Raw genomic sequence first — 206,125 nt, forward strand, 5'->3', positions numbered from 1 at the left:
TGCTGTGACCGGGAAGGTACGCCGGGTTGTCGGCGACCTGGGCCTTGTCCGTGCCGGTCGGATGTGGGGCCACACCGATGTCGTGGCTTTGATCACAGTTGGCTCTACGGCTGGCCGCCATGGCCGATCATCAGCGCGTTAGTCCGAATAGCGTCGAAGTCAGCGGGGTGCGCACGTGAGCGTGGTAGCGGCCGTGTTGTCGGTTGTCGTCGGCGCGCTGTTCGTTGTCACGGGCGGGGTGAAGGTGATCGGCCTCCGCCAAAGCCTGGCCGTGCGCGACCACTTCGGCATGGCGTCCGGGGTCTGGCGTGCGGTGGGGCTACTGGAGTCTGTTGGCGGTATTGGCGTGCTGCTCGGAACCAAGGTCACTTTCCTTGGCCTGCTCGCCTTGAGCGGCCTGACTCTGTTGATGCTCAGCGCCATTGCTTCGCGATTCAGGGTGCACGACCCTGCTCACCTGCTCCTGGTCGACGTCACCGTGCTCGCGCTTGTCGTGGCAACGGCGGCTACCCACCTCGCGGGGTAGGCCAGTGGCAGGGCTTGGCCAGGTTCGTGAGGCCGCTGGTCATGCTGCGAGTGAGATTGGGCGTCCGCCCCAGCGGATGCCCTTCTCGCTGCGGATGCGGGCTCGTTCACGGCGCTGAGCTGCCAGCACGTCCGGGTGCCGGGCGTTGGCGTTGCGCCAGCGCAGGTAGCGGTGCAGTTCACGGGTCTGGACCGGGTGGTTCGGATGGTTCGAGTTCGCCAGGGTGAACTGCCGCAGCGGCCCGAAGTGCGCCTCGATCGGATTCGCCCAGGAGGCGTTGGTCGGGGTGAAGCACAGCTCGACCTTGTTCTTCCGCGCCCAGGTGCGGATCTTCGCGCCCTTGTGCGCGGAGAGGTTGTCCAAGATCACGTAGATTGGGACGCCGTCGGGGCCGGCCGCCCTGATGGTCAAAGCACCATCAACTACCGCCCGGGGGCGCCCTCGTTACGGTCCCAGCCGCAGGCCGTAACGGTCGCGGCGGGTTCACGGCATGGTGGTGAACTTCCCATCCGGCCGCTTGCACAGCCGGCCCCGCTCCGAGAGCCGCTCCAGCTTCGCGCGCAGCGCCTCCGATCGGGCCGGCTCAAGCGGGATACCCGGCTCGGCGCAGACCTGCTTGACCATGACCGGCCCCTCGGCCCGACGCGCCACATCCATGATCCGCCGATAGTCCTCGGGCAGCACCACCTGGTCCACGCCCCGCTCACGCTGCGGCACCAGCAGCACCACACGACCCGGGACTGTCCGGCCGCCACGGGCGGCGTCGTGTCTTGTCCCGCTTTGGCGCGGAGCTGCTCGGCCAGTCGGCGCGCGACCGGCTCGGCCACCGTGAGCTCCTCCAACTCGTCGCGCACCTCCTGAAGCTGCTGACTCACCTTCTCTACCTGCAGTTCCAGTTGGGTCCGGCGGGCCGTGATCAACTCGCGAAGACCTGGTTCCGCATCCGCCGTCCGGCGCACCTCCCGCCCGGATCGTACGGACAACCACCGCACTCACACCGGAGAATCCCCCTATCCGCGATCACCGTCATGGCAGATGATCTTGACGTCGGACAATCGCCCACCACCAGCACGAGTACACGACCACCGCCCCACACCAGCCCCGTGACCGGCGAGTTCAAGTTGGTGGATCTTCAATGGTCCACATGCCCCCCATGCACGAACAGGCTTTCTCACAAGCCGTGCCCCCGCTGCTCGATGCGCTCCACCAGGTCTGCAGCCATCGACTTGATGGTCTCCAGGCCTTGTTGACCCCAGCGATGCGGATCCTGGTTCACCGCACAGATCGTGCCGAGGACCATTCCCGTGCTGTCGATCAGTGGTGCTCCGAGGTAGGAGTAGATCCCGATGGCATCGACCACGTGATTCCCGGCAAAGCGTGGATAGTCGCGGACATCCTCAAGCACCAGAGCCTTGCGCCGCCTGACCACATGTGGGCAGAAGCCCATGTCGAAGTCACGAGGCATCACCCGGCCAGGCACAGGGTCCTCGAGAAGGGGGGAATCCAGGTTCACGGTTGTGTCGGCGGCCGCACTGTACAAGCCCGCGAAGAACTGACGGTTTTCGTCGATAAAGAAGTTGACTCCCGCGTAGCACCCGCCGGTGCGCTGCGCGAGTTCACGCGAGAAGTCGTCGAGCTCCGGAACGACCTTGTCCTCGATGCCCAACTCCCGGAGCCGGCGCGCCCGTTCTTCTACCTCAGGGTCCTCCGGAGGCAGCAGCAAATGACGCATCGCAACCGGTATCTCGCCTCCGAAGGGAGTCTTGTACGACATCTCAGCCATGGGAACTCCTTGAAGTGATCAGATACTGCACGAGGGAAAGTAGAACCCGAATACCCGAGCTGGACACGCGGGCATCGCACGGGACCACCGGGACCTCGGGCTTGAGGTCCAGCGCCGCCCGCACCTGTTCCGGCCGATAGCGGTGTGCTCCGTCGAACTCATTGACCGCGACGACGAAGTTGATGCCACGCGATTCGAAGAAGTCGACCGCCGCGAAACTGTGCTCGAGGCGACGGGTGTCCGCGAGCACCACCGCGCCGAGCGCGCCGGCCGACATCTCGTCCCACATGAACCAGAAACGCTTCTGACCGGGCGTGCCGAAGAGATAAAGCACGTGGTCAGGGCTGATGGTTATGCGGCCGAAGTCCATCGCGACCGTGGTGGCGCCCTTGTTCTCCACCCCGTCCAACCTGTCCGTGGCAGCACTGACCTCGGTGAGCAACTCTTCCGTGCTCAGCGGCTCAATTTCGCTCACTGCTCCCACAAAGGTGGTCTTGCCCACCCCGAAACCCCCCGCGACCAAAACCTTGATCCCCATCGGAAGGGAGTCGGTGCCGGGTGCCTCAAAGTCGCTTGAGGAGCCCATCCCGCAACGCCTCCAATAGTTCTATATCGGGGGGAGAGTAGGACCCCCCTGGTCCCGTGTTGAAGCGCCGTGTGACGACGGCCCCGCGCTCCACCAAGTCGGACAGCAGCACCTTGGCCACCGCTGCGGGCATGCGCGTGTGCCCTGCGATCTCAGCCACCGTGACCGGCGTCCGACACAGGTCGAGCACATGTGCGTGATCCAACCCGAGCTTGGGCCGCAGCCCGGTACCCGTGGCCACCACCATGGTCATCAGGTCGAATTGGCACGTGGGTTCGGTGCGTCCGTCGCTGAAGGTGTACGGCCGGACCAGCCGCCCCAGGGCATCGTCGAGCAACGGCCTATGCGGATCGTCCGGGTCGTCCGGCATCGCTCACTGCCCCACCGAGTTACGGGGAGCGGCCCCCAGGTGGCTGCGGACGCTCTTCACCATCATGGCCATCTCGTAGCCGAGGACCGGCACATCCGCCTCGCGCCCGGCGAACACTGCCAACAGGGCACCCGGCCCAGCCGCGGAGACAAAGAGCATCGAGTTGCTGAGTTCGGTCACGATCTGCCGCACTTCATCGCCGTCGTCGAATCGCTTGCCGGCACTACGCGCCAGGGAGTGGAGCCCGCTGGCGAGGGCAGCCAGATGATCCGCCGCGTCTTTGTCGAGTCCGTCCGAGGCCATTACCAGACCGTCCGAGGACAACAGCAGTGCACTGCGCGTGTGCGGTACGCGCTGCACAAGGCCGCTCAACAGCCAAGAGAGATCTTCGCTCACGATCGCCCACTTCTCCTAAATGACGTGAAACTGCTAGGGGGCCGGGTCCGGTCGCTTCTCCCCGCCGATGACCGGGGAGGTGTCGGTTTCCTTGGAGTCCTCGGCGAGTCGGACGCCGCTCTGGAACGCGGCCATCAGGCCGGGATCGTGATCGACTTCCTTGGACACCGCGGCAGCGTGGGGGGACTGCCGCAATTCCGGGGGGAGGCTTTCCCGACGGCGCCGCTTGGGCAGCGCGGGGGCATCGTCTCCCGGGGTGAGGGCTGCGACGGGGGCGAGTGGCGGTTCGGCCACGGGCGCGGATGCGGATATCGAGCCCCGAGCGACGGCTGCGTCCGACGCAGGTGCCTGCTCCGGCGAGTTGTCGGCGTGTGCGTGAGAGGCGGCGCTGGGGGTGACGCCCGACGACTGTTGCCGGGGCGACTCTTGCCGTGACTCCTGTTGCTGTGATTCCGCCGCGTTCTGGCCGCCCTGGCCCAGCAGTTCGTGCGGCAGCACCACCACGGCCTGCGTACCGCCGTAGACGTTGCTCCGGAGTTGTACGACGATGCCGTGCTGCCGGGCCAGTACGGAGACCACGTACAGGCCGATCCGACCGTCATTGAGCAGGTCGCCCAGAGCAATGCCCTCAGGGGCGGCGAGCAGGGCGTTCATCTGGTCCCGCTCGGCGGAGGTCATGCCAAGACCGCGGTCCTCGACCTCGACCGCAAGGCCGGCGGTGACGTGCTCGGCACGGAGCAGCACCTGGGTCTGGGGACGGGAGAACACCGTGGCGTTCTCCACCAGTTCGGCCAGCAGGTGGACCACGTCGACGACCGCATGGCCGCTCACCGTCCCGTCCACCGGAGGCACCATCTTGACCCGCGAGTACTGCTCGATCTCGGCGGCGGCGGAACGCATGACATCGGCCATGCTGACCGGGCGGGTCCACTGACGGTAGGAGACAGCACCGCCGAGCACGGCGAGGTTCTCGGCGTATCGCCGGATACGGGTGGCCAGGTGGTCCACGTGGAACAGGCCCTTGAGCAGGTCCGGGTTCTCGACCTCGTTCTCCAGATCGTCAAGGAGACCGATCTCGCGGTGTACGAGGGACTCCAGCCTTCGGGCCAGATTGGCGAACACCTCGAAGTGCTCGCCGCCATGCTCCCGTGCCGCGAGTTCCACGGCCGTCGACTCGGCAACGCGCTGAGATGATGCGATCTCGCTCCCCAGCCGATCCAGCGCCTCGTCCGTCCGCTCGGGCAACGGGCCGGCCTGCTGCCGCTGAGTCTCAATCAGCTGTTGGCCACGCTTCATCTGCCCGCGCAGCTGCGCCAGTTCGGCCTGAGCGCGTGCCGCGAAAGAGCTGAGCTCGGTATGGCGGCGTGCCACGGCCCGCGCCTTCCCGTAGGCGATGAGCGCGGCGCCGGAGAGGATCAAGCAGACGAGTAGCAGCGTGCCATTGAGCAGACCCCAGAAGGCCGCCTTGTCGACGTAGCCGACGCCTGCGCTGAACAGGAGCGCAGCGGCCGCGGCCCCGATGACCGTGACCAGCACGGCAGGCAACACAGCGAGAAGCACCATCTGGCGCTCAACTGCCTTGCCACGCCCGCCCATTGTGTCCGGAACATGACACACCTGAGCCTGAGGGTCGGCGGACGTCATCTCCTGGTGGGCATGAGGGGGCAACATCAAAGGTTCCTGCATCACAGCCTCTTGTTGCGTACCGGCCAGTTGGTTTGGCTGAAAGTGTACGGCGTACGCTACCGCAACTGCACCTCACGTCACGAGCAGGGATGCCACAGGGGTTGATGGCAGACCGCACTTCCCTGAACTGGCCCCCACTGCCGGGGCGCAGGCCCGGCTGAACGTGCCAGAACCGGGCCGATCCATGCCAGATCTGCACATCCCGATCGCCCTGCTGTGCATTTGTGAACCTGAACTGCCTGATGAGGATGGGGAGGTGAGCCACGGCGAGGTGGGGGAACCAGACCACCTGCCGTACACACCAGAGCGATCGCGAGGAACACGGTCCGATACGAGACAGCCGGGCCGGCAGCAGTCGCGGCGAGGGGGGACCAGGGCGGCGAGGGCGAGGGCGCCGCCGATCTGCCGGGTGGCGTTCATGAGTCCGGAGGCGGCACCGGCGTCCTGGCCGTCGGTACCGGAGGTGACCGTAGTGGTGATCGGCGTGATCAGCAGGCCCATCCCTGTGGACATCACGATCCCCGGCCGCGCAGCCCGTCGACGTAGCCGCTGTGCGCGCCGGTCCGGCTCTGCCAGAGCCTGCTGAGCACCGACGGCTCTGAGGCCCTGCGCTACGCCGAGTGGGTCAGCGCCGAAGACCACGGGGAGTCGGCCCTGGGCCGGCGCACACGACCTGTGGCACGACATCTTCTCCGGCGCCCCCGGCATCCACCTCTCCCCCGGCGGACGGCATCAGCTGCAACGTTTCCGGTCCCGGGCAGGGGCGTAAAGGCGGGTGGCGAGCCGATGCAGCGAGCTGCGACGCGACAACACCCCGAGATCGACTGGCAGCACCTGCGGCCACTCCAGAAGGGCCGACGCTCCCCGCCCGCCGCCCTGGCTTTGAAACCCTAGGCCCCCGGCACAGTCGATCTGGCGGGCAAGCTCTGGGCCATCATCGTTCGGGCCGGCGGTAGGCCGACCTGGCAATAGAGCGCGCTGTACCAGCCTGGTGACGACCGTGGGCGCGCACCGCGCGCCTGCTCCGAGGGGGTCGGCAGTAGCGACGTGAGGCCTGGCCACTCGTTGGGGACGTAGTGCGCCTTGGGCGTTGGCCTGGTGCCTCGACGGGGAGGAGAAGACGGTGGTGACCGACCTGCTCACCTGCTCCTGGTCGACGTCACCGTGCTCGCGCTTGTCGTGGCAACGGCGGCTACCCACCTCGCGGGGTAGGCCAGTGGCAGGGCTTGGCCAGGTTCGTGAGGCCGCTGGTCATGCTGCGAGTGAGATTGGGCGTCCGCCCCAGCGGATGCCCTTCTCGCTGCGGATGCGGGCTCGTTCACGGCGCTGAGCTGCCAGCACGTCCGGGTGCCGGGCGTTGGCGTTGCGCCAGCGCAGGTAGCGGTGCAGTTCACGGGTCTGGACCGGGTGGTTCGGATGGTTCGAGTTCGCCAGGGTGAACTGCCGCAGCGGCCCGAAGTGCGCCTCGATCGGATTCGCCCAGGAGGCGTTGGTCGGGGTGAAGCACAGCTCGACCTTGTTCTTCCGCGCCCAGGTGCGGATCTTCGCGCCCTTGTGCGCGGAGAGGTTGTCCAAGATCACGTAGATCGGGACGCCGTCGGGGCCGGCGGCCCTGATCGACTTCAGCGCGGCCAGGGTATTCGCCGCTCCCTTGCGGCGGCGGTTGACGCCCCACAGCGTGTCGTCGCCGACCGAGTAACAGCCGTGGAAGTAGGTCACGCCCTGGGTGCGGTGGTAGGTCGCGGGGAGGCGGTCAGGGCGTCCCTGCTCGGCCCAGCAGGAACCGCCGGTAGGGCGGATGCCCAGCGGGCCGAACTCGTCGAAGGCGAAGACCCGGTCGGGGAAGTGCTCCAGGACGTGCTCGATCCGGTCGAGCTTGGCGTCGTACTCGGGGTCGGTGGACTCTTTCCAGGTCTTGGTGCGCTGGAAGGTGACTCCGCGGCGGGCCAGCAGGCAGCGCAGGGCTTCACGGCCGATGCGGATCACCCGGCCGTGGACCTTGCGTAGGTACGCGGTGAGTTTGCGGATGGGCCAGCGGGTGAAGGGCTGGCCGAGCTTGGTCGGGCGGGTGGTGGCCGTCGCCACGACGAAGTCCTCGTCGTCAAGGCTGAGTCGGCGGGGACGGCCTCCCGCCCACTGAGGGTCCAGACAGGCCAGGCCGATCTCGTTGAACCGGTGGATGACGTCGCGGACGGTGTCCTCGTCGGCCTGCACCAGTCGCGCGATCACCGGTAGGCGGTTCCCGCCGGCCGAGGCCAGCAGCATCATCGCGCGCCGGTAGCGCACCGAGTTGGTGCTGCCCCGACGCATGATCTGCTGCAGCTTCTGGCCCTCCTGGTCGGTCAGTCTGCGCACTCGGACGGGCTCGGCCACTGCGCCTCCAATTGCGGGATCGGATTCCATCTCACATCCGACCCGGCCGGACGTCACCCGCGCGACCACCCAACCCGGCGAACCTTCCCGGTCAAAGCACTAGCTGCGCGACTGAGCAGGGCTGTCGAAGAGGTACAAGCTCGCCGGGGCTTCGTAGACTGCTCGGCCATTACGGCGGGGCCACTCGGATGTCCCAGGACAGAGGCCACACTCTGCAGTTCAGGCCCCGAGACCGCCACTCTCCGGGCCCGCGAGCCACGGCTACTTTCATGGCTACGTACGTAGCCGCGCGCCCCCGTTTGAACCGGTACGGAACGGGGTCTGACCAAGCCCTTGATCCAACAAAAAAGGGCCCCTGACCAGCATATTCACTGAACTGGGGCCCTTGGTGGCAGACGAGTCGGGCTATACGCCGGGTTCTGTTCCGCTCAGGGAGCGATCACGCTCTGACCTGCATGTTTGCGGGCATCCGGCGGCTTGTCCAGCCCTCTGGGACTTCTCAGGGACTTTCAGCCGAGGTCCGTGAACCACGCTTCGATGGCGGACAGTCCCCGGGCGCCGGCCTGCGGCATGAAGTGCGTGTACGTCCGGAGCGTGAACGCCGGGTCGGAGTGCCCCAGCCACTTCGCGAGCGAGACGATCGACTCACCGGCTTCGAGCATCACCGAGGCGTACGTGTGGCGCAAGACGTGGAAGCCGTGCTCGCGGCTCGGCTCCCATACACGCGACGGCTTCTCGCCCGGCTGTCGCTTGGGCAGCGGCGGGATGACTCCCGCAGCGGCGAGCGCGGGCTTCCACGCCTTGGTGTTCCAGGTGGTGCGGTTGATCGCGCCGCGTCGCCCGGTGTAGACGAGCAGCGGGACGGTCACCTTGCGCCGGTCCTCGCGTGCGAGGTCGGGCTCCTCGGGATCCAGCCACGGCAGGGTGACGTCGATCGGTTCGAAGCGTTCCTGGTGCGTGAGGAGCCGCTTCGCGAGCACCTTCGGCAGAGGCACGTCGCGTTCCTTGCCACCTTTGGGCAGGCCGAAGTACAGCTGCGACTTGTACATGAGGATCTGCCGCTCTATATGCACGAAGTCGCCATGGATGTCACCCGCGCTGAAGCCGAACACCTCACCCTGCCGAAGTCCGCATCCGACGCCGAGGTCGAGCATGATCCGGTAGCGGTCGGCCAGCGCCTCCCGTACGGCGTCGACACGATCCTGCTCCCAGGCGCGAGCCTTGCGCTCCGGCTTCTTCGGCGGCTTGATCGAGCTGTTGCCCTTGCACGGGTTGCGGTACAACCGCTTGTCCTCGACCGCGGCCTGCATGATCGCCTTGAGGTACACCCACGCGACATAGGCGGTGCTCGACGCCACCGCCCTCTGCACGTCGGCCGACCACTTGCGCAGCTCCGCGACGCCGACGTCCCTAAGAGCCAGGTCTCCGAGCTGTGGCAGCACCTGCCCCCAGATCCGGTGCCTCATGCTTTCCAGCGTCTGAGCCGGATGCACCTGGGACGGCCACCAGTGCTTCTCGACATATTCGCGAAGGCTGATCGCACCGTCTCGCGCGTCGACGAAATCCCCTCGACGTGCGTCGGTCTGTGCCTCGGCCAGCCATGCCTTGGCGTCCGCGACAGTGTCGAAAGACCGGTCGCGGACCCCCGGTATCCCCTTGACGCGGTAGCGCGTGCACTTACTCCAAAGGGCGGTGCGCTCGCGCTTGCCCGTCTCCTTGTTCGGCCGCTTCTTGAGCCACCGGTCCTCGATGTAACCCGCCATACTCGTCTTACCCTCGGCCTCGCCTTGCTTCTCTCGGCGCGATCTGCGTCGCGATCAGACACACAGACGATCTCCGTGTGCATGAAATTCCGAGTGCTGCTGAACTCCCCAGACCCGTTTTGCCAAGTCAGGCAGCCCGGCGACGCTCACGCTGCCGCGGGGCCTTGTTCAGCGGGTTGAGGGCCGGGTTCGACCGCGAGTCCGCCTGCTGCTGTTCGCTGAGCCACGCATCGAGCAGGTCCCGGCGGTACATGACCCTCCCGCCGGGCCCCATCCGGAAGCTGGGCGGCCCTTGCCGACGGTGGCGCCAGACGTACAGGGTGTTCACCGAGATACCCATGTATTGCGCAGCGTTCTGAACGTTCAGGAACGCAGCCTCAACGGCGGGCATGGACTGGTTGCGCATCGCGTGTCTCCGAAGTAAGCGCTGCCGAGGCAGCGGTCGTTCCGTCCTCCCGCCCACCGCGCAGCGAGGCCGCACGGATCACTGCTGGCGAGCAGCATCAGAATCCGGAGAATCAGTGGTTTGGTGCGGCTGTCACCTCGTGCTAGAGGGCGGCCGACCGTCGTCTACAGCAGGCACGCCATTTCGCGCCCAGGGCCGTGATGGACGGCGTGGCACTCGCCGAGGCGCAGGAGCAACTGGCACGGGCAGACCTCGAGGCTGCGCTGCTGGCCGGCCTGCCGCCGTACAGCATCGAGGCGGCCGCGGACGGGGAGGAGACGGGCGTGGCCCTGGTGCCGGAGGGCCGCCACGCGCTGCGCCTGGCAGCAGGACCCGGCGGCCGCGCGCCACCTGCCCGTGGGGCTGCGTGATGCCCAGCAGGCCGCCATGAACCAGGCGCTGCGCACGATCTTGTCCGCCCATCAATTCGGGATCGCCGAGGGCCCGCTGGGGGAGGCTCCCCTCGTCCTCGGGCTCACCCGCCCCGACGGGTGAGCCCGAGGCGGCTGTGATCAGCGCGGTTGTGGCGGGTAGGCGGTGCTGCCGGCGGTCGCCAGGACGCGGCTGCTGCTGGGGGAGCAGGTGGTCATTGTGCGGCGAACCCGGTACAAGCGATGTAGCGCTGTGAGCCGTCTCCGACGGACCAGGCCACGGTATATGTGCCTGGTGGGTAGTCGGCGACGGCTCCCGGGAAGTCTCCGGGCCAGACCACGGTGGCCGGAGTGTCGGAGTGCACGGTGGTGCGTGCCAGGCGTGAGGTGCCGTCGGGCAGGTAGACGCGGGCCAGGACGGGCATCTCGGTCTGTACGGGGTCGATGTTGCCGTACTTGTTGCGCAGGGTGAGTTCCACTGCGTCTCCGGCCCGGACGTCGCCGGGGGCGACGTACTGCCACGCCCCGTCGACTTCTGCTTCTTTCCGGGGCGCGCAGTCGAGCTGGTCCGGCAGGTAAGTGAACGGCGGGGGCTGCAGCGGGGAGGGGAACGTCGGCGACGGCGCGCGGGCTTCCTCGGAAGCGACGGCGGGCGTAGCTGGGGAGGGCGTCGGCGACGCGGTGTCGCGGGACTCCCCGCTGCGGGTCGGCTCCGCCGCGGGCGGGGCGCTGTGGGCCTTCGTCTGGCCGCTGGGCAGCGCCGTTTCCTGGCCCTGCTCGGGTGTGGAGGCTGATGATGCGGCGATTGCTCCGCCGATGCCGCCCACAACAGCCGCGATGGCAGCGACCGCAGCCAGTAGCTTGACTCGGCGGCCGCGGGCAGCGGTGGGCCAGGCAGCGTCGTTCTCGGGCGGCAGGTCCCAGTGGGCGCTCACCAGATCGGAAACCAGTGTTGGCTGCTCCTGAGCGCGCGGGGTAGCGGCTGTGGCCTGCGCGGCGAGCAGCGCCGTACAGGCGTCGCGGAGTTCGGCTGCGGTCGGCCGGGCGTCGGGTTCCTTGGCGAGTGCCTGCACAACCAGCGGCAGCAGGGCCTCGGGCATGCCCTGCACGTCCGGCTCGGCGGAGAGAACCCGGAAGGCCACGGCATCGGGGGCGCCGGTGCCGAAGGGGAGGCGGCCGGTTGCAGCGTAGGCGATCAACGCGCCCCAGGCGAAAATGTCCCCTGCGGGGCCCACTTCACCTGTGCGGTAGTGCTCCGGACTGATCCAGCCGGGAGTGCCGGTCATCACCCCGGTGCGGGTCACCGAGGTGCCGTCCAGGAGGTGGGCGATGCCGAAGTCCAGCAACCGGGGGCCGGCCGGGGCGAGGATGACGTTCTGGGGTTTCACATCCCGGTGGATGACGCCCGACTCGTGCACTGCGGCGAGCGCGGCCGCGGTTCCGGCTGCCAGCGCGTACAGACGGGCCCCGCCCAGGGCGCCGCTCGAGGCGAGATGCTGGTCGAGGGTGGGGCCAGGGACAAAGGCAGTGGCCAGCCACGGAACGGTGCCGTCGGTGTCGGCATCATGGACGGGCACCAGACAGGGTCCTGTCACCTGCTGGGAGAGTCGCACCTCCCGACGGAAGCGGGCCCGGAACTCGTCGTCTGCCGCCTGCGCGGGGTGGACGACCTTGACTGCTACCTGCAGTCCTGAGGAGTCGAGCGCGGCATACACGGAGCCCATGCCGCCCGTCCCGAGCCGCCCGATGACGCGGTAGGGGCCTATGCGGCGAGGATCGCCCGGGTGCACCGGCTGGATACGGCTGGACACAAAGGCTCCTCAAACATGATCAGCGGCGCGTATCGGCCGGGCGGGTGCTGCATGTTATCGAGCGATCCCGCCCCTACGTCTCGCACGCCCGAAGCCCAGCAGGCACCCGGGCCGCGTCCACGTCGTGCAGGACGGCACCGTCCACCCCACGCGGGTACTGCACCTGACGGACGCCGAAGTCGCCGCGTGGGCCAGCGACCAGGAGACCGAGACGCGCTGACCCCTGCCGCACCGAAACGGACGGCCGATTGTCAGACCCCCTCCGTACTCTTGGCGCTCAGCCGCTTGGGCTACGGCCCGTGCTGGGCCTTGGATCACGAGAAGCGGGACCGCACAGTGACATCGATCTACCTCTCCTCCGACAACCCCGGTGGATACCGAAGACCGAGGCCGACCTGCAGGCCGCCGTCGACGGCGGCCTCTTCGAGGAAAGCCACCACCTCGACCTCAAGAAGGCCCCGAACAGCAAGGGCGACAACAAGGAACTCGCGCGGGACCTGGCCTCGTTCGCCGTCGATGGCGGCACCCTGATCATCGGGGTGCAGGAGAACAAGGAAAGCCGCACCTTCGAACTCGCCCCCCAGCCGCTGAACGGACTGCCGGAGAAGGTCGAATCCGTGGCACGGACCATCCCCGACCCGCCGCTCACCGTCATCACCGAGGAGATCAGCTCAGCGGCCGACGACGGAACCGGCTACCTCATCGTCCACATCCCGGCCAGCCCCGTCGCACCGCACATGGTCGACAACAGGTACTTCGGCCGCGGCGACAAGACGAAGTACCAGATGGGCGACGCCGAGGTCGTCGCCCTGCACACAAGGCGACGCAACACCGAAGCCGACACCCTCGCCCTGCTGCGCAAGGAGATGGACGAAGACCCGCTGCGCGACGTCGGCGCCCAGTCCCACCTCTTCCTGGTGGCCCAGCCCACAGCCGGACGACGGGACATGTGCCTGCCCATCACCGGCGCCCAGGACTGGAACCTCCGCCTGCACACACTGATCACCCGCGTCCAGGAAAACCAGAAACTCCGGGCGGCGCTCTCGGACCAGGGCTTCAGCCCCGACCTGAGCCACGCCCACCAAGGGCGCCGACGCGCCAGGGGAGTGGCTCTCAGCTCCTCAAGTCTCAAGTCCGACCGCACCTACGCCGCAGAGGGCAACTGGGGCGATGAACACGTAATCGAAGTTCAACTCTTCGAGGATGGCGGACTACGGCTGTTCATGACCCGTCTCTCCGACAGCCTCCACGACCGGTATACGCCGGAAGAAGACGCGGAGCAGGTTCTCTTCGATGCGGGCGCCGTCATCCTCACCCGGCACATGCTGGAGCTGATCCGCCTCGTCTCCGAAGACGTGGGCTACCACGGGAACTGGGCGGTGGCGGTCGGAGCCAGCCGACTCCGCGGCCGTCGCAGGTACGCCGGACAGTCGCACTTCCCCAGCAACCACAGGTACAGCGCCGACACTTACGAGGAGAGCACCGGCGCGACCTTGGCCGAACTGCGTGAAGCACCAGGCACGGTGACCCGCAGGCTCCTCGGCCCCCTGCTCCGCTCGCTGGACTCCGAAGCGCTGTTCGCGAAGGCCCTGACCGACGAAGGATGAGCTTCGGCTTCATGAGACACCACGGGCCCCGGGGGATCAGCCATGACTTCCCGGGACCCACTGTCATCCTGGGGCGGGTGGCGGACCAGGGAGTGCGCGCATTGCTGCCGATCGAGCGTCGCCCTCGCCCCGGGCACGGCGGGCCCGAAGGAAAAATACCGCTCGGCTGCGATCTGCGTGCGGATCTCCGCGCTGGTGATGTACACAGAGCAGTCCCGGCACATGCTCCGCCGACCCACGGGACGGGGGCGGCAGAGCACGTGCGGGTTGGCATCTCCCCGGGCGGAAATTGCGTTCACGGACATGCTGAAGGGGCCTACGCTCCCGTCATGTACAGCAGCGCGTCTGACCGTCCGCGTCCTTTGACCGGCGGATTCCGGCTCGGGGTCTTCGACACGTCGGTGCTCACCTCGGACATCACCGCGGCGTTGGGCCGTGGCCGACCGTCCTCGATCCTGGACGGGATGCGGCACGGGACGCTGCGCGGCTTCATCCCGCACTACGTGTGGGCGGAGGTACCGCGCGTGCTGGCCGACCGCAAGCGTGAGGGCGGCACCTTCGACCTCGCGAAGGCGGAGGAGATGTGGTGGCGGGAGTACGTGCCACTGCTGCATGTCGTCTCAGTGTCCGGGCTGCCCATGACGGCAGCTGCCGACAAGCTTGCCCAGGAGGACCTCAGCGATGTCGGCATCCTCCAACTCGCGGGCATCCTCGCTCCCGTCGTACTTCTCGCCGCCGACCCAGACTTGATCCGCCACGACGTCGCCGTACGGGACTGGGGAGCAGTGCGGGCCCTGCTCGGCAAGATCGGCAACGCCGAGAACGGGATCCAGGGCAGCACCACCGCGGTCATGGGCACCGGCTACGCCGTGGTTGGTACGGTCCGTCTGGCCCGCGCCCACCCGGTGGCCACCGGTGTGCTCGCGACCGCCGCCAGCATCTACGCGTACCGCCATCGCGTCCGGTTCGCGGGCAACGGCCGCGCGACGCTGGCACGGTTCGGTGCAGAAGCCCTGAGGGTTCTGGGCGAGCCCTTCGTCCAACACGAGGTGCACGTCCGCAGGTGGAGAGAGGCCGAACGCGGCACCGCAGGAAGTGACTTGCTCTCCCAGGTCGCTCGGCTGCTTGCCCGCGCACCCGAACCGATGACCCGCACCGACATCCTCGCCGCCCTCCCCGCACCCGCGCACGAGCCTCACCGTCGGCAGATGGATGGACTGGGCCGTCTGCTGCAGCGCTTCCCCGCCTTCCACCAGGCGGCACCAGGCAGATGGCAGGTCGGAAGGACCAACGTGCAGATCACGGCCCCTCCGTGGGCATAGCGGTGTCCGATCGTGTGACTCCCAAGGGTGTTCTCACGACTCCTGCGGGTGCCGGATTGGCATTCCCGTCATAGGTGGGTGCAGGATGCGCAGCGAAGGATCCATCGTCAACTGCCGTCCCAATGAGGCAATTCGGCATCATGGATCTCTTCGCGGGGGGGCGGCGGTCCAAACCAGGGCGCGCACTCTCCGTTCGACCACCGTGGTCCCCGATAGGTAAATGGGGAGCCCCGAAGGACGCACCCAAGCTTTGGACGGCGGAGGGTACGGCCGAGGACTCCCCTGCGTCGTATCGGGATCACATCAGCACGAGCGAAATCACGAGAGATGAATCCTGAACCGACACCTCGGAACGGTACACCAAGGGAAATGACGTCCCGTTCTGCCCAGGTCAGCCAGGCGGCTTCTGCCATCACCGCACTGTTGGCGATGGTGGCGATCTGCCTCCTGGCGGCGCGCGGGCATACGGCACAGATCCCTGCTGTGGCGTGGTTCGGCGGCACTGTCGTCGCCGGTGGCACGATCATGAGCGTGACTGTCCACATCCGCCGCTGACCGCAAGCGCGGAGCACGCGATCGGTCCGTCCCAGGCATCTCGGGTGCACGGGCGGGCCGATCGCCGTCTACGGGAGCGGACTTGCTATGGCTCCTCTGTTCCCAGAGCCCTCCGGGCGGCCTGCTGGAAGGCTCGGTCCGGAGCGCGTTTGGCCTGCCAAGCCTGCTGGAAGCGGTCGGAGTACTCATCGAGTCGGCCGTGTCCCTCCCGTCGGGCCGCCGCGAACCAGTCCATCCCCGCCCTCTCCCATTCGTACATGGCCACGCGCAGTTCCTCGGCCGCCTCCGCGGCCGTTACCGGCCCGGCGACGGCAACGGCCGCGACCGCGGTGCTGAACTGGGTCCACGCCTCATGTACCTCCGCGAAGGCGGCCCGCCACTGCTCCGGCGTGGACTGCTCGTTCCACACGACGTCGGAAAACCGCCACCACGCATTCGACAACAGCTTCGTACTTGCAATGCACGCTCCGTACGCTTCCCGACGCGCGACTTCGCGCCGATACTCCCGGTCGGCCTGCAACTGCCGTTGCTGCTGCCGCCCTTGCCCGAGTGCGGAGATCCAACCGCCGGCCACAGCCCCCAGCGCGCCAACCGCCGCGCCCACCAGTCCCACCACGCTCGCGTCCATCACCGGGCATTAGATCGCGAGGTCCGTGCTACGGCCAGAGTGCCCGCCAGGAGGCGGGCCATGCAGCGTGAACCGATCCGGGTCTGAAGAAGGTGGCGGACTGTCCCGAGATGGATGAAGCGGTCCGCGGCGTGGGCACCCACAGCGGCGCTGCCCCATGGCAGTGCTCGCAGCGGCACAGATCAACCAGGCCTACAACGGCAGGAACGGGCTCGGCCTGCCGTGCCAGGAGATGCGCAATGCGTCGCGGGCTCGGGTGGTGGCGACAAAGAGCTGATTGCGGCTCTTCTTGAGTTCGCGTTCGTACCGCTTGGGGTCGGTCGTCTCGTACTTCTCGACGACAGCGGTGCGCGGCAGGATGCCGTCGCTCGCGCCGATGACCGCGAGCTTCTGGTACTCAAGTCCCTTGAAGCGGTGCATCGTTCCGATGTGGACCTCGCCACCGCCCTGCGGGCCGTCCTTGGTGAGGGTCGCCGTGGTGATGCCGTGCTTCGTCTCCAGGTCGGCCGCGACGCGGCCAGCCATGTCGCCGTCGGCGACGCAGACGGCCATGGTGCCGCTGGGGTCGCGTACGGTGCCGTCCTCGGTGGGCTGCGTGATGTCCGCGCGCCACTGCTTGAGGGCTTCGGCGAGCTGAGTGATCTCGTCGGTCCAGTCGGCGCAGGCGACGTACTCGGGGGCGGGGCCGTGCAGCAGGGAGTGGTAGCCGTCGAGGGTATCGGTGCCGTCGTCGAGGTCGTCGTAAGTGCCCCCACGGACGACCTTGGCGGCCTGGTCGAGGATCTCCTGGGTGGTGCGGTAGCTCAGCGTCAGTTTCGAGGAGCGGCCACCGCGAATGTTGATGCCGACGGTGGAGAGGGTGACTTGCCGGTCGTAGATCCGCTGATGGGTGTCGCTGGCGATGAACAGGTCGTCAGGGCCGGATGCGGCCATGGCGCGCAGCATCTTCCAGTGGGCGGGGCTGAGGTCCTGGGCCTCGTCGACGACGATGTGACGGTAGCGGTGACGCAGGTAGCGCATCGCGGAGCTGTTGTCGTCGAGGTGGGCCAGGTCGCCGCCGCCGATGTCGGCCTTGCGCTCGGCCCGCGTCTGGATCTTGCGGGCGCGTTCCATCTCGTACCGCGCCGCGCGCTCGGCAGCCTGGGCCCAGGTCTCCCGGCCCATGCCGTTGAGGCGCAGGGCGAACTGTTCGAGCAGTTTCCAGACGACAGCGCGTTCGGGGCGGTTGAGGGCGCGGCCCATACCGGCGCGACGGGCCTTGAAGTAGTCCTGGCGGGTGGCGAGGGACTGGCCGAGGACGATCTGCTCCCATTCGTCGAAGAGGAACTCGGCGTCCCAGCGCTGCTCGTCGTGTTCGAAGAGGACCTCGCGCAGCACATCCAGAGCTCGGTCGTCGGTGATCAGGCTGCGCTGCGCGCCGGGCGCGGTGTTCTCGTTGAGGACGCTCTGGGCGAGCTGGTCGATGTGCTTGATGTCGACGCGGCCGAGCAGCGCTGGGTCCATGAGCGAGGTGAGTCGGGAGCGCAGGTCGGCGGTGAGGTTCTTGGTGTACGTGGTCAGCAGGATCGGCTTGCCGTGGCCGGGCGGCAGAGCTGCGGCGAGGCGGGCGACGCGGTGCAGGGCGACGATGGTCTTGCCGGTGCCGGGGCCGCCGCTGACCCGGCCGGGGCCGCTGTAGTTCCGTTCGACGATCTTGCGCTGGGTGGGGTGGAGGTAGACCTTCCAGGCTCGGAAGTCGCCCTCGGCCAGGACGTTGCGGATGTCGTCGTCGACCGTGGTGACCGCGGTACGGGTGAGGGCCGCTGCCATGTCGTTCTCGAAGCCCGGTTCGAGCTCGGTGGAGGCGGGCTGGGTGATCTCGCGTTCGACCTCGTCGACGGACATGCCGGAGCCGAGGCCGGTGAGGACCTCGGCGGTCAGGCGCGGGGCGCCGGCGATGAGCTGGTCGAGTTCCTCGTCGGTCGTGACGGCGAGGGCCGGGCCGATGAGGGCGTCGGCGACACCGAGCCGGCGCAGGTCCTCGGGGGTGCAGCCGATGAGGAGCGGTTCGGCGGGGGCGGCCGGTTGTGGCGTCACGACGGGGGCGGGCGTGGGCTCGGCCGGTGCCGGGTGCTCGTCCTTGGCTGGCGTGAGTTGGAGTCCCGCGCGCTGGAGGACGCTCTGACCGACGACGCCGAGGTCGACGAACTCGATCTCGCCGGTGATCCGGTTGATGGCGACGGTGAGTTCTTCGTAGACGTCCTTGCGGTGGCGGACGGCGACGATCAGCCACTGCTGGACGCCATCGGCGCCGACCCCGGCCCGGGCCAGCAACGCCCGGTACGAACGGTCGATCTTGGCGCGGAAGATCCGGCTGTCGCCCTTGAGAGGCTTGAGGTCGAGGCTGGGGTGATCGGGGTCGAGACGGAACTGGTGGCAGAAGTCGTAGAACTTCGTCTTGACCGACGAGTCCATCTTGTAGAGCTCGTTTTCGGCCTTCTGGTAGAGGCTCAGGCGTGCGGTCATCGTGCGGCACTCTGTTCTTCGGAGTCGGGACGGGCGGTGGCGTCGGGGAGCACGCCCAGCAGAGCATCGAGATCGGCGAGCCAGTCGTCGGCCGAGCGGATGGTGAACCCGGCGTCACGGTAGGCGCTCCAGGTCTTGTCGCTCTCCTCGTCCTCCTGGTCGTACGGCTCGGCCATGACGGCGATCCGCGGGGTGCCGTGGTCCCAGACGAAGTCGGCGAGCCAACCGCGTTCGCCGAGCTCGTAGCCGTAAGCGGGGGCCTTCTTGCCGCCGTCGGCCAAGACGTGGGCGAGGCGGGTGAGGGGGGAGTCGGGGTCGTCCTCGTCGAGGTATTCGAGGATCTCCTGGTCCCACAGCAGATCCCGCACCGCTGCTTCGAGAGGAGTCTCGTTGGAGGCTTCCGCGGGTACGGGCTGCGGTGCGGGTGTGCCGGTGCCGTACCGCACCACGAGGGATTCGAGTTCACCGAGGCCGCCGAAGGCCTTGAGGACAGAGATGTCGAAGCCGGCTGCGGTGGCTGTGGTGAGTTGAATGCCGTCGCCGCCGTCGTGGGCGAGGAACTGCAGGATGTTGGACCACTGGAGCCAGGCACGCCAGCGCGACTTGTGTTCGGGCGTGCCGAGCTGGTCGGGTGCGGTGTCGTCGAGGCAGGCCAGGGCGGACCAGCGGCTGGTGGCCGCGTCGACGAGGAAAGCGATGGGGAGACCGGACTGGTCGCAGGTCTGGAACAGGTTAAGCGTGCCGGTGCCCTGGACGGGCGCCGGGTCGATGCCGTCGGTGCGGCCCCAGGCGTCGAGAAGGCCGCTGAGCGTCTGGCGCGTCTGGTCGGGGGTGCCGCTGCCGACGAGGATCTCCTGGCCGGTCCCAAGGAGCCCGCCGACCATGGCTGATGCCCGCCTGCCCCAGGCCGCGTCGTCCGGGTTGCGCAGGTAGGCGAGGAGCATGGTCATCGGGTCGGTGAAGGCGGTGGTCGCGAGGTCGTCGCCGCCACGGTCGGCGTAGAGCTGTTTGGCGAGGTCCTGGGCGCTGCGCGGGTAGGGCGGCCACACCGGCTCGGCCGCTTCCCGCCCCGCGGCGGACTCCGCCGTGTTCGTCTGCCGCTCGAAGGCGTCGAGGTCGTCCCAGGTGAGCTGGAAGACTGCGCGCCCCTCGGCCCGGAGCCGGTTGCGCTTGTCGGCGTCGCCGGCGAGCCGGTTGTGTCGGCGGGTGGCGTGGAAGCGGTGTCCGTCGAGGTAGACGGTGATCTTCTGCTTGGGGCCGTCGACGCGTTCGAAGGTGAAGTCGGTACGGGTGTAGCCCTCGTTGCGCTGGGCGGTCAGACGCCAGCCGTGCACGGTGCCGACCTCGTCGAGACGCAGGTAGGCGCTGTTGTCGCCGCTCTCCTCCAGCACGGCGTCGCCGCGCTGTCCGGCCCACCCGCGCAGGGCCTTGAGGAAGCGTGCCTCCAGGTCGGACTCGACCTGTCCGTCGAGACCGATCTGATCGGTGTTGCCGACCTTCTTGGTGTCCCAGGCGTCGGTGTCGGTGCCCAGGAGTTCGTCGAGGATCTCCAGGGCGGCCTGGCGGGAGACGCGCTCGATGTACTGCTCGTCGGCGTAGAGGTACAGACAGCGGTGGCAGGCCGGCCCGCCCTCCTCGTTGCAGGGGCACTCCACGAGCAGTCGGCGCGCGCCTTCGAGCACCTGTCGGAAGGCGGCGGGGTCGGTGAGCCGGTCCAGGTAGCCGGTGCCGTGCGGGAGACGGTCGTACAGGACGAGGAAGTGCCGTTTCTCCGCGGTGTCGCGGTCCGGCATGGTGGCGAGGGTGGTGGCGAGGTGTTGAGGGTCGCCGCCGAAGGCGCCGTCCACGCCCAGGCGCAGGGCCGCCTGGAAGGAGTGGACCTTCTCCTCGACGAGGACGGTCGCGGCCGGCAGCAGGATGCGCAGGGCTTCGGTCTCCAGCTCGTGGGCGAGCAGGACCGGTTCCTGGGGTACGCCTTTCTTGCCGCGCCGCGACGGGCACCAGGGGGTGTGGTGCTTGAGTTCGCGCTGGCGGTTGGCGGAGTTGTCGACGGCGTCCCGGTCGTCGTCGAAGACCGGCCGTCCGTCGGCGCTCGCGGCTCCGCAGGCGGTGCACACGTGGAAGGGGGCGATGCGCACCGGCTTCCCGGCGAGCTGGTCGTTCTCCTGGGCGCCGATGCTGAGCGGTCCGGTGTTGATACGGCGGATGATGGCACGGCGGGTGTAGTCGACGCCGAAGATCTCTTTGGTGTGCCGCCAGGACTTGCCCTTGGCGAAGTGGTCGGGGTGGATGTCGACCATGTCGACGACGGTGTAGAAGCGGCGGTCGCGGTCGTCGCTCTCGTCGCCGATCCTGGCGTCCTCCCGCTTGTCGCGGGCTGTCACGACGCTGGGCTGGACGATCTGCCACAGGCTGCCGGAGTCGGCGATGCCCGTCTCCCCGCAGCGCGGGCAGGGCGTGATGTCGTTCTCGGCGTTCTGGGTGCGGACGTAGCCGCACGAGGGGCAGAAGCGCCAGTGGCGCCAGTCCTGGTCCCGGCCGGTGACGATGTCGATACCGGTGATCCGGTGCTTGTAGCCCTCGGCGTAGAAGGTGTTGCCAGGGGCGAGTTCGGACAGGGCGAAGCCGCGCGGTCGCCCGTAGGAGAACGACTTCGACTTGTAGCGGGGCCGGCCTTCCGGTGTGGTGCCCTCGGGCCAGAAGACGGTGGCGTCGAGGGTGGTCGTGGCGTCGATGAGGGCGTAGTTGGGCAGCAGGCCGAGGTCGCACAGCACGGTCTGGGCTGGCTGACGCTGCCGTGTGGCGCCCTGCTTGGAGATGGCGCCGAGCTCGGCCTCCAACTCCGCCTTTGTGCTGGCCTGTTCGTCGTCGCCGTCCTTGAGCTCATCGATCGCGGAGCGGATCGTACGGATACGGGTGCGCAGCTTCTGGTTCTCGCGCTCCCACTCCCGTTCGGCCTTCTCGATCGCGCTGCGGATGCCGCGGACCGCGTACTTCTCCAGCTCCTTCTTGGCGGTGTCGCTCACGCCGGTCGGGAACAGAGCGAGGAAGCCGGCGACGAGTTCCTCGCCGTGGGCGAGGGCGGCGTCGGTGAAGTCGGCGAGATAGCCGGAGGGACCGAAGAGCTCGTCGACCCGGCGCGACAGCGCGGCCAGCGGCCTGCCGTCCTCGCGCAGCAGTCGGCCGCGCGCCGCGAGATCGAGGAGGTGGGCGGTGTACTGGCGGCGCAGGATCTCGATGGCCGACAAATACGAGCCCGGCGGCACGATCCGTCCGTCGATCATGTCCCGCGGCCGGTCGAGGAAGTACAGGTCGCGGCGCTTGCGGTCGGGAATGGTCAGCAGGAAGGCGTTACCAGTACGGCGTCCGGCCCGACCCGCTTGCTGGGCGTAGTTGGCCGGACGGCGCGGCAGAGCTCCGAGGACGACAGCGGACAGGTCTCCGATGTCGATGCCCATCTCCAGGGTGGGCGTGCAGGACAGCACATTGGGGTCGTTGAATCCCTCGCCGTTGCGGAAGGCGTCCTCGACGCGTTCGCGCTTGCCGCGGGAGAGCAGACCAGTGTGCTCGGCGGTGATGACCTGGTAGGTGCCGGCTCGCCGGTACAGGCGGCGGTAGTAATCGTCGCGGTAGTCGCGGTCTCGGTCGTGCCGGTCCACGGTCTCTAGCCACCGGTCACCCGCGACCAGCCGCCCCTTCGCGCAGCGATACGCCTGGCAGGGCTGCCCGTGGTACTGGGCCAGCAGCGAGGGGTGGACGGTCTGTTCCCAGAAGCACTTCGGGCAGCGTACATACGCCTCGTTGACCTGGGCGTCGGTCAGCAACTGCAGCCGGATGGCGCCCGGTTGAAGGCCGTAGAGGCGGGCGGCCGTGTCGCTCGGGGTGCGCGCGGCGAGCAGCCCGGCGTCGGTGAGCCGGGGCAGCAGCCGAACCCAGAATTCGTCGGCCTGCTCGCGCGTCAAATCGAGGCAGCGCTGGGCCCAGGTCTGGTACCAGGACAGACGCCCGGCGGCGAAGTCGAACTCGCTGCTCGGCTTGGGCCGCGCGAGCAGGAAGGTCGGCGCGGAGACCCCCTTGGGGAAGGCCTTCATGCCCCGCGGGCGGCCGCCCCAGATGAAGTAACGGCTGGTGCCCGCCTCGTCGAGGAACTTCTCCAGCCACCGGTGCCCGACCGCCCCCCGCGTACGCAGCCGCTCCAACAGGCCGCGCAGGAAGGCCAGATAGCGGGCGTCGTCGTGCTCGGTGAGCGTCAACCCGCGGTGGGCGGCCTCTTCATGAGCGGCGCGCACGAGCGCCACGGCCGCCTGCTCGTCGGGGATGTCCACCCAGGCGGCTGCGGTACGGGTCAGTTCGAGGGTACGGCCGTTGCGGGAGCGGTGGCCGAACTCCATGACGGCCTCGAACGCGAACCGTTCGCCGATCAGGTCCCAGGTCTTCTTGTCCCCACCGCGCCCCTTGCCTGACAGCAGACGCGCAACACCCGTGTCGTCGTGCAGGTCCGGCGGGATGACGGCGGCGAGTGTCTCACGGTCTGTGGTGGCCGCGACGACATCGGCGACAAGGTCGTTGAGGGCACTGGGCCGCTGCTCGCTCAGATGCTTGGTAAACAGGGCCCGCAGGGAGAAGGTGTACGAGCGGGAGGCGACGAAACCGGCCCGGTGCGCGGCGTCCTGCACCGAGTCGTTGAACATCAGCGTCTTCGTCTCACGCTGCTTCTTGTCCATCTCCCCGCCGGTGAACAACTGGGTGACGGAGGCGGCGGCGAGGGCAGCAGCACCCGTACCGACAAAGCGGATCGCGTTGTGCGTGCCGCAGGCCGGGCACCAGTCATCCTTGGCGGCGCGCTCCGCGGTGTCGCCGAGCTGGACCAGGACGAAGGCGGAGTCGGGACCGGCGGGCGCCGGGTTGCCCTCGTCGTCGTAGTCGCCCTGGGGATCGGGCAGCCGCAGGCGCTGGGACAGGCCGTCGAGCACCATGAGCACACCCGCGCCGCCGGTGGTCAGCGACCTCTGCGCCGCCGGGTCCATGGCGGTACGGCCGTTGCCCTCACGGGCCTCGTTGTCGGTGGCCGCCACCAGGGTGCGCACCTTGGCCTTCTCGGCGGTGACGGTGGCCCGGCGGATCTTGTGAGCCTCGAAGTTCAGCTCCTCGAAGTCCGACTCGGGGGCGAGGACCGACCAGCCGGAACGCCCGCACTCGCGGCAGTACACCGCGGGCAGGAAGATCTTGGTGTCACGGGAGGTAGTGGTGTCCGGCGTCGTACGCGACTGACTCTGCGCCCCCGCCGTGTCCCACGCAAACTCGGCCTTCGGCCACGGCAGTACGCCACGCAGCATGCGCGTGACGGACCGCGCCCACTGATGCACCTCAACCTGGACGAAGGGGCGGATGAGCTCGGCCGGCGCGTCCGGGTCACGCGCCACAGACAGCAGCGCGACGAAGCGGGCGAGTGCCAGCGCAGCGATCTGAGGCCGTGTCGTGATCGCCTCGTCCCAGCTCTTCGCCCCACTGCGGCGCATCACGTCGAGCACCTCGTCGTAGGTGCGCACCGTGCCGTCGAAGGCGTTCAGGACGGCGTACGTGAGCCGGTTGCGCTTCAGTGCCGCGCCGAGGGCGACCGGATCGGTGATCCGGCTCCCGGTGACGGCCTCGGCAAGGTCCGCGAGTTCTTCGGCGCCGGACGCCGGGTCCGGCAGGGCGGTGAGTGTCTCAGGGGGCGTGGCCTGGCCGGGGAGGAATCGCGCGTCCGGGATCGACTCGTCCTCGCCGAGGATGAACTCGTCGACCGTCAGCCGGTCCTCACCGACGATCGCGTCCTCGGTGAACTCCGTGCCGAAGACGTTGGTGGCCACGGAGAGGAGTTGCTGTACCCCGTCCTCATCGGTGCCGGAGGCGAGGGTCGCGGAGGTGGCGACGGGGGTGATCGAGCCCAGCGGCTTGCCGGGCCGGTTGGCATCGACGGCGATGGCGAGGCGGCGTAGCAGCATGGCGACGTCGGTGCCCTGTGCGCCGTCGTAGGTGTGGAACTCGTCGACGACCACGTAGCGGATGTCGCTGCCGTCCCACAGCGGGGCGTCGGCGGCACGCTGGAGCAGCAGGTCGAGCATCTTGTAGTTGGTGATCAGGATGTCCGGCGGGGACAGCTGCATGTCCTGGCGGCGGGTGTAGACCCGGTCGTAGTGCGTCGCCGCCTTCTCACCGATGTACAGGCCGGCACGTACGCCACTCAACTCGTCGTAATCGGTGAGGAGTCCGTTGATACGGGCCGCCTGGTCGGTGGCCAGGGCGTTCATCGGGTAGAGGAAGACCGCCTTGACCCCCTTGTTCCCGGCCGCCCGCTCGCGGGCGCAGTGATCGAGAACGGGGTAGAGGAACGACTCGGTCTTGCCGGAACCTGTGCCTGTGGTGACCAGGGTGGGCTGGGGTGTGTGGCCGTCCTTGGAGGTGAGCCGGGCGAAGGCGCGAGCCTGGTGCGCGTACGGTGTCCAGCCGTCGGTACGGACCCAGTCCAGGTGCTGCTGCCAGCCGTCGTCGGCCGGGGTGAACGGGGTGCGCAGGCGGAGGTACGGGCCGCGGAACATACCCGTCGTCTCGTCCCCCAGGAAGGAGTTCAGGGCTTTTCGAGCGCCCTCGTCCGCGAGCCCGTACGTCGTGGACAGGTACTGGAGCAGGCTCTCCTTGAGTCCCTGTGCTTCGAGGGTTGGCCTCACGGGGTCGGGACCTCCATCTTCTCCGGGTCCCAGAGACCCTTAGCCACGGCTTCGTCGAGGCGCTGCTTGAAGTAGGCGTGGGCTTGTCGCATTTCGCGTTCGCGGTTCGCCTTGTAGAAGGGGGCGGTGTAGCCGTCGGGGAGGGGCGTGTCGGTGTTCGGGTCCTTCTCGTAGGCCTCGCGATATTTCTCGAACTGGGTCCAGTGGTCCTTGGTCTGGTCGAAGCCGTAGGTGTACCGGTCCCCGGCGATCTTCCTCTCGTTGGCATCGAACCAGGTCACCGGGTCGAAGTCCTGCGTAATCGGGTAACGGGCCCGGTACATGACGATGAGTGTGTCCGCGTCGATCCCGAGCCAGACGGCGACGAGCGCGTCGATCTCGACGAGGGCGGCACGGCGGGCGTACTCAGTACGGAGGGGCGTGTCCCGCTGCCAGGTGGGGGTGACGTTGTGCAGCTCGGTCTTGAGGTTGGGCCACTTGATCGCCCAGGGCTCGTAGCCGGGCCACTTGGGGTCGTAGAGCTCTTCCCACAGGTCGGCGTAGGCAGTCGTCAGAAGATTGAGGCGGAGGGTACGAAGGAGGAGGGCGGAGGCGAGGGGGTGTTCGCTCTGTGGTGCCGGAAGCCGCTTGGCCTGAGCAACGTCGAGGTGTCCGACTCCTGCGGTCCGAAGCAGGTAGTCGATGGGCAGCGCGGCCAGGAAGCCTGCGGTGAGAGCAGTGAGGCCCCTTGTCGCCAGTCGCGCGGAACGCACTGCGTGAATATGCGTTGTCCCAGGCGGAAGCAGCGCTCCATAGAGCGCACGCTCCGTGTCAGGCGCAACCCTCTCGCGCCACGCAACCCGAAAGTCTTCGCTGTACGGGTAACTCGCTTTGGCAAGCAGGAATTTCTCGACCTGCTCGTCCTCGACTTCCTCCGGCTGTACCTTGCGCTGCTCCGCAATCCGGAGCCGGGCCTGCGCCCTCTCTTCCTCGGACGCGAGCAGCGCCTCGTACCTCTCCCAGTCAGGCCACCTGTCTTGCTCGCCTAGGAACACGTCGTGGGGAGCCACGCACCGGTACTCCGACTCCGGCACCGCGTCGTCCGCGAGCCCCTTCGGGTCGAGGCCTCGTACCTCGCCTCCGCCCTGACTGGGCTGTTTGAACATTGGGTTGGCCACACCGATCTGCGGCCCCTTGAAGATGACCTCGTTCCACGCCTTCGCGTGGTAGTCCTCCTGGCCGTCGATGCCGGTGTTGTAGTCGATGAGTCGCTGATCCTTGTTCGGGCCGAACTTTGCCTTCTTGGCAGCACTTTCGTCATACCCACGGGTGATATCCGGGGACAGTGCACCGAGACGCAAGGGATAAGTACCAAGTGCGTCGATCGCCGGGTCCTCCGCTGTGCTCACCGGTGTGACGAGACGCGTGTGCTCCAGGGGCCCTTCATCACCTGCCAGTCGACGCCACCGCTTGAGGGTGGCCGAGGTCACGCGGACGACCCGCTTCGGGTGGGGACGTTCGTCCCAGTCGCCGTCGTATTTGACGCCGGGGTCGGTGCCCGTGTTCTCGGCGGAGGCAGACAAGCGAAGTGAGTCGACAGTGAAGAGCCAAGACAACGAGTCGAAGGAGATTTCGCCTTCGGCCCCGTAGATGTGCACGCCGAAGTGGCTCGACCGCCCCACCGGCGGCGGGAAGAACCGGTTGCCCGCGTTAACGAAGTCACCGTGCACCCGCAGTCGCCGGTACGCCGCTGCGCGCAGCGCGGCCTCCTTGTCCCCCGCGAAGTGGGTGTCTGGGTGCACCATCCCGGCGGCCCCGCCGCTCCCGGCGTGGTCCCACACCTCACACATGAATGCCCGATACAGATCCGGCTGGCTTCCCGAAATCAGCGGGTAGACGGGCGCCGCCGAGAGGTAGCTCGCCATCGTCACCGTGTTCGTCACCTCGCCGAGCAGGTACTCCTGAACCTCCTCTCGCGCGAGTTCAACATCCCGCCGCCGGTTCTTCTCCTCCGCCTTCGGCTTCTCCGTAAGCATGAACCACGGCTCATACTCCGCGAGGACCGGATTCTCCTTCCACTCCGGCCGCACCCATGGCGGATTACCCACCTGAAGGTCGAAGCCCCCCGCCTCACCGGTGAAGACACCAGCGAAGTCCAACTCCCAGTGCAGAAACCCCTGCTCCTCGGCAATATCGCGAACGACCCGCATCCACGGATACCGCGTCTCAACCGCCTTACGAGCGTCGTCCATACCCATCTCGGCCTGGATCAGGTCTTCGAGCTTCTTCAGCTCTTCCAGAGAGTCGACCGTCGTGGCAAAGGTGTCCTTCGGCACCGGTCCCGTGCCCAGCATGGACTCCAAGAAGGCGATCCAGTCGTCCAAGTCCGCCAGCGGAATGACATCGCGTCGGCGTACCGGTCCACTCGGCTTCTTGGGAGCGGAGGAGCCACGCTTCTTCTTGGCCGCCTTCTTCTCGGCCTCGTCGTCGCTCTCAGCCTCACCCAAGGAAATCTGGTCGCCCTCCATGCTGAACAGCAGGCCGGGCTCGAGGAACTGCGGCACAGGCCTCGGCTCGGGCGCGCGCTCCTCGACCTCCACTGCCGACCCGGCCACCGACGACAACAGTGCATCCAGGTCTGTCCCCGCCTGCGCTGTCACCACCGGAGCGGTGTCGTACTCCGCATCGGCCCCATCCAGCAGCCCCACCTTCTCCAGTGGCCAAAACCACAGCGCGCACCACGCGTCCATGACCTGCTTGAGCCGCCAGTACGGGGAGCCCTCCGCCGCAAAGAGGTCCTTGAAGACCTGCTCCTTGGTCAGCGGCAGGCTCTGGTCCGGGTTCTGCTTGTCACGGCGGAGGAAGGCGTACTCCTCCGCGTCTTCCTCACGATCCGTCCCCCACACATCGATGGTGCGGGCGATCTCTCGCTCGCTCAGCTCCATGCGCTTGGCGACCAGTTTCCACAGAAACTCGACGCGAAGGGCCGCAGCCTGCAACCGGGCGAGCTGGCTACCCTTGCCGCCTGTCGTCTTGGGCTTCGCCTTGATGCTGTTCTTCCACGCCTTCAGCTGCTCCAACTGCGGCAAGGCGAGCTGCTCCACCAGCTTCTTCGCATCCCCGCTCGCCCCCGCGACCGCACCCCACCCAGGCGTCGGCAGAAGGAACTGGTGCACAGCCCCGTTCGGCAGCGACTGCTCCGAGCTATCCCCAGCTGCCCGGAACGGCAGCTTGGTCGGCGTGTGCGCACCAATCGTCCGCTCCTTCTTGATGCGCTCGGCCTCGTACACCCAACGCCTGGCTCCGATAAGCGAGTTGCCCCGCCGCAGATGCAGTCCGAACCACGGCGCACGCATGCCGGGGTGCATGGTGTTGAGCCACAGCGACACCTCCGCAAGCTCCACACCCGTTGCGTTGAGGTCGATGCCGTACGCGTTGTGAAGGGCGATGTACGCCTTCACCTTCTGCTCGGCATCGAGCGTCTTCGACGTGTCCAGGCTGACGCCTAGCTCATCCTGACGGCGCCTCAGATACTCCTTGGCGACCTGGTTGATCGCCTCGTTGAGGAACGCGCCGGATCCCAGAGCCGGTTCGCAGATCGTGTAGCGCAGCAGCTCGCTCGCACGGGTCTTGACCGTGTTGCCGTCAGCGTCCTTCTCCTGGTCGAGGCGGTGCTTGAGCGCCAGCTCGACGGTGACCTTCGTAAGAGACTCAGGGGTGTAGTACGAGGCGGACGTCTCGCGGTCGCGGCCGGCCAGTCGGTAGACGAAGGTGCCCTTGTCGTACTTCTTGGGGCCACGCAGACCGTACTGTTCGGCGTCCAAGGCGGAGTACACAACGTACGTGTTCTCCCTGTACTTGGTCAGCCGGTCGGCGGGGATGAGCCAGGACCCCTTTTCGGGATCGCCGTACTGCTTGTCGCCCTTCTTCGCGCCGGGCTTGGCGACCTCGGCCAGCTCGTCCTTGGCGATGATGCCCGTGTAGGACATCAGGCCCTCGTAAACGGCGCCGAGCTGGTTGATGCCGAGGTTGCGGTAGGAGATGAAGCCGCCCTGTCTACCCTTCTGGCCAGCCTCCTTCATGGTCAGCAGGCGCAGCACCTGGTGCAACGCCGCATTGCGCAGCCGCAGGTCCAGCCACCGCGGCTGCTCGTCCCCATCCTCGTCCCAGTGGGGGTGGAGGATGCGGCGGCCGATGAGGGTGATCGCCTTAGGGTCGAACAGCTCGCTGCGCAGCGGCTCGAAGCGCAGTCCGCGAAGCTGGCTGCGTTCCTCGGCCGGCTTGTCGTCGTCTGCTTCGGTGCCGTGCGGGCGATGGCCGTAGTTGACCTTGTTGAAGAGCACATCGAGGGAGGCGTAGAGGTGGAAGCCGATCCGGCTGTCCTCCTCGACCAGCTTTCGCGCCCGCGCCACCAGTTCGCGCAGCCGGGCGATCGAGTACCCGGTCTGGTACGTCGAGTCGTCGGCGGGCAGGATGCCCAGTTCGGGGCGGGCCTCCGCGTAAAGGAGGAAGAGGATGCGGTAGAGGTAGCGCAGCGATTCGCGGGTGAGTTGCTTGGCGAACGGGCCCTTCTTGAGGTCCTCGATCTCCCGCGGCTCGACCTCTGCCTCGCGCAGGCGGGCGAGCACCTCGTTCGCGATGATTTCGACCGAGTGCTGGAGTCCCTTGCGCAGCTCGGAGTTGACGCCGACGGCGTTGTCGCGGGAGGCCTTGAGCAGGTCGTCGAGGCGTCGGCCCTTGCCGTCGGGGCGGGGCGCGAGCATGTCATGGGAGAAGAGGACGGCGAGGAGGGCGAGTTCGCCGGCCTTCGCCGTGTCGTTGCGGGCGAGAGCCGCGTCCAGGCTGGCGGCGAGATAGCGGCCTTCGGCCCAGGCGCCCCGGTCGGCGAGGACGAGTACGCCGCCGCAGAGCAGCAGGATGAAGCGGGGCGCGTCGCCGCCCGGCTCGTGCAGTTCGCTCTGGAAGAGCCAGCCCGCCAGCTTCTCGCCGACTTCGAGGAGGCCGTCGGCGGTCTTGAGGGGGTGGAGGAACTGTCCGGCCTCGTCGGGGTCGAGGGCGTCGTCGAGCTTGGCGGTCCAGCCGCAGTCGATGGCGAGGATGCCGTCTCCGTGCCAGGCGACCTGGAGTTCGTACTCCTTGCCCGCGTTGTGCACAGTGATCGGCTCGGGCCGGTCACCGCCGTAACCGAGGGCCTTGAGGACGGCGGTGTGCCAGGTGGTGAGGTGCTCGGCCCACTCGCCCGTGGGGTCGTCGTAGGTGCTGCCGAGTTCTTCCTGCTGGGCACGGGCGGCCAGGAAGGGACGCACGGTGGCCAGGTACTCACCGCGGAGCCGGGGGAGGAGTTCACGCGGAGTGGGCTGCGGGTCGTGGGGGTCGGTCTCGCGGCTGGTCCACAGGGTGAACAGGCCCTCGTCGCCCGCCTTGCTCTTCTTGAGGGTGTTCTCCAGCTCCTCGCTGAAGTAGTGGGCGGAGAGATACTCGCCGCGGTTGGCGAAGGAGTCGTAGGTGTAGCTCATCGTGCGGACTCCTCGGCGTGTGCAGCGGAGACGGTGGCAGGGTGGAGAGGTTCGAGGACGCCGAGGACCCGCAGCATCGGGTCGCCGTCGGTCCGCAGACGGCGTACGAGGGCGCGGCGGCGCTTGGCGGTGTCGTACACCTGCTTGCGACGACGCTCCTGGTTGCCGACGGCGATCAGGGCGCCCTGCTCCCAGACCTGCACCCGGTCCTCGTACGGGGCCAGGTAGGAGTCGACCTGCTTGTCGTAGTCGGCGCGGCGTTCACGCAGGTGGGTCTCGGCCGCATCGACAGCTGCGGGAACGAGTTCCTGGAGGAGGTCGGGGTCAACGGGCTGGGCGCGGCCGGGCATGTTGGGTCCCACGCCGCAAGCGGCGAGGAACGCCGAGTCCATGCGCCATACGCGAGGAGTGGCCCCGGCGAGGCCGGTGACGGCCATCCACTCCACGACCGTCGGCTTGCCCGCCGCGTTGGAGTAGACGCCCTGGAGGAGATAGACCGGGCCGGTCAGAGCCGAAGGAAGAGCGGCGTCGATCCGTTTGGCCTTGGCTACGTCTGGCTGGTAGGCGAGGACGAACGCCTCGTCGTACTTGAGCTTGGCGAGGACCTTGTCCGTCACCCAGTCGAGCACCGGGTGGATGTCGGAGACGTAGGAGACATTGGGCCACTGGGACGTGGGCTCGTCGGTCTTGCCCTGCTTGGCGTTGCGGGCGGCCTCCAGCCGGTCGGCAGCATACTGCTTGTCGAAGGTGATGCGCAGTGTGCCGTCGTACTTGGGCGTCGTGAGGATCTTCTCCTGCTCCAGATACGACTTCGGCAGCTCCCGGAAGCGGTACTGCAGGTCGTCGGGCGGGGTGAACTCGATGCGGCCGCCTGCCGTCTCGGGCTTCCAGTCGAGGGCCTCGCGCTCAGCCTGCGGGTAGATCAGGTCCACGGCGGTGTGGAAGTACGCCTTGGTGTCGGCGAACACATGGGGTACGTCGGCCTCGGGCACCGCGGCCGTGCCGAGAGTGGCCGGAGCGGCCGTCGGGTCAGCGAGCCGGGCGTTGGCGCCGGCGAGGAGCCCCGCGAGGACCCCGCCGGACTCCTGCTGGGACTGCTTGATGGAACGCTCGACGGTGCCGCCCTTGATGAGGTCGCGGGTGAGGCGGTCCTCTTCCTTCTTGTCGTCGTAGAGACCGGTGACGGCCTCGGCGCTGCCCTCGCCGGTCTCGATCTCGTGCGCCTGGGCCTCGCGGCGCAGCAGACGGGTGCCGACGAGCCGGTCGTCGAGCGTGAGCATCTCGCCGCTCTCCTCGTCGCGCCGCCAGGGCACGTCGGCAGTGAGGGTGAGCGCACGGAACTCGGGGCTGACCGCCTGCCCGTAACGGTCGATACGTCCGTTGCGCTGCTCGATGCGGATGAGGGACCAGGGCAGGTCGTAGTGGATGAGGTCGTGGCACTGGTGGTGCAGGTTGACGCCCTCGGAGGCGATGTCACCGGTGAACAGCAGCCGCACTGGCTCCTCGCGTCGGCCGAAGCGGTCGACGATCTCCCGCTGTTGCTGGTCGTTGGTGGTGTCGCCGTGCATGACCTCGACGGCGCCGTCGTACGCCTTCCAGGGACGCATCTTGTCAGGCTTGGCCATGTTCTTCTTCTTGAAGCCAAGCCGGGCCGGGACCTCCTGGGCCAGCCAGTCCAGGGTGTGGACCCGCTCGGAGAAGATCACGACGCGGCGCTCGGATTGCGGGCCGACGCCGAGGTCGTCCTTCAGCGTGCGGACGAGTGCGTCGAGCTTGGCGGAGTCCTGGTCGGTGAAGTCCGTGACCAGCGCCTCCAGCTCGGCGAGGGCCTTGCTCTCGGCGGCGAGAGCAGCGCGGCGCTCGGGGGTGTCCGGCGCGGTCTTGGCCTTGCCCTTCGCCGTGACGCTCTTCGGGTTGTCCAGATAGGCACGCCGGTTGGCCAGGGATTCACGCAGGGCGACGTGGGAGGAGAGGAACGCCTTCAGGAAGTTGTAGCCGACCAGGGGATCGGCGCAGACCGACGAACGGTTCGGGTCGCCCGGCGTCCATTCGCTCGCGAGCTTCTCCAGGACGGCGACCTCCCTCCGAGTCGCCGGAGCCGGCACCGGCAAGGAGTCGCCGCGTTCGGCCCAGGGCTTGTTCTTGAGGCCGTCGCGTACCTCGCGGTCGGACTTGGTGCGCCTGATGTAGAGGTGGTCGAGGTCGGCGACCTTGTAGTTCTTGGGGTCGGCGATCGCCGCCGGGTCGAGCATCCGGATCAGCTCGGCGAAGGACTCGGCGTCGCCGTTGTGCGGAGTGGCGGAGGCCAGGATCAGCGCATCGGTCTGCTCGGCGAGACGGCGGGCGAGGAGGTTGTTGCGGGTGCCCTTGTTCACGAGGTTGTGCGACTCGTCGATGACCACCGCGTCCCAGGTGATGTTCTCCAGGTGGTGGGCGTACGTCGCCGACTTGAGGGTGTCGACGGAGACGATGACGCGCTTGAAATGAGCGAACGGGTTCCGGCCCGCCGGGATCTCCTGCTGGATGCGCTGGATGCCGGTGGAGTCCAGGCGCACCAGCGGCAGAGCGAAGCGGGTCCACAGCTCGCGCTGGAACTGCTCCAGCACATGGGCGGGCGTGACCACGAGGATGCGCTCGCCGCGCCCGCGCCGGATCAGCTCCGAGAGCGTGATGCCGATCTCCAGCGTCTTGCCCAGCCCAACCACGTCAGCGATCAGCAGCCGGGGCTGCGGGTTGCGCATGGACAATGCCAGCTCGGCGGGGCGCAGCTGGTGCTCCTGCCGGTCCATGAGGAAGGAGTCGGCGAGTGCGATGCCGTGCTCGGTCTGCGGCAGCGCGGTCTTGCGGATCACCGCCTCCAGGTACAGGCGGGCCTTGGCGTGCCTGGAGGTGTCGTCGGGCACGAGCCGAGTCTTGCGCGGATCGAGTACGTCGATCTGGTCAAGGCCGGAGTAGAACACCGCGTCCGTGCCCCGGACGAACGAGGACACCCCGCTGACCTCGACCATCAGTCCGTCGCGGGACTCGTCGACGGACTTCACGAGCCACTGCTCATGGCGGATGCGCACCTGGGCGCCGGGCGCGAAGGTCGGCTTCGCACCGGCCGGGTACGCCGACCGCGCCGCATCGGCGTCGCGCGCCTCAGGAACCTCGGGCTGCATCGCCGTGGTCACGTGGTGCTCCTCTGTGGACTGTGTGCTCGTGATGTGCGGTGTGCTGCCGCCCACCCTTTGTATCGCCCCGGACCGGCCCCGTCGGCGAAAGGTAAGGAAGAGCGGTTCAGCGCTTCGACCAGGCGAGCGCCGGGCCCATCGCGTAGCGCTTACGCAGTTCGTCGGCGACCCGCCGGGAAGCGGGGGGACGGCCCTTCTTCGGCGCGGGTTCGGCCGGGCGTCCGCTGGGGGATTCCTGCACGGACACGAGCGAGCTTTCGACGTCGCTCTGGGCCGGAGTATCCGGGCTGGATTCACCATCGGACGGCAAGGCGGGGACGCTATCTGCCGGGGCCGCCGACTCCTCGCGCAGCTGCCTCTCCAGCGAGTCGAGCCGGTCCAGCATGGGCGTATCAGGCTGAGGCAGCACCATCGTGGGATGGTCCCTCGGCGTCGTCTCCTGGATCAGAGCGCGCCGTGCCCGGGCCGGACTCGTGCCCAGCAGACGCATGAGATCGGCACACTGCCGCGTCACCTCCTCCAGGGAGGGGCGGTCCTCCGCCTTGTGCGCCAGCATGGCCGACACGACGGGGGTCAGTTCGGCGGGCAGCCCGGACAGGTCGGGGCCGATCTCGGCGTTGACCACCTGCGCGGCCACCGCCTCCCACCGGGCGCCGTCGTACGGATAGTGCCCGGTCGCCGCATACAGCAGCACCGCACCCAGCCCGTACACGTCAGCGGCCTGCGTCACTTCCAGCTCACCCAGTGCCTGCTCGGGCGGCATGCAACGCACCGTGCCGATGACCACGCCGGCCTGCGTGAGCGACCCCTTGGACGCCCCGACGAAGGCACCCAGACCGAAGTCGATGATCACCGGCCCGAAGTCTCCGAGAATGACGTTCTGCGCCTTCAGGTCACGGTGCACCAGACCCGCGGCATGCACGGCGGCAAGCCCCTCGGCCAGCAGCGCGCCAAGACTCGCCACGAGTGGCGTGGACAGCAGACCTTGATCCTTCACGACATCGGAGAGCGGGCGGCCGGGAACGTAGTCCATGGCCAGCCAGGGCTGCTCGGCGAACGGGTCTGCCTCAATGAAACGGGCCACACGACCCGTACCAGAGATCGTGCGCGCCATCGTCGCCTCGCGTTCGAATCGGGCGCGCGTGTGCGGATCCGTGCGGTCGGGCCGGATCACCTTCACGGCGACCGGTTCACCCGCGACCGAGTAGGCGAGGTACACCTCCCCCATCCCGCCCGCGCCGAGCCGCCGCTCGACGAGGTACGGGCCGATACGTGACGGCAGAGACGCGCCGCTCACCGCACACCCCCTGACTCCCGCAGCGAAAGCACACCCTCGCTCGGTGTATGCCCCCGCTCCGCCGTAGAAGAAGCAAAGCACGAGGGGCGTGGACACCGACGAATCACCGCTACAGCCTACTGATCGGCATCGCATAGGAGGAAGTGATCACATCGGACCAGGACCAGCTGCAGGGATCTTGTCCGGAAGCTGGCTATGGATGCAGGGAATGTCGCCCCACTCCGTCCACATACGGCAGGGCCAGCAGAATACGGCAGGGCCAGCAGACCTGTGCCGGTCTGTCCTGGGAGGACGTCCGGAGGACGAAGCAGGCTCAAAGCCAGATCGGAATAGTCACGGGCCCGGTTTCCATTGCTTCTCCTGTAGAGATCGCGCAGAGGGGGACGCTGGTGACCGACCTGAAGCTGTTCCGGCTGGATGCCGATGGCCGGGACGTCGAGCTACAGGGCTCGACGGTGGGGCTGGAGGTGGAGCTTCAGCGTCGGATCGAGGCGGGGATGGAGTCGATGCTCGGCATCCGCTTCCTGGCGTCGGAATACCCGACGGGACCGTGGCACCGGGGCCGGATCGACTCGCTGGGTCTGGACGAGAACGGCACACCTGCGCTGATCGAATACAAGAAGGGCGCCGACAGCGGCGTCCTGTCGCAGGCTGTCTCCTATCTGTCGTGGTTGGACTCCGCGCGCCACGAGTTCGAGGCACTGGTCAAGGAGAAGCTGGGCTCCGAGGCCGCCGAGTCGATCGACTGGCGGAACCCTCGGATGGTCTGCATAGCCGCTGGTTTCTCGCACCACGACCGAGTCGCGGTGCATCGCCTGCGCGAGCGGATCGACCTGGTGCGCTACCGCCTCTTCGAAGGTGGGCTGCTGAGCCTGCTACTGATCGAGTCCACGCCCGGGTCTACAAGACCGACCTCGGGCCGGCGTCAGAGTCGCGGGCGGGAGGTCACGGCTAGTGCCGCCAGCAACGACGGGGAGACGTCCGTCCAGGCCACCGCTACTGCTGCCGCGATTCCTGGCTGCCTGCAGAACCTGTACGCCGAGCTGGACGAGGCCCTCACCGCCTGGGGCGAGGTCGAGGTAGCTCAGCTTCGGCACTACATCGCCTACCGCCGGATGGTGAACGTCGCCTCCGTCATCTTCCGCCCGAAGCATGGGGCGATTCTGATCTACCTCAAGATCGACCCGGACACGGTCGAGCTCGAGGAGAGCTTCTCGCGTGACATGCGCGGTATCGGCCACCTCGGGACCGGCGACCTGGAGGTCCGTATCGCCTCGGCAGCCGACCTGGAGAAGGCGGGACCGCTGATCCGGCGGGCGTTCGAGGCAGCCTGACCTTCGAGGTGGGAACCGTGATGGCCGCTGCGGCGGGACGTTGCTATTTCACACCTCAAGGAGCTCTTCCTCAAGCTGCGCCCAACTCGGCCAGGTGCCACCGGTCTGCCGCCACCTCCAACCGGGCGTCAACGGCGGGTGCGTCGGGCTTCTCGGATGCGGTTGATGAGAGCAGCGTCCTTCTGGCACACGCACCCGGGGGTGGGAAGCCGGTCGTCGATCATCTGGTCGGGCCGGGGGCCGAAGCGGGTGTCGTATTCGATGCGTCGTGGAGGCCCGCTGAACAGGCCCGTGCTGCGGGCGATCCAGGCGCCGACGACGAGGCAGGCGGCCTGCTGGGCCACGAACGCGGCCGAAGGACGGAACCCGTCGCCCGTTCTACCGGTCAGCTGAGGCGAGTTGATCAGCCCGCACACCGGCCGTCCGAGGAATTGCCCGACGAATTCCCGCTGTTGATTGTCCAGGCTTTCCAGGTCTCGTTCGGTCAGCGGCTCCTGCCCGAGGGCGATTCGGGATAGCGGGAGCCCGGTCAGTTCATGCAGTCGCTGCTCCGCGCTCTTCCCGGTGTGGTTGGCCTTGAAGTAGCAGCGCAGGCAGGGGCCGGTGGGCAGTGCCTCGTGCAGGGCGACGGTTGTGCCGACCGGGCCGCCGGTGCTGCCGTCCAGGATGAGATCGGCCTGCAGCCGCTGCAGGTCGTGCCGGGCCTGGACGCTGTCCAGTCCGCCGAGGACGATCCGGGGCCACGGCAGGGTGCCCGCATCGACGGCCTCGATGGAAGCCTGGATCGTCCCGTGGAACGGGGTCACCTCGATCCGCCGGAGGCGTGCGTCGATCAACCGCACCTTCGGCAGGCCCGCAGCCGCGTCGGCCAGGGTACCGATGCTGTACGAGGTGACGTTGGGTTTCTCGAAGACCTCCCTGTCCACCACCGTCAACTCGCCGGAGACCTGCAGCAGGTCCAGGACCAGGGCGATGCCGGTGCCGATCGCGCCGCCCCCGCCCAGCAGCACCTGCTCCAGCGCAGGCAGCGGGGCGACGACGATCCCGGGCTGCTCACCGGGGAGGACGGGGCAGAAGTCCACCACCGGGGTCACCTGGAACTTCCCCTCCGGCAGCCCGGCAACGACCTTGAACGCCTCGCCGGCCAGCATCGCCGCAGTGAGGACCGCCCCCAGCCCGGTGCCGGGCGCGTTGAGCCGGGGGAAAGGATGACCGGTGTGCCGCAGACGGACCCCGTGCCCGTCCGGCGCACCGGCCACCGCAGCACCCAGCGGTGGTGCGGTTCCCACGTGTAGATGCAGCGGCGCCTTGCCCTGGGCCTCGCCGATGCGAAGCGGCCGGTCCGGATCGATCCCGGTCGCCGTTTCCACCAGCCTGCGGATGAGTTCGTCGTCGAGCCGCCCCGGTCCGCGGCCGGGGTCCAGACTCAGCCGGACCGGCCACCGGCGAAGGTCCGCCACCAGTACTTCGAGAGTCTCGGCGGCCGCGGGAAGGTGCGCGTCCCCGGTCAGGTGGATGAGGATGCCCTCCATCCGCTCCTGCAGGGTGGCCTCTTCCACGCCGGCGGCCAGGCCGCCCAGGCGTACGCTGCGGCTGTAGTCAGTACTCACGGACACCCTCCTCGCCGAACACCACCGTGCGCGCCGGGGGCAGCGCCGAGTCGACAACCGGAGTGGTGCAGGGCACCCAGTCCTGCTCGAAACGCCACCACCCCCACGACTCCGGGTCGGCGGGCGGCGCCGCGTAGGTCGGGACGACAGCGCTGACGAACTTCGGCACCCGCAACGAGTACGCGCGGTCGGTCCGCGACAGGAAAGCCTCCTCGGGGTGCGAGTGGATCATCGCCCGCACCCGGTAGGACCGTTCCTCGGCGAAGCTGAACAGCCGGTCGTACGCGACCGCGCTCACCGTGAACAGACCCGGACCCCGCACGATCCCCGCCGTCCCGGCCACCGCCACGACCAGCACGTGCATGTCCGACTGCCCGGTCAGCAGCAGCGCGCCGGTCTCCTGATCGGCCAGCCCGTGGCGCCGAATCTCCTGGAGCACCGGGTCGACCGCGCCGGCCGGCAGCACCAGCTTCCTCGTGTCGGTGGTCATCCGGCACACCTCCCGTCAACGCGATCGATGTCGTCCTGCACGTTCTCCACCACGTACAGGAAGGGATTGCCGGTGCTCCTCCAGGAGTGCGGCCCGCTGCTCCACTCGGGGTGGAGCCTCTGGCCTTCGGCGGTGAACGGCTTGCACACGTCGTTGGAGCCGTAGCGGTAGCCATCCGCTCCCGGCCAGGCACTGGGCGCTCCGACTCCGGATGCGCCGATCGACTCGACGAAGACAAGGGAGGGCGGCCGGTCCGGGTAGACCGTCCACTCGATCCGGGCGATGAACGCTGCGCGCTCACCGTTGTTCGGTTGCACCTCGGCCCAGTACAAGCCGTCGGGGTCCTGGTCGCGGTGGTGGAGGCGGCCGGCGGTCGAGGAGAGGAACTCCTCGACCGCCGGGACGTCGCCCGCCAGCCGCAGACGGCTCTCGAGATCCACGACTGACTCCCCGGCTCTAGCCGTTGGTGGTTTCGGTGCGCAGCTTCAGGTGCAGGGCCTTGGCGTGCCCGGCCAGCTCGCCCACCGTTGCCTCGGGCGGGACCTCGTGCCCGTCGTGGAAGAGGTAGTAGCGGGTGGTGCCGTCGCTGGTGAAGCCGAAGGCGGTGAGGCTGTCGGACAGAACGCTCGTGGCGGTTACCTGCGGGTCGTAGTGGTGCTGGTACGGGTGCTCGGCGAGGGCGGAGGTCACCGTGATCTTGATCTCGTGGGGCTGGGGCATACCGATCTCCTAAGGCGTTCGGGGGTGGTAAAGGGGCACCGTGCTGATTCAGCAAAGCGTCAGTGAGTCCAGTGTGATCACCTCGTGCCGATGCAGTCAAGCTTCATCGCCGTATCGCTGCGCGCTACGCTGCCCGTATGAGCCCCGACCGGAGCCAGCTCCCCCTCCCGGACCCCGAAATGACCGGACCGGACGCTGTCGAGCAGTTCGACATCGCCGAACTCGGACGCCTACTGAAGGAACACCGCGGCCCCCTTTCTCTCCGGCAGGCCGCCGCCGAAGCGGGCGTCAGCTTCAGCACGCTCACCCGGGTCGAAGCCGGCGCTCAGCCTGACCTCGCCACCTTCACTCGCCTCTGCGCCTGGCTCGGCGTCTCCCCGAGCCGCTTCTTCACCCCGACCGCCACCCGCCAGGTGTCGCCCCTCGACCAGGCCATCACCCACCTCCACGCAGACCCTCGGCTTACCGACGACGCGGCGAACAAGATCAGCTCTGTTCTGCGCGACCTCTACGACGCCCTCGCGAAGGAGGCGGTCCCCGCCGCACCCGCCATTGCCTGCCACCTCCGGGCTGCCTCGGTGCTGCGTCCTGGCGTCCCCCAGCGGCTCGCCGACCTGCTCACCGACATGAACACCGAACTCGAACGACTCGTCGAAGCAGGCGAACTGTGACCCTCCCTCGAGGCTTCAAGGCCAACGCCGAACGAGAAGCCCTCCGACTGCGCCGCGAACTTGATCTCAGCGACACCGATGCCCTGAACGTCGACGACCTCGCCGCCCACCTCAAGGTCAAGATCGTCAGCGCCGAGAAGCTGGTCAGCCACACCCGCCTCGAAGAACTCGAACGGGTCCAGGCGTACGCTTTCTCCGCCGCGACCTTCCAGGTCTCCGGCAGGAACATCGTCGTTACCAACCCGCTCCGAACCCCGGGTCGCAGGGCCAGCGACGTGGCCCACGAGCTCTCCCACCTCGTCCTGAAGCATGACCTCACCGAGATCCGCGAAGTCAATGGCATGCCCTTCAGGACCTGCCGCCCCGACGAGGAAGAACAAGCCACTGCCTTTGGCGGAACACTCATGCTTCCCCGCCCCCTGCTGCTCGGCGCAGTCCGCCGCCAGTGGGGGCCGGCGCAGATCGCCGAGCACTACGGAGTGACCGAGGAGATGGCCCGGTACCGGTACAACACCACTGGGGTGGCCAAACAGGTCCGAGGCCGCTGACGGTGCCCGAGGAAGGCGCTGTCGGTCTGCTGCCTACCGCCGGGACGTGCGTGGGAGCGGCCAAGCACTTCGGCTGGCGGGCTCTATGGCGCATGCCAGGCTGCCGCCAGCGATGAACGACGCGCGCGTACGAGCGGTGTGACGGTACGTCGACGCTCAGCGGGCGCCAGGCGGTCCCACCGGGCAGCTGCTCAAGGAGGATCGTTCTGCTGACGTGCGCCAGCAGAACGATCAGCAACGTCCGACCTACTTCCGTGGCAGCGATGCTCATGCGTTCACCCTTGCCCGCGGGGCCAGCCCCGGCACCGTGGAGGCAGCTGTGCGGGCGGTGCGCTGAGTGTCAGAGCGGATGCTCAAGCGACGGGAAGGACCCCCGGCTGACCGGCAGCAATCTGCTGAGCGCTTCCAGATCGGGGCCAAGTGTTTCAGATCAGGTCCACGCACCCTCGCTCACCTGCGGCGATGGGGTTTTCTCCAAGCCCCGGTGACGCGTGTTTTACGTGCCACCAGCCGCTCGCTCTGTATCTGCGGGCCAGCCGTTCTCCGTTCCTAGTCTTTATTCCTCTGGCCCCGCCAAGACGAAGTCCTCACGAGTGAGGTGCTGTTGCGTTGCCTGCAACAGTCGCTGTTCGGCGATGTCGGCATAATGCTCGGACAGCTCGACGCCTATGAACTGGCGACCTTCGCGCAAGGCGGCGACGCCAGTCGTCCCGGAGCCGGCGAACGGGTCGAGGACCGTTCCGCCTGGCGGGCAGATCTTCACCAGCTCCTGCATCACTTCCACGGGCTTCTGGGTGATGTGCACGCGGCCCTTCCTCGGCTGGCTGGCTGTGTAGAGGCCGGGCAGGTAGACGGGGTTCCGGTTGGCGTCGACCGGCCCCTTGGTTCCCCACACGATGTACTCGCACGACTGCTTGAGTCGGCCCTTCTGCGGCCGGGAGACCGGCTTGTGCCACGAGGCGATCCCGCGCCAGGTCCAGCCGGCGGCCTGGAGCGCGTCCGTCGTCGTCGGCAGCTGCCGCCAGTCGGTGAAGACGAGCGCGGTGCCGGACTCGACGGTCGCGCGATAGGACTCGGTGAGCAGGAGCGTGAGCCAGAAGCCGTACGAGCGCTGGTCTCGGTTCTCGCCGGGGAAGTTGGCGAGGTCGTGCTCGGCGTCGGCCGAGGTGTACTTCGCGCGCGCGGAGCGGCCGGTGCGCTCGCTGCTCGTTCGGCCGCCGCTGTTGTAGGGCGGGTCGGTGATCACGGCGTCGACGCTGCTGTCGGGGATGCCGGCGAGGGCGGTCAGCGCGTCGCCTCGGTGCAGGGTGTACGGCATTGCGCGGTTCTCTCTTTCAGGGGGCGGTCGTGCGCCCTTTTCTCCGCTCGCGGAGGGAAGGGCGCACGTCGGCGTGGGTCGCTCCGCGGAACTGCGAAAGCAGCCGCCGTGGCGAGCAATGCGCTGGAGGTTAACCCCGAATTCCGGCCGCACCCAATGAAGCAGATCTCAGCTCAGTGCCCCGAAACCGCCCGAAGCAGGGGCCGTTTGGTGCGGCCGGACTTCGTCTCTACAGTCTCGCCGTGTTCGCAGGACGGGACCTGGTTCCGCCCCTGCTGAGCTGTGTCGATGCGTGCCGTTCCGTCCAAAGGACAGCGTGCCTGACACCCCACCGACTGGCTTCCTAATCGGCGAAGGGGGCTCTCCCTATGTGGCGAGTGAGATTACGAGCGCGGCTGGCTGCCGCTTTCCAGTAAGGGGCCAGCGGCCGGGAGTTAGCAGCTCCCGGCCCTGGTTTCCCTGCCTCCCCCCCCAGAGGTTGCGAATTCATGACCGGCGCGGTGCCGGTGGCCTTTTCGACGAGAACGCCTGCGCCGCGCTGCCTACGAGTAAGGAGCTGCCGATGGAGCATGCCCAGGCGCGCCCGTCCCGAGGGCCAAATTCCCTGTCCTGCCGTTCGGCGTTCGGCCCGCGTCCGTGAAGAAGGCCATTGCCATAGCAGGGGCCGTGGCGCTCGGCCCGACGTTGTTGATAGCGCCGGTCGCTGTCGCTCTCGCTGGTTCCAACAGTGCTCAGGCCGCCTGTTCCGCGGACGGCGCGCAGGCTGTGGACAGCACGGCGGTCGCGAAGCAGGTGGAGTCCATCCTCACGGGCGACGGCAAGGGGTCCGTGTCCGTTCCGGGGCTGGATGACCCCGAGGAGCAGATCCCGAACGCAGAGACGATCCAGGCCACTGGCATCGCGATGAAGGTGCCGGCACGGGGGCAGATCGTTGCCCTGGCCACGGCTCTGCAGGAGTCGGGGCTGCGGAACCTGGATTACGGGGATCGGGATTCGCTCGGCCTCTTTCAGCAGCGCCCCAGCCAGGGTTGGGGTACGGCTGCCGAGGTTCGTGATCCGGTGCACGCCTCGACGAAGTTCTACGAGGGCCTGCTCAAGGTCTCGGGCTGGCAGTCGATGACCGTCGCCCAGGCCGCGCAGGCGGTTCAGAAGAGCGGTTTCCCCGACGCGTACGCGAAGTGGGAGCCGCTGGCCACAGCCCTCCAGAAAGCCATCGTCAAGTCGCTCGGCCAGAACGGAAGTTCTGGCAAGGACAGCGACACCAGTGCTGAGGCCGAGCAGACGACCTCTTCGGCGGCTACCGCGTGCGACACCGGCGGGGACGGGTCCTCGTTCGGCCCGATTCCCGCGGGGTCCGTCCCCGAGGGCTACAAGATCCCGGCTCGTGCGCCCAAGTCGGTGCGCACGGCGATCCGTTGGGGTCTTGGTCAGCTCGGTACGCCGTATCAGTGGGGCGGTACGTGCTCCGCTCCGCATGGCCAGGACCCGATGGGCCGGTGCGACTGCTCGTCCTTGATGCAGGCGTCGTACAAGGCCGGCGGCGTCTTGCTCTCCCGGACCACATACACGCAGGTCAAGGAGGGCAAGGCGGTCAGCGTAGATGCCCTCAAGCCGGGTGACCTCCTGTTCACCCGCGGCACGGCCGCGGCACCCGAACACGTCGGGATGTTCATTGGCCAGGGGCTGATCCTGCAGGCCCCCAAGACCGGCGACGTGGTCAAGATCTCGACCCTCGCCGACTGGCGCGCGGACATCGTCGCCGCCCGCCGGGTCGTCTGACCAGCTTCTTCTCCCCCTCCCCTCGCTCCCTCTCCTCTCGGGCCCTCGCGCGCCCAAAATCGCACTGGAGTTCCAAGTGAAGCTCATGCAGCACGCCCAGTATCTGGCGTACAACCCCGGCATCACACCGAAGGAGGGCGGCCTCCCCGGCCTCAGCGTGCTGAAGAACGTCGTCTCCTCGATCAACCTCTTCGGGATCATCGCGGTGGTCGGCGCCCTGGCCATCTCCGCCATGGTCTGGGCGTGGGGTCACCACAGCGGTGGCCACCAGGCCGAGGCGAACGGGAAGAAAGGCACGGTCATCGCCGCCGGGTGTGCGCTGCTGCTGGGCGCGGCCAACGGCATCGTCGCGTTCTTCTCGGCGATGGGGACGCAGGTCCACTGATGCCGAAGAAACGTTCCCTCTCTGCCCAGGGCCGCGCCTACGGGGCGCCGTCCTCGGTCCTGCGACGTGCCCTGCTGGGCGGCCTCGTCCTGGCCGTGCTGCTGGCCGTCGCCGGTCTCCTCGCGTATCTGACCCGCGCGGAAAGCCCCACCGCGACCCAGCCCTCCCCTACTCCGACGTCCACGCAGCGGGCCGCGTCGCCAGAAGCAACAACCGGCAAGGGTGCGGCAGTTGCGGCACCGCCCAAGACGAGCGATCCGATCGTCTTCGCCAAGGCGGCCACCAAGGTGCTGTGGACGTACGACACCCGCTCCTTCTCCCGTGCCGAGCACGTCGCTGGGCTCAAGCGGTGGATGACCGGCGAGAAGAAGTACGCCGACTGGGAGTCCGTGTCTGACCAGATACCCAGCCCGGTGCTGTGGTCGCGGATGCACGACAACGGCCAGCACGCGAGTGCCAAGGTCGGCGAGGGCCACTTCCCGCAGGCGTTCAAGACCGCCCTGGCGCAGGATCCCGGCGCGATCACCGATGCGTACGTCTACGCCGTCACGGTCACCGGCAAGCAGTCCATCGCCTGGAAGGGCTCCGGGTCCGGAGCCGAGTCCCGCGCTACGACGCTCGCCGTCCAGTGCCGACCCGACCGTGCCTGTGCCCTGGTCGGCGTGCTGCCGAGCGTCGCGCCCTGACCGCCCCCGAAACCCTCGAAAGGAGGTGCCCTCATGGGGGCTTGTGACCTTCCCCTGATGCAGACGGTCTGTAACACCGTCGGCGGCGTCGTCGGTTCGACCGGCGAGGCGATCACCGATGGCATCGGTGCCTGGATCGCGAAGTCGATGGGCGAGCTAGCTCAGTCCGCCGCGGACCTCGCCTCGACGGCGGTCGACAAGACCACGGCCGTCGATCTCAACGCCGACTGGTTCCGCAGCAACTACGAGCTGCTGCTGCCCATCGGTCTCGTGCTGACCGTCGCCACGTTCTGTCTGCAGCTGATGCGGGCCGCGTGGCGCCGTGACGAGCGCGCGCTCGCGCAGGCGGTGACCGGGACGGTGGCGGGTGTCCTGTTCGCGTTCGCCGCGATCGCCTGCACCACCGTCGCACTGACCGTGGTCGACGCGCTGTCCGCAGGGTTGTTCAAGGTGGCGAACAGTTCGGTCGACGATGCGATCCGCCGCGTCATCGAGGTCAACAACCTCGGCCCGATGTACGCGTTGGGCTGGACCATCCCCGCCGTGGTCGGCCTCGGGTGCGCCATCGGCGCGTTCCTGTACTGGGCGGTGATGGTCGCCCGCAAGGTCGGCATCCTGGTCCTGGTGACGCTGGCCGTCTTCGCCGGCGCGGGCGGCGGCTGGGAAGTCGCGCGCCGCTGGCGGCGCGGGTGGATCGAGGCGACCGCGACCTTGATCGTCAGCAAGCTGCTGATGACGATCGTGTTCCTGCTGGGCGTCTCGGCCATGGGCAAGAGCGACGCCTCCGACGGGCTCGCCGCCCTGTCGGACGCGATGGCGGGCATCGTCGTCATGGTCCTGGTGATGCTGTGCCCCTACGCCACGTACAAGTTCGTGCACTGGGCGGCCGACGGCGGCGGCCAGGAGGACCTGCACCGTACGGGTGTCGCCGGGGTCGCGGTGGCGGCCGGTGCGGCGAAGACGGCGGGCCAGCTCGCGATGCAGGCCGGCACCGGCATGCCCGCTCCGCAGGGCCCGTCGAAGGTTCCGGGTCAGGGCTGGGGCGGTGTCGCCTCCGGCATCGACCCGACCGGCGGACCGGCCGACGGCGACAAGCCGAAGCAGACCCACTTCCGTTTCGGCGAGGACCCGAACGCCACCGGCGACAAGGGCCGGGCACTGATCCGGCGGCCTCCCACCGATGGTGACCGCGGGCAGCCGCTGGTCCAGCGCCCCGGTCAGGAGGCGGCGGCCGACGCGGGACCGGTCTCCTCCGGGCCAACGCCCCAGGGCGCGGCGGTGGCTCAGCCGCGCATCACGCACCTGGATCCACCGGCGCCCCGGCGTCCCGGGCCGGTGGGCGGGCCGTCTCCGCAGGGCGGTGCGACGCCGCAGCGGTGGGTCTACCCCGAGCCGCCGGGTGGATCGGGCTCGTAGCCCTCGCCTGACGGGACGGGCGGCAACGGTCGCCTCCAGCGCCGCCCGCCCCGTCGGCTCCCCCTTCCTTTTTGCTCTCCACGTTCCAAGGACGGCTTCGCCATGCTCTCCGACACCTCTCAGCCCAACGGCCCGGCCACAGTGAAGTTCCCGCATCGCTCGCGACGCGGCATCTTGCTCGGCCTGTCGGCTCCTCAGCTGATCGTCGTCACCCTCACCGGGCTGCTGCTGCTCGCGGTGCTGCTTACCTCCGGCGTCCCGGGAGCGCTCAAGCTCATACCACTGTGGGTGGTCATTCTGGCGGCTGTTTTCATCCGCCATCACGGTCGGTCCCTCGCCGACTGGGCGCCCATCGCCGCGGGATACGCGCTGCGTCGTTTCCGGGGCCAGCTGGTCTGGCTCGCCCGGCCGTCCACCCGGCCGCGCCGCGAGGGCCTGCTCCATCTCCCGGGTACGGCGGCGTCCCTGCGGGTGGTCACCGCTCCGCGCGGTCGTTTCGGTGCGGTGCATGATCCGCACCACGGCACGCTCACCGCGGTCGTCAAGGTCTCCTCGCGGGCCTTCGCGCTCCTGGACCCGGCCACCCAGTCCAACAACGTCGCAGGCTGGGGGCGCACGCTGGCGGCTCTGTCGCGCACCGGGCACATCGCCCGCGTCCAGGTCCTGGAGCGCACGGTGCCCGACTCCGGTGACGCGCTCAACCGCTACTGGCACGAGCACGGCGACGAGGCGACCCACCTCGCCGGACCGATCTACCGCGACCTGCTGGCCGCTGCCGGCCCGGCCGCGGCCCCGCACGAGGCGTACGTCGCGCTCGCCCTCGACCTCAAGGCCGCCCGCCGCCTGATCAACCAGGCCGGCGGCGGGCTCACTGGCGGCTTCGCCGTCCTGGCCCAGCTCACCGCCACCTTCGATCAGGCCGCCCGCAACTCCGGTCTCACGCCCAGCGGCTGGCTGGACGCAGCCGAGATCGCAGCCGTGATCCGTACCGCGTACGACCCGAAGGCGTCGGCCGCCTTGGACCAGTGGTCGGCCTCGGGCCGCCCGCAGGCCGAGCCCGCTGCCGCCGGCCCCGTCGTCCTGGTCGAGAAGGCCGACCGGATCCAGACCGACTCGGCCCACCACGCCACGTTCTGGATCGAGAACTGGCCCCGCATCGAAACCTCACCCGGCTTCCTGCACCAGCTCCTGTTCACCTCCGGTGTGCGCCGCACGCTCTCGCTGACCTACGAGCCCAAGGGCCTGGACTCCGCGCTCAAGGATGTACAGCGCCGCAAGGCCACCGTGATCGCGGACGCCGCCGAGCGGCAGCGCAAGGGGCAGGTCGACTCCGAGGAGGACTCGGTCGAGTACGCCGACATCAAGCAGCGCGAGCGCCAGCTGATCGCCGGCCACGCCGACGTCGCCCTCACCGGCCTGCTCACCGTGAGCGCCGACACCGACGAGCAGCTCAACGCCGCCTGCGCCGCGATCGAGACGGCCGCCGTCGCCGCCCTGGTCGACTTGCGCCTTCTGACCTGGCAGCAGGCCGAAGCCTTCACCAACGCGGCCCTGCCCCTCGCCCGCCCGTAGCGCACCCGCACCACCATCTCGCGCTCTACCGAAGGGCACCCTCATGCCGACCGAGCCCCTGCCCGAACTGGCTCCGGACTTCGTCCCGTTCGCCACCGCCGCGCTCGACTTCCACCAGGCGATCAACATGCCGGTCGCCCCCATCGCCGCCGGCCGTGCCGAACTCGACTCCCTGCACGCCCACGTCGTCGCGTTGTATGGGTTGCTTGAGGCCCACACCGTCCGCACGACCCCGGTGGCCAGGGCGGAGGGCGATCACTTGCGGGCGTGCCGGATTCGGCTGTGGCAGGCAGCCGAGCACCTCCACGCAGCCTTCCACGCCGCCCCGAACCCGGGCTCCGGCCGTCTGCCCAGCCGGGAGGCGTGCCGGTCCCGGCTGCCGGAGGGGGCACCCGAACTCACCGTGTGCCAGCGCCATTTGGCCACCGCCGCCCGAGTCCGCCGTGATCACACCCCGGCCGATCTGCACGACCCGTTCACCGGCCTCACCCGCCACTGACCGCCAGGAGCACCACCCCCATGGCCTCTCGTACCCGCGCCAGCGCCAGCCCGCTGTTCGTGCCCCGCAAGAGCGACCGCCGCACGGCGCGCGCCGCCCGCCATCAGTTCGCTGCCGCCCGCGACCAGGCCCGGCACGCCGCACGTCCCGAAGCCCGCCCGACCGCGCCCGGTCTCGACGCCGAGCTGCGGGCCACTTACCCGGCCAGCGGTCGGCCCGGTCCGGCCTCCGCCCGCGGCGGCCGTCTCAAGCTGCCCGCCCACCGGATGACCACGGCCACCGCGTCGGGGGCCTACCCCTTTCTCGCGGAGGGCGGCCTGGGCGCGCAGGGCATCTACATCGGACGTGACGTGCACGCGGAAGCGGCCTTCACGTACGACCCGTTCGCCCTGTATGGGCGCCTCGACGGCTTCACCAATCCGAACATCCTGCTGGCCGGGATCATCGGCATGGGCAAGTCCGCCCTGGCGAAGTCCCTCGCGGTGCGCGCCGTGGCCTTCGGCTACCGGATCTACGTGCCGTGCGACCCGAAGGGCGAGTGGACCGTCGTCGCACAGGAGCTGGGCGGTCAGACCATCGCGCTGGGCCCCGGTCTGCCGGGCCGCCTGAACCCCCTGGACGCACCCGCCCGGCCGTACGGCGTCAGCGAGGAGGACTGGACCGGCGAGGTCCGCAAGCGGCGCCTTCTGCTGCTCGGCTCGCTCGCGAAGACGGTCCTGGGGCGCGAGCTGCATCCCATGGAGCACACCGCCCTTGACGTGGCGCTCGACCAGGTCGTCGCCTACGCCGAGGCCAACGGCACCACCCCGCTGCTGGGCGAGGTCGCCTACGTCCTCGGCTCCCCCGACCGCCTCGATGCCGCGCTCGGCGAGCTGTCCGGCCGACTCGGACATGCCGCCGAGGACCTCGCCCACGCCCTGCGCCGACTCGTGCACGGCGATCTGGCCGGCATGTTCGACGCGCCAAGCACCGTGGCCTTCGACCCGAGCGCGCCGATGCTGTCCATCGATCTGTCCCGCCTCGGCGGCGCGGGCGATGACACCGCGCTCGTCCTGGCCATGACCTGCGCCTCCGCCTGGATGGAGTCCGCGCTCGCCGACCCCGCCGGAGGACGGCGCTGGGTGATCTACGACGAGGCCTGGCGCGTGATGCGCCACGTCGCGCTGCTGGAGCGGATGCAGAGCCAGTGGAAGCTCTCCCGCGGCCTGGGCATCGCGAACCTGATGGTCATCCACCGCCTCAGCGACCTGCTGGACGCGGGCGACGCCGGCTCCCGCGGCCGGGCCCTGGCCGAGGGCCTGCTCACCGACTGCTCCACGCGGATCATCTACCGCCAGGAAGCCGACCAACTCACCTCCGCAGCATCTTTGTTGGGCCTCACTGGGGTCGAAACCCAGGCCGTCTCCGCTCTCACCAAGGGCCGTGGATTGTGGAAGGTCGCAGGAAGGTCGTTTATTACGCAACATCTTCTTCATCCGCGTGAGCGCGAGCTGTTTGACACGGACGCTCGGATGTCACCGGTCCTTGATCGTCCGCATCGCTCCTGAGGGGGAGTTGGACACGGCCCGACGGTGGCGCCGGGGCAGCGTCGTGCACGGCGGCGGTTCCCGGAGGGCGGCAATCCGGTCCGCAGCGCGTGGAGGACGGCGACGCCAGCGCTGTTCCGGACCGGATCTAGTCACGTGTGCAGTGAGGAGCCAGCGCGGCGGCTGTCAAGCCGTGGGCAAGGTAGGTGTTGAGGGTGTGGAAGTCGACCGCGGCCATGTGGGCTTCCTGGTGGGCATCGACGGGGAACCGGTCGCCGAGGCGCCGGGGAAGTGCCACCAAGTCGCCGGAATCGGCGATGTTGATCCAGTGGAGGAGGCCCTCGGGACGCTGCCCACGCCCGGCTGTGTCAGGTGCGGGATCCAGCATGTCGAACACGGCACCAGGCAGTCCCAGGGGCGAGCCGAGCGTCACCAGAACCTCCACACCGAGACCGCCGTAGGCATGCAGGGCTTCGTAGGTGACAACCGATCCCAGCGAGTGGGCCACCACGACCTTCGCGTCACAGGCCCGAATGGTCTCGGCCACCGCGTCCCGAGCCTGACGACGGCGCTTGGGGGAGGCGAGGTAGCCGAAGACCTCCGGCATCAAGGCCACAGCGATCCTGCTGAGCGTCCGGGCGGCGATTCCCCGCCTGCGGGCGACGAGGTCGACCGCCTGGCGCAGGGGCAGCCCGCCCCACGACTGGCCCTCGGCAGGCTCAGCCGGCAGGCCCACCACCCGCAGCCATTCCACAACGGCCTGCTGCTCCGCCGACGTGAGCTGATCGAGCTCGTCGCCCGCGCCCTGCGACTCCGCGTCGCGCAGGGTATGCGCGTAATAGGCGGCCGTGACGTCGGGAACCGCGAGGTGGCCCAGGCCCGCGTCCTTGTATCCGCACGCCAACCGATCCCGCCAGCCGGCCGCGAGCTTGTCTGCAGCGTCATCCGGCTCAAGACCCCGCTGGTAGTTGCGTACCCCATGGACGACCACGATCCGGCTCATCAGCCCCCGTTCCACTGTTTGCATCTGACATGTGCGCAAGGCCCGCCCAGGTGAAGAACGCCACCCGGGTCCCGAACCCCGCGAAGACGCCGACGTCGCTGACAGCAACCGCGCCAAGGCTGTCGGGAAAGTCGGTCTCTCCCACCAGCCCGCCAGGACCACGAGGATCCCAGACGCCAACGCGATTGTCCTCACCCGAGGTCACCAGCAGCGTGGTCTCCGCGTTCCTGGCGAACGCCACGGACGTGACCGCTTCCCCATGCGCCCGAATGTGCGCCAACTCCCGTCCCCTTTCCAGGCACAGGACGCGGATGAATCCGTCGCCGTCACCGGTGACAACCACCTCATGCCCGTCCCACCGGCCGATCGCCATACCGGTGATCTCACCAGCATGGTCCTCGACCAGTACGCGACTTCCGCCCGATGCCGAATGCACGGTCAGGCTGCTGACGACCGACCGCGCAGAATCAACTCGCCGGATTGCCTGGCGCGCGACGACCACGATGCTTTCGTCCCTGTGCCGCCCCAAGGCAAAGCACTCAGCAGGCCTGCCGTGCCGGTCCTCATCGTCCAGCACCTTCTCCGGTTCGTCTTCTCCCAAGACGAGCACGAAGATGCCGACGCGCGTTTGCACGACGACCTTCGTCGCACCGTCGACGTCTTCCACGGACAGCTTCTGGACCGTTTGGTGCCACGCGACAGGATCACACGCCGACTTTCCGCTGGCGATGTCGCGGATCTCGATCACGCTGTTGCGGCCAACGCCGCGCCCCATGACCAGGACATTCTTCCCAGCCAGACAACCTACCGCCACAGCGGTCAAGTCCGGGACCCTGCCGGACAGCATCTTCCTACCCGTGAGGGCATCCCACGTATAGAAGGCTCCATCCTCACTCACGCTGGCAGCCGGAAGCCGACCGTGACTGGCTGCCTTGCCCACGGCAACATGCTCCAGCGTGGAGGGGTGCATGACACTCTTCAGCAGCGACGACTCACCGCCTTGCGTGCTTTGCGCCAGCAGGACCGTCTCCCGCCACCACGGCGGCGTCTTCGTCGTGTCGCGCACCCATCCCACTGCCGCCAACTGCGTACCGTCCGCCGCCAAGGTATAGACCCCTGCCAGGTCCTCGGGCAGCCAGGGCACAGTGCCCGGCATGGACGCGCCGTCAGCAAGGGCTAGCGCACGGATCCCGGAGCCCGGCTCGAAGTAGGCGAAGCACGGCCTGCCGTCCTCTCCCATCAGGACTATCCCGGAACGGTCCTCACCGACGCCGTCCAGCAACCGGGAAGCACCGGTCCGAACGTCCCATACCCGGGTGCCGTCGCCGGCGCCCGTCACGAGGAACGGCCCTCCAGGACCAGGGAGGATCTGCAGATTGGTGACGGCCCTCTGGCCTCCCGGCCACACCACATGACTCCTGCCTTCGGCATCCCAAACATGCACGGCCCCGTCGACGGCACCGGCGATGTACACCTCTGTGCCGTCAAGCACAGTGGTACCGACCGCAGTACAGTCGTACCCCTCGATTTCCAGGTCGGGTTCGTACAGGTCGGCCACACCGCCGTCGGCCTCCAGGCCGGCCAGCCACCCGGCCAGCACGTCCAAGGACGCCACCCTGTTCCCGGCCAGGTCGTACGCGGTGACCTCGCCACCGCCACAGGCGACGACGAGCGGCCTGTCGCCCTGTTCGACGATCCCGAGAGCGATCACAGGAACGGCATCCGTCGGCAGAGCGATCTTCATCTCGCCGGTATCGAGGTCCCACGCCATGACCCGACCATCAGCCGTCCCCGCCGCCACCAACGCGCCGAAGCTGCCGTAGCCGCCACACAACGCCACCAGGGGACTTTCGTCGGGAACGTCCAACCTGGACAGGCAGATCCCCATACGGACGTCCCACACCTCCAGCTGCCCCCCGTAGGTATCACCAACTGCCAGCCACCGGTCTGCGCACCGCACCAGAACGGTGCTGAAGCCACTCTCGGGGGACGATCCGGCGGACTCTGTGGGCAGCTCGGCCGTACCCCAGGCGAAGTCCAGTGCCCCGTGCCGCGGATGCTGTGCCGTGGGCTCCTCCATCGCGTCCAGCGCCTCCACGAGCCATGTCTCGCCCCAGACCACAGCCGTGTTCCGAAGCCATTCACGTCGCTGCCACGGCTCATGCGCGGCCGACAGCGCGGCTCGACTCATCAGCAACGCGACATCCCCGCGCACGGTGCAACTGTTCCTGTGTTCATGCAGCAGCAGCGGATCGCAGAACACCAGGAAAGACGCAGACAGAAGCAGTTCGTCCAGCGCTCCGGCATCGACAGCGTGCTGGGCGGCATGCCGCAGCACATACGGCAGCGCCAGACTGAACCTGCGAGAGGTCACCGCAGCAGGTCCTGGCACCGTGTCGAGCACACGCCTGAAGATCTCCGCGCGGCTCACCCGCGCGTGCACGCTCCGCAGATGATCGACAAGGCTCTGGTGATAGAAGCGGTATAGCCGCTGCCCGTCGCTGTCGGTACTGAACCGCAGGTAGAACGACGCCGCCGACAGGGCCTTGCCCACATCGTCCAGGTCCGGCGCCGCACCATCAGGAGCCACGAACGTCTGCGCGACGCTGTGAATCACCTCAAGCGGCATCCCCTGCCCGTACCCGTGGGCCACCGCCGCCAGTACGGCGGACATCGCCGGCTGCTCCTGCTGCAGCATGTCCAAATGCAGGTCCAGCATGGCGGGCAGGTCCGCCGGGACCCGCTCGATCACATCCTGAACACTCGGGGCCGCCTCCAGGTGCACGAGGTAGTGCGCGAACAGCGACGCCAACAAGAACGCACCCGACTTGTGGCGCCGCCCCAGCTGCTCCGCGACCGCGCCAGCCGTGTTCTTGCGCAACACGGCTGTGCCGGGCCCACTGTAGGCCCGGGACGTCTCCAGAACGTCGCTCAGATAGTCGGTCAGGTCTGTGATCCTCTGCGCGACCGAGACCCTGTCCAGATCGACGATCCGTTCCGCGTCGGCGAGTTCCTTGAGCAGCGTCGCGTACTTGGCCTCCCAACGCTTCGAGTCGTCCAGTTCATCGAGTTGTTCCTCGTCGGCCAAATCCTCAAGCAGTACCGCGTACTTGTCCCACCACGGCCGCGTCCCCACCAGCACCCGGCACAGGACCCGGTCCTCGTCCGGGTCCGCCGCGTCCAGCCGTCGGCGCCCGCCGGCCAACTGTTGCAGCACCTCGACCAGGGCCATGTCCAACGACGCCTCGTCCAGAGCGTCCACCACGACCGTCACGGGTCGGCTGCGCTGTTCGGCGATCCGGTCCAGCACCGCCGTGGCCGTCCAGCCCCGCCCCGGATCCTCATCCAGGCCGAGCTGAGCGGCAATCGACGCCAGAACCTCCGCAGGTCCGCGCTGGCGGGCGTGGACAGCCACCAGATCGGGATTGGCCTCAGGCCTGACCTCCCGGTCGACCGCCCCGGCGATCTGTCGCGTCACCTCTCGCAGCTGCGGATGGGCCAAGCAGGCGACCACACCCAGCAGCGCGGACTTTCCCGAACCGGGACTGCCAGTCACCACCATCAGCGACGGCTCACTCGGCCCCTCCAGCCACCGCTTGATCACCCCCAGCTGCTCTTTGCGACCCGTGAAGAAGCACCCCTGTGCGATGCCCTGCTGCTGCGGCGTTCCCGACGCACGTGAGATGAAGTGCAGCGGGTCGAGCGCCGGGTCCACGGCCGCCGCGAACTGCCACAGCCCCATCTCAACCGCCTGCCGGAACTGTCCCTCGGCTGTCGCGCGGTAAGAAGGATTGGGCAGGAACGACGGCACCGGCACACGCGCCTCCGGATGCGCGGTCCTCAGCACGCTCTGCGACGGGAGTTCCTCGGCTGCCGCCGACCTCGCCAGCTCGCGGTCGATCTCGCGGGCCAGTGTCTCGACCGGCACATGCTCCAGCGCGGGCGAGATGTCGAGCTGTCCCTCACGCAGACGCTCCAGAACGGCACCCACCGCTGACGTGAACCGCGCCTGATACGTCTTCTCGTCCGGTGCGCATGCCGCGATCACCCACGCGCGCCGGTCCTCAGCCCTGATCCCGTCCATGAGCTGCTGCACCACTGCCCGGCCAGCCCCGCACACATCCAGCAGAAGCAGCACAGGTGTTCCGCCCGCCACCGTCTCGGCATCGAGCAGCAACGACCCGACCTGTGCGGCGGTCCACGTCGAAAGATTCCTCCGCGTCGTCTCCCGCGTGGCCAGAAACAGTTGCTGATTGCCCGGCCCCGGGATCCCATGTCCCGCGAAGTGCACGATGAGAGCCTCGGCCCCGGCGCTCACCTGTGCCTGGAGCAGAGCCTCCCGCCACAGGCGCATGAGCGTCTCGCAGTCAGGATCGTGTGACGCCTCACCACCCCACACGCTCAGTCCAGGCATCTTGGCCAACTGGGCCGCGAATCGCGTGACGGCCGGCGCGACAGAGGGCAAATCCGCCAGCGTGCTCACGGGGGCCAAAGGATCCGAGCCGTCGTCACTGTCGTCACCGTCGAAGCCACCTACGCCGACGACAAGCACCTGCGTCACGTGCAACCCCCGCCTTCTACACCCCCAACAATCCTATGAGGCGTGGTGGGCCGCCAACCCTTGGCTGCCCGTCTTCGACCTCCACCCTGGATCTCGCCCACCAGAAAGATGCCTGGCTCTCTGCGACGGATACGGCCTAGAAGCTCGCGTACTCGCAGGTCAAGAGCACATTTCTGATATCAGGGCGTCACATCACCCATTTCCGCCGAATACACAGGGCTAGGCCAGCAGGCGACGCACCATGTCGTCGTCCGTCACCTCGTACACATCGATGCGCAGCAGCCTCCGGACATGGACCGGAACGCGTTCGACGGCCCTGACGGACGCGGACGGAACGACGAGGGCATACCGTATCTGCGGTTCCTCGCTCGTCATGCGGCGCAACAGCTGCCCGTAGGCGATGTCGGCGTCGATGCCCTTCTCACTGGTACGGCCCTTCGCTTCGCAGATCAGCCGCTCATCACCGCGCACGGCTTCAAGGTCGGTCCACCGGTCCGTTGGATCGACCGGTGTCCATCCCTCAGCCAGCAGCCACGAGCGGAAGGCATCGGTGACCCGGTCCTCGTCGCTGTCGCGCGCCAAGATTTTCTTCAGCGTCGCAAGATCGGCCTCCCGGTTACGGCGCAGCCGTCCGCGGCTGTCCGCATCGAGGTCAGCCGGGCGGATCACCACCAGTCGCAGACCCTGTGCAGGAATCTCCGTATCGCGCCGGGCGTCATACAGCGCTCGTTGCTCTCCCCGGTGGACACCGCTGACAGTGAGCTTGTCCGGCTTGTCGAAGTGGGGCATCGGCTGGTCGTGCTGCAGTTCCCGGTATTCGACCACGAGCTGGTGGCCGGGCCAGTAGGCGTCGACCGGCAGCTTGGCACGTCGACCGCCCGCCCCGGGATCCCCCAGCAGCCAGTCGAACTTGTGCTGGGTCATTGCCGTCTCACCGAGCACCTGGTTGCACAGGCCGACTACGTACACCTCATCACTGTCGTCTCTCGTTCCCATGGCCGCGCATCATGCCACCCGCCAGTGACACAACGAGTAAACGCCCGCCGCAGAGACGTGGGAGCGGTTCGCTCCCACTCTCAAACACAACCCTGCCCACAACTGCGATCTCCGCCGCTGCGGCGCCACCGGCCCTCCTTGCGCACGACCACGTGCGCCGACGCGCTAGCGCAGATTCCCGGCCCCGCCAAATCCGTCTTCGGGCCACATCCTCGTCCTCCGCATGGCCCCGACCTCTGCGAGGTGTACCTCTCGTGGCGGAAATACCTCCGCACATCACCGTCGCCCACCACGACCAGTACGGCGTCGTGGCCGTGATGTCGCACGACAACCACGTCGCCGATCACATGCTGCGGCGGGTCGGTTTCGAGCGACTGCCCGGCAGCCGCCTGTACGCCCTGACCGAGCCGGACCGTGACCTGACACGGCGCGGACAGCAGGCCGTCCAGTCGTTGCGCGCCGCGCGGTACAGCGTCACTTCCGACGCCGCGTACGACCTCGCGCCTGTCACCGGGCCCATCCCCGGCCGAGACCTCTTCGACGGTCCGGAGAACAACCCCGTCCCCCAAAGCCTCGGCGGCGAGGAGGCGGCCTTCACCGCTTCCCACGCGCTCGCTGCCGACATCCGTGCCGCCCGGATCGTCGTACACGACCAGGTTCGCGATCCCGACGGCACTCTGCGCGCGGTAGGCACCGACATGCGCACAGGCGAGGGCGTGTTGCTGCACGGCGAAGGTGATCTGCGGTACATCGAGACGCGGCTGGACAGCACGGCCCTCGCGTTCGACGCGTTCTCCTACATCCGCGGCAACGGACGTCCTCATCCGACTCCCGCGACCTGGCAGCGCCGGGCCCAAGCCGCCACCGCCATCTCCCCGGCCCGCGAGGGCACTTCGGTGCCGCCGCGGCCCGAGGTCACAGACACCTACCGCCCGACCCCGGCCGCCCGGCAGCCGGTCCGCGCCCGCTAGGTCATCCGAGCCCAAAGGGAGTCTTCAGCATGAAACTGCAACTCGAACCCGACGTCGCCTTCGGTGTCCACCCGGAACTCGGTGTGGTCGCCGCCGTGGCTGACGACCACCGGGTTCCTCGACGAAGTGCTCCGCAAGCATCACTTCCGCTACAGCAGCAACCTCGATCTCTACCTGCTCCCCGGCGACACCCCGCACAACATGGCGGTGCGGACCGTGGCCCGCGCCAGCCGCGAGTTCCAGGACGTCGGCCTCTCGGTCGCCGCCGACCCCCGCATCATGCTGCCACCGCCGATCCCCACGCCGGACGGGGTGCCCGTACGGCAGGCACTGCCCGGGCAGTCGCTGACCGCTCTGACCGGGGAACTGCACGAGCTGCGCCGCTCGGCCGATGTCGCCGACGTCCTGGAGCAGATCCTCAACGAACACCATGGCGTCGTCGGCGACTTGGAAGAGTTCATCGACACAGCCGCCGCCTGGTGCGACCGCCTCGGCACCGCCAACGGCCGCGAGCTGGGCCAGCACCTGCGCACCATCGCCCACCACATCGCTTTCCTCGGCGACCAGCTCGTCACCGCGCAGCTCGACCTGGCGGTCATGCCGGACGTGACGCCGGACGACGCCCCGCCTCTGTCCGAGGTGCCACTGCTCACCCGGCACGAGATCCCGTCGGTGACACACACCGCCCGCTCCCGCGCCGCTCTTGCGTCCTCCCCGAACCGCCCGGCCGCCCAGTCCACTTCCCCGGATGAGGCGGCTCGCTCACCGACTCCCTCGCCCAGCCCCCGTCGTACGCGCTGACCTTCCTCTCGATCGCACAAGGAGTCCGGCTCATGGCCGTCAAGAAGTTCTGGACCATCAACCATGCCTGCGGAGACACCACTCAGGCCGACCTCTCCGGCCGTCCAGCCGACCGGCGTGCCGGCTACGCCCGCTGGCTCGCCGAGCGCGACTGCACCGACTGCTGGCGCGCCGCCCAAGGCGAGGACACCGAATCCAAGGCCGAGTGGCTGGCGAACAAGCGAGCCGCCGAGCAGGCCGAGGCCGAGGAATGGTCGACGCGATATCGGATGCCTCCGCTGGAGGGCACCGACCGCGCCATCGCCTGGGGCACCCGCTGCCGCCACCAGCTCGTGTCCGCCGCGTACACCGCCCTGGTGCTCGAAGGCACCACCAGCGAGGCGGAGTGGGCCGCCATCGAGGACACCGCGCGGCCCCTGACGCACGCCGGGTGGTGGCTGGACCAGCGCGACGCCGACCCCGCCGACTTGCCCGAGCTGCTGGCAGCCGCCACCGGGGGCGACCGGCCCACCGAGAACCCCCACTTCTGACCCGCCTGCGGAGGCCTCCATGTCCACCACGCCCGACGTCGTCATCACTCGCGAACCGACCGGCAACGTCATCGCCGAAGGCGGGGACGAGCTGGCCGTCACCCTCCTCAAGCGCGCCGGCTTCGTCATCGAGACCACACCGCTCTCCTTCTGGTACCGCCTGCCCTGGGACATGGGCGAGGAGCGCGAGAACCAGATGGCCAGCCATGCCGCACGGATGCTCACCGCGGTCGGCTACCGGGTCGAACTCGATCCCGGCCTGGACGTCACCCGGATCACCACGCCCACCGATCCCCTTGGCGCGCGCGTCTACGGGCAGCAGATCCTCTCCCTGACCGACCAGCTCAACGGAACCGAGACGTACGCGGGGGCGGCCGACGTCATCGAGCACGTCGTGGACCCGGACGACGGCGTCGTCGTTCGCCTCGGTCAGTTCTTCGAGGCCGCGGCCGTGCAGGCCAACGTCGCCGACACCGATGACGGCTGGGACCTGTCCCACCTCTTCGAGGACGCCGCTGCCACGCTCACCTCTCTCGTCGAGGACTTGCGCGGCGCCGGCCACCAGATGCAGAGGCTCGAACCGTCCTGGAAGCGGAGCTGGCAGGAAGGCGTCGCCACCTACTACGCGACGGCCCCGAGCCCCCGCACCGGGGCCACGCCCGCGGCGTCCGAGCAGCCCTCCGTCACGCCGCCCACCACGCCCCGGCCGGGCCGGGCTCGCTGACCGCTCCCCCACCGCTCCGTCCAACTCCCCTGCTCACCGCCACAACCGCCAGGAGCCCAATCGTGATCAGCAGAGCCATTCGCCGCCCCGCCGCCACCCGTAGGTCCGCACCCCTCTGGATCCCGCCTTGCCATCTCCGCGTACCAGCACGCCCTCGACCACCACCGGCACCGACTTCCTCCTCTACCTCCTGATCGGCATCGCCGGTCTCGGCATGGCGGGAGGCTCGCTGGCCTGGCTGTTCGGCAATCTCGCCAACGCCATCACCGGCTCCGACCCGTGGGCCGCGTTCCAGCCGACCAACGCGCTCCTGCACCCCGAACTCGTCTGGCCGCATCTCGCACGGCCCGCCGTCCTCACCGGCTCCTACCTGCTGCCCGCCGCCACGCTCGCCGCGGCAGCCGTCCTCGGCACCCGACTGTGGCTGCGCGTTCGCCGGAACCCGAACGGGCTGGCCGATCAGCGGGACCTGGCCGACCTGCTGCCCAAGAAGATCGCCGCGAAGGCCATCGACCTGCGGCCCAGTCTGAAGGGCACCAAGCCCAAGGCCGTCGCCCCGGACGACCGCGGCGTACTTCTCGGCACGCTGAAGCCGGGGGCCATCGAGGTCCGCTCCTCCTGGGAGGACGTGCTCCTCGCGATCATGGCGCCCCGCTCCGGGAAGACCTCGGGTCTGGCGATCCCCGCGATTCTGCGCGCCCCCGGCCCGGTGCTGCTGACCTCGAACAAGGCGGCCCGCGACGCCTTCACCGCGACGCTCGACGAGCGCTCCCGGGTGGGCACGGTGTGGACGCTGGACCCGCAGCAGATCGCCCACGCCCCGCAGACCATGTGGTGGGACATCCTCGCCGACGCCCACGATCTCGCCGGGGCCCGGCGGCTGGCCGGGCACTTCGTGACCGCCTCGGTGGACGAGTCCAGCGCAGGCGACTTCTGGTCCACCGCCGCCGCCAATACCCTCACCGCGCTGTTCCTCGCGGCGGCCCGCGACCACCGGCCGATCACCAACGTACTGGCCTGGCTCGCCTCTCCCGCCGACCGCACCCCCATCGACCTCCTGCAGGACGCCGGCCTCGACGCCGTCGCCGCCCAGCTCCAGGGCACCGTGGCCGGAGCCGTCGAGACCCGCGACGGCATCTTCGAGACCGCCCGGCAGTACGCCAGCTGCCTCCTCGACCCGGGCATCGCCGCCTGGGTCACGCCTCCCAACGGCCTGGAGAAGGTACGGGAGTTCAAGCCGGAGGCGTTCGCGACCAGCAAGGACACCCTGTTCCTGCTGTCGAAGGACGGCGGCGGCTCCGCCTCGGCGATCATCGCCGCAGCCGCCGACGCGGTGATGCGCGCGGCCGTCATCCAGGCCGAACGCGACGGCGGACGCCTCGACGCACCGCTCCTCGCGATCCTCGACGAGGCCGCCAACGTCTGCAAGATCGCGGACCTCCCGGACCTCTACTCCCACCTCGGGTCCCGGGGCGTCATCCCGATCACGATCCTGCAGTCCTACCGCCAGGGCGTACGGGTCTGGGGCGAGGCTGGCATGGACGCCCTGTGGTCCGCCGCGACGATCAAGCTGGTCGGCTCCGGCATCGACGACGCCGACTTCGCGGACAAGCTCTCCCGCCTCGTCGGCGACCACGACGTACGCACCGTCTCCCTATCCACCAGCGAGTCGGGCAAGTCCACGTCGGTGTCGATGCGTCAGGAGCGGGTGCTGCCGGCCGACGCGATCCGGGCCCTGCCCAAGGGCTCCGCACTACTGCTGGCCACCGGGGTCCGCCCCGCCCTCCTCGACCTCAAGCCCTGGTACCGCGAGCCAGACGCTGACCGACTCGGCGCCGCCTCCGCCCAAGCGACCGCGGCCATCACCGAGCGCGCGCTGGCCAAGCAGCCGCACCGCGACGCCTTCGGTCCGGCGGCATGACCGACCCGGCCCGGCACGACGCGCGCACGAGACGCGGACGTACGGCCATCGCGTCCCTGAGCCGCGGCTCGCCCTCCCCTTGTTCTTCTTGAGGTGCTCCTGTGTCCCACCCCGTACCGACCTCGGCTTCCATCCGCCCGTCCGAGCGGCTTGCCGGCACTCCCGCCGTACGCCGCGACGGCCATTGGTGGCTGGTCACCCCGACCGGCACCATTTCCGCCTCGGACCCCGTCTTCACCGGCGAACTGGACCGCTTCGCCGCTGACATGGCCGCTGCCGACCGCGCCGTCGCGAACCTGCGCACCGAGCGCACGGCCGCAGGTGGGGACCAGCGGTGACGCCACTCATCCAAGCCGAGCAGGCCGTCCTGGGCTCGGTCTTCCTCGACCCCGGCCAGCTCGACCACCTCTCGTCCTGGCTGCGGCCCGAACACTTCTACCGTCCGGCGCACGCCGCCCTCTACGCCGCGATGGTCAAGCTCCGCAAGGACGGCCACCCGGCCACAACGGGGAAGAGCGGAGACCCGCTCCCGCTCTCCTGGGTGACGGACACCGTGCAAGAGGCCAGCACCCGGACCCGTGGGCTCACCGCGTCGTACGCCCATTCCTTGATTTCTGCATGCCCGCGCGCCACCCATGCCCCCGTCTACGGGCGGATGGTCCTGGAGGGCGCCATCCATCGCAGCGTCACCCAGCACGCCATCCGCCTCCACCAGGCCGCGCGTGCCGACGCGGTCCGCGGTGGAGTCGAGGAGACGGTCCACCACGCCCGGGTCCTGGCCGACGTGCTCGCCGATCTCGCCCGCCGGTGGGGCACCGAGCCTCGGCCGGTGCAGCCGCCGTCGCCGAACACGTCATCCTCCCCACAGGTGCAGCCCGTCGACGAACAGGTTCTCGCCGACGAGGAGTTTCTTCTCGGCTGTATCAGCGCCCGGCCCGAGCAGCTGCTCGACGTCGTCGACTGGCTGCATCCTGACGACTTCACGGACATCGGCCATCAGCAGATCTACCGCGCCCTGGGCGCACTGCATCACCGCGGCGAGCCCATCGATCAGCTGACCGTACTGTGGGAAACGCAGCGCCGGGGTGCTCTGTCCAACGGGACGCTCGACGCCGAACGCGTTCTCCGGATCTGCGATCCGCTGTCCCTCTCCGGGGTGGCCGAGTACTTCGGCGAGCAGGTCGTGCAGGCCTCGCTCGTCCGCACGGCCGCGGCCTCCGCCCGCCAAGTGCGGGCGCTGGCCGACGACGAGTCCCTGGCCCCGGGACGGCTGATCGGGTACGCCCTGCACGCCCTGGGCCCGCTGGACGAGGTCCGGCGTCGCCTACGGGCCGCATCCGGCACCGAGCCCGCACCACCGCGTACGGGCAGTGTGCCGACCGTTGCACCGCCTGAGGCCCGCATCGACGCGGCCCGTTCCCGTAGCCGCTCCGGCGCCACCGCCGCGTCGGCTCCGACGGCCACCGCGGCCCCGCATGCTCCTGCTCCCGACCGTGCTACCCGCCGGGGCCCGTCATGACAGACCACACCGGCCGCGCCGGCCTGGAGAAGGACGAGCTGTACGCCGTTGCCTGGGAGTTCGACGCCCTGCGCGAGCAGATCACGGTCCCCGGAGTCTCGAGCGGTCTTCCCGATCTCGTCACCGCGTCCGGGCAACTCGCCACGTTGACAGGGCTGGTCAAGGACCTGTCGGACGAGGTCCTCTTCCGGGCTGTCGACGAGGACCCCGGGCTCGACTTCGGGCCGGTCATCTACGCGTACACGTCGGCGGCGGTGCCCGCCGGACGCGCGATGGAGAACTACACCGAGGCGTACGCCCAGTTCGGTTTCCTGCGCCGCTTCGCCGAAGCCCCCGGCTCGGCGGATCTGGACGACGTCCGTCAGGCGGCCTTCCACGTGGTCCAGGAGCGGATGGAGCTCGTACGCGACGATCTCCGGGAGGTGAGCGACACCTTGCGGGGCGCGGCGGACCGGCTAGACGGCACGCCACCACGCGTCCTCGCGGCGCTGAGCCGCTCGGCACGCCCGCCGAACTCGATCTACCGTCTGCCCGTGGAGCCGCCCGCCCCGGGTCCGGTCCGGCTCGCCTACACCCCGGCGCCCCGCCATGGCCGCTGACCTGGCCTCGGTGGGGACGCCACCGTTGATCGGGAGCCTGTGCTCCGGCTACGGCGGCCTGGACCTCGGTGTCCAGGCCGCCCTCGGAGGCTCGCTCGCCTGGCACGCCGAGATCGATCCGGGTGCCGCCCGGATACTGGCCCGCCACTGGCCCACCGTGCCCAATCTCGGCGACATCACGGCCGTGAACTGGGCCGAGGTCCCGGAGGTGTGCGTCGTCACGGCCGGCTTCCCTTGCCAAAGACGTCTCCGTCGCCGGCCGCCGCGCCGGACTGGCTGATGGCACCCGGTCCGGTCTGTGGCACCACGTCGTCCGTGCCATCGAAGCCCTCAACCCCTGCCTGGTGGTGATCGAGAATGTCCGAGGGCTCCTCACCTCGCCCGCCGGTTCCCCTGGCGGCGTGGAACTCTGCCCGTGGTGTCTGGGAGACACCGCAGGCCAGCCTGCTCTGCGCGCACTCGGTGCCGTACTCGGCTCCCTGGCCGACATCCGGTTCGATGCGCGCTGGTGTGTGCTTCGCGCCTCCGACGTCGGAGCCCCGCACCGCCGAGAGCGGATCTTCCTCACCGCCTGGCCGTCCGAACGGATCACCTCTGCTCAAGACCCCGACCAGCAACCTGGGGGCAAACGGGGGCAGCCAGCACCCGGCGAAACGCAAGCAGGGCGGCCATGGCCCGAACCTGGCGGACGAGATCGAGTGGCTCCTGCCCACCCCGAAGGCCTCGGACGGCACCAAGGGGTCGCCCAACCAGCGCCACGGCAATGGGGACTTGACCTTGCCCTCGGCGGCAGCACGCCTGAGGCCCATCCCGGATGCCACGCCCACACGCACGGCCGGACGGCGAAAGGGCGCCACGAGCAGGACCCCGCGCACACAGTCACCGCCGCTGTTCGGGGATCCGGAGCCCCAGCAGGGCACGCCGAGATCTGGGGGCCGTACGCCGCCGCGATCACCCGCTGGGAACACGCCACCCGTCCCGCGCCGCGGCCAATCGACGACGCCGGCCGTCTCAGTGCGCGGTTCGTGGAGTGGATGCAAGGCCTTCCTCCCGGCTGGGTGACCGGTACACCAGGGCTGGGGCGCCCCGCCCAACTGACCGCCCTGGGTAACGGAGTTGTCCCCCAACAGGCTGCCCGCGCCCTACAGATCCTGGCTCCACCCAGGACCGTATGCCGCCATCACGCGCCGCGCTGACCTGCGCCTTCTACACCCGTTTCCCGGCCGGGCCAAATCCCCGTTTCTCCGGAACCTCGACATCCCACCCACCAGAACTTGCACCAGGGGTAGCCATGTCCGAATCCGCCCACGAGAGCGAGCCGGTGCGCATACCGGACCACGACCTGGACGACCTCGTCGCCACGGTCACCCGGCTCGTCGCCGAGAGCCGCAAGCAGGGCGAGACGCTCGCCCGGCTCACCGACGACCAGCCGTCCGAGGACGACAGCGAACCGGCCGATCCCGTGCACCCTGAAAGCCCGGCATCGGCATCCGCCCCGGCCGAAGGCAATGCCAACGACGGCCCGGCCTCCGTCTTCATCCTGGCGCTCGGCGCCAAGGCGTACGCCGAAGAACTGGCCGCGCTGACCAACTGGGTGCACAACCTGCTCCTGCCGGTCTACGGGCGGGAGATCACCACCGGCCGCCCATGGTGCCGGCAGTGGCAGGAGCACCCCGAGGCCGTGGCCCGGCTGCACGCCCTCTGGCTCGCCTGGCAGCAACTCACCGACGTCCAGGCGGGCCTCACCGGTCCCTCCACCTGGCACCGTGACCACCTCGACCCGGCCCTGCTCCAACTCCGCACCCCAGACGGCCCGTTCGGCGCCTGCACCACCAGTGCGACCCGCCCCCACCACCGGCTGCTGGCCTCGCCCGAGCCCGCCGGAGTCTGAGATGGCCCACGAGTACGAACCCCCTTCGCCGGACTACCGGCTCGACGGCTTCCAAGCCGCAACCACGCAGATCGAGGACGACTTCTCCTCCGTCACCCTCTCGGACGACCTGTTCGTCCCCTTCTCCGAACACCACAGCGCCGACGGCCGCGACAGCTACCTGCTGCTGTACGACCGGTCCGCGATCTGGGACATCCCCGGGACGGCGGAGTACGTCACGCTGCACATCACCCGCGACATCGAGCAACGCACATTCGACTTCGCGTCCGAGCACCACCCGGTCGTTCCGCTGGCGCAGCACTGGCTGATCGGCCGGGGCTGCCCGCGGGAAGCCGCCGATGGATCCCCCCACCACGGGCCCCGCCCGGCCGACGCGGTCACGGCCCGGCTTGAGGACCTGCTCCGGACCAACCCCGGCAACCGGTACGAGGTCCTCGACCACTACACCGACAACCCGTGCTCCTTCGACGTCGGCGTCGAGGTCCGCACCCTCGTCTACGACAGGCACCCCGACTCGGCGGACGCGCCGTATCGGCTCTTCCTCGAAGAGCCGACCAAAGACATGCACACCTACACCGTGCGGGAGGGTGTCTTCGCCAGCGCCGAGGAAGCGGACACGTGGATTGTGGAGCGGGACTCGCCGCTCCCCCTGGCACCTGCCTCACCGGGCGCCTTCGGCCGCCGGGCGGCAGCCGCCCGCGCTCGCTCCACGATCGGCGGCAACGGCCTCGCCGTGGCTCCCGCACCCGTCTCCCCACCCCGATCAGCGGAACCTGCTCCGACGCGCTCCCGCAGGAGCACGCGATGAGCCGGGCACGGTACGCCTTCGCCGCCCATCCCGAGTCACTGGCCGATCTGCGCGCCGTACCGGAAAACATCCGCGACCTGGCCCTGCTCGAACTGCAGCACCTGGTCCACGGCAACGAACGCGGCGCCGCCCTCCAGCGGGAACTCGCCGGCTGCCACAAGGTCTACGTCGACCCGGAAACCCGCTGGCGCTTGGTCATCCAGTACCGGGATGCTCCCGCCTCTTCCCAGCACAAACGGGAGATCTACCTGCTCGCGGTCGGTGAGCGCCAGGACCATGCCGCCTACCGCGCCGCGGCCCTTCGGCTGGAGCGCGAGCGGGCGGCCACCGCCGCGTCCCCGCACGACCGGCGCGCTCAAGCCGCTATGGCCCTCTCTCCTCGCCACCACAGCAGGCGACCGGTCACCGGTAGCCAGCAGCCTGCGGCAACGAGCACCGCCACGAACCGCACGACGTCGGAACGCTCCGCGCGGTCCCGCTGACGGCGCACAACCACCCTTCGGAGAACCCCACCGTGCCCAGCCTCTCCCCCCTCACCCACCCGTCACACCGAACTCGTCGACGAGGCCATCGCCCGCCTCTCACCCCGTTGGACCACCTGGACCCTGCAGACCATCCAGCACCACGGCCCCATGCGCCTTGCCGACATCAACTCCGCGCTTCCGTGGATAGGTGTCCATGCCATGGCCCAGATCGTGCGCCGCATGCAGACGAGCGGTCTCCTGGACCGGCCTCAGTTCGGGGTGTACGACCTCACACCGCTCGGCTGCGACACGCAGTCGGTCTACCGTGCGCTCTCGGCCTGGCACCGTACCCACCTCGCTGACGACGCGGCGTCGCTCGCGGAGGCGGAACGTGTAGAAGACGCACTCGGCCGGCTGCGTGGGAAAGGCACGATCCCCCTCCTCCATGCCCTCGCGCAGTACGGTCCCCTTCCCAACGGTGCGCTGCGAAACGAAGCCGCGCTCGCCGCCGGCTCATTCCACTACCGCATCACGCAGCTCCAGACGGACCAGCTCATCACCCGCACGAGCCCCTTCTCCGGCCGCGGCTCCGAGTACACCCTGACGTCTGCGGCCCGCGGACTCACGCCCGTGTACGCCGAACTCGCGGAGTTCGCCCGCAAGTCACACCCGGCAACTCGCCCGGACCAGCCCGGTGCGACAGCTCAGCAGGCCGTACGGGCGAGCGCGGCCGTGCGCCGCAGTCCTGCGGCTTCTGCCGAGCTGTTCTCGCACGTCTCCGACCCTCAGCCGCGCGTCCCGGCGTTCGTCACCGCGCTCTCCCACCCGTCTCGGATCAGGTGACTCAAGTGTCCGCAGCCAGATTCCGCCGCGCGACTACACCCGCATGCCCCAACACGAGCCGCTCAGCCGCCCGTGCCCCGCCGCCCGAAGGCCGTCCCATGCCCAGCCCGGATTCCCTCGCCCTCGACCCGATTTCGGATGTCCTGGTCAGCCCCGGCTACCTCGCCGGTCCTGGCGACAGCCGCAGCATCTTCAACACGCTTGATAGCGCCCCCAGTTGGACCAAGGCCATCGCCTTCGGTGCCGACACCTACTACACCAGTCCGTGCCAGCGAGTACGCGTCGCCAACGCCGTGGAGAGCTTCTACGGCGGGTGGACCATCTCTTACGCCGAAGACCCACTCGGCGTCCCCGACTGGATCACCACGTTCGACCGGAACACGCCCCACGAGATCGTGGCCGTGTTCACCAAGACCCTCGTCGACGGACTGCACGACAACTTCGCCGACTACCTCAGCGGCGGCCGGCACTACACGGGCATCAGCCCCGCCTCCCTGACCGCGCGGCACCGGTGGGAGCCGGTACACGGCTCCCGGCCGTTCCGCACGGTCTCCCCCGACGGCCACGCCGCCTATCAGATGCGCGTTGGCTGGCTCCACGAGTACGACGAGCTGCTCACGCCCGAGAAGTCGACGTGGCGCATGTCCGCCGGCACCGACCCCGTGTACGCGCCGAGCTGGCAGGCCTTCTTCAGCGGATACACCCCGCAGCACCTCATTGCGGCCTCCACCGCCGCGTTCACGGACCCCACCCCCGTGCCGCGCGCCCTGGATCACATCCCCGACCGCCACCGCTCACTGGTCTCGGTCACCCCCGTGGACACGACCAGGCCCGACCGGTGGGCGGCAGCGGCGCTCGCCCGTAGCACCCAAGCCCAGGCGATACACGCACCCCCGCCTCTGGCCGCGCCGACCCCGCTCGCTATGCACGCCGGCTCCCGACGGCAGCGCTAACCCTCACCCTCAGCACTGGAGTCCCACCGTGCCGACCATCGCCCCCGACGGGGACCTGTACGTCTCCCCGCTCTACCTCGCCGGCTGCACCGTCACCGGCGACCCCGCCCTTGCCCCCCTCCTCGACCACGGCTTTGCCCTCCACGACGACGAGCTAGAAGTTACGTGGAATCACTTGCGAGGCTGGTGGCCTCGTACGGGGACCCACGGACTGAAGGGACGCGGTACCAAATGGTCGAACTGAGGGAGAAGTGGCCGATACTCGGTCGGCACGAGCAGGCGACGGCCTGGCTGCAGGTGTGGCAGGACTTGGGACGGGCGCCGAGGACGATCGATGCCTACGCCCGGGGATTGGCGGAGTACCTGGAGTTGTGCGAGCGGGAGAGCGTAGAACCGGTGCGGGCCACGCGCGCCCATGTTGCCTTGCATGTAAGGGAGTTGGGATCGCGTCCGAGCCGTCGGGGCGCCAACGTAGTGGCTCTGGACTCGGGCGCCGGGTTATCGAACGCGACGCTCCAGCAGCGTCTGGTGTCGGTGCGGTTGTTCTACGACTTCCTGGTCGAGGAGGGACTGCGCCAGGACAATCCCGTCGGCCGGGGCCGCTACACCCCTGGGACCCGTGGCGGCGGGCAACAGCGAGGGCTGATGCGGAGACTGGTGAAGCTTCCCTGGATCCCCAGCGATGAGCAGTGGCGGGCCCTGCTGGCGATAGCCGCTGCCGAGCCGGTGCGCACCCGGCTGATGCTGGCCTTGGCCTACGATGCGGCCCTGCGCCGGGAGGAGTTGTGCTCGCTGCGCACCGACGACCTAGACCCGGGACGGCGGCTGGTGCGGGTGCGGGCGGAGACCACCAAGAGCCGCCGGGAACGAGTCGTGCCCTACTCGGCGACGACCGGCGTCCTGCTGTCGCAGTACCTGGTGCGCCGGGCTTCGGTCAGCCGGGCGCGCGGTGGGCTGTTTCTGTCGGAGTCGCGGCGGAACTTCGCCCAGCCGCTGAGCTTGTGGACGTGGTCGAAGGTGGTGCGCCGGATCGCCGTGGAGGCAGGGGTGGAGCGCTTCTCCACGCACACTACGCGGCACCTGTGCCTGACCGAACTGGCACCGATGGGTTGGGAGGTGCACGCGATCGCCACATTCGCCGGACACCAGCACACCGACTCCACCATGCGCTACATCCACCTCTCGGGCCGGGACCTGGCCGAGAAGCTGGAGCGGGGGATGGAACACATCCATGCCCAGCGGGTCGCGCTGCTGAGCACCGGCATCGAGGGCACCGGAGGACCGCGGTGACCGCGCTTGCTCTGCCGGCGGGGAAGGCGGTACCCGACTGGGCCTGGCCACTGGACGGCGTGTCCTGGAACCGGGACCCGCAACTGAGCGTCGAGGAGCGCGCGGTACTCGTACAGGCGGGCCCGCGACTGTTGATGTCCTCCCAGCTGACCCGGGCGGAACGGGGTGCGCTGGAACGGTTGCTCAGGCCGCTGGAGCAGGTTCGGTCCTGCCTGTGGATCCCGGATAAGGCCGGACACCACCGGTGGGTCGACTACCAGGTGGTCGGAATGCTGCTGACCTGCACCGCCGAGACCGATTCGACGTGGTGGGGCTGGGATCAGAGCACGTGGACCCGTGTGATCGGGCCCGACGCGCAGGACTGGAGCCGATAGTGGCCGACACAAGCGTCGCGGGCATGCCGCCCCCGCCTCCTGGCCTACGCCTACCTCCTGGGCGCGCCGGTGGACGAGACCCTGTTCCTCGGCTTCGAACGGCTGCGTCTGGCCCGCACGGTCTTCGGCCCGGAGATGGTGGACCGAGAGGTCGACACCGTCTACAGCCTGCTGCGCGGCTGGGGCTACCGCCTGGACACGGCGGGCAACCGCTCCGTGCGCACCTTGATCGCGCACGCGATGCTCCTCAACCGCAGCCCGTTGCTCGCGGATATGGACACGGTGTTGCTGGAGCGCCTGCGTCAGGCGGTGCGTTCCACCGGGAGGGCATCTGGTGACCTGCACTCGCTGCAGCGAGCGCTGGCGGCGTTAGGGCGGTGCGAGCCGCCCATCGCACGCAACGAGACCTTGTTGGGTGAGCTGCGGGCCCAGCGGTGGACGGATGTGCCGGCGCCGTGGGCCGAGATGGCCCGCCGGTGGTTCGACACCTCCACACTCAGCCGCAACGTCCGCCTAGCCTACCGCCAGGATCTCGCCCGCATGGGCAGATGGCTGGCCACCGAGCACCCGCAGATCACCGAGCCCGCCCAGTGGACGAGGGCGACCTGCGCGGCCTGGGTGGCCACGGTAGACCGGATGCGGATCGGCGACTACGTCGAACGCACCGCCACCCGCGGCGTGTTCGGAGACCCGATGTCCCCCTCCACCAAGGACAGCGCGCTCACCGCCGGCCGCGCGTTCTTCCGCGACCTTCAGGAATGGGAGTGGATCCCACGCCGGTTCGATCCCGGACGCGCGCTGGAGACGCCCCGCAGCATCCGCGCACTGCTGGGCCCCAACCCCCGCGTCATCGCCGACGAGGTATGGGCCAAACTGCTGTGGGCTGGCATCAACCTCACCTCCGAGGACCTGCCCACGACCAGCAGCGGCCCGCGCTACCCCCTGGAGCTCTCCCGCGCCTTGGCGCTGACCTGGCTGTTCAGCGGCCAACGCAGCGACGAGATCCGCCGCCTGCGCACCGGCTGCGTCCGCTGGCAACACGACGGCACCACCGTCAGTCCGGACGCCGCCGACGTCCTCGCCCGCGACGCAATCTGCTTGCTCGACGTCCCGACCCACAAGACCGGCACGAGTTTCACCAAGCCGGTCGACCCCCTGCTCGGACAGGCCGTCGAGGTCTGGCAGACCGTGCGCCCCGAGCAGCCGGCGATGCTGGACGCCAAGACCGGCGAGCGCGTGAAGTTCCTGTTCGCCCACCGTGCCAAACGCGTCTCCAAGGACTACATCAACCGCACGATCATCCCGGCGCTGTGCGCAAAAGCCGGGGTCCCCGCCAGCGACGTCCGTGGCAAGATCACCAGCCACCGGGCCCGCAGCACCATCGCCAGCCAGCTCTACAACGCCAAGGAACCGATGACCCTGTTCGAGCTGCAGGCATGGCTCGGACACCAGTCACCCAGCTCTACCCAGTTCTACGCGAAGATCTCCCCCAAGACGCTGGCCAAGGCATACAGCGAAGCCGACTACTTCGCCCGGAACGTGCGCACCATCGAGGTCCTCGTCGACCGCGACGCCGTAGCTTCCGGGGCGGCGGCCACCGGCGAGCCCTGGCAGTACTACGACCTGGGGCACGGCTGGTGCACCTACTCCTTCTTCGAACAGTGCCAGCACCGGATGGCCTGCGCCCGCTGCGACTTCTACACCCTCAAGGGCTCCAGCAAGGCCCAACTCCTCGAAGCCAAGGAGAACTTGCAGCACATGCTCGCCTCCATTCCGCTGACCGAGGACGAACGGGCCGCAGTCGACGATGGCCAAACCGCCATCGATGCGCTCCTCGCCCGGCTCTCCGACATCCCCACGCCCGCAGGCCCCACACCACGGGAACTCGGCCTCCCCGCCACCGTCACCATGCTGCCCATCGTCGAGGTCCGCCAAGGCGAACAGGAGTGAACTGTCAAAGCCGTAGTCCGCCAAAGGAACCGACCTCAAGGACCAACGTGGATATGCGATGCCCACAAGGTAGGCGCGGTGGGGAACCGTTCGCGCTGGGTCAACGTGGCGTGATGTACGGCGTACGGTGCAAGAGAGGGTGCGAGTGCGTTCGGCTCAGGAGACATCGTCGCGTAGCAGTCGGCTGCGAAGTCGGCAGCGAGCTTGTCGCCGATTTCCCAGAGCGTGCCGATGACGTGGGGGAATCCTGCCTCCTGGAAGGCCGCGACGGGGTGGAGTGCCTCGTCTATGAGGCGTGTCGTTGCCGTACGGGCTGTGGAACAGGCCGAGAGGTATGCGAGCCGTGTGTGCTCCAGCCGCAGCTCGGCGATGTTCTTGACGGTCAGTGTCTCGCGCTGGCCGGGCTCAACGGTGATGCGGCTGGCCAGGGGGTAGCGCCAGTCGTCGTGAGTGTGGCATGCGAGGTGCACCACGCTGTACTGGGGCAGCGCGGTGAGTATGTTTCCTGGTGTCGCGGGGGCGTGGGCACCATCGCAGGTGCCGAGCAACCGAGCGCGTGGGAAGTGCTGCAACAGCATGTCGGCCTCGCGTTGGGCTTGTGGGAGCGCGAGTTCGGGATGTCCCGGGATGTTCGGGAGACAGACAACGAGCAGTTCGTCACCGGCTTCGTCTGCGTCGACGGGGGCTTGCCGCCGGGCACGGCTCAAAGCTCGCAGGCTGAGCGCATAGGACGAAATCACTCGGTCCAGGGCCGATTGTCCGTTCGGATGTCCGGCGGCGTGCAGCGGCAGCCATATGAAGAGTGAGGTGGGGATCCACCAGATCCTGGGTGGGGTGCCGCGGCTGGGCGGGCCGGTGATACCCAGCCGGTCCAGTATTGGGCCAACGACCTTGTCCCACAGGTCGGCGAGCGCAGCAGCGGCCATCGGCTGCAACTGCACTTGTTCAGCGACGGGGAGGTTCTTGTTGAGCGCATTTTCACCAGCCACCTGGATGTGCGTGACCCAGGTGGCGAGGGTGTTTGCATTCACGTCGGGCAGATGGAGTACGGTCGGGCCGTCGGCGGTCAGGAGTATCGCGTCGCACCGCAAGGGACTGCCGGTGAGGTAGACGATCGGCCCGCGCTCGGCGGCTTGAGCCAGGTCAACGGGGCTGTCATCTGTGCGGCCGTACAGAACGCCTCGCCCCTGTTCCAGCAAGGCCACCGCCCGCTCGACATCTCCCAGTTCCAGGGCACAGGCGGCGGCATCGCCTGCAAGGCCACTCCGACTGATGAGTTCGTACTGCTGATCTTCGTCGCCCAGTTCCTCGGCTGCTGTCCGGGAGTGCAGGTCCACCGCAAACTCGAGGAAGTCGGTAGCCCTGTTCCATTGCCCTGCCCTTGCACATAGACGGCCCGCCCAGCGGGCGCTGTCGATGCGTGGGCTCGACCGGATGGAGGCATCGTGGGCGACTCGGGAGTAGAAGCCCACTGCCTCGTTCAGCGATGTGGGATCGCCAGTGATCCGGTGGCGGGTCGACAAAGCAGAGCCGAGGGCACACAGGTAGCCGACCCGTTCGGCTCCGCCGACCGGTGCCGAATTCAGCAGGCGGCGAAGGATATCTATCGCCTCGTCGAGCAGTGAGACGTCCTGGTCCGCGTGACTTTCAGACGCCCGGATGCGGGTGACCAGTAAAGTCGCGAGCTGGGCGAGGGCATCGCGACCACCGGTGCGCCTGTCGGGATTCGGCGCAGCCGCCTGTCGGCTGAGTCTGATTGCGCGATCGAGGTCGGCGACGTCGCGAGTCGCCTCATAGCGTTCTGCCAACCGGAGGCTCAGCTCATGCGCGCGGTCCCGACTCACTTCCGCGCCAGCCTCCTCCTCAGGGACCTCGATGGCGGCGCTGGTGAAGAAGCGGAGCTGCGGTAGCAGGTCCTTGTCACGCCGGTTGATCAGCCGCTGGGAGTGACGCAGACCCGCCTGAAGGGCCCTGTACAGAGGGTGGCTGACCGGCGTTGCGGCAAGTGCACGCTCATAGACCTCGGCAGCGCGGATCAGGTCCACGGAACGGCCGGTACGCGCGTGGCGTTCCATCAGCGTGTCTCCAAGGCCACCGGCGTGGCGGGAGTCCCGAAGACCAGCTGATGGTTCAACAGCCCGTTCGAACAGGTCGATGGACTCCGACAGCAGGTCCATGTCCTGAGTCGATTCGGAGAGCGTCTTCAACGCCTGGGCAAGATTGCCCAGATACATCCTGTAGCTGGGTGCATCAGGTGATGCATCGTCCACGACGGTGCGGAAGAAGGCGACGGCCTGGTCGGCGTCAGCTCGGTCACCGTCCAACCTGTAGCGTGTCATCAGGGCTGCGGCGAGTGAGTTCAGGTGGGCGAAGTAGCTGCTGCTGTCGAGTTGTTCTGCGTCGACTGCCCGCCGGGCATCAGCGATGGATCGCTCCAGGTCCGCGCGGTCCTCGTCGAGTTTGAACCGGTCGGCCAAGGCCGCGCTTCGCATATTGAGGGCGGGCCCCTTCATCTGGTCTTGAAGCGGCAGGGCGTGGAGTTCATCGAGGATGACCAAGGCGAGGTAGACGTCTTCGGCACGGTCCGTGGCGTGATATCTGGACAGCAGGTCGCCAGCCAGGTTCAACAGCCGCTGCTGATGGTCGTCATCGTCGGTTTGGGTGAGCTCTCGTGCCTTCAGCCCCAGCGCGATGGCGCGGTTGAGCCGGCTCAGTTCACGCGTCGACATATACGCTTCTGCTTGGTGGTGCGCCTCCTGTCCGAGTATGGATGCGTGCGATGGACCGTCAATAGCGGTCCACCGGAGCACGGCGCGGCGGGTCTTGGTAATGAGTTCATGGAAGGGATCGGTTTCTTCCGCCAGCGAGGCTGCCTCCTCGATCAACGCCCTGGCATCGGCGAGATCCTCCTCTGCGCCGGTCTGCATGAACCGGTCGCCGAGGGCCACCGCCAACGCCAACAAACGCCCCGACCGTAGCTGGCGTTCGCCGGCGCCACCTGTCACAGAAACGCGCAAGCGTTGCACGACGCTGTCCAGCCCCTCGGTCGTATCTGACCCCAGCAACTCCTCGTGCTGCTCAAGCCCCTGTATCAACGTGATCAGCTGTAGGAACTCGTCGAATCCGCCCGCCGGTGCGGCATCCAACAGGCGTGCGTCCAGGTCCAGGATCTCGTTGATGTCCTGCGGTTCGAGGAACAGGTCGAAACGCTGCTGGAGTGCGTCACGTAGGGCGCGTAAGGCCCGCGGGGCCCGGTCGTCGGCGCATGCCTCGCGTGCCGTTCCGACGGCCTCGTCGAGAGTATCGAGGCGGTGGTTGAGCCGGTGCTGTCCGGTCAGCAGCTCAGCGAGATAAGCGAGGCGGTGCGGACGGTCCTGGTGTTCCCGTGGAAGCGCGCCAAGGCAGAGCCGGCATGTCTCGACTGCTGCCTCCAGGTCGTCCGGGTCCCCCGCCAGTCGGTGCCTGAGGTAGAGCGCATGGGAAAGGATGAAGAGGTTCCAGGCTCGCTGCGGGTGATCAGGACGCCCATCTTGTGCCCCGTCCAACCCCCAGGACACCGCGGCATCCAGGTCTTCCACGGCTCGGGTGATCCCATGGCGCCCGTAGTACATCGCGCTCAGATCGGATGCGTACTGGGCCCGGTACCCCCTCGCACGCGGCGTATCGCGCAGAACGCGCTCCATGAGTTCGATGCACTGGGTCACACCCGCGGTGTTCTCTTCGTCGTGGGCCCGCTGGAACGTGGAGAGCACGATGCCCTCCAGCTGTTCGGGCATCACCTCGACGGCGTCAGGGTCGGGCGCGCGCCCGACGAAGACGTCGCGTATGAGATCTGGCACCCGTTGCGGCGCCACCGGATGGATCGCGGCGAAGAGCGAAAGGGCCAGGGCCTGCTCCTCTCCTAGCGCTTCGGGCTGCAGCAGTGCCCGATACCAGAAGACCAGTGCGACGGCGTGCACTGCCTCGAGGTCATCGGACCGCGGCCCCAGCAGCTCCAGAAGACTCAGACAGCGGGAGCGTAGCTCGTCGTCGAGTATGTCGCTTGGGACATGCCACTGCTCGTAGCGGTGCAGCCTCACTTGGATGAACAGCAGGAACTGATCGCGTGTGTGAACAGGCATCGGATCCCCCTGTATTCACCCTTTAGGGACCCCGTCCCTGCAGTCGGCGGGTGAGCGCCCACCCGGTCTCCGAGTCCAGGACAGCGGACGTGCCGATGCCCAGAGTCCGGACGAGCTCCGGCGTGTGCAGTTCCACTGCTGCTGTCACGAACCTGGTATACCCGTCGACGGCAGCGCGCGCCCTGCGCACGGAGGCAGCCCCCAGCACGATGCTGATCGGCAGACCGGGCCACCACAGCGCTCCTGGCAAGAGATACAGCACGCTCCAGCCGGCCAGTGCGCTGGCTCGTTGGAACGCGTCGCGTGTGCTCGTGATCTCCAACCTGGTGCTCTCTGGAAGGGTCAGCCATAGACACGGCCACACGGTCGGCAGGTCGATTGCGTATCTGCGGCGCAGGACTGCGGACATTCCCGCGATGCGATCGCCCATCCAAGTGGGGCGTTCGGGCAGTTCCCGCGCGATCGCGGCCAGCGCACGGTCGGCCGTTCGCAGGTGTTCGTGCTGCTCTCGGCTGGGACCCGGCCCTCTCCCGGCCTCGGCAAGGGCGGTTGCCCGCCCCATGGGCTCCAGCGCCCGCCGATAGGCTTCCGAGGCCGTTCGCCAGGCCCGCTGCCGGGAACCCGTGTGCCGACGGGCCAGGGCTCGCAACGGTGGCGGCCACTCTTCCCAGTGCTCGGCCAGCCAGGCCCTGGCGGCCAGGTCGCCTATCGACTGTGCGCCGATCGACGCTCCCGCACTGCCGAGGACGGCCACAACGGCGATCAGGATCAGGAGGCTCTGAGGTCGAGGATGATCCTTGGCGGCCCAGTTGTCGATCTCGCTGATCAGCCGTTGTGCATCCAGAGCATGCGTCCATCCGGCGGTGCGAGCCGCAATGAGAGTCCCGACGTAGAGGAGTCCCGGTAACACCAGCAGGGTGAGCCACTTCTCGGCGAGTCGTTTGCCGACCTCGGTCAGAAATACGCCCATCAGCGGACCGGCCTCTCCCACAGCGGCTCCCCGCTGACCGAACAGCGGGGCACGGACTTGCCCTGCTCGGGCAGCCACGCTCGCGTGCAACAGAAACTCAACGGGCACAGGTACACGGTCTCCGCCGGGCTTTCAGAGTAGTTGAACAGACCGTGGGCACCACCGGAGCCCGAACCAGTGAGGACACCACGAGGAGGTTCGTCTGGTCGGATTCCGATACGCGAGAGTGCATCCAGCAGCGCGTCGAGCGTCCCACCGACGGCCAAAGGATCTTCGCCGCCTACGGCCGTCAGCACCTCCGCCATCAGGTGCTTGTCGGCGTCCGGTAGATGATTCCTCAGCGTGGTTGCCGATTGGCACACCCATGCCACACGGTCGGCCAGCCGCACCGCGGCCGCCCTGCTCTCGTCGTTCAAGCCGCCCCCCTATACGGAACCCCGGCTACGGACGTCGCAGCCATCGTCGCTTTCGTAGCGGCGGCCACCGGTCAGCCCTGGCAGTACTACGGCCTGCGCCACGGCTGGAGCACCCACGCACCGTCACCATGCTGCCCGTCGTGGAGGTCCGCCGAGACAAACAGGAGCGAGCCTTGACAAACCTGATTCCACATAATGGCGAACGTCTACGTCTCCTCGCCACAACGCCATATCCGTCTCGGCTATCTGCCCGAGGGGCCGGACAACACGCTGTGGAAAGTCGCCGTCCACGCCGACCCCTTCGGCCCTCCGCGCTGGATGGCCACCTTCGACACGCCCACCCCCACCGAGCTGGTGACCGCCTTCACCACCACCCTCGCCAGCAGTTATACGAAGGGACCGGACACCTTCCTGTCCGGTACGGCCCATCCGATCGACCAAGCCCTGCGACCTCTGACGCAAGCTGGGTGGACCCGCACGGACACGTGGGCCGCGACCGTCTTCACCGCCCCCGACCAACTCGCCGGGCTCACCTACTCGCGCCAGCTCCCCAGCTCGCAGGCTGAGCTGCACTCCGACACTCACCGCTGGCTCCTGTGGGGCGGCCAGGACGGCTACAGCTCACGCTGGTACGTCTCCTTCACCTCCCGCGCCCCCATCCATCTGATCGCGGCAACCACCGCGCGCCTTGCGGACCCCGCGCCCGTGCTCCGGTACGCGCCCGAGGTCCCCTCCCGAAACCGCGGCGCCGCCCACATCACTACATTCACACCGCCGGTACCGACCCCACTGGATGTACGCCGAGCCTCGGCCGCCCGTGTTCGCACCACCATTCCCCAGGCCGTCGTGCGTGCCCCCACGGTGGCGACAGCATCCGGTCCCAGCGCCGTCCTTCCGGTCCGCACCTTCCGGCGTCGTTGACCGACGGAACCCACAAGGCGAAGCCACGTGACCGGTAATGCACTCGGCAGTCCCATCAGCCCCGTCGGCAGAGACCCAGCCCGAGGCCATGGCCGTCACCGTCGAGTTCGGCCACCACATGCAAGGCATGTTCGTCGCCCAGTCAGGCGCCTCCGAGCAAACGCACCAGCGAAGCAGTGATCACGCGGTGCCGGCCTCCGAGGGGTACGAGCTTGACCGGCGGCTCACCTCGCCTGATCAGTTCGTAGAGGTGGCTCTTTGAGACGCCGAGCGCAGTCGCGGCCTTGGGGACGCTCACCGTAGCGGGCCAGGAGCGGATCTCATCGAGTGTCGGGCCGTCATTGGACTTCGAGCGGACTCCTTCGGCGTCACTCGCGGTGACTGGCGTCTTAGCGGTTGCCCGTTCGGCTGTGACGTCCTTAGCCATCGGTTCTCCCGTCTCACGTACACGGCCTACTGCATCGGCATGTAGGGGCTCAGACAAGGCACCCAGGCGATGTGCGAATTACGCGTTCGAGCGGGCCAGAGGCACCCGGCGTCTCCGCGCCTGCCGCGCCACTCGTACCGATCCGCTCACATGGAACCGTCGGCCTCGGCGTCCACCCGCCGCGCCAGTTCCCCCACCCTCAGCTCGATCCGCCGCCCATCAGCCATTCGGGACCGACCCAACGACGCTGCCTCGACGTCGTCGACCGCCTCGTCGTACGCGCGAATCTCCCCACTGCTCAAGCCAGCTCCTCCTCTTCTCTCCACCCGGCCCCGCGAACGGCCGCTCCCGCACCAGCTGAGCGGATGACCGTTTCATTCCGCGTTGGACGGACAGCAGTCCTCGCATCCGCGGCCAGTTCGCCCACGGCAGACGCACACCGCGGGCAACGACTGGAGACACCGCCCAAGACCATGTCAACGTACGGGAGCCCGGAAAAACCGCAGGTCAACGAAGGGTTCTCTGTTCGTGACGCTCACCGCCACAACCACGCTCCGGCCTCTCGCAGAACTTCCTCCGCCCACCCTCGGCGAGCGTGAGTGGCTCCTCGAATGCCACTGCGCCCGACCCGTGACCGACCTTCTCAAGGACCAGGGATGGGACGTCGTCACCGACCTGGACTGCAACGTCCACTGCTCCAGCCCCGACCGACGCGTGTACGTGGGCTTTCTCCCCGAAAGCCGGGAGGCAGTCCGCGGTGAGCTGTGGCACATCCACGTCACGGACAACGACGGCACCAGGGCCTGGCGCCAGACCTTCGGACCGGATACCCCGGCACAGGCCGTCGCCGGATTCCTCGCCGCTCTGATCGCCCTCCCTACCCGTTACTGCACCTGCGTGTGACACCCGCTCCGCACTCTCATCGCCCAGGAGACTGTCTTGCCCTCCAAGATCACCGTTGGCCAACTGGTTCATCAGCTCCAGACCTTCGACCCCGACCTGCCCGTGTGCCTCGCCATCAACCCCGACTGGCCCTACGCCCACCGCATCGGCCGCATCGTGGAGATCACCGGATCGAACGGAGCCGTCTACATCGCTGAAAACGGCCAGGAGGGCGTGCTGCCGCCCGCCGTCCGCAACCAGCTGGACTGGGCCTCCGTATGACGTGCCACCCGCGTACACGTCCCGCTGCTTCGCCGATCAATTCCTCCGACTCCTCGCAACACCTGCTCCTCAGTGACCTGGTCCATCACCGCATGCCACCGTCGGTGCGCGGCGCACTCCTGCGCTGCGTGCCTCCTCATCCCACCCAGCCGATCCACACGGTGTGGATCAGCGACCTGGAGCCCGAGCGTCTCCATCCCGGCTCCATCCTGCTCAGCTGGGAGCCCAGCCTCGGAGACGGAATGGATGTGACCGCTCACCTCCGTCTGGCCTCGGCAGAGGTCCTCCTCGCCAGCTGGCCGGACCTCCACGGCGACTGGACCGCCGTCGTACACCCCACCCTTCACGAGGTCATTGGGCTTCACACCGCGCTGTCCATCGCCACCGACGCGCTCCACGTCGCCAACCACCTGGCGACCCGCTGACGATCCGCTCGCCACGAACTTCCGAGGGCTCCCCCAAGATGGGGCAGCCCTAGTGGCGTTGGGACATCGCAGTCCTGTCTCGGACGACCGAGTGCCTTCTTGCCCCTGAGTGGGCTAGTACTGTCTGTAGTACGTGCGGAAGTTCCAAGGCAGAGTCACGAACCGCATGAGGCGGGCCGCGGAGTTCCGCAGCCGCGCGGAACAGGCCCGGGGCTTCCGCCTCTGGCATCAGGCCGAAGGCGCCTAGTCCAGTGAACTCACTTGTCGGGTCCGGCAAGCTCTTCGGTCAGGGTTCGGAGCATTTCAAGGCTCGGTGCCGCCTGGTGGAGGGTTTGGGAGCTTCTGCCACTGGCTTCCGCGAGCTGTCCCAGGCGTTCGTCCAGCTTCTTCACAGCACGGGACTGAGCCACGGCGTCGCCGAGGAGCAGTGCGCCAGCACCAACGGCGATAGAAGTCGCGGGGAGCGAGATCGAGGTTCCACGAAGTCGACCTAGGGTCACGGACTTTCCTGCCAGCGCTTTCGCGGTGGCCGAAGCAGTTGCCGCGATTACTGTGTCTACCGCCGAAGACGGCAAGCTCACGTTCTTCGAGGCGGGCCGGAACTGGGCACGGATGCTCTCGTCAAGCCGGCCGAGCCGGCCATGGACGTCCTCGATCTCAGTACGGAGCTCCGCGGTGGACTGAGTGATGCGCTCGGCCAGCGTCCTGGCCACGTCAGGCTTCTTCTTGTGATACTCGAAGGCGATCTCGGCGAGTCCGAACTGGACCGTGGCCGCGTAGCACTTCGCCATCAGATCGAGGTACAGCATCGCCTCTTCCACCGCCTCCTCACTCAGGCTCTTCTCCGCCTTACGTGGGGACCTCTGCTCGGCGTTCTCCAGCCTCGAGACCGCATCCTGGAGATGGTGAAGGCACTTGTGCCTCGCATCACCCAGGCTGTTCCTTGCGACCGAGAAGTCGCTCGCCTCGACGCCGCGCTCGCCGTGAGCACGTAGCCGCGCGACCAGATCCTCGACCTGCTCGACGGCATTCTCGACAGCACCGGTCTGGTCGGTCCGCAGGTGCTCGCGGATCTCGTCCAGCCCCTGCCGGATGGCCTTGATATCCCGGGCCATCTCGGCCGTCTGCGCTTGAGCCGCGATGGCACCCAAGATGGCCGCCCCACCTGACATGGCGGCGACACCCGTGGCGGGACGGATACGCATCAGACGCGTCACTCGGCCTCGGTCGCTACGGATAGCGCTCTGGATCCAACCCCCTCCCTCGGTGATCACTTTGCCGACCCTCATCACCTCGCGAGAGGTCTGGTCGAGTTCGACCAGACGGGCGGTCAGACGCTGAGACTCAATGAAGGACCGGACCGCAGGGTCCAGTGTCCGCACGAGAGCCGCCCATTCGCCGGAGGTGAGGTCGGCAACCCAGCGCCCCCAACGTGAACGCTTCGTCTCGGAGGGGGCACCGATCACGACGGCTCGGTCCTCCGCCACACGGACGACGATCTCTTCGGACTCATCGCTCAGCGACACTTCGTGCAGCCCCCTCGACCGGACTCGACACCCCGGCCGATTGTAGGGCTGGGCCCCGACATATTTCGGGCAAACGAATCAGCATCACCACCTCACGCACCGCCACCCCCCTGTGGCTGCTGCTCTCTCCCCTCACTCGAATTCCCGAAACCTCTTGAGCTTTCGGAGGGGCACCCGCTGACCTGCGCAAACACCGGCCGGGCGGGTTCGCCTATCCCCCGACGGGCGGCCACTGGAGGGGCTCGAAATGGTGACCCCTGCAACGCAACGTGGCGTGAGCGAGAAGGGCATCCGTTGGGGTGGACGCCCTCTCCGCTGCCGCAGCCTGACCAAGCCGGTGAACCTAATCGGTCAAAAGCACTAGCCCGCACGGTTCAGAAGGCGTGCGCCATCAGCTCCACGAACAGCGTGTGCTCGTCGACCTCGAGGCCCCGCGAGCGGAACCAGCGGCAGATGTTGGCGCAGTCCCGCTGGAGGAAGGTCATCCCGTTGAGGTTGCCGACCAGGTCGACGATCTGTGGCAGGTCGATGATGACCAGCCGCTCGCCCGCCGCCAGGATGTTGTACGCCGAGAGGTCGCCGTGCACGAGGCCGCTCTGCACCATCGTCGCGAGCGCATCGGTGAGTTGCTCGAAGTAGGCCGCCAGCAGTTCGGGTGAGGGTCGGGTCTGGGCGAGCCGGGGCGCGGTCGCTAAGGCGCCGTCCTCGTCGACGACGGTGATCCACTCCATCAGGATCTCGGTGCCGTCGATCTGGACCGGGTAGGGAACCGGCAGCCCGAGGTTCCAGAGCCGCACCAGCGCACCCCACTCGGACACCGCCCACTCGCCGGCCGCGACCTGCCGACCGAAGGTGCTCTTCCGCTTGATGGCCCGCTCGTCACGTGAGCGCTTCATCGAGCGGCCCTCGGTGTAGGACGCGGCGCGGTGGAAGGTCCGGCGCTCGGGAGAGCGGTACCGCTTCGCCGCCATGACCACGCCGGCGGCGGGGTCAAGCGGGTCGGCGCGCTCGACGAGGTGGACGTCGGCCTCCTTGCCGGTCTTTAGGACGCCGAGCTCCGTGTCGATCGCGCCCTGCGAGGTCACCACCCAGTCCGGTAGCGGCTCGGGGCCTCGGCAGAGGGGTTCGACGCTGAGCCAGGTCGACCAGCGCTGGCCGTCCTCGAGGTCGTCGTAGGAACGGAAGTCGAAGACGAACCGGTCGTCGACGTCGCCCAGGTCGTCCGGCGGCGCGACGTAGCGGTAGGGGTCGGTGATGAAGTCGTCAGGAAATGCCGGGTGCTGAGAGTGCTGCGAGAGATCGTCGCGAGACATCGCTGGAGGTGCTCCATGAGGCGAGAGGGAGTCGGTCTGCGGGCAGGCCGAGGACAGTCGTAGTCACGGTCGTGCCTCCTCTCGTGGAGCACTGGGCAGCTCCCGGTGTCTCGCCCATGGTGAGGGCGGACACGGGGAGCGGCAACCGAATAAAGTGGGCCCGCGTTGAGGGGCCCAGCGGTGCCGTAGGTTTCCGGAGTGATCCTCCGTACCGGGCTCGTCCCGCCCCTGCTTGGGCTGACGCTGGCCTGGTCGTTGCCGGCCGGACCCGCGGTGGCCGAGCGGGCCCCGACGCCCGGTGCGAGCGGGATGGGAGACCCGTGCTTCCCACAGGACGGCAACGGCGGCATCGACGTGCTGCACTAGGACGTCCGGGACGGCTACTCCTTCCGCACCGGACGGCTGCTCGGCCGGACCGTCCTCGATGTGCGCGCCACCCAGGACCTGTCGCGCTTCGACCTCGACTTCCTGCTGCAGGTTCTGCTCGTTGCCATCCGGCAGCCAAGCAGCCATCGCCTGGATCGACTTGCGTCGCCCATCCAGCATCAACCCGCGCAGATAGCAGTCGCCTTGTTGCGGTTGGCAGCCTGGTCCTTCTTCTCCGGGATGACCGCCTTGATGCGGCGTTTGCGCAGGTGGGCGCGGTGGGCGTGGGAGGAGTAGGCCTTGTCGCCCCGCCACGGCGGTGGGCCGGGTGCGGGGACGGCTGACCGGCAGACGGACCCGCACGTTGTTCAGTACCGGGATGGACTGAGGGCTGTCGGCGGCCTGCCCGGCGGTCAGGACGATCGCCATCGGCCGACAGCGCCGGTCGGCGGCCAGGTGAATCTCGGAGGTCAAACCCGCCGCGGGACCGGCCGCTCCCCGGCACTCGGGACATCGTGCGCTTCAGCTCACGGCCGTCGGCTGTTCCGCAGCGGCGAGCACTGATAGCGCAGCCCCTTGCCCACGATCCGGAACCGCTCGCGACCGGCCGCCGAGAACGGGTTGGGCAGCTCGAACACCTGACGGTGCTCCGGGTCCAGAGCGGCGGTGATCAGCAGGATCCGGTACCGACCGCCACGCGCGTGGGTGCGCGCGGCATCCACCTCGGACGGCCCGAGCTCGAACTCCACGCGCTCGCCGACGGGTTCGCTCAGCGCCTTCACCTCGTACAACCGTGTGGTGTCACGCCAGGCGACCTCGAAGTCATACCCCAGGCTGTCCGATGCCTCCCGGTCGCCGTTGATGACCGCGGCGTACCCCGACCGCCAGCGCACCTCGGGGTAATGGCGCTGGAGCCAGGCCCGTGCCACGACCTCCCCGACCAGACCGATGGCCGACCGCTGGTCCTCACTCACCTGGTGCAGACGGGCCACGACCACCCGCGACGTGCCGGAACTCCCACCCCGCCCGAGCTGGGGCACCGGCGCGACCGTGTCCAGGCGTACCTTGCCGGACTGGGCGAGGAACGCCTCGTCGACAGTCCTGGAGGCTAGGTCCGCGATGGCGGAGAAGTGGTCGCGTCCCACGGCGACCTCCTTCTCGCCGATCATGATCGTGGCCGGGCCCACCCCGCGTGATCCGGCGGTGCCCTGCGCCAGTCCGGTCCGGGGCGCCAGGTCGGCGGGGGTGAGGCCGAGGAGCCCCGCGTCGGCGGTGAGCGGCATGCCGGTCGGCCAGCCCACACCGCGCCGCACCACGTCGAGCAGTTGTCCCTCGCTCAGCTCGATGAGGTCGCTCAGACCGGAGCCATCGAGGAAGGTCCGCGCCTCCAGCAGGGGCGCGCCCTGCCAGCCGGTCGGTACGGGTGCTCCGCGCCGGCGGCACCAGGCGGACACCAGCCGGGCCAGCGCCGGAACCAGGGGGTCCAGTGCGGCGGTGTTGAGTTCGCGGAGCCGGTCGACGGGCGGGAGATCGGTGGTTCGGCCGAGATCGTCGTCGGCGCCGTGCGAACGCAGCCAGGCCTGAGCCCTGGCCCGCATCTCGTCCTCGGGCGGGGTGACGAACCGGGGCAGCCAGTCGGGGTCCGGCAGCAGGTCGTGGAGTCGACGGGCCCCGGCGTACGCGGAGAGGTCCGCGCCGTCGCGGGCCGCCGCCACGTACCGTTCCCGCAGCCGGTCCACCAGGGTGCCGGCGTGGCCGCGTACGAAGTCACCGAAGGCCTGCTCGTGGAGATCGGGGTGGGAGTAGGGGGCGTAGCCGGGGCCGAGCGTGGTGAGCGCCTCGTTGAACCGCTGGAAGTCCAGGCCCAGTTCGTCGCGGAGTTCGGCCGGTGTGGTGCAGGAGCGGGCGAAGGCGACGAGTTCGGCGGCCGGCACGGTCAGCGAGACGGTGAACCGGCCGACGATCTGGACGAGTTCGTCCTCGCCTGCCGCGCGGTCGAGCGCCCGCGCCGCTTCCTCGTCCCATGCGGGGCCGAGGAGACAGCACAGGGCCGGGCGCAGCAGCCGTACCGTGTCGTGCACGTCTCCCGTGAGATTGCGTCTGATCTCGGCGACCTTGGCCTCGGTCGTGTCCAGTGCCATCGCCAGGGTGCGGTCGTCGATCCTTTCAGGATCATGGGTGTCGAGCTGCCGTTCCAGCTTGACCAGGACCAGCTCCAGCGCGTCCTGCAGCCCCGGCCTGCCCAGCAGTTGGGCGAGCGCGGACGTGCACGCCTGCAGTTCGTCCCAGCCCTCCTCGCTGTGCCAGACGACGACCGTGGGATGGTCGGCGTCCGGCAGCGGCAGCGCGCGGGTGGTGGGCGGTGGTTCGGTGAGCACGCCCGAGATGACGACCTCCACAGCGTCGGCCCGGACGACGCGCACGGTGCGCAGCCGCTCCAGCAGAGCCCGCACACCGCGCTCGCTGCGGCGCAGGAACGACCCGGACTTCAGTTCCACGGCCAAAGCCACCACCGTGACGAGCCATTCCCTGCCGTCGATGAGCGTGTCGGCGTGTCCGGTCGGCGTGATCGGTTCGCCGTCGCGGTCGCGGACCTGCACATCGGTCGCCGACGTGCGCAGGGTACGGATGCCGTGCGCGTCGGCCATCTCCACGATGGCGTCCCCGCTCTCCGGTCCGGCGACCAGGACGGGATGGCCCGCCAGTTCGACGAGTGCCTCCTTCAGCGGCGCCTGCTCGTCGCAGACGTGCACGGGCACGTCCTCGGCCGTCGGTACGAAGGTGCCGAGGGCGTTGCCGCGACTGACCACGAGCCGTACCTCCTCGCCGGTGAGCCACGGCCAGCGGGTGTTCTGCGCGAGGTGCGACCACGCCCGCCCGTAGTGCTTCTTGAAGGAGACGCTGAGGTGCGTCGGCACGTCTCCCCGGTGGAGGATCTCGCCGAGGTGCTTGACGGCCGCTCCGGCGTGCCGAGGGGCCTCCCAGCTCCGCAGCCCGCACCGGCGGAGCCTCGCGGCCGCAGCCTTGTCGGTGAGAAGCCGCCGGGTCGGCAGCGGCAACGAGGGGACGAAGCCGGGTAGTTCCCCGTCGGTGCTGAACCACGCCTCGCCGGGGGTGACGAAGGCCGGGCCGTCCGACTCGGCGTCCTCCACCGGAAGCCAGGCCGTGCGGCGGAGGAAGGACGCGAACGGTGTGGGCCAGGAGTGCTCGTCCCTCTTATGCGGGTGCTCGGGCCGGTACACGGTGACGTCGAAGACCTCGTCGCCCCAGGTGCGGAACCCCAGGATGAGCAGTTCGGCGAACTCCCGCCGTGTGGTGGGGCCGAGGTCCGCCACCTCGGTCGCTCCCGGGAGATGGGCCAGTGGCCGCTGGAACGCGTAGGGCGTCCACGGGTGGGCGAACTTGGTCCACCGGGACCGTACGTCCGCCGTCCACACAGGCCCCAAGTCGTCGCCGAGGCCGAACCGCTGGGCCAGGACACGGGGTGCCAGATCGTTCCCCTGCTGGGCTCCCAGGCGGTCCCCGACAACGGACAGCCGCAGTCCGTCGACCACGCCGACGGCCGTGAGGAATTCGAGGTACGCCTCCCGGTCCCGGACCGGCGCGGGCCAGTCGTCGGGGCCGCTGATCCAGTGCCGCCGCTGGTCCGCCAGCTCGGGGATCCGGGAACCGCCCGCTTTGAGGAACCTCTCCAGCCGCTGCGCGCCTTCGGTGCCCCAGCCCGGTGAGTACGAGCAGCGTGCCGCCCTCGCCCAGCCGCCGTCTGCGAGCGGCACCCGGAAGGGGATCCGCGACAGTCGGTCGCGCTGCCCCGGCGTGAGCGCCGGGAACTGCCGCAGGGCGAAGGTGAGGGCGTCGCGGCTGAGGGCCTCCGAGGGCCGTGCCCCGAGCAGGTCGTGCAGCGCGTCGAGGACCTGGTCCAGCTGGTAGGAGCGGACCAGCCCGCCCCGCAGCAGGAAGTCCCGTCCGGGGCTCTCCCAGGTGATGTCGGGGTGGGTGAAGGCGATACGGCGGCGCAGCGCCTTGAGATCGCCGGGGACGCGGGTGCCGGCGTCGTCGTGCTCGTCCCCGGGGTGGAAGAAGACGGTGCCCTCCATCTGGCCCTTCCTTCCCTGCTCCGCCGCACCGCCGAGCGCAGGCCGCAGGCCGCCGTCCTGGTCGAGGACGATCCGCCGGCCCCGCAGCACGGTGTGCTGGCCGGTGAAGGCCTGGGCCAGGTCGTTGTAAAAGTCCGCCCAGCGCGGGCTCGGCGACTCGCTACCTTCTGCCCGGATCTCCTCGGCCACCGCCTCAGCCCAGTCGGCGGTCCTGACCAGCGGAGGACGCAGGGCCCGGGAGACGACCGCCTTGGCCAGCCGGTCGGCGCGGGCGTGCCGGACCTGGCCCTGCGGAGGCGGCCAGCAGATGGGCTCCGGCCCGGGCGAGCGCCCCGGCGGTGAGGACGCGCCAAGGGCGTCGGCCGTCCGGCCAGGCGTAGGTGTCCCGCAGGGTGCCCCAGGACTCCCCGCCCTCCAGGGGGAGGAACGGCTCGACGGCGAGCCGCCCGTCCACCGCCTTGCCGAGGCGGGCCGGGGTGTCCCAGCACATGAGGTCGAGGACGAGGTCCCCGGCACGGGCGTGCGGGGTCTCGGTACGCAGGCGTCTGGCCGATTCCGCGCAGAGAACCGCCAGTTGGTCGAGCAGCAGATCGTTGAGGGCCACCGCCTCGCTGATGTCGAGCCGGGCGAGCTTGGTGAAGAACGGCGCGTGGGCGTGGCCCGGGAACGGCGCGGAGGACGCCTCCGACATCGGGATGAAGGTGTACATCCGGCCGTTCCGCGACAGCGGCCGGTCCAGTCGGAGCGCGACACCTACCCACGCCTCGCCCTGCCAGTCCAGCCATTTCGCGTCGATCCCGTGGACGTCGACGCTGCGCTCGATCGCCACGCGCAGCGCCTCGGCGTCCAGGGTCCGCCGTGCCAGCAGATACCGCCCGGCATCACCGAGGTCGACCTCGCTGATCCAGTCCGCGGTCCGGGACGCGACCAGGTCGCAGGGGCGTTGGGCACGTGACAGCACATGTCGTGTGCCGCCCTCGGCCCCGTCACGGATCTCCACGACCAGTTCCCGTACGCGGTCGAGGAAGAGCAGCAGGGGCGCCTCGTCGTCCACCACGTTCTCGGCCTGCGCCACGACGAGGCTCCAGGCGTGGTCGTTGCGCAGCGGCAGTCGTACGACGGTCGCGTAGCCGTCCGTGGCGAGTTCCTTGAGCACGGGGTCAGCGGCCTCGGCGGGCACCGGCAGTGCCAGCGGGGAGACGTCCTTGATCACCCGGGCGGCGAGGGCCGGGTCGTTGACGACGGCGTGGATGTCGTCCGGTCGGGCGAAACGGAAGCAATAGCCGTCGAACGAGTCGGAGGCGGGCGACGCCTTGGAGTAGATCTCCGGCCAGTCGGTCAGCTGCAGCACACTGCGGAAGCCGAGCCCCTTGTTGCCGATGCCCTCACCGGCTCCCTTGCTGGAGAGGGCCAATTCGGTGATGGCCTTGAAGTTCTCCACGGTGAATCCGCTGCCTTCGTTGGCGACATACAGGACACCGCCGCCGTCCTGGTGGCGCGTGGCCAGCACAGCGATCCTGCCGGTGCCCCCCGCGGCCAGGGCATCGTGTCCGTTCTGGATGAGCTCCAGGATCGTGCGGCCCTCGTACTCCTGGGCCGTGTCCTCGCTGACGGACTTCAGGCTCTCGGCGAAGCGCCAGTCTCCTCCCGCTCCGTCGAAGATCTCGATCCGCCGGCGTGTCAGGGCGGTGATCGCGTCCCCGAACCCCACCCCTGATCCGCTGCCTTTCATCGGTGTGATGGCCGTTCCCCCCTCGCTGAACCGGCATGCCTGTGCGTGCCTGCCGGGAATCGTGCTCATCAGTGTGTCCGGAAGGGGGCACCAGCCACGTTTTCCGGCCAATTCCTTGACAGCCCACATGTCGATGCGAGAGGGGGTGGGGCCCGCTCGGTCCCCTGCGACGTCCGGGCACCCTCAGATGTGGTGAACGGCGGGACGACCGAAAGAAGCTCGTCGGCAGCCCGAATTGTCAGAGGCGAGTGCTAGGGGCTGTCTGCGGTTGTGATCAAACGCGGGTTAAGCGAGAGCTGGTCGTTCTCAGGGAACCTCATGAGCCTGAGTGCATGCGCCACCGGGCGGCGTCTACGGCGCCTGGTCGCAGGCCCTATTCGGGCCTGGGCTCGGTCAGATAGACGCCGACGAGCGTGCCGTCGTAGCCCGCGGCCTGGGCCGCAGCCTCCAGGCTCGGGTAGTCCTGCCCTCCGACGTCGATCATCGCCTCGTAGTCCGCTCGGGTCAGTTCGCACTCGACCCACTGATGCGCGCAGCGGCAGCGGATGCTGATCTCGTTGCGGTCGCAGACGACCATCCAGTCGCGCCGAGCGCCGCACTGCGGGCACATCACGGGGATACCGGTGATGACGATTTCCTCGGGATGGGTGGTGGCCCGGAGACCGATGTTGCCGTCGCCGAGCCGCATCTCCTGCTGGAGCCGCAGCAGAGGATCGTCGCCGAGGGCCGTCTCCGGCAGAACGGTTCTCTGAGGATGGAGGCCTTCGCTGAGGATCTGCATCGTCTCCTTCTCCATATCAACCAGCCCTAACAGGCGCTGGCGGTCGGTGTCCAGCTCTTTGTGCTGCTCAGCGCATCGGTCCTCGGGAGCGAGGGGCGACATGGCGGGTCTCGGCCGGCGTCTCGGGCGCCTGTGGCGGGGACGGGTGGGAGCGTGATTGCGCTGCCCGCGCGTTCGTACGGGCACGGGGCGGGTCCATGGTGGCCGGGAGTTTGCCGATGCGTCGCAGTCGCCAGACGAGGACGTCGGTGACGCTGTCCGCGGTGTCCAGTTCGCGCCATTCGATGGCCTGCTGGAGCAAGGCATCGGGGTCGTGTCCCGCACGCTCGGCCTGGTCCAGGGTCGCGGCGAGGGCGTCCCAGCCGGGCTCGCGGCGTACGGAGTCGGCCTGCTCGGGCAGGGCGGTTTCGAGGGTGCCGGCGTACCGCTCTCGTACGGGTTCGGGGAGGCGGCGGCCGTGCTCGCGCATCGTGTGCATGGGGGCAGCGGCGGCTGATCGGTAGGCGCTGCGCAGGTGTTGCGCAGCTCGTTGAGCAGCGGCTGCCTGCTGGGCGTGGCCGCGGGCGGAGTGCCAGCGCACGGCGGCGATGGTGACGAGGACCATCGTGGACAGGAGCATCGCGGTGGTGCCGCCGTCTTCGCCTTTACCGAGGGCGTTGCCGGCGCGGATGATGCCGCGGGCGGCGGAGCGGATGGCTCGGTTGTCGGCGCGCTCGGCGCGGATGTGGGAGCGGGTGGCGCGTTCGAAGGTGCGAGCGGCCTCGGCGAGTTCCTTGCGGGTTGAGGCCGGGGCGGTCTGAGCGAGTGCGTCGAGGATTTCGCCGACGCCGGCCAGTTGCGCGGCGGAGTCTTCGTCGTCGTTCCCGTCGAGGATCGATGCCGCCCGTTCGGCGATCGGGGCTGCCTGGCGTCGGGCGCGCGCAGCGCGAGGTGCTCGTTCGCCGACATGGTCGGTGACGGGTTCGTCGTCGGGTCGTCCGGCGTCGAGGCGCTGGCGGATCCTGGGGAGGGAGAGGTCCGGGGCGAGTTTCGAGCCGGAGAACCAGACGGGTTCGCCGTCGCGGTTGCGGTCGCCGGGGAGGGCAACCTTGTATCCGAGGGTGTCGCCGGACGGGGCGACGCGTTTTTCGACCCTGAGGCCGGCCTCGGCGAGGCGGTGGAAGAACTCCTCCTCGCTGGCGGCTCCGGCCAGGGCGTGGCGAACGCTCTCCCGCAGCGTCTCGCGGGGAGTCTCGGCACGGCCGGATCGCTCGGCCTTGGAACGTTCGGCGCTGGTGGGGCGCTGGGCGGCGGTGCGGTCGCCGCCGTTGAGGACCTGCAGGCCGAACTCCTTCTCGATCTTTCGGCATTCGGCCTGGGCACGGATGCCGTCCTCGTGGCGGCGGGGGCGGCGGCCGTCTTCGCGGACGAGGGTGGCGACGATGTGGATGTGGTCGTCGGCGTGGCGTACGGCAATCCACCGGCAGGCCTTCGCGTCACCGTCCTCGGCGATACCTGTGGCGTGGACGATGCGGCGGGCGACCTCGGCCCATTCGGCGTCGCTGAGGTGACGGTCGCCGAGCGCCGTGCGGACGGGGCAGTGCCACACGTGCCGGGCCGGACGGCGGTTCTTCGGGAGGGCGAGCACGGGCAGGTCGAGCCGGTCGGTGAGCTGCTTGAGCGTGGCGGCCGGATCGCGTCCGGGGTCGGGGGCGAGCCCTGGCATCCAGGAGGCGACGAGGTGCGGGTCGGTGTGCTCGTCCCGACGGCCCGGCCCGTAGAGGTAGTTGAGCAGTCCGTATGTCCGGCTGCCGGTGGAGATGTCGGGGACCACAGTCAGCGCCGCGCGATCTCGATCGCGGCGGCCTCAACCCGGTCAGCGGCACGCAGCACACGGGCTATCGCGTCGTCCGCGTAGGCCACCTGACCGCCGGAGTTGAGGATGCGGGCCACCTGGTTGAGGTTGTTGCCGACGCGGGCGAGCTGTGCGCTGGCGGCCATCAGTTCTTCGACCCGGCCCCGCTGGTCCAACAGCCATGGCTGGGGACCTCCTTGGGCCTGGGCGACCGCGACCGCGGCGTCGGCGAGGAACCCGGCGGTCTTCAGGCCGACGGCTTCCGCGGCGCGCTTCACCAGCTCGAGTTCGTCGGAAGTCAGGCGGACGCTGCGGACTTGGTCACGGTGCACGCTCTGGCGCAGGCGGGGGCGCGTACGCGACGTGGCGGGCGCGTTCGGTTCCTCCCCTGGCTGCGATCCGCCCTCGGTCGCAGCCTCCGAGCCAGGCACCCCCTGGTGCCGGGCCTCCCCCGCCCCGCCCGGGGCTGGGGCATGCGCTTCCGAAACTCCTCCGCAGCCCGTGGCAGCGGAGGAGTTTCGGAAGCTACAGCTTGCTCGGCTTCGTGCCGGGCAGTGAGGTCCGCCCAGGTCAGAGTGGGTTCCGGAGGATTCGAGGGCGGTCATCGGGCCCGCCCGGAAGCGCGGTGGCGTACGTCGTGGAGGATCTCGGCGACGAAGTCGAGGGCGAGGACCGGATGGTGAAGGGTTCGTGGCAGGCTGTCCGCCGTGCGTTGGACGGTCCAGGCCCCGTCCGGCCCGAATTCGGCACGGTGAATGTGCCCGTACCGGCGAAGCACGGTGATCCAGGCGTCGGCTTCGGCGTGGGTGGCCGGGGTGGTTCGCATGAGGGTGGCTCCGATGTGCGGGTCGTTCGGGAAGTCATACGGCGGGGTGAGTGACCGGCCAGGGAATGAAGCCGGGTGACCGGCCATGTGTGATGGCCGGTCACCCGATCTCGGTGTCCGCGCCCGTGTCCGCCTCCGTCCGGAGGCGCTGCATGAGAGCAGTCAGGCGGTCGTTGCCGAGGGTGTGGCCCTGTGCCCGGATGGCGTCGCCGACGATCTGCCGGGTGAGGTTGCCCGCCTCGGCGACCGCCCGACGGCCGATCGCCAGAAGTTGCTCGTCGGTTGCCCGGACAGGCTTGCGGTCACTGAGGCTGGGGCTTGTCCGGCGGCCGGTGACCGGTGCGGTGGCAGCGGGCTTGGCCAGGTGGAGGACGGTGACCGGAGCCGGTCTGGTGATCGGCTCTCCACCCGGGTCAGCGCCTCGGCCGGCGTGCTCCGGCTCGTGCTCCACGGACGCTTCCGGCGGGCCGGACGGGTCCTCCCGGTCAGCCGGTTCTTCCGTGTCCGGACGGCCGGTGTCCGGCCGGGCACCGGCCTCCAGAGCGGATGGCACGGACAGGGCCGGCCGTCGTCCGGAAGTGACCGGGGCCAGCCGCCGCTCATCCTGGCGGACAGGGGTGTCCGGACGGTCAGCGCCGATCCGGTCGGTGTGGACACCGGGGCTCTCCGGTTGTCCGGCGATGGCGGATTCGGTGACCCGGCGGGCGATGAGGATGTATAGGTGGACGGCTCCGGCCAGGGCCAGCGGGGCGAGGGTGGACAGGATGCCGACGGTCAGGTCACCGAGTCGAAGCCCTCCGCCGGTCGGCTGCTGCTGGTTGAGGCGTACCGCGTGCAGGGCGTTGGCCCAGATGCTGGCGGCGGTCGCGGTGCCGAAGAGCATCCAGACGTAGCAGCGGGCGGCCAGCGGGGCGGTGCGCAGGACCAGTAGGGCGCGTACGCCGTAGGCGATGAAGCCGTCGATCACCAGGGGAAAGAGGAAGGTCAGGAATCCTCGGACGTGGATCGCGATGGCCATCTGCTGCAGGGCGTCGTACGAGAGGGCGCATCCTGCACCGCCGAGGGCGACGATGGCGGCCCGGTCCCAGCCAGTGATCCGTGCCGGCATCGGCGCGTCGTGGCTCACGCGGCCGTCCCGAGGTCGGTTCGAGCCTGGACCTTGGCCTTGGCTTCACTCAGTGCCTTGGTCCGGGTCCTGGGCGCCTTCTTGCCAGTGCTCGCCTTCTTCTGCTGGTCGACGGCGCGGTTTCGGATCTCCCTGCGGGTGCGGCGGTAGAGCTTCTCGGCGTGTTCCTCGGTGATCTTCAGCAGCCAGGCAAGCCGTGAGGCGGGGAGTTCGGACTGGTACGCGATGCGGGTGACGGCCCGGCGTTCGGCCTTGGTGAGATGGATGTCGCGTCCGGCCAGGACTTCGTTGACCCGGGCGTAGTCGAGTCGCTGTTCCAACTTCTTGTGCAGGGGCTCTCGTTCCTCCTCGGTCATGCCGCCCCGGATGCCGACGCTGTCGCCGTTTTCGAGGGCCGCGTCGAGGCAGACGTTGCGGACGGGGCACTGGACGCACAGAGCCTTGGCCTCGCGGATGCGGTCCATCTCGTCGGGCTCGGGGAAGAAGAGTTCCGGGTCGACCTGGTGGTGGGCCGTTGAGAGGCAGGCTGCGCGGTCCTGCCAGGTGTTGTCGCCAAGGGTGCGCGGCTGCTGGGTCTCGGGGCTGTGCATGGGAGGTCTCCGTATCCCCCCGGGCGCGTTTGGGCAGGCGCGGGCCGGGGGTTGGTGCGTGAAGGAGGCAGGCCAGTGACGGCCGGCGCGGGGACTCAGGCGCTGGCAGCGGCGGTGTTACGACGCTCGGCTGCGAGGGTGCGTCTGCGGTCCGGGCCGTCGAGGATGACCTTGTCGGTCATCTCGGTGAGCCGGGAGGCGACGCGGTCGCCGATGTGGGCGCGCAGGTCGGCCATGCCGAGGTTGGTCGTGATCAGCGTCGGGAGCATCGCGTTGTAGCGGCGGTTAATGAGCCGCATCGTGATCTCCTCGGTCCACTCACTGTTCTTCGCGGCGCCGAGGTCGTCGATGATCAGCAGAGGGCAGCGGGCCAGGTCCATCAGCTCCCGCTCGCCGTCGTGCCCCGGACGGGGCCGCAGCTCCGCGTACAGGTCGGCGGCCGTGGTCGCCTTCCAGCGCAGCCGGACCCCGGCGATCAGCAGCGAGCGGACCGCGCCGTACGCCTGGTACGTCTTGCCCGTGCCGGTGGTGCCGACGATCAGCAGCGAGCGGCCCTCGGCGAGCCCGGGGGCGCCCTTGGGGCCGGGGCGTCCGGCCTGGGCGACCTCGCGGACCCAGGCAGCGACGGCCGGGTGGTCCGCGACGGCGGCCCGGTAGCGCGCCGGGATACGGGCCTGCGCAGCCTGGAGGGCTGGGATGGGCTCGACCGGGTCCGTGACCTTGGCGTTCAGGTCGATGCCCCGGGAGGTGAGGATGTGCGCCAGGCGGCGGGCGATGCCACCGACGGGCTGGGCGTCGTGGTCGCGCATCACAGCTCCTCGGCGTAGGCGGCGGCAGGGTCAACAGGGTTGGCCCAGGCCCGGTGAGCGGGCACGTTAGGCCGCGATTCCGGCCGTACCAAACCCGCTGAGGTGGCGTTCATGGCCTCGTGGACCAGGCTCGGCAGGGTGCTGGGGTGCAGCAGCTTGGCGCGGTGGCGGGCCAGCCCGGCTCGGATGTGGGCGGGGTCGATGCCCTCCGCGAGGAGCTTGGCCGTCTCGCGTCCGAGATGGCCGAGCACTCCGCTGGGCGGGCGGTGTGCACAGGCGGCGGTGTACTCGTCCATGAGCTGCTTGGTCGAGACGGCCTCCGGTGCGGGGACGATTGCAGCCCCCGAAGGAGAAGTAGTTCCTAGATCCAGGTTCCTAGGTCCTAGATCCGGACCGTGAGGACTCACGGACAGCTCACTGCGTCCTCCGTGAGGGCTCGGTGATGGCTCACTGAGTACGTCACTACCTGCGGTTTTGCGATTCAGCGAGGGCTGACGAGGAGTGCGTGAGCCCTCAGTGAGTCCTCCGGGAGCCTTCACCGAGGACCCCGGGACGGTTCCATGAGCCTGCGGCGCATGCGGGGTGGGCTGTTCGCCGTCGTGCTGCGGGCAGGCGGGGTGGCGGATGCCGCTCGGGCGGTTGATCTTCTGGTGCAGACGCCAGGTGACGATGTGCAGGTACCGCTTGCCGTCATCGTCTTCGTAGCGGCAGATCAGATCGGCGGACGCGAGCTGGGTCAGATCGTCCTCGACTCCGACGGGGCCGTGTTCGGGGCGCAGGGACCACAGCAATCCAGCGAGGACTGCGGGCTGGTCGCGGAAGCGTCCGTGGTCGTCGGCCTGGGTCAACAGGCCGAAGAAGGTCCGTTCAGCCGTGAGGGAGACAGCCGCGAGGGACTCGGAGGCAAAGGCTTCGGGCTTGATGGTGCGAATCCTGGCCACGTTCAGCGCTCTCCGCTCGCATCGGTGTACGCCTCGGCGGCGGGCCGTAGGACTCCGGTGGTCAGGTCGAGGTCGTACGCCCCGTCCCAGCTCAGCTCGGGGTGGGCGCGGATCACCCAGCGAGCGACGGTCAGGCACCGGGCACGGTTGAGGCGTATGAGCTGCCCCTGCGCGCCGTACGCGCGGGTGTAGGGGCTCGGCCATATGTGGCCAGGGTCCCGCTGTGAGACGCGGATGGTGCGGGCACCCGGCACCATGTCCGCCAGGAGAGCAGCCAGGCGGTGCCAGCGAGTTCGGTCAGTGGGTTCAACGGCCTTGGCGGGCTGGGCGGCGAGCGCCCTTCCTCTCCAGGACTTGGGCATGCGAGAATCCCTCACTCGTAGGTGGGGTGCGACGGCCGTTCTCGTCGAAAAGGTCAGCCGACTCGCCCCGGTTATGAATCCGCGCCCTCGCGGTGGCGGTCCTGGCGCCCGGAAGCTGCTAACTCCCGGGCGCCGGTTTCATGTGTGGCTCGGGAGCGCCCTCACGGCCCTCTGTTCGGCGGCGTTCGCACCGGTCCCCCTCTCACATCGGTCCGGCCCTCGGGAGCGACCCATTCACATCAGTCGATGGCGACGCGACGACACTAGACCAGTGAATATGGATCTCGTCAACTGACAAGAATGGAACGGACACGTCAGGATGTGTATCGTTCACAGCAGTCGATACGATCAGAACCGAGCGAGCTACGAAGGACAGGCCGACATGAGCGAAGGAGCGCCCGCCGAGCAGCGCACCCTCGCGCAGAAGCTCGACCACCTCTTCACGACGGTCCATCCGAAGAACCGCGGCCAATACACCTACGAAGAGGTGGCGTCAGGCATCGAGCGATCCGGGGGACCCACCATCTCGGCGAGTTACATCTGGAGCTTGCGGACGGGCAAGAAGGACAACCCGACCATGAAGCACCTGGAAGCCCTCGCCGGCTTCTTTGGCGTCCCTCCCGCCTACTTCTTCAGCGACGAGTCCTCCGAGCGGATCGCCGCCGAGTTGTCGCTACTCGCCTCCATGCGGGACAACCAAGTACGGGATGTCGCCCTAAGAGCCTCCGGCCTTTCGGCAGAGACCCTTGAAACAATCAAGGGATTCATCGAGCGGGCCCGCACCCTGGAAGGACTCCAGGATGGCGGAGCATCCAGCACGTAACGCAGAGCGATCATCACGGGCACGGCTCTTCGCGTGACCAATACGTGGCGGACATCACTCAGCGGGTCGATCTCATACCTCACAGCGACACCGAGCATGCCGTGAGGCCCTACATGCCCCTTTTTGAGCCATGATCAAATGATACTGAATCAGGCATAGCCCTTGATCGTTGAGGAACTTGGCGCACGGGCGATAAATGCTCCTCAGCCCTTGACGTATCGTTGCGACGCCGGAACGCAGGGTTCCGGTTGCCTCACGTACAGCGATACCTTCGGAGCGGAGTTGCCCTTGCGTAGCCGACGCGAGCAACCTGGCAATGGACGTCAGGGCAGCCCGGACTTCGAGGACCTGCTCACTTCGATAGATATCCCGGAGCCCTTCGACGTCCAGGTCTTCTGCGATCAGATCGCAGCACAGCGCGGTCGCCCGCTCCACCTGCACAGCGTTCCTGGGATCTCCGGCACCGACGCTCCGTGCGGTGTCTGGATCGCTACCGAGAAGGCCGACCACATCTTCCACGAGGCAGCGACCAGCCCGCTGCACCAAGACCACATCATCCTGCACGAGATCGGCCACATGCTCCTGGGCCACACGTCGATCCTCGACGGCGTCCAGTCGGCAGGCGGCGGCCTGTTCGCGGACATCGACCCCGCCACCGTGGTCAGTCTCCTGACCCGGGCCAGCTACGGCACCGAGGATGAACGCGACGCCGAGCGTTTCGCAGGGCTGATCGCCGGCAAGGCCGCCACCTCCCGCACCGGCAAGACCGCACGCAGCAGCGTCCTCCGCCGCCTCGGCGATGCGCTCAGCGACTCATAAGAGCGCCCTGGAATGATCGACACACTTCCTGCGGTCCTGCTGTGGCTGGTCACCGCCTGGCGCACCCCGGCCGCATGGCGCGATCCGAGCAAGCGAGTCCTGTGGAGCGCCTTCCTCGCGCTGGCGGTTGCCATGACGCTCCGGCCGGCTTTCGTCGCCGCGCCCCTGGACGCAAGCCTGCATGTCCACAACCTGAGCTCCCTGGGCAAGCACCTCAGCGGTATCGTCGCGGCGCACTCGGTGCTGACCTTCGTACACAACATGGCCGAGGAGAAGGCACCCGGGCTCAAGTCCTCCCGCCTCCACCTCCTGGTCCCGGTCGCTGCGGCAGCCATCATCGCGGTGCTGTTCTTCGCCGCTCCTCAACCGTACGAGGCGGTGGACCTGCTCACCGACTACGCCACCGACTGGCGCATCGCCGCCTATGGAGTGGTGTGGACGGGGTACCTCGCAGCTGCGCTGTTCAGCGCCTCCCGGCTGTGCTGGCGCTGGGGCCGACAGCCCGGCACCGGCCTCCTCGGCCGCGGCCTGCGTCTCACCGGCATGGGCACCACCATCGGCATCGTCTACGCCGTGCACCGCGTGGCCTTCGTGATCCTGGGGTTCCTGGGACACAGCCCCGTTCCGGCCAGCATGAGTGTGGCGATCAGCGGTCTGCTGCTCTTCACCGCGCTGCTCTTCATCGTGACCGGTAGCACGCTGCCCGCGGCCGGACGACTGCTCCGCTGGAGCCGCGAATACCGCGACCTGCTGCAGCTTTACCCGATCTGGTTCAGCCTCACGGAGGCCGTACCCTCCGTCCGCCTCGACCCGCCCCGGCGCAGAACATCCGAGATTCTCCGCCCCCGTCACGTTCACGACCGGCTGTATCGCCGCACCATCGAGATCCGAGACGCCGTTCTAACCCTCAGCGACCACGCCCCCAGCAGCCTGCGCGACCAGGCCCGCGCCCACGTCGCTGCCTCCGGCCTCATCGGCGCCCAAGCCGACATCGCAGCGGAAGCCTGCTGGATCGTCGGCGCCCAGAACTCCCGGCAGCGCAACGAGCCCTCGTCCGGCGAACCCCTCCCGCCGGCCAGCGGCGGACGGGATCTGCCCAGCGAGATCCACGCACTTAAACAACTCGCCAGGGCCTACAACTCCGACCTCACCCGCACCTTCGCCGCCAAGCTCGACCACGCCCGAACGCAGGAGACGACACAGTGACCGAGTCCCGCACGGCCCGCCTCATCACCGACACCCTCGCGCCGGCCAACCTCGTCATCGCGATACTTCTGATCATCGGCTGGCACAGCACGAGCAGCGTCACAGGGCTCGGATGGGGCGTGCTGGCCGCCCTGTTCTGCGGCGGCATCCCGTTCGCCGTCATCATGCTCGGCGTGAAGCGCGGCAGCTGGACCGACAAGCACATACGAGTCCGTGAGCAGCGAGCCGTCCCCCTCCTCGCCACGATGGCATCGGTGCTCATCGGCATCTCGCTGCTTGTCGCCTTCCGTGCTCCCCGTGAGGTTTTCGCTCTGGTCGTCGCCATGCTCGTCGGCCTCGTCGTGACCATGATCGTGACTGTCTGGTGGAAGGTCTCGGTGCACACCGCCGTTGCCAGTGGGGTCGTCGTGATCTTGTTGCTCGCGTACGGCGTGCGCATGGCGCCACTGATGCTCGGAATCGCAGCCATAGGCTGGTCCCGCGTTGCCCTCCGCGATCACACCCCCGCCCAAACCGCCGTTGGCGCCCTGCTCGGCGGGCTGGCAGCCGCTGTTGTATTCAGCCTGATGCGCTAAGCCCGTCCTTCAACGATTCCCCTCGGCTCGGGATGCGGGGCGGGACAAGCCGCTCTATCCCGGATCTGCGGCGGAGCGGGGCGCCCTACCGGCGTTTGGCAGGGCCTGTCGGGCTGGATCGGTTGCTGGGCCCTGCGAAGGGCATCCTGGCGGCGGGCGTGGGCAAGGCGTGGGAGCGGTACGACGCGCTCAAAGGTGTCAGATGGCGAGTCCTGGCGCCCCTGCCACGCCGCCTCCACTTACGTCCGGCGGGGCTGGTTCGGGGCCCGGTGAGTTCCCAGTTGGCAGCCTGCGGCTTCCAGGTATCCGTCGATCGCCGGAACCTGGGAGCGGGCCTGGAGCGAGTGCAGCTTGTCGCGCAGCTCGGCTTGTCACCGAGCAGATCCAGAACCTCTCGAGCAGCGATATTGGCAATCCAGGGGCTCTCAAGAATGGGATCGCAGCAGCGCGCACGCCCTTTCGAGGTCCTCCGGCGTGTCCACCGCGATGCCCTCGTCCTCGACGGGAAGCATCCGTACTCCGTGCCCGTGCTCGACCAGCCGGAGCATCTCGACGCCTTCGGCGCGCTCAACTGGTCCCTGTTCCAGGTGCCGGAACAGGTCGAGTCCGCTGCGCGTTAAGCCGTAAAGGCCGAGTTGTCGCAGGTAGTTCGGACGATGGCCCCGCGGATACGGGATCGGCTGCCGGGAGAACATGAGGGCCTTGCCGTTCTCGCCGACCACCACTTTGACGACGTTGTGGTCGATGACCGCTGCCGCGTCGTCCAGCTTCGCGTACGCGTTGACCGCCAGGGTCTCGGCGCTGAGGTGGAACAGGGCCTCCGACACCGCGTCGATCGCGGCGGGGGCGATGAACGGTTCGTCGCCCTGGACGTTGATGTACGCGTCGGCCTGAACGCGCTGGGCGCACTCGGCGACGCGATCCGTCCCGGTGGGGTGGTCGCCGGTCATCACGCAGGGGATGCCGAGCCGGCGGCAGGCGGCTTGGATGCGCTCGTCGTCGGTGGCGACCACGGCGTCGTCGATCCGTTTCGCCTCCTGACAGCGCTGGTGGACGTGCCACAGCAGCGGCATGTCGCCGAGCAGGGCCAGGGGCTTTCCGGGAAATCGTGAGGCGCCCCAGCGGCAGGGGATCACCGCTATATGGCGACGCGCTGCGGTGGCGGTCACAGCGTTCTCCTGTAGGTCGATGGCGGATCAAGGGTGTGTGGGACTGGGGCCGTGATCACCCGGCGAAGTGGTCGAGCCAGACCTTCGCGATGGCCCGGCGTTCGGACGAGGACATTTCATGCAGGCCCGGCTCGTGGTCGCCGCGGCTGAGCGCAGCGGTGGCCGCGAGTATCTCGGCCTGCACAAGGTGGATGTAAGTACCGACGGACGCGCCGTGGACGAAGTTGACGGCCCCGCCGTCGGCGAGAACGAAGAAGTGATGGCCCGTCACGTCGTACCGCGTCAGATGCTCCCCGGCGGGAGTCCGCCGATAGCGCCCGTCGAGCGAGCCCAGCTCTAGTTCGTCCTCGGAGGACGTCACCGAGGCCACGTAGGCGCCATTGCACAGCGCCTCGAAATGCCCCTGCCGCAGCGCCAGGTTGCCGGTGGCGCACAACACGAGGTCGGCGTCGCGGAGTGCCTCGGCGCGGGAAGTGGCCGTACGGAACCCCTGGGAGTGTGCCTGCACTCGCTTGACGGGGTCGCTGTCGTAGACGGTGACGCGTACGTCGTTGGCGCGCAGGGTCTGGGCGATGGCGCGGCCGACCTTGCCGAAGCCGATCACGCAGGCACCCCGGCTGACCAGGATGTCGCCGCGAGTGCGGACCAGGGACTCGGTGGAGAAGACGATGGACCGTCCCACCAGGTGGTCTTCGCAGTCCTTCAGAGGGGACCGCGCCACCGAGAAGACGGGGCAGGGCAGTTGGCCGAGTGACGCGTACCGCTGGTGGCCGTTCTCGGTGTCCTCGACGACGCCGACGATCCGGCCGGAGAACTTCTCGACCAGAGTGCCGAGGCTGGGTGCGAAGTAGCCCCCGATGTCGAGCAGTACGACGTCACGACCGGGAGCGGTGACCTCCAGGTACTCCAGGGCGCTGGTGGGGTCCGTGAACAGGACGCGGCTCAGAGGGTGCACGGCGTACTCGCGGCGCACCTCCGTGAGGGTCCGCTGGGAGATGGACCTGGGCTTGGGCAGCACAGCAGCGACCGTGGTGATCCGGGCCATCGCGTGGAGGAACGCCGGGCGCTCGGGGAGCAGGTGGGTGATGATCAGCGAGCTGATCTGTCCGTCGGCGGGGAATTGCGCGGTGATCCGGCGGAAGAAGGCGTCCCGCCGGATTTTTTCGGGGCTCTCCACGGCAACTCCTGTCAGGTCGCGAGATGGTCAGGCCGCGGCGTGGTACGCCGGCCGGGTCAGGGCCTGCATCTGGGCGCGCATGCCGTTGTGAAGGTCGACCGTGGGCTGCCAGCCCAGTAGGTCGTGGGCGCGGCCGGAGTTGGCCCGGGTGGTCAGGACGTCGCCGTTGCGTGCGTGCTCCACGTGGATCTGGATGTCGCGGCCGACGAGGCTCTTGGCGATGTTGATCACTTCGAGCAGGGAGGCGTTGGAGCCACCGCCGACGTTGACGATGCCCGTGTCGGTCGGCGCGAAGGCAGCCGCGATGGTGGCTGTGACCGCGTCGTCGATGTAGGTGAAGTCCCGGCGCTGGTGACCGTCGCCGTACAGGCGGAGCGGCTGTCCGGTGATGGCGGCCAGGAGAGCGCGGTGGGTGAACATGTCATGGCGCTGACGCGGCCCGTAGACGGTGAAGTACCGCAGAGCGACGACGTCTGTGGGGCAGTCGACGCGGGCCGCGTGCGCCAGGCAGAGCTGCTCCTCGGCGAGCTTGGTGACCGCGTACGGGGAGGCCGGCCGAGGATGGTCGCTCTCGACACTGGGACCGCCGCTGGTGGGTCCGTAGACGCTGGAGGAGGAGGCTACGACCACGCGGGGGACGCGCATGCGGGTGGCGGCGTCCATCACTCGCTGGGTGCCGAGGATGTTGGAGGCTACGTAGTCGCTGAAGTGCGGGCCCCACGAAGGTCGTACGCCGGGGATGCCCGCCAGGTGGAAGATCACGTCCGCGTCGAAGAGGAGCGGATCGATCGCGCAGGTCAGCAGATCGGCGGTGATGTGCATGTATCCCGGGAGGCCGTGCGACGCGGCGAGGTTGGCCGCTGCCGTCTGATCTGTGGCGGGGTCGCGACGGTCGACGCCGATCACAGTGGTTCCTGCCTGGAGCAGGGTGTGGGCGAGGTGAGAGCCGATGAATCCGGCGGCTCCGGTCACCACCGCGCGCCGGGGCGTCGGTGTGGTCGAGGCGGAGGTGCTTTCTGACACGGAACTCTCCAGAGGTTGGTGGGGTCGGTCAGCTCAGCCGCGCCAGCACGGTGCGGCCGTGGGCGCTGAGCGCGAGGTCGTCCTGCTCGTGTCCCCGGACCAGCGCGGTGGCTGCTTCGATGGCGCCGAAGGACTCCAGGAGATGTTGCTCGGCGTCGCTCAGCTCCCTCCCGTACGCGGCGAAGAAGGCGCTACGGAGATGAGGGGCGGCCTGCCAGCGGCGGAACTCGAGCCGGGCGAAGTCCCGGATGCGGGCGTCGCGTCGCATGTGCTCGAAGTCGCAGATCCAGAAGCCGTCCCCGATGAGCCAGTTCCTGGGCTGGTAGTCGAGGTGGCACACGGCGCTCTCCACCTGGATGCGGGATAGAAGGTCCGCGACCTGCAGCAGGCGCCTCGTTTCGTCTGTCGAAAGGAGGTCCGCGCGGTCGGCCCTGTCGACCCAGCCTCGGAGCCGACCGGCCAGCTCGACGCCGATGCCGCCGGTCTTGGGACCTGCCGTGGCCCGGTGGAGGGCACCCAGCACGAGGCCGGCGTTGTGGTGAGCCTGTTCCTCCTCGGCCGAGCCCGGCGGCAGGACGTCGCCGCTCTGCCCACGTACCGCCGTGAGCAGCAGAGTGCGTGTGGAGTCCTGTCGGCCGACCAACTCAGGGGCGTGGCCTTGAAGGTGGCGTCCCCATGTCACGTAGGCGTGCGCCTCGTGGACATACCGGTTCCAATTGGCGTGCTGCTTGGCTAAGTAGGCGTTCCCGCGGACATCGACAAGGTGTAGCAGGTGAGGCGGTAGGGCCGGGTCCGCGACGATGTGGACGGCTCCGACCGTCTGGCGCGCGAGTTCCATGCGCGGGTCGTCGTACGCCGTGATCACGACGCCGCCTCCGTCGCTGACGCGTATATGTGGGCGGTGTCGTTGTGCCGGTCCAGCATCCAGCGCCGCTGGCCGAGGCGGTTTAGGTGGTGCTGCCAGCGGGTGATGGAACCGTGGGACACGGTGAAGCCCGCCGGCGAACCCGGCGGGATCGCGAGAAGCAAGGTGTGCGCGACAATCACGGTCTCGCCGTGTGCGGCGAACAGGACACGATCGCCCTCGTGCCGGTCGATGAGGCCGTGGAGGAAGTCTCCGGCCCGCTGGAGGTAGCCGTTCCAGGTGTCGGACCCTTCCGCCCAGGGCCGGTCGGGGTGGGCGTGCGGCCCGCCGTCGGCGGCGGTCTTCACCTCGGTCCAGGATTTGCCGTCGGCCGCACCGTGGATGGGGCCGTCGAGACCGGGCGCGGTGCGCATCGGCAGGCCGAGCGCCTGGCTGAGGATCTCGCCGGTCTGCCGAAGTCGGAGACGAGGGCCGGTGTAGAGAGCGGTGAAGGGCCTGTCGCGATGCTCGTCAGCTAGCCGGGCAGCTGCCTGTTCGACCTGGTCGTACCCGAGGTTGGTGAGCCCGGTGCAGGTGGCCGGGCCGCCGACGACGCCTTTGGCGTTGCAGTGGGCCTCACCATGGCGGACGAAGACGAGTTCCGTGGTGATCATGCGAGACCTTGGAGTCGGGGGCGTGGAACCGGCCAGCCGAAGCGGTAACCGTTGCGCCCTGCGTACGGGGCGGTCAGAACGCAGTGCAGGGCGAGGAAGTCGTCGAGGCGCTCGCGATCCGTCGTACCGAGCCGGGAGTCGTGGCGGCCGGCGGCCTCGTTGTACGTGCTCAGGGCCTCGTCGATGGCGGGTGGGCCGATCGGGCCGTACGTCATGACCAGCGTCGTGATCAGCTTGGCCAGGTCGTACCCGAACGGGGCGAGTGTGAGGTCGTCGGTATCGAGGGTGAAGACCGTGCCGTCCTCGGTGAACAGGAAGTTCCGCGGGTTGCTGTCCTTGTAGAAGGCGGCGGGCCCCTCGGCGGTCTTCTCCAAAAGCGTCAGCATCGCGTGCAGAGCGATCCTGTCCGGCAGGTGGCCTTGCTCCAGCCGCCTGCGCAGTGCCACTTCGCGTACCGTGAGGTAGCCGCCGAACGGAGTGCCGTCGCGGAAGGTGTGCGGCTCGTTCAGGGAGACGGATCGCAGGTCACTGGCCCAGGCGGTGCCGTGAGCGCTGCCCAGCAGCCCCGCCAGCCGCGGCAGGTCGCCGGGTTCTGCGTGGCGGCCCTCGATCCACTCGAAGGTCAGGCTGTTCGGGCCGGTGACCGTCAGGGCCGGCTGGCGAAGCGGCTGCGCGTGGGCGTCCAGCCAGGTGCGGTGACGGGCGGCGGCGGCAGTGTGTTCCGGGGTCGCGTAAGTCTTGGTGAAGTGGGTGATTCTCACGTCCGGCCTCCTCGCGGCCGGGCCACGACGTAGGTGATGACCGAGCTGGTGGTGATCGGCTGGTCCGAGAGGAATTCGTGGAGCGCGGCGGCCAGCGCGCCCGGCTTGCCGTACAGGTCGGGGGCGAGGTCGTACTTCGGGTTCGTGGCGAGATACTCGGCCGCGTGATCGTGTCCGTCGAAGGTGAAGCGGTGCTCCTCGTGCTCGGTCGTGATCACGTTCAGGGAGGGCTTCGCCAGGTCGGCGAGGTTGCCGCCGTGCGCGGAGATGTAGAGGCTTTCGTGCTGCTCGGCGCGCGGGTCGAGTCCGGCGGCGGCCACCAGGGAGTCCATCTCGCGGTAGCTGTCGAGCGCCTTGGTGACGAGGATGGCCACGCCGTCGGGGGCCAGGACACGGGCGATCTCCGCAATGGCCTGCTCGGGGTGCGTCGAGTGGTAGAGGCAGAAGGCGGCGACGGCCAGGTCGCAGGAACCGTCCGGCATCGGTATGCGGTGGAAGTCCCCTTTCAGGAAGCCGATCTGGACACCGGGAACGCGGCCCACCCGCTTGCGGGCATCGGCCACCAGCGCGGGCGCCGCGTCGATGCCGACGAGGCGTTTTGGATGTAGTTGCTCGGCCAGGACCCGGCTGCTGGTGCCGCGACCGCAACCGATGTCCGCCACGAGGCGGAGACGCTCCGAGCCCTGCGCACGGTGGGACCGGGCAAGGTGGACGATGGTGTCGGGTACCGGCCGACCAGCGGTCCTGGCCCGCATCAACGCGTTGGACCGTCTGGCCAGCCGGGAGGCGTGCCCGTACAGGGCTTCCTGCCGCCCGGGATCGAGGAACGGGTTGAGGTTCATGCGCCGCACCCCCGCTGGAGGCGCGGGCGGCTCAGCTCTGCCGGGCGGCGGCCTTCCGCAACCAGCGCCGCGTCTGCCGTCGGCTGGTCAGCAGCACCACGTCGGCATGCCCGGCCGCAAACTGATCGATCTTGGCCATGACACGGGGACGCATCTTGCGCCGGTACGTCGCCACGTACTTGATCACGCCCCAGTGGATGCGGTTGTGCACCCCGTTGCCCTTGTGCCCGGCCCCGTGCCGGAGCTGCCGGGAGAAGACCCCCCACAGTGCGGCAGGGGTGGAGACGTCCATCAGGACGACGGTGTCGCAGGCTTCGAGCCGGATCTGGAGCGTGGAGTTGTAGTTGCCGTCGATCACCCACTTCTCCTGCGCGACCAGGTCGCGCTGGACCGCGGCGAACTTCTCCATGGGCAGTTCGTTCCACTCGTCGTCGTAGAACGCGGCGTCCAGGTGCGTCACCGGGGCGTCCAGGACATCCCCCAGCGCACGGGCCACATGCGACTTGCCGCTGCCTCCGCAGCCGACGATGGCGACCTTCTTCATGGTGCTCCACCCTAGGGGTGCTGAGGTGTCCGGACGGACCGACCGCCGGAACACGTACGGATGGTCCGGGCTCGGCGGCCTGCGGCAGGTGCTTCATCACGCGGCTCCTCGCTGCTCTTCGGCAGCTCCCGTGACCGTGGCGAGAACGGTCTCCAGCGCGTCCACCTGACGGCTGAGCCGGAAGAGTTCCAGACGGCCGAGGCAGGCGGCGATCAGTTCGGCGTGCCGGTGGCTGCCGGCGATCTTCTGGAGGTCGGTGATACGTCGGATCACCTGTCCGCCGGACTGCACCACCAGTTCCTCGGGAACGAACCGCTCAACGTGCTGAATACCGGCGGGAGCCAGTGGAAGGCACCCGGCGAGAACGGCTTCGAAGATCCGCTGCGTCATCTGCCCGACCGCGGCGTATCGCTCGGGCAGCAGCAGGACAGTGGCCAGGGCTCCGCTGTAGAGGCGGTGCACCCCCTCGAAGGGGATCCGGCCGAGGAAGGTGATGTGCGGCCAGCGGCTGGTGTCCGTCCACTTTCCGCCGACCTGGTGATCGAAGCATGCGGCGGCCGGGGAGAAGTAGCGGTCGAACTGTGCGTCGCGGTCGTACCGGTTGCCGACGTAGGCGAGCACTGTCTCCCGCGGCCTCTTTGCGAGTGCGTTCGGGTCCGCCTGGTCCAGCAGTCGGTCGTCGACGGGGAAGAGCAGACGGTGAGCACCGAGCGTGGGGGTGAGGGCTGCCTCGCACACCGCGACGCCGGGGGCACGGCGAAGGACGTTGTCTTCGCGCAGTTGGCGGTCCTTGTCCCAGATCACGGTGGGGGTGCTGCGGACCAGGGTGTAGCGCTTGACGAGTTCGGCTTGGCGGTGGAGGTCGCAGGTGTGTCCCTCGGTGCCGCAGGGCGTGTTGTTGCGTCCGTCGATGAGCCAGCGCCATTCGAGGAACAGCACGTCGATGTCGGGGATGCCGCCGTCGAAGGTGTACGTACCGCCGAGGTCGTCTCCTGCTTCAAGGAGGTCCCGGTCGGCTTGGAGGAAGACGATCTCGTGACCGCGCGCGAGGAGAGCGTCGACCAGAGGGCGGCGGTGGCTGCGGCCTCCGTCGGGTGTGTCCGTGATGCCGTTGCCGAGGAAGCCCCAGAAGCTGTATCCGATCTTCATTTGGTGATCCACCGGCCTTCCAGCAGCAGGGCGTCGAGCCCGGAGTGCGCGAGGCAGTCGAGGGCCATGTCCGGGGTGCCGCAGATGGGCTTGCCCTTGACGTTGAGCGAGGTGTTGATCAGCACGGGGACGCCGGTACGACGAGCGAATGCCCGCAGCACGTCGTGCATGAAGGGGTTCTGGGTCGGGTTGATGGTCTGGAGGCGGGAGGTGCCGTTGGCGTGGACGACGGCGGGGATGTGTTCGCGGGCCTTGTCCGTCACTCCTGAGGCCATGGACATGTACGGCGCGTCCTGGCCGAGGGTGAAGAACTCCCGTGCTCGGTCGGCGAGGACCATGGGGGCGAACGGGCGGAACGGCTCGCGGAACTTCACGCCCGCGTTCAGACGCTCGACGACGCCGGGCTCCAGAGGGGAGGCCAGGATCGACCGGTTCCCCAGTGCGCGGGGGCCGGCCTCCACCCGTCCCTGGAACAGGCCGACGATCATGCCGTGGGCGAGTTGGTCGGCGAGGAACTCCGCGACCTCGATGTCCAGGGACTTCTGCTGGAGTCCCGGCCACGGGGTGAGGTCCAGGTTCGGCTCTGGATAGGACGGCCCGAGGTAGCAGGCGCGGGCGACCCCGCACAGCGGCCGGCCGTTCCCGCTGTCGGTGTGCACGGCGACCGCGGCACCGAGCGCGGTGCCTGCGTCGCCCGGAGCGGGCGGCACGAAGACCTCGTCGAAGATGCCCGCCTCGATGATCCGCCCGATGCTGACGCAGTTCGTGGCCACGCCGCCGCCCAGGCATAACCGCCCGGAGCCGGTGAGCAGGCGGGCACGCCGCGCCAGGTGGAGCATCACCTGTTCGGTGCGCTCCTGCAGCGCTGCGGCCAGGTCCTGGTGAACCTCTTGGAGCGGCTCGTCCGGGCGCCGGGGCGGGCAGGTCTCCACGACGAAGCGGCGGGAGGTCCGCGGGTAGCCGGAGGTGAGGACGCGAGGCGGGAAGTAGGCCGGGTCCAGGGCGAAGCCGGTGGCGGTGGTGCGGACCGCGCGGGCGAAGAGGTGTCGGAAGCGGGCGGGGTCGCCGAGGGCGGCGAGCGCCATCACGGTGCCTTCTTCGTCGCCCCGGCGCCAGCCCAGGTGCTCGGTGACCGCCCCGTATACGTAGCCCAGCGAGGCCGGGTCGTGGATCGCCTCCAGCGTACGGGTAGCGGGACGGTCGGCATGGTGGCCGTGGGCGATCGTCGTGGTCTGCCGCTCGCCGAGGCTGTCGACGACCAGCACCGCGGACTCGTCCCACCCCGAGGCGGCAAAGGCGGTCAGCTGATGGGCGCGGTGGTGCAGTACGGGCGAGACCTGCGCGCCGGGGAACTGTCGGCCGAGGGACTGGACCCGGCGCCGGGTGCGCAGCGCAACCTTGGCGAATCCGGCGGCCCGTGGCAGAGCCCGGCCACGGGTTGTGCCCGAGAGTGCGAGGCGCAGGGCTGCGGGGGTCTCGGCGAGGTAGCGGACGGGCTGGAAGTTGTACGCGACGGCGTCGACGTCGGCGGACGTGAGGCCGGCCTCACCCAGCAGCCACTCGACGGCGTGGTGGGGGTACTCGTGGGTGTGCTTCTTCTGGGAGAGGCGTTCCTCCTCGACGAAGCCGACCAGTTCACCGTCCACCAGGAGCGCGGCGGCGGAGTCGTGCGTGTAGGAACAGAGGCCGAGAACGACGGCGGGCACGTGGTCCACCGCGGTCGTCACCTCCTTCCCGCAGTAGCCGGGGCGGCCGAGGTTCCGGTTCGGCGGGTCAGTTCGCCGTACCAGGCCGTCAGGGCCTCGCCGAGAGGTCCGTCGACGGCGTCGGCGACGCGCCACGCCTGTTCGCGCATCCCGTCCTTCCACAGCCGGTAGCTGCACATCGTGTCGGCCATGGAGTCCCAGCCCGGATGCCCGGTCTCAGCACGTGCCTCGACTCGGCCGAGTAGTTCGTCGAAGCCCTCCCACGGCGTGGTGAGTCCGGGCATCAGGGGGCTCGCGGCGACGTCGGTCAGCCCGTCGGCCCTGTCGAGGTCGCGCTCGTAGATGTGCAGCGAGCTGACGTGGTGGTGGTACTCGCCCAGCTCCGCGTCGAGCCAGCCCGCGACCAGCTCGTGCAGCGTGGTGAAGAAGAACAGGTCGTACGGCAGGCCGATCCACACATCCTGGCCGCGCATGGTGGTGGACATGTGCAGGCGGCCGGCACGCAGGTGGAAGCGGAAGCCGAGCGTGCAGGGGACGTCCCTGTGCCCGGCGGTGTCGCGGGCCGGGTCGTACAGCTGGATCAGAGCGCGGCGGGAGTCGGGGTCGTCCCTGAGGATCTCGACCACGCGGTGGAGCTGGTCCACCTTCCCGGCCCAGTTCCGCATCCGCGGGCCGTAGGCACCCTGCAGGATCCCGTCGTCGGCGTACTGGCGCAGCCGCTCGTTGTATCCGTAGATCCACGGGGCGTCGGTCCCGGAGAGATGCCAGACGGTCTCGGCCACCGCGAAGGCGGGATTGAGGATTCGGACGGGCGGCGCGTACAGCAGACGGGCCCTGGGCTGGGTCAGCGTCATGTTGACATCGAAGACCTCGCGGGTGGCCATTCCGCGCGGGCTGACCTTGTCCCCGCTCTTGGCCAACATCACCGCGCCGATGAAGAGTTCGGCAACGCTGTCGCCGGTGAACGTGTTTGTCATCGCCTGTCGGTCCCTTGCGCTGAGTGGTGGGGAGTTGTGCTGCCGGACAGCGCCTGGGTGACGATGTCCGCGACGGCGTCGGCGCTGCGGCCGTCCCAGTGGCAGATCGACTCCCTGGCCGCCGTCGGTACGCGTACGGTCTGCGGAGACTCGTCGATACGCGTCAGGAACCTGGCGATATCCCGGCTGGACTCGCAACGCCAAGCGGCCCCGTGGTCGGCGAGTCCCAACGTGCGCGTGGCAGGAAGCGCCAGTTCCAGTACTGGCACTTCGAGGAGCAGAGCCTCGATCCCGCACGTCGATGACGCGCTGATCAGGGCATCCCCGCCGGCCAGGCATCCGCGGGCTCCGACCTCCGAGCCGATCAAGGCGACCGGGACACCGTTCAGCACGTCGAGCAGAGGCGACAGCGTCTCGGCGTCCTGGGCAGGGTGTGGCGCCACCACAAGGCCCCAGCCGCCCTCCGCGTTACGTAGCCCCTCAACCAGAACCTCCGTCTGGCCAAGAAGCCGCTGCTCGTTGAACGGCTGGCACGCCCACACGACGATCCTTGTCGGCGCTGAACCCGTCTGCTCCTTCAACATCCTCTGCAGGTAGGCCCGCTGACCGAGGCGGTCAACCTGGGTGAGCCCGTCGAACCGCGGCTGGCCGACGACGTACGTACGAGCGTCAGCGCGTCGAGTCCGCGCCTGGGCCGCGCGCACATCACGCGCCCCCATGACCGCGACATGGCGGCAGCGCTGGGCGTGCGAGGAGGTCTGCCCCTCGATCCACGCGCCGTGCTGGACGTAGACGGTGTCCGCGGCAGCACGTTCGGCGGCGCGAACGGCGAGGACGCCGAGCGGGCTGGAGTCGTTGCTGCACAACAGGACCCGACTGTGGGATGCGAGGAGAACGGCGTCGAGCCACTGCTCGACGTACAGCGTTGCCGACCAAGACGGTTGGGTGCAGCCGGCGCTGCGCACAAGCACTCGGGCGGCGAGCCACGCCAGTCGGCCGATGCCGATCTCGTGCTGTCCTACTCGTACCGTGCGCTCGTTTTCGGGCCGGAAAGCGCTCTGGGCAGGTACGTCTCTGTGTCGGCCAAGGGCTTCTTCTGGCAGGCGGAGCACGGTGATTCCCGGTTCCGACGTATCCGGGAAACGTTGATCCACTTCGGAGGCCATGTCCACGACGGTGCTCCTCACCCCTTGGCAGGCGAGGTCGGAAAGAACCGGAAGCAAAGTCTCCGCATGGCGGGATGACCAGGAGACGGCGCACACGGGTGCGGTGGTGACCTTCAAGCGAGGCTGGACCGGCACCGCGAGCTCGCCACCGTCCGGGGTGAGTTGGCCGGGCTCGCCGTGCCCGAGGAGAAAGGAAAGACCTGCCTCGGACACTTCGTACGCGACGTAGCCGAGAGACGTACTGCCGCCAGCCACCACCAGATCCTCGGCTGCGCCGAACACCGTGGTGGTCGGCACCTCGTCCAGTTCCAAGAGCTGCCTCACCAGGCGGGTGACCAGGCGGCGAATCGGTACGTGGTGGACCGACAGCCAGCTCACGCCGCCGGCCGTCACGAGCGCATCACCGTACTCTGCTTCCAGCGCGGTCATCAGCGCCTCGACGCCTTGGCCAGAGTCGGTCACAGCAGGCTCCCCTCGATGAGGGACACGCTCTTCTTGCTCACGTCGAGCAGTCGAAGGAGGTCCACCGGCGACTGTGCGATCTGGGGCTCCGAAGTGCCGGGGGCGCCATAACCCCAGGCGGCGTGTACGTAGGAGATACCGGCTCGGCGAGCGGCCTCACGGTCGACTTCCATGTCGCCCACGTAGGTTGCGGACGCCGGATCGGCCGCGAGGTCAACGAGTGCGAGCAGCAGCGGGTCCGGGGCCGGCTTGCCTCTCCCCGGACCGCCGGGTGCGCGGACGGTGGCGAAGGGACAGCCGAGTTGGGCGAGGAGTGGAGCGGCTCGGTCCAAGGGCTTGGACGTTACGACGCCGAGGCGCCAGTCGGCGGCGGCGAAGGCGTGGAGCACTTCCTCTATGCCCTCGAACGGTCGGGCCGGAGGGGAGACGGCCTTCGAAGCCTCCGCGTACGTCTGGTGGATCCGATCGGCGTCGGCCAGCTCGAGCCGCTCCATGATGTCGTTGAACGGACGGCCCAGGTGCTGCTCGTACATCTCGAACGGCAGGTCGATGCCGTGACTCTGCTGGACCGCACGCCACGCCTCCTGCATGACGGGGCGCGTATCGACCAGGACACCGTCCAGGTCGAGGAGCAGCACATGCTGCGTCACGACGTCTTCCATCTTCTTCCTCGGGGGTAAGGGCAAGGCGACGGGCGCGGGTTGAGCGGGCATGGCGAACGCCTCCATGGCGAGCGAGGGGGGCTGAAAGGGGTGTGCGGTGGGGGTCAGGCCGCAGGGGACGGACTCTCGGCGTCTCACGACCGCGAGAACCCGCTTTCCGCTGCCGTCTTCGTTGAGACAAGCCGTCCACGTGTCGGCCTCGGCCGTGACGAGCAGCAGACCGCGTCCGTCCAGCGAGTCCGGCCCACTGGTGCGAGGGATCGGCGGCAAGGGAGAGTTGTCCTCCACCTCGATGCCCACGATTCCGCTCTGGGCGGCGAGGGTCAGGGTGATGTGCTCGGCCACCACCTGGCCGTTCGCGTCCGAGGGGCGCTCGGTGCCGCCTGGCGTACCGCCGTGGCGCTCGGCGTTCGTGGTGAGTTCGCTGACGATCAAGACCGTGCGGTCCATCAGGTCTTCGAGTCCCCAGGCCGACAGCTTCTCCCGCGTGAAGGTCCGTGCCGCCCCGGGTGCCCTGTCGTCCGAGACCATGGTGAGGCTCACCCGGTACTCGGGGGACTCGATGACGGACTCCAGGCTCCAGATGGGCATCATCTCGGCCTCCTCACAGCGTCCGCCGGAGTCCATCAAGGACTCGGCGGCAGGTCTCGGTGGAGGCGTCGAAGCTGCGGAGGTTCGCGTCGACCGCCGTTCTCGGACCTCCCTCTCTGCCCTGGGCCGGCTCGGAGACATGGCCCGGTCCGCCCGGCAGCATCCGGTCTCCAGAGCCGTACGTCTGGATTGCGTTCACCGAATTCCTCCCGGGGGGAAGCCAGTTGGTGGTTTCGTTGACCTTGAGCGAACCGTGAATCACGGTGGGTTGGTATCCCCCACCGGTCGGCGACGCCGTCAAACCCGTCAAAGATCATCTTGTGGACAGGGGCGCACGATGAGGCGCGAGCGGAACGAGAAACTGGCCGCTGTTATCGCGGAAACCGGATGGTCGCAGCCGAAAGTCGCCGCTGCCCTCATACGGGTTGCGGCCGAGGTCGGCGCCGACGAGCTGCTCGGCACCAGCCGCTCGCACATCGCGATGTGGATCGCGGGAACGGAACCCTCCGGGCGGGCGCCCCTTATCTTGAGCGAGACGTTGTCCCGTCGGCTCCAACGCCCCATCACTCCCGCCGAGATCGGCCTCACCCCGCCGAAATCGGGTGCGGTCATGGCATCCGAATGGCACGTCGATACGGTGAGTGCGTTGGTGGATCTGGGGAGAAGCAACGTGGACCTGGAGCGACGCCGAGTGCTGGCCGGCACGGCCTACTCGGTGACCGGACTCGCCCTGCCTGGACAGACGTGGTGGGACGAGGCCCCCGAGCGTGCCCGATCGCGCCCCGCTTCGACGAGCCGGAGAATCGGGACTGCCGAGATCAACGCGCTGAAGGAGATGACCGAGTTCTTCTCGAAGCGCGACCAACGCCAAGGCGGAGTGGACGGCCGGACAGCCCTCTACCAGTACATCTACGACGACGTCGCGACGTACGTCGGCGGTGTCTTCGCCAGTGACGAGACGCGCTGCCGCCTCTTCGCCGCCGCTGCCGAGCTGGTGTACGTCGCCGGCTGGATGAGCTTCGACGCGTCGCACCATGAGGCCGCCCGGCGGTACTTCACCCTGGCGGTGAAGCTGGCGGCCGAGGCCGAGGACGCACCACTGGCTGGCCACGTCCTGCGAGCCATGGCCCACCAGGCGACAGATCTCGGCCACCCCGAGGAAGCCGTGGACATCGCGACGGCCTCGGTCGAGCACAAGCGGTACACCCTGGCGACTCCTCGCGAACGAGCCTTGCTAGGCGTCGTGCGGGCGCGGAGCCTGGCCACGGCCGGACAGCGGCGAGAAGCGCGTGCAGTCCTCCTCCGGGCTGAGGACGACCTCGCAGCGGCAAAGCCCGGGGATGACGAACCAGCCCGCGTCTGGTTCTTCTCCGAGGCCAGCCTGGCTCACGAGACAGCTCGCACGCTCTGGGCTCTCGGCGACCTCCAGGGGGCCCAGGACGAGTTCTGGCGCAGTGTCCATACGAGGGAGACTGGTGCCTTCGGTCGCACTCACGTCGTGACCTTGGGATACCTGGGCGCCGCGCAGGCAAGTCAGGGCAACGTCGAGGCCGCGTGCGGCACTTGGGCCCAAGCCCTGGACGCCATGAACGGCGTCCATTCCGGTCGAGCCCGCGAGGCGGTGATCAACATGCGCCGGGTTCTCTCCCCGTACCGCAACCGCGGGATCAGCGCGGCAGCGGAGATCGACGAACGAGCCAAGGCCGTGCTCAGGCGAGTAGCCTGACCGCGCCATGACGATGGGGGCGCGGTGCGGTCACGTACCGGGCATCCCATCTGGAAGGACAGAAGGGGCAGTTGTGACCGCACAGTCCATCGAGGTGCCGATCGTCGCCACGGTTGTCGGGGGCCATCTGAAGGTCGGCGACGACTTCCAGGGCGGCGTGGAATCCATCATCCGGCTGCGCCCGGACTACCCCCTCGACACGTTGCAGGGGATCGAGGAGTTCTCACATCTCCAGGTCACCTGGTACTTCTCCGAGGGCTCGCCCAGCGACGTCGCGCTGCATGCCCGCAGCCCTCGCAACAACCCGGAATGGCCGGCGACCGGAACGTTCGTACACCGCAACCACCGGCGCCCCGCCCGTATCGCGACGTCGTTCCCGCGACTGCTCCGAGTGGACGGGCGCGACCTCCACGTGACGGATCTCGACGCCGTCGACGGCACGCCGGTCATCGACTTCGTGGCCGTGTTCAAGGAGATGCTCCCGCGCGGCCCTGTCACACAGCCTTCGTGGCCGACCGAGATGCTCCATGACTACTGGAGGGATGCGCGCGAGCGGTGAGCGTGGGCCGATGGAGGGCTAGCAGCCCATCGAGTCCCTCCTCGTACGGCTGTCGTTCAATCTGCTTGTGCTCGTGGCTGAGCACCAGTTCCACGCCCGAAGTGAGGACTGTGCCGCCGCACATGGTGATCACGACCCGGCGCTCGGGGAGGGCCTCCGGAATGTGCCTCGGGACTGATAGGCCCGCATGTTGAGGTGTCGCGTATTCGGCCGTGGTGCAGCCTGTGTGTCACTCTGAGTGGTCAGGAGGCGCACCGCCCGAGCGTCCAAACGGCGGGCGCGTCGGGCAGTAAGTTAGCCAGGTGTCCAATTCGTCCCAACCGTCCGCGGGTCCACATGACGAGTCACCAGAAGCCCGAAGCGGAAAAGACCCTGGCTCCGGTGGACGTTTGCCCTTGCGGGGAGTGGTCTGACTCTGGGCGCGCCTGGGCCGCTGCGGTCACCATACGTGAGGACGCGCCTCAAGAAGCTCGCCTCGCTCGCGCACGATCCTCTCAAGAGTTTCCTGGACGTCTCCAGCCTCGTCCTCGCCTGCCTCATGAATCCAGCTCTTGATCCACAGGGCAGCTGGCGAATCTTCATCAACCCGCCGCCAGAGCGGCAGCAGCGCTCGCCATACCCGCGCCTCATCGCCCAAATACTCGGCTGACGACATCGCTTCGAAAAGCAACGAGCTCGCCTCCGCCTTGGACCCGCAAACGTAGAGTGCTACGGCATACCTGCACTGATGGATCAGCGCCGCAATCCCCCCGAGTTCGACGAGATCCAGCGAGATCGCTTCCCACAACCTGAATGCCTCATTGATGCAGTCGACGTCGTCGATAGCGAGCCCGAGAGTGAACCAGAGCTCGGCAATATCATCGACCAGCACCGGCGCCAGGCTTTTGTCCCCGGCGATCTGGCTGGCCAGGTCGAGTCGCTTGCAGTATTCCCCGAGGTTGTTGCGATTGAACAGCTCTGCCTTATCAGGGACCATCCATCCAGGCAGCAAGTACGAACTTCCAGGCCACCTGGCTTCCATGTGACGCATCGCGGCTTTGACCGCATCCCCACCGGGCAGTGAACCTGACCTGACCGCGGCGAGGCATTCATTGATGATCTTGTCCCGCTCCTGGTACAGCGGAAGGAGTTTCATCCGTAGCCCAGGCGAAATACTCTGGGGGGACCCCTGCCACACGCGTCCGCCTGCGTAGTCCACGTGTTCGAGGCGGCGCACCAGTTCGTGAAGCATCCGGCCGTGCACGCCGTCAAGCCCGAAGCCGTCGATCACGAAGTCGCTCAGCGTCGACAGGAACCAGAGGCTTGCTTCCGGGCTCGCGAATGTCACGGCGGCATTCGTCAGTTCGCGGAGCGCGTCCGCGGCATAAGCCGATCGCTCAGTCGGAATCGCCGACTTTTTCGCAAGAAAATACAACAGGCGTTCGATGTCGAGGTCTAGGCTGACGCGCTCAAAGGCATTCTTCTTCGCACGGACGGCTCGAAGTGCTGCGAGTGCCCGCCCCATCCAATGCTCCTCGGAGTGATGCACCTCTTGTGCCCAGCGTGTTTGGTCCACGACAAACACAGCTCCCCGGCTGACAACCACCCCCAGCCCCAGCACGTCACCGAGTTGCCGTCCCCGCCCCTCGTGTGAAAGGACCTGGGCGAGGTCTTCCTCGGACAACGGCGCTCGAAGATGGGGTAGCACTCCCGCGGACTCTTCGGGTAAAACCAGGGATCGTGAATTCAGTCTCAGGGAGCTGAACCCGGCCGCGCTTGGGATCCCGTCATCACCCTCGTCGCCCTCGGAGATGATCCAGATCCGGGGCCCCTCAGGTGCTGCCGCACCCAAGCGTTCGAGAAGTTCCACAGAAGACTGGGCGGCTGCGGTCCCCAGGCCACCAGTGTTGACGATCATCCACAGGTCCGCCGTAGGCAAGTCGTGCATTGCGAGATGAAGCCGGCTTCGCTCCACGCTTCGTCCGAGAACGCGAGCGCACCAGGCCGACAGCGAGCGGGACAGCGCGACATCGCGCGGCAACTGCTGCGCCTGGTCGAGCGAGAAGACGAATCGGGGTCCGCTTCCGAGCTGCAAACTCGCATCCACTACCGACTGGAAGACGTGCTCTGCACCTGATGATGCGCGCACGTGGGCTAGCCGCGTCCCGCCCTCGTCAGCCCGCCGCACCGCATCCACGACAGGCTGTCGCCCGCGGCCCTGGAGAGAGTAGGGGTCGATCTCGCCGCCGCCGTGATAGAGCCCCGTAACGACCTGGAACCCGGGCAAGAGCTCCTGGCGAGGCTCGAAGGTGTCCCCGCTCACCTGTTCGTACAACTCGACCAGCGCACAGGCAGCGTCAGCTCTCACCATCCGAAGCCGACGGCCGCCCCCGTCAGCGCCGAGCGAGCGCGCGAAGCTCGACAGCCGGTCGCTGGGACTCCTTCGGACAATCCAGTAGACGCGGGCGATCCGTCGCGATTCGACGAGATCCTGGACCAGCGCCCGCACGGGACCGTCATTCCCGGAGTGCCCGACCGCGAGCAGCACGCTGTCTGGATCGATTTCAAACTGCGACCACCGCGTAAGCCACGCATGGTGCTCGCTCATCTCCTGATTGCTGTGCGCCGTCATGTCGAACTTCGCATCACCGTGGAGCTTGAGAACCTGAACCGCCCCCGCTCGGCCAGACGGGCCGGAGGGCGAGCCCACCGTGCCGACAGCAACAGCGCGACTGCCAAGTGCCACGCACGCCTGTTCAAGAAGGTGGTCGAAGTTCGTGGTCAGAAGCGGGCCAACGCCATGGTGCTGAGCAAGGAGAGCGATCGCCTGATTGCCGGACCCGGCGAGCCTCTTGTAGCACATATTTCGGATGAATGCCCCGCGGGCCGCATCCGACTTGAAGGCCCGGGACATAGCCTCCTGGTAGTCCAGCTTGTCGCTGTCGATGAAACGTTCCTTGTGAAGCCTTTCCACGACTCCGTTGGCCAGCGGAATACCCGACTCGAAGGACACCCCAGCCCCGGTGAGCACCAGCAGGCGGCCAGCGTGCACCGCGTCGGCCAGCTCCGGGAGCGCCTCCGGCCACTCTGTGATTTCGGGGTCGTCGGAGACACTTACTTCGCCCAACGCCGCGCTCTCCTGCTCTCTCGGATAATCCGAGAGCATTCTGAAACAGGAGAGAAGTCGACTGATGTCTGTGTGACCGCGTGTCGCGGATTAGGCCCGGCTGGGATGTGCCTTTTTGAGGGCGCCGCTGCCGCGATGATGGAGCTGCGACGCTTCTGAGGTTTTCGCTTCGGGGTGACGTCATGGCGGGGCCAGGGTGTGGCCGGTCTCGGCGATGAAGCCGTCGAGGAGTTCGGGCCGGTACTGCATCTTCTTCAGCCGGGTGCGGGCCAGTTCGGCGAGGGCGTCGATGGTGCAGGCAGCGAGGTTGCCCAGGTCATTCTTGAGGTTCGCCCACACGCCTTCCGCCGGGTTGAGGTCCGGGGCATACGCCGGCAGCCGGAAGACGGTCAGCCACCGATCCCGGGCGGCCAATAACTCGCGCATCAACGCGTCCTTGTGATGGCTGGAGTTGTCCCAGACCAGGACGATGTTCCCGCCGAGCTGCTGATGAGCGGCATCCAGGAGCTGGGCGAAGTCGCGTTCCCTGAAGCCGGGCTTCTCACCACGGCGGCCGGAATGGTGCACCAGCATCCGGTAGATCAGCCGGGTCCGCTCGCCCGCCCGGGCACACACTATGCCCGCCAGCGAGATCCGCCCCGAGCCCTTGCCGGACACCCGTACCTGTGGTGAGCAGCCGATACGCGACCAGGTCCGCGCCTTGGGCGGGCGCAGCGACTGCCCCGACTCGTCCTCGAACACCAGCCACGCGCCCTGCTCCCTCACCGTCTTTCCACGCGCGCCCAGGTCTCCTCCCGCCAGCGGGCCACCTGCTTCTCGTCGCGTTCGGCGGCCCGGTGCACCGGGACCTGCACAGAGAAGCCCATCTCCCGCAAGATCCTGCTGAGCTGCGGACGGCTGAAACGGACATGGAAGCGGCGCGCGACCAGGACAGAGATCCGTGCCAGCGTCCACCGCTGGTCCTCCACCCAGCCATGAGCGGCCGGCCCCTCGTCCAACGCTCCCGCAAGCCAGGCCCGCCAGGACGGCTGCATCCTCGATGCCACCCCCGAGGGCCCCTTGGACCGCAACGCGTCCATCCCGGCCTCCCGCCAGCCGGCGTGCCAGGCATAGGCCGACTTCCGCGACACCCGTAACGCCCTCGCGACCTGCGGCGGCTTGAGCCCCGCCGCGAACATCTCGGCGGCCTGGAACCGTACGCGCTCCCGCTGGGCCCGCTGCACCCCGGTCAGGCCGCCCTCATCGGGATACCGCATGACACCGGGATACACCCACCCACGACGACCACGTCACCCCAAAGCGAAAACCTCAGAAACCACCGCTAGTAGTTCTTGGCGGCTTCGAGGGACCATAGACGGGCCGGGATGTCTGGATAGTGTGCGGCCACGTAGTATCCACCCCCGGGCAGCACATGGGTGAACTTGACTTCACTCTCGTACGAGACCCTCGTAGTCGACTTAACCTCGATTCCCAGCGTCTCAGCCTTGAAATCAACTCCGAATTCCCAGCTGGTACCCTGAGCCATTTCGAAGGTGGCCGTAATTGGGTCGCCGTCTGACGCGTCATATTGCGTCGTCTGGCTTGGCGTGACTCCCGCAGCAGGAGATGGCGGCAGGGCCGCATTGGGTTCCCACTTCAGGTGATTTTTGTCAAGAGACGCCAATCTGGGATACGTTGTAATTCTCTCACCGCCGCGAGTCACGGCGATCGTCTGGATCTTCCCTCGGGCCGAGAGGGCGATCCGCTTATCGGTCGCCGCCGTCACGCTTAGGCCTTCATATACCTTGATTGTAAACTCCGGGCCACCCCCGATACCCGCGAGTTTGAACGACGCTGCTGAATTTTGTGCACTTGCGCTATCAACGTCGATTTGGCCGCTAGCCCCTGAGACAGGTGGAACCGTGAGCCAGTAGGCCCCCAGTTCCACCATCTGAGTCTCGTCGACGATAGAATGCTTCTCCCGAAGGAGCCATCTCCGCACCGAAGTAAACCACGCGAAACCTCCCTCGGTGGTCTCGGCCGATCTGCTGATTTCATCCATTAGATCCGACTCGACTTCAGTACCGGTGACTCTTGGCGTTGCAAGGAAGCTGTGAACCGCAGTCTGGTACAGGACATCGGGGTGGTGGTCTTCCGCTAGATCAAATAGCCCCGGTCGTGTCAAAATCTCGGCCTTCAATCCCATGAATTACTCCTATTCACGGATGGGCTTGAGTGCAGCAGTTGAGCGCCGCATGGATATTGAGCTTCCCGGCTCCCCACGCTGTTGGCGGTCCGGCCTGGGTATCGTTGTCTGTGCGGCTGTTCTGCAACAGACATTTCAGCACTTGGTCTCGAGTGAGCGTCGGTTGCTTCTCCAGCATGAGGGCGATGGCTCCGGTGACGTGGGCTGCGGCAAACGATGTACCGGTGACTTGAAGGTGCATCGAGTTGGACAGCGCAGCGGGGCAGCAGCTTGTAATTGGCGCCCCAGGAGCAGTGAGCAACTGCAGTGAGTTGCCGTTCCGATCGGGGCCTTGGCTGGAGCTCGGAGCGAGCTCGCCGAGCGTAGGACTCATGCGGTAGGAACCGGCGACGGTCACTCCGCGTGCGGCGGCCGGCGCCGTCGCGGTGCAGGAGGCGTCCGAGAAGGGATCCTGGAATTTCGGGGAGGCGAGCAGCCCCCGCTCCAGCCATGCGTGCAAAGGGCGATGGCCTGCCACCCGGTCGCCCGTGATACGGACGATCCAACCGCCCGGGGTGACATGATGCCCGAATGCCATGACTTCAATCTGCATTTGATTGGCGTTGACGCCATGAACGTTTGGCACCCTGCTGAGAACGCAAAATTCATTGGTGAACTTGTAGTGACCGCTGTTACCGGTGACCGTTGAACTGTGATCACCATTTGGATCGATTACCTCGAAATGGAGAGAGTCTGCGCGGTCGTACCAGAAGTCGATCACTATATGCCGGCCGACCCCTGCGGGTACGTCCACGTCGAGATCCATGCTCTGACCTTCGACCGCTTGAAAGCTTGCATGTGCTTTGGCGTCGCCGACGTTTCCAGCAGACGTGACCAAGATGCGCTCAGCATTGACTTCGAGTACATCTGTGATTTGCATTTCGAGTTGTCCGTTTGGGTCGTGTGGGCCCAGTTGCGACCCTTGGCTCAGGTTGACTACTGCCCGCTTACCTAGGCCCTCAGCCACCTCAAAAACATACCGAACTGCGTCGGTCACATTGGCCGTGCTCGGGAACACTCCACGCGCCGCAGCAAGTTTCACGACGATCAGGTCTGCTGAACTGGCAACGCCGACACAATATCCCCCGGCTCCCCAGCCGTTGCTCGCGATGATGCCGGCCACCGCCGTGCCGTGCCCGGTGGTATCGACCGTAGGGAGAGCCGCCGACGACCCCAAAAAATGGAGGCCGATTGCGGCTGCGTCCCACTCGCTCCCATAGTTGTACGCCGCCGGGCCCTGCCCGATGGAAACTCCCTGGTCCCACAGTCGAAGGATCCGGGTTTGACCCCCAGGCCCGATGAGGCTGGGATGGGTGACATCCACTCCTGAGTCGATGATGCCGACAATGACTCCGGACCCCGTTGGCCCACTCCCCGGTGACGGGAGCGGGCTGTGCCACACCTCGGGCACCGAACCGTTGAGCTCGGGGTAGACCGGGGCTGCGGCCTCCATGTAGATGCCATCATCACCGTCGGCCAGCATGTCGAGGCGGCCAATATCGACGGACCCAGCTGCCCCCCGGCCTGTCCACGTGGTCAGATGGAAACCGCGCTCTGCCACACTTCTAAGGGCACGTTCACGGCCGCTCGAGTCCTCCTGCGTAAGCGTCGCCAATACATCGACCCGCCCCCATGGTTCAGGTCCCGGACTGAGCCGCACGGGCAAGTCGAGGAGGAAGGGGAAGGGGAACTCTCCACGAGGGTAGAAATCCGGGAAATCCCCTCGCAGTACTGCATAGATGGTCCTCAGCATTGGCCCGAACTGCGCCACGTCGCCTCCTCGGTCACGTAAAAGCCGTACCCAGATGGCCTTCATGGTCGGCTCACCGCGATGCTGAACGGCGCTCACTCCGAACGTACACCCGTAGTATGAAGCCTGCAGCTCAGCGGAACTCCCCAAGATCACAAGTTCGGCATTCAATTGGCGACCAATCAATTACTGAACTTGAAAACCCGGGTTGTCGTAGCTGCTGACAGAGCTTGATCCTCGCGGTACGCCGTTGTCATGAGGTACCCGCAGGGTGGGGGCCTGGCGGACGAGCGCAGGCTTCCGCGAGGGCATCCGGATGAGGGCAGCAGAGCGGTTCGCGGTGGGCGATTCCAGTTCGATGATCGCGAAGGAGTTACGGATCAGTGTCCCGTCAGTGCAGCGGTGGCGGCAGGCCTGGGACAAGGGCGGTCCACGGGCTCTGCGATCGGTGGGCTCAGCCTCGCCACCGCGGCTGAGCGAGGCCCAGTTCGCGGCGCTGGAAGCTGAGCTGGCCAAGGGACCCATCGCACACGGCTGGCCGGACCAGCGGTGGACGCTGTCGCGGATCAAGACCGTGATCGGGCGCCGGTCACATCGGTCACGCCCGACCAGGACACTTCAACAAGATCGTGTTACGAGCTCTTAGGGCCAGAATCATAAGCCTGGCTTCAGGGACTCCACGAATCCGGGTCAGCTCAAGGTGGCGTCTGTGGCGAACTTGTCGCAGGTCAGGCAGGCGTTGCCCTTCGTGCATGCCTGACGGGGAGGCAGCAGACACAGTCCGTTGGGCAGGATGCGGTCGGTGCGCTTGTCGAGCTCCAGCATGTCGTAGAGGTCGCACGGGTCGGTGGCCAGCTCCCGGGCATCGGCGGTGATCTTCCGGTAGCGCAGGAACTCCCGCTCGTGGGTCTCGGCGAGGGTCTGCGCGGAGTGCATCAGCATGGCCGGCGACAGGTGTCCGAAGTAGCGCTGGACGACGTGCAGTGGGACCCCCGCGTTGAGCAGGCTGGTGGCCTTGGTGTGCCGGAATCGGTGGTTGCGGTTGAAGTCGACCAGCCGCCTGGCGCTGTCGCGGATGCCGAGGCGGCGGGCGAACTCGGACGGCGTCTGGTGGATGCGCTCGACGGGGTAGGGCTTGTCGGCGTGCCGGTTCATCTTGTGGGCCAGGAAGAGGTATTTGGGGCTCGCGCCTGCCGAGGAATACGCGATACCTCAAGCGTCCGCTCGTGGTTGCTCCACCGGACGCTGGGCCCGTGTGTGGTGCCGCCCAGCAACGTGGGCTGGCCGATGCGCGCCATGATGGCCTCGTAGACCGGCCGCAGGGCCTCACGGCGTTCGACCAGGCCGCTTGCCTCCTCGTGCGTCAGGATGGTGCACGGCCGGTCCAGCACCGCATCGTCGTGGGTGAGAAGGCTTTCTGCGAGATCCGCCGCGTCCTGGCGGACCGTCCCCGTGGTGTGTGTCATGACGATCATCCTGGCAGCCGCCGCTGACATCGCTGTCGGCAATCACGCACGGTCACCAGCACGCTGGACGCCACGAGGAATTGGCGACACTTCAATAGGCGAGCTCACCAGCACCGAGGCCGGAAGAGGCTTCCTGGTCACCGACTTCATCGGCCCGGAACTCCCCGTTGTCCTCGCGCTCGCCGCCGACGGCGGTCTCCCCGGTCCTCACCTCGCCCGCGAGGCGTGAGCAGATAGCGGATCAGGCTCGTGTCGCGGGCGCCCAAACGCGGCGGATCGTCTGACGAACCTCCTACTGCATGTCGCCACCGAGTGGTGAACCGAGCGCCGAGTCGAATCAGGCCGTACCGGTGTCGACCCGGTACACGATTTTCCCGTCGCACTCCGCGAACCCAAGCGACTTGCAGAAGGCGCGCGCCAGGATTGACGCGGTCCGTCATCCACTGAAAAAGAGGGAGTGCGTGGAACCGGCGCTGGGCCAGAGGAACGAGTAGGCGGCGAGGCCGACGATGTCACCGGCTTCGTCCTCGACCAGGAGCGCGGGCGCCGGGGGCGGGGAGCCGAAGAGGGCCTCTTCCACCTGGGCCCGGCGTTCCTCGAACGGCTGGATCTCCGTCGAGCTTGGTGGCGTCGTTGGCCACATCAGTCACGGCGTCAACCGGCAGCTCGGGTCAGCAACCTTTCTATGCGGGAGCGGATGGACGTGGCCCGGCGGTCGGTATAGGGGGTCAGGTGGGTCAGGGCCTCGATCCAGTGGCCACGGGCAGTCTCGGGGTCCTCCGGGTGAACGGCTGCGGCCAGGTGGTCGAGTTCCAGGGCGAGCTGCCAGGTGTCCCCTAGGTCGCGATGAACGGCCGCGGCCTGGCGGTGGAAGGTGGTGGCCTCGCCGTGACGGTCCATCGCGGCATACGTCTGGCCCGTGCCGCGCCAGGCCAGGGCCTCGCGGCTGCGGTCGCCAAGGCGTCGGTGGAGCATGGCGGAGCGCTGGTAGGAGGTCAGGGCGTCGCCGTGCTGGGCGGCGGTGCGCTGGATGTCGCCGAGGGTGAGGAGCCAGAAGCCTTCCCGGGTGTGGTCGCGGAGGGCGAGCGCGATGTCGAGCGCCTCGTCGATGGATCGCCGGGCGGCATCCGTGTCGCCCTCTTCGAGTCGCAGGGCGGCTGCGATCCGAAGAAGGTTGCCTTCACCGCCACGATTGGCCAGGGCCCGGTGCGCGGCAAGCGCCTCGTCGATGACCGAGGCGGCCTCGGGCAGGCGGCCGGCGCTCAGGCGAGTGCTGGCGATGTTGGACAGTGCGGTGGCGGCTCGTTGACCATTTCCCAGGTCTCGGAAGACGGACATGGCCTGCCCGAAATGCGCGTCCGCCAAGTCGAGTTCGCGCTGTCGTAGATAGATCAGGCCCATGAGGTTGAGGGCCTGGGCCTCGTCGAACCGGCTCTGCGAGCTGCGAGCCAGCGTGACGGCTCGCTCCAGAGCGTCCTGGCCCTCGGAGAAATTGTTCAGAGCCCTGTGCGCGATGCCCATGTTGATGAGCAGCCGTGTCTGCGCTCTCTGGTCCTCTCGTCTTGTCGCTGCCTCCAATCCGATTCGGCCCAGCTCCAGCCAGTCCCGCTCCGACGAGGAGGCGGGACGTGCGAACCACAGGATGGTGGCCAACAGCCAAGCCGTCTCGTCCATTCCGTTTCGGGCGGCGTCGCGCACGACGGGGAGGAAGTTGCCCTGTTCCCGTTCGGACCAGTCGACGGCGGCGTTGTAGTCGGTGAAGACGAGGGGCGTGACTTCCGGCAAGGGTTCAGGCAGTGGCAGGTGGTCCTCTGACGGATAGAGCCACGTCTGGGCGGCGTTGGCGGTGTGGAGGTACCAGCTCAGGACGCGTCGTCGCGCAGCTTGCCTTTGGTCGGACGACTCCTCTGCCTGCGCAAGGTCGGTGGCGTACGCGCGTAAGAGGTCGTGGAACTGGAACCGGTCCGGAGCGGTCTGCTCCAGCAGGTGGGCCCCGACCAGATCGTCGAGTAGCTGGCGTGTTCGGCTGGGTGTGGCTTCACCGAGGGCGGCCGCAGCGGGGAGGCTGAACGCCGCTCCAGGGTGCAGGCCAAGGAGGCGGAAGAGGCGGGCCGAGTGCGTGGGTAGAGCGCGATAGGACCAGGTGAAGACCGAACGGATTGCTTCGGCCTCGTCATCGATGCCGGTGCTGAGGGCATCCCAGAGGGCGGACTCGTCACGCAGATCGCTGATGAGATCGTCGAGTCGCATGTGCGGGTGGCTGGCGGCCCGTTCCGCGGCGATTCGCAGGGCAAGCGGCAGACGGGCGCACAGGCGCGCCAGTTCTGCCAGTTTGTCGCCGTCGTCCTCGGGCCGGTAGCCCCTCGTGACCGCGCGCAGCAGAGCGACTGCCTCCGGCTCCGGAAGCGTGCCAAGGGTGATCCTGCGGGCGCCGTCACGCACCGAGAGACCCGCCAAGCGGCTGCGGCTGGTGACCACAACGAGGCTGTCTCCTCCGCCGGGGAGCAGCGGCCGGACTTGGCTGACCGTGGCCGCATTGTCCAGGAGGATCAGGACCCGGCGGTCGGCGATCAGTGAGCGGTACATCGCTGCTGCGTCGTCGACGTCCTGAGGAACCTCAGCCGGGGCCACGCCCAAGGCCCGCAGGAAGCGCTGAAGCGCCTGCGCGGCTGTGACTGGTTCTCCGGGATCGTACCCGCGGAGGTTGACGAAGAGCTGGCCGTCGGGGAACTGGTCCTTGACCTGGTGCGCCCAGTGCAGGACCAGCGAGGTTTTGCCCGCGCCCGCCGTGCCGGCCACCACGTGAACGGAGACGACGACGCGCCCGCCGTTTCGGTCGGCAAGCACCGCGTTCAGCTGTCCCAGTTCGTCAGAGCGGTTGACGAAGGTGCTCACGTCGGCTGGGAGCTGGCGTGGGACGGGCCCCGATGGCCCCGAGGCGGCGACGTGGTGGAAGTGGATGTCACCAGTGACGCTCCCGGCCTGTACGACATCGCGAGACGACCCGGAGAGGTCGTTCTGCGAGTCTCCGGGTCGCCTGTTGCCCTCTGTAGGCACGTCGATCGATGCGCCCTGGTCAGGCCGCGGGCGGCGGAGGCAGGTCGGCCACGGCACGGCCGAAGTACGCCTGGACGTCCTCCGCAGCCGCGTACAGTTCCTGCAGATACTCCACCCAGTTCCTCACGGTGCTGGGATCGGTGAAGCGAATCGCCCCGTCCGGTTGACCGGCAGCGGTGTACAGCACACGGAAGAGAACCCGACTGTCCAGAAGGTTCAACTCCGGCAGCAGCGCATCGCCCTCCGCGGCGGCGACCGCGGAAGCAGGCAGGACGCGAACGGAATGCCCGCATTCCGCACTCAGTCGTAGCCAGTGCAGCTCCCACTGCACATACGGCGTCAGCGGCTCCTCAACCACACGAATACGATGAAAGACCGCCCCCCGCGACACTTCATCCCTGGCCCTTCGAACCAAGGCGTCACGTTCGGCCTCGAACAGCCGCAACACTCCTGGCCAGTCCCCCTGACGCAGCGCCTCCCGGCTGTCGTCGTTCGTCTCCTCGAAGTGCTGCAACCGCTCCAGTTTCCAGGACTCCCCATCGCGGATCGCGGCGCGCCGCTCCCGGAAGTCCCGCTTGTAGTCCTCGCGTGTGAGCCGCTCACCTAGCTCGTCCGGGAGCCCAGGAGCGAGGAGATCAAGCATCGGGAATGTCCACCTTCGCCGCACTCAGCATGTTGCCCGGGATGACAACCAACCGCTCGTCCGGCCCCAGGTTCACCTCGCTCGGCAGGCGCGACCGGTAGTGCGCGGTGAGATCGCGGCCGATCACGGCAACGTCGCCGTTGCTCAGCTGCCAGATGTCCGGGCACTCGTCGTCGTCCTTGGAGTTGCCCAGCTCCGCCGCCGACTTACCGAGGCGCTTGACGAATAACGCAGACGGATCGGCTTCCCATGCGCGGGCCACGACTGCCTCCAGTATCCACAACGTCACTGACAGTGTCCTCAACGATACCGGGCACACCTGGATGCGTACATCAGGAAAGGCGCCAGTCCACGCAGCACTCCCCCAGCGGACGCTCGGACGTCCTGAGCTACCGCTCAATACCGCCCGGGTGATCCGAGTCATACAGATGATGGGACGCAACCCCCTGCGTCGACGGCATCCGAACCGGGGCCGCCCGGGACGTCGCAAGGGTCAACCGAAGCCTTCAACTCTCCCGCGCGGGAGGAGCTGTAGGACTGTTGAAGGTGATGCCGGAGAAGTCCCGACCCTGGATCACCGGACCATACTGGGTACCGCCACTGACTGTGTTGGTCACCGAGCCGTCAGCCAACGCTGGAATCTGGCCACGCCACGAGTCCAGCGCAGCAGCGAACTCCGGGTCAACGGCCGCCCGCGCGGCGAGGGCACCACTCAACGCTTCTGCCCGTGTCGGTTCGCCTGGCGCCTCGCTCAGCGCCACCAACTCGGCCTCCCCGGGTGCCGGGGCTCCCGCCTGCCTGCCGAACGGTCTCCGCACCAACTCACTCAGCGTCGCCCAGGCCTGCCGACCCAGCTCGCCCCCGGCCCCGCCTGCCAGCGCCGCCAACACTCCCACCGATACCGGATCCAAGGCCTCTCCTCGACTACACGTTCCCGGTCTCATTTCGACTGACCCACGGTAGAGGCGCAATCATCCTCACCGCAGCCCGAATCTCTGAACCTTTCCAGACGCCGCTCAAATGAGCCGAGTCAGACCAGCCGCCGCTGTCCGGGGCGGCAGACTGCACCGAGCCCGAGACGATGCCGCGCCGGCCCTGCGCACCGCCGGTCCAGCCGGTGGCATAGACGAGCAAACCGCTAGCAGGCGGCAAGGCCGTGACGCTCGCTTCGGTCAACTGCGGGGTAGAGCGACAGCGTGATGTCCCATCGCCCCCCAGCTCAGAGGCGTCATCCGCCCCTCCGCTCCAGGGACTTTTCAGGGACTTTCAGCGCTGTCTGAGGGACTTCCGAGGGACTTTTCGCGGCCTAACACGGCAAGCCCCTGAAAGACCGGAAAGGGCCTCCGACGCAGGTCAGAGGCCCTTTCCAAGGCAAAACCGCAGGTAGCGGCAGACGAGTCGGGCTGTACGCCGGGTTCTGTTCGAGTCTGAACCGATCCGAATTCGCCAGTCGCCCACTCTCAGGATGAGACTCCCCAGCCTTCCAGAGGATTGCCGCTTACTGCCCAGCCACTTCGACCCGGATTCGACCCCATACCTTCATGCGCCCCTGACGCACCCGTCTGATCTGCGCAAACAGTGACGCGAGGCAGTCAGAGGCTGTACTCGTGGTAGTACCCGGTGGGCTGACCGGGCAGGATGCCTTCCCGGTTCTGGAAGACCGTGCCGTCCTGCGTGTACGGGAACGGCCCGCCCTGCTCGATCAGCTCCAGCGTGTCGTACGCCTGGGAGGGCAGGTCGCTGTAGCAGATGTCGCCGACCGCGGCGGCGGCCGGGGTGGCGGTGACGGTGCCACCGATGAGAAGGGCGGACAGGACGGCGGCCGCGGCGCCGATGCGAGTGATTCGTGGGGGGAATCTCATGGCTCCCATGATGACGCGCGTAGACCGTGGCATGTCAATGACAACCTCGGGGAATTTCCCGTCAAGTCCGATGAGTTTTCAGGGAGTTAACCTGACGCGTCAGGCGTTCTCGGGGAGTTCGTAGGAGCCGTACTCCGGCTTTCCCGCCAGGTCGTACGTCTGGATGGAGACGCCTGTCGAGGTGATGCTGCCGCCGGTGTGGCGGAAGGCCGTCGGGACCGTGCCCTCCGGGAAGAAGCGGCGGCCCGCGCCCAGAACGACCGGGAAGGTCAGCAGGTGCAGGGTGTCGAGCACGCCGAGGCCCAGCAGGGACTGGACGAGTGCGCCGCTGCCGTGGATCTGGAGTTCGCCGTCGGTGCGCTCCTTGAGGGCGGTGACCTCCTTGGCGAGGGGCCCGCTGATCACGGTGGTGCCGTCCCAGTCCGGGTCGGTGAGGGTGGCGGAGACGACGTACTTCGGCAGGGCGTTCAGCCGCGAGGCGACCGGGTCCTCGGGGTCGGTCACCTTGGGCCAGAACCCGCTGAAGATGTCGTACGTACGGCGGCCGAGCAGGAAGGCGCCCACGCCGTCGAAGACGCCGTTGATGAACCGGCCGAAGTCGTCGTCGGCGTACGGGAAACTCCAACCGCCCTGCTCGAAGTCGTCGCGGGTGTCCTCCTGGGGGCCGCCGGGGGCCTGGTAGACGCCGTCGAGGGTGACGAAGATCGTGGAGACGAGCTTGCCCATGGCGGGTACCTGCTTCCTGGTGCGGGGTCTGTAGTCATCAGGGCAGACCCCGCGGGCCCCCGCAACTCATCGGTTCAGCCGGCGTGCGTGGAGAACAGTCCGCCCGTCGGGCCCTGCTTGTCGCCGCCCTGGGCCTTCTTCAGGGCGTTGGCGAGGCTCTCGATGGTGAGGGACTGGAGGATGACGCGGCCGCTGCCCTCCAGGGTGGCCAGCGACAGGCCCTCGCCACCGAAGACGGCGTTCATCATGCCCTGGCGGTTGAGGCCGCCGACGCGCTGGACGCCGTACTGGATGCCCTCCTCGAAGGCGACGACGCAGCCCGTGTCGACCTCGATACGCCCGCCGAAGTCGGCCGGGTTCAGGTCGATGAAGTTGCCGGCGCCCGCGATGATCACTGTGCCGTGGCCGGTGAACTTCTCCAGGACGAAGCCCTCGCCGCCCTTCATGCCGGTCTTGCCGCCCTGGAAGGCGATGCCGAAGTCGACGGTGGACTCGGCGGCGACGAAGGCGTCCTTCTCCGCGAACCACGCGCGTGTGCCGTCCAGCTCCAGGGCGCGCATCTCGCCGGGCAGGACGCCCGCGAAGCCGACGGTGCCCTCGCCGCCCTGGGAGGTGAAGTACTGGAACGCCAGGGATTCGCCCGCGAGGACACGCTGGCCGACCTGCATGGCGGTGCCCATGGCCTGGCGGAGCATGCCGCCCATGCCTGCGCCGGTGGAGCCGCCGCCCTGGGGTTGCTGACCGTTCGACGGGCCCGTCAGGCGGGTCTCCATCGTCACGTTCGTGGTCTTGAAGAGGAACTTGCCCGCCTCGCAGTACACGGTCTGGCCGGGCTGCAGGCTGACGACCGCCATCTGCATGGCGTTGCCGACGATTTCTTGCTGGAGAGTCACGTGGGGTGAACGTGGGCGGGGGGAGAAGAGTTCCGGACGTGGGTCGTCCGGGTGATCTCGATGTCCGCTCGCCGCCGGCGTGGCGGGACCCGTTGGCTCAGCCGCCCAGCTCCTGGTGCCTCGCCGACAACGCCGACGCCCCCTCCTCCGTCAGTGAGCCGAACAGGCGGAGTCGGGAGATTCCGCCGTCCGGGTAGATGTCCACGCGCGCGTGGGTGGCCACGGCGGGTGTCGGCAGGACGAAGCGGTGGTTCGTGTCCGGCTGAAGGCGGGTGCGCGGGAGGATCTCGCGCCAGTCCCCCGTCTCACCGTCCCGTACCGACACCGACGCCCACCCCGCGCTGTTCCCCTTCAGGTACGCCGTGTCGATCTCGACCGCCCGGATCCGGGACCGGGACACCAGCCGGTACCGGATCCAGTCGTTGCCCTGGTCCCGGCGGCGCCGGGTTTCCCAGCCGTCGTCCATCTTCCGGGACCGGCCCGGCTGGATCGTGTTCGTGGCCGGCGAGTAGAAGAGGTTCGACGCGTCCTCCACCTGACCGCCGTTCTCCAGCGCGACCACGTCGAAGGTGCCCAGCACCGCCAGCCACGCCGGGTCCGGGACCACCTCGCCGTAGACCCGCAGCCGCGCGATGCCGCCGTCGGGGTGCTGGTTCACCCGTAGGTGCGTGAAGCGCTGCTCGACCGACACCGCGAAGCCGTTCGCCGCGTGGCCTCCCACCGGCGTGCGCGGTACCAGCGTCGTCCACTTCACGTCGTCGCCCAACAGCTCCTCGGGCGACGGGGAGCCCGCTACCGACGTACCCTCGATCGAGACCGCCTGCGGGTAGTTCCCACGGAAGTGCGCCGTGTCCACGACGATCCCGCGGATCACCCCCGGCGCCCCCAGACGCACCAGCGCCCAGTCGTGGTCCTCCGCCGTCGGCCACGGATGCTCCGCCGAGGCGCCCCGCCGGCGCCGCGTCTCCCAGCCGTCCATGATCTTGCCCTTGTGCCCGAAGTGCTCGGGGTCGAACTCGGCCCGCTCGGGCACAAGGAGGTTCTCCCGCTGCGCGAAGAACTCGTCGTTGGCGGCGATGACACCGGCCCCGAGCTGCCGGTCGGCGAGGTTGGCGTACTGGGTGAAGGGGAAGTCGGCGGTGCGGTAGTCCGCGTACGGGTCACCGCCTCCGTACGGGTTCGCGTCGCCGGTGAAACTCACAATCGCCGTCACTTCATGTGCCTTTCGGATGTCGGGGCTGGGAAGAATGGTCAGTGGGTGCGTGCCAGCAAGCGTCCCCTCGGCTCCGTGAACTCGCCGTCCACGACCACGCGTTCGCCGCGCAGCCACGTCGACTTCACCACTCCGTACAGGGTCTTGCCCGCGTAGGCCGTCACACGGTTGCGGTGCTGAAGGGCCGCCGGGTCCACGGTGAACGTCTCGTCCGGCGCGAGGACCGCGAAGTCGGCGTCCCGGCCCGCCTCGATGACGCCCTTCCTGCCGTCGAGGCCCACGAGTTCCGCCGTACGCGAGGACATCCAGCGCACCACGTCCTCCAGGCCGTGACCGCGCTTGCGCGCCTCCGTCCACACCGCCGCGAGGCTGAGCTGGAGGCCGGAGATACCGCCCCACGCCGTGGCGAAGTCGTCCGTCTTGAGGTCGGCCGTCGACGGCGAGTGGTCCGTGACCACGCAGTCGATCGTGCCGTCCGCCAGCGCCTGCCACAGCAGGGCCTGGTTGGCGGACTCGCGGATCGGCGGGCAGCACTTGAACTCGCTCGCCCCGTCCGGGACTTCCTCGGCCGTCAGGGTCAGGTAGTGGGGGCAGGTCTCCACCGTCAGCCGCACGCCCTCCGCCTTCGCCTCGGCGATCAGCGGGAGCGCGTCCGAGGACGACAGGTGCAGGACGTGCACCCGCGCGTCCAGCCGCCTCGCCTGCGCGATCAGCTGCGCGATCGCCGTGTCCTCCGCGTCACGCGGGCGCGAGGCCAGGAAGTCCGCGTACTTGGGGCCACCCTGCTGTGGCGCCGCCTGCAGGTGGTGCGGGTCCTCCGCGTGCACGATCAACAGGCCGCCGAAGGAGGCGATCTCGGCCAGGCACTGGGCGAGTCGCTCCTGGTCCAGGTGCGGGAACTCGTCCACGCCGGACGGGGACAGGAACGCCTTGAAGCCGAACACCCCGGCCTCGTGCAGCGGGCGCAGGTCCTTGACGTTGTCCGGCAGCGCGCCGCCCCAGAAGCCGACGTCGATGTGCGCCTTGTCGGCCGCGACCTGCTGTTTCACCCGCAGGTTCTCGACCGTCGTGGTCGGCGGGAGGGAGTTCAGCGGCATGTCCACCAGGGTGGTGATACCGCCGGCCGCCGCCGCGCGCGTGGCGGTCCAGAAGCCCTCCCACTCGGTGCGGCCGGGGTCGTTGACGTGCACGTGGGTGTCGACCAGGCCGGGCAGCAGGACGTCGTCGCCGAGGTCCTCCACACGGGCGCTCTCGACGGAAGCGTCGTACGGCAGTACGGCCGCGATCTTCCCGGCGGAGACCGCGACCGAAGCGGCCCGCGTCCCCTCCGGGGTGATGACGCGCGTCGAGCGCAGCACCAGTTCTACGTCGGACACCCGGGACCCCTCTCTCTGCCGCCGTTTTACTTCCGGGAAACGGGGGTGACTTCCACGTTACGGAATTCAACGTTCTGTTGAAGGAGTCTTCACTCCCATTCCCGTGCCGTCAAGGGCACACTGCTACCCAGCACCCTTCACGCATCCACTCTGGACGTTTCCACAAAGTGGAATTAGAATTCCACCAAGCAGAACGTAGCTACGCACAAGCGAGGAGTCAACCGACTGCCGGGTAGGCTTCTGCCCTTCCCGCCAGTCCCGAAAGGAACGCGCCGTGCCGACGTCCAGCGCCAGCACCACCGACTCCGCCAAGTCCGCCAGCGGTGGCGTCCAGTCACTCGAGCGCGCCTTCGACCTGCTGGAGCGGATGGCCGACGCCGGCGGCGAGGTGGGCCTGAGCGAGCTCTCCGCGAGCAGCGGACTGCCGCTGCCCACCATCCACCGACTGATGCGCACCCTTGTGGCCTGCGGTTACGTCCGCCAGCAGCCCAACCGGCGATACGCCCTCGGCCCGCGTCTGATCCGCCTCGGCGAGTCCGCCTCCCGGCTGCTCGGTACCTGGGCGCGCCCCTACCTCGCCCGCCTGGTCGAGGAGACCGGCGAGACCGCGAACATGGCCCTGCTCGACGGGGACGAGATCGTCTACGTCGCCCAGGTGCCGTCCAAGCACTCGATGCGGATGTTCACCGAGGTCGGCCGGCGCGTGCTGCCGCACTCCACGGGCGTCGGCAAGGCCCTGCTGGCGAACACCCCGGACGCCGAGGTGCGCGCCCTGCTCTCGCGCACCGGCATGCCGGCCGCCACGGAGAAGACGATCACCACCGCGGACGGCTTCCTCGCGGCGCTGGACGACGTGCGCCGCCTCGGGTACGCGGTCGACGACAACGAGCAGGAGATCGGGGTCCGTTGCCTCGCGGTGTCGGTGCCCGATTCGCCGACGGCCGCCGCGATTTCCATCTCCGGCCCGGCAGGCCGCGTCACCGAGGCCGCCACCGAGCGGATCGTGCCCGTGCTCCAGCAGATCGCCCAGGAACTCTCCGAGGCGCTGGCCACCCAGAACCCGGCGTGACTAGCGCTTCTGCTCCCCGAACAGATCCACCGCGTTCCGTACCTCGGCCAGCCCCCGCGACAGCGCGCTGACCGACCCGATCGCTCCGGCGATCAGCAGCAACGACCGCTGTAACCGCGGGATTTCGGGGGCGCCGCCGATCGTCATCGCGGCCAGCGCCGCGAGTTCATCATCCGCGATTCCCCGGTCCGGGAACTCGGCCGGGAGCGCGGCGAGTTCGCGGCGCAACCGGGACACCGCGGTCCTCAGTTCCGCCACTCTCGGATCCTCGTAGCTGCCGGTCACCAGCCTCTGCCCCAAGCTCCGCAACACAGCTCTCCCCCCGCGCACGCCGTTGTGCGCGTCCACGTCGTGATCCCCGATCCCCGCCGAGCAGCCCCCGTGGCGTTGGTCGGGCGCCGTGGGGACGCGGGCCAGTAAACGCCTTCCATGCGCCGTGCGCCACCACGCGGACCGAAATTCAGCCCTGGGAAACCGTGCCGCCCTCGTGCCGTCAGGTATGCAGGAGGCATGACGCAGAACGAACAGCAGGTCGCCGGTCTCGTCCTCGCCGCGGGCGGGGGGCGCCGGCTCGGCGGGCGGCCCAAGGCACTGCTCGAACACCGCGGACGTCCGCTCGTCGAACACGCGGTCGGAGTGCTGCGCGCGGCCGGCTGTACCCGCGTCCATGTCGTCCTCGGGGCCCGTGCCGACGCCGTACGGGAGCGCGCGGAGCTCGGTGACTGCGTACTGGTGGACAACCCCGACTGGGAGCAGGGGATGGGGACCTCGCTGCGGGCGGGGCTCGCCTCGCTCACCGGAACGGGCGTACGGGCCGCGCTGGTCTCGCTCGTCGATCAGCCCGGAATCGGCGTTCAGGCGGTCGCCCGGGTTCTGGCCGCCTACGCCGGGGAGGCGTCGCTGGTCTCCGCCGCCTACGCGGGCGTACGCGGGCATCCCGTGCTGTTCGGCGCCGCGCACTGGACGGGGGTCGCCCGGGCCGCGACCGGGGATCAGGGGGCGCGCGGTTACCTCAAGGAGCATGCGGACGCGGTCCGGCTCGTGGAGTGCGGGGACGTGGCGCAGCCGTACGACATCGACACCGAGGCCGACCTGGTCCACCTTGAGTGAGCGGGGTGGCACTGAGCGACACCTTGTGTCGACTCAGAGAATCTCGACATCAACAAACCATTGAAGTTCCACGATGAGGAAACTACTATCCACTGCTCAGAAGCGTCCTATCGCACAGTGGGCGCTCTCTGTTCCATGCGTGCCGCCTGGCACCCGGTGCCACCGCTGAAGGAAGTGACAGCTCATGTCCGCACCAGCGCCGTCCCCGCTGGCCATCGTCGACGCCGAGCCCCTGCCCCGGCAGGAGGAGGTCCTCACCGACGCGGCCCTCGCCTTCGTGGCCGAGCTGCACCGCCGGTTCACGCCCCGGCGTAACGAACTCCTCGCCCGCCGCGCCGAGCGCCGCGCCGAGATCGCCCGCACCTCCGCTCTCGACTTCCTCCCGGAGACCGCCGACGTCCGCGCCGACGACTCCTGGAGGGTGGCCCCGTGCCCGCCCGCGCTGCAGGACCGCCGGGTCGAGATCACCGGCCCCACCGACCGCAAGATGACCATCAACGCCCTCAACTCGGGCGCCAAGGTCTGGCTCGCCGACTTCGAGGACGCCTCGGCTCCGACCTGGGAGAACGTGGTCCTCGGCCAGCTCAATCTGATCGACGCCTACACCCGCAGCATCGACTTCACCGACCCGAAGTCCGGCAAGTCGTATGCCCTGAAGGCCGACGAGGACCTCGCCACGGTCGTCATGCGCCCGCGCGGCTGGCACCTGAACGAGCGTCACCTCCAGATCGACGGGCAGCAAGTGCCCGGCGCCTTCGTCGACTTCGGCCTCTACTTCTTCCACAACGCCCAGCGGCTGCTCGACCTCGGCAAGGGCCCGTACTTCTACCTCCCGAAGACCGAGTCCCACCTGGAGGCCCGCCTCTGGAACGACGTGTTCGTCTTCGCGCAGGACTACGTCGGCATCCCGCAGGGCACCATCCGCGCCACCGTCCTGATCGAGACGATCACGGCCGCGTACGAGATGGAGGAGATCCTCTACGAACTGCGCGACCACGCCTCCGGGTTGAACGCCGGCCGCTGGGACTATCTGTTCTCCATCGTCAAGAACTTCCGTGACGGCGGCGCCAGGTTCGTGCTGCCGGACCGCAACGCGGTCACGATGACGGCCCCGTTCATGCGGGCGTACACCGAACTCCTCGTCCGCACCTGCCACAAGCGCGGCGCGCACGCGATCGGCGGCATGGCGGCCTTCATCCCCTCGCGCCGGGACGAGGAGGTCAACAAGGTCGCCTTCGAGAAGGTGAAGGCGGACAAGGACCGCGAGGCGAACGACGGTTTTGACGGCTCCTGGGTGGCCCACCCCGACCTGGTGCCGATCGCCATGGCCTCCTTCGACGCGGTGCTCGGCGAGAAGCCGAATCAGAAGGACCGGCTGCGCGAGGACGTCGAGGTCGACGCGGAGGACCTGATCGCCGTCGACTCGCTCGACGCCAAGCCGACGTACAACGGTCTGGTCAACGCCGTTCAGGTGGGCATCCGTTACATCGAGGCCTGGCTGCGCGGGCTCGGCGCGGTCGCCATCTTCAACCTCATGGAGGACGCGGCCACCGCCGAGATCTCCCGGTCCCAGATCTGGCAGTGGATCAACGCGGGCGTCGAGTTCGAGAACGGCGAGAAGGCCACGCCCGAACTCGCCCGCAAGGTCGCCGCCGAGGAACTCTCGAACATCCGCCGGGAGATCGGCGAGGAGGCCTTCGCGGCCGGACACTGGCAGCAGGCGCACGACCTGCTGCTCCAGGTCTCCCTCGACGCCGACTACGCGGACTTCCTGACCCTGCCGGCCTACGAGCAGCTCAAGGGCTGAGCTACTGCTGCGCCGCCGTGTCCGAGTGGCCCAGGGACTTTCCCGGGGCCACTCGGTCGCGTACGGCCCGCTTCACGGCCGTCGGTTCGGGGAAGCCCTGCTCGCGGCGGTCCCAGACGACCTCGTCGTCGACCCGGACGACGAAGACGCCACCGGTGCCGGGCTTGAGGGACAGCTCGCCCAGCTCCGCCTCGAAGGTGGTGAGCAGTTCCTGTGCCAGCCAGGCCGCGCGGGGCAGCCAGCGGCACTGGGTGCAGTACTCGATCTGTACGACGGGGCTCATCCGAGGTGCACCGACCAATCCTGTTCCGCCGCCGGTTTGCCGTGCAGGTCGGGCACCCGCTTCAGCCAGTTCGGCCGGCCTTCCTGTGTCCTCGCCGCACGCAGGGCCTCCTCGGCGGCGAGTTCCTCCCGGGTGGGGAAGTCTGTGGGCAGCCACGACGCGGAGGCCTGCACGCGCGCGTGGAGGTAGCCGACGTACGCCTCCCGGGCCTGCTCGGCGGTGGCGAAGCCGGGCTCGTCCAGCAGCCAGGCGTCGGGGACCTCGGCCGTGATGGCGCGCAGCAGTTCCTCGGTGACCTTGGGCGCGAGCTCCGCGTCGGCGGCGCCGGTGTCCGGCGTGCGGTGGCCGAGGGCGTGGTGGCGGAAGTCGTAGGCCTTCGCGGGGTCGGAGGTGTCCCAGCGGTGGTGGAAGACGAGGGCGGCACCGTGGTCGATCAGCCACAGCCGCGGGGGCACCGTGCCGAAGGTGGGCCAGACCATCAGGTTCGAGCTGTGCACCGTGCGGTCGACGTTGACGGTGAGGGCGTCCAGCCAGATGATCCGGCCCGCCTCCAGCGGATCGACCTCGAAGTGCCGGGCGATCTCGGGCGTGAAGTCCTTCGCGCCCGGCAGATAGTCCATCCCGAGGTTGACGCCCGCGCTGGCGCTGTGGAGTTCCCGCACCTCCTGGTGGGGTTCGTCGTCCGCGATCGCCGGGTCGAAGTGCACGAGGACCAGCTCGGGGAAGCGCAGTCCGAGCGCGCGGGCCAGCTCGCCCACGATCACCTCGGCGACCAGCGCCTTGCGGCCCTGTGCGGATCCGGTGAACTTCACGACGTAGGTGCCCAGGTCGTCGGCCTCGACGACGCCGGGGACGGAGCCGCCGGAGCGGAGGGGTGCGATGTAGCGGGTCGCGGTGACCTCTCTCAGCATCTTCCAAGGCCCCGCGGCTCGTTTGCCTTATGTTCCACAGCGAGCTCCAACCCGGTGCGGCCCTTGCTTCCGGCCTCTGGCATGAAGTGAGCATAGTAACAATGCGTGACAGCCGGGGAAGAGCGGCCGAGCCAAGCGGCCCGGCGTGACGTTTCGGCTCGCGGCGCTCTGGGGACCCGGTGTCGCACCCTGTGGAAGGGAGCCGAGCCGTGCCCGACACCGAGCAGGCCCGTATCCGGAACGCGGCGCTGCCGCTGGCGGATCCGCCCTCCCTGGATCCGCTGCTGGAACGCATCGGGGACGCCCACTACGTCCTTCTCGGCGAGGCCTCTCACGGCACCGCCGAGTACTACCGGGTGCGGGACGCACTGACCCGGCGGCTGATCGAGGAGAAGGGCTTCTCCTTCGTGGCCGTGGAGGGCGACTGGCCGGACTGCCAGGCCGTGCACCGTGCGGTGACCGGCGCGCCCGGAGCGCCCGGGGATCCCGCCGAGGTGCTGGCGGGCTTCCGGCGCTGGCCGACGTGGATGTGGGGCAACACGGACATGGCCGCCTTCACCCGCTGGCTGCGCCGGCACAACGGGAATCTGCCGCCCGAGCGGCGCGTGGGCTTCTTCGGTCTTGACGTCTACAGCCTCTGGGAGTCGCTGCACGCGGTGCTCGGCCATCTGCGCGAGCACGACCCCGACCGGGTCGGGCATGCCATGGAGGCGTACCGCTGCTTCGAGCCGTACGCCCAGGACCCGCAGTCCTACGCGCTGGCCACCCGTTATCTGCCCGAGGGCTGTGAGCCACAGGTGATCTCCCTGCTCGGGGAGCTGCGCCGAAGTGCCGCGCGGACGGATGCCCTGGACGGCTCCCTCGCGGAGTTCGCCGCCCGGCAGAACGCGGAGGTGCTGGCCGGCGCCGAGCGCTATTACCGGGCCATGCTCGACAGCGGGCCTCAGTCGTGGAACATCCGCGACCACCACATGGCAGACACCCTGGACCGGCTGATGGAGCACCACGGCCCCGACGCCAAGGCTGTGGTCTGGGCACACAACACCCACGTCGGAGACGCCCGCGCCACGGACATGGCCGACATCGGCGAAGTCAGCGTCGGCCAGCTGGTGCGCGAACGCCACATGGGCAAGGGGGTCGTGCTGGTCGGCTTCGGCTCGTACTCCGGCACGGTGATGGCCGCGGACGAGTGGGGCGACGTCCCCAGGGTCATGGACGTACCGCCCGCCCACGCCGGCAGCCTGGAGGACCTGCTGCACGGGGCGCTGCCCGGCGAGCAGGCCCTGTTCGTCTTCCCGCATGTGCAGTTGCAGCGGCCGCCGAGCACCGGGCCGCGCGAGTGGTTCCACCAGGAGCGGGGGCACCGCGCGATCGGGGTGGTGTACCGGCCGCGGTACGAACGCGTCGGCAACTACGTCCCCACCGTCCTGGCCGAGCGCTACGACGCCTTCTGCTACCTCGACCGCGCCCAGGCCCTCACCCCGCTGCACGCCCTTGCGGCCGAGAGCCCGGAGGAGCAGACCTGGCCGGTAGGCGTGTGAGAACCATGGTCGGCGACCTCGACGACGAAGTGCGGGCGCGGCGGCAGGGCGAGAGCGGCCACCGGTCGGTGCCGCACACCGCCGACGCGCGGTTGCGGGCGTGGGCTCCCACGCGGGAGGGGTGCCTGGCGGAGGCCGTGCTCGGGATGGTGGGGTGCTTCGCCGAGGTGTCGGGGGTACGGCCCACCGCCGTCGAGCGGGTGCGGCTGGCGCCGGGCCGCGACGAGGATCTGCTGGTGGCGCTGCTGGACGAGGTGGTCTTCCGGCTGGAGGTCGCGGGCCGGGTGCCGGTGGACGTGGAGCTGACGGCCACCGACGACGGCGGCCTTGAGGTGCGGATGGCGGTCGCGGAACTGGCGGACGTCGACATCATCGGCGCCGTGCCGAAGGGCATCTCCTGGCAGGGGCTCCACATCGGACCCGATCCGCACGGCTGGTCCTGCACGGCGATCGTGGACGTCTGAGCGGCGACGTCGGTGCGCAGGTCACACCGACGTCGGTGCGCAGGTCACACGTTGGCCGAGTCACCCTTCGACCACCCCGGAGTCACCCTTTGACCACCCCGAGCGGCACCAGCCGGGCGATCCTGCGGCACAGTCCCGCGCCCTCGCTCACGGCCACGACGGCGTCGACGTCCTTGTACGCCTCCGGGGTCTCCTCGGTCAGGCCGCGCCACGACTTCGGGCGGGCGGCGATGCCGGCCTGGCGCAGACGCGCCCGCAGTTGGCTTCCGGTGATGCTGCGCGCGGCCTGATGGCGGCTCATGGTGCGGCCCGCGCCGTGGCAGGTGGAGTAGAAGGCGCCACCCCCGGCCACGCCGGCGAGCGCGTACGAGGCCGTGCCGAGCGTGCCGGGAATGAGCACCGGCTGGCCGAACTCCCGGATGTCCTCGGGCAGTTCGGGATGTCCGGGCGGGAAGGCCCGGGTGGCGCCCTTGCGGTGCACGCACAGCTGCCGCCGTACTCCGTCCACCTCGTGCGTCTCGATCTTGGCGAGGTTGTGGGAGACGTCGTACACCAGCGACAGCCGGGCACCCGTGGCGCGCCGGAAGACCTCGCGGGCCGCGTCTGACAGCAACTGGCGGTTCGCCCGGCCGTAGTTGGCGGCCGCGGCCATCGCCCCGAGGTACGCCCGCCCCTCCGGGGAGTCCACCGGGGTGCAGGCCAGCTGCCGGTCGGGCACCGTGATGCCGTAGCGGGCCATGGCGCGGTCCATCAGCCGTACGTGGTCGGTGCAGATCTGGTGCCCGAGCCCGCGCGAACCGCAGTGGATCATCACGCACACCTGGCCGGGGGCGAGTCCGAAGGCCGCCGCCGTCGTGTCGTCGTACACGTCGGAGACCTGCTGCACCTCCAGGAAGTGGTTGGCGGAGCCGAGGCTGCCCACCTGGACGAGGCCGCGCTCCCGGGCGCGCTGGCCGACCTGCGTCGCATCGGCGTCTGCGACCGCGCCGCCGTCCTCGCACCGCAGCAGGTCGCGTTCCTCGCCGTAACCGCGTTCCACGGCGAAACGGGAGCCTTCGGCCAGCAGCCGCTCCAGTTCTCCGGCGCCGTCCGGCCGCCACACGCCACCGGGCCCGGCCCCGCGCGGAATGGCGCGGTCCAGGCCGTCCATGATCTCGGCCAGCGCGGGCCGCAGCGCCTCGCCGTCGCAGTCGGCGGCCAGCAGCCGCACTCCGCAGGAGATGTCGAAGCCGACACCGCCCGGCGAGACCACCCCGCCGTCGTCCGCGTCGGTGGCCGCGACGCCGCCGATGGGGAAGCCGTAACCCCAGTGGATGTCCGGCATGGCGTACGAGGCGGCGACGATGCCGGGCAGGGCGGCCACGTGGACGACCTGCTCCAGGGACTGCTCGGCGTCGGCGAGCAGCTCGCGGGAGGCGAACACGATCCCGGGCACCCGCATGCCCTCGTGCGGATCGATGCGGTAGCGGAAGGGACCTTCCTCGACCAACTCCATCGCGACCTCCCGCGCGCCCGGGTACCCGTGCCGTATGCCGTCAACCGCCGCAGCAGGACCCGGCTCGGGAGGTCCGATGAAGCACTGGCTGAGACTGACGCTCCTCGGTGTGGGAGCGATGAACTCGCCGCGGTTCGCACCGGCGGGCCTGCTGCTGCGGTGCCCCGGACACCGGGTGGCCTTCGACGGCGGGCCCGGAGCCGAACCGCCGGCCGGGCCCCTTGACGCGTGGCTGGTCACCGACGAGAGGGCCGAGCTGCGATCGGTCCTGCGGCGACGGGCGGCCGCGCGGGGTGTCCATGTGGCCGCCGGCGATCTGCGGATCGGCGAGATCCTGGTGCGCTGTCGGCCGGTGGTCCATACCTCGCACCCCGCCTACGGGTATCGCATCGAAGCCGGAGACGTGGTGGTGGTCTGGGCACCGGAGTTCTGGGAGTTCCCGGACTGGGCCGCCGGGGCGGACCTGATGTTCGCCGAGGCGGCGGCCTGGGACCGGCCCATACGGTTCCGGGGCGGCGTGGGCGGCCATGCGAGCGTCCGCACCACGGGTGAGCGGGCAGCGCGGCTTGGCGTGCGGCGCCTGGTCTATGCCCATATCGGGCGCCCCAGCCTGCGCGCGATGGATGCCGGAGCGAGGCCTCCCGGCGGGGAATGGGGCGTGGAAGGCCGTACGTACTCCCTGGCCTTCAGCCGATGAACGCACGCGACACCCGCGCTACCCCACGGGCACGACGGCGACCGGGCAGCGTGCGTGGTGGAGGACGGCGTGCACCACCGTGCCCAGCGGCAGCCCGAGCCGGCCCTCCACCGGGTGGCGCGGGAGCACCACGAGGCCGGCCTCGGCCGACGCCTCCACCAGAGCGGCGGCGGGCGAGTCGACGGTCAGCTCGATCTCCACACGGACCGTCGGATACTCGGCGACGGGGCGCGCGGCGTGGTTCAGCAACTGGGCGTGGGCGTCCCGCTCCTGGTCGAGGTGGCTCACCTGGGTTGCCATGAGGCCGCTCACCGTGAGCGGCCTCCAGGCGTGCACCAGACGCACCCCGGCCCCGTGGAGCTCCGCCTCCGCGAGGGCGAACCGTACGGCCTCCTCGTCCCGTTCGTCGCGTACGCCCGCCACGACGGGACGGTCGGCGGCGTTCATGGTGTCCCCCCGCACGACCACGACCGGCCGGTGGGCGTGGGCGGCCACCTTGCGGCTCACCGAGCCCAGCAGCAGCCCGGCGAAGCCGCCGCGCCCGCGAGTGCCGACCACGAGCACGTCGGCGTCCTCGGCGGCGTTGATCAGGGCCTCGGCCGGATCGCCCCGTGCGAGCCCGGTCTCGATCGGCACGCCGGGGTGGGCGGCCGCGAGCCGTGCCTGGGCGTCGTCGAGCACTGCGGCGGCCGCCTTCGCGGCCTCGTCCGTGAGACCCGGTCCCGCCGCCTCGCCGTATGCGGCTTCCGCGCCACTGCCCACGGCGTGGACGACCTTCACCCCGCAGCCGCGCGACTCCGCTTCCGCGGCCGCCCAGTCCGCCGCGAGCCAGGAGTACGACATGTCGTCGACACCGACGATCACCGAACCACGCTCACCGCCGGTCATCGTTCCTCCCTCTCCGCCTGCCGGGCCGTGCCGCTATCCCTCGCCCCCGATGGAGATGCTGCGCCGCTTGGACTCGCCGGACTTCGGCAGCCGGACGGTCAGGATGCCGTTGGTCATCTCGGCCTCGGCCTTCTCGCTGTCCACACCGCTGGGCAGGCTGGTGCGGTAGAAGAAGCGGCCGGCCCGGCGCGAGAGCACCCGACCCTGCTGCTCCTCGGTCAGTTCACCGGAGATCCGCAGTTCGTGGGCGTCGACGTCCACGGAGACGTTCTCGCGCGGGATGCCGGGCAGTTCCGCCCGCACGACGTAGGCGTCGTCGGTCTCGTCCTCCTCGACCGCCGGCACCCAGCCGCTGCCCCACACCGGGCCCGCCCCGCGCTCGAAGGTCCGGCTCATGTCGCGCCACAGGTTCTCGAACTCGGTGAACGGATTCCACTCCCACGGCTCCCAGAACGGACGGCGGCCCTGCTCCGGCGTACCACCGCCGCGGTGCACAGGCAGATTCACGACACACCTCCGTGCTCGCTCCCGTCCTGACCTGCTCCGGGTATCCCGCGGCAGGCAGCGCCACACCCTGCTCCGGTGATCGAAGCCAGGTCAGGCGCCTGCCAGGGGGTTGGGCAGTGGGCGGTAGCGGGCGGCGGCGCCGTCGGCGGCGGTCCAGCGCAGGAGGAGGTTGGTCTTGCCGGGGAGGGTGGGGGCGGTGAGCAGGGCGGGGATCTCCGGGAGGTCGTGGGCGGCCAGGGCACGGCGTACGGCGGGCCAGGGGTCGAGGCCGGGCCGGCGTTCGGCGAGGGCCGCGGCCACCTCCCACAGATGGTTCACGACCAGGCAGTACACCAGCCGCTCCCACCCGGCGGCCCGGTCCACGTCCGCCAGCAGCTTCACACCCTCGGCGTCCCGGTACAGCGCCTGCACCGGGGTGCCGTCGGCGTCGACGGCGACCAGCGTGTTCTGCAGGTGTGCTTCGAGTACGACGCCGTGGTCGGCGAAGGCCCTGAGGGCGGGCGGTACGACCGCGCCCAGGTAGGCGTCCCACCAGGCCACCGGGTCCTTCGCGGTGTCGAGTGGGCTGCCGGGGAAGCCCTCCACGAGGCCCGCCGCGAGCAGCGGGGTCGCTCCGGGGCGCAGGTGGGCGTGGAATCCGTCGCGGACCAGGACGGCCAGCTCCTCGAAGGCGAAGTCGGCCGTACGGTAGCCGCGGTCGCTGAGCCAGGCGCCGGGGCCCGACGCGAGGGCCTCGGCCGCCGCCGTGTCGGTCCTGCGGAGTTTCAGCAGGTCGTGGCGCCAAAGGCGGCGGATGTCGTTGGTGATGCGCACATCGAGGCTGAATTTCAGGAAGAGATCGCGCTCGGGTGTGTACACCGTGCGGATCGCGGCCGTCGGCCAGGTCTGGAAGCCGGTGCTGCCGAGCCGGATCAGGCGGCCGTCGGCGAAGGCCTCGGTGAGGTCCAGCAGATCGAGCTGCCAGGGGTGGGCGGGCAGCAGCCGGTAGCCGGGGGGCGCCTCGCCGAGGGCGTCCAGGGCGGTGGTGTCGCCCTCCTCGACGACCGTGTCCTCGCGCAGGCCGAGCAGCACCAGCGGGAAGTGGGCGTACGCCTCGGGCGCGTACGGCAGCCAGCCCGCGGCCGGGCCGCCGCCGCGCGCCTTCGGGGCCGGGTGGTGCGGGTGGCCGGTGACCAGGGACTGCTCGGAGAGCAGATAGGGGTCGGCGGGCGGGGTCGCGCGGGCCCGCGCGGTGAGCAGCGCGGCGACCGCGTCCCGGCTGTCGACCATCTCGGCGGGGAGTTCGTGGTTGTCCAGGCCGGTGTGCCGACGCAGTTCCTCGGCGACGAGTTTCACCAGTTCGGGGTGGCCGACGGGAAGCCAGCCGCCGGCCGCGTACACCTCGGGGTCGGCCGGGCGGCGCTCGCGGCGCACCCGGAGCAGCCGGCCGCTGGGCAGCCGGTGCACATGGGGCTCGTCCGGTTCCGCGAGCGGCTGCGCCACCTCCCGCAGCAGACAGTTGAGCAGGGGGGCCGCCGCGAGGGCGTCGGCGCGGGATGCGGCGTCGGCGTCGGCGGGCGGGGGCATGAGGTCCACGCGTTTCACTCGTTCTCTACGGTCCGTTCGGGCGGAGAAGATCAGTATGTCTGTCATTCGTCGCCCGACCCGACGTCCTACTCGTACCCGAGGAGCCCGACCGTGCACCGTCCCCCCACCGCCGAGGCCGAGGTAGCGGCCGAGTTGGCCGATGTCCGCCCCGGTCTGGCGTCCCGGTACACGGCCGAGCTGCCCGGCGCGCGGGCGGCCGTGCTGACCCGGCTGTGGCGGGCGCTCGCCCATGAGCCGCTGCCGTGGATCACGGCCCGAGAGAACGGCCGGGAGGGCCTCACCCTGCGCCTCTCCGACGGCCGCCGGCTGCACGGCCCGCACGCGGACCCGTACGCCACCGCCGCGTATGTCACCGCCGTACGGCTCGACGAGAGCGTGTACGACGATCCGGCGCGGCTGATGAGCGATCTGGGCGTGGCGCACGGTACCGCGTTCGTGGCCGAACTCGGGCACAGCGTGGCCTCGTTGGCGCTGTCCAGGGCCTGCCAGCCGGATGCCTCGAAAGAGTGGCCCGTCAACGACTGGGAGTGGGAGCAGCGGGTGGTCGACGGGCATCCGTACCACCCCAACTGCCGTTCCCGGCCGGGGTTCTCGGTGGCCGAGCAGCTCGCGTACGGGCCCGAGCACCGACCGGAGGTGGAGCTGGGCCTGTGGCCGGTACCGGCCGCCGAGTGCCTGCTCACCGGTGCGTGGCCGGACGAACTGCGGGACGGGGAGCGGCTGTTGCTGCCCGTGCACCCCTGGCAGGCGGCGCATGTGCTCAAGCGCCCCTGCGAGCGCGGGATCCCCGGCGCGCATCCGCTGATGTCGCTGCGCACGCTGGCGCTGCCCGGCGGACCGCATGTCAAGACGGCCCTGAGCGCCCGGCTGACCTCCTCGGTGCGGGACATCTCGGTGTACTCCATCGCCCTGTCGGAGGCCCTGTCCGCGTTCGCGGAGTCGTTGGCCGCGCGCACGGACGGGCTGCTGCACGTCACCCGCACCCTGGGGGCGGCGACCGCGGACTCCCCCGACCTGGCCGCCGTACTGCGTGAATCGCCGCGGGAGTACGCCGGTCCGGGCGAGCGTGTGGTGCCGGTGGCCGCCCTCGCCACCACGGAACTGCCCGCCCGCGCCGACTGGACGGCCTCCTTCGCGCGGCTCGCCCTGACCGTGGGGCTGCGGTTGCTGGAGCTGGGGGTGGCCCTGGAGGCGCACGGACAGAACCTGCTGGTCGTGCTGGACGCCGAGGGCACCCCGCTGCGGCTCGTCTACCGCGACCTCGCCGACATCCGGGTCAGCCCGGCCCGGCTGGCCCGGCACGGCATCCCGGTGCCCGAGCTGACCGGCCGGATCGTCACGGACGACGAGACCACGCTGCGCCGCAAGCTGTTCGGCTCGCTGGTGGCGGGCGCGCTCGCCGGTACGGCGGGTTCGGCACCGGCCCTGCGCGGGGCGCTGGAGGCGGCCGTACGGGATCTGCCGCGCACGCCCGATCTCGCCGTGCTGCGCGAGGAGCCGCTGCCCGCGAAGGCGCTGACGCTGATGCGGCTGTCGCCGCGGACCGGGGACCAGTGGGCGTGGCTGCCCAACCCCCTGCTGTGAGCGGCCGTTTTGGAGCGGGGCACCTCTGATCAATAGGATCCGCCGATGATCACAAGAACACGGCTGGCGGCGGGGGCCTGTGCCCTGCTCGCCGCGCTGACGGCCGGGACGGCGTTCCCGGCCGGGGCAGCGGCCGGCGAACCCACGGGCGAGGACGCGCCGAAGGTGAACCTCGTCCTCGACGTGAGCGGCTCGATGCGGGCGCGGGACATCGACGGCCAGTCCCGGATGGCCGCGGCGAAGCAGGCCTTCAACGAGGTGCTCGACGCAACTCCCGAGGAGGTCCGGCTCGGCATCCGGACCCTCGGCGCCAACTACCCGGGCGACAACCAGAAGACGGGCTGCAAGGACACCGCGCAGCTCTACCCCGTCGGCCCGCTGGACCGCACCGAGGCCAAGACGGCGGTGGCGACCCTCACGCCCACCGGCTGGACCCCGATCGGTCCCGCGCTGCTGAAGGCGGCCGACGACCTCGACGGCGGCACCGGCTCCAAGCGCATCGTGCTGATCAGCGACGGTGAGGACACCTGCGCCCCGCTGGACCCGTGCGAGGTGGCGCGGGAGATCGCGGCCAAGGGCATCGGGCTGACCATCGACACGCTCGGTCTGGTCCCGAACACCAAGATGCGGCAGCAGCTGAGCTGTATCGCGGAGGCGACCGGCGGCACCTACACCTCGGTGGAGCACACCGACGAACTCACCGACCGGGTCAACCAGTTGGTGGACCGGGCGGCCGATCCGGTGGTGACGCCGGTCGCGACCGAGGGCGCGGACCGGTGCGCCGAGGCGCCCGCGCTCAAGTCCGGTCTGTACACCGACCGCGAGGAGTTCGGGCAGCAGCGCTGGTACCGGGTGGACGTCGAGCCCGGCAAGGAGCTGCGCGCCTCGGTGAGCGTGGGCGCGGACCGGGCGGTGAACCCCTCCTACGGGGTGCTGCTGCGGGCCGTGACCGTGCACGGCCGGGAGATCGTGCGCGGCGAGGCGGCGGGCAACGGCCGTACGGACGTGGTCTCGACGGGGGTGCGCTATCCGAAGGCGGACAGTGAGGACGCGTCCACCGAGGCCGTGTGTCTTCAGGTCACGCACTCCTTCTCGGCGGCCTCGGGCGTGAAGACCACGCCCGGTCTGCCGCTGGAGCTGACGATCGATGTCGTCGACGGTCCGTCAGGCTCCAGCGACGTGGCCTCCTTCGGGCTCGGGCGCGGCTGGTGGCTGCTCGGTGCGCTGATCCTGACCGGCTTCCTCGCCGGGATCGTCTGGGGCTGGCTGTCGCGCTGGCGGGTCGCGGTCTGGAGGACCAACTGATGCGGATCACACGTACGTCGATCGCCGCCCTGCTGATGCTGGGGCTCGCGGCGGCTCCCGCCCTCGCGGCCGAGGCGCCGACCGAGGCGGGCACCTCCTTCCGTACGGCGACGGAGATCGCGCAGGGCGTGGAAGCCACCGCCAGCGGCTCGGCGGGTGACTACCTGTACTGGTCGTTCCCGGCGGACGCCGGCGGGCGGCCCACCGTCAAGGCGACGGTGAAGCTCCCCGAGACGCACGCCGCCGAGACCTGGCAGATCGACGTCTACGACGGACTGCGGCGCCGCCAGGCCTGCCAGTACGGCGCCCAGACGCGCACCGCCGACGCGGACACCGCGTCCGTGGAGCTGGCCTGCGTCCTGCGGACGGTCCGCGCCTGGTCGGAGCCATGGGCGGACGACCCGCTGCCGGGCACGTACTACATCCGGCTGACGGTGGTGGAACTCGCCACGTCCGACCTGGGTCTGCCGGTGGAGGCCTCGGTCCGGGTCGACTCCAAGGACATCGGCGGCGCGGCGGCGGTGGACGGCTCGCTGGCGGAGCCGCTGGTACCGGGTGTCGCGATGACGTCGGCGTCGGAGGACTCGGAGAATGCGGAGGAGGACGGTTCGGCCGTGCTCTCCAGCATCGATCCGGAGGACGGCTGGGCGTCCGGCTGGTGGTCCGACCGTTGGGTGTGGACCGCGGTGGGCGGTGTGCTGGCCGCGCTCGCGGGTGTCGGCGGGTATGCGCTGACGCGTGGGGCCGGGCGGCCGCCGGGGGTCTGACGACGGTTGGAGAAGGGCCCGTTCGCACGACGGGCCCTTTTCTCATGCCTCGCGAAGCGCCTTGGCCGGCGTCCCGTCACCGGTCACCGTGATCCGCCCGGCCCGTACCGCGTCCGGCAGGCTCAACTCCCCGCGCGCCACGGCCGTACAGGTGTCGGTGTCCAGGGTCAGCCGCGCGTCGGGCTCACCCGGCGCGGCACCGTCGCCGTACACGGGCCCGTCCTCGGCACCGACGTACAGATGGAACTCCCCTTCCTCCAGCCGCACTTCGACGAGCCCCTCCCCCGCCAGGGCCCGAAGGAGCGGCAGCGCGAACCAGTGGGCCCGCACGGCATCGGTCGGCCTGCGCTCCCCGAGCTCGGCCTGGCCCCACGTCCCGAGGGCCTGGAGGACCGGGAGCAACTCCCAGCCACGCGGGGTGAGTTCGTAGACATAGGCCGCACCGGGAGGGGGCAGTCGGCGCCGGGTGGTGAGCCCGTCCCGTTCCATGTCCTTCAGGCGAGAGGCGAGTACGTCGGTGCTCACGCCCGGCAGATCCGCGTGCAGGTCGGTGTAGCGGCGGGGTCCTGCCAGCAGTTCGCGGACGATCAGCAGGGTCCAGCGGTCGCCGACGACATCGAGGGCGCGGGCGGCGGAACAGTACTGATCGTAGCTTCGGCGTGGTGACATGGGACGCAGTCTAGACATGTCATTGGACTTTCCAAGCGCTAACTTGGTAAAACCAAGTAACACCAGATACTGGAGGGGCGCATGGAGTTCCGGCAGTCGAACAAGCTCAGCGAGGTCTGTTACGAGATCCGCGGCCCGGTGATCGAGCACGCCGACGCGCTGGAGAAGGCGGGCCACAGCGTGCTGCGCCTGAACACCGGCAACCCCGCGCTCTTCGGCTTCGAGGCGCCGGAGGAGATCCTCCAGGACATGATCCGGATGCTCCCCCAGGCACACGGCTACACCGACTCCCGGGGCGTCCTCTCCGCCCGCCGGGCCGTCGCGGGGCGCTACCAGAACCTGGGCATGGAGGTCGACGTCGACGACGTCTTCCTCGGCAACGGCATCTCCGAGCTGATCTCGATGGCCGTGACCGCGCTGGTCGAGGACGGCGACGAAGTGCTCATCCCGGCCCCCGACTTCCCGCTCTGGACCGCCGTCACGACGCTCGCGGGCGGCAAGGCGGTCCACTACCTCTGCGACGAACAGGCCGACTGGTACCCGGACCTGGACGACATGGCGTCGAAGATCACGGACCGTACGAAGGCCGTGGTCATCATCAACCCCAACAACCCGACCGGCGCCGTCTACCCCAAGGAGATCATCGAGGGCATCCTCGACCTCGCCCGCCGGCACGGCCTGATGGTCTTCGCGGACGAGATCTACGACCAGATCCTCTACGACGACGCCGTCCACCACTCGGCCGCGGCCCTCGCCCCCGACCTGGTCGTCCTGACCTTCTGCGGTCTGTCCAAGACGTACCGGGTGGCGGGCTTCCGCTCGGGCTGGCTGGTCGTCACCGGCCCCAAGCAGCACGCCAGGAACTACCTGGAGGGCCTGACCATGCTGGCCTCCATGCGGCTGTGCGCCAACGCGCCCGCGCAGTACGCCATCCAGGCCGCGCTGGGCGGCCGCCAGTCCATCAATGAGCTGACCGCGCCGGGCGGACGGCTGCACGAACAGCGCAACGTGGCCTGGGAGAAGCTCAACGAGATCCCCGGGGTGTCGTGTGTGAAGCCGAAGGGCTCGCTGTACGCCTTCCCGCGTCTCGACCCCAAGGTCCACAAGATCCACGACGACGAGAAGTTCGTCCTGGACCTCCTCCTGCGCGAGAAGATCCAGGTCGTCCAGGGCACCGGCTTCAACTGGCCGACCCCCGACCACTTCCGCATCCTCACCCTCCCGTACGCCGAGGACCTGGAGGCGGCGATCGGCCGGATCGGGCGGTTCCTGAGCGGGTACCGGCAGTAGCGGCCGAGTGCGCGCGACCGGGGCGCGGTGCCCATAGCCTGTGAGACATGGGTGATCTTCTGCTCGTGCGGCACGGTGAGACCGCGTGGTCCAGGTCGGGGCGGCACACCGGGTCGACGGACGTGCCGCTGACCGAGCACGGGCGCGAGGAGGCGCGGGCGCTGGTGCCGCTGATCCGCTCGCACCGGATCGGCGCCGCGTTCGTCAGCCCGCTCCAGCGGGCCCGGGAGACGGCCGAGCTGATCGGCCTCACCGGGACGCGGATCGATCCGGATCTGCGGGAATGGGACTACGGCGGCTACGAGGGCGTCACCACGGTCGCGATCCAGCGGGAGCGGCCCGGCTGGTTCCTGTTCTCCGACGGGGTCGCGCCGGGGCCGCCGGAACACCCCGGGGAGAGCCCGGCGCAGGTCGGGGAACGCGCCGACCGGATGCTCGCCAAGGTGGACGCGGCGCTCGCCAACACCGAGGGTGTGGTGGTGCTGGTGGCGCACGGTCACTTCCTGCGGGTGCTCACGGCACGGCGGCTCGGCCTGCCGCCGGCGGACGGGGCGCTGTTCCAGCTGGCCACCGGGACCGTGTGCCGGCTGAGCACCGAGCACGGGCGGCCGGTGATCGCGGGGTGGAATGTCAGACCCGGGTCGTAGTCTTCGAAGCGGTGGGACATCGCTGGAAGATCGCCGGAAGGGGGCACGCCGTGACACGACCGCCGACCGCTGCGCAGCGGCGTGTGATCGAGGCCGCCGACCCGGTCACCGGCCGACTGCTCAGTGGTACGGAGACCCAGCTCGCGGCCCTGGTCAAGCGCGGGCTCGCCTTCCGGCATCCGCGTCCGCCGCACGATCACTTCCTGACACCGGCCGGGCATCGGATACGGGAGGCGGCGGACGCCCCGGCTGTGACGGCCGTGGAGACGCCCGCCGCCGGGACCGGGGTGTTCGCCGCGCGCGTCGGGGGCGAGGAGGAGCCGCCTCCCTCCGGTCCGGCCCGGCTTCGCGAGGTGCGCGGTGCCTGGGAGGGGCTGGTGGAGCTGCGCCGGATGACCAACCCGGACGGTGCCAGCGATCGGCCGTGCGGCTGGGAGCGGACGCATCTGGTGCGGGCCGCCGCGCTGGCGCTGGAGGCGGCCGACCACCCGCCGGCCGGACCGGACGGTGACGGCGGCTACCGGGTGCGCGCGACCCCGCAGCCGGAGGCCGTGGCCGTGCACCAGCCCGACGCCGAGGGGTTGGGCGCGTGCGCGGCGACATTGGAGAAGGCGGGGTGGCAGGTGAGCGAGCACACGGATCCTCGTACCCGCGCGCGATATCTGCTGGCTTCTCCGCGCCGGGTGTGAGGAGGATGCCAGGACTGCCGCACAGGGCATCGTCGACGAGAAGAGGAAGTTCGTGAGCGAGCCGTTCTCCGTCCGGATCACCGTCCGCGGATACGAGACCGACGTACAGGGTCACCTCAACCAGAGCGTGTACATCAACTACGCCGAACACGCCCGCTGGTCGCTGCTCCAGGCGGCGGGAATCAGCCAGGCGGGACTGATCTCCAAGGGGGTCGGCCCCGTCGCTCTGGAGACGACCATCCGCTACAGGCGGGAACTCCTGGCCGGTGACGAGGTCGATGTGTCGTGCGCCTTCGAGTGGGGCGGGGGCAAGACGTTCCGCATCGAGCAGACCATCACCAAGGCGGACGGCACCGTGGCGGCCGAACTCACCGCGGTCGGCGGGCTGCTGGATCTGACAGCACGCCGGATGGTGGCGAACCCGCAGGACTACTTCAAGGAGCTGGCGACCGACCCGAGTCTGTTCGGGCTCTGAGCGCCCGTGTCCCGGGGCAGCGTCACCGTCACCGTCAGGCCCCCGCCGTCCCGGGGCACCGCGGACACCTCCCCGTGGTGGGCGTGGGCGATGGCCCGCACGATGGACAGGCCGAGCCCCGCGCCCTTCCCGGTGACCACCCGGTCGGCGCCGAGCCGCCTGAAGGGCTCGAAGAGCAGGGGCACCTCGTACGGCGGCACAGGGGGCCCGGTGTTGCCGACCTCCAGCTCCACCCGGTCCATGTCCCGCGCCCGGCTCACCACCCGGACCCAGCCGCCCTCGCCGGTGTTGTGGCGGACGCCGTTCTCGACGAGGTTGTGCACCAGCCGCTCCAGCAGCAGTGCGTCGCCGAGTGTGGGCGCCTCGGCGGACTCGTCGTGGACGACGATGCCGGCCCCCTCCGCCTCCGCCGCGCCCTGGTCCACCACATGGGCCACCACATCGGCCAGGTCCACGGGCAGTCGCTCGGCGATCTCGTGCTCCGACCGGGCGAGCAGCAGCAGGCCGCTGATCAGCCGTTCATGACGGGCGTTGATCTCCAGCAGGTGCTCGCCGAGCTGTCGCACGTCCGCTGACGCGGTGGCCCGGTGCATCGCCACTTCGACGAGGGCGCGGCCCAGGGTGAGCGGGGTGCGCAGTTCGTGCGAGGCGTTGGCGACGAAGCGGCGCTGGCCGTCGAAGGAGCGGTCGAGCCGTTCCACCATCGTGTCGAAGGTGTCGGCGAGGTCCTTCACCTCGTCGTCGGGGCCGCGCAGCGCGATGCGCTCGTGCAGTCCGCGGTCGGCCGCGGGGGCGCCGGCGATGCGGCGCGCGGTGTCGGTGACCCGGTGCAGCGGCGCCAGGACACGCCCGGCGAGCACCCAGCCGAGCGCGGCCGCGGCGCAGCCGGCGACGCCGAGCGCGATGCCGCCCTGGGTGAGCAGCGAGGTGGTGGCCTCGTCACGCCAGTGGTCGCGCTGTTCCTCCATCCACTTGTCCAGGTCGGCGCCGGGTGGTGGGGTGGACAGGCCGGGGCCGCCGCCGACCACGGTGCGGGTCTCCTCCCGCGGGACGCCGCTCGGGGACGACGTGGGCTGCCCGGTCGGGCTCGTCCGTGACACCACCTTCGTGCCCGCGCCGCCGAGTTGCTGGCCGAGGAGCGCGTAGGTGACGCCCAGCAGCACGATCCCGCCGACCAGGAACAGGCCGCCGTAGGTGAGGGTCAGGCGGGCCCGCAAGGTCGTACGGCGGGGCAGCAGACGCGGGCCGCTCACGGGATGCGGTACCCGACGCCGGTCACGGTCTCCACCACCGGCGGATCGCCCAGTTTGCGGCGGAGTTTGAGCACCGCGAGCCGCACCGCGCCGGTGAACGGGTCGGCGTTCTCGTCCCAGGCCTTCTCCAGCAGCTGTTCCGCCGACACGGCGGCTCCGTCGGCCCGCAGCAGCTCCGCCAGCACGGCGAACTCCTTCTTGGACAGCGGGACATAGCGGCTGCCCCGGAAGACCTCGCCGCGGGCCGGGTCGAGGGTGAGACCGGCGCGGCGCAGCACGGGCGGCGCGGCGGGCCGGGAGCGGCGGCCCAGCGCCAGGACGCGGGCGGCGAGTTCGGGGAAGGCGAAGGGCTTGACGAGGTAGTCGTCGGCGCCGAGGGCGAGGCCGCACACGCGGTCGCTGACGTCGGCGGCGGCGGTCAGCATCAGGACGCGGGTGGCGGACATCGAGGCCACGAGTGCGCGGCAGACGTCGTCGCCGTGCACGAGGGGCAGGTCCCGGTCCAGGACGACCACGTCGTAGTCGACGACGCCGACCCGTTCGAGGGCCGCGGCGCCGTCGTGCGCGAGGTCGACCGCGTGGGCCTGTCCCCGCAGCCACTCGGCGACGGCGTCGGCCAGCATCGGTTCGTCCTCGACCACCAGGACCCGCATCCAGGTCACCTCTCCATCGGCGTTTGGGCGGAGCGCTCCGCCCGGAAAGGGTGCCGAATCCCGCGTTTCCTCGGCATAAGTCCCGGCTTGGAAACGGTGGGGAAACGGCCCGCCCGCTTCGCTTCGTGCCAAAGATCCGACACGAGGAGACGAAGTGATGCGGATACGGACCGGTGGCGCCCGTGCGGCGCTGCTGCTGGCGCTCGCGCTGGCCGTGGCCGGCTGCGGCTCGGACGGCGAGACCGACGAGGCGGCCGACCTGGCGGCGGAGGCGAACGCCCAGGACGAGATGGCCGTGAAGTTCGCCGAGTGCCTGGGCGAGCACGGCGTGAACGTGGAGACGGGTGAGGGCGGAGGCATCCGGATCACCGGCCGGGTACCCAAGGAGAAGGTCGACGCGGCCATGGAGGCCTGCCGCGAGTACAGCCCGATGCAGAACGGGGGGAGCCCGGATCCGCAGGCCGAGGAGCGGATGCGGAAGATGGCGCAGTGCATGCGTGACAACGGCGTCGAGGACTTCCCCGACCCGGAGCCGGGCCGGGGCATCCAGCTCGACCGGAGTGTCGCGGAGGACCCGGACTTCGAAGAGGCGCAGAAGGAGTGCGAGAAGTACGCGCCTGCGGGCGGCCAGAGGTCCACGGAGACGCACGGCGATGACTGAGGCGACGACCGAGGAGACGCTCACCGGGGAGCCGGGCGCCGAGCCCGAGCCGCACCGCCGCCCTCGCCGCACCCGGCGCCTTCTGGCGGCCCTCGGGGTCCTCGCCGCCGTGGGCGGAGCCGCGGCGGCCGGAGCCGGACTCCAGGACGGCGGATCCGGGGAGGACCGGGACGACCGGCGCCCGCCCGCCACCGCGGAGGTGACCCGGCAGACGCTGCGGGACAGCCGTACCGAGGACGGCGAGCTGGGCTACGGCACGTCCACGACCGCGACGGGACGCGTCCCGGGCACGGTCACCCAGTTGCCGGAGGCAGGCGAGCGGATCACCCGGGGCGAGGCGCTGTACCGCGTGGACGACGAGCCGGTCCTGCTGATGTACGGCGCGGTCCCGGCGTACCGGGAACTGCGGCCGGGTGCCGAGGGCCGGGACGTGGCCCAGTTGGAACGCAACCTCAAGGCCCTCGGCCACGACGGCTTCACGGTCGACGACACCTACACCGAGGCGACCGCCGACGCGGTACGGCAGTGGCAGCAGGACCTGGGCCTGGAGGAGACCGGGACCGTGGAGCCGGGCCGGGTGGTGTTCGCCCCGGCCGCCGTCCGGGTGGACACCCTGGACACCGAGGAGGGCGCCACCACGGCCCCGGGCCAGAAGGTGCTGTCGTACACCGCGACCGCCCAGGCGGTCACCGTCGAACTCGACACCGCGGACCGGCGGTTGGCCGAACCGGGGGCGAAGGTGGACGTGGAGCTGCCGGACGGCACCCGCGTGGACGGCCGGGTCTCCGAGGTCACGACCGAGGTCGATCCGGGCAACGGCGCCGAGGAGAACCCCTCGACCAAGGTGAAGGTGCTCGTCGCCCTCGACGGGGCGAAGGCGCAGCAGGCGGCGGCGTCCTATGTGCTGGCGTCGGTCGACGTGTCGTTCACGGCCGGGGAGCGCGAGGACGTGCTGACCGTTCCGGTGGCGGCGCTGGTGGCGCTGGAAGGGGGCGGTTTCGGCGTGGAGGTGGTCGAGGAGGACGGCGGCACGTCGTACGTGCCCGTGGAGACGGGTCTGTTCGCGGACGGGCGGGTGGAGATCAGCGGTGACGGCATCACGGCGGGTACGACGGTGGGGATGCCCGCATGATCGAGCTCACCGATGTCACCAAGGTCTATCCGGGCGGCGTCAGCGCGCTCGGCGGGGTGACACTGACCGTGGCGCGCGGCGAACTCGTCGCCGTGGTCGGGCCGTCCGGGTCCGGCAAGTCGACGATGCTGCACATGCTCGGCACCCTCGACCGGCCGACCTCGGGGCGCGTGCGGATCGACGGGTACGACGCGAACTCCCTGTCGGACGCGCGGCTTTCGGCGCTGCGGGCGCGGCGGATCGGGTTCGTGTTCCAGCAGTTCCATCTCGCGGCGGGGGCATCCGCACTGCGGAACGTGGCCGACGGGCTGCTGTACTCCGGTCTGCGGCCGGCGGAGCGGCGGGCCCGGGCCACGGCGGCGCTGCGCCGGGTGGGCCTCGGCCATCGGCTGCACCACGCGCCGCACGAACTGTCCGGCGGTGAGCGGCAGCGCGTCGCGGTCGCCCGTGCGGTGGCCGGGGAGCCGCCGCTGTTGCTGGCGGACGAGCCGACCGGGGCGCTCGACTCGGCGTCCGGGGCGGGCGTGATGGCGCTGCTGCGGGAGCTGAACGCGGCCGGAACGACGGTCGTGATCATCACCCACGACCAGGAGATCGCGGCGTCCCTGCCACGGCAGGTGCGGATGCGGGACGGGCGAGTGATCGAGGACTCGGCGGCCCGTACGACGGCGGGGGCGGGCCGATGACCGCGACCCTCCCGGCACCCGATGTGCTGCGCCCTGCCCGGCTTCGTCCCGCCGACGTCGTCCGGGTCGGCGCGGTCGGCCTGCGCACCCGTCCGCTGCGTGCGTTCCTGTCGGCGCTGGGCATCGCGATCGGCATCGCCGCGATGGTGGCCGTCGTCGGGATCTCGTCGTCCTCGCGTGCCGATCTGGACCGGGCGCTGGCGGCGCTGGGCACGAATCTGCTCACGGTCTCCCCCGGCAGCACCCTCACCGGCGGACAGGCCCAACTCCCCTCCAGCGCCGAGCCGATGGTCGCCGGGATCGACGGGGTGGAGTCCGTGTCCGCGGTCGGCAGGCTGCCGGACGCGAAGGTGTACCGCACCGACCGGATACCCGATGTCCAGACGAACGGGCTCGCGACCTACGCGGCCCGTACCTCGCTGCGTTCCGCCGTGGGCGCCGAACTCGCGGACGGCGCCTGGCTGAACGCGGCCACCGCCCGCTACCCGGCCGTGGTACTCGGCGCCGCGGCGGCCGATCGGCTGGGCGTGAGCCACGCGGGCGAGGACACGCGGGTGCTGGTCGGCGGACGCTGGTTCACGGTCGTCGGAATCCTGGAACGGGCCGCGCTGGCCCCGGAGCTGGACGCCGCCGCCCTGATCGGCTGGCCGGTGGCCGAGCGGGAGCTGGGCTTCGACGGGCATGCGACGACCGTGTACACCCGCTCGGCCGAGGCGCGCGTGGAGTCAGTGCGTGAGTTGCTCGGGGCGACGGCCAACCCCGAGGCGCCGAGCGAGGTCGAGGTCTCGCGGCCCTCGGACGCCCTGGCGGCGCAGCGGGCGGCGGGCGAGGCATTCACCGGGCTGCTGCTCGGCCTCGGGGCGGTGGCGCTGCTGGTCGGCGGGGTGGGCGTCGCCAACACGATGGTGATCTCGGTGCTGGAGCGCCGGGCCGAGATCGGCTTGCGCCGCTCGCTGGGTGCGACACGCGGTCAGATCCGGGGCCAGTTCCTCACCGAGTCCCTGCTGTTGTCGGCGCTCGGCGGGGCGGGCGGAGCCCTGCTGGGTCTGGCCGTGACCGCCGGATACGCCCTCTACCAGGGCTGGCCGACGGCCGTACCGGCTTGGGCGTTGGCGGGCGGGGTGGCGGCCACGCTGGTGATCGGCGGGCTGGCGGGACTGTACCCGGCGCTCCGAGCGGCCCGGCTGTCGCCCACGGAGGCACTGGCGACGCCGTGAGGGGTGCGGGCGGCCTACGTGTCGACGAGCTCGGGCCGGTGCTCGGCGTCGTAGGTCGCCCGTGACTCGGCGATGTACACGCGGTTGCGCTCGGCCCAGTCGGTGAGGCGTTGCAGGGTTTCGTGCAACTCGCGTGCCTGCTGGGTGAGTTCGTACTCCACCTTCGGCGGGACCGTCGGGTGCACGGTGCGGATTACGAGGCCGTCGCGCTCCAGATTGCGCAGGGTAAGGGTCAGCATGCGGCGGCTGATGCCCTCGATGCTGCGCTCCAACTCCGTGAAGCGGATGGGTCCGTGGGCTGCGGCCACCAGGATCTGCACGCTCCATTTTCCGGCGACCCTGTCAAGAACTTCCCGCACCGGGCAGGCGTGCGCGTTCACCACCTGCGAGGTAACACCGGTGTTCCTCTGGGACATCGAACTGCCTCCTTACGCCGACCTCCATGGTTCCGCACGATGTTCCCCGTTACAAGTCGTGCACCTTTGGAATCCTGGAAGAACACGGAGGCGATGCCGTCATGACGGCCATCATCGAGTCCCGGACACGGACCGCGCAACGCACCTACTCCCGCTGGGCGTCCCTGGTGATCCTCTGCGCGGGGACGCTGATGACCATCCTGGACGGCAACATCGTGACGGTGGCGATGCCGGCCATCCAGAACGACCTCGGTTTCACGGCGTCGGGTCTTGCCTGGGTGGTCAACGCCTATCTGATCCCCTTCGGCGGGCTGCTGTTGCTCGCGGGGCGGCTCGGCGACCTGGTGGGCCGCAAGCGGATGTTCACCGCAGGGCTTGCCGTCTTCACCGTGGCGTCGGTGCTGTGCGGAGTGGCGACCTCCCAGGGCGTGCTGATCGCCGCACGAGCCTTGCAGGGGGTCGGCGGGGCGATGACGACCGCCGTGGTGCTCGGGATGCTGGTGTCGCTGTTCCCCGAGCCTCGTGAACAGGCCCGCGCCATCGCGGTGTTCAGTGCGGTGGGGGCGGCGGGCGGGGCCCTCGGCACGTTCCTCGGCGGGGCCCTGACCGAGGCCCTGAACTGGCACTGGATCTTCCTGATCAACCTGCCGATCGGGGTCGTGTCGTGGGTGGCCGCCGTACGGGTGCTGGACCGGGAGTCGGGCGCCGGGCTGGGGAAGGGCGCGGACTATCCGGGGGCGGCGCTGGTGACGGGGGCACTGATGCTGACGGTGTTCGTGATCGTGGGCGTGGGTGAACGGGGGCTCGCCGAGACGCTGTTGATGGCTCTGCTCGCTCTGGCACTGTTCCTGGGCTTCACCGTCCGGCAGGCGCGGGCCGCTCGGCCGTTGCTGCGACTGCGCCTGTTCGGGTCCCGGCTTCTGGCAGGGGCGAACGCGGTCCAGATCATGATGATCGCGACGATGTACGGCTTCCAGTTCATCGGCGCGCTGTACCTCCAGCGGGTGCTGGGATACGGGGAGTTGCTCACCGGGACGGCGTTCCTCCCGGCGCCGATCGTGATCGGGGTACTGATGCTGGGGTGGTCGGCGCGGACGATCGGGCGGTACGGGCCGTACCGGGTGCTGCTGGCGGGACTGGCCCTGATCACCGTGGGTATGGGCCTGTTGGGACGGGCGTCGGCGGGAGGTTCGTACGCGGTGGACGTCCTTCCGGCCATGCTTCTGCTCTCGGTCGGGTTCGCGGCGGCGATGCCCGCGCTCACGGGACTGGCTATGTCGGGCGCTCAGGAGGAGGACGCGGGGGCGGCGTCCGGGCTGTTCAACACCACGCAGGTGGTGGGCGGTTCGCTGGGTCTCGCGGTGCTGGCGGTGCTGGCGGCGAGCCGTACGGAGGGGCTGCTGGCGGACGGTGCCGAGGTACTGTCGGCCACGGCGGAGGGCTACCAGCTGGCGTTCCGGGTGGCGACGGTTGTGGCGGCGGGGGCGCTGGCGCTGGCGGCGGCCGTACTGCGCCCCCGGACCTGACACGGCCCTCGCTGTTACGCGAACGCCCCCTTGTGGTCCTGCGCCCACTCCCGGTACGTCCGCGCCCTTCGGCCCAGTACCTCCTCCACATCCCCCGTGATCACGTCGTTGCGACCGCGCCGGACGTAGGCGCATCCGGCGATCACGCCCTCCGCGTACACCTCCGGCATGCCGGAGGCGAGAAGCTGCTCGCGGACCTGGGCCGGGGTGAGGTCGAGGGTGTGCACAGCGCGGCCCAGGACATCCGCGAGGCCCTCACCGCCACCTCCGACACATCCCGGGGGGCGACGACCCCTTGGGTTCCCTCACCCGTCAGGTTCGGTACCGGCTCACCCGCCCTGGCCGCCAGTGAGCGGCAGTTGCGGAACCTCTTCGCCGAGGGGGTCGGGGTCTCCCCCAAGGCCCACGCGGACACCGCACCCTGGGCCCAACTCGCCGCCGCCACCGGCTACTACGACCAGTCACACATGACCGCCGACTTCCGCGCCCTGATGGGCGTCCCGCCCCGGTCGTTCTTCACCGGGCTCCTCCCCCGTGCCACCCCCTGCGGGATGCGGAACTAAATCGGGTGCACAGGCACCGCCCCCCCTGCGAAGCTCACACCCCATGGCAGCACGACGTGTCAAGCCCAGTCTCTACATCTCCGTCGACATCGAGGCCGACGGGCCGATCCCGGGGCCGTACTCCATGCTCAGTCTCGGGGCGGCGGTCGCCGGGGTGCAGGATGCCGACGGGTTCGTCCCGGCCGATCCCGAGGCGCGGACCTTCTATCGGGAACTCCGGCCCATCAGCGAGGACTTCGTGCCGGAGGTGCTCGCGGTCAGTGGGCTCGACCGGGAGCGCCTCGGCCGGGAGGGCCTCGACCCGGCTGTGGCTCTCACGCAGTTCAGCCGGTGGGTCCGGGAGGTCGGTGCGGGCGCTCAGCCGGTCATGTGCGGCTACCCGGCCTCGTACGACTGGACCTTTCTGTATTGGTATCTGATCCGGTTCACGGGGAGCAGTCCTTTCGGGCACTCCGGGTGCTTCGACATGAAGACGCTCTACGCGACCAAGGCCGGGCTGCCCCTGCGGGCCGTCACCAAGGGCATGATGCCGCGCGAGCTGCTCTCGCGGCGCCGGCACACGCACCATGCCCTCGATGACGCGATCGAACAGGCCGAGCTGTTCGCGGGGCTCATGGCGTGGCCGGGGCCGTCCGGGTCGAGCCGGTGAGCTCCTCGCCCGCCTCCATGGGGTGGGTGACGTCCTCCGCGTCCTGGTTCCGGCCCAGGTGGTTGAAGACCAGGTTCAGTACGACCGCCACCACACAGCCCGTCGAGATGCCCGAGTCCAGGACGATCCGGGCGGTCTCCGGGAAGGAGTGGTAGAACTCCGGGGCGGAGATCGGGATGATGCCGACGGCCAGCGAGACCGCCACGATCAGGACGTTGTTGTCCTTCTCCAGACCGGCGCGGACCAGGGTCTGGATACCGCTCGCCGCCACCGAGCCGAACAGGACCACGCCCGCCCCGCCCAGCACCGGGCGCGGTACGACCGCGATCAGCGAGGCGGCCATCGGGCACAGGCCCATCAGGACCAGGAAGCCGCCGCCCGCCGCCACGACATAGCGGCTGCGGATCTTCGTCATCGCGACCAGGCCGATGTTCTGGGCGAAGGCGCTGCACATGAAGCCGTTGAACAGGGGGCTGATCGCCGAGCCGAGGGTGTCGGCGCGCAGGCCGGCCGCGATCGTCTTCTCGTCCGCCGGGCGGTCCACGATCTCACCCAACGCCAGCATGTCCGCCGTGGATTCGGTCATCGAGACCACCATCACCACGATCATCGAGACGATCGCGGCGATCTGGAACTGCGGTGCGCCGAAGTGGAACGGCGTCGGGAAGCCGATCACATCCGCGTCCGCCACCGGGCCGAAGTCCGTGACGCCGAAGGGGATCGCGAGGAGGGTGCCCGCCACCAGGCCCAGCAGTACGGCGATCTGCTTGACGAAGCCGCGCGTGAAGCGGCGCAACAACAGAACGATCAACAGCGTGCCCGCCGCCAGGCCGAGGTTGGTGCTCGAACCGTAGTCGTCCGCCGCGGGGTTGGGGCCCTGAGCCCAGCCGAAGGCCACCGGGAGCAGGGACACGCCTATCAGCGTGATCACCGTGCCGGTGACCACCGGCGGGAAGAAGCGGACCATCTTGCTGAAGAAGGGGGCCGCTATGAAGCCCAGTACGCCCGCGACGATCACCGCTCCGAAGATGATCGGCAGCGCGTCGGACTTGTCGTCGGTGGAGGCGACGATCGCGGTCATGGGGGCGACGCCGGCGAAGGTGACGCCGTTGACGAAGGGCAGACGGGCGCCGATCTTCCAGATGCCGAGGGTCTGGAGGAAGGTCGCGAGGCCCGCCGTGAAGAGGCAGGCGCCGGTGAGGAAGGTCAGTTCGGTGCCGGTCAGGCCGATGGCGGCGCCGACGATCAGGGGTGGAGCTACGACGCCCGCGTACATGGCGGCCACATGTTGCAGACCGGTCGTCGCCATTTTGAGGGCGGGGAGTTTCTCGTCGACGGGGTGGGTGGACACGGGCGGCTCCTCCGGTCGGTTGACAGCACGTCGGCTCTGACGTGGGTTTCAAGGAGGTGGTGCGCGGTCGTGCGGGACCGGTGAAGCGGGGACGGAAAAGAGGGGACGGGTGACCGTTCCGGGGCGCACACGTCCATGCGCGCCCCGGAGACGGCCGCCATGGACCCCGCTCGGGTCCACGGCCACCGGCCGAGAGCCGTCCCTCTCAGCCGGAGATCTTCAACTGGTCAGCCCTGCGCGACGATCCGCGCCAGCCGCTGGGCCTGCTCGCGCGTGGAGCCGGCGATGGCGTCCTCGTCGACGGTGAGCAGACGGTTGTTCTCCACGATCTGCTCGCCGTTGACGAAGGAGGCGGTGACCGGGGCCGCGGCACCGAAGACCAGTGCGGTGACCGGGTCGGCGATCGAGGCGTGGGCCAGGGTGTCGAGCTTCCACAGCACCAGGTCGGCGAGCTTGCCCGGCTCCAGCGAGCCGATCTCGGCCGCGCGGCCGAGGACCTGGGCGCCGCCGTAGGTGCCGAGGCGCAGCGCCTGGCGGGCGTTCAGGGCGGCCTCGCGGTGGGCGCCGAGGCGGTTGATGAGGAGGGCGTTGCGCAGTTCGGTGTGCAGCTCGCCCGACTCGTTGGACGCCGTACCGTCGACGCCGAGGCCGACCGGGACGCCGGCCGCCAGCATGTCGGGGACGCGGGCGATGCCGGCCGCGAGGCGGGCGTTGGACGAGGGGCAGTGGGCGACACCGGTCTTCGTACGGGCGAAGGCGGCGATGTCGGAGTCGTTCATATGGACGCAGTGCGCCATCCACACGTCCTCGCCGAGCCAGCCGGTGGACTCGAAGTAGTCGGTCGGGCCCATGCCGAACAGCTCGTGGCAGAACTTCTCCTCCTCGACCGTCTCCGAGCCATGGGTGTGCAGGCGTACGCCGAGGCCGCGGGCGAGTTGGGCGCCCTGCCTCAACAACTCGGTCGACACGGAGAAGGGCGAGCAGGGTGCGACGGCGACCTGGGTCATCGCGTCGAAGGAGGCGTCGTGGTGCTCCTTGACGGTGGCCTCGGTCGCGGCGAGCGCGCCGTCCAGGGTCTCGACGGCGAAGTCCGGTGGCAGACCGCCGTCCTTCTCGCTGCGGTCCATCGAGCCGCGGGCGAGGGTGAAGCGGACGCCCATCTCGCGGGCGGCCCGGATGATCGATCCTGACAGGTCGCCGGAGCCGTGCGGGAAGACGTAGTGGTGGTCCATCGCGGTGGTGACACCGCCGCGCGCCATCATGGCCAGCGAGCCCTGCGCGGCCGAGTACGTCATCCGCTCGTCGATGCGCGCCCAGGTCGGGTACAGGGCGACCAGCCAGTTGAAGAGGTTGTGGTCGGTGGCCAGGCCCCGGGTGATCCACTGGTAGAAGTGGTGGTGGGTGTTGACCAGGCCGGGGGTCACGAGATGGCCGGTGGCGTCGATGCGCCGTACGACGTTCTCCAGGCCCTCGGGTGCCTTGCCCGCGCCGAGCGACTCGATGCGATTGCCGTTGAGGACGACATGGCCGGAGGCGTGCTCGGTGTCGTTGGCGTCGACGGTCGCGATCGCACAGTTCTCGATGACGATGCGCTGGTCTGCTGCCATGGTTCGTCCTTTGCGCTGATGTGGAGAGGGCACGGCAGGACCCTGGAGATTTGAGTGCCGCGGCCGGGTACACAGAGCCCGGCCGCGGGTGCCGAGATGGAGTTGCTCGCTTACAGGTTGGTGAGGTCCACCGGGATCTTCGCCTCGCAGCCGTCCCTGAGGATGGTGGCCTCGATCAGGCCGTAGGGGCGGTCGGCGGCGTAGTAGACCTCATTGTCGTTCTTCAGCCCGAACGGCTCCAGGTCCACCAGGAAGTGGTGCTTGTTCGGGAGCGAGAAGCGGACCTCGTCGATCTCGCTGCGGTTGTTGATGATGCGCGCGCCCATCTGGTACAGCGTCTGCTGGAGTGAGAGCGAGTAGGTCTCGGCGAACGCCTGGAGCATGTGCTTCCTCACCTGCTCGTAGGACTTCTCCCAGTTGGGCATCTTCTGCTCGTCGTCGGTCCAGTTGAACCGCCAGCGGCCGGAGACCTGGGTCGCGAGGATCCGGTCGTAGGCCTCCTGGAGGGTCGTGTACTTGTCCTTGACGTAGCCCCAGAACTCGGAGTTGGTCGAGTTCATCACGATCAGGTCCTTCAGGCCCGAGATGACCTCCCACGACGAGCCGTCGTAGGTGATCTGGGTGACGCGGGTCTCCTGGCCCTTGCGCACGAAGGAGTGCTTGACCTCGTCGGCGCCGATGAACTTGGAGTTGGCGTCGGAGGTCTCGATCCGTTCCCAGGCGTACTCCTCGATGCGGATCCGCGCGGTCCTGATCGGCTCCTGCGAGGTCACGAAGTGCCGGGCGAGGTGGATGCCGAACTGCTCGGCCGACTCGATGCCGTACTCCTTGGCGAACGCGTACACCGTGTTCTTGGTGGTGTCGGTCGGCAGGACGTGGGCGTTGGAGCCGGAGTAGTGGACCTCGTCCATGTCGCCGGAGAGCGCCACGGAGACATTGAGGTCCTTGATGTGGTGGGTGGCGCCGTCCCGCGTGATCTTTACGACTCGGTTCTCGGCCTTGCCGTACTGGTTCTGTCCCAGGATGACAGGGCGGGCAGGGCGGGAATTGTCAGTCATTTAGCTAGCTCCCTCGGTAAACGGAGTAGCCGAACGGGTTGAGCAGCAGCGGTACGTGGTAGTGCTCGCCGGGCTTCACGGCGAAGGTGATCGCTACCTCTGGAAAGAACGCACCGCTGTCCCGATTCGCGGGGGCGTCCTGCTGCGCATCGGCTTGCTTCTTCTCGAAATACGGCTCCACGGCGAAGTCGAGCCGTACGTGGGTGGTCCCCTCCGGCAGGGCGGGGAGGTCCTTGCACCGGCCGTCCGCGTCGGTCGCGGAGCCGCCGAGCGTCTGCCAGTCCCCTCCTTGCCCGTAATGGGCGGACCGGCCGCTACGGGCGGAGAGCTGGACGGCGACTGCCTCGGCGGGGCGGCCGACGGATGTGTCCAGGATGTGGGTGGACACGGAGGCGGTGGTGCTGGTGCTCATGCTGCTGTCAGTCCTCTTCGACGATGCGGGCGAGCCGGATACGGTTGATCTTGCCCAGCTCGGTGCGGACGATCTCGCGCTCCTGCTCCGGCGAGTTGCCGATCCGCTCCTTGACCGCGTCGCGCATCTGCTCGCCGGTCCGGCCGGTGGCGCAGATGAGGAAGACATGGCCGAACTTGTCCTGGTAGGCCAGGTTCAGTTCGAGCATCTCCGCCTTGAGCTCCTCGGGGGCGCCGGCCATGCCGCGCTGTTCGCGGGCCGAGGTCGGGTCGCCGGGCTTGGGGCGGCCGATCGGCGGGTGGCCGGCCATCGCCTCTTCGAGGTCCGCGATGGTCAGCTCGGCCATGGCGGCGTCGCTTGCGGCGTAGAGGGCCTCGACGGTGGCGTACGGGCGGGCGGCGAGGAGCCGCTCGGCCCAGGTCCGGGAGGCGCACGCCTCGTGGAGCGCGGCGAAGGCCGCGTGCTCCTCCAGGGCGTTGAACCGGACCAGGCCCGGCGTGGATGTGGACGTCACGGGAGCCTCCGTGGCCTTGTGCTGAACGGGCTGCCGATAGCTAACGCCCTGCGCGACACCCACGTCAACACTTTGTTGAAAATTCCGGGTGACGAAACCCGGCAGCCGCCGGTCAGGCCCCCTTCTCGCGGTTCAGGTAGTTGTAGACGGTGAAGCGGCTGACGCCGAGGGCGCCGGCAACGGTCTCCACGCCGTGCCGTACGGAGAAGGCGCCGCGCGCCTCAAGTATCCGTACGACCTCCTGCTTCGCTTTGCGGTCGAGGTCGGCCAGCGGCTTGCCCTGCTTGCGTTCCATGGCGGCCAGGATGTGGTCCAGGGAGTCCGCGAGCTGGGGCAGCCGTACGGCGAGCACATCGGCGCCCTCCCAGGAGAGCACGACGTCGTCGGGGCCCGCCTCGTCCGGCGGGAGCATCTCGCCGCCCATGGCGTCGACCAGCGGCTTCACGGCCGCGATGAAGGGCTCGTCGTTCACCGCGCACCCTCCCCGAGCACATTGATCTGGAGCGAGACGCGGGTGGCGCCGGACTCCAGGGTCTTGCGCAGCAGCGCGTCCACGGCGGTGAGGACGGCGTCGGCGCTGCCCTCGGCGGTGTTGCCGAACGGGCCGACGTCCACCGCGTCCAGCTCGGCCGCCTCGATGACCTCGCGGGCGACGACCGCGTGCGCGGGCGCCTCGTCGAGGTCGAAGGGCTCGGTCGTGAATTCCACTCTCAGTCGCACGCGCTCAACCTAACCGCTGCACGGTTCCTCGGGCAGCCCCAGCCGGTACGGGATCCCCGCGACGGACCCGCCCCCCTGCCCCGTAGAGCAGACGAGGAGAACTCACCGGAGGGGAACGCGACGTGGCAGGACACAGAGTCAGAGGTATGAGGGGTACGGCGCTCGCGGCTGCGGCGATGGCGGCGCTGACCGCGTCCCAGGCGCCGGGGGCGGCACCGGCGCGGGCCGCCGCGCCCATGGAGCAGGCCGCCGGGCGCGGGCCGAGCGTGTCCGGGGACGCCCCCTACCGCACCGGGCTGCCGCCGCTGCGGGTACGGAAGGCCGGGTCGGCACCGGTGGGCGGCGCGCTGCCGGCGAGCGTGTTCGCCGCCTACCGGCGGGCCGAGGCGCGGCTCGCCGACTCCGCGCCCGGCTGCCGGCTGCGCTGGCAGTTGCTGGCCGCCGTCGGCCAGGTGGAGTCGGGGCAGGCGGGCGGCGGACGGGTGGACGCGGAGGGCACGACGCTGACGCCGATCCGCGGCCCCCGGCTGGACGGCGTGCGCTTCGCCCTCATCCGGGACAGCGACGGCGGCGCCCTCGACGGGGACGCGGTGTACGACCGTGCGGTGGGCCCGATGCAGTTCATCCCGTCGACCTGGGCGGTCTGGGGCGCCGACGGCAACGGCGACGGGCGGGCCGACCCGCACAACGTCTTCGACGCGGCCCTCGCCGCCGGCCGCTATCTGTGTGCGGGCGGACGCGATCTGTCCGTGCCGGGCGACCTGGACGCGGCGATCCTCGGCTACAACCACTCCGGGGCCTATCTGCGGACGGTGCGGGCGTGGTTCGCGTACTTCCTGGAAGGGCACCGGGTGGTGCCGGACGCCGGGGCGACGGGCGCCGCGAGCCCGGACCCCGGGGCGTCCCGGCCGGCCCGGCGGGAGCCCTCGCCCACGCCGAGTGCCCGCCCGACGAAGAGCGGATCGCCTACGCCTGCCTCCCCGGCGCCGTCCGAGCCGCGGCCGACGCACAGCGCACCGGCCGACCCGGCCCCGGCCGAGCCCCTGGTCCCCCTGCCCGGCACCGAGGTCGCCCCCGTGCTGCCCAGCGCGCCCCCGCTGCCCGGCAACGATGAGAACTCGATGGTCGCCGCCCCCTCCACAACCGCGACTACCGGGCGGTAATGTCGCCCTCCGCCGGGCGCACGTGACCGGCGGATGAGCGCGAAGGGGCCCTCATGGCGATGGACATGCCGGCGGAGATACAGGCGGCCCACGACCGGTGGGAGCGCATGTGGACCCACCGGGAGCATCTGCTCAGGGTGGCCCGCCGCAGGTCGATGTCCCTGGAGGACGCCGAGGACGCCGTGCACGAGGCGATGCTGCGCGCCGCCGAGCGCCCCGACCTGGACGACGAGCGGCTGGCCGCGTGGCTGACCACGGTGACGATCCGGCTGTGTGTGGACCGGTACCGGCAGGTCAACCGCGAGGCCGAGGTGCGCACCAGCCCGACCCTGATCGCCCCGGGGCCGGTGCCCGTCGAGGAGGCGGTGTGCGACCGGGCCGAGGCCAAGTGGCTGGCCGTGCGCAGCGGTGAGCTGCCCGCGCGCCAGGCGGAGGCGCTCCGGCTGAAGTCGGAGGACCTGGACGTCGGGCAGGTCGCGGTGCGGATGGGCCTGAGCTACCGGACGGTCGAGTCGCTGCTCGCCCGGGCCCGCCGCACGCTGCGCAACTCGCTGGCCGGGACGCTCGGCCTCGCCCTGTTCCTGTGGGGCCGGGGCAGGCCGCGCGGGGCCTCGCAGGCGCAGGCCGTGGCGCTGGCGTCCACGGCGGCGACGCTGGTGGTGGCCGGGTTCGTGCTGCCGTACGCCCACGACTGGGACGGGCAGGGCACCACGCCCCGGACCACCGTCTCCCCGGTCCCGGAGGCCTGGCAGGGGCCGGACACCGACGGCATGGTGCCGTCCCCGGACGCGCGGGAGCGGCCGTCCGCCTCGGCGTCCGGCGCCCCGAGGGCGACGCGGCCCCCCTCGGACCGCCCGCTGCTGCCGCTGTCGGTGCCGCCCCTGCCGGAGGTCCCGCTCACCTCGGCGCCGGAGCTGTCGGCACCCGAGGTGCCGGAAGTGCCCGAGGTGCCGGTGCCCGAGGTACCCGAGCTGCCCGCCACACCCGCGACCCCGGACGTAAGCGACGTCGCGCCCACCGTGCCGGACCTCCCGGACGGCCCCGTCGCTACGGACCTGCCCGAAGCCTCCGTGGACCCACTGCCGTAACCCCTTCTCCACCTGTCCGAAAAAAAATTCGCCTCCGTCGCGACGGACGCCCCGCCCCTCCCCGTAGAGCAGATGAAGGAGCTGCTCCGTGGGCTGAAGGGTGGACCGGATGGGTGTCGAGATCTGTGTGGAAGGGCTGACCAAGTCCTTCGGTCACCAGGTCATCTGGCAGGACGTCTCGCTGACGCTGCCGGCCGGGGAGGTCTCGGTCATGCTCGGCCCCTCGGGCACGGGCAAGTCGGTGTTCCTCAAGACGCTCGTCGGCCTGCTGAAGCCGGAGCGCGGCTCCATCACGATCCAGGGCCGGGACATCACCAAGCTCCGCGAGCACGACCTCTACGAGGTGCGCAAGCTCTTCGGCGTGCTGTTCCAGGACGGCGCGCTGTTCGGCTCGATGAACCTGTACGACAACATCGCCTTCCCGCTGCGCGAGCACACCCGCAAACCGGAGAGCGAGATCAGACGGATCGTCCTGGAGAAGATGGACATGGTCGGTCTGATCGGCGCCGAGGAGAAGCTGCCCGGGGAGATCTCCGGCGGTATGCGCAAGCGCGCGGGGCTTGCGCGGGCGCTGGTCCTGGACCCGGAGATCATCCTGTTCGACGAGCCGGACTCGGGGCTCGACCCGGTGCGCGTCGCCTATCTCAACCAGCTCATCGTCGACCTCAACGCCCAGATCGACGCCACCTTCCTGATCGTCACCCACGACATCGCCTCGGCCCGCCAGGTCCCGGACAACATCGGGCTGCTGTTCCGCCGCGAGCTGGTCATGTTCGGACCCCGCGACCAGCTGCTGACCAGCGACGAGCCGGTCGTACGGCAGTTCCTCAACGGCCGGGTGCAGGGCCCGATCGGCATGGCGGAGGAGAAGGACGCGGCCCAGGTCGAGCAGGAGCTGGCCGAGATCGGGGAGGGCACCGACCCCGAGCACCTCACGCCCCGGCTGCTGCCCAGCCCGGGCATCCCCCGGCCGCCGCGCTGGCAGGCCATCGCCAGGCGGGAGGAGGTGGCCCGCGCATGAGCCTGAACCCCGTGGGCGCGCTGCGCCACTCCGGCAGCCTGTTCGCGATGGCCCTGGACGTCGTACGGACCGTGCCCCGACGGCCGTTCCAGGTGCGGGAGTTCATCCAGCAGGCGTGGTTCATCGCGAGCGTCACGATCCTGCCGACCGCCCTCGTCTCCATCCCCTTCGGGGCGGTCATCGCCCTCCAGATCGGCAGTCTCACCCGGCAGCTCGGCGCCCAGTCGTTCTCGGGCGCGGCCTCCGTGCTCGCGGTGCTGCGCGAGGCCTCACCGATCGTGACGGCGCTGCTGATCGCGGGCGCCGGGGGCACGGCGATCTGCGCGGACCTCGGGGCGCGGAAGATCCGCGAGGAGATCGACGCGATGCAGGTGCTGGGCATCGACCCGATCCACCGGCTCGTGGTGCCGCGGGTGCTGGCCTCGATGGTGGTGGCGGTGCTGCTCAACGGCCTGGTGTCGGTGGTCGGGGTGGCGGGCGGCTACTTCTTCAACGTCGTCCTCCAGGACGGCACACCGGGCGCGTATCTTGCCTCCTTCACCACGCTCGCCCAGCTCTCCGACCTGTGGGCGGCCGAGATCAAGGCACTCGTCTTCGGCGCCATCGCCGCGATCGTCGCCTCCTACAAGGGACTTACCGCCAAGGGCGGCCCGAAGGGTGTGGGCGACGCGGTGAACCAGTCGGTGGTGATCACCTTCATGTTGCTGTTCGTGACCAACTTCGTGATGACCGCGGTGTACTTCCAGGTCGTCCCGCAGAGGGGCTAGCCGATGAGACTTCTCGACCGCCCCTTGAGGTCCCTGGAGGACCTGGGCGCCCAACTCTCCTTCTACGGACGCTCGCTGGCCTGGACCGGCCGCACCCTGCGCCGCTACAAGAAGGAGATCCTGCGACTGCTCGCCGAGGTCAGCTTCGGCCGGGGCGCGCTCGCCGTCGTGGGCGGCACGGTCGGCGTCATCGCCTTCCTGTCGTTCTTCACCGGCACAGAGGTGGGCCTGCAGGGCTATGCCGCGCTCAACCAGCTCGGCACGTCCAACTTCGTGGCGTTCCTGTCGGCGTACTTCAACACCCGCGAGATCGCCCCGCTGGTGGCAGGGCTCGCGCTGTCCGCGACGGTCGGCGCCGGGTTCACCGCGCAGCTCGGCGCGATGCGGATCAGTGAGGAGACCGACGCCCTGGAGGTCATGGGCGTGCCCTCGCTGCCGTTCCTGGTGACCACCCGGATGATCGCCGGGTTCGTCGCCGTGATCCCGCTGTACGTGGTCGGGCTGCTGTCCTCGTACCTCGCCGCCCGCACCATCACCACCGGCTACTACGGGCAGTCGGCGGGCACCTACGACCACTACTTCCAGCAGTACCTGCCCCCGGTCGACGTGCTCTGGTCCTTCGGCAAGGTGCTGGTCTTCGCCGTCGTGATCATCCTTGTGCACTGCTTCTACGGCTACTACGCGAGCGGCGGCCCGGCGGGCGTCGGCGTCGCGGTGGGGCGGGCGGTGCGGACCTCGATCGTGGCGATCAACGTCCTTGATTTCTTCCTGTCGTTGGCGATCTGGGGCGCCAACACGACCGTACGGATAGCGGGGTGAGCCGGGTGAGAGTGGTGCGACTGCGGGTGTACGGCCTGGTGTTCATCGCCGTGCTGGCGCTGTTGCTGTCCCTGTCGGTCGCGGTCTACCGGCAGGCGTTCACGCCGGTCGTGCGGATCACGCTGGAGGCGGACAGCCTGGGCAACCAGCTCGACCGGCGGGCCGACGTCAAGCTGCGCGGACTGCTGGTCGGCGAGGTGCGCGCGGTGCGCGCGGACGGGACGAAGGCGACCCTCGACATCGCGCTCAGGCCGGAGCACGTCGCGTACATCCCCGCCGATGTGCACGCACGGCTGCTGCCCAAGACGCTGTTCGGCGAGAAGTACGTCGATCTGGTCGTGCCCGCCGGCTCGTCCGCGCGGCCGATCAGCGCCGGGGACGTCATCACCCAGGACCGCACCCGGGTCGGCATCGAACTCCAGCAACTCATGAACGACCTGCTGCCACTGCTGCGGACCGTGAAGCCGGGCGAACTCAACGCCACCCTCTCCGCGTTCGCCACGGCGCTCGAAGGGCGCGGCGACCGGATCGGCGACAACCTCACGCGCGTGGAGGCCTATCTGCGCAAGCTCAACCCGCATCTGCCGTCCCTGAAGGAGGACATCGCGCGGTTCGCGGACGTCGCCGAGGTGTACGGCGACGCGGCGCCCGACCTGATGAGGATCCTCCGCAACACGGTCACGACCAGCCGCACGCTCGTGGAGAAGAAGGAACAGTTGGCCGCAGCGCTCACCTCGACCACCACCACCGCCCGCACGGCCGACGAGTTCCTCGCCGTGAACGGCGACCGGCTGATCACCCTCGGCCGCGTCTCGCGCCCCACCCTGGAGCTGTTCGCCCGCTACTCCCCCGAGTATCCGTGCCTCCTGGAAGGCCTGGTCCGGCAGGAGAAGGCATCGGAGGAGGCGTTCCGGGGCGGCAGGATGCGCATCACGCTCGAAGTGGTGCGGCAGCAACCGGCGTACGAACCCGGTGAGGAGCCGCGCTACGGCGAGCGGTCGGGGCCGGACTGCCGCGACATGCCCCACCCTCCGGTGCCCGGACCCAAGCCCCACCTCAACGACGGTACGTCGGCGGCGGGTTCGTCCGGAGCGTCCGGCACCCGTGCCGAGCAGCGCGCCGTGAGCTCGCTGGTGGCGCCGGTGCTGGGCGTGCCCGCCGACGAGGTGCCGCCGGTGGCGACGCTGCTGTTCGGGCCGATGGCACGCGGGACGGCGGTGAGCGTCGCATGAGCACGAGCACGAGCACGAGCAGGGCGAACCGGACCGCGGGACCGCTGATCAAGTTCAGTCTCTTCGCGCTGGTGACGATCCTGGCGACGGCACTGCTCGCCGCCACCATCGTGAACATCTCCTTCACCCCGACCGACACCTACCGCGCGGTGTTCAGCGACGTCACCGGTCTGGAGGAGGGCGACGACATCCGGGTGGCAGGGGTCCGGGTGGGCGAGGTCGAGGGCATCCGGATCAAGGACCGCACCCGGGCCGAGGTCACCTTCACCGTGACCGAGGAGCGCCCGCTGCTGACCAGCACCGGCGCGGTGATCCGCTACCGCAACCTGGTCGGGCAGCGGTACGTCGCCCTGACCGAGGGCCCGGGCAAGGGCACCCGGATGCGGCCCGGCGCGACCATCCCGCTGTCGCGGACGCAGCCCGCGCTGGACCTCAACGCGCTGCTGAACGGCTTCAAGCCGCTGTTCGCCGCGCTCAGCCCCAAGGACGTCAACCAGCTCGCCACCGAGATCATCAAGACGCTCCAGGGCGAGGGCGGCACGGTCAACAGCCTGCTGGCGCACACGGCGTCGCTCACCACCACCCTGGCCGGCCGGGACGAGCTGATCGGTTCCGTCATCGACAACCTCAACACCGTGCTGGAGACGCTCGACAAGCGCGGCGGCCGCTTCTCCGGGCTGCTGAAGCAGTTGCGCCGGGTCGTCTCCGGGCTGTCCGCCGACCGTAAGCCCATCGGGGAGTCGCTGGTGAGCATCGGCGACCTCACGGAGGCGACGTCGGGACTGCTCGCGGACGCCCGCCCGCCCCTCAAGGACGACATCGCCGAGCTGACCGAGCTGACCGGAACGCTGAACAGGAACGAGAAGACCGTGGAGGGCGTGCTGAAGCGGCTGCCGAACAAGCTGGGCGAGCTGACCGGGACGGCGTCCTACGGCTCGTGGTTCAACTTCTACCTCTGCGACTTCGACGGCCGGATCGTGCTGCCGAGGACGCGCGAGGTCATCACTCCCGAGATGCATGTCGCGAGGGCGAGGTGCGCCGGATGAAGCTCCCGCTGCGCAGGAAGCGCACACCCAGGCCCAAGCCGCTGGTCAAGGTGCGCATCGACCCACCGAGGCTGCCGAAGCTGCCGCGTCTGCCGCACCTGCCTCCCTTCCGGGAGCAGAACCCGGTGGTGATCGGCGCCGCCGGTCTGACCGCCCTCGCGCTGCTGACCGTGGCCGCCTTCAACGCCGACTCCCTTCCGGTGATCGGCGATGGCGACACCTACAGCGCCGCCTTCGCGGAGGCGGGCGGTCTCAAGCCCGGCGACGAGGTGCGGATCGCCGGAGTCAAGGTCGGCAAGGTGGAGGAGGTCGACCTGGACGGCGACCATGTGAAGGTCACCTTCAAGGTCAAGGGCGACCCGGAGTTCGGCACGCAGACGGGTGCCTCGATCCGGGTCAAGACGATCCTCGGCGCGAAGTACCTCGCCCTGCACCCCAAGGGCCGGGGGCAGTTGGAGGCCGGCAGTGAGATCCCGCTGACGCGGACCGTGCCGGCGTACGACGTGGTGCAGGCGTTCAGCGATCTGACGACCACGACCGAGGAGGTGGACACCGAGCGGCTGGGGAAGGCCCTGGACACCATCTCCACCACGTTCCAGGACTCCCCCGCCGAGGTGCGGGCGTCCGTCAAGGGCCTGTCGAAGATCTCCCGGACGGTCGCCTCGCGCGACAAGGCGCTGCGTGAACTCCTCGACCACGCGAACGGGGTGACCGGCGTACTCGCCGAACGAACCGAGGACTTCACCGCCCTGGTCGAGGACGGCGACGCGCTGTTCAAGGAGATCAGCAAGCGGCGCAAGGCCATCAGCAAGCTGCTGAAGTCCTCCGCCGCGCTCGGCGTCGAGCTCTCCGGCCTGGTCGAGGACAACGACAAGGAGATCGGACCGGCGCTGAAGGGCCTGAACGGCGTGGTCGAGATGCTCGAACGCAACCAGTCGAGCCTGGACCGCAGCGTCAAGCTGCTCGCGCCCTACGTCCGGGTCTTCACCAACACCCTCGGCAACGGCCGCTGGTTCGACTCCTACGTCCAGAACCTGGTCGCCGCCCCGGTGGTGCCGCGCACGGGAGGCTCGCGATGAGGAAACGTCTGGCGCTGCTTCTCGTACTGGCGCTCGTCGCCGGGGCCGCCTTCGTACTGTGGCCGCGCCCCGAGAAGGTGCGGGTCACCGCCTATTTCCCACGCACGGTCGGCATCTACCCCGGCTCCGACGTCCGCGTCCTCGGCGTCCGGATCGGCGAGGTCAAGGAGATCACCCCGGAGGGCGACCGGGTACGGGTGGAGCTGGAGTACGACGAGGGGCGCAGGGTGCCGGCCGACGCGCAGGCCGCGATCATCAACTCCTCGGTGGTCAGCGACCGTTATGTGCAACTGCTGCCGGTGTACCGGAGCGGTCCGGTGCTGCGGGACGGCGCCGTGATCCCCGAGTCGCGTACGGCGGTGCCGGTCGAGCTTGACCGGATCTTCGACAGCCTGCACACCACGGCCGAGGCGCTCGGCCCCGAGGGCGCCAACAAGGACGGCTCGCTGTCGCGGCTGCTCGGCGTGAGCGCGGACAACCTCCAGGGCCAGGGCGGGAACATCCACCAGACCGTGAAGGACCTCTCGGAGGCGGTCACCACGCTGTCCGACGGCCGCGGGGACCTGTTCGGCACCGTGCAGAACCTTCAGGTGTTCACGGCGGCGCTGGCGGCGGACGACAAGAGCGTGCGGTCGTTCAACACCAGCCTCGCCAAGGTGGCGGAGCAGCTCGCCGGTGAGCGCGAGGACCTCGCGGAGGCGCTGCGCAGCCTCGGCACGGCGCTCGGTGATGTGTCGGCGTTCGTGAGGAAGAACAAGAAGTCGCTGACCTCGAACGTGAAGGGCCTCAGCAAGGTGACCAAAGTGCTCGTCACGCAACGCGCCGCGCTGGAGGAGCTGCTGGAGGTCGCCCCCACGGGTCTGTCGAACCTCCAGAACGCCTACAACGCCTCCGCCGGGACCCTCGACACCCGCAACAACGCGCAGCACCCGCAGGATCCGGCCGCGCTGCTGTGCTCCGTGCTGCGCACGACCGGCGACGAGGGCGGCGCGAACCCGGACTGCGCGGAGCTGGAGCGGCTCTTCGACTCGCTGCCCGAAGTGCCGACCGCACCCGCGGTCTCGGGCACCGTGGACCGTACCCTCGGCGGAATCCTGGGGAGCGCCGCATGAGCGGGCCGCGCAGGCGTGGTGCCGCCGCGTGGGCGGCGGCCGGTTCGCTGCTGCTGACGGGCTGTGAGTTCAACGGCTGGTACGACGTGGAGCTGCCGGGCGGCGCCGCCGCTGACGGCCGCGCGTACCGGGTCACGGTCGACTTCCGCGATGTCCTCGACCTGGTCCCGCAGTCGGCGGTGAAGGTCAACAACGTGACGGTGGGCGCGGTCGAGAAGGTGGAGCTCGCGGGCTGGCACGCGCGCGTACAGCTGCGGGTCGCCGACTCGGTGCAGCTGCCCGCCAACGCGGTCGCGGAGCTGCGCCAGACCAGCATGCTCGGCGAGAAGTACGTGGCACTGTCCGCCCCGCCCGGCACCGACCCGGTGGGCCGGCTGCACGACGGCGACCACATCCCGATCGCCCGCAGTGGCCGCAACCCGGAGATCGAGGAGGTGCTGTCCGCCCTGTCCGCGCTGCTCAACGGCGGCGGGGTGGCGCAGCTCAAGACGATCAGCGTGGAGCTGAACAAGGCCCTGGACGGTCGCGAGGACCGGGTCAAGTCACTGCTGGGGGAGCTGGACACGTTCCTCGGCGGCCTGGACGGACAGCGCGAGGACATCGTCCGTGCGCTCAAGGCCGTCGACCGGCTCGCCAAGCGGCTCGGAAGGGAGAAGAAGACCATCGCCAAGGCCGTCGACACGATGCCGCCCGCGCTCAAGGTGCTCGCGGACCAGCGCCGCGACCTGACCAAGATGCTCACCGCCCTGTCGAAGCTGGGCAAGACGGGCACGAAGGTGGTCGAGGCGTCCCGGGACGACACGGTCGCCAACCTCAAGCAACTGCAGCCGATCCTACGGGAGTTGAACAAGGCCGGCAGCGACCTTCCCAACTCCCTCGAACTGCTCACCACTTACCCCTTCCCGCGCAACGCCGTGGACGCGATCAAGGGCGACTACGTCAACCTCTCCGTCACCGCGGACCTCGATCTGGCGAGCCTCTACGGCAATCTGGCCGAGGAGCCCGGCGACGGCGGCGACACCCCCGACGGACCGGACCTTCCGGATACCCCGGATCTCCCCGACACGCCCGAACTCCCGGACCTGCCGGGCGTGCCCACCCCCACGCCCGGTCTGCCCGACTCTCCCACCGCCCCCTCCGCTCCGTCCGACGGCGGCGACGACCTGCTGTGCCCGCCGGTGTGCACCGCCGCCTACGGCACCGGAAACCGGGGCCTGCCAGCCGGGATCGACCTCGCGCTGGCGGAGCTGATGCTGAAGGGGATACAGCCGTGATCACACGTACGGTCAAGGCCCAGCTGATCGCCTTCGCCACCGTCACCGCCGTCGGTGTGTCCTATGTCGGCGCCGAGTACACGGGCCTGGTCGACAGCGCGCTGGACCGCGGCTACACCGTGCGGGCCGACTTCGCCGACTCCGGGGGCATCTTCACCGGCGCCGAGGTCACCTACCGCGGGGTGCCGGTGGGACGGGTCGGCGCGCTGCGGCTGACCGGCGCCGGCGGGGTCTCGGTCGCGCTGGACATCGACGACGGCGCGCCGCGCATCCCGGCGGACACCCTCGCCGTGGTGGCGAACCGCTCGGCGGTGGGCGAGCAGTACGTCGACCTCCAGCCGCGCGGCTCGAGCGGGCCGTATCTGCTCGACGGCAGCACGATCCCGCGCGGCCGCACGCGCGTGCCGCTGCCCACGACCGACCTGGTCCTCGGCCTCGACCGGCTGGTGAACTCGGTCGGCAAGGACGATCTGCGGGTCACCGTCGACGAGTTGGGCAAGGCCTTCGCCGGCACCGGCCCGCATCTGAGCCGGCTGGTGGACTCGGGCAACGCGCTCGTCGAGTCCGCGTCCGAGTCGCTGCCCGAGACGATCGAGCTGATCGAGGACTCCCGGAAGGTGCTCAAGACACAGGCCGACCAGGGCTCGTCCATCAAGGCGTTCTCCCGCGATCTGGCCCTGCTCACCGCGGAGTTGAAGTCCAGCGACGGCGATCTGCGCAAGCTGATCGGCAACGCGAAACCGGCGGCGGTGGAGCTCAACTCGCTGCTGAAGTCGACGCAGCCGCAACTGTCGGTGCTGCTGGGCAACCTGATCAGCGGCGGCCGGGTCACGCTCGCCCGGCTGCCCGGCGTGGAACAGGCCCTGGTCACCTTCCCGGTGGTGGTCTCGGGCAGCTACACCGTCATCCCCGGTGACGGCACCACCCACTTCGGCCTGGTGGTGAACGCCGACGACCCGCCGCCCTGCACCCAGGGATACGGCACGGCCCGGCGCGACCCGGCGGACACCAGCACGCGCGAGCCGAACACCGACGCGCGCTGCACGCTGCCGCGCGGCAGCGAGTCCTCGGTGCGGGGCGCGCAGAACGCCCCCGGTTCCCAGCCGACGACATACGTCACGGCGTACGACCCGGAGACCGGCACCACCACCGGCCCGGACGGAAGGACCGTCGAGATCGGCTCGACGGGCGGCCAGCAGGCCGTGTTCGGAAAGGAGTCGTGGCAATGGCTGCTCGTCGGCCCCATGGCATGAGGCACCCCGGGGCGGTGGCGGCGGCGCTCGTCGTCGCGACCGTCCTCACCACCGCGCTGGCGGTCTGGCTGGCCCTCGGGCTCGCCGGACAGCGCGAGGCGGAGCAGCGGCGCCAGGACATCCTCGCCGCCGCCCGTCGCTCGGCACTGAACTTCACCTCGCTCGACTACCGGCACTACGGCCGGGACAGCGCGAATGTGCTGGAGAGCGCCACCGGGAACTTCAAGAAGGAGTTCGCCGCGCAGACCAAGCAGCTCACCCAGCTGGTCACCGACAACAAGTCCGTCTCCGAGGGCCAGGTCCTGGAGGCGGGCATCGTCCGCTCCGACGAGCGCTCGGCCCGTGTGCTGGTGGTCGCCGACAGCGAGGTGACCAACACCGCGGTGCCCCGGGGCGAGGCGCGCACCTACCGGCTCCAGCTCGATCTGGTGCACCGCGACGGCCGCTGGCTGACCTCGGACGTCGAGTTCGTCGGCTGACACGCACCACCTGTTGAGGAGTACGACCATGGCGAACCCGACCACCCGAACCCGCAGCGCCGGCTCGGCCGGCCGCCGGACCCTGACCGCGGCCGCCCGCGCGGCGGCCAAGCGCGCCGAGCGCGGCGCCACCACCGATGACGTGCCCGAGGACCGGGCCTCCGGGCGCACCGTGCTGGTCGAGGCCCCGAAGAACGGCTGGGAGGACCCGCCCGAGCCGTCGCCGGAGGATTTCGAGGAGACCCCGCCGCGGGAGCGGGGCACCTCCCGTCACCGGAAGCTGCTCACCGCGGCCCTGTGCGTGCTGCTGGTGGCGGGGCTGGTCGCGGTCGGCGTACTGGGATGGCAGTACTGGGAGGCGCGGCGGGCTCAGCAGGCGCGGGGTGAGGCGATGGCCGCCGCGCGGAAGGCGGCGCCGGTCGTGCTGTCGTACGACTACCGGCATCTGGACCGGGACTTCGCCCGCGCCCGCGCGCTGCTGACCGGGAAGTTCGCGGGCGAGTACCGCAAGACCACGACCGCCGTGGTCGGCCCGACCGCGAAGAAGTACCACGGCGTGGTGAAGGCGACCGTCGCCACGGCCTCCGTCGTGTCGGCCGCACCGGACAAGGTCGTCGTGCTGCTCTTCGCCAACCAGATCACCGAGAGCACCCGGGTCTCGGGCTCACGCCTGGATCTGAACCGGGTGCGGATGACGATGGCCCGCACCGACGAGGGCTGGAAGGTGAGTGCCGTGGACGCACTCTGATCAGCCGTTTCGACCTGCCCCCGCGCATCACGCGCGGGGGCTTTTTTGTGCGCTCGGCTCTTGACAGCTCTCCCCCTCCACAGGCAGTCTTCCATTAAGCAGAAAGCAACTTCCGCAATACGGAATAGTCAGAGTACGGAAGGGAGCGCCGGACCCTATGGGATTCGACGAGCAGCGCTTCAACGTCAACCTGTCGATCCTCTTCACGGAACTCCCGCTCCTGGAGCGCCCCGCGGCCGCCGCCACGGCCGGCTTCACCGCGGTCGAGCTGTGGTGGCCCTGGATCGACTCCCCGACCCCCGAGCGGTCCGAGCTCGACGCCCTGAAGAAGGCGATCGAGGAGGCGGGCGTCCAGCTCACGGGCCTGAACTTCTACGCCGGCCGGCTCCCGGGCCCGGACCGCGGCGCCCTGTCGGTCCCGGGCGAGGAGTCGGACAGGTTCCGCGCCAACATCGACGTGGCCGCCGACTTCGCCGCCTCCCTCGGCTGCAAGGCGCTCAACGCGCTGTACGGCAACCGCGTCGAGGGCGTGGACCCGGCCGAGCAGGACGCGCTGGCGCTGGAGAACCTCGTCCTCGCGGCCCGGGCCGCCGACCGGATCGGCGCGATCCTGCTGATCGAGGCGCTGAACAAGCCCGAGTCGCCGCTGTACCCGCTGGTGAGCGCGCCCGCCGCGGTGGGGATCGTCGACAAGGTCAACGACGCGACCGGCCTCGGCAACGCGAAGTTCCTCATGGACCTCTACCACCTGTCCATGAACGGCGAGGACCTCCCGTCGGTGATCGAGCGGTACGCCGCCAGGACCGGCCACGTGCAGATCGCCGACAACCCGGGCCGAGGCGCTCCGGGCACCGGCTCCCTCCCCCTGGAAGACCTCCTCGACCAGCTGCAGAAGGCGGGTTACGACGGCTGGGTCGGCCTTGAGTACAAGCCGGGCGACCGCCCGAGCGCCGAGGCCTTCGACTGGCTGCCCCGCTGACCCCCCTGACCGAAAGGCACCCCATCATGAGCAACCTCGCAGATTCCTCCCACCCGACCCGCCCGGCGATCGCCTGGATCGGCCTCGGCATCATGGGCTCCCCCATGTCCGAGAACCTGATCAAGGCGGGTTACGACGTCACCGGGTTCACCCTGGAGCAGGAGAAGCTGGACCGGCTGACCAAGGCCGGTGGCACGGCCGCCGGTTCGATCGCCGAGGCCGTCAAGGACGCCGACGTCATCATCACGATGGTGCCCGCCTCCCCGCAGGTCGAGGCCATCTCCTACGGCCCGGACGGCATCCTGGAGAACGCTCGCTCCGGCGCCCTGCTGATCGACATGTCGTCCATCACCCCGCAGACCTCCATCGACCTGGCGAAGGCAGCCGAGGTCAAGGGCATCCGCGTACTGGACGCCCCGGTGTCCGGTGGTGAGGCCGGTGCCATCGAGGCCGTACTGTCGATCATGGTCGGTGGTGAGCAGGCCGACTTCGACGAGGCCAGGCCGGTGCTGGAGGCCCTCGGCAAGACCATCGTGCTGTGCGGTCCGCACGGCTCCGGCCAGACCGTGAAGGCCGCCAACCAGCTGATCGTCGCCGTGAACATCCAGGCGTGCGCCGAGGCCGTGGTCTTCCTGGAGAAGTCCGGCGTGGACCTGAAGGCGGCCCTGGACGTCCTGGGCGGCGGCCTGGCCGGCTCCACCGTGCTCACACGCAAGAAGGACAACTTCCTCCAGCGCGACTTCAAGCCGGGCTTCCGGATCGACCTGCACCACAAGGACATGGGCATCGTCACCGACGCCGCCCGCAACGTCGGCGCGGCCCTGCCCGTCGGCGCCGTGGTCGCCCAGCTCGTGGCCTCCCTGCGCGCACAGGGCGACGGCGGCCTGGACCACTCCGCGCTGCTGCGCGCGGTCGAGCGCCTCTCCGGCGCGCAGGTCTGACGACCCCGAAGACCTCCGGGCGGCGCCGCCGCTGACACCTGTCCTGTCGCGCCCAGGCGGTGGCGCCGCCCGGAATCCAATTCAACAAACTGTTGACGCTCACTCCCGCCCACTTCTAGGCTCCACGAAGCGGAAACAGGTTTCCGCTGACTCCCGCACGGAAGGTCCACGATGTCGAAGCGCGTGCTCACCACCGAGTCCGGCGCCCCGGTCGCCGACAACCAGAACTCCGCCTCCGCCGGCGTCGGCGGCCCGCTCCTGCTCCAGGACCAGCACCTCCTGGAGAAGCTGGCGCGCTTCAACCGGGAGCGGATCCCGGTGGGGGCACCTCCCACGCCCTTAAGGCAGTGGGGGAGTGTGGTGCACGCCCGCGGCTCCGGCGCGTACGGCTACTTCGAGGTGACCGACGACGTCACCGGCTTCACCCACGCCGACTTCCTGAACACCGTCGGCAAGCGCACCGAGGTCTTCCTGCGCTTCTCGACCGTGGCCGACAGCCTCGGCGGCGCGGACGCGGTCCGTGACCCGCGCGGTTTCGCGGTCAAGTTCTATACGGAAGAGGGCAATTACGACCTCGTCGGGAACAACACCCCGGTGTTCTTCATCAAGGACCCGATCAAGTTCCCTGACTTCATCCACTCGCAGAAGCGCGACCCGTTCACCGGTCGCCAGGAGCCGGACAACGTCTGGGACTTCTGGGCGCACGCCCCCGAGGCGACCCACCAGGTGACCTGGCTGATGGGCGACCGCGGCATCCCGGCGTCGTACCGCCATATGAACGGCTACGGCTCGCACACCTACCAGTGGACCAACGCCGAGGGCGAGGCCTTCTTCGTCAAGTACCACTTCAAGACGAACCAGGGCATCCGCAGCCTGTCCACCGAGCAGGCACAGGAGATCGCGGGCAAGGACCCGGGCTCCCACCAAACGGACCTGCTCCAGGCCATCGAGCGGGGCGTCAACCCGTCCTGGACGCTGCACGTGCAGGTGATGCCGGCGGCCGAGGCGGCGGAGTACCGCTTCAACCCGTTCGACCTGACCAAGGTCTGGCCGCACAAGGACTACCCGCTCCGGCGCGTGGGCCGCCTGGTCCTGGACCGCAACCCGGACAACGTCTTCGCCGAGGTCGAGCAGGCCGCGTTCTCCCCGAACAACTTCGTTCCGGGCATCGGCCCCTCTCCCGACAAGATGCTCCAGGGCCGCCTGTTCGCCTACGCCGACGCGCACCGCTATCGCCTGGGCGTCAACCACACCCAGCTCGCGGTGAACGCCCCCAGGGCGACGACGGCGCGGAACTACGGCCGTGACGGCCTCATGGCGTCCAACTCCCAGGGCCGGTACGCCAAGAACTACGAGCCGAACTCCTACGACGGCCCGGTGGAGACCGGCCGCCCGCTGTCCGCCCCGCTGGCGGTGCACGGCCACACCGGCACCCACGAGGCCCCGCAGCACACCAAGGACGACGACTTCTTCCAGGCCGGCGAGCTGTACCGGCTGATGTCCGCCGAGGAGAAGTCCCGGCTGATCGCCAACATCGCCGGTGGCCTGTCCCAGGTCTCCCGCGACGACGTGATCGAGAAGAACCTGGCCCACTTCCACGCCGCCGACCCGGAGTACGGCAAGCGCGTGGAGGAGGCGGTCCGCGCCCTGCGCGAGGACTGAAAGTCTCCCTGACCGCGTCCGCGCGAGCTGAGAGACCCGGATGAGGGGTGGTCGATCAGTGGTGGGCGCGGGGCAGGGTGAGGACCGCGGCGGTGTGCGAGCCAGTGCGGTGGTGAAGGATCCGAGCCCCTTCTCGACCTGAGGGAAGGGCGTTTCGGGCTCCGTCGCGACCGCCGCGGTCCCGAAAAACCTCCATGCCTCACCGGCCGAGAGCGCCGGATACGGACGGTCCCGTATCCGGCGCTTCTCGGCGTTCCCGGGGTGCGGAACGGCTCCTCGCGCAGGAGTCTGAAGACATGGCACAACCAACGCAGCAACCGCACATCGTGGTCCACTCCCCGGCCCTGGACGGCTCCCGGCGGGTCACCGCGGGGGACGAGACGCTGGGCATCGCCTCGCACGTCGACGATGTCGCCGAGTTCCTCCGACTGGCCGACCTGTACGTCACCGACGTCGCCGAGACCGACCTCATCGAATGGCAGGGCGGCGGCCCGGACGAGTGGCCGGGGCTTTCGGAGCACCACGAGTCACACGAGGCGTGAACCACCTACACCGCCGTCCGTAGTCCGGCTACGCAACCCTCAAATCAACCTCTGAACCCGCGCCCGGGGGCTTCAACCACCCCCGGGCGCGGGCACATTCTCGGAACACGGGGCCCGTCGGCACGGGGGCGGCGGGCCCTGGCGGGCCGCACACCGGTCAGGGGTGTCCGGTGGGCCCGGAACAACGGGGGCGGCCTGAGGCCCGCCGATACGGGGGTGTGCGGCGGGCCTCAAGCCAGTGGAGGTGTGTCATGAGCGACGACGTTACGGACCGCCTTCCGGAGCCTTACGGGATCGCCCTGCTGCGCGGCGGCCCCCGCGCCGCCGTCACCGTCGCCGTGGTGGCGCTGCGACTGCGGGGCGTCGTCGAGGCCGGCCGGCCCGGCACCCTGCGCAGGGCGGCGACCACGGACAGCTCGGACTCCTGGGATCCGCTGGAGAAGGCCGTACGCGCCGGGCTCTACCGCCCCGCCGGGATACGGGAGTTGCTGGACCGGACCGTCGTGGGCCATGCCCTCGCTCGTCTGCGACGCGACCTCATCGCGACCGGACTGCTGCGCTCGACCCTTCCGGGCCCGACCCGCGCGGGGCGCCGTCAGCTGGCGGCTCTGCGGCGGCTGCATCCGCTTCCGTCCGACGCTGCCGGCGTGACGCTGGAGGGGCTTCTGCTCGCGGTCGCACTGTACGGGGACCAGGCCCTCACCGCGTTCCTGCCCCGGTTCACCGAGGCGGCGGGGCTCGTCGGCCGTGGCCGTGACATGCGCGTGGACGAGGGGCACCACTCCGCCGGCGGGGTCACCGGCCTGGGTGGCGCTCTCCGCGACGAGTACGAGTCCGGCGGGTACGGCTGCGGCGGGGGTGGCGGAGGCGGCGGGGACTGAGAGGCCCCGGGAACGACGAAGAGGGGGCAGCCCACACCTCGGATGGGCTGCCCCTGACAGGTCTGATCTGACGGATCAGACCTTCAGCGTCTTGATCGAGGTCGGCGCGTGGCCGGGCTCGGTCGCGATCTCCTCGAACTCCACGACATTGCTGATGTCGTTGGTGGTCGACATGGAGATGTTGGTGACGCGCTCCAGGATCGCCTCGACGACGACCGGCACCTGGAACTCGGCGGCGAGCTTCTTGGCCTGCTCGAAGGCGGCGCCGAGCTCCGCCGGGTCGGTCACCCGGATCGCCTTGCAGCCGAGGCCCTCGGCGACCTTGACATGGTCGACGCCGTAGACGCCCAGCTCGGGCGAGTTGATGTTCTCGAACTCCAGCTTGACCTGGAAGTCGATGTCGAAGGCCCGCTGCGCCTGGCGGATCAGGCCCAGGTAGGAGTTGTTGACCAGGACATGGACGTACGGGATCTTGTGCTGCGCCCCGACCGCCAGCTCCTCGATCATGAACTGGAAGTCGTAGTCCCCGGACAGGGCGACCACGGAGGCCTCCGGGTCGGCCTTGGCGACACCCAGCGCGGCCGGGATCGTCCAGCCGAGCGGGCCCGCCTGACCGCAGTTGATCCAGTGCCGCGGCTTGAAGACGTGCAGCATCTGGGCGCCGGCGATCTGCGAGAGGCCGATGGTGGAGACGTACCGGGTCTCCGGGCCGAAGGCCTTGTTCATCTCCTCGTAGACGCGCTGCGGCTTGATCGGGATGTCGTCGAAGTGCGTACGGCGCTGGAGGGTCGCCTTCTTCTCCTGCGCGGACGCGGCCCACACGGAGCGGTCGGGCAGCTTGCCGGCCGCATTCAGCTCCTTGGCCACCTCGACGAACAGCTCCAGCGCGGCCTTGGCGTCGGAGGCGATGCCGTAGTCCGGGGCGAAGATCTTGCCGATCTGGGTGGGCTCGACGTCGACGTGGACGAACTTCCGGCCCGCCGTGTAGACGTCGAGCTTGCCCGTGTGCCGGTTGGCCCAGCGGTTGCCGATGCCGAGGACGAAGTCGGACTCCAGGAAGGTCGCGTTGCCGTAGCGGTGTGAGGTCTGCAGGCCCACCATGCCGGCGTTCAGCTCGTGGTCGTCGGGCAGCAGGCCCCAGCCCATCAGGGTCGGGACGACCGGGGTGCCGGTCAACTCGGCGAATTCCACGAGGAGTTCGGCGGCGTCGGCGTTGATGACACCGCCGCCCGCGACGATCAACGGCCGCTCGGAGGCGTTCAGCATCCCGATCGCCTTCTCGATCTGGGCGCGGGTCGCGGCGGGCTTGTAGACCGGGAGGGGCTCGTAGGTCTCCGGGTCGAACTCGATCTCCGTGAGCTGGACGTCGATCGGCAGGTCGATGAGGACCGGGCCCGGGCGGCCGGAGCGCATCAGGTGGAACGCCTGCTGGAAGACGCCGGGGACCTGCGCGGCCTCCAGGACGGTCACCGCCATTTTCGTGACCGGCTTGGCGATCGAGGCGATGTCGACGGCCTGGAAGTCCTCTTTGTGGATCACGGCGGTCGGCGCCTGGCCCGTGATGCACAGGATCGGGATGGAGTCACCGATGGCCGAGTACAGGCCGGTGATCATGTCGGTGCCGGCGGGGCCGGAGGTGCCGATGCAGACGCCGATGTTGCCGGGGTGCGTGCGGGTGTAGCCCTCGGCCATGTGCGAGGCGCCCTCCACATGCCGGGCGAGGGTGTGCTGGATGCCGCCGGAGGCCTTGAGCGCCGCGTAGAACGGGTTGATCGCCGCGCCCGGCACACCGAACGCGTTGCTGACGCCCTCGCGCTTGAGGATCTCAACTGCCGCGCGGGCAGCGGTCATTCGAGCCATCGAGTACTCCTGCTTCGGCTGTCGGATTCGCATCCCCGTCGCGCCCTGCGGTTGAGCTCTTCCGTATTGCGGAAAGTAATTTCTACTATCTGGAAGCAATGTAAGTGGGGGGACGAAGCCCGTCAAGAGTCGGACAAGCCGGGGCCGACTGGAGCACCATGGGTGCCATGCCCCAGAGCGTGGCGGTGTGCTGCCCGGCCTGCAGACGTGAGCACCAGTACGCGGCTCCGTCCTATCCGTGCGTCTGCGGTGCCCCCGTCATACCGCCGCTGGATCCGCGCGGGGTCCCGGTCGCCGTCCAGCACCGGGTCTGGGCCGAGGAGTGGGTGAGCGTCCGGTGCGTCGCCTGCGGCCGGCGCGGCCAGTGGCCGCACCCCGAGCTGGGCTGCCCGTGCGGAACGGTCGTACGGGTCCCGGTGGCGCGGACGCCCTCCTCTGCCGACCCCGGCGCCCCGGCGGCCGAGGAGCCACGGCACCGGCCACCCTTCGCGCCCGTGCCGATCCGCACCGCCCGGGACGCCGTCACGGCCGCCGCCCTCTATCTGCGCTGGCTCGGCTACCGGGACATCCGCCGCGCCCACCAGCGGCCCCCGTCCGGCATCGGCCTCGCCGCCCACGGACTGCTCGCCCAGGTGGACCCCACCATGCGCCCGGCCTCCGTGCGGGACGTGGAGTGTCTGTGGCTGACCGCCATGACGGAGTCGTCGCTCTGCGTCTACTTCTCCCTCGCCGGATACGCCGTCGACGGCCGCGCCCGTGCCGACGCCCTCGGCGTCCCCCTGTTCGTCCTGGACCTCACGGGCACCCCGCAGCCGGTCAACGACCACGCCGACGCGCTGGCCTTCCCCACCGGCTGACGTCCGCGCACACGAGAACGCCGGCCCCCGGGAGTGCGGGAGCCGGCGCTTCGGGCAGGACTCGTCACGGGTTGACGCACCGCTGTCGGCGCACGGCCCAGCCGGAGACGCCCCGCTCTGATCGAATGTTTCGGCGGCGGTCAGCCCGAGTAGCGCTCCCTGAGCTCGATCTTGCGTACCTTTCCGGACACCGTCATCGGGAAGGAGTCGAGGACCCGTACCCCGGCCGGGATCTTGTAGTGCGCCAACCGCCCCTCGCAGAAGGCCCGTACGCCCTCCAGCGTCGGCGGGTCGGCCGGGTCGCGCGCGATGACACAGGCCAGGACCTCCTCGCCGTACCGCTCGTGCGGGACGCCGATGACCTGGACGTCGGCGATCTTCGGGTGGGCGTAGAGGAACTCCTCGATCTCGCGCGGGTAGATGTTCTCGCCGCCCCGGATGATCATGTCCTTGATGCGGCCGACGATCTCGACGTACCCGTCCTCGCGCATCATCGCGAGATCGCCGGTGTGCATCCAGCGGGCGGGGTCGATGGATTCGGCCGTCTTCTCGGGTTCGTTCCAGTAGCCGAGCATCACGCTGTAGCCGCGGGTGCACAACTCTCCGGCGGTGCCGCGAGGTTGGGTGACGCCGGTCGCCGGGTCGACGATCTTCACCTCGATGTGCGGCAGGGCGCGGCCGACGGTTCCGGTGCGGTGTTCCAGGTCGTCGTCCATCCGGGTCTGGAGCGAGACCGGGGAGGTCTCGGTCATGCCGTAGCAGATGGACACCTGCTCCATGTGCATCTCGGCGACGACCCGCTTCATCACCTCCACCGGGCAGGGCGAGCCCGCCATGATGCCGGTGCGCAGGGAGGAGAGGTCGTACGACGCGAAATCGGGATGGTTCAACTCCGCGATGAACATGGTCGGGACGCCGTACAGCGAGGTGCACCGCTCCCGCTGGACCGCCTCCAGCGTGGCGCTCGGCTCGAAGGAGGGGCCGGGGATGACGATGCAGGCGCCGTGCGCGGTGGCCGCCAGATTGCCCATGACCATGCCGAAGCAGTGGTAGAAGGGCACCGGCAGACAGACCCGGTCCTGCTCGGTGTAGGCGATCAACTCCCCAACGAAATAGCCGTTGTTGAGGATGTTGTGGTGGGAGAGCGTGGCGCCCTTGGGGAAGCCGGTCGTGCCCGAGGTGTACTGGATGTTGACCGGATCGTCGCAGGACAGGTCGTCCGGCAGGTCACGCGGGGTGGCGCGGGCGAGCAGCGCGTCCCAGCTCGGGTCGCCGAAGTACACGGCCTCGCGCAGATCGGGGCAGTCGGCCCGCACCTCGTCGACCATCGCCCGGTAGTCGCTGGTCTTGTGGCCGAGCGAGGCGAACAGCAGCGAGACCCCCGCCTGCCTGAGCACGTACTCGACCTCGTGCACGCGGTACGCCGGGTTGATGTTCACCATGATCGCGCCGATGCGGGCGGTGGCGTACTGGACGAGCACCCACTCGGGGCAGTTGACCGCCCAGATCCCGACCCGGTCACCCTTGACGACCCCGCTCGCGAGCAGCGCGTACGCCAACTCGTCGATATCGGCCATGAGTCGGGCGTACGTCCAGCGCCGCCCCGACAGGACGTCGACCAGCGCCTCCCGCTCCGGCCAGGTCCCGGCCGTGCGCGCGAGGTTGTCCCCGATCGTGTCGCCGAGGAGGGCGGTCGCGCCGGTTCCGTGCGTGTACGACGCTGCGGTCACCGGAAGTCCTCCTCGCGGTACTCGTTGTCCGAGCCGGCCGCCGTGGCCTCGCGCAGTTCGATCCGGCGGATCTTGCCGGAGACGGTCTTGGGCAGGGGCGCGAACTCCAGCCGGCGGACGCGCTTGTAGGGGGCGAGGACCTCACGGGAGTGCTCGAAGAGGACCTTCGCGGTGTCGGGTCCGGGCTCCCAGCCGTCGGCGAGGACGACATAGGCCTTGGGTACGGCGAGCCGCAGCTCGTCGGGGGCGGGCACCACGGCGGCCTCGGCGACCGCCTCGTGCTCCAGCAGGGCGCTCTCCAGCTCGAAGGGACTGATCTTGTAGTCAGAAGCCTTGAACACGTCGTCACTGCGGCCGATGTACGTCAGATACCCGTCCTCGTCCCGCGACGCGACGTCTCCCGTGCGGTAGTAGCCGCCCGCCATCGCCTCCGCCGTACGGTCGGCGTCGCCGTGGTAGCCGGTCATCAGGCCGACCGGGCGGGCCGACAGGTCGAGCGCGATCTCGCCCTCGGCCGCGCCGGGCGCGCCGGTGACGGGGTCGAGCAGTTCGACCCGGTAGCCGGGGCTTGGGCGCCCCATGGAGCCCGTCTTCAGTGGCTGGCCGGGGCTGTTGGAGACCTGGACGGCGGTCTCGGTCTGGCCGAAGCCGTCCCGGATGGTGACGCCCCAGGCCCGCCTGACCTGCTCGATGACCTCGGGGTTCAGCGGCTCCCCCGCCGCCACGGCCTCGCGCGGAGGGGTGCGCAGGGCGGTCAGGTCGGCCTGGATGAGCATCCGCCACACGGTCGGCGGGGCACAGAAGGTCGTCACGCCCGCCCGGTCCATCTCCGCCATCAGGCGGGCCGCGTCGAAGCGCGTGTAGTTGTGCAGGAAGACGGTCGCCTCGGCGTTCCACGGCGCGAACAGATTGGACCAGGCGTGCTTGGCCCAGCCGGGCGAGGAGATGTTGAGGTGCACATCGCCGGGCCTCAGGCCGATCCAGTACATGGTGGCGAGGTGGCCGACCGGGTACGAGACGTGGGTGTGCTCGACGAGCTTGGGCCGGGCGGTGGTCCCGGAGGTGAAGTAGAGCATCAGCGGGTCGTCGGCGCGGGTGGGACCGTCGGGGGTGAAATCGGCGGAGGCCGCGTGGGCGTCCTCGTACGTCTGCCAGCCCTCGCGTGCGCCGCCGACGACGACGCGGGTGTAGGTGCCGGGGACCTCGGTGAACTTGTCGGTGTCCTCGGACCGCACGATCACATGCCGGACCCGCCCGCGCTCCACCCGGTCGCGCAGATCGGCGGGGCCGAGCAGCGGGGTGGCCGGGATGACGACCGCGCGCAGTTTCATGGCGCCCAGCGCGGTCTCCCACAGCTCGGTCTGGTTGCCGAGCATGACCAGGACCCGGTCCTCGGGCCCGACGCCCCGCGCGCGCAGCCAGTTGGCGACCCGGTTCGAACGGGCGGACATCTCGGCGAACGACACCCGCGCCTCGGTGCCGTCCTCCTCGACGATGTGCAGGGCGGTGCGGTCATTGCCGTCCGCGATGACGTCGAACCAGTCGAGCGCCCAGTTGAACCGCTCGGCCCGGGGCCACTCGAACCCCTCGTAGGCCCGCGCGTAGTCCTCGCGATGCTCCAGCAGGAAGTCCCGTGCCCCGCGGAAGAGTTCTGCGGCCGTCGTCATGTGTCCTCCTTGTTCCCGGACCATTGCCGGGCGGCTCCCTGCCATCGTGTAATCCGTGATGCGGGTCTCACTACCCCCGAACGGGGGTGTACGCCGCAGAGGAAGGGCGGGCAGTTGGCAGCAGATATCACCGGAACAGCGGAGATCCGGAGCGCCCTGGTCCGGCTGCGGCGCTCGACCGGGCTCCCGGTCGCGTTCGGCGGTCTGGTGGAGTCCGCACGCCCGCAGATGCTCATCAGCGAGCTCAACGGCACCGCCACGCACTCGCTGAGCCGGCTCGCCGTGACCTCCGGCACCGGCCTCGGCGGCCGCGCGGTCGCGCTGGCCCGCCCCTGCGCGGTGACGGACTACTCCTCCTCCCGGCAGATCAGCCACGAGTACGACACCGCCGTCGCCGCCGAGGGCCTGCGCTCGGTCCTCGCGGTCCCGGTCGTGGTACGACGCCGGGTGCGCGGAGTCCTCTACGGCGCCCTGCGCACCCCCCAGCCGCTCGGCGACCGCACGCTGACCGCGGCCGTGAACGCGGCGCGGGACGTGGAACAGGCACTGGTCGTCCAGGAGTCGGCGCGCGAGCTGCTGGACGCGGCGCGGCCGGAGCCGGAGCGGCGCGGTGACGGGGCCGCGTGGGAGCAGGTGCGCGAGGCGCACGCCGCGCTGCGGGCACTGGCCCCGCGGATCGCGGATCCTGGGTTGCGTTCGGAGCTGCTGGAGGTGTGTGGGCTGCTGACGTCCGAGGGGCCGACGGAGGGGGTTTTTCTCACGCCCCGCGAGCTGGATGTGCTGGCGTGTGTGGCCGCGGGCGCCACCAACGCGGTCGCCGCCGAGCGTCTTGGCCTGCGGCCGGAGACGGTGAAGGGGTATCTGCGCTCGGCGATGCGCAGGCTCGGCGCGCACACCCGGGGGCAGGCCGTGGTCGAGGCGCGCCGGGCGGGGCTGCTTCCGTAGCGGGCCCGGGGGCCGTCCTGGCAGTCGCGCTCCCATTCATTCATCCGCGCCATGAATTTCCCTATGCTCCCGGGCTGTTATTTCCCTCACCCGGCGGGCCCTCCGAAATTCAAAGACCCATTGCCTAATATTGGCCAGGACACGACACACGGAGGGGAGCGGTGACCGTGCCACGGGACTTCACGGAGCCTGCCAGATCCCGCCCCGACCTGGTCATCGGCCGGGACGAGCCGTTCACGGCCGCGCGTGAGCAGCTCGCCCGGGGCGGCAGCGTCCTGCTCCACGGGCCCGCCGGAATAGGAAAGTCGACCGTCCTGCGGGCATTGGCCTCGGAATACGGCGCAGCGGCACGGACCGTGTTGCGCTGCTCGGCGACCGAGTCCGAATCCCATCTCCCCTTCCTCGCCCTCGCCGACCTCCTCGGCCTGGTCCTCGACGATGTCTGCGACAAGCTGCCCGCCGCCCAGCGCACCGCCCTGGAGTCGGCGCTCACCGGCCGCGGCGAGTCCACCCTCCAGCGTGACGGACTCGCCCTGCGCCTGGCCGTCCTGTCCACCCTGCGCGCGCTCGCCGCCGAGGGCCCCGTGCTGATCGTCGCCGACGACCTCCAGTGGCTGGACCCGGCCAGCGCCGAACTCCTCGGCTTCGCCGCCCGCCGCCTCGGCGACACCCCCGTGCGGATGGTCTGCGCCGCCCGGACCCAGGACGAGGAGTACGACCGGCATCTACGCGCGTCCCCGCCGGACACCCTCGCCCTCAGGCTCGGCCCCCTCTCCCGCACCCAGGTGGCCGCCCTGCTCGACCACCGCGGCTACACCGGCCTGTCCCGCTCCACGGTCCGCGACATCCACCGCACCAGCGGCGGCAACCCGCTCTTCGCCCTGGAGCTCGGCCGTGCGCTCGCCGAGAACCCCACCCCGCCCCGGCCGGGCGAGCCGCTGCCGGTGCCGACCTCGCTGCGCGCCCTGGTGCTCAACCGCCTGGAGATGCTCTCGCCCGACGCCCGCCACACCCTCCTCGTGGCCAGCGCCGGCGCCCGCCCCACCCTGGCCACCCTGCACGCGGCTGGCCGGACCGACGCCGAGGCGGAGACCGCCCGGGCAGCCGAACTCGGGCTGCTCGCCACGGAGTCGGAGGGCCCCGCCGTACGCTTCGCGCATCCGCTGATCTCGGCGGCGCTGTACGCGGAGGCGCCCGCGCAGGAGCGGCGGGCCGCGCATGCCGCGCTGTCCACGGCCGCCTCGGACCCCATCGAGCGGGCCCGGCATCTGGCGCTGGCGACCACCGGCACGGATCCGGAGGTGGCCGCCTCGCTGGCGGAGGCCGCGGCGCTGGCCCGGGACCGCGGGGCGCCCTCGGTGGCCGCCTCGCTCGGCCGTCTTGCCGCCCGGCACACCCCCGCGGAGGGCGGAACGAGGCGGGTGCGGCAACCCGGCGACGACGCCGCCGGGGGCGCGGCCTCGGGGGAGGCGCGATCCCGGGCCCACGAGACCGGAGCGCCCTGGGGCGAAGCGGGTGCCATGGCCTACGACACCGGCGCGCCCTGGGGCGAAGCAGGTGCCATGGCCTACGACACCGGCACGCCCTCGGGGGAACCGCAGACCCAGGCCCACAACCCCGGTACGCCCTCGCGGGAACCACAGACCCACGCCCACAACACCGGAGCGCCCTCGCGGGAACCACAGACCCACGCCCACAACACCGGAGCGCCCTCGGGCGAAGCGCGTGGCGAGGTCCACGACACCGCCCCGGCCGAGCGGATACCCCCCAGCCGCCAGGACCTGCTGCTCCAGGCCGCCGAGGACGCCATCACCGCCGGGGAGCTGGACCTCGCCCGGGACATCGCGCGCGAGGTGCTGTCCCGTTCGACGGTGCCGGCGGAGCGGGTGCGGGCCTGGATCGTAGTGATCGAGACCGCCGGCCATGCCATGACCGAGGTCGACGCCGTGTTCCCGCAGGCGCTGGCCGACGCGGGCGACGAACCGAGGCTGCTCGCCCTGATCCACTACCAGCTGGCCTGGCGAGCGCTGCTGGTGGACGGCGACTTCGACCCGGCCAGGGAGGAGGCCGCCTACTCCGCGGAGCTGGCCGCGCGGGGCGGCGACCGGTACACCGAACTGATGGCGCTCGCGTTCCGGGCGCAGATCGAGACCCTGATGGGCCACCCGGACGCGCCCGCGACGATCAAACGCGCGCTGCGTGAACCCCAGGACCCGCGGGTGGCGTGCCATCACAACGGCGCCGGGTACGCCCGGTTCCGCTGGCTGGTGATGAGCGACCAGTTGCCCGAGGCCCGCGCCACCGTCACCGCGCTGCTGCGCGAGGTGCGGCGGCGCGGCTCGGTCGAGAGCGAGGTGCACTTCCTGCGCGGACTCGCCGAGACCGAGCTGCGCACCGGGCACTGCGCCCGCGCCCTCGACCTCGCCCGGGAGAGTCTGCGGCTGGCCCGGGACACCGGGATCGGCGAGGTGGCCTCGGCCGTGCTGACCTCGCTCGCGGAGGCCGCGGGCGGCGAGGTGGACCGGGCGCTGGCGCTGGCCCGGGAGGCGCTCGACCACGCCGAGCAGGACGGCGACCAGATGTATGTCTCCCGCGCCCTGGCCGCCCTCGGCCATGCCCAACTGGTGGCCGGGGACGCGCCGGCGGCGGTCGCCTCGCTGCGCCGGGTGCGCGAGCTGGAGCAGGGCCTCGGCATCACCGACCCGGCGCGCGGACGCTGGCACGGCGATCTCGCCGAGGCACTGGTCCGCATCGGCGAGACCGAGGAGGCGCAGGACGTCATCGACACGGCACGTGCCCGCGCCCTGCGTCTTGGCCGAGAGAGCGTGCTCGCGGTGCTGGACCGCGCCGAGGCCCTGGTGCGCGCGGCGCGTGGCGAACGCGAGGCCGCCGCCGACCGGTTGACGTCGGTGCAGGACCGGCTCGCCAAGCTCGGCTACGGCCTGGAGGAGGCGAGGGCCGCCTTCGCGGTGGCCGCGCTGCGCACGCGCAGGCCGGGTCCGACGTCGTACGACGAGGCCGCTCGGCTGTTCCGGCGCTGCCGGGCGCTGCCGTGGCTGCGTCAGGTGGAGGCGGCCGCAACGGCGCCCGCCGCCGAACCGGCGCCCGCTCCGGCCGCAGCCCTCGACGCGCTGGACTCCCTCGCCTCGATGGAGCGTCAGGTCGCGGCGCTGGTCATGGAGGGCGCGACGAACCGCGAGATAGCGGCGCGGCTGTTCATCAGCGTCAAGACCGTCGAGGCGACCCTGACCCGGGTCTATCGCAAGCTGGGGATCCGATCGCGCGTCGACATCGTCAGACTGGCGGCGGGCCGTTCCGGCAACTGAGACCCCGCGCGATTCACCGGCAGCGGGGGTTTGACGGGGGCCGACCGAGGGTTTTCCCTCCCCAACTCCCTTAGGGGGTTCCCTCATTGGGAAGGGGATCCGCGGGTTCTAGCGTAGGGGCGTGCCGCTCGCCCGGGCACACGGGGGTCTGTCCCGAGACCCCCGTGCTTCACCCCCCACACCCGCGCGACCCCCCACCGGCAACCCAATGAGGAGACTCATGTTCGGGCTCACCCGTGCCAAGAAGACCGCCACCGCGCTCGCGGCCACCGCCGCAGCGGCGGCCACCGCGCTGATCGGCGTCTCCCCCACCGCCGTCGCCGCTCCCCAGCCCATCGTGGGCGGCTCGACGACCACCACCACGTCGTACCCGTTCATGATGCAGATCACGGACTCCTCGCAGAACCAGTTCTGCGGCGGCACCCTCGTCTCGGCCACCAAGGTCGTCACCGCGGCCCACTGCATGGTCGGCGAGACCACCAGCAGCGTCAGAGTCGTCGGCGGCCGCACCTACCGCAACGGCACCAACGGCACGGTCAGCCGGGTCAGCAAGATCTGGATCCACCCGAGCTACACGGACGCCACCAACGGCGACGACGTGGCGGTGCTGACGCTGTCGACGTCGATGCCGTACACCACGGCGCCCTACGTCTCCTCCTCGCAGACGGGCGTGTACGCGGCCGGCACCACCGCGCGCATCCTCGGCTGGGGCACCACCTCCGCGGGCGGCAGCTCCTCCAACCAGCTGCGCACGGCGACCGTGCCGATCGTGTCCAACTCCAGCTGTGCGAGCTCCTACGGTTCGGACTTCATCGCGTCCGACATGGTCTGCGCCGGATACACCTCCGGCGGCGTTGACACCTGCCAGGGCGACAGCGGCGGTCCCCTGCTCGTCGGGGGCGTCCTGGCAGGGATCACTTCCTGGGGCGAGGGCTGTGCGGCGGCCGGTTACCCGGGCGTCTACACCCGGCTGACCACCTTCTCCAGCCTGGTGACCGCGCAGGTCAACTCGTGACCCGGAAGAACTCCTGAGTATCCCTCAGGTGCAGTACCAGGGGGCGTTGCGGGCCTCCACGAGCGGCCCGCAACGCCCCCGATCCATGTCCGGCGACAGGGCCTACGGCAGCACGGTCCCGAAGCGGATGTCGTACGACGACTCCGGGTGCATGACGTTCAGCATGTACGCCCCCTCCTCGAGGACCTCGGCGCGCTGGGCCTTGGTGAGGTCGCCGAAGGGTTCGATGACGAGGGCGTCGGCGATGATGCGCCAGACGCCCGCGAGGAAGCCGTCGACGAGGAGCGGGCAGTAGACGGTGTTCGCCTGCCAGGTGCGGCCCCGGTTCGCGGGCGGGATCACCCGGGTGCGGTCCGCGTGGGAGAGCAGGACGTTGTCGAACTCGGGCAGGAAGCGGGGCGGCGCCGGGGTCTCGGGGTCGGGGCGCGGGGCGTCGGGGAGGTCGAAGAGTTCGACGCCGTTCTCGTCGCGGAAGGTGAGCAGCCGCGGGCGGAGCCGTTCGAAGGCGGGGCGCATCCGGGTCAGGCCGCACCAGGTCTGCATGTCCTTCACGGAGGCCGGGCCGAAGGCGGCGAGGTAGCGCAGGACGGTGGCGTCGGCGGACGCGGCGGGCTCTTGGGGGCGGCCCAGCCAGTGCTCGACGGTGGTCAGGGAGACCTGGGCGCTCTTTCCCCACAGCCCACGCGGGGTGACCTGGACCAGCGGCAGCTTGCAGCGGGCGGCGATGGCCAGGGACTGCGGGTCGGCGTCCGGCCACTCGGCGCTCAGCGCCTCGCGCAGGTGCTTCATGGTGCGCGGCGCCTCCTCGACGAGGCCGCGGGCGAGGGTGGCGAGCCGGTCCAGGTCGACGCCGACGAGCCCGTCGCGGAAGTAGTTGATCTCGCGGTCCCGGGCGGGCTGCACCAGGGGCCGCAAGGTGAGGCTGTCGTCGGCGGTGTGCAGGTGGATGGTCGAGCGCATGGTGACGATCCGCACGGTCTCGCGCCGCTCCAGCAGCCCGGCAAGCTCCTCGGTCGTGAAGTTGTCGAGGCGGGCGGCGAGCGCGTAGTACGGCGGCTTGACCTCCTGGGCCTGGAGTCCGACCAGATGCTCCACGGCCGCCTTCGCGGACATCGGGGCGCGGCGCAGCAGCAGTTGCCGGTCGAGGGTCGCGCGGTTGAGGGCGCGGGTGCCGAGAACGGGGCCCTGGGTGGTCGTCGTCTTCGTCATGCTCCGCACGGTAGTAGGGCTTGCGGACAGATACGGACCGCAATTCCGGATCGCCATGTGGTGCGCCCCGTATCCATGTGGTGTGCCCCGTATACCCTGCGACGAGATCACTGGCGTCGGCCGAGAGGCAGCCACGATGTCGAAGAACAACCGGAAGTCCGTCTGGCGCCGCGCCCTGACGCCACCCGACGACCCACCACGGCCGACGCCGGAGCAGGCCGAGCCGCCCGCCCCCGAGACGGAACCCGCGAGCATCGTCCAGGCCGCCCTGTACCGGGACGGAGTGCGCGTCTCCTCCCCCACCACCCTCGCCGAGACCTTCCGCGAGCTGCGCAAGGAGCCCTCCGGCATGGCCTGGATCGGCCTCGCCCGCCCGACGGAGTCCGAACTCCTCTCCCTGGCCGCCGAGTTCGATCTGCACCCGCTGTCCGTCGAGGACGCGATGGAGGCCCATCAGCGCCCGAAGCTGGAGCGCTACGGCGAGACGCTCTTCGTAGTCCTGCGCGCGGCCCGCTATCTGGACGCACCCGAGAAGGTCGACTTCGGCGAGCTGCATGTCTTCGTCGGCCCGGACTTCGTGATCACGGTCCGGCATGGCGCGGCCCCCGATCTGTCGGCGGTCCGGCGCCGTATGGAGGAGACGCCCGAGCTGCTGAAGCTGGGCCCGGAGGCGGTGCTCTACGCGATCCTGGACGCGGTGGTCGACGGCTACGTCCCGGTCGTCGCGGGCGTCCAGAACGACGTCGACGAGATCGAGACGGAGGTCTTCCGCGGCGACCCGACGGTCTCCCGCCGTATCTACGAACTCTCCCGGGAAATGGTCGAGTTCCAGCGCGCCACCCGTCCCCTGGTCGGCATGCTGCACGGCCTGATGGCGGGCTTCGCGAAGTACGGCACGGACGAGGAGCTCCAGCGCTATCTCCGGGACGTCGCCGACCACGTCACCCACACCAGCGAGCGCGTCGACGGCTTCCGCCAGGCGCTCACCGACATCCTCACGGTGAACGCGACCCTGGTCACCCAGCAACAGAACGCGGAGATGCGGGCGTTGGCGGAGGCGGGATTCGAACAGAACGAGGAGATCAAGAAGATCTCCTCCTGGGCCGCCATTTTGTTCGCTCCGACGCTGGTCGGGACGGTCTACGGCATGAACTTCGAGCACATGCCGGAGTTGCACTGGGTGTTCGGCTACCCCCATGCAATTGCCCTGATGGCGGTTGTTTGTACGAATCTGTACGTCATCTTCAAGCGGCGCGACTGGCTCTGAGCAATCACTGGCCGTGGGCGCTGGGGAGAATCTGACGGGACCGCGGCACACGCGCGTCGGGGACGCCTCCGCAGTTGGAACGGAGGCGTCCCCGAGGGCTGTGTGCGAGGGCGAGGTCAGGGCAGCGGGATGCGTACGACCTGCGGGTCGTGGTCGCTCAGCTGGGTGGCGAACTCGGAGTTGACGTGGACCACGTCGTAGCCGTACGCCCTGGCGGCGAGAGCGGACGACAGCAGGATGTGGTCGAGCACCTGCGAGTTGCCCTCGTAGACGTAGGTGTACCGCTCCGCGGTGGGAAGTGTGCGGGGCAGGTCCACCAGGGCGTTGTTCGCGGTGAGGATGTCGGCGGTCCGGGAGAACTCGAAGTCGTTCAGGTCGCCCAGCACGATCACGGAGGCGCCCGCGTCGACGGCCAGGATCTGGTCGACGAAGTTCTTCACCACGGTGGCCTGGTTGTGCCGCTGCGTCTCCGAGGAGCGGGTGGGCGGCTGGGAGTGCCCGAACAGGGGCTGGTCGCCGCCCTTGGAGTTGAAGTGGTTGGCGATGACGAAGACTCTGTTGCCCTTCCAGGTGAACTCGCCGGCCAGCGGTTTGCGGCTGGAGGAGAACGCCGAGTTGGTGGGGTCGATGCGGCCGGGCGAGTACTTCAGCGAGGGCACGCCGCCGGTGTTGACGACCGCGTTCCCCTTGGTGGCCGTGCCGCCGGAACGGTCGGTGAAGGCCAGCCCACGGTCGGTCCGGTACATGAACACCTGCCGGATGTTGCCGCCGGGCTCGCCGCCGTCGGCGTTGTTCTGCGGGCTGATCTGCCGGTAGCTGTAGCTCGGTCCGCCAGCCGCGGTGATCGCGCTGATCAGCTTGCCCATCGTCTGGTCGCAGGCCACCGTGCCGTTGTCCGTGGCACCGCTGTTGTCCTGGACCTCCTCCAGGGCGAGAAGGTCGGGCGACTTGAGGTTGGCCACGATCTGCCCGGCCAGTCCGTCGAACTTGGACTGCGGGTCGGACGGGTCGAGGTTCTCGACGTTGAAGGTGGCGGCGGACAGCTCACCCGCGGTGGGCGTCTGGGTGGTCTCGGGCGTGATGCTGCCGCTGGTCACCATGGGGGTGCTGGTTGCGAGCAGCCTGAAGGTGCCGAAGGAGTAGTCCAGCACGCCGGTGGTGGCGCCGGACAGGGTGTCGCCGACCTTCGCGGTCGGGGTGGTCGCGAGTACGTCGTCCACAAGCACCCGCTCGGGGTTGGCGTCGCCGGACTGCAGCACGATTCCACCGCGATTGGTGCGGGTGGTGCTGCCCTGCGGGACGACCGGAATCTCGCCGTAGCTGCTGCGCGGGCCGACCACGGCGGCGTTGTCGATCTCGACGCGCATTCCCTCCATCGACTCCCAGAAGTCGATGCCGTCGCTCGCCGGGTCGGAGACGCCGCTGTTCTCCACATCACCGGTGGCGTCGTCCTCGATCACCGCTGACGGCGGGACACGTCCACCGGAGCCGACCACCGTGGGCGCGGGCAGCGTCGCACCGCTCGCCACGACAGAGACCGTCGGCGCGGTGATCTCGGTGGTGGTCAGGTTGTCGGTGCCGCTCGTGCCACCGGGGCGGAATTCGCTGACGGTCCCGCCGACGGTCACCGAGTCGGCGACCTGAACCGTCGGGGCGGTGCTGCTGTAGACGAAGATGCCCTCACTGGTGGCGGGGTCGGTGTCGGGCTGCGGATCCTGCATCCAGAAGCCGGTGGCCGACTTGGCGGTCACCACGCCGGCCACACCGCTGACCGGTCGGCCATTCAGCGGGGAGATGTGGGCGCTGCCCTGGATGTCGCGGATGCGGGTGGCACCACCGCCGCCACCGCCACCGCCACTGCTGGAGCTGGAGTTGCGTGGTGTGGGTGCGGTGACGGTGAAGTCCGCGGAGTTGTCGTCGGTGTCGGTCGCGCCGCCGCCGGCGCGCAGGGCGGCGGTGGTGTTGGACAGAGTGCCGGTGGGCGCGCTCTCGTAGGAGCCGGCGCTGCTGCCGTAGCCCACGAAGTCCCGCACCCCGGCCTGGGTCGCGCAGCCGGTGGCGCAGGTCAGCGCGGTGGTACTGGTGACCAGGGCCACTTTCGCGGAGGTTGCGCTCATCGCGATGCTGCCGGTGGCGTCCGGGGTGGGAAGCGACGTGCCGCTGCCCGCACCGGCGGCCTCTTGGACCAGGTAGTAGTGGCCCGGCGCAATGCTGCCCGACAGCGCGGTCGTCGACCAGCTGGAACCGGACGCCGACGCGTACTGCACGGTCCAGCCGGTCACGGACACGGTGCTGGTGCCGCGGTTGTACAACTCGATGAAGTCATGGGTGTAGGGGGCTCCCGAGTTGCCTCCGCCGCCGTAGACCTGGCTGATCACGATGTCCGGCGAGGCCGCGTAGGCGGCGCCGCCGGACGGTGCCAGCAAGCCGCCGACGACGGCCGCGGTACCCGCAACCGCCACGCACCGGCGCACTGTTCTTCTTCGCCCTGGCTCCATTGGATTCCTCCCGACTGCAGGCGAAACCGACGCCGGGAACTTTGACAGCGGAAGCCGCACCTACGCGCGTCAATCCGTCAACGTCCGGTGAACAAAAGGACAGCGGATGGTGCGTGACGTCGAGGTCGGTGAAGTAGACAAGCCGGAGCCGGGTTACTCCGAGATCCGCATCAAGGTGCAGGTGGCCACGCTCAAGAAGGCCAGCGCTCAGGCCGCCGCCGCTGCTGGGCGCAGGCCGGGGGCGTACGTCTTCCAGAGCTGGATGAGCAGACGCATGACGATCGCCTCGATCACGGCGACCGCCACCTTGGTGAGGATGGGAGCGAGCAGGTGCGACACAGTGGGCCGCCTTTCTTGTGCAGTTCCGTACTCCTCATTTGTGCGGCCTCAAGGCCTCATACGGCCGGAACGCGGATTACCACAGGGTGAACTGTCAGTGATATCGGGGTGCGGCTGCGCGGGGACGCCTGCTGTGAGCGGCGATGCGGTTCAGCGCGGCCGGCAGGATGACGGATCCGGCTGCCGCTGTCAGGCCGATCGTCCAGCCCGCGGGGCCGAGGGGTCGGCTGCCGAAGAAGTGGCTCACACCAGGCGGGCGCGCGCCCACGCGTGGGGCCGGGGAACGGCGAGTGCCACCACCACACCCGTAACGGCACCGACCATTTCCAGGCGAACGCACTGGCGGCTCAGCTTCAGGGCCTGCGGGACGGCGGTGAGCAGCAGATGTGCCACGTCGGGCGGACCGGCGACGTCGGCGTCCCAGAGCACGCGGCCGGCGCCGGTGCCGCCGGCCGGAGCACAAGGCCTCCCCGGGCGGAGGCGGCCTGCCCCACCGCGCAGGCAAGGGACTCGCGGCCGAGCCGGGGGCTTCTCGGTGTCCCCGCGATCATCGTGGCCAGCGCGCGGTCATGGCTGCGTGTGACGGCCGCAATGAAACCGTAGCCCGCCAGCGTCGCGGGAACGGCTGCGTCGGCGTACCGCTCCGCCGGCCCCGGCGGCAGCGGAACCGGCCGCTCGAAGGCCGGTGCGGCATCGTGGCGGTACGCCCCCTCCCGCTCGCCCAGCCGGAGCGCCCAGTCCTGCCATGCCTCGCGCCTGGCCTTGGCCTCCGCGTACCGAATGCCGGCAAGGAAGGTGGTCACTAGGGGACCGAGCGGCCTGAATGTCAGCGTTGTGGTGAGCAGGTTCGCCGTCGCCCAGCCGGTCTCGGCGGCGGCCGCACCAAGTCGCCGGGCGGCGGCACCGCCCAGCCGCGGCGTGGCCTCCGTGAGCTGGATCAGCGCCGGCACGACCGGCGGCAGACCGGCGATCCTGGCGGCTCGGCCCACCACCGCGACACCGACCGCGGCAAGACCCACTCCCAGCTGCACCGCCGCACCGAGTTGCGCCTCGGGCCCGCCGGGAAAACCCACAGCACGTGGGGCCCGCTCCACACCGGCGTCGGCCTCACCCCGGCCCTCCCAGCGGGCCGCCTCCTCAGCGGCGGCCTCGGCCTCCTCGACGAGGCGGACGACATGCTCCAGATCGGTTCCGGCGGGCTCGAAGCCTGCGTACACGCAGCCGAGGGTTGCGTTCACCTCGGCGCGGACCACCCCTGGCACGTCGAGCAGCCGAGTCTCCAGATCGCGTGCGGCCTGGGTGGTGCCCGGCAGTCCCATATGACCGACCTCGATCTGCATTCCGCCTGGGACTTGCCAGGTCCGACGCGTATGCGGCGTCAGGAGACGTCCGAGCTCCGACAACACCAGGGGCACTGCGCTCACCGCCCCTGCGGCAGTGCGCACGGTCCCGGAGAGGAGTGCCCCGATCACACGACCTCCGCCATCGGCTTGCGGTGGTGCACGGCGGTGCCGCCCTGGAAAAACCGGGCAGGAGCCCCTTACTTGAGTATGCTCGCGCCTCTACGGCACTGTCCTGTCGGCCACACGAGTCAGGCGATTCTCACGGTGCGGCTGCTGCCGTCATACCGCTTGCAGCCTCTCCGCGCCAGAATGGGGAAGAGAAGCATTTCATCCCGTTCGAGTGAAAAAAGGGGGGTTTGAGATGCCAACCGCCCAACGAAGCAAGAAGGCAGAGGAGAAGCAACAGGCGAAGGACGGGCAGGTTCTGCACATGCATACCGCCCATCCCGCGATGCCCGTTCCGTACCTCACCCCCGGGGACCTGAAGGCCAACGCCCAGGCGATGGCATCACTGGTGCCGACCAAGGATGTGCTCTTCTACGGCGGCCTGGGCGCGCTCACCATCGCCGGTGCGCTCGAGTGGCCCGTCGCGCTCGCCATCGGAGGAGCCACCGCGGTCCTGCGCGGCAGGGCGGGGGGAGAAGCGAAGGCACAGCGGTAGACCACCCAGGAAAGGCATGACAGAGATCCCGAAGCGGCAGACGCCTCACAGCCGAAGCGGCCGGGGACACGGTCCCCGGTGCGCAATGGCACATGCTTCATGAGAGTGCGCCCACGCCGAAGGTGACGGCGACGACGGATACGTCGAACCCGGGCATCAGCCGATTCGGCCCGTGATGTAGTCCTCGGTCCGCTGATCGGCGGGGTTGGAGAAGATCCGTGCCGTCTCGTCGTACTCGACCAGACGGCCGTGCCGTTCCCCCTCGCCGCCGACGTCCGTCGTGAAGAACGCGGTGCGGTGCGAGACGCGGGCGGCCTGCTGCATGTTGTGCGTGACGACGACGATCGTGAACTCCTGCGCCAGGTGCTCCATGAGGTCCTCGATCTTCGCCGTAGCGATCGGGTCCAGGGCCGAGCAGGGCTCGTCCATGAGGATCACTTCCGGCTT

Annotated in this window: 187 protein-coding genes and 6 pseudogenes; 92 read left to right on the forward strand and 101 right to left on the reverse strand. The window is 69.4% G+C overall.

Features of this window, described 5'->3' with window-relative positions:
- Window positions 1-175 precede the first annotated feature (175 nt).
- Window positions 176-526, forward strand: coding sequence for a DoxX family protein (locus H4N64_RS10815; RefSeq protein ID WP_186282011.1), 351 nt, complete (start codon window positions 176-178; stop codon window positions 524-526).
- A 39-nt stretch (window positions 527-565) separates the two neighbouring features.
- Here the strand turns inward: H4N64_RS10815 and H4N64_RS10820 are convergent.
- The 10 genes and pseudogenes from H4N64_RS10820 to H4N64_RS10865 all read right to left on the reverse strand — a co-directional run.
- A pseudogene (locus H4N64_RS10820) lies at window positions 566-934 on the reverse strand (transposase); the annotation flags it as partial.
- 75 nt (window positions 935-1,009) lie between these two features.
- Window positions 1,010-1,255 (reverse strand): hypothetical protein, encoded by a 246-nt coding sequence (locus H4N64_RS10825; RefSeq protein ID WP_186282012.1) that lies wholly within the window; start codon window positions 1,253-1,255, stop codon window positions 1,010-1,012.
- A gap of 442 nt (window positions 1,256-1,697) precedes the next feature.
- A complete protein-coding gene (locus H4N64_RS10830; protein WP_260859652.1) occupies window positions 1,698-2,309 on the reverse strand; it encodes a GAF domain-containing protein in 612 nt (203 codons plus the stop codon).
- A complete protein-coding gene (locus H4N64_RS10835) occupies window positions 2,302-2,895 on the reverse strand; it encodes a GTP-binding protein (protein WP_186282013.1) in 594 nt (197 codons plus the stop codon). The genes H4N64_RS10830 and H4N64_RS10835 overlap by 8 nt, the downstream gene beginning before the upstream one ends.
- Window positions 2,873-3,265 (reverse strand): DUF742 domain-containing protein, encoded by a 393-nt coding sequence (locus H4N64_RS10840; RefSeq protein ID WP_186282014.1) that lies wholly within the window; start codon window positions 3,263-3,265, stop codon window positions 2,873-2,875. The genes H4N64_RS10835 and H4N64_RS10840 overlap by 23 nt, the downstream gene beginning before the upstream one ends.
- 3 nt (window positions 3,266-3,268) lie before the next feature.
- Window positions 3,269-3,664 carry a roadblock/LC7 domain-containing protein gene (locus tag H4N64_RS10845; RefSeq protein WP_186282168.1) on the reverse strand — a complete coding sequence of 132 codons (396 nt, stop codon included), beginning with the start codon at window positions 3,662-3,664 and terminating at the stop codon, window positions 3,269-3,271.
- Window positions 3,665-3,694: 30 nt separating this feature from the next.
- The gene (locus H4N64_RS10850) at window positions 3,695-5,224 is read right to left on the reverse strand and encodes a sensor histidine kinase (RefSeq protein WP_260859653.1); all 1,530 of its coding nucleotides are present in this window, start codon (window positions 5,222-5,224) and stop codon (window positions 3,695-3,697) included.
- Window positions 5,225-6,598: 1,374 nt separating this feature from the next.
- Window positions 6,599-7,720, reverse strand: coding sequence for an IS630 family transposase (locus H4N64_RS10855; protein ID WP_336246677.1), 1,122 nt, complete (start codon window positions 7,718-7,720; stop codon window positions 6,599-6,601).
- A 509-nt stretch (window positions 7,721-8,229) separates the two neighbouring features.
- On the reverse strand, window positions 8,230-9,483 hold the full coding sequence (locus H4N64_RS10860) for a tyrosine-type recombinase/integrase (protein WP_186282016.1): 1,254 nt from the start codon (window positions 9,481-9,483) through the stop codon (window positions 8,230-8,232).
- A 127-nt stretch (window positions 9,484-9,610) separates the two neighbouring features.
- Window positions 9,611-9,889, reverse strand: coding sequence for a helix-turn-helix transcriptional regulator (locus H4N64_RS10865; RefSeq protein ID WP_186282017.1), 279 nt, complete (start codon window positions 9,887-9,889; stop codon window positions 9,611-9,613).
- Window positions 9,890-10,089: 200 nt separating this feature from the next.
- Here H4N64_RS10865 and H4N64_RS10870 point away from each other — a divergent pair, with 200 nt between their 5' ends.
- Both H4N64_RS10870 and H4N64_RS10875 read left to right on the forward strand, forming a co-directional pair.
- Window positions 10,090-10,299 (forward strand): hypothetical protein, encoded by a 210-nt coding sequence (locus H4N64_RS10870; protein WP_186282018.1) that lies wholly within the window; start codon window positions 10,090-10,092, stop codon window positions 10,297-10,299.
- Complete coding sequence (locus H4N64_RS10875) at window positions 10,286-10,423, forward strand: hypothetical protein (RefSeq protein ID WP_186282019.1); 138 nt, start codon at window positions 10,286-10,288, stop codon at window positions 10,421-10,423. Before H4N64_RS10870 ends, H4N64_RS10875 begins: the two co-directional genes overlap by 14 nt.
- A 91-nt stretch (window positions 10,424-10,514) precedes the next feature.
- Here H4N64_RS10875 and H4N64_RS10880 read toward each other — a convergent pair whose 3' ends face one another.
- Window positions 10,515-12,110, reverse strand: coding sequence for a protein kinase domain-containing protein (locus tag H4N64_RS10880; RefSeq protein ID WP_186282020.1), 1,596 nt, complete (start codon window positions 12,108-12,110; stop codon window positions 10,515-10,517).
- A 299-nt stretch (window positions 12,111-12,409) separates the two neighbouring features.
- Here H4N64_RS10880 and H4N64_RS10885 point away from each other — a divergent pair, with 299 nt between their 5' ends.
- The 3 genes from H4N64_RS10885 (at window position 12,410) to H4N64_RS10895 (ending at window position 15,594) form a co-directional block, all read left to right on the forward strand.
- Complete coding sequence (locus H4N64_RS10885) at window positions 12,410-13,717, forward strand: RNA-binding domain-containing protein (protein ID WP_186282021.1); 1,308 nt, start codon at window positions 12,410-12,412, stop codon at window positions 13,715-13,717.
- Between the two features lie 329 nt (window positions 13,718-14,046).
- Window positions 14,047-15,039 carry a PIN domain-containing protein gene (locus tag H4N64_RS10890; RefSeq protein ID WP_186282022.1) on the forward strand — a complete coding sequence of 331 codons (993 nt, stop codon included), beginning with the start codon at window positions 14,047-14,049 and terminating at the stop codon, window positions 15,037-15,039.
- A 369-nt stretch (window positions 15,040-15,408) separates the two neighbouring features.
- Window positions 15,409-15,594, forward strand: coding sequence for a hypothetical protein (locus H4N64_RS10895; RefSeq protein ID WP_186282023.1), 186 nt, complete (start codon window positions 15,409-15,411; stop codon window positions 15,592-15,594).
- Window positions 15,595-15,679: 85 nt separating this feature from the next.
- On the opposite strand, the gene H4N64_RS10900 is transcribed toward H4N64_RS10895, so the two are convergent.
- The 6 genes from H4N64_RS10900 to H4N64_RS10925 all read right to left on the reverse strand — a co-directional run bounded on the left by H4N64_RS10900 (window position 15,680) and on the right by H4N64_RS10925 (window position 35,402).
- A complete protein-coding gene (locus tag H4N64_RS10900) occupies window positions 15,680-16,222 on the reverse strand; it encodes a hypothetical protein (protein WP_186282024.1) in 543 nt (180 codons plus the stop codon).
- 192 nt (window positions 16,223-16,414) lie between these two features.
- Window positions 16,415-18,727 carry a UvrD-helicase domain-containing protein gene (locus tag H4N64_RS10905; RefSeq protein ID WP_186282025.1) on the reverse strand — a complete coding sequence of 771 codons (2,313 nt, stop codon included), beginning with the start codon at window positions 18,725-18,727 and terminating at the stop codon, window positions 16,415-16,417.
- Window positions 18,724-25,437: a DEAD/DEAH box helicase gene (locus H4N64_RS10910; RefSeq protein WP_186282026.1), complete on the reverse strand. Its 6,714-nt coding sequence runs from the start codon at window positions 25,435-25,437 to the stop codon at window positions 18,724-18,726. The genes H4N64_RS10905 and H4N64_RS10910 overlap by 4 nt, the downstream gene beginning before the upstream one ends.
- A complete protein-coding gene (locus tag H4N64_RS10915) occupies window positions 25,434-30,932 on the reverse strand; it encodes a hypothetical protein (RefSeq protein WP_186282027.1) in 5,499 nt (1,832 codons plus the stop codon). The genes H4N64_RS10910 and H4N64_RS10915 overlap by 4 nt, the downstream gene beginning before the upstream one ends.
- A complete protein-coding gene (locus tag H4N64_RS10920) occupies window positions 30,929-34,105 on the reverse strand; it encodes an SNF2-related protein (protein WP_186282028.1) in 3,177 nt (1,058 codons plus the stop codon). Before H4N64_RS10920 ends, H4N64_RS10915 begins: the two co-directional genes overlap by 4 nt.
- 106 nt (window positions 34,106-34,211) lie before the next feature.
- Window positions 34,212-35,402, reverse strand: coding sequence for a protein kinase domain-containing protein (locus H4N64_RS10925; RefSeq protein ID WP_186282029.1), 1,191 nt, complete (start codon window positions 35,400-35,402; stop codon window positions 34,212-34,214).
- 389 nt (window positions 35,403-35,791) lie between these two features.
- Between H4N64_RS10925 and H4N64_RS10930 the strand changes: the two genes are divergently transcribed.
- Entirely contained in the window at window positions 35,792-36,736 is a 945-nt protein-coding gene (locus H4N64_RS10930) for a DUF5655 domain-containing protein (RefSeq protein ID WP_186282030.1), read from the forward strand.
- Window positions 36,737-36,864: 128 nt separating this feature from the next.
- Here the strand turns inward: H4N64_RS10930 and H4N64_RS10935 are convergent, their stop codons facing one another.
- The 4 genes from H4N64_RS10935 to H4N64_RS10950 are packed head-to-tail and all read right to left on the reverse strand — an operon-like array spanning window position 36,865 to window position 39,556.
- Window positions 36,865-38,346, reverse strand: a complete 1,482-nt coding sequence (locus H4N64_RS10935) for a ThiF family adenylyltransferase (protein WP_186282031.1) — start codon at window positions 38,344-38,346, stop codon at window positions 36,865-36,867.
- Window positions 38,336-38,836, reverse strand: coding sequence for an MPN domain-containing protein (locus H4N64_RS10940; RefSeq protein WP_186282032.1), 501 nt, complete (start codon window positions 38,834-38,836; stop codon window positions 38,336-38,338). Before H4N64_RS10940 ends, H4N64_RS10935 begins: the two co-directional genes overlap by 11 nt.
- A complete protein-coding gene (locus H4N64_RS10945) occupies window positions 38,833-39,276 on the reverse strand; it encodes a hypothetical protein (RefSeq protein WP_186282033.1) in 444 nt (147 codons plus the stop codon). Before H4N64_RS10945 ends, H4N64_RS10940 begins: the two co-directional genes overlap by 4 nt.
- Window positions 39,277-39,292: 16 nt before the next feature.
- Window positions 39,293-39,556, reverse strand: a complete 264-nt coding sequence (locus H4N64_RS10950) for a hypothetical protein (RefSeq protein ID WP_186282034.1) — start codon at window positions 39,554-39,556, stop codon at window positions 39,293-39,295.
- A gap of 137 nt (window positions 39,557-39,693) precedes the next feature.
- Between H4N64_RS10950 and H4N64_RS10955 the strand changes: the two genes are divergently transcribed.
- Window positions 39,694-40,227 carry a helix-turn-helix domain-containing protein gene (locus tag H4N64_RS10955; protein ID WP_222108818.1) on the forward strand — a complete coding sequence of 178 codons (534 nt, stop codon included), beginning with the start codon at window positions 39,694-39,696 and terminating at the stop codon, window positions 40,225-40,227.
- On the forward strand, window positions 40,224-40,775 hold the full coding sequence (locus H4N64_RS10960; RefSeq protein WP_186282035.1) for an ImmA/IrrE family metallo-endopeptidase: 552 nt from the start codon (window positions 40,224-40,226) through the stop codon (window positions 40,773-40,775). Before H4N64_RS10955 ends, H4N64_RS10960 begins: the two co-directional genes overlap by 4 nt.
- A gap of 556 nt (window positions 40,776-41,331) precedes the next feature.
- On the opposite strand, the gene H4N64_RS10965 is transcribed toward H4N64_RS10960, so the two are convergent.
- On the reverse strand, window positions 41,332-42,093 hold the full coding sequence (locus H4N64_RS10965) for a DNA-methyltransferase (protein WP_186282036.1): 762 nt from the start codon (window positions 42,091-42,093) through the stop codon (window positions 41,332-41,334).
- A 636-nt stretch (window positions 42,094-42,729) separates the two neighbouring features.
- On the opposite strand from H4N64_RS10965, the gene H4N64_RS10970 reads away from it, so the two are divergent.
- The 7 genes from H4N64_RS10970 (at window position 42,730) to H4N64_RS11000 (ending at window position 49,977) form a co-directional block, all read left to right on the forward strand.
- A complete protein-coding gene (locus H4N64_RS10970) occupies window positions 42,730-43,872 on the forward strand; it encodes an NlpC/P60 family protein (protein WP_186282037.1) in 1,143 nt (380 codons plus the stop codon).
- A gap of 85 nt (window positions 43,873-43,957) precedes the next feature.
- Window positions 43,958-44,257, forward strand: coding sequence for a DUF6112 family protein (locus tag H4N64_RS10975; protein WP_062723703.1), 300 nt, complete (start codon window positions 43,958-43,960; stop codon window positions 44,255-44,257).
- Window positions 44,257-44,943, forward strand: coding sequence for a hypothetical protein (locus tag H4N64_RS10980; RefSeq protein WP_186282038.1), 687 nt, complete (start codon window positions 44,257-44,259; stop codon window positions 44,941-44,943). Before H4N64_RS10975 ends, H4N64_RS10980 begins: the two co-directional genes overlap by 1 nt.
- Window positions 44,944-44,976: 33 nt before the next feature.
- On the forward strand, window positions 44,977-46,359 hold the full coding sequence (locus H4N64_RS10985; RefSeq protein WP_186282039.1) for an SCO6881 family protein: 1,383 nt from the start codon (window positions 44,977-44,979) through the stop codon (window positions 46,357-46,359).
- Between the two features lie 102 nt (window positions 46,360-46,461).
- Window positions 46,462-47,931 (forward strand): SCO6880 family protein, encoded by a 1,470-nt coding sequence (locus tag H4N64_RS10990; protein ID WP_186282040.1) that lies wholly within the window; start codon window positions 46,462-46,464, stop codon window positions 47,929-47,931.
- Window positions 47,932-47,974: 43 nt separating this feature from the next.
- Window positions 47,975-48,430: a DUF6238 family protein gene (locus H4N64_RS10995; protein ID WP_186282041.1), complete on the forward strand. Its 456-nt coding sequence runs from the start codon at window positions 47,975-47,977 to the stop codon at window positions 48,428-48,430.
- Between the two features lie 20 nt (window positions 48,431-48,450).
- Window positions 48,451-49,977: an ATP-binding protein gene (locus H4N64_RS11000; protein ID WP_186282042.1), complete on the forward strand. Its 1,527-nt coding sequence runs from the start codon at window positions 48,451-48,453 to the stop codon at window positions 49,975-49,977.
- Between the two features lie 127 nt (window positions 49,978-50,104).
- On the opposite strand, the gene H4N64_RS11005 is transcribed toward H4N64_RS11000, so the two are convergent.
- The 3 genes from H4N64_RS11005 to H4N64_RS11015 all read right to left on the reverse strand — a co-directional run bounded on the left by H4N64_RS11005 (window position 50,105) and on the right by H4N64_RS11015 (window position 56,516).
- Window positions 50,105-50,959 carry a lipase family protein gene (locus H4N64_RS11005; protein ID WP_186282043.1) on the reverse strand — a complete coding sequence of 285 codons (855 nt, stop codon included), beginning with the start codon at window positions 50,957-50,959 and terminating at the stop codon, window positions 50,105-50,107.
- Entirely contained in the window at window positions 50,907-55,520 is a 4,614-nt protein-coding gene (locus tag H4N64_RS11010) for a P-loop domain-containing protein (RefSeq protein WP_186282044.1), read from the reverse strand. Before H4N64_RS11010 ends, H4N64_RS11005 begins: the two co-directional genes overlap by 53 nt.
- Window positions 55,521-55,739: 219 nt before the next feature.
- Window positions 55,740-56,516 (reverse strand): hypothetical protein, encoded by a 777-nt coding sequence (locus H4N64_RS11015; RefSeq protein ID WP_186282045.1) that lies wholly within the window; start codon window positions 56,514-56,516, stop codon window positions 55,740-55,742.
- Window positions 56,517-56,770: 254 nt separating this feature from the next.
- On the opposite strand from H4N64_RS11015, the gene H4N64_RS11020 reads away from it, so the two are divergent.
- From H4N64_RS11020 to H4N64_RS11105, 19 genes are all read left to right on the forward strand, one after another.
- Window positions 56,771-57,487 carry a hypothetical protein gene (locus H4N64_RS11020; RefSeq protein ID WP_186282046.1) on the forward strand — a complete coding sequence of 239 codons (717 nt, stop codon included), beginning with the start codon at window positions 56,771-56,773 and terminating at the stop codon, window positions 57,485-57,487.
- Between the two features lie 63 nt (window positions 57,488-57,550).
- Complete coding sequence (locus H4N64_RS11025; protein ID WP_186282047.1) at window positions 57,551-58,288, forward strand: hypothetical protein; 738 nt, start codon at window positions 57,551-57,553, stop codon at window positions 58,286-58,288.
- 32 nt (window positions 58,289-58,320) lie between these two features.
- Complete coding sequence (locus H4N64_RS11030) at window positions 58,321-58,818, forward strand: hypothetical protein (RefSeq protein WP_186282048.1); 498 nt, start codon at window positions 58,321-58,323, stop codon at window positions 58,816-58,818.
- 19 nt (window positions 58,819-58,837) lie between these two features.
- The gene (locus H4N64_RS11035; protein ID WP_186282049.1) at window positions 58,838-59,542 is read left to right on the forward strand and encodes a hypothetical protein; all 705 of its coding nucleotides are present in this window, start codon (window positions 58,838-58,840) and stop codon (window positions 59,540-59,542) included.
- Window positions 59,543-59,669: 127 nt separating this feature from the next.
- Complete coding sequence (locus H4N64_RS11040; RefSeq protein WP_186282050.1) at window positions 59,670-61,463, forward strand: type IV secretory system conjugative DNA transfer family protein; 1,794 nt, start codon at window positions 59,670-59,672, stop codon at window positions 61,461-61,463.
- Between the two features lie 101 nt (window positions 61,464-61,564).
- Window positions 61,565-61,801, forward strand: a complete 237-nt coding sequence (locus H4N64_RS11045) for a hypothetical protein (protein ID WP_222108850.1) — start codon at window positions 61,565-61,567, stop codon at window positions 61,799-61,801.
- Entirely contained in the window at window positions 61,798-62,982 is a 1,185-nt protein-coding gene (locus H4N64_RS11050) for a DnaB-like helicase N-terminal domain-containing protein (RefSeq protein ID WP_186282051.1), read from the forward strand. The genes H4N64_RS11045 and H4N64_RS11050 overlap by 4 nt, the downstream gene beginning before the upstream one ends.
- The gene (locus H4N64_RS11055; protein WP_186282052.1) at window positions 62,979-63,581 is read left to right on the forward strand and encodes a hypothetical protein; all 603 of its coding nucleotides are present in this window, start codon (window positions 62,979-62,981) and stop codon (window positions 63,579-63,581) included. Before H4N64_RS11050 ends, H4N64_RS11055 begins: the two co-directional genes overlap by 4 nt.
- The gene (locus tag H4N64_RS44385; RefSeq protein ID WP_222108819.1) at window positions 63,571-63,861 is read left to right on the forward strand and encodes a DNA cytosine methyltransferase; all 291 of its coding nucleotides are present in this window, start codon (window positions 63,571-63,573) and stop codon (window positions 63,859-63,861) included. The genes H4N64_RS11055 and H4N64_RS44385 overlap by 11 nt, the downstream gene beginning before the upstream one ends.
- 16 nt (window positions 63,862-63,877) lie before the next feature.
- Window positions 63,878-64,777 (forward strand): DNA cytosine methyltransferase, encoded by a 900-nt coding sequence (locus H4N64_RS11060; protein WP_260859667.1) that lies wholly within the window; start codon window positions 63,878-63,880, stop codon window positions 64,775-64,777.
- A gap of 95 nt (window positions 64,778-64,872) precedes the next feature.
- The gene (locus H4N64_RS11065; RefSeq protein WP_186282053.1) at window positions 64,873-65,472 is read left to right on the forward strand and encodes a DUF4913 domain-containing protein; all 600 of its coding nucleotides are present in this window, start codon (window positions 64,873-64,875) and stop codon (window positions 65,470-65,472) included.
- Window position 65,473: 1 nt separating this feature from the next.
- Entirely contained in the window at window positions 65,474-66,280 is an 807-nt protein-coding gene (locus tag H4N64_RS11070; RefSeq protein ID WP_186282054.1) for a hypothetical protein, read from the forward strand.
- Window positions 66,277-66,762 carry a hypothetical protein gene (locus H4N64_RS11075; protein ID WP_186282055.1) on the forward strand — a complete coding sequence of 162 codons (486 nt, stop codon included), beginning with the start codon at window positions 66,277-66,279 and terminating at the stop codon, window positions 66,760-66,762. Before H4N64_RS11070 ends, H4N64_RS11075 begins: the two co-directional genes overlap by 4 nt.
- Window positions 66,763-66,849: 87 nt before the next feature.
- On the forward strand, window positions 66,850-67,587 hold the full coding sequence (locus H4N64_RS11080) for a winged helix-turn-helix transcriptional regulator (protein WP_186282172.1): 738 nt from the start codon (window positions 66,850-66,852) through the stop codon (window positions 67,585-67,587).
- A gap of 98 nt (window positions 67,588-67,685) precedes the next feature.
- Entirely contained in the window at window positions 67,686-68,540 is an 855-nt protein-coding gene (locus H4N64_RS11085) for an SPDY domain-containing protein (protein ID WP_186282056.1), read from the forward strand.
- Window positions 68,541-68,568: 28 nt separating this feature from the next.
- Complete coding sequence (locus tag H4N64_RS11090; RefSeq protein WP_186282057.1) at window positions 68,569-68,784, forward strand: hypothetical protein; 216 nt, start codon at window positions 68,569-68,571, stop codon at window positions 68,782-68,784.
- Window positions 68,772-69,830 (forward strand): tyrosine-type recombinase/integrase, encoded by a 1,059-nt coding sequence (locus tag H4N64_RS11095; protein ID WP_186282058.1) that lies wholly within the window; start codon window positions 68,772-68,774, stop codon window positions 69,828-69,830. Before H4N64_RS11090 ends, H4N64_RS11095 begins: the two co-directional genes overlap by 13 nt.
- Complete coding sequence (locus H4N64_RS11100) at window positions 69,827-70,204, forward strand: hypothetical protein (protein ID WP_186282059.1); 378 nt, start codon at window positions 69,827-69,829, stop codon at window positions 70,202-70,204. The genes H4N64_RS11095 and H4N64_RS11100 overlap by 4 nt, the downstream gene beginning before the upstream one ends.
- A 69-nt stretch (window positions 70,205-70,273) precedes the next feature.
- Complete coding sequence (locus H4N64_RS11105; protein ID WP_336246678.1) at window positions 70,274-72,154, forward strand: tyrosine-type recombinase/integrase; 1,881 nt, start codon at window positions 70,274-70,276, stop codon at window positions 72,152-72,154.
- Window positions 72,155-72,189: 35 nt separating this feature from the next.
- On the opposite strand, the gene H4N64_RS11110 is transcribed toward H4N64_RS11105, so the two are convergent.
- Genes H4N64_RS11110 through H4N64_RS11120 form a run of 3 tightly spaced genes read right to left on the reverse strand, consistent with a single transcriptional unit; the run spans window position 72,190 to window position 77,661 of the window.
- Window positions 72,190-76,275, reverse strand: a complete 4,086-nt coding sequence (locus H4N64_RS11110) for a CHAT domain-containing protein (protein WP_186282060.1) — start codon at window positions 76,273-76,275, stop codon at window positions 72,190-72,192.
- Window positions 76,276-76,297: 22 nt separating this feature from the next.
- Window positions 76,298-77,266: a hypothetical protein gene (locus H4N64_RS11115; protein WP_186282061.1), complete on the reverse strand. Its 969-nt coding sequence runs from the start codon at window positions 77,264-77,266 to the stop codon at window positions 76,298-76,300.
- Window positions 77,245-77,661: a hypothetical protein gene (locus H4N64_RS11120; RefSeq protein ID WP_186282062.1), complete on the reverse strand. Its 417-nt coding sequence runs from the start codon at window positions 77,659-77,661 to the stop codon at window positions 77,245-77,247. Before H4N64_RS11120 ends, H4N64_RS11115 begins: the two co-directional genes overlap by 22 nt.
- Window positions 77,662-77,856: 195 nt before the next feature.
- On the opposite strand from H4N64_RS11120, the gene H4N64_RS11125 reads away from it, so the two are divergent.
- Window positions 77,857-78,582: an SPDY domain-containing protein gene (locus H4N64_RS11125; RefSeq protein WP_186282063.1), complete on the forward strand. Its 726-nt coding sequence runs from the start codon at window positions 77,857-77,859 to the stop codon at window positions 78,580-78,582.
- 142 nt (window positions 78,583-78,724) lie between these two features.
- Here the strand turns inward: H4N64_RS11125 and H4N64_RS11130 are convergent, their stop codons facing one another.
- Both H4N64_RS11130 and H4N64_RS11135 read right to left on the reverse strand, forming a co-directional pair.
- Entirely contained in the window at window positions 78,725-79,009 is a 285-nt protein-coding gene (locus H4N64_RS11130) for a helix-turn-helix domain-containing protein (protein ID WP_186282064.1), read from the reverse strand.
- A gap of 146 nt (window positions 79,010-79,155) precedes the next feature.
- Window positions 79,156-79,311: a hypothetical protein gene (locus tag H4N64_RS11135; protein ID WP_186282191.1), complete on the reverse strand. Its 156-nt coding sequence runs from the start codon at window positions 79,309-79,311 to the stop codon at window positions 79,156-79,158.
- Between the two features lie 328 nt (window positions 79,312-79,639).
- Here H4N64_RS11135 and H4N64_RS46335 point away from each other — a divergent pair, with 328 nt between their 5' ends.
- The 3 genes from H4N64_RS46335 (at window position 79,640) to H4N64_RS11150 (ending at window position 80,598) form a co-directional block, all read left to right on the forward strand.
- On the forward strand, window positions 79,640-79,912 hold the full coding sequence (locus H4N64_RS46335) for a DUF317 domain-containing protein (protein WP_186282065.1): 273 nt from the start codon (window positions 79,640-79,642) through the stop codon (window positions 79,910-79,912).
- 36 nt (window positions 79,913-79,948) lie between these two features.
- Complete coding sequence (locus H4N64_RS11145; protein ID WP_186282066.1) at window positions 79,949-80,173, forward strand: hypothetical protein; 225 nt, start codon at window positions 79,949-79,951, stop codon at window positions 80,171-80,173.
- 104 nt (window positions 80,174-80,277) lie between these two features.
- A complete protein-coding gene (locus H4N64_RS11150; protein ID WP_336246679.1) occupies window positions 80,278-80,598 on the forward strand; it encodes an esterase in 321 nt (106 codons plus the stop codon).
- Between the two features lie 257 nt (window positions 80,599-80,855).
- Here H4N64_RS11150 and H4N64_RS11155 read toward each other — a convergent pair whose 3' ends face one another.
- Both H4N64_RS11155 and H4N64_RS11160 read right to left on the reverse strand, forming a co-directional pair.
- Complete coding sequence (locus H4N64_RS11155) at window positions 80,856-82,124, reverse strand: hypothetical protein (RefSeq protein WP_186282068.1); 1,269 nt, start codon at window positions 82,122-82,124, stop codon at window positions 80,856-80,858.
- Between the two features lie 374 nt (window positions 82,125-82,498).
- Window positions 82,499-83,437, reverse strand: a complete 939-nt coding sequence (locus H4N64_RS11160; RefSeq protein ID WP_186282069.1) for a serine protein kinase RIO — start codon at window positions 83,435-83,437, stop codon at window positions 82,499-82,501.
- Window positions 83,438-83,635: 198 nt separating this feature from the next.
- On the opposite strand from H4N64_RS11160, the gene H4N64_RS11165 reads away from it, so the two are divergent.
- The gene (locus H4N64_RS11165) at window positions 83,636-83,803 is read left to right on the forward strand and encodes a hypothetical protein (RefSeq protein ID WP_186282070.1); all 168 of its coding nucleotides are present in this window, start codon (window positions 83,636-83,638) and stop codon (window positions 83,801-83,803) included.
- Window positions 83,804-83,899: 96 nt separating this feature from the next.
- Here the strand turns inward: H4N64_RS11165 and H4N64_RS11170 are convergent.
- From H4N64_RS11170 to H4N64_RS11225, 13 genes and pseudogenes are all read right to left on the reverse strand, one after another.
- A pseudogene (locus H4N64_RS11170) lies at window positions 83,900-84,019 on the reverse strand (transposase); the annotation flags it as partial.
- Window positions 83,998-84,296 (reverse strand): annotated as a pseudogene (locus tag H4N64_RS46720) (transposase); the annotation flags it as partial. The pseudogenes H4N64_RS11170 and H4N64_RS46720, both read right to left, overlap by 22 nt.
- Before the next feature lie 34 nt (window positions 84,297-84,330).
- Window positions 84,331-88,089, reverse strand: a complete 3,759-nt coding sequence (locus H4N64_RS11175) for a hypothetical protein (RefSeq protein ID WP_186282071.1) — start codon at window positions 88,087-88,089, stop codon at window positions 84,331-84,333.
- A gap of 4 nt (window positions 88,090-88,093) precedes the next feature.
- Complete coding sequence (locus H4N64_RS11180; RefSeq protein WP_186282072.1) at window positions 88,094-89,611, reverse strand: sacsin N-terminal ATP-binding-like domain-containing protein; 1,518 nt, start codon at window positions 89,609-89,611, stop codon at window positions 88,094-88,096.
- A 394-nt stretch (window positions 89,612-90,005) separates the two neighbouring features.
- On the reverse strand, window positions 90,006-90,413 hold the full coding sequence (locus H4N64_RS11185; RefSeq protein WP_186282073.1) for a hypothetical protein: 408 nt from the start codon (window positions 90,411-90,413) through the stop codon (window positions 90,006-90,008).
- A gap of 67 nt (window positions 90,414-90,480) precedes the next feature.
- Complete coding sequence (locus H4N64_RS11190) at window positions 90,481-92,226, reverse strand: relaxase/mobilization nuclease domain-containing protein (protein WP_186282074.1); 1,746 nt, start codon at window positions 92,224-92,226, stop codon at window positions 90,481-90,483.
- 2 nt (window positions 92,227-92,228) lie between these two features.
- Window positions 92,229-92,579, reverse strand: coding sequence for a plasmid mobilization protein (locus tag H4N64_RS44930; RefSeq protein WP_336246680.1), 351 nt, complete (start codon window positions 92,577-92,579; stop codon window positions 92,229-92,231).
- A gap of 269 nt (window positions 92,580-92,848) precedes the next feature.
- A complete protein-coding gene (locus tag H4N64_RS11200) occupies window positions 92,849-93,073 on the reverse strand; it encodes a hypothetical protein (protein WP_186282076.1) in 225 nt (74 codons plus the stop codon).
- A gap of 100 nt (window positions 93,074-93,173) precedes the next feature.
- Window positions 93,174-94,199 carry a DUF2637 domain-containing protein gene (locus H4N64_RS11205; RefSeq protein ID WP_472910303.1) on the reverse strand — a complete coding sequence of 342 codons (1,026 nt, stop codon included), beginning with the start codon at window positions 94,197-94,199 and terminating at the stop codon, window positions 93,174-93,176.
- Window positions 94,196-94,789, reverse strand: coding sequence for a WhiB family transcriptional regulator (locus H4N64_RS11210; RefSeq protein ID WP_186282077.1), 594 nt, complete (start codon window positions 94,787-94,789; stop codon window positions 94,196-94,198). The genes H4N64_RS11205 and H4N64_RS11210 overlap by 4 nt, the downstream gene beginning before the upstream one ends.
- A gap of 95 nt (window positions 94,790-94,884) precedes the next feature.
- Window positions 94,885-95,598 carry an ATP-binding protein gene (locus H4N64_RS11215; protein ID WP_186282078.1) on the reverse strand — a complete coding sequence of 238 codons (714 nt, stop codon included), beginning with the start codon at window positions 95,596-95,598 and terminating at the stop codon, window positions 94,885-94,887.
- A complete protein-coding gene (locus H4N64_RS11220; protein ID WP_186282079.1) occupies window positions 95,598-96,539 on the reverse strand; it encodes a hypothetical protein in 942 nt (313 codons plus the stop codon). The genes H4N64_RS11215 and H4N64_RS11220 overlap by 1 nt, the downstream gene beginning before the upstream one ends.
- Window positions 96,540-96,541: 2 nt before the next feature.
- Window positions 96,542-96,901, reverse strand: a complete 360-nt coding sequence (locus tag H4N64_RS11225; protein WP_418896257.1) for a hypothetical protein — start codon at window positions 96,899-96,901, stop codon at window positions 96,542-96,544.
- 382 nt (window positions 96,902-97,283) lie between these two features.
- On the opposite strand from H4N64_RS11225, the gene H4N64_RS11230 reads away from it, so the two are divergent.
- The 4 genes from H4N64_RS11230 (at window position 97,284) to H4N64_RS46340 (ending at window position 100,324) form a co-directional block, all read left to right on the forward strand.
- Window positions 97,284-97,724, forward strand: a complete 441-nt coding sequence (locus H4N64_RS11230; protein ID WP_186282080.1) for a helix-turn-helix domain-containing protein — start codon at window positions 97,284-97,286, stop codon at window positions 97,722-97,724.
- A gap of 288 nt (window positions 97,725-98,012) precedes the next feature.
- Window positions 98,013-98,543: a hypothetical protein gene (locus tag H4N64_RS11235; protein WP_186282081.1), complete on the forward strand. Its 531-nt coding sequence runs from the start codon at window positions 98,013-98,015 to the stop codon at window positions 98,541-98,543.
- A 12-nt stretch (window positions 98,544-98,555) separates the two neighbouring features.
- On the forward strand, window positions 98,556-99,749 hold the full coding sequence (locus H4N64_RS11240) for an MAB_1171c family putative transporter (protein ID WP_186282082.1): 1,194 nt from the start codon (window positions 98,556-98,558) through the stop codon (window positions 99,747-99,749).
- Entirely contained in the window at window positions 99,746-100,324 is a 579-nt protein-coding gene (locus H4N64_RS46340; protein ID WP_186282083.1) for a phosphatase PAP2 family protein, read from the forward strand. The genes H4N64_RS11240 and H4N64_RS46340 overlap by 4 nt, the downstream gene beginning before the upstream one ends.
- A 425-nt stretch (window positions 100,325-100,749) precedes the next feature.
- Here H4N64_RS46340 and H4N64_RS11250 read toward each other — a convergent pair whose 3' ends face one another.
- The 14 genes from H4N64_RS11250 to H4N64_RS11315 form a co-directional block, all read right to left on the reverse strand.
- Window positions 100,750-101,493, reverse strand: coding sequence for a 3-deoxy-manno-octulosonate cytidylyltransferase (locus H4N64_RS11250; protein WP_336246681.1), 744 nt, complete (start codon window positions 101,491-101,493; stop codon window positions 100,750-100,752).
- A 55-nt stretch (window positions 101,494-101,548) separates the two neighbouring features.
- The gene (locus H4N64_RS11255; RefSeq protein WP_186282084.1) at window positions 101,549-102,670 is read right to left on the reverse strand and encodes an NAD(P)-dependent oxidoreductase; all 1,122 of its coding nucleotides are present in this window, start codon (window positions 102,668-102,670) and stop codon (window positions 101,549-101,551) included.
- Window positions 102,671-102,697: 27 nt separating this feature from the next.
- Window positions 102,698-103,693, reverse strand: a complete 996-nt coding sequence (locus H4N64_RS11260; protein WP_336246682.1) for an NAD-dependent epimerase/dehydratase family protein — start codon at window positions 103,691-103,693, stop codon at window positions 102,698-102,700.
- Between the two features lie 28 nt (window positions 103,694-103,721).
- On the reverse strand, window positions 103,722-104,558 hold the full coding sequence (locus H4N64_RS11265; RefSeq protein ID WP_336246683.1) for a phosphotransferase: 837 nt from the start codon (window positions 104,556-104,558) through the stop codon (window positions 103,722-103,724).
- A complete protein-coding gene (locus H4N64_RS11270) occupies window positions 104,555-105,211 on the reverse strand; it encodes a histidine phosphatase family protein (RefSeq protein ID WP_186282085.1) in 657 nt (218 codons plus the stop codon). The genes H4N64_RS11265 and H4N64_RS11270 overlap by 4 nt, the downstream gene beginning before the upstream one ends.
- Window positions 105,208-105,972 (reverse strand): phosphotransferase, encoded by a 765-nt coding sequence (locus H4N64_RS11275; RefSeq protein ID WP_186282086.1) that lies wholly within the window; start codon window positions 105,970-105,972, stop codon window positions 105,208-105,210. Before H4N64_RS11275 ends, H4N64_RS11270 begins: the two co-directional genes overlap by 4 nt.
- A complete protein-coding gene (locus H4N64_RS11280; RefSeq protein WP_186282087.1) occupies window positions 105,969-106,814 on the reverse strand; it encodes a class I SAM-dependent methyltransferase in 846 nt (281 codons plus the stop codon). The genes H4N64_RS11275 and H4N64_RS11280 overlap by 4 nt, the downstream gene beginning before the upstream one ends.
- 31 nt (window positions 106,815-106,845) lie before the next feature.
- On the reverse strand, window positions 106,846-107,358 hold the full coding sequence (locus H4N64_RS11285; protein WP_186282088.1) for a P-loop NTPase family protein: 513 nt from the start codon (window positions 107,356-107,358) through the stop codon (window positions 106,846-106,848).
- A 96-nt stretch (window positions 107,359-107,454) separates the two neighbouring features.
- Complete coding sequence (locus H4N64_RS11290) at window positions 107,455-108,507, reverse strand: CgeB family protein (RefSeq protein ID WP_186282089.1); 1,053 nt, start codon at window positions 108,505-108,507, stop codon at window positions 107,455-107,457.
- The gene (locus tag H4N64_RS11295; protein WP_336246684.1) at window positions 108,504-110,234 is read right to left on the reverse strand and encodes a carbamoyltransferase family protein; all 1,731 of its coding nucleotides are present in this window, start codon (window positions 110,232-110,234) and stop codon (window positions 108,504-108,506) included. Before H4N64_RS11295 ends, H4N64_RS11290 begins: the two co-directional genes overlap by 4 nt.
- Window positions 110,231-111,190: a thymidylate synthase gene (locus tag H4N64_RS11300; protein WP_186282090.1), complete on the reverse strand. Its 960-nt coding sequence runs from the start codon at window positions 111,188-111,190 to the stop codon at window positions 110,231-110,233. The genes H4N64_RS11295 and H4N64_RS11300 overlap by 4 nt, the downstream gene beginning before the upstream one ends.
- Window positions 111,187-112,818 carry a hypothetical protein gene (locus H4N64_RS11305; RefSeq protein WP_186282091.1) on the reverse strand — a complete coding sequence of 544 codons (1,632 nt, stop codon included), beginning with the start codon at window positions 112,816-112,818 and terminating at the stop codon, window positions 111,187-111,189. The genes H4N64_RS11300 and H4N64_RS11305 overlap by 4 nt, the downstream gene beginning before the upstream one ends.
- A complete protein-coding gene (locus H4N64_RS44940) occupies window positions 112,815-114,074 on the reverse strand; it encodes an HAD-IA family hydrolase (protein WP_260859656.1) in 1,260 nt (419 codons plus the stop codon). The genes H4N64_RS11305 and H4N64_RS44940 overlap by 4 nt, the downstream gene beginning before the upstream one ends.
- A 10-nt stretch (window positions 114,075-114,084) precedes the next feature.
- Window positions 114,085-114,270 carry a hypothetical protein gene (locus tag H4N64_RS11315; protein WP_186282092.1) on the reverse strand — a complete coding sequence of 62 codons (186 nt, stop codon included), beginning with the start codon at window positions 114,268-114,270 and terminating at the stop codon, window positions 114,085-114,087.
- A gap of 138 nt (window positions 114,271-114,408) precedes the next feature.
- Between H4N64_RS11315 and H4N64_RS11320 the strand changes: the two genes are divergently transcribed.
- Entirely contained in the window at window positions 114,409-115,797 is a 1,389-nt protein-coding gene (locus H4N64_RS11320; protein ID WP_186282093.1) for a Tat pathway signal protein, read from the forward strand.
- A gap of 73 nt (window positions 115,798-115,870) precedes the next feature.
- A complete protein-coding gene (locus H4N64_RS11325; RefSeq protein WP_336246685.1) occupies window positions 115,871-116,356 on the forward strand; it encodes a TrmO family methyltransferase domain-containing protein in 486 nt (161 codons plus the stop codon).
- Window positions 116,357-116,795: 439 nt separating this feature from the next.
- Here H4N64_RS11325 and H4N64_RS11330 read toward each other — a convergent pair whose 3' ends face one another.
- The 4 genes from H4N64_RS11330 to H4N64_RS11350 form a co-directional block, all read right to left on the reverse strand.
- On the reverse strand, window positions 116,796-119,501 hold the full coding sequence (locus H4N64_RS11330; protein WP_186282094.1) for an SIR2 family protein: 2,706 nt from the start codon (window positions 119,499-119,501) through the stop codon (window positions 116,796-116,798).
- Window positions 119,502-119,642: 141 nt separating this feature from the next.
- A protein-coding gene (locus H4N64_RS47120; RefSeq protein ID WP_472910304.1) for an IS630 family transposase occupies window positions 119,643-120,718 on the reverse strand; the annotation gives its coding sequence in 2 pieces (ribosomal slippage) (window positions 119,643-120,238 and window positions 120,238-120,718; 1,077 coding nt in all).
- A gap of 65 nt (window positions 120,719-120,783) precedes the next feature.
- Window positions 120,784-121,647: a hypothetical protein gene (locus H4N64_RS11345; protein WP_186282097.1), complete on the reverse strand. Its 864-nt coding sequence runs from the start codon at window positions 121,645-121,647 to the stop codon at window positions 120,784-120,786.
- Window positions 121,648-121,660: 13 nt separating this feature from the next.
- Window positions 121,661-123,247: a S8 family serine peptidase gene (locus H4N64_RS11350; protein ID WP_186282098.1), complete on the reverse strand. Its 1,587-nt coding sequence runs from the start codon at window positions 123,245-123,247 to the stop codon at window positions 121,661-121,663.
- Window positions 123,248-123,691: 444 nt separating this feature from the next.
- Between H4N64_RS11350 and H4N64_RS11355 the strand changes: the two are divergent.
- A pseudogene (locus tag H4N64_RS11355) lies at window positions 123,692-124,031 on the forward strand (helix-turn-helix domain-containing protein); the annotation flags it as partial.
- A gap of 95 nt (window positions 124,032-124,126) precedes the next feature.
- Here the strand turns inward: H4N64_RS11355 and H4N64_RS11360 are convergent.
- A complete protein-coding gene (locus tag H4N64_RS11360) occupies window positions 124,127-124,591 on the reverse strand; it encodes a tyrosine-type recombinase/integrase (protein ID WP_186282099.1) in 465 nt (154 codons plus the stop codon).
- Window positions 124,588-124,902 carry a hypothetical protein gene (locus tag H4N64_RS11365; protein WP_186282100.1) on the reverse strand — a complete coding sequence of 105 codons (315 nt, stop codon included), beginning with the start codon at window positions 124,900-124,902 and terminating at the stop codon, window positions 124,588-124,590. The genes H4N64_RS11360 and H4N64_RS11365 overlap by 4 nt, the downstream gene beginning before the upstream one ends.
- On the opposite strand from H4N64_RS11365, the gene H4N64_RS11370 reads away from it, so the two are divergent.
- Window positions 124,901-125,131, forward strand: a complete 231-nt coding sequence (locus H4N64_RS11370) for a hypothetical protein (RefSeq protein WP_186282101.1) — start codon at window positions 124,901-124,903, stop codon at window positions 125,129-125,131. The genes H4N64_RS11365 and H4N64_RS11370 overlap by 2 nt on opposite strands.
- Before the next feature lie 207 nt (window positions 125,132-125,338).
- Here H4N64_RS11370 and H4N64_RS44945 read toward each other — a convergent pair whose 3' ends face one another.
- The 9 genes and pseudogenes from H4N64_RS44945 to allB form a co-directional block, all read right to left on the reverse strand.
- Window positions 125,339-125,545: a hypothetical protein gene (locus H4N64_RS44945; RefSeq protein WP_260859657.1), complete on the reverse strand. Its 207-nt coding sequence runs from the start codon at window positions 125,543-125,545 to the stop codon at window positions 125,339-125,341.
- A gap of 11 nt (window positions 125,546-125,556) precedes the next feature.
- On the reverse strand, window positions 125,557-127,797 hold the full coding sequence (locus tag H4N64_RS11380; protein WP_336246686.1) for an ATP-binding protein: 2,241 nt from the start codon (window positions 127,795-127,797) through the stop codon (window positions 125,557-125,559).
- 181 nt (window positions 127,798-127,978) lie between these two features.
- Entirely contained in the window at window positions 127,979-128,602 is a 624-nt protein-coding gene (locus tag H4N64_RS11385) for a DUF6879 family protein (RefSeq protein ID WP_186282102.1), read from the reverse strand.
- On the reverse strand, window positions 128,595-128,864 hold the full coding sequence (locus H4N64_RS11390) for a hypothetical protein (protein WP_067020178.1): 270 nt from the start codon (window positions 128,862-128,864) through the stop codon (window positions 128,595-128,597). The genes H4N64_RS11385 and H4N64_RS11390 overlap by 8 nt, the downstream gene beginning before the upstream one ends.
- Before the next feature lie 1,333 nt (window positions 128,865-130,197).
- Window positions 130,198-130,464: pseudogene (locus tag H4N64_RS11395) on the reverse strand (ribonuclease domain-containing protein); the annotation flags it as partial.
- A gap of 99 nt (window positions 130,465-130,563) precedes the next feature.
- Window positions 130,564-131,190, reverse strand: a complete 627-nt coding sequence (locus H4N64_RS11400) for a dihydrofolate reductase family protein (RefSeq protein WP_186282103.1) — start codon at window positions 131,188-131,190, stop codon at window positions 130,564-130,566.
- A 74-nt stretch (window positions 131,191-131,264) separates the two neighbouring features.
- Entirely contained in the window at window positions 131,265-132,083 is an 819-nt protein-coding gene (locus H4N64_RS11405; RefSeq protein ID WP_186282104.1) for an AIM24 family protein, read from the reverse strand.
- Between the two features lie 97 nt (window positions 132,084-132,180).
- A complete protein-coding gene (gene alc, locus H4N64_RS11410) occupies window positions 132,181-133,296 on the reverse strand; it encodes an allantoicase (RefSeq protein ID WP_186282105.1) in 1,116 nt (371 codons plus the stop codon).
- A gap of 38 nt (window positions 133,297-133,334) precedes the next feature.
- Window positions 133,335-134,672 carry an allantoinase AllB gene (gene allB / locus H4N64_RS11415; RefSeq protein WP_186282106.1) on the reverse strand — a complete coding sequence of 446 codons (1,338 nt, stop codon included), beginning with the start codon at window positions 134,670-134,672 and terminating at the stop codon, window positions 133,335-133,337.
- 274 nt (window positions 134,673-134,946) lie between these two features.
- Between allB and H4N64_RS11420 the strand changes: the two genes are divergently transcribed.
- Window positions 134,947-135,741, forward strand: a complete 795-nt coding sequence (locus H4N64_RS11420; RefSeq protein WP_186282107.1) for an IclR family transcriptional regulator domain-containing protein — start codon at window positions 134,947-134,949, stop codon at window positions 135,739-135,741.
- On the opposite strand, the gene H4N64_RS11425 is transcribed toward H4N64_RS11420, so the two are convergent.
- On the reverse strand, window positions 135,742-136,053 hold the full coding sequence (locus H4N64_RS11425) for a DUF5955 family protein (RefSeq protein WP_186282108.1): 312 nt from the start codon (window positions 136,051-136,053) through the stop codon (window positions 135,742-135,744).
- A gap of 198 nt (window positions 136,054-136,251) precedes the next feature.
- Here H4N64_RS11425 and H4N64_RS11430 point away from each other — a divergent pair, with 198 nt between their 5' ends.
- Together H4N64_RS11430 and aceB are read left to right on the forward strand one after the other, a co-directional pair.
- Window positions 136,252-136,851, forward strand: a complete 600-nt coding sequence (locus H4N64_RS11430; RefSeq protein WP_186282109.1) for a nucleotidyltransferase family protein — start codon at window positions 136,252-136,254, stop codon at window positions 136,849-136,851.
- Window positions 136,852-137,035: 184 nt separating this feature from the next.
- Window positions 137,036-138,658 carry a malate synthase A gene (aceB, locus tag H4N64_RS11435; RefSeq protein ID WP_186282110.1) on the forward strand — a complete coding sequence of 541 codons (1,623 nt, stop codon included), beginning with the start codon at window positions 137,036-137,038 and terminating at the stop codon, window positions 138,656-138,658.
- Between the two features lies 1 nt (window position 138,659).
- Here the strand turns inward: aceB and H4N64_RS11440 are convergent, their stop codons facing one another.
- Window positions 138,660-138,941, reverse strand: coding sequence for an Rdx family protein (locus H4N64_RS11440; RefSeq protein ID WP_186282111.1), 282 nt, complete (start codon window positions 138,939-138,941; stop codon window positions 138,660-138,662).
- Window positions 138,938-139,852, reverse strand: coding sequence for a HipA family kinase (locus H4N64_RS11445; protein ID WP_186282112.1), 915 nt, complete (start codon window positions 139,850-139,852; stop codon window positions 138,938-138,940). The genes H4N64_RS11440 and H4N64_RS11445 overlap by 4 nt, the downstream gene beginning before the upstream one ends.
- Before the next feature lie 209 nt (window positions 139,853-140,061).
- On the opposite strand from H4N64_RS11445, the gene H4N64_RS11450 reads away from it, so the two are divergent.
- Window positions 140,062-141,393 (forward strand): erythromycin esterase family protein, encoded by a 1,332-nt coding sequence (locus H4N64_RS11450; protein WP_336246687.1) that lies wholly within the window; start codon window positions 140,062-140,064, stop codon window positions 141,391-141,393.
- A gap of 5 nt (window positions 141,394-141,398) precedes the next feature.
- Window positions 141,399-141,857 carry an archease gene (locus H4N64_RS11455; protein WP_186282184.1) on the forward strand — a complete coding sequence of 153 codons (459 nt, stop codon included), beginning with the start codon at window positions 141,399-141,401 and terminating at the stop codon, window positions 141,855-141,857.
- A gap of 82 nt (window positions 141,858-141,939) precedes the next feature.
- Here H4N64_RS11455 and H4N64_RS11460 read toward each other — a convergent pair whose 3' ends face one another.
- Window positions 141,940-143,352, reverse strand: coding sequence for an RtcB family protein (locus tag H4N64_RS11460; protein WP_186282113.1), 1,413 nt, complete (start codon window positions 143,350-143,352; stop codon window positions 141,940-141,942).
- Between the two features lie 76 nt (window positions 143,353-143,428).
- Between H4N64_RS11460 and H4N64_RS11465 the strand changes: the two genes are divergently transcribed.
- Window positions 143,429-144,049, forward strand: a complete 621-nt coding sequence (locus H4N64_RS11465) for an MBL fold metallo-hydrolase (protein ID WP_186282114.1) — start codon at window positions 143,429-143,431, stop codon at window positions 144,047-144,049.
- 18 nt (window positions 144,050-144,067) lie between these two features.
- On the opposite strand, the gene H4N64_RS11470 is transcribed toward H4N64_RS11465, so the two are convergent.
- From H4N64_RS11470 to H4N64_RS11480, 3 genes are all read right to left on the reverse strand, one after another.
- On the reverse strand, window positions 144,068-144,937 hold the full coding sequence (locus tag H4N64_RS11470) for a universal stress protein (protein WP_186282115.1): 870 nt from the start codon (window positions 144,935-144,937) through the stop codon (window positions 144,068-144,070).
- Window positions 144,938-144,970: 33 nt separating this feature from the next.
- A complete protein-coding gene (locus H4N64_RS11475; protein ID WP_186282116.1) occupies window positions 144,971-145,444 on the reverse strand; it encodes an Hsp20 family protein in 474 nt (157 codons plus the stop codon).
- A 90-nt stretch (window positions 145,445-145,534) separates the two neighbouring features.
- A complete protein-coding gene (locus H4N64_RS11480) occupies window positions 145,535-147,028 on the reverse strand; it encodes an IucA/IucC family protein (protein ID WP_418896258.1) in 1,494 nt (497 codons plus the stop codon).
- Between the two features lie 93 nt (window positions 147,029-147,121).
- Here H4N64_RS11480 and H4N64_RS11485 point away from each other — a divergent pair, with 93 nt between their 5' ends.
- From H4N64_RS11485 to H4N64_RS11495, 3 genes are read left to right on the forward strand one after another with little or no spacing between them, the layout of a single operon-like run.
- Window positions 147,122-148,615, forward strand: coding sequence for an IucA/IucC family protein (locus tag H4N64_RS11485; protein WP_186282117.1), 1,494 nt, complete (start codon window positions 147,122-147,124; stop codon window positions 148,613-148,615).
- A gap of 45 nt (window positions 148,616-148,660) precedes the next feature.
- Window positions 148,661-149,920 (forward strand): VWA domain-containing protein, encoded by a 1,260-nt coding sequence (locus H4N64_RS11490; RefSeq protein ID WP_186282118.1) that lies wholly within the window; start codon window positions 148,661-148,663, stop codon window positions 149,918-149,920.
- Window positions 149,920-150,687: a hypothetical protein gene (locus H4N64_RS11495; protein ID WP_186282119.1), complete on the forward strand. Its 768-nt coding sequence runs from the start codon at window positions 149,920-149,922 to the stop codon at window positions 150,685-150,687. Before H4N64_RS11490 ends, H4N64_RS11495 begins: the two co-directional genes overlap by 1 nt.
- A gap of 42 nt (window positions 150,688-150,729) precedes the next feature.
- On the opposite strand, the gene H4N64_RS11500 is transcribed toward H4N64_RS11495, so the two are convergent.
- Window positions 150,730-151,356: a winged helix-turn-helix transcriptional regulator gene (locus H4N64_RS11500; RefSeq protein ID WP_186282120.1), complete on the reverse strand. Its 627-nt coding sequence runs from the start codon at window positions 151,354-151,356 to the stop codon at window positions 150,730-150,732.
- An 81-nt stretch (window positions 151,357-151,437) separates the two neighbouring features.
- Between H4N64_RS11500 and H4N64_RS11505 the strand changes: the two genes are divergently transcribed.
- Genes H4N64_RS11505 through H4N64_RS11520 form a run of 4 tightly spaced genes read left to right on the forward strand, consistent with a single transcriptional unit; the run spans window position 151,438 to window position 154,457 of the window.
- A complete protein-coding gene (locus tag H4N64_RS11505) occupies window positions 151,438-152,646 on the forward strand; it encodes a pyridoxal phosphate-dependent aminotransferase (protein WP_186282121.1) in 1,209 nt (402 codons plus the stop codon).
- 47 nt (window positions 152,647-152,693) lie between these two features.
- On the forward strand, window positions 152,694-153,293 hold the full coding sequence (locus H4N64_RS11510) for a histidine phosphatase family protein (RefSeq protein WP_186282122.1): 600 nt from the start codon (window positions 152,694-152,696) through the stop codon (window positions 153,291-153,293).
- 50 nt (window positions 153,294-153,343) lie between these two features.
- Complete coding sequence (locus H4N64_RS11515) at window positions 153,344-153,982, forward strand: hypothetical protein (protein WP_186282123.1); 639 nt, start codon at window positions 153,344-153,346, stop codon at window positions 153,980-153,982.
- A 52-nt stretch (window positions 153,983-154,034) separates the two neighbouring features.
- A complete protein-coding gene (locus H4N64_RS11520) occupies window positions 154,035-154,457 on the forward strand; it encodes a thioesterase family protein (protein WP_186282124.1) in 423 nt (140 codons plus the stop codon).
- Here H4N64_RS11520 and H4N64_RS11525 read toward each other — a convergent pair.
- Both H4N64_RS11525 and H4N64_RS11530 read right to left on the reverse strand, forming a co-directional pair.
- Window positions 154,412-155,710: an ATP-binding protein gene (locus H4N64_RS11525; protein ID WP_186282125.1), complete on the reverse strand. Its 1,299-nt coding sequence runs from the start codon at window positions 155,708-155,710 to the stop codon at window positions 154,412-154,414. The two genes, H4N64_RS11520 and H4N64_RS11525, sit on opposite strands and share 46 nt — an antisense overlap.
- Complete coding sequence (locus H4N64_RS11530; RefSeq protein WP_186282186.1) at window positions 155,707-156,363, reverse strand: response regulator transcription factor; 657 nt, start codon at window positions 156,361-156,363, stop codon at window positions 155,707-155,709. Before H4N64_RS11530 ends, H4N64_RS11525 begins: the two co-directional genes overlap by 4 nt.
- A gap of 157 nt (window positions 156,364-156,520) precedes the next feature.
- Between H4N64_RS11530 and H4N64_RS11535 the strand changes: the two genes are divergently transcribed.
- From H4N64_RS11535 to H4N64_RS11550, 4 genes are read left to right on the forward strand one after another with little or no spacing between them, the layout of a single operon-like run.
- Entirely contained in the window at window positions 156,521-157,024 is a 504-nt protein-coding gene (locus tag H4N64_RS11535; RefSeq protein WP_186282126.1) for a hypothetical protein, read from the forward strand.
- Window positions 157,017-158,156 carry an efflux RND transporter periplasmic adaptor subunit gene (locus tag H4N64_RS46200; protein ID WP_186282127.1) on the forward strand — a complete coding sequence of 380 codons (1,140 nt, stop codon included), beginning with the start codon at window positions 157,017-157,019 and terminating at the stop codon, window positions 158,154-158,156. Before H4N64_RS11535 ends, H4N64_RS46200 begins: the two co-directional genes overlap by 8 nt.
- Complete coding sequence (locus tag H4N64_RS11545) at window positions 158,153-158,842, forward strand: ABC transporter ATP-binding protein (RefSeq protein WP_186282128.1); 690 nt, start codon at window positions 158,153-158,155, stop codon at window positions 158,840-158,842. The genes H4N64_RS46200 and H4N64_RS11545 overlap by 4 nt, the downstream gene beginning before the upstream one ends.
- Window positions 158,839-160,059, forward strand: coding sequence for an ABC transporter permease (locus H4N64_RS11550; protein WP_186282129.1), 1,221 nt, complete (start codon window positions 158,839-158,841; stop codon window positions 160,057-160,059). Before H4N64_RS11545 ends, H4N64_RS11550 begins: the two co-directional genes overlap by 4 nt.
- A 14-nt stretch (window positions 160,060-160,073) precedes the next feature.
- Here H4N64_RS11550 and H4N64_RS11555 read toward each other — a convergent pair whose 3' ends face one another.
- Window positions 160,074-160,475, reverse strand: coding sequence for a winged helix-turn-helix transcriptional regulator (locus H4N64_RS11555; RefSeq protein WP_186282130.1), 402 nt, complete (start codon window positions 160,473-160,475; stop codon window positions 160,074-160,076).
- 101 nt (window positions 160,476-160,576) lie between these two features.
- Here H4N64_RS11555 and H4N64_RS11560 point away from each other — a divergent pair, with 101 nt between their 5' ends.
- Entirely contained in the window at window positions 160,577-162,001 is a 1,425-nt protein-coding gene (locus H4N64_RS11560) for an MFS transporter (RefSeq protein ID WP_186282131.1), read from the forward strand.
- Between the two features lie 14 nt (window positions 162,002-162,015).
- On the opposite strand, the gene H4N64_RS11565 is transcribed toward H4N64_RS11560, so the two are convergent.
- Entirely contained in the window at window positions 162,016-162,228 is a 213-nt protein-coding gene (locus tag H4N64_RS11565) for a hypothetical protein (protein ID WP_186282132.1), read from the reverse strand.
- Between H4N64_RS11565 and H4N64_RS11570 the strand changes: the two genes are divergently transcribed.
- Together H4N64_RS11570 and H4N64_RS11575 are read left to right on the forward strand one after the other, a co-directional pair.
- Window positions 162,223-162,564 carry a helix-turn-helix domain-containing protein gene (locus H4N64_RS11570; protein WP_418896259.1) on the forward strand — a complete coding sequence of 114 codons (342 nt, stop codon included), beginning with the start codon at window positions 162,223-162,225 and terminating at the stop codon, window positions 162,562-162,564. The two genes, H4N64_RS11565 and H4N64_RS11570, sit on opposite strands and share 6 nt — an antisense overlap.
- A 43-nt stretch (window positions 162,565-162,607) precedes the next feature.
- Window positions 162,608-163,213, forward strand: coding sequence for a 3'-5' exonuclease (locus H4N64_RS11575; protein WP_186282133.1), 606 nt, complete (start codon window positions 162,608-162,610; stop codon window positions 163,211-163,213).
- Here the strand turns inward: H4N64_RS11575 and H4N64_RS11580 are convergent.
- The 7 genes from H4N64_RS11580 to H4N64_RS11610 all read right to left on the reverse strand — a co-directional run bounded on the left by H4N64_RS11580 (window position 163,176) and on the right by H4N64_RS11610 (window position 168,875).
- Entirely contained in the window at window positions 163,176-164,564 is a 1,389-nt protein-coding gene (locus H4N64_RS11580; protein WP_186282134.1) for a solute carrier family 23 protein, read from the reverse strand. The genes H4N64_RS11575 and H4N64_RS11580 overlap by 38 nt on opposite strands.
- 227 nt (window positions 164,565-164,791) lie before the next feature.
- Complete coding sequence (locus H4N64_RS11585) at window positions 164,792-166,171, reverse strand: 8-oxoguanine deaminase (protein ID WP_186282135.1); 1,380 nt, start codon at window positions 166,169-166,171, stop codon at window positions 164,792-164,794.
- Window positions 166,172-166,281: 110 nt separating this feature from the next.
- Window positions 166,282-167,229 carry a factor-independent urate hydroxylase gene (pucL, locus tag H4N64_RS11590; protein WP_186282136.1) on the reverse strand — a complete coding sequence of 316 codons (948 nt, stop codon included), beginning with the start codon at window positions 167,227-167,229 and terminating at the stop codon, window positions 166,282-166,284.
- A 4-nt stretch (window positions 167,230-167,233) separates the two neighbouring features.
- Window positions 167,234-167,641, reverse strand: coding sequence for a hydroxyisourate hydrolase (uraH, locus tag H4N64_RS11595; protein WP_186282137.1), 408 nt, complete (start codon window positions 167,639-167,641; stop codon window positions 167,234-167,236).
- A gap of 7 nt (window positions 167,642-167,648) precedes the next feature.
- A complete protein-coding gene (gene uraD, locus H4N64_RS11600; protein WP_186282138.1) occupies window positions 167,649-168,155 on the reverse strand; it encodes a 2-oxo-4-hydroxy-4-carboxy-5-ureidoimidazoline decarboxylase in 507 nt (168 codons plus the stop codon).
- A 112-nt stretch (window positions 168,156-168,267) separates the two neighbouring features.
- Window positions 168,268-168,579 (reverse strand): helix-turn-helix domain-containing protein, encoded by a 312-nt coding sequence (locus H4N64_RS11605; RefSeq protein ID WP_186282187.1) that lies wholly within the window; start codon window positions 168,577-168,579, stop codon window positions 168,268-168,270.
- Window positions 168,580-168,623: 44 nt separating this feature from the next.
- Window positions 168,624-168,875 (reverse strand): thiamine-binding protein, encoded by a 252-nt coding sequence (locus H4N64_RS11610; RefSeq protein ID WP_186282139.1) that lies wholly within the window; start codon window positions 168,873-168,875, stop codon window positions 168,624-168,626.
- A gap of 146 nt (window positions 168,876-169,021) precedes the next feature.
- Between H4N64_RS11610 and H4N64_RS11615 the strand changes: the two genes are divergently transcribed.
- The 18 genes from H4N64_RS11615 (at window position 169,022) to H4N64_RS11700 (ending at window position 186,961) form a co-directional block, all read left to right on the forward strand.
- On the forward strand, window positions 169,022-170,038 hold the full coding sequence (locus tag H4N64_RS11615; RefSeq protein ID WP_260859659.1) for a lytic transglycosylase domain-containing protein: 1,017 nt from the start codon (window positions 169,022-169,024) through the stop codon (window positions 170,036-170,038).
- A 53-nt stretch (window positions 170,039-170,091) separates the two neighbouring features.
- On the forward strand, window positions 170,092-171,126 hold the full coding sequence (locus H4N64_RS11620) for an RNA polymerase sigma factor (RefSeq protein WP_186282140.1): 1,035 nt from the start codon (window positions 170,092-170,094) through the stop codon (window positions 171,124-171,126).
- 109 nt (window positions 171,127-171,235) lie between these two features.
- A complete protein-coding gene (locus tag H4N64_RS11625; protein WP_186282141.1) occupies window positions 171,236-172,147 on the forward strand; it encodes an ABC transporter ATP-binding protein in 912 nt (303 codons plus the stop codon).
- Complete coding sequence (locus tag H4N64_RS11630) at window positions 172,144-172,914, forward strand: MlaE family ABC transporter permease (protein ID WP_186282142.1); 771 nt, start codon at window positions 172,144-172,146, stop codon at window positions 172,912-172,914. Before H4N64_RS11625 ends, H4N64_RS11630 begins: the two co-directional genes overlap by 4 nt.
- Before the next feature lie 3 nt (window positions 172,915-172,917).
- Window positions 172,918-173,733 (forward strand): MlaE family ABC transporter permease, encoded by an 816-nt coding sequence (locus H4N64_RS11635; RefSeq protein WP_186282143.1) that lies wholly within the window; start codon window positions 172,918-172,920, stop codon window positions 173,731-173,733.
- A gap of 5 nt (window positions 173,734-173,738) precedes the next feature.
- Window positions 173,739-174,965 carry an MCE family protein gene (locus tag H4N64_RS11640; protein WP_186282189.1) on the forward strand — a complete coding sequence of 409 codons (1,227 nt, stop codon included), beginning with the start codon at window positions 173,739-173,741 and terminating at the stop codon, window positions 174,963-174,965.
- Entirely contained in the window at window positions 174,962-176,011 is a 1,050-nt protein-coding gene (locus H4N64_RS11645) for an MCE family protein (protein ID WP_186282144.1), read from the forward strand. The genes H4N64_RS11640 and H4N64_RS11645 overlap by 4 nt, the downstream gene beginning before the upstream one ends.
- A complete protein-coding gene (locus H4N64_RS11650; protein ID WP_186282145.1) occupies window positions 176,008-177,090 on the forward strand; it encodes an MCE family protein in 1,083 nt (360 codons plus the stop codon). The genes H4N64_RS11645 and H4N64_RS11650 overlap by 4 nt, the downstream gene beginning before the upstream one ends.
- Window positions 177,087-178,202 carry an MCE family protein gene (locus H4N64_RS11655; protein WP_186282146.1) on the forward strand — a complete coding sequence of 372 codons (1,116 nt, stop codon included), beginning with the start codon at window positions 177,087-177,089 and terminating at the stop codon, window positions 178,200-178,202. The genes H4N64_RS11650 and H4N64_RS11655 overlap by 4 nt, the downstream gene beginning before the upstream one ends.
- Window positions 178,199-179,476, forward strand: coding sequence for an MCE family protein (locus H4N64_RS11660; protein WP_186282147.1), 1,278 nt, complete (start codon window positions 178,199-178,201; stop codon window positions 179,474-179,476). Before H4N64_RS11655 ends, H4N64_RS11660 begins: the two co-directional genes overlap by 4 nt.
- Entirely contained in the window at window positions 179,473-180,729 is a 1,257-nt protein-coding gene (locus tag H4N64_RS11665; protein WP_186282148.1) for an MCE family protein, read from the forward strand. Before H4N64_RS11660 ends, H4N64_RS11665 begins: the two co-directional genes overlap by 4 nt.
- Window positions 180,726-181,208 (forward strand): hypothetical protein, encoded by a 483-nt coding sequence (locus tag H4N64_RS11670; protein WP_186282149.1) that lies wholly within the window; start codon window positions 180,726-180,728, stop codon window positions 181,206-181,208. The genes H4N64_RS11665 and H4N64_RS11670 overlap by 4 nt, the downstream gene beginning before the upstream one ends.
- Before the next feature lie 28 nt (window positions 181,209-181,236).
- The gene (locus H4N64_RS11675) at window positions 181,237-181,956 is read left to right on the forward strand and encodes a hypothetical protein (protein WP_186282150.1); all 720 of its coding nucleotides are present in this window, start codon (window positions 181,237-181,239) and stop codon (window positions 181,954-181,956) included.
- Between the two features lie 157 nt (window positions 181,957-182,113).
- Window positions 182,114-182,935 (forward strand): TIM barrel protein, encoded by an 822-nt coding sequence (locus tag H4N64_RS11680; RefSeq protein ID WP_186282151.1) that lies wholly within the window; start codon window positions 182,114-182,116, stop codon window positions 182,933-182,935.
- Window positions 182,936-182,961: 26 nt separating this feature from the next.
- Window positions 182,962-183,876, forward strand: a complete 915-nt coding sequence (locus H4N64_RS11685) for a 2-hydroxy-3-oxopropionate reductase (RefSeq protein WP_186282152.1) — start codon at window positions 182,962-182,964, stop codon at window positions 183,874-183,876.
- A gap of 171 nt (window positions 183,877-184,047) precedes the next feature.
- Window positions 184,048-185,538, forward strand: a complete 1,491-nt coding sequence (locus H4N64_RS11690) for a catalase (RefSeq protein WP_186282153.1) — start codon at window positions 184,048-184,050, stop codon at window positions 185,536-185,538.
- 296 nt (window positions 185,539-185,834) lie between these two features.
- Window positions 185,835-186,080, forward strand: coding sequence for a hypothetical protein (locus H4N64_RS11695; protein WP_186282154.1), 246 nt, complete (start codon window positions 185,835-185,837; stop codon window positions 186,078-186,080).
- A 251-nt stretch (window positions 186,081-186,331) separates the two neighbouring features.
- Window positions 186,332-186,961 carry a TIGR04222 domain-containing membrane protein gene (locus tag H4N64_RS11700; protein ID WP_186282155.1) on the forward strand — a complete coding sequence of 210 codons (630 nt, stop codon included), beginning with the start codon at window positions 186,332-186,334 and terminating at the stop codon, window positions 186,959-186,961.
- Between the two features lie 75 nt (window positions 186,962-187,036).
- Here the strand turns inward: H4N64_RS11700 and gcl are convergent, their stop codons facing one another.
- Window positions 187,037-188,821 (reverse strand): glyoxylate carboligase, encoded by a 1,785-nt coding sequence (gcl, locus tag H4N64_RS11705; protein WP_186282156.1) that lies wholly within the window; start codon window positions 188,819-188,821, stop codon window positions 187,037-187,039.
- Window positions 188,822-188,979: 158 nt separating this feature from the next.
- On the opposite strand from gcl, the gene H4N64_RS11710 reads away from it, so the two are divergent.
- A complete protein-coding gene (locus H4N64_RS11710; protein WP_186282157.1) occupies window positions 188,980-189,678 on the forward strand; it encodes a hypothetical protein in 699 nt (232 codons plus the stop codon).
- Between the two features lie 140 nt (window positions 189,679-189,818).
- Here H4N64_RS11710 and H4N64_RS11715 read toward each other — a convergent pair whose 3' ends face one another.
- Window positions 189,819-191,408, reverse strand: a complete 1,590-nt coding sequence (locus H4N64_RS11715) for an AMP-binding protein (RefSeq protein WP_186282158.1) — start codon at window positions 191,406-191,408, stop codon at window positions 189,819-189,821.
- A complete protein-coding gene (locus H4N64_RS11720; RefSeq protein ID WP_186282159.1) occupies window positions 191,405-193,075 on the reverse strand; it encodes an AMP-binding protein in 1,671 nt (556 codons plus the stop codon). Before H4N64_RS11720 ends, H4N64_RS11715 begins: the two co-directional genes overlap by 4 nt.
- Window positions 193,076-193,189: 114 nt before the next feature.
- Here H4N64_RS11720 and H4N64_RS11725 point away from each other — a divergent pair, with 114 nt between their 5' ends.
- The 3 genes from H4N64_RS11725 to H4N64_RS11735 all read left to right on the forward strand — a co-directional run bounded on the left by H4N64_RS11725 (window position 193,190) and on the right by H4N64_RS11735 (window position 198,361).
- Window positions 193,190-194,020 (forward strand): helix-turn-helix transcriptional regulator, encoded by an 831-nt coding sequence (locus tag H4N64_RS11725; protein WP_186282160.1) that lies wholly within the window; start codon window positions 193,190-193,192, stop codon window positions 194,018-194,020.
- 161 nt (window positions 194,021-194,181) lie between these two features.
- Window positions 194,182-197,346: an AAA family ATPase gene (locus H4N64_RS11730; protein WP_186282161.1), complete on the forward strand. Its 3,165-nt coding sequence runs from the start codon at window positions 194,182-194,184 to the stop codon at window positions 197,344-197,346.
- A gap of 220 nt (window positions 197,347-197,566) precedes the next feature.
- The gene (locus H4N64_RS11735) at window positions 197,567-198,361 is read left to right on the forward strand and encodes a S1 family peptidase (protein ID WP_186282162.1); all 795 of its coding nucleotides are present in this window, start codon (window positions 197,567-197,569) and stop codon (window positions 198,359-198,361) included.
- Window positions 198,362-198,463: 102 nt separating this feature from the next.
- Here the strand turns inward: H4N64_RS11735 and H4N64_RS11740 are convergent, their stop codons facing one another.
- Complete coding sequence (locus H4N64_RS11740; protein ID WP_186282163.1) at window positions 198,464-199,570, reverse strand: winged helix DNA-binding domain-containing protein; 1,107 nt, start codon at window positions 199,568-199,570, stop codon at window positions 198,464-198,466.
- A gap of 136 nt (window positions 199,571-199,706) precedes the next feature.
- On the opposite strand from H4N64_RS11740, the gene H4N64_RS11745 reads away from it, so the two are divergent.
- The gene (locus H4N64_RS11745) at window positions 199,707-200,837 is read left to right on the forward strand and encodes a magnesium and cobalt transport protein CorA (protein ID WP_186282190.1); all 1,131 of its coding nucleotides are present in this window, start codon (window positions 199,707-199,709) and stop codon (window positions 200,835-200,837) included.
- Window positions 200,838-200,953: 116 nt separating this feature from the next.
- Here H4N64_RS11745 and H4N64_RS11750 read toward each other — a convergent pair whose 3' ends face one another.
- The 3 genes from H4N64_RS11750 to H4N64_RS11755 form a co-directional block, all read right to left on the reverse strand.
- A complete protein-coding gene (locus H4N64_RS11750) occupies window positions 200,954-203,299 on the reverse strand; it encodes a lamin tail domain-containing protein (RefSeq protein WP_336246688.1) in 2,346 nt (781 codons plus the stop codon).
- Between the two features lie 243 nt (window positions 203,300-203,542).
- Complete coding sequence (locus H4N64_RS44965; protein WP_260859660.1) at window positions 203,543-203,674, reverse strand: hypothetical protein; 132 nt, start codon at window positions 203,672-203,674, stop codon at window positions 203,543-203,545.
- A gap of 353 nt (window positions 203,675-204,027) precedes the next feature.
- Window positions 204,028-205,014 (reverse strand): hypothetical protein, encoded by a 987-nt coding sequence (locus H4N64_RS11755; RefSeq protein WP_186282165.1) that lies wholly within the window; start codon window positions 205,012-205,014, stop codon window positions 204,028-204,030.
- Window positions 205,015-205,378: 364 nt separating this feature from the next.
- Here H4N64_RS11755 and H4N64_RS11760 point away from each other — a divergent pair, with 364 nt between their 5' ends.
- A complete protein-coding gene (locus H4N64_RS11760) occupies window positions 205,379-205,678 on the forward strand; it encodes a hypothetical protein (RefSeq protein WP_186282166.1) in 300 nt (99 codons plus the stop codon).
- Window positions 205,679-205,834: 156 nt separating this feature from the next.
- On the opposite strand, the pseudogene H4N64_RS11765 reads toward H4N64_RS11760, so the two are convergent.
- Window positions 205,835-206,125: pseudogene (locus H4N64_RS11765) on the reverse strand (phosphate ABC transporter ATP-binding protein); the annotation flags it as partial.

The sequence above is a fragment of the Streptomyces cupreus genome, from assembly GCF_014257025.1.
Classification (GTDB): domain Bacteria; phylum Actinomycetota; class Actinomycetes; order Streptomycetales; family Streptomycetaceae; genus Streptomyces; species Streptomyces cupreus.

Excerpts from the sequence above, each read along its gene's own strand:
- H4N64_RS10830 (WP_260859652.1), bottom strand. The coding sequence starts at position 2,309 with ATGGCTGAGATGTCGTACAAGACTCCCTTCGGAGGCGAGATACCGGTT.
- H4N64_RS10835 (WP_186282013.1), bottom strand. The coding sequence starts at position 2,895 with ATGGGCTCCTCAAGCGACTTTGAGGCACCCGGCACCGACTCCCTTCCG.
- H4N64_RS10840 (WP_186282014.1), bottom strand. The coding sequence starts at position 3,265 with ATGCCGGACGACCCGGACGATCCGCATAGGCCGTTGCTCGACGATGCC.
- H4N64_RS10850 (WP_260859653.1), bottom strand. The coding sequence starts at position 5,224 with ATGGTGCTTCTCGCTGTGTTGCCTGCCGTGCTGGTCACGGTCATCGGG.
- H4N64_RS10860 (WP_186282016.1), bottom strand. The coding sequence starts at position 9,483 with ATGGCGGGTTACATCGAGGACCGGTGGCTCAAGAAGCGGCCGAACAAG.
- H4N64_RS10865 (WP_186282017.1), bottom strand. The coding sequence starts at position 9,889 with ATGCGCAACCAGTCCATGCCCGCCGTTGAGGCTGCGTTCCTGAACGTT.
- H4N64_RS10870 (WP_186282018.1), top strand. The coding sequence starts at position 10,090 with ATGGACGGCGTGGCACTCGCCGAGGCGCAGGAGCAACTGGCACGGGCA.
- H4N64_RS10890 (WP_186282022.1), top strand. The coding sequence starts at position 14,047 with ATGTACAGCAGCGCGTCTGACCGTCCGCGTCCTTTGACCGGCGGATTC.
- H4N64_RS10895 (WP_186282023.1), top strand. The coding sequence starts at position 15,409 with ATGACGTCCCGTTCTGCCCAGGTCAGCCAGGCGGCTTCTGCCATCACC.
- H4N64_RS10900 (WP_186282024.1), bottom strand. The coding sequence starts at position 16,222 with ATGGACGCGAGCGTGGTGGGACTGGTGGGCGCGGCGGTTGGCGCGCTG.
- H4N64_RS10905 (WP_186282025.1), bottom strand. The coding sequence starts at position 18,727 with ATGACCGCACGCCTGAGCCTCTACCAGAAGGCCGAAAACGAGCTCTAC.
- H4N64_RS10915 (WP_186282027.1), bottom strand. The coding sequence starts at position 30,932 with ATGAGCTACACCTACGACTCCTTCGCCAACCGCGGCGAGTATCTCTCC.
- H4N64_RS10940 (WP_186282032.1), bottom strand. The coding sequence starts at position 38,836 with ATGACCACCGACACGAGGAAGCTGGTGCTGCCGGCCGGCGCGGTCGAC.
- H4N64_RS10950 (WP_186282034.1), bottom strand. The coding sequence starts at position 39,556 with ATGCCCCAGCCCCACGAGATCAAGATCACGGTGACCTCCGCCCTCGCC.
- H4N64_RS10955 (WP_222108818.1), top strand. The coding sequence starts at position 39,694 with ATGAGCCCCGACCGGAGCCAGCTCCCCCTCCCGGACCCCGAAATGACC.
- H4N64_RS10965 (WP_186282036.1), bottom strand. The coding sequence starts at position 42,093 with ATGCCGTACACCCTGCACCGAGGCGACGCGCTGACCGCCCTCGCCGGC.
- H4N64_RS10975 (WP_062723703.1), top strand. The coding sequence starts at position 43,958 with ATGCAGCACGCCCAGTATCTGGCGTACAACCCCGGCATCACACCGAAG.
- H4N64_RS10980 (WP_186282038.1), top strand. The coding sequence starts at position 44,257 with ATGCCGAAGAAACGTTCCCTCTCTGCCCAGGGCCGCGCCTACGGGGCG.
- H4N64_RS10985 (WP_186282039.1), top strand. The coding sequence starts at position 44,977 with ATGGGGGCTTGTGACCTTCCCCTGATGCAGACGGTCTGTAACACCGTC.
- H4N64_RS10990 (WP_186282040.1), top strand. The coding sequence starts at position 46,462 with ATGCTCTCCGACACCTCTCAGCCCAACGGCCCGGCCACAGTGAAGTTC.
- H4N64_RS10995 (WP_186282041.1), top strand. The coding sequence starts at position 47,975 with ATGCCGACCGAGCCCCTGCCCGAACTGGCTCCGGACTTCGTCCCGTTC.
- H4N64_RS11000 (WP_186282042.1), top strand. The coding sequence starts at position 48,451 with ATGGCCTCTCGTACCCGCGCCAGCGCCAGCCCGCTGTTCGTGCCCCGC.
- H4N64_RS11005 (WP_186282043.1), bottom strand. The coding sequence starts at position 50,959 with ATGAGCCGGATCGTGGTCGTCCATGGGGTACGCAACTACCAGCGGGGT.
- H4N64_RS11015 (WP_186282045.1), bottom strand. The coding sequence starts at position 56,516 with ATGGGAACGAGAGACGACAGTGATGAGGTGTACGTAGTCGGCCTGTGC.
- H4N64_RS11030 (WP_186282048.1), top strand. The coding sequence starts at position 58,321 with ATGGCCGTCAAGAAGTTCTGGACCATCAACCATGCCTGCGGAGACACC.
- H4N64_RS11035 (WP_186282049.1), top strand. The coding sequence starts at position 58,838 with ATGTCCACCACGCCCGACGTCGTCATCACTCGCGAACCGACCGGCAAC.
- H4N64_RS11055 (WP_186282052.1), top strand. The coding sequence starts at position 62,979 with ATGACAGACCACACCGGCCGCGCCGGCCTGGAGAAGGACGAGCTGTAC.
- H4N64_RS44385 (WP_222108819.1), top strand. The coding sequence starts at position 63,571 with ATGGCCGCTGACCTGGCCTCGGTGGGGACGCCACCGTTGATCGGGAGC.
- H4N64_RS11065 (WP_186282053.1), top strand. The coding sequence starts at position 64,873 with ATGTCCGAATCCGCCCACGAGAGCGAGCCGGTGCGCATACCGGACCAC.
- H4N64_RS11070 (WP_186282054.1), top strand. The coding sequence starts at position 65,474 with ATGGCCCACGAGTACGAACCCCCTTCGCCGGACTACCGGCTCGACGGC.
- H4N64_RS11075 (WP_186282055.1), top strand. The coding sequence starts at position 66,277 with ATGAGCCGGGCACGGTACGCCTTCGCCGCCCATCCCGAGTCACTGGCC.
- H4N64_RS11085 (WP_186282056.1), top strand. The coding sequence starts at position 67,686 with ATGCCCAGCCCGGATTCCCTCGCCCTCGACCCGATTTCGGATGTCCTG.
- H4N64_RS11095 (WP_186282058.1), top strand. The coding sequence starts at position 68,772 with ATGGTCGAACTGAGGGAGAAGTGGCCGATACTCGGTCGGCACGAGCAG.
- H4N64_RS11110 (WP_186282060.1), bottom strand. The coding sequence starts at position 76,275 with ATGCCTGTTCACACACGCGATCAGTTCCTGCTGTTCATCCAAGTGAGG.
- H4N64_RS11125 (WP_186282063.1), top strand. The coding sequence starts at position 77,857 with ATGGCGAACGTCTACGTCTCCTCGCCACAACGCCATATCCGTCTCGGC.
- H4N64_RS11130 (WP_186282064.1), bottom strand. The coding sequence starts at position 79,009 with ATGGCTAAGGACGTCACAGCCGAACGGGCAACCGCTAAGACGCCAGTC.
- H4N64_RS11160 (WP_186282069.1), bottom strand. The coding sequence starts at position 83,437 with ATGTCTCGCGACGATCTCTCGCAGCACTCTCAGCACCCGGCATTTCCT.
- H4N64_RS11185 (WP_186282073.1), bottom strand. The coding sequence starts at position 90,413 with ATGCAGATCCTCAGCGAAGGCCTCCATCCTCAGAGAACCGTTCTGCCG.
- H4N64_RS11200 (WP_186282076.1), bottom strand. The coding sequence starts at position 93,073 with ATGCGAACCACCCCGGCCACCCACGCCGAAGCCGACGCCTGGATCACC.
- H4N64_RS11210 (WP_186282077.1), bottom strand. The coding sequence starts at position 94,789 with ATGCACAGCCCCGAGACCCAGCAGCCGCGCACCCTTGGCGACAACACC.
- H4N64_RS11215 (WP_186282078.1), bottom strand. The coding sequence starts at position 95,598 with ATGCGCGACCACGACGCCCAGCCCGTCGGTGGCATCGCCCGCCGCCTG.
- H4N64_RS11225 (WP_418896257.1), bottom strand. The coding sequence starts at position 96,901 with ATGCCCAAGTCCTGGAGAGGAAGGGCGCTCGCCGCCCAGCCCGCCAAG.
- H4N64_RS11230 (WP_186282080.1), top strand. The coding sequence starts at position 97,284 with ATGAGCGAAGGAGCGCCCGCCGAGCAGCGCACCCTCGCGCAGAAGCTC.
- H4N64_RS11240 (WP_186282082.1), top strand. The coding sequence starts at position 98,556 with ATGATCGACACACTTCCTGCGGTCCTGCTGTGGCTGGTCACCGCCTGG.
- H4N64_RS11270 (WP_186282085.1), bottom strand. The coding sequence starts at position 105,211 with ATGATCACCACGGAACTCGTCTTCGTCCGCCATGGTGAGGCCCACTGC.
- H4N64_RS11280 (WP_186282087.1), bottom strand. The coding sequence starts at position 106,814 with ATGAACCTCAACCCGTTCCTCGATCCCGGGCGGCAGGAAGCCCTGTAC.
- H4N64_RS11285 (WP_186282088.1), bottom strand. The coding sequence starts at position 107,358 with ATGAAGAAGGTCGCCATCGTCGGCTGCGGAGGCAGCGGCAAGTCGCAT.
- H4N64_RS11290 (WP_186282089.1), bottom strand. The coding sequence starts at position 108,507 with ATGAAGATCGGATACAGCTTCTGGGGCTTCCTCGGCAACGGCATCACG.
- H4N64_RS11300 (WP_186282090.1), bottom strand. The coding sequence starts at position 111,190 with ATGACAAACACGTTCACCGGCGACAGCGTTGCCGAACTCTTCATCGGC.
- H4N64_RS44940 (WP_260859656.1), bottom strand. The coding sequence starts at position 114,074 with ATGATGCCCATCTGGAGCCTGGAGTCCGTCATCGAGTCCCCCGAGTAC.
- H4N64_RS11320 (WP_186282093.1), top strand. The coding sequence starts at position 114,409 with ATGAGGCGCGAGCGGAACGAGAAACTGGCCGCTGTTATCGCGGAAACC.
- H4N64_RS11330 (WP_186282094.1), bottom strand. The coding sequence starts at position 119,501 with ATGCTCTCGGATTATCCGAGAGAGCAGGAGAGCGCGGCGTTGGGCGAA.
- H4N64_RS11345 (WP_186282097.1), bottom strand. The coding sequence starts at position 121,647 with ATGGGATTGAAGGCCGAGATTTTGACACGACCGGGGCTATTTGATCTA.
- H4N64_RS11360 (WP_186282099.1), bottom strand. The coding sequence starts at position 124,591 with ATGAACCGGCACGCCGACAAGCCCTACCCCGTCGAGCGCATCCACCAG.
- H4N64_RS11370 (WP_186282101.1), top strand. The coding sequence starts at position 124,901 with ATGACGATCATCCTGGCAGCCGCCGCTGACATCGCTGTCGGCAATCAC.
- H4N64_RS11365 (WP_186282100.1), bottom strand. The coding sequence starts at position 124,902 with ATGACACACACCACGGGGACGGTCCGCCAGGACGCGGCGGATCTCGCA.
- H4N64_RS44945 (WP_260859657.1), bottom strand. The coding sequence starts at position 125,545 with ATGTGGCCAACGACGCCACCAAGCTCGACGGAGATCCAGCCGTTCGAG.
- H4N64_RS11385 (WP_186282102.1), bottom strand. The coding sequence starts at position 128,602 with ATGCTTGATCTCCTCGCTCCTGGGCTCCCGGACGAGCTAGGTGAGCGG.
- H4N64_RS11400 (WP_186282103.1), bottom strand. The coding sequence starts at position 131,190 with ATGGGCAAGCTCGTCTCCACGATCTTCGTCACCCTCGACGGCGTCTAC.
- H4N64_RS11430 (WP_186282109.1), top strand. The coding sequence starts at position 136,252 with ATGACGCAGAACGAACAGCAGGTCGCCGGTCTCGTCCTCGCCGCGGGC.
- aceB (WP_186282110.1), top strand. The coding sequence starts at position 137,036 with ATGTCCGCACCAGCGCCGTCCCCGCTGGCCATCGTCGACGCCGAGCCC.
- H4N64_RS11440 (WP_186282111.1), bottom strand. The coding sequence starts at position 138,941 with ATGAGCCCCGTCGTACAGATCGAGTACTGCACCCAGTGCCGCTGGCTG.
- H4N64_RS11445 (WP_186282112.1), bottom strand. The coding sequence starts at position 139,852 with ATGCTGAGAGAGGTCACCGCGACCCGCTACATCGCACCCCTCCGCTCC.
- H4N64_RS11455 (WP_186282184.1), top strand. The coding sequence starts at position 141,399 with ATGGTCGGCGACCTCGACGACGAAGTGCGGGCGCGGCGGCAGGGCGAG.
- H4N64_RS11460 (WP_186282113.1), bottom strand. The coding sequence starts at position 143,352 with ATGGAGTTGGTCGAGGAAGGTCCCTTCCGCTACCGCATCGATCCGCAC.
- H4N64_RS11465 (WP_186282114.1), top strand. The coding sequence starts at position 143,429 with ATGAAGCACTGGCTGAGACTGACGCTCCTCGGTGTGGGAGCGATGAAC.
- H4N64_RS11470 (WP_186282115.1), bottom strand. The coding sequence starts at position 144,937 with ATGACCGGCGGTGAGCGTGGTTCGGTGATCGTCGGTGTCGACGACATG.
- H4N64_RS11490 (WP_186282118.1), top strand. The coding sequence starts at position 148,661 with ATGATCACAAGAACACGGCTGGCGGCGGGGGCCTGTGCCCTGCTCGCC.
- H4N64_RS11495 (WP_186282119.1), top strand. The coding sequence starts at position 149,920 with ATGCGGATCACACGTACGTCGATCGCCGCCCTGCTGATGCTGGGGCTC.
- H4N64_RS11500 (WP_186282120.1), bottom strand. The coding sequence starts at position 151,356 with ATGTCACCACGCCGAAGCTACGATCAGTACTGTTCCGCCGCCCGCGCC.
- H4N64_RS11505 (WP_186282121.1), top strand. The coding sequence starts at position 151,438 with ATGGAGTTCCGGCAGTCGAACAAGCTCAGCGAGGTCTGTTACGAGATC.
- H4N64_RS11510 (WP_186282122.1), top strand. The coding sequence starts at position 152,694 with ATGGGTGATCTTCTGCTCGTGCGGCACGGTGAGACCGCGTGGTCCAGG.
- H4N64_RS11530 (WP_186282186.1), bottom strand. The coding sequence starts at position 156,363 with ATGCGGGTCCTGGTGGTCGAGGACGAACCGATGCTGGCCGACGCCGTC.
- H4N64_RS11535 (WP_186282126.1), top strand. The coding sequence starts at position 156,521 with ATGCGGATACGGACCGGTGGCGCCCGTGCGGCGCTGCTGCTGGCGCTC.
- H4N64_RS46200 (WP_186282127.1), top strand. The coding sequence starts at position 157,017 with ATGACTGAGGCGACGACCGAGGAGACGCTCACCGGGGAGCCGGGCGCC.
- H4N64_RS11545 (WP_186282128.1), top strand. The coding sequence starts at position 158,153 with ATGATCGAGCTCACCGATGTCACCAAGGTCTATCCGGGCGGCGTCAGC.
- H4N64_RS11550 (WP_186282129.1), top strand. The coding sequence starts at position 158,839 with ATGACCGCGACCCTCCCGGCACCCGATGTGCTGCGCCCTGCCCGGCTT.
- H4N64_RS11555 (WP_186282130.1), bottom strand. The coding sequence starts at position 160,475 with ATGTCCCAGAGGAACACCGGTGTTACCTCGCAGGTGGTGAACGCGCAC.
- H4N64_RS11560 (WP_186282131.1), top strand. The coding sequence starts at position 160,577 with ATGACGGCCATCATCGAGTCCCGGACACGGACCGCGCAACGCACCTAC.
- H4N64_RS11575 (WP_186282133.1), top strand. The coding sequence starts at position 162,608 with ATGGCAGCACGACGTGTCAAGCCCAGTCTCTACATCTCCGTCGACATC.
- H4N64_RS11585 (WP_186282135.1), bottom strand. The coding sequence starts at position 166,171 with ATGGCAGCAGACCAGCGCATCGTCATCGAGAACTGTGCGATCGCGACC.
- pucL (WP_186282136.1), bottom strand. The coding sequence starts at position 167,229 with ATGACTGACAATTCCCGCCCTGCCCGCCCTGTCATCCTGGGACAGAAC.
- uraH (WP_186282137.1), bottom strand. The coding sequence starts at position 167,641 with ATGAGCACCAGCACCACCGCCTCCGTGTCCACCCACATCCTGGACACA.
- H4N64_RS11605 (WP_186282187.1), bottom strand. The coding sequence starts at position 168,579 with ATGGGCGGCGAGATGCTCCCGCCGGACGAGGCGGGCCCCGACGACGTC.
- H4N64_RS11615 (WP_260859659.1), top strand. The coding sequence starts at position 169,022 with ATGAGGGGTACGGCGCTCGCGGCTGCGGCGATGGCGGCGCTGACCGCG.
- H4N64_RS11620 (WP_186282140.1), top strand. The coding sequence starts at position 170,092 with ATGGCGATGGACATGCCGGCGGAGATACAGGCGGCCCACGACCGGTGG.
- H4N64_RS11625 (WP_186282141.1), top strand. The coding sequence starts at position 171,236 with ATGGGTGTCGAGATCTGTGTGGAAGGGCTGACCAAGTCCTTCGGTCAC.
- H4N64_RS11630 (WP_186282142.1), top strand. The coding sequence starts at position 172,144 with ATGAGCCTGAACCCCGTGGGCGCGCTGCGCCACTCCGGCAGCCTGTTC.
- H4N64_RS11635 (WP_186282143.1), top strand. The coding sequence starts at position 172,918 with ATGAGACTTCTCGACCGCCCCTTGAGGTCCCTGGAGGACCTGGGCGCC.
- H4N64_RS11645 (WP_186282144.1), top strand. The coding sequence starts at position 174,962 with ATGAGCACGAGCACGAGCACGAGCAGGGCGAACCGGACCGCGGGACCG.
- H4N64_RS11650 (WP_186282145.1), top strand. The coding sequence starts at position 176,008 with ATGAAGCTCCCGCTGCGCAGGAAGCGCACACCCAGGCCCAAGCCGCTG.
- H4N64_RS11655 (WP_186282146.1), top strand. The coding sequence starts at position 177,087 with ATGAGGAAACGTCTGGCGCTGCTTCTCGTACTGGCGCTCGTCGCCGGG.
- H4N64_RS11660 (WP_186282147.1), top strand. The coding sequence starts at position 178,199 with ATGAGCGGGCCGCGCAGGCGTGGTGCCGCCGCGTGGGCGGCGGCCGGT.
- H4N64_RS11670 (WP_186282149.1), top strand. The coding sequence starts at position 180,726 with ATGAGGCACCCCGGGGCGGTGGCGGCGGCGCTCGTCGTCGCGACCGTC.
- H4N64_RS11675 (WP_186282150.1), top strand. The coding sequence starts at position 181,237 with ATGGCGAACCCGACCACCCGAACCCGCAGCGCCGGCTCGGCCGGCCGC.
- H4N64_RS11680 (WP_186282151.1), top strand. The coding sequence starts at position 182,114 with ATGGGATTCGACGAGCAGCGCTTCAACGTCAACCTGTCGATCCTCTTC.
- H4N64_RS11685 (WP_186282152.1), top strand. The coding sequence starts at position 182,962 with ATGAGCAACCTCGCAGATTCCTCCCACCCGACCCGCCCGGCGATCGCC.
- H4N64_RS11690 (WP_186282153.1), top strand. The coding sequence starts at position 184,048 with ATGTCGAAGCGCGTGCTCACCACCGAGTCCGGCGCCCCGGTCGCCGAC.
- H4N64_RS11695 (WP_186282154.1), top strand. The coding sequence starts at position 185,835 with ATGGCACAACCAACGCAGCAACCGCACATCGTGGTCCACTCCCCGGCC.
- H4N64_RS11700 (WP_186282155.1), top strand. The coding sequence starts at position 186,332 with ATGAGCGACGACGTTACGGACCGCCTTCCGGAGCCTTACGGGATCGCC.
- gcl (WP_186282156.1), bottom strand. The coding sequence starts at position 188,821 with ATGGCTCGAATGACCGCTGCCCGCGCGGCAGTTGAGATCCTCAAGCGC.
- H4N64_RS11710 (WP_186282157.1), top strand. The coding sequence starts at position 188,980 with ATGGGTGCCATGCCCCAGAGCGTGGCGGTGTGCTGCCCGGCCTGCAGA.
- H4N64_RS11720 (WP_186282159.1), bottom strand. The coding sequence starts at position 193,075 with ATGACGACGGCCGCAGAACTCTTCCGCGGGGCACGGGACTTCCTGCTG.
- H4N64_RS11735 (WP_186282162.1), top strand. The coding sequence starts at position 197,567 with ATGTTCGGGCTCACCCGTGCCAAGAAGACCGCCACCGCGCTCGCGGCC.
- H4N64_RS11740 (WP_186282163.1), bottom strand. The coding sequence starts at position 199,570 with ATGACGAAGACGACGACCACCCAGGGCCCCGTTCTCGGCACCCGCGCC.
- H4N64_RS11745 (WP_186282190.1), top strand. The coding sequence starts at position 199,707 with ATGTCGAAGAACAACCGGAAGTCCGTCTGGCGCCGCGCCCTGACGCCA.
- H4N64_RS11755 (WP_186282165.1), bottom strand. The coding sequence starts at position 205,014 with ATGCAGATCGAGGTCGGTCATATGGGACTGCCGGGCACCACCCAGGCC.
- H4N64_RS11760 (WP_186282166.1), top strand. The coding sequence starts at position 205,379 with ATGCCAACCGCCCAACGAAGCAAGAAGGCAGAGGAGAAGCAACAGGCG.